General features: G+C 70.6%; 187 protein-coding genes and 2 rRNA genes. 103 read left to right on the forward strand and 86 right to left on the reverse strand.

What is annotated here, in order from left to right; translation table 11 throughout:
- A 23S ribosomal RNA gene (locus AB0N02_RS24700) occupies nucleotides 1-97 on the forward strand; the annotation flags it as partial.
- Nucleotides 98-171: 74 nt separating this feature from the next.
- Nucleotides 172-288 (forward strand): 5S ribosomal RNA (gene rrf, locus AB0N02_RS24705).
- 331 nt (nucleotides 289-619) lie between these two features.
- On the opposite strand, the gene AB0N02_RS24710 is transcribed toward rrf, so the two are convergent.
- Nucleotides 620-1087 carry an Lrp/AsnC family transcriptional regulator gene (locus tag AB0N02_RS24710; RefSeq protein ID WP_363950782.1) on the reverse strand — a complete coding sequence of 156 codons (468 nt, stop codon included), beginning with the start codon at nucleotides 1085-1087 and terminating at the stop codon, nucleotides 620-622.
- Nucleotides 1088-1237: 150 nt separating this feature from the next.
- Between AB0N02_RS24710 and AB0N02_RS24715 the strand changes: the two genes are divergently transcribed.
- Nucleotides 1238-2095 (forward strand): phenylalanine 4-monooxygenase, encoded by an 858-nt coding sequence (locus AB0N02_RS24715; RefSeq protein WP_363950785.1) that lies wholly within the window; start codon nucleotides 1238-1240, stop codon nucleotides 2093-2095.
- Between the two features lie 282 nt (nucleotides 2096-2377).
- Nucleotides 2378-3370 carry a serine hydrolase gene (locus AB0N02_RS24720; RefSeq protein ID WP_363950787.1) on the forward strand — a complete coding sequence of 331 codons (993 nt, stop codon included), beginning with the start codon at nucleotides 2378-2380 and terminating at the stop codon, nucleotides 3368-3370.
- Here AB0N02_RS24720 and AB0N02_RS24725 read toward each other — a convergent pair.
- The 6 genes from AB0N02_RS24725 to hisN form a co-directional block, all read right to left on the reverse strand.
- Nucleotides 3343-4062 (reverse strand): response regulator transcription factor, encoded by a 720-nt coding sequence (locus AB0N02_RS24725; RefSeq protein WP_363950789.1) that lies wholly within the window; start codon nucleotides 4060-4062, stop codon nucleotides 3343-3345. The genes AB0N02_RS24720 and AB0N02_RS24725 overlap by 28 nt on opposite strands.
- Before the next feature lie 25 nt (nucleotides 4063-4087).
- A complete protein-coding gene (pstB, locus tag AB0N02_RS24730; RefSeq protein WP_363950792.1) occupies nucleotides 4088-4864 on the reverse strand; it encodes a phosphate ABC transporter ATP-binding protein PstB in 777 nt (258 codons plus the stop codon).
- A 15-nt stretch (nucleotides 4865-4879) separates the two neighbouring features.
- Entirely contained in the window at nucleotides 4880-5785 is a 906-nt protein-coding gene (gene pstA, locus AB0N02_RS24735; protein WP_363950795.1) for a phosphate ABC transporter permease PstA, read from the reverse strand.
- Entirely contained in the window at nucleotides 5782-6756 is a 975-nt protein-coding gene (gene pstC, locus AB0N02_RS24740) for a phosphate ABC transporter permease subunit PstC (RefSeq protein ID WP_363950798.1), read from the reverse strand. Before pstC ends, pstA begins: the two co-directional genes overlap by 4 nt.
- Nucleotides 6757-6760: 4 nt before the next feature.
- Nucleotides 6761-7882, reverse strand: a complete 1122-nt coding sequence (pstS, locus tag AB0N02_RS24745; protein WP_363950801.1) for a phosphate ABC transporter substrate-binding protein PstS — start codon at nucleotides 7880-7882, stop codon at nucleotides 6761-6763.
- A 568-nt stretch (nucleotides 7883-8450) separates the two neighbouring features.
- Nucleotides 8451-9254 (reverse strand): histidinol-phosphatase, encoded by an 804-nt coding sequence (gene hisN, locus AB0N02_RS24750; protein WP_363950804.1) that lies wholly within the window; start codon nucleotides 9252-9254, stop codon nucleotides 8451-8453.
- Nucleotides 9255-9419: 165 nt separating this feature from the next.
- Between hisN and AB0N02_RS24755 the strand changes: the two genes are divergently transcribed.
- Nucleotides 9420-9863, forward strand: coding sequence for a DUF4442 domain-containing protein (locus tag AB0N02_RS24755; RefSeq protein ID WP_363950807.1), 444 nt, complete (start codon nucleotides 9420-9422; stop codon nucleotides 9861-9863).
- 24 nt (nucleotides 9864-9887) lie between these two features.
- On the opposite strand, the gene rsgA is transcribed toward AB0N02_RS24755, so the two are convergent.
- Complete coding sequence (gene rsgA, locus AB0N02_RS24760) at nucleotides 9888-10928, reverse strand: ribosome small subunit-dependent GTPase A (RefSeq protein WP_363951251.1); 1041 nt, start codon at nucleotides 10926-10928, stop codon at nucleotides 9888-9890.
- Between the two features lie 169 nt (nucleotides 10929-11097).
- Complete coding sequence (gene aroA / locus AB0N02_RS24765) at nucleotides 11098-12375, reverse strand: 3-phosphoshikimate 1-carboxyvinyltransferase (RefSeq protein ID WP_363950810.1); 1278 nt, start codon at nucleotides 12373-12375, stop codon at nucleotides 11098-11100.
- 59 nt (nucleotides 12376-12434) lie between these two features.
- Between aroA and AB0N02_RS24770 the strand changes: the two genes are divergently transcribed.
- Together AB0N02_RS24770 and AB0N02_RS24775 are read left to right on the forward strand one after the other, a co-directional pair.
- Nucleotides 12435-13205, forward strand: coding sequence for an SOS response-associated peptidase (locus AB0N02_RS24770; RefSeq protein WP_363950813.1), 771 nt, complete (start codon nucleotides 12435-12437; stop codon nucleotides 13203-13205).
- A 174-nt stretch (nucleotides 13206-13379) separates the two neighbouring features.
- Nucleotides 13380-13712 carry a TraR/DksA C4-type zinc finger protein gene (locus tag AB0N02_RS24775; protein WP_363950815.1) on the forward strand — a complete coding sequence of 111 codons (333 nt, stop codon included), beginning with the start codon at nucleotides 13380-13382 and terminating at the stop codon, nucleotides 13710-13712.
- 106 nt (nucleotides 13713-13818) lie between these two features.
- On the opposite strand, the gene AB0N02_RS24780 is transcribed toward AB0N02_RS24775, so the two are convergent.
- Entirely contained in the window at nucleotides 13819-14559 is a 741-nt protein-coding gene (locus AB0N02_RS24780; protein WP_363950818.1) for a methyltransferase domain-containing protein, read from the reverse strand.
- Between the two features lie 280 nt (nucleotides 14560-14839).
- Between AB0N02_RS24780 and AB0N02_RS24785 the strand changes: the two genes are divergently transcribed.
- The 6 genes from AB0N02_RS24785 (at nucleotide 14840) to AB0N02_RS24810 (ending at nucleotide 20031) form a co-directional block, all read left to right on the forward strand.
- On the forward strand, nucleotides 14840-15445 hold the full coding sequence (locus AB0N02_RS24785) for a sigma-70 family RNA polymerase sigma factor (RefSeq protein ID WP_363950821.1): 606 nt from the start codon (nucleotides 14840-14842) through the stop codon (nucleotides 15443-15445).
- A 46-nt stretch (nucleotides 15446-15491) separates the two neighbouring features.
- Complete coding sequence (rsrA, locus tag AB0N02_RS24790; protein WP_363950826.1) at nucleotides 15492-15758, forward strand: mycothiol system anti-sigma-R factor; 267 nt, start codon at nucleotides 15492-15494, stop codon at nucleotides 15756-15758.
- 50 nt (nucleotides 15759-15808) lie between these two features.
- Entirely contained in the window at nucleotides 15809-16753 is a 945-nt protein-coding gene (locus AB0N02_RS24795) for an NAD-dependent epimerase/dehydratase family protein (protein ID WP_363950828.1), read from the forward strand.
- Nucleotides 16754-17094: 341 nt separating this feature from the next.
- On the forward strand, nucleotides 17095-18399 hold the full coding sequence (locus tag AB0N02_RS24800) for an HD-GYP domain-containing protein (RefSeq protein ID WP_363950831.1): 1305 nt from the start codon (nucleotides 17095-17097) through the stop codon (nucleotides 18397-18399).
- Nucleotides 18396-19685: an HD domain-containing protein gene (locus AB0N02_RS24805; protein ID WP_363950834.1), complete on the forward strand. Its 1290-nt coding sequence runs from the start codon at nucleotides 18396-18398 to the stop codon at nucleotides 19683-19685. The genes AB0N02_RS24800 and AB0N02_RS24805 overlap by 4 nt, the downstream gene beginning before the upstream one ends.
- A 133-nt stretch (nucleotides 19686-19818) precedes the next feature.
- Nucleotides 19819-20031: a biotin/lipoyl-binding carrier protein gene (locus AB0N02_RS24810; RefSeq protein WP_363950837.1), complete on the forward strand. Its 213-nt coding sequence runs from the start codon at nucleotides 19819-19821 to the stop codon at nucleotides 20029-20031.
- Nucleotides 20032-20150: 119 nt separating this feature from the next.
- Here the strand turns inward: AB0N02_RS24810 and AB0N02_RS24815 are convergent, their stop codons facing one another.
- Nucleotides 20151-20531: a thioesterase gene (locus AB0N02_RS24815; RefSeq protein ID WP_363950840.1), complete on the reverse strand. Its 381-nt coding sequence runs from the start codon at nucleotides 20529-20531 to the stop codon at nucleotides 20151-20153.
- Nucleotides 20532-20556: 25 nt separating this feature from the next.
- On the opposite strand from AB0N02_RS24815, the gene AB0N02_RS24820 reads away from it, so the two are divergent.
- Together AB0N02_RS24820 and AB0N02_RS24825 are read left to right on the forward strand one after the other, a co-directional pair.
- Nucleotides 20557-20739 (forward strand): hypothetical protein, encoded by a 183-nt coding sequence (locus tag AB0N02_RS24820; RefSeq protein WP_363950843.1) that lies wholly within the window; start codon nucleotides 20557-20559, stop codon nucleotides 20737-20739.
- A gap of 417 nt (nucleotides 20740-21156) precedes the next feature.
- Complete coding sequence (locus AB0N02_RS24825; protein ID WP_363950846.1) at nucleotides 21157-22854, forward strand: protein kinase; 1698 nt, start codon at nucleotides 21157-21159, stop codon at nucleotides 22852-22854.
- A gap of 34 nt (nucleotides 22855-22888) precedes the next feature.
- Here the strand turns inward: AB0N02_RS24825 and AB0N02_RS24830 are convergent, their stop codons facing one another.
- From AB0N02_RS24830 to AB0N02_RS24855, 6 genes are all read right to left on the reverse strand, one after another.
- Nucleotides 22889-24541 (reverse strand): acetolactate synthase, encoded by a 1653-nt coding sequence (locus AB0N02_RS24830; RefSeq protein ID WP_363950848.1) that lies wholly within the window; start codon nucleotides 24539-24541, stop codon nucleotides 22889-22891.
- Between the two features lie 218 nt (nucleotides 24542-24759).
- Nucleotides 24760-25725: a hypothetical protein gene (locus AB0N02_RS24835; RefSeq protein WP_363950850.1), complete on the reverse strand. Its 966-nt coding sequence runs from the start codon at nucleotides 25723-25725 to the stop codon at nucleotides 24760-24762.
- Nucleotides 25726-25779: 54 nt separating this feature from the next.
- Nucleotides 25780-26775, reverse strand: coding sequence for a biotin synthase BioB (gene bioB, locus AB0N02_RS24840; RefSeq protein WP_363950852.1), 996 nt, complete (start codon nucleotides 26773-26775; stop codon nucleotides 25780-25782).
- A 73-nt stretch (nucleotides 26776-26848) separates the two neighbouring features.
- Nucleotides 26849-27571: a dethiobiotin synthase gene (bioD, locus tag AB0N02_RS24845; RefSeq protein ID WP_363950854.1), complete on the reverse strand. Its 723-nt coding sequence runs from the start codon at nucleotides 27569-27571 to the stop codon at nucleotides 26849-26851.
- 56 nt (nucleotides 27572-27627) lie between these two features.
- Entirely contained in the window at nucleotides 27628-28347 is a 720-nt protein-coding gene (locus tag AB0N02_RS24850; protein ID WP_184720397.1) for a GntR family transcriptional regulator, read from the reverse strand.
- An 82-nt stretch (nucleotides 28348-28429) separates the two neighbouring features.
- Nucleotides 28430-29602 (reverse strand): 8-amino-7-oxononanoate synthase, encoded by a 1173-nt coding sequence (locus tag AB0N02_RS24855; RefSeq protein ID WP_363950857.1) that lies wholly within the window; start codon nucleotides 29600-29602, stop codon nucleotides 28430-28432.
- A gap of 67 nt (nucleotides 29603-29669) precedes the next feature.
- Here AB0N02_RS24855 and AB0N02_RS24860 point away from each other — a divergent pair, with 67 nt between their 5' ends.
- The gene (locus AB0N02_RS24860; RefSeq protein WP_363950859.1) at nucleotides 29670-31133 is read left to right on the forward strand and encodes a PAS domain-containing sensor histidine kinase; all 1464 of its coding nucleotides are present in this window, start codon (nucleotides 29670-29672) and stop codon (nucleotides 31131-31133) included.
- A gap of 122 nt (nucleotides 31134-31255) precedes the next feature.
- Here AB0N02_RS24860 and AB0N02_RS24865 read toward each other — a convergent pair whose 3' ends face one another.
- The gene (locus tag AB0N02_RS24865; protein ID WP_363950861.1) at nucleotides 31256-31510 is read right to left on the reverse strand and encodes a WhiB family transcriptional regulator; all 255 of its coding nucleotides are present in this window, start codon (nucleotides 31508-31510) and stop codon (nucleotides 31256-31258) included.
- 282 nt (nucleotides 31511-31792) lie between these two features.
- Nucleotides 31793-32776: a diacylglycerol kinase family protein gene (locus AB0N02_RS24870; protein WP_363950863.1), complete on the reverse strand. Its 984-nt coding sequence runs from the start codon at nucleotides 32774-32776 to the stop codon at nucleotides 31793-31795.
- Nucleotides 32777-32862: 86 nt separating this feature from the next.
- On the opposite strand from AB0N02_RS24870, the gene AB0N02_RS24875 reads away from it, so the two are divergent.
- Complete coding sequence (locus AB0N02_RS24875; RefSeq protein WP_363950864.1) at nucleotides 32863-33258, forward strand: hypothetical protein; 396 nt, start codon at nucleotides 32863-32865, stop codon at nucleotides 33256-33258.
- 8 nt (nucleotides 33259-33266) lie between these two features.
- On the opposite strand, the gene AB0N02_RS24880 is transcribed toward AB0N02_RS24875, so the two are convergent.
- From AB0N02_RS24880 to sodN, 3 genes are all read right to left on the reverse strand, one after another.
- On the reverse strand, nucleotides 33267-34046 hold the full coding sequence (locus AB0N02_RS24880) for an RNA polymerase sigma factor SigF (RefSeq protein WP_363950865.1): 780 nt from the start codon (nucleotides 34044-34046) through the stop codon (nucleotides 33267-33269).
- Nucleotides 34047-34063: 17 nt separating this feature from the next.
- Nucleotides 34064-34456 carry an anti-sigma factor gene (locus AB0N02_RS24885; protein WP_363951253.1) on the reverse strand — a complete coding sequence of 131 codons (393 nt, stop codon included), beginning with the start codon at nucleotides 34454-34456 and terminating at the stop codon, nucleotides 34064-34066.
- Between the two features lie 223 nt (nucleotides 34457-34679).
- Nucleotides 34680-35081: a superoxide dismutase, Ni gene (gene sodN / locus AB0N02_RS24890; RefSeq protein ID WP_363950867.1), complete on the reverse strand. Its 402-nt coding sequence runs from the start codon at nucleotides 35079-35081 to the stop codon at nucleotides 34680-34682.
- A gap of 89 nt (nucleotides 35082-35170) precedes the next feature.
- Between sodN and AB0N02_RS24895 the strand changes: the two genes are divergently transcribed.
- Nucleotides 35171-35476: a S24 family peptidase gene (locus AB0N02_RS24895; RefSeq protein WP_363950870.1), complete on the forward strand. Its 306-nt coding sequence runs from the start codon at nucleotides 35171-35173 to the stop codon at nucleotides 35474-35476.
- On the opposite strand, the gene AB0N02_RS24900 is transcribed toward AB0N02_RS24895, so the two are convergent.
- Nucleotides 35443-35976, reverse strand: coding sequence for a CGNR zinc finger domain-containing protein (locus AB0N02_RS24900; RefSeq protein WP_363950873.1), 534 nt, complete (start codon nucleotides 35974-35976; stop codon nucleotides 35443-35445). The genes AB0N02_RS24895 and AB0N02_RS24900 overlap by 34 nt on opposite strands.
- Nucleotides 35977-36240: 264 nt before the next feature.
- On the opposite strand from AB0N02_RS24900, the gene AB0N02_RS24905 reads away from it, so the two are divergent.
- Both AB0N02_RS24905 and AB0N02_RS24910 read left to right on the forward strand, forming a co-directional pair.
- A complete protein-coding gene (locus tag AB0N02_RS24905; protein WP_363950876.1) occupies nucleotides 36241-37434 on the forward strand; it encodes an NADP-dependent malic enzyme in 1194 nt (397 codons plus the stop codon).
- A gap of 333 nt (nucleotides 37435-37767) precedes the next feature.
- Nucleotides 37768-39144, forward strand: a complete 1377-nt coding sequence (locus tag AB0N02_RS24910) for a hypothetical protein (RefSeq protein WP_363950879.1) — start codon at nucleotides 37768-37770, stop codon at nucleotides 39142-39144.
- A 141-nt stretch (nucleotides 39145-39285) separates the two neighbouring features.
- On the opposite strand, the gene AB0N02_RS24915 is transcribed toward AB0N02_RS24910, so the two are convergent.
- From AB0N02_RS24915 to AB0N02_RS24925, 3 genes are all read right to left on the reverse strand, one after another.
- Complete coding sequence (locus AB0N02_RS24915; RefSeq protein ID WP_363950881.1) at nucleotides 39286-40809, reverse strand: hypothetical protein; 1524 nt, start codon at nucleotides 40807-40809, stop codon at nucleotides 39286-39288.
- 738 nt (nucleotides 40810-41547) lie between these two features.
- Nucleotides 41548-42738 (reverse strand): serine protease, encoded by a 1191-nt coding sequence (locus tag AB0N02_RS24920; protein ID WP_363950884.1) that lies wholly within the window; start codon nucleotides 42736-42738, stop codon nucleotides 41548-41550.
- A 236-nt stretch (nucleotides 42739-42974) separates the two neighbouring features.
- Entirely contained in the window at nucleotides 42975-44522 is a 1548-nt protein-coding gene (locus AB0N02_RS24925) for a hypothetical protein (protein WP_363950887.1), read from the reverse strand.
- A gap of 318 nt (nucleotides 44523-44840) precedes the next feature.
- Here AB0N02_RS24925 and AB0N02_RS24930 point away from each other — a divergent pair, with 318 nt between their 5' ends.
- Nucleotides 44841-45356: an SSI family serine proteinase inhibitor gene (locus AB0N02_RS24930; protein WP_363950890.1), complete on the forward strand. Its 516-nt coding sequence runs from the start codon at nucleotides 44841-44843 to the stop codon at nucleotides 45354-45356.
- Between the two features lie 56 nt (nucleotides 45357-45412).
- Here AB0N02_RS24930 and AB0N02_RS24935 read toward each other — a convergent pair whose 3' ends face one another.
- Nucleotides 45413-46546 carry a serine protease gene (locus tag AB0N02_RS24935; protein WP_363950893.1) on the reverse strand — a complete coding sequence of 378 codons (1134 nt, stop codon included), beginning with the start codon at nucleotides 46544-46546 and terminating at the stop codon, nucleotides 45413-45415.
- Between the two features lie 577 nt (nucleotides 46547-47123).
- Here AB0N02_RS24935 and AB0N02_RS24940 point away from each other — a divergent pair.
- On the forward strand, nucleotides 47124-48056 hold the full coding sequence (locus AB0N02_RS24940) for a hypothetical protein (protein ID WP_363950896.1): 933 nt from the start codon (nucleotides 47124-47126) through the stop codon (nucleotides 48054-48056).
- 171 nt (nucleotides 48057-48227) lie between these two features.
- A complete protein-coding gene (locus AB0N02_RS24945) occupies nucleotides 48228-49190 on the forward strand; it encodes a zinc-binding dehydrogenase (RefSeq protein WP_363950899.1) in 963 nt (320 codons plus the stop codon).
- 258 nt (nucleotides 49191-49448) lie between these two features.
- On the opposite strand, the gene AB0N02_RS24950 is transcribed toward AB0N02_RS24945, so the two are convergent.
- The 5 genes from AB0N02_RS24950 to AB0N02_RS24970 form a co-directional block, all read right to left on the reverse strand.
- Complete coding sequence (locus tag AB0N02_RS24950) at nucleotides 49449-50192, reverse strand: helix-turn-helix transcriptional regulator (RefSeq protein ID WP_363950902.1); 744 nt, start codon at nucleotides 50190-50192, stop codon at nucleotides 49449-49451.
- Nucleotides 50189-50986: a DUF4097 family beta strand repeat-containing protein gene (locus AB0N02_RS24955; RefSeq protein ID WP_363950905.1), complete on the reverse strand. Its 798-nt coding sequence runs from the start codon at nucleotides 50984-50986 to the stop codon at nucleotides 50189-50191. The genes AB0N02_RS24950 and AB0N02_RS24955 overlap by 4 nt, the downstream gene beginning before the upstream one ends.
- A 71-nt stretch (nucleotides 50987-51057) precedes the next feature.
- On the reverse strand, nucleotides 51058-51237 hold the full coding sequence (locus AB0N02_RS24960) for a DUF6104 family protein (RefSeq protein ID WP_363950908.1): 180 nt from the start codon (nucleotides 51235-51237) through the stop codon (nucleotides 51058-51060).
- 85 nt (nucleotides 51238-51322) lie between these two features.
- Nucleotides 51323-55000, reverse strand: coding sequence for a multifunctional oxoglutarate decarboxylase/oxoglutarate dehydrogenase thiamine pyrophosphate-binding subunit/dihydrolipoyllysine-residue succinyltransferase subunit (locus AB0N02_RS24965; RefSeq protein ID WP_363950911.1), 3678 nt, complete (start codon nucleotides 54998-55000; stop codon nucleotides 51323-51325).
- Nucleotides 55001-55170: 170 nt separating this feature from the next.
- The gene (locus AB0N02_RS24970) at nucleotides 55171-55836 is read right to left on the reverse strand and encodes a phenylalanine--tRNA ligase beta subunit-related protein (RefSeq protein ID WP_363950913.1); all 666 of its coding nucleotides are present in this window, start codon (nucleotides 55834-55836) and stop codon (nucleotides 55171-55173) included.
- Between the two features lie 270 nt (nucleotides 55837-56106).
- On the opposite strand from AB0N02_RS24970, the gene AB0N02_RS24975 reads away from it, so the two are divergent.
- The 6 genes from AB0N02_RS24975 (at nucleotide 56107) to AB0N02_RS25000 (ending at nucleotide 61457) form a co-directional block, all read left to right on the forward strand.
- Nucleotides 56107-57117 carry an ABC transporter substrate-binding protein gene (locus tag AB0N02_RS24975; RefSeq protein ID WP_363950915.1) on the forward strand — a complete coding sequence of 337 codons (1011 nt, stop codon included), beginning with the start codon at nucleotides 56107-56109 and terminating at the stop codon, nucleotides 57115-57117.
- Nucleotides 57114-57908, forward strand: coding sequence for an ABC transporter ATP-binding protein (locus tag AB0N02_RS24980; protein ID WP_363950918.1), 795 nt, complete (start codon nucleotides 57114-57116; stop codon nucleotides 57906-57908). Before AB0N02_RS24975 ends, AB0N02_RS24980 begins: the two co-directional genes overlap by 4 nt.
- Nucleotides 57901-58782, forward strand: a complete 882-nt coding sequence (locus AB0N02_RS24985; RefSeq protein WP_363950921.1) for an ABC transporter permease — start codon at nucleotides 57901-57903, stop codon at nucleotides 58780-58782. The genes AB0N02_RS24980 and AB0N02_RS24985 overlap by 8 nt, the downstream gene beginning before the upstream one ends.
- Nucleotides 58782-60128: an LLM class flavin-dependent oxidoreductase gene (locus AB0N02_RS24990; protein ID WP_363950924.1), complete on the forward strand. Its 1347-nt coding sequence runs from the start codon at nucleotides 58782-58784 to the stop codon at nucleotides 60126-60128. Before AB0N02_RS24985 ends, AB0N02_RS24990 begins: the two co-directional genes overlap by 1 nt.
- Nucleotides 60125-60646: an NAD(P)H-dependent oxidoreductase gene (locus tag AB0N02_RS24995; RefSeq protein ID WP_363950926.1), complete on the forward strand. Its 522-nt coding sequence runs from the start codon at nucleotides 60125-60127 to the stop codon at nucleotides 60644-60646. Before AB0N02_RS24990 ends, AB0N02_RS24995 begins: the two co-directional genes overlap by 4 nt.
- Nucleotides 60647-60950: 304 nt before the next feature.
- Nucleotides 60951-61457 (forward strand): flavin reductase family protein, encoded by a 507-nt coding sequence (locus AB0N02_RS25000; protein WP_363950928.1) that lies wholly within the window; start codon nucleotides 60951-60953, stop codon nucleotides 61455-61457.
- Between the two features lie 174 nt (nucleotides 61458-61631).
- Here AB0N02_RS25000 and AB0N02_RS25005 read toward each other — a convergent pair whose 3' ends face one another.
- Nucleotides 61632-62690 carry a dihydrodipicolinate reductase gene (locus tag AB0N02_RS25005; RefSeq protein ID WP_363950931.1) on the reverse strand — a complete coding sequence of 353 codons (1059 nt, stop codon included), beginning with the start codon at nucleotides 62688-62690 and terminating at the stop codon, nucleotides 61632-61634.
- Between the two features lie 1101 nt (nucleotides 62691-63791).
- Nucleotides 63792-64433: a dioxygenase gene (locus AB0N02_RS25010; protein WP_363950934.1), complete on the reverse strand. Its 642-nt coding sequence runs from the start codon at nucleotides 64431-64433 to the stop codon at nucleotides 63792-63794.
- Between the two features lie 218 nt (nucleotides 64434-64651).
- On the opposite strand from AB0N02_RS25010, the gene AB0N02_RS25015 reads away from it, so the two are divergent.
- Nucleotides 64652-65638 carry a helix-turn-helix domain-containing protein gene (locus AB0N02_RS25015; RefSeq protein ID WP_363950937.1) on the forward strand — a complete coding sequence of 329 codons (987 nt, stop codon included), beginning with the start codon at nucleotides 64652-64654 and terminating at the stop codon, nucleotides 65636-65638.
- A 177-nt stretch (nucleotides 65639-65815) separates the two neighbouring features.
- Here the strand turns inward: AB0N02_RS25015 and AB0N02_RS25020 are convergent, their stop codons facing one another.
- A complete protein-coding gene (locus tag AB0N02_RS25020; RefSeq protein ID WP_363950939.1) occupies nucleotides 65816-66901 on the reverse strand; it encodes a Zn-dependent alcohol dehydrogenase in 1086 nt (361 codons plus the stop codon).
- Between the two features lie 11 nt (nucleotides 66902-66912).
- Nucleotides 66913-67107 (reverse strand): ferredoxin, encoded by a 195-nt coding sequence (locus AB0N02_RS25025; protein ID WP_363950941.1) that lies wholly within the window; start codon nucleotides 67105-67107, stop codon nucleotides 66913-66915.
- Nucleotides 67108-67122: 15 nt separating this feature from the next.
- On the opposite strand from AB0N02_RS25025, the gene AB0N02_RS25030 reads away from it, so the two are divergent.
- Both AB0N02_RS25030 and AB0N02_RS25035 read left to right on the forward strand, forming a co-directional pair.
- On the forward strand, nucleotides 67123-67374 hold the full coding sequence (locus tag AB0N02_RS25030) for a hypothetical protein (protein ID WP_363950944.1): 252 nt from the start codon (nucleotides 67123-67125) through the stop codon (nucleotides 67372-67374).
- A gap of 258 nt (nucleotides 67375-67632) precedes the next feature.
- Nucleotides 67633-68280, forward strand: coding sequence for a class I SAM-dependent methyltransferase (locus AB0N02_RS25035; RefSeq protein WP_363950947.1), 648 nt, complete (start codon nucleotides 67633-67635; stop codon nucleotides 68278-68280).
- Nucleotides 68281-68343: 63 nt separating this feature from the next.
- Here AB0N02_RS25035 and AB0N02_RS25040 read toward each other — a convergent pair whose 3' ends face one another.
- The 6 genes from AB0N02_RS25040 to AB0N02_RS25065 all read right to left on the reverse strand — a co-directional run bounded on the left by AB0N02_RS25040 (nucleotide 68344) and on the right by AB0N02_RS25065 (nucleotide 76117).
- A complete protein-coding gene (locus AB0N02_RS25040) occupies nucleotides 68344-69468 on the reverse strand; it encodes a hypothetical protein (RefSeq protein WP_363950949.1) in 1125 nt (374 codons plus the stop codon).
- Nucleotides 69465-71411, reverse strand: a complete 1947-nt coding sequence (locus tag AB0N02_RS25045) for a CRTAC1 family protein (RefSeq protein WP_363950952.1) — start codon at nucleotides 71409-71411, stop codon at nucleotides 69465-69467. Before AB0N02_RS25045 ends, AB0N02_RS25040 begins: the two co-directional genes overlap by 4 nt.
- Nucleotides 71412-71429: 18 nt before the next feature.
- Entirely contained in the window at nucleotides 71430-72890 is a 1461-nt protein-coding gene (locus tag AB0N02_RS25050; protein ID WP_363950955.1) for a DUF1702 family protein, read from the reverse strand.
- Nucleotides 72891-72999: 109 nt separating this feature from the next.
- Nucleotides 73000-74040 carry a prenyltransferase gene (locus AB0N02_RS25055; protein WP_363950958.1) on the reverse strand — a complete coding sequence of 347 codons (1041 nt, stop codon included), beginning with the start codon at nucleotides 74038-74040 and terminating at the stop codon, nucleotides 73000-73002.
- A 60-nt stretch (nucleotides 74041-74100) separates the two neighbouring features.
- Nucleotides 74101-74814 (reverse strand): methyltransferase domain-containing protein, encoded by a 714-nt coding sequence (locus tag AB0N02_RS25060; protein ID WP_363950961.1) that lies wholly within the window; start codon nucleotides 74812-74814, stop codon nucleotides 74101-74103.
- 58 nt (nucleotides 74815-74872) lie between these two features.
- A complete protein-coding gene (locus AB0N02_RS25065) occupies nucleotides 74873-76117 on the reverse strand; it encodes a glycosyltransferase family 4 protein (RefSeq protein WP_363950964.1) in 1245 nt (414 codons plus the stop codon).
- A gap of 287 nt (nucleotides 76118-76404) precedes the next feature.
- Here AB0N02_RS25065 and AB0N02_RS25070 point away from each other — a divergent pair, with 287 nt between their 5' ends.
- Nucleotides 76405-77433, forward strand: a complete 1029-nt coding sequence (locus tag AB0N02_RS25070) for a GDP-mannose 4,6-dehydratase (protein ID WP_363950966.1) — start codon at nucleotides 76405-76407, stop codon at nucleotides 77431-77433.
- Nucleotides 77434-77616: 183 nt separating this feature from the next.
- Nucleotides 77617-77952 carry a hypothetical protein gene (locus AB0N02_RS25075; RefSeq protein WP_363950968.1) on the forward strand — a complete coding sequence of 112 codons (336 nt, stop codon included), beginning with the start codon at nucleotides 77617-77619 and terminating at the stop codon, nucleotides 77950-77952.
- Between the two features lie 432 nt (nucleotides 77953-78384).
- Here the strand turns inward: AB0N02_RS25075 and AB0N02_RS25080 are convergent, their stop codons facing one another.
- The 8 genes from AB0N02_RS25080 to AB0N02_RS25115 form a co-directional block, all read right to left on the reverse strand.
- Nucleotides 78385-78717 (reverse strand): TraR/DksA family transcriptional regulator, encoded by a 333-nt coding sequence (locus tag AB0N02_RS25080; RefSeq protein WP_363950970.1) that lies wholly within the window; start codon nucleotides 78715-78717, stop codon nucleotides 78385-78387.
- Between the two features lie 90 nt (nucleotides 78718-78807).
- A complete protein-coding gene (locus tag AB0N02_RS25085) occupies nucleotides 78808-79176 on the reverse strand; it encodes a TraR/DksA C4-type zinc finger protein (RefSeq protein ID WP_363950972.1) in 369 nt (122 codons plus the stop codon).
- Between the two features lie 216 nt (nucleotides 79177-79392).
- A complete protein-coding gene (locus tag AB0N02_RS25090) occupies nucleotides 79393-79758 on the reverse strand; it encodes a hypothetical protein (RefSeq protein WP_363950975.1) in 366 nt (121 codons plus the stop codon).
- A 153-nt stretch (nucleotides 79759-79911) separates the two neighbouring features.
- Nucleotides 79912-81117 (reverse strand): cytochrome P450, encoded by a 1206-nt coding sequence (locus AB0N02_RS25095; protein ID WP_363950978.1) that lies wholly within the window; start codon nucleotides 81115-81117, stop codon nucleotides 79912-79914.
- Nucleotides 81118-81206: 89 nt separating this feature from the next.
- The gene (locus AB0N02_RS25100) at nucleotides 81207-82199 is read right to left on the reverse strand and encodes an Lrp/AsnC family transcriptional regulator (protein ID WP_363950981.1); all 993 of its coding nucleotides are present in this window, start codon (nucleotides 82197-82199) and stop codon (nucleotides 81207-81209) included.
- Between the two features lie 76 nt (nucleotides 82200-82275).
- Nucleotides 82276-82950 (reverse strand): FadR/GntR family transcriptional regulator, encoded by a 675-nt coding sequence (locus AB0N02_RS25105; protein ID WP_363950984.1) that lies wholly within the window; start codon nucleotides 82948-82950, stop codon nucleotides 82276-82278.
- 37 nt (nucleotides 82951-82987) lie between these two features.
- On the reverse strand, nucleotides 82988-84007 hold the full coding sequence (locus AB0N02_RS25110) for an MBL fold metallo-hydrolase (RefSeq protein WP_363950986.1): 1020 nt from the start codon (nucleotides 84005-84007) through the stop codon (nucleotides 82988-82990).
- A 162-nt stretch (nucleotides 84008-84169) separates the two neighbouring features.
- Nucleotides 84170-84883, reverse strand: coding sequence for a TetR family transcriptional regulator (locus AB0N02_RS25115; RefSeq protein WP_363950989.1), 714 nt, complete (start codon nucleotides 84881-84883; stop codon nucleotides 84170-84172).
- 409 nt (nucleotides 84884-85292) lie between these two features.
- Between AB0N02_RS25115 and AB0N02_RS25120 the strand changes: the two genes are divergently transcribed.
- Both AB0N02_RS25120 and AB0N02_RS25125 read left to right on the forward strand, forming a co-directional pair.
- Entirely contained in the window at nucleotides 85293-85478 is a 186-nt protein-coding gene (locus tag AB0N02_RS25120) for a hypothetical protein (protein ID WP_363950992.1), read from the forward strand.
- 83 nt (nucleotides 85479-85561) lie between these two features.
- Nucleotides 85562-86035, forward strand: a complete 474-nt coding sequence (locus AB0N02_RS25125; RefSeq protein WP_363950995.1) for an acyl dehydratase — start codon at nucleotides 85562-85564, stop codon at nucleotides 86033-86035.
- Nucleotides 86036-86120: 85 nt separating this feature from the next.
- On the opposite strand, the gene AB0N02_RS25130 is transcribed toward AB0N02_RS25125, so the two are convergent.
- Nucleotides 86121-88172 carry a hypothetical protein gene (locus tag AB0N02_RS25130; RefSeq protein WP_363950998.1) on the reverse strand — a complete coding sequence of 684 codons (2052 nt, stop codon included), beginning with the start codon at nucleotides 88170-88172 and terminating at the stop codon, nucleotides 86121-86123.
- A gap of 289 nt (nucleotides 88173-88461) precedes the next feature.
- Here AB0N02_RS25130 and AB0N02_RS25135 point away from each other — a divergent pair, with 289 nt between their 5' ends.
- From AB0N02_RS25135 to AB0N02_RS25155, 5 genes are all read left to right on the forward strand, one after another.
- Entirely contained in the window at nucleotides 88462-89565 is a 1104-nt protein-coding gene (locus AB0N02_RS25135; protein WP_363951001.1) for an ABC transporter ATP-binding protein, read from the forward strand.
- Entirely contained in the window at nucleotides 89558-90220 is a 663-nt protein-coding gene (locus AB0N02_RS25140) for an ABC transporter permease subunit (protein ID WP_363951003.1), read from the forward strand. The genes AB0N02_RS25135 and AB0N02_RS25140 overlap by 8 nt, the downstream gene beginning before the upstream one ends.
- Nucleotides 90217-90888, forward strand: coding sequence for an ABC transporter permease (locus tag AB0N02_RS25145; RefSeq protein ID WP_363951005.1), 672 nt, complete (start codon nucleotides 90217-90219; stop codon nucleotides 90886-90888). The genes AB0N02_RS25140 and AB0N02_RS25145 overlap by 4 nt, the downstream gene beginning before the upstream one ends.
- A 37-nt stretch (nucleotides 90889-90925) precedes the next feature.
- Nucleotides 90926-91885, forward strand: coding sequence for an ABC transporter substrate-binding protein (locus tag AB0N02_RS25150; protein WP_363951007.1), 960 nt, complete (start codon nucleotides 90926-90928; stop codon nucleotides 91883-91885).
- 187 nt (nucleotides 91886-92072) lie between these two features.
- Nucleotides 92073-92552 (forward strand): flavin reductase family protein, encoded by a 480-nt coding sequence (locus AB0N02_RS25155; protein ID WP_363951009.1) that lies wholly within the window; start codon nucleotides 92073-92075, stop codon nucleotides 92550-92552.
- Nucleotides 92553-92701: 149 nt separating this feature from the next.
- Here AB0N02_RS25155 and AB0N02_RS25160 read toward each other — a convergent pair whose 3' ends face one another.
- A complete protein-coding gene (locus tag AB0N02_RS25160; protein WP_363951011.1) occupies nucleotides 92702-93208 on the reverse strand; it encodes a MarR family transcriptional regulator in 507 nt (168 codons plus the stop codon).
- A 145-nt stretch (nucleotides 93209-93353) separates the two neighbouring features.
- Between AB0N02_RS25160 and AB0N02_RS25165 the strand changes: the two genes are divergently transcribed.
- A complete protein-coding gene (locus AB0N02_RS25165; RefSeq protein ID WP_363951014.1) occupies nucleotides 93354-94628 on the forward strand; it encodes a multidrug effflux MFS transporter in 1275 nt (424 codons plus the stop codon).
- Nucleotides 94629-94697: 69 nt separating this feature from the next.
- On the opposite strand, the gene AB0N02_RS25170 is transcribed toward AB0N02_RS25165, so the two are convergent.
- The gene (locus AB0N02_RS25170) at nucleotides 94698-95297 is read right to left on the reverse strand and encodes an XRE family transcriptional regulator (RefSeq protein ID WP_363951016.1); all 600 of its coding nucleotides are present in this window, start codon (nucleotides 95295-95297) and stop codon (nucleotides 94698-94700) included.
- Between the two features lie 305 nt (nucleotides 95298-95602).
- Between AB0N02_RS25170 and AB0N02_RS25175 the strand changes: the two genes are divergently transcribed.
- From AB0N02_RS25175 to AB0N02_RS25220, 10 genes are all read left to right on the forward strand, one after another.
- Nucleotides 95603-96190 (forward strand): XRE family transcriptional regulator, encoded by a 588-nt coding sequence (locus AB0N02_RS25175; protein ID WP_363951018.1) that lies wholly within the window; start codon nucleotides 95603-95605, stop codon nucleotides 96188-96190.
- Nucleotides 96191-96200: 10 nt separating this feature from the next.
- Complete coding sequence (locus tag AB0N02_RS25180; protein ID WP_363951021.1) at nucleotides 96201-97259, forward strand: ABC transporter substrate-binding protein; 1059 nt, start codon at nucleotides 96201-96203, stop codon at nucleotides 97257-97259.
- A gap of 51 nt (nucleotides 97260-97310) precedes the next feature.
- Complete coding sequence (locus AB0N02_RS25185) at nucleotides 97311-98888, forward strand: amidohydrolase family protein (RefSeq protein WP_363951024.1); 1578 nt, start codon at nucleotides 97311-97313, stop codon at nucleotides 98886-98888.
- A complete protein-coding gene (locus tag AB0N02_RS25190; RefSeq protein WP_363951026.1) occupies nucleotides 98885-99790 on the forward strand; it encodes an ABC transporter permease in 906 nt (301 codons plus the stop codon). Before AB0N02_RS25185 ends, AB0N02_RS25190 begins: the two co-directional genes overlap by 4 nt.
- A complete protein-coding gene (locus tag AB0N02_RS25195; protein WP_363951029.1) occupies nucleotides 99780-100586 on the forward strand; it encodes an ABC transporter permease in 807 nt (268 codons plus the stop codon). Before AB0N02_RS25190 ends, AB0N02_RS25195 begins: the two co-directional genes overlap by 11 nt.
- Nucleotides 100583-101692, forward strand: coding sequence for an ABC transporter ATP-binding protein (locus AB0N02_RS25200; RefSeq protein WP_363951031.1), 1110 nt, complete (start codon nucleotides 100583-100585; stop codon nucleotides 101690-101692). The genes AB0N02_RS25195 and AB0N02_RS25200 overlap by 4 nt, the downstream gene beginning before the upstream one ends.
- Complete coding sequence (locus AB0N02_RS25205; protein WP_363951033.1) at nucleotides 101689-103329, forward strand: amidohydrolase family protein; 1641 nt, start codon at nucleotides 101689-101691, stop codon at nucleotides 103327-103329. Before AB0N02_RS25200 ends, AB0N02_RS25205 begins: the two co-directional genes overlap by 4 nt.
- Nucleotides 103326-104732: an FAD-binding oxidoreductase gene (locus tag AB0N02_RS25210; RefSeq protein WP_363951036.1), complete on the forward strand. Its 1407-nt coding sequence runs from the start codon at nucleotides 103326-103328 to the stop codon at nucleotides 104730-104732. Before AB0N02_RS25205 ends, AB0N02_RS25210 begins: the two co-directional genes overlap by 4 nt.
- Before the next feature lie 162 nt (nucleotides 104733-104894).
- Nucleotides 104895-105245, forward strand: a complete 351-nt coding sequence (locus AB0N02_RS25215; RefSeq protein ID WP_363951039.1) for a cupin domain-containing protein — start codon at nucleotides 104895-104897, stop codon at nucleotides 105243-105245.
- A gap of 339 nt (nucleotides 105246-105584) precedes the next feature.
- Entirely contained in the window at nucleotides 105585-106412 is an 828-nt protein-coding gene (locus AB0N02_RS25220; protein ID WP_363951042.1) for a DUF4231 domain-containing protein, read from the forward strand.
- A gap of 144 nt (nucleotides 106413-106556) precedes the next feature.
- Here AB0N02_RS25220 and sppA read toward each other — a convergent pair whose 3' ends face one another.
- The 4 genes from sppA to glgB form a co-directional block, all read right to left on the reverse strand.
- Entirely contained in the window at nucleotides 106557-108257 is a 1701-nt protein-coding gene (gene sppA / locus AB0N02_RS25225) for a signal peptide peptidase SppA (protein ID WP_363951045.1), read from the reverse strand.
- Between the two features lie 29 nt (nucleotides 108258-108286).
- Nucleotides 108287-110359 carry a S8 family serine peptidase gene (locus AB0N02_RS25230; RefSeq protein ID WP_363951048.1) on the reverse strand — a complete coding sequence of 691 codons (2073 nt, stop codon included), beginning with the start codon at nucleotides 110357-110359 and terminating at the stop codon, nucleotides 108287-108289.
- Between the two features lie 416 nt (nucleotides 110360-110775).
- On the reverse strand, nucleotides 110776-112410 hold the full coding sequence (locus tag AB0N02_RS25235; RefSeq protein ID WP_363951051.1) for a glycosyl hydrolase family 18 protein: 1635 nt from the start codon (nucleotides 112408-112410) through the stop codon (nucleotides 110776-110778).
- Nucleotides 112411-112683: 273 nt separating this feature from the next.
- The gene (gene glgB / locus AB0N02_RS25240) at nucleotides 112684-114975 is read right to left on the reverse strand and encodes a 1,4-alpha-glucan branching protein GlgB (protein ID WP_363951054.1); all 2292 of its coding nucleotides are present in this window, start codon (nucleotides 114973-114975) and stop codon (nucleotides 112684-112686) included.
- Between the two features lie 857 nt (nucleotides 114976-115832).
- Here glgB and AB0N02_RS25245 point away from each other — a divergent pair.
- Nucleotides 115833-116462, forward strand: coding sequence for a DUF4328 domain-containing protein (locus AB0N02_RS25245; protein ID WP_363951056.1), 630 nt, complete (start codon nucleotides 115833-115835; stop codon nucleotides 116460-116462).
- A 302-nt stretch (nucleotides 116463-116764) separates the two neighbouring features.
- Here the strand turns inward: AB0N02_RS25245 and AB0N02_RS25250 are convergent, their stop codons facing one another.
- The 4 genes from AB0N02_RS25250 to AB0N02_RS25265 all read right to left on the reverse strand — a co-directional run bounded on the left by AB0N02_RS25250 (nucleotide 116765) and on the right by AB0N02_RS25265 (nucleotide 120653).
- Entirely contained in the window at nucleotides 116765-118093 is a 1329-nt protein-coding gene (locus AB0N02_RS25250; protein ID WP_363951059.1) for a copper amine oxidase, read from the reverse strand.
- The gene (locus tag AB0N02_RS25255) at nucleotides 118090-118872 is read right to left on the reverse strand and encodes a hypothetical protein (protein ID WP_363951062.1); all 783 of its coding nucleotides are present in this window, start codon (nucleotides 118870-118872) and stop codon (nucleotides 118090-118092) included. The genes AB0N02_RS25250 and AB0N02_RS25255 overlap by 4 nt, the downstream gene beginning before the upstream one ends.
- Nucleotides 118873-118967: 95 nt before the next feature.
- Nucleotides 118968-119567, reverse strand: coding sequence for a hypothetical protein (locus tag AB0N02_RS25260; protein ID WP_363951065.1), 600 nt, complete (start codon nucleotides 119565-119567; stop codon nucleotides 118968-118970).
- A 108-nt stretch (nucleotides 119568-119675) separates the two neighbouring features.
- Nucleotides 119676-120653, reverse strand: coding sequence for an ATP-binding protein (locus AB0N02_RS25265; protein ID WP_363951068.1), 978 nt, complete (start codon nucleotides 120651-120653; stop codon nucleotides 119676-119678).
- A gap of 834 nt (nucleotides 120654-121487) precedes the next feature.
- Here AB0N02_RS25265 and AB0N02_RS25270 point away from each other — a divergent pair.
- On the forward strand, nucleotides 121488-122309 hold the full coding sequence (locus AB0N02_RS25270) for a helix-turn-helix transcriptional regulator (RefSeq protein ID WP_363951071.1): 822 nt from the start codon (nucleotides 121488-121490) through the stop codon (nucleotides 122307-122309).
- Nucleotides 122300-122512, forward strand: a complete 213-nt coding sequence (locus AB0N02_RS25275) for a DUF397 domain-containing protein (protein WP_363951074.1) — start codon at nucleotides 122300-122302, stop codon at nucleotides 122510-122512. Before AB0N02_RS25270 ends, AB0N02_RS25275 begins: the two co-directional genes overlap by 10 nt.
- A gap of 452 nt (nucleotides 122513-122964) precedes the next feature.
- Here AB0N02_RS25275 and AB0N02_RS25280 read toward each other — a convergent pair whose 3' ends face one another.
- The 3 genes from AB0N02_RS25280 to AB0N02_RS25290 form a co-directional block, all read right to left on the reverse strand.
- The gene (locus tag AB0N02_RS25280; protein WP_363951076.1) at nucleotides 122965-123303 is read right to left on the reverse strand and encodes an XRE family transcriptional regulator; all 339 of its coding nucleotides are present in this window, start codon (nucleotides 123301-123303) and stop codon (nucleotides 122965-122967) included.
- A complete protein-coding gene (locus AB0N02_RS25285; protein WP_363951078.1) occupies nucleotides 123300-123683 on the reverse strand; it encodes a type II toxin-antitoxin system RelE/ParE family toxin in 384 nt (127 codons plus the stop codon). Before AB0N02_RS25285 ends, AB0N02_RS25280 begins: the two co-directional genes overlap by 4 nt.
- 531 nt (nucleotides 123684-124214) lie before the next feature.
- Nucleotides 124215-125486, reverse strand: a complete 1272-nt coding sequence (locus tag AB0N02_RS25290) for a lipase (protein ID WP_363951081.1) — start codon at nucleotides 125484-125486, stop codon at nucleotides 124215-124217.
- A gap of 76 nt (nucleotides 125487-125562) precedes the next feature.
- Between AB0N02_RS25290 and AB0N02_RS25295 the strand changes: the two genes are divergently transcribed.
- The gene (locus AB0N02_RS25295) at nucleotides 125563-125970 is read left to right on the forward strand and encodes a hypothetical protein (protein WP_363951084.1); all 408 of its coding nucleotides are present in this window, start codon (nucleotides 125563-125565) and stop codon (nucleotides 125968-125970) included.
- 11 nt (nucleotides 125971-125981) lie between these two features.
- Complete coding sequence (locus AB0N02_RS25300) at nucleotides 125982-126200, forward strand: helix-turn-helix transcriptional regulator (protein WP_363951085.1); 219 nt, start codon at nucleotides 125982-125984, stop codon at nucleotides 126198-126200.
- Nucleotides 126201-126533: 333 nt separating this feature from the next.
- On the opposite strand, the gene AB0N02_RS25305 is transcribed toward AB0N02_RS25300, so the two are convergent.
- Both AB0N02_RS25305 and AB0N02_RS25310 read right to left on the reverse strand, forming a co-directional pair.
- The gene (locus tag AB0N02_RS25305) at nucleotides 126534-127136 is read right to left on the reverse strand and encodes a DUF1963 domain-containing protein (RefSeq protein WP_363951087.1); all 603 of its coding nucleotides are present in this window, start codon (nucleotides 127134-127136) and stop codon (nucleotides 126534-126536) included.
- Between the two features lie 281 nt (nucleotides 127137-127417).
- Nucleotides 127418-133303 carry a glycosyl hydrolase family 18 protein gene (locus AB0N02_RS25310; protein ID WP_363951089.1) on the reverse strand — a complete coding sequence of 1962 codons (5886 nt, stop codon included), beginning with the start codon at nucleotides 133301-133303 and terminating at the stop codon, nucleotides 127418-127420.
- Between the two features lie 1138 nt (nucleotides 133304-134441).
- Between AB0N02_RS25310 and AB0N02_RS25315 the strand changes: the two genes are divergently transcribed.
- Nucleotides 134442-135674 carry a hypothetical protein gene (locus tag AB0N02_RS25315; protein ID WP_363951091.1) on the forward strand — a complete coding sequence of 411 codons (1233 nt, stop codon included), beginning with the start codon at nucleotides 134442-134444 and terminating at the stop codon, nucleotides 135672-135674.
- A 214-nt stretch (nucleotides 135675-135888) separates the two neighbouring features.
- Here the strand turns inward: AB0N02_RS25315 and AB0N02_RS25320 are convergent, their stop codons facing one another.
- Nucleotides 135889-137613: an alpha/beta fold hydrolase gene (locus AB0N02_RS25320; protein ID WP_363951094.1), complete on the reverse strand. Its 1725-nt coding sequence runs from the start codon at nucleotides 137611-137613 to the stop codon at nucleotides 135889-135891.
- A gap of 321 nt (nucleotides 137614-137934) precedes the next feature.
- On the opposite strand from AB0N02_RS25320, the gene AB0N02_RS25325 reads away from it, so the two are divergent.
- Together AB0N02_RS25325 and AB0N02_RS25330 are read left to right on the forward strand one after the other, a co-directional pair.
- Nucleotides 137935-138354: a YciI family protein gene (locus tag AB0N02_RS25325; protein WP_363951097.1), complete on the forward strand. Its 420-nt coding sequence runs from the start codon at nucleotides 137935-137937 to the stop codon at nucleotides 138352-138354.
- Nucleotides 138354-139658 (forward strand): DUF6596 domain-containing protein, encoded by a 1305-nt coding sequence (locus AB0N02_RS25330; protein ID WP_363951255.1) that lies wholly within the window; start codon nucleotides 138354-138356, stop codon nucleotides 139656-139658. The genes AB0N02_RS25325 and AB0N02_RS25330 overlap by 1 nt, the downstream gene beginning before the upstream one ends.
- A gap of 55 nt (nucleotides 139659-139713) precedes the next feature.
- Here the strand turns inward: AB0N02_RS25330 and AB0N02_RS25335 are convergent, their stop codons facing one another.
- The 3 genes from AB0N02_RS25335 to AB0N02_RS25345 form a co-directional block, all read right to left on the reverse strand.
- Complete coding sequence (locus AB0N02_RS25335) at nucleotides 139714-140865, reverse strand: right-handed parallel beta-helix repeat-containing protein (protein ID WP_363951099.1); 1152 nt, start codon at nucleotides 140863-140865, stop codon at nucleotides 139714-139716.
- Nucleotides 140866-141176: 311 nt separating this feature from the next.
- Nucleotides 141177-142478, reverse strand: a complete 1302-nt coding sequence (locus AB0N02_RS25340; protein WP_363951102.1) for a sigma-70 family RNA polymerase sigma factor — start codon at nucleotides 142476-142478, stop codon at nucleotides 141177-141179.
- A gap of 3 nt (nucleotides 142479-142481) precedes the next feature.
- Nucleotides 142482-142880 carry a YciI family protein gene (locus AB0N02_RS25345; RefSeq protein WP_363951105.1) on the reverse strand — a complete coding sequence of 133 codons (399 nt, stop codon included), beginning with the start codon at nucleotides 142878-142880 and terminating at the stop codon, nucleotides 142482-142484.
- 458 nt (nucleotides 142881-143338) lie between these two features.
- Between AB0N02_RS25345 and AB0N02_RS25350 the strand changes: the two genes are divergently transcribed.
- On the forward strand, nucleotides 143339-144571 hold the full coding sequence (locus AB0N02_RS25350; protein ID WP_363951108.1) for a serine hydrolase domain-containing protein: 1233 nt from the start codon (nucleotides 143339-143341) through the stop codon (nucleotides 144569-144571).
- A gap of 81 nt (nucleotides 144572-144652) precedes the next feature.
- On the opposite strand, the gene AB0N02_RS25355 is transcribed toward AB0N02_RS25350, so the two are convergent.
- The 4 genes from AB0N02_RS25355 to AB0N02_RS25370 form a co-directional block, all read right to left on the reverse strand.
- Nucleotides 144653-145462: an ATP-binding cassette domain-containing protein gene (locus AB0N02_RS25355; protein ID WP_363951111.1), complete on the reverse strand. Its 810-nt coding sequence runs from the start codon at nucleotides 145460-145462 to the stop codon at nucleotides 144653-144655.
- 138 nt (nucleotides 145463-145600) lie between these two features.
- Nucleotides 145601-146914, reverse strand: a complete 1314-nt coding sequence (locus AB0N02_RS25360; RefSeq protein ID WP_363951114.1) for a phosphotransferase — start codon at nucleotides 146912-146914, stop codon at nucleotides 145601-145603.
- 4 nt (nucleotides 146915-146918) lie between these two features.
- On the reverse strand, nucleotides 146919-148622 hold the full coding sequence (treS, locus tag AB0N02_RS25365; protein ID WP_363951117.1) for a maltose alpha-D-glucosyltransferase: 1704 nt from the start codon (nucleotides 148620-148622) through the stop codon (nucleotides 146919-146921).
- Between the two features lie 43 nt (nucleotides 148623-148665).
- Nucleotides 148666-150804, reverse strand: coding sequence for an alpha-1,4-glucan--maltose-1-phosphate maltosyltransferase (locus AB0N02_RS25370; protein WP_363951119.1), 2139 nt, complete (start codon nucleotides 150802-150804; stop codon nucleotides 148666-148668).
- 355 nt (nucleotides 150805-151159) lie between these two features.
- Between AB0N02_RS25370 and glgP the strand changes: the two genes are divergently transcribed.
- From glgP to AB0N02_RS25450, 16 genes are all read left to right on the forward strand, one after another.
- Entirely contained in the window at nucleotides 151160-153742 is a 2583-nt protein-coding gene (gene glgP, locus AB0N02_RS25375) for an alpha-glucan family phosphorylase (RefSeq protein WP_363951122.1), read from the forward strand.
- A gap of 258 nt (nucleotides 153743-154000) precedes the next feature.
- Nucleotides 154001-154237 (forward strand): hypothetical protein, encoded by a 237-nt coding sequence (locus AB0N02_RS25380; protein ID WP_363951125.1) that lies wholly within the window; start codon nucleotides 154001-154003, stop codon nucleotides 154235-154237.
- Nucleotides 154234-155178 (forward strand): sigma-70 family RNA polymerase sigma factor, encoded by a 945-nt coding sequence (locus tag AB0N02_RS25385; protein ID WP_363951126.1) that lies wholly within the window; start codon nucleotides 154234-154236, stop codon nucleotides 155176-155178. The genes AB0N02_RS25380 and AB0N02_RS25385 overlap by 4 nt, the downstream gene beginning before the upstream one ends.
- Entirely contained in the window at nucleotides 155175-157295 is a 2121-nt protein-coding gene (locus AB0N02_RS25390) for a M48 family metallopeptidase (RefSeq protein ID WP_363951129.1), read from the forward strand. The genes AB0N02_RS25385 and AB0N02_RS25390 overlap by 4 nt, the downstream gene beginning before the upstream one ends.
- Before the next feature lie 135 nt (nucleotides 157296-157430).
- Nucleotides 157431-159551 (forward strand): glycogen debranching N-terminal domain-containing protein, encoded by a 2121-nt coding sequence (locus tag AB0N02_RS25395; protein ID WP_363951131.1) that lies wholly within the window; start codon nucleotides 157431-157433, stop codon nucleotides 159549-159551.
- A gap of 58 nt (nucleotides 159552-159609) precedes the next feature.
- Nucleotides 159610-160716, forward strand: coding sequence for a glycosyltransferase family 4 protein (locus tag AB0N02_RS25400; protein ID WP_363951133.1), 1107 nt, complete (start codon nucleotides 159610-159612; stop codon nucleotides 160714-160716).
- A 228-nt stretch (nucleotides 160717-160944) separates the two neighbouring features.
- Nucleotides 160945-161718 (forward strand): enoyl-CoA hydratase-related protein, encoded by a 774-nt coding sequence (locus AB0N02_RS25405; protein ID WP_363951135.1) that lies wholly within the window; start codon nucleotides 160945-160947, stop codon nucleotides 161716-161718.
- 208 nt (nucleotides 161719-161926) lie between these two features.
- Nucleotides 161927-162388, forward strand: a complete 462-nt coding sequence (locus AB0N02_RS25410) for a hypothetical protein (protein WP_363951138.1) — start codon at nucleotides 161927-161929, stop codon at nucleotides 162386-162388.
- Entirely contained in the window at nucleotides 162385-163608 is a 1224-nt protein-coding gene (locus tag AB0N02_RS25415; protein WP_363951141.1) for a DUF6395 domain-containing protein, read from the forward strand. Before AB0N02_RS25410 ends, AB0N02_RS25415 begins: the two co-directional genes overlap by 4 nt.
- A gap of 64 nt (nucleotides 163609-163672) precedes the next feature.
- Nucleotides 163673-165319 carry an FAD-dependent oxidoreductase gene (locus AB0N02_RS25420; RefSeq protein ID WP_363951144.1) on the forward strand — a complete coding sequence of 549 codons (1647 nt, stop codon included), beginning with the start codon at nucleotides 163673-163675 and terminating at the stop codon, nucleotides 165317-165319.
- A 60-nt stretch (nucleotides 165320-165379) separates the two neighbouring features.
- Complete coding sequence (locus tag AB0N02_RS25425; RefSeq protein WP_363951146.1) at nucleotides 165380-165919, forward strand: YbaK/EbsC family protein; 540 nt, start codon at nucleotides 165380-165382, stop codon at nucleotides 165917-165919.
- A gap of 131 nt (nucleotides 165920-166050) precedes the next feature.
- Complete coding sequence (locus AB0N02_RS25430) at nucleotides 166051-168621, forward strand: protein kinase (RefSeq protein ID WP_363951148.1); 2571 nt, start codon at nucleotides 166051-166053, stop codon at nucleotides 168619-168621.
- Nucleotides 168618-170693, forward strand: a complete 2076-nt coding sequence (locus AB0N02_RS25435; RefSeq protein ID WP_363951150.1) for a serine/threonine-protein kinase — start codon at nucleotides 168618-168620, stop codon at nucleotides 170691-170693. The genes AB0N02_RS25430 and AB0N02_RS25435 overlap by 4 nt, the downstream gene beginning before the upstream one ends.
- 184 nt (nucleotides 170694-170877) lie before the next feature.
- On the forward strand, nucleotides 170878-172269 hold the full coding sequence (locus AB0N02_RS25440; protein WP_363951152.1) for a serine/threonine-protein kinase: 1392 nt from the start codon (nucleotides 170878-170880) through the stop codon (nucleotides 172267-172269).
- Between the two features lie 347 nt (nucleotides 172270-172616).
- Entirely contained in the window at nucleotides 172617-173396 is a 780-nt protein-coding gene (locus AB0N02_RS25445) for an electron transfer flavoprotein subunit beta/FixA family protein (protein ID WP_363951154.1), read from the forward strand.
- Between the two features lie 18 nt (nucleotides 173397-173414).
- Nucleotides 173415-174368, forward strand: coding sequence for an electron transfer flavoprotein subunit alpha/FixB family protein (locus AB0N02_RS25450; protein ID WP_363951156.1), 954 nt, complete (start codon nucleotides 173415-173417; stop codon nucleotides 174366-174368).
- A gap of 310 nt (nucleotides 174369-174678) precedes the next feature.
- Here AB0N02_RS25450 and AB0N02_RS25455 read toward each other — a convergent pair whose 3' ends face one another.
- From AB0N02_RS25455 to AB0N02_RS25465, 3 genes are all read right to left on the reverse strand, one after another.
- Nucleotides 174679-175134 carry a calmodulin-binding protein gene (locus AB0N02_RS25455; protein WP_363951159.1) on the reverse strand — a complete coding sequence of 152 codons (456 nt, stop codon included), beginning with the start codon at nucleotides 175132-175134 and terminating at the stop codon, nucleotides 174679-174681.
- Between the two features lie 218 nt (nucleotides 175135-175352).
- A complete protein-coding gene (locus AB0N02_RS25460; RefSeq protein WP_363951161.1) occupies nucleotides 175353-176549 on the reverse strand; it encodes an MFS transporter in 1197 nt (398 codons plus the stop codon).
- A gap of 180 nt (nucleotides 176550-176729) precedes the next feature.
- Nucleotides 176730-177236 carry a TetR/AcrR family transcriptional regulator gene (locus tag AB0N02_RS25465; protein ID WP_363951164.1) on the reverse strand — a complete coding sequence of 169 codons (507 nt, stop codon included), beginning with the start codon at nucleotides 177234-177236 and terminating at the stop codon, nucleotides 176730-176732.
- Between the two features lie 81 nt (nucleotides 177237-177317).
- Between AB0N02_RS25465 and AB0N02_RS25470 the strand changes: the two genes are divergently transcribed.
- The 3 genes from AB0N02_RS25470 to mnmA all read left to right on the forward strand — a co-directional run bounded on the left by AB0N02_RS25470 (nucleotide 177318) and on the right by mnmA (nucleotide 180400).
- The gene (locus tag AB0N02_RS25470; RefSeq protein WP_363951167.1) at nucleotides 177318-178511 is read left to right on the forward strand and encodes a cysteine desulfurase family protein; all 1194 of its coding nucleotides are present in this window, start codon (nucleotides 177318-177320) and stop codon (nucleotides 178509-178511) included.
- A gap of 47 nt (nucleotides 178512-178558) precedes the next feature.
- Nucleotides 178559-179197 carry a TetR/AcrR family transcriptional regulator gene (locus tag AB0N02_RS25475; protein ID WP_363951170.1) on the forward strand — a complete coding sequence of 213 codons (639 nt, stop codon included), beginning with the start codon at nucleotides 178559-178561 and terminating at the stop codon, nucleotides 179195-179197.
- A gap of 132 nt (nucleotides 179198-179329) precedes the next feature.
- A complete protein-coding gene (mnmA, locus tag AB0N02_RS25480; protein ID WP_363951172.1) occupies nucleotides 179330-180400 on the forward strand; it encodes a tRNA 2-thiouridine(34) synthase MnmA in 1071 nt (356 codons plus the stop codon).
- 73 nt (nucleotides 180401-180473) lie between these two features.
- Here mnmA and AB0N02_RS25485 read toward each other — a convergent pair whose 3' ends face one another.
- Nucleotides 180474-181181, reverse strand: coding sequence for an RraA family protein (locus AB0N02_RS25485; RefSeq protein WP_363951174.1), 708 nt, complete (start codon nucleotides 181179-181181; stop codon nucleotides 180474-180476).
- A gap of 219 nt (nucleotides 181182-181400) precedes the next feature.
- On the opposite strand from AB0N02_RS25485, the gene AB0N02_RS25490 reads away from it, so the two are divergent.
- Together AB0N02_RS25490 and AB0N02_RS25495 are read left to right on the forward strand one after the other, a co-directional pair.
- A complete protein-coding gene (locus tag AB0N02_RS25490) occupies nucleotides 181401-183524 on the forward strand; it encodes a BTAD domain-containing putative transcriptional regulator (RefSeq protein ID WP_363951176.1) in 2124 nt (707 codons plus the stop codon).
- A 68-nt stretch (nucleotides 183525-183592) separates the two neighbouring features.
- The gene (locus AB0N02_RS25495) at nucleotides 183593-184468 is read left to right on the forward strand and encodes an alpha/beta hydrolase (protein ID WP_363951178.1); all 876 of its coding nucleotides are present in this window, start codon (nucleotides 183593-183595) and stop codon (nucleotides 184466-184468) included.
- Between the two features lie 63 nt (nucleotides 184469-184531).
- Here the strand turns inward: AB0N02_RS25495 and AB0N02_RS25500 are convergent, their stop codons facing one another.
- The 3 genes from AB0N02_RS25500 to AB0N02_RS25510 form a co-directional block, all read right to left on the reverse strand.
- Nucleotides 184532-185173 (reverse strand): MBL fold metallo-hydrolase, encoded by a 642-nt coding sequence (locus tag AB0N02_RS25500; RefSeq protein ID WP_363951180.1) that lies wholly within the window; start codon nucleotides 185171-185173, stop codon nucleotides 184532-184534.
- A gap of 259 nt (nucleotides 185174-185432) precedes the next feature.
- Nucleotides 185433-186515 carry a transglycosylase SLT domain-containing protein gene (locus tag AB0N02_RS25505; RefSeq protein WP_363951182.1) on the reverse strand — a complete coding sequence of 361 codons (1083 nt, stop codon included), beginning with the start codon at nucleotides 186513-186515 and terminating at the stop codon, nucleotides 185433-185435.
- Between the two features lie 2 nt (nucleotides 186516-186517).
- Entirely contained in the window at nucleotides 186518-186811 is a 294-nt protein-coding gene (locus AB0N02_RS25510) for a hypothetical protein (protein WP_363951185.1), read from the reverse strand.
- 217 nt (nucleotides 186812-187028) lie between these two features.
- On the opposite strand from AB0N02_RS25510, the gene AB0N02_RS25515 reads away from it, so the two are divergent.
- The 6 genes from AB0N02_RS25515 to AB0N02_RS25540 all read left to right on the forward strand — a co-directional run bounded on the left by AB0N02_RS25515 (nucleotide 187029) and on the right by AB0N02_RS25540 (nucleotide 192026).
- Nucleotides 187029-187157 carry a hypothetical protein gene (locus tag AB0N02_RS25515; RefSeq protein WP_363951188.1) on the forward strand — a complete coding sequence of 43 codons (129 nt, stop codon included), beginning with the start codon at nucleotides 187029-187031 and terminating at the stop codon, nucleotides 187155-187157.
- 75 nt (nucleotides 187158-187232) lie between these two features.
- Nucleotides 187233-187370, forward strand: a complete 138-nt coding sequence (locus AB0N02_RS25520; protein ID WP_363951190.1) for a hypothetical protein — start codon at nucleotides 187233-187235, stop codon at nucleotides 187368-187370.
- Between the two features lie 111 nt (nucleotides 187371-187481).
- Nucleotides 187482-189548: a PatA/PatG family cyanobactin maturation protease gene (locus AB0N02_RS25525; protein ID WP_363951193.1), complete on the forward strand. Its 2067-nt coding sequence runs from the start codon at nucleotides 187482-187484 to the stop codon at nucleotides 189546-189548.
- A 160-nt stretch (nucleotides 189549-189708) separates the two neighbouring features.
- Entirely contained in the window at nucleotides 189709-189951 is a 243-nt protein-coding gene (locus AB0N02_RS25530; protein ID WP_363951195.1) for a cyanobactin biosynthesis system PatB/AcyB/McaB family protein, read from the forward strand.
- A gap of 50 nt (nucleotides 189952-190001) precedes the next feature.
- On the forward strand, nucleotides 190002-190961 hold the full coding sequence (locus AB0N02_RS25535; RefSeq protein WP_363951198.1) for a S8 family serine peptidase: 960 nt from the start codon (nucleotides 190002-190004) through the stop codon (nucleotides 190959-190961).
- 561 nt (nucleotides 190962-191522) lie between these two features.
- On the forward strand, nucleotides 191523-192026 hold the full coding sequence (locus AB0N02_RS25540) for a hypothetical protein (protein ID WP_363951201.1): 504 nt from the start codon (nucleotides 191523-191525) through the stop codon (nucleotides 192024-192026).
- Between the two features lie 258 nt (nucleotides 192027-192284).
- Here AB0N02_RS25540 and AB0N02_RS25545 read toward each other — a convergent pair whose 3' ends face one another.
- The gene (locus AB0N02_RS25545) at nucleotides 192285-192722 is read right to left on the reverse strand and encodes an ATP-binding protein (protein ID WP_363951204.1); all 438 of its coding nucleotides are present in this window, start codon (nucleotides 192720-192722) and stop codon (nucleotides 192285-192287) included.
- A gap of 337 nt (nucleotides 192723-193059) precedes the next feature.
- Between AB0N02_RS25545 and AB0N02_RS25550 the strand changes: the two genes are divergently transcribed.
- Both AB0N02_RS25550 and AB0N02_RS25555 read left to right on the forward strand, forming a co-directional pair.
- Nucleotides 193060-193962: a helix-turn-helix transcriptional regulator gene (locus AB0N02_RS25550; protein WP_363951207.1), complete on the forward strand. Its 903-nt coding sequence runs from the start codon at nucleotides 193060-193062 to the stop codon at nucleotides 193960-193962.
- A 21-nt stretch (nucleotides 193963-193983) separates the two neighbouring features.
- A complete protein-coding gene (locus AB0N02_RS25555; protein ID WP_363951210.1) occupies nucleotides 193984-194181 on the forward strand; it encodes a DUF397 domain-containing protein in 198 nt (65 codons plus the stop codon).
- Nucleotides 194182-194374: 193 nt separating this feature from the next.
- On the opposite strand, the gene AB0N02_RS25560 is transcribed toward AB0N02_RS25555, so the two are convergent.
- The gene (locus AB0N02_RS25560; RefSeq protein WP_363951212.1) at nucleotides 194375-195340 is read right to left on the reverse strand and encodes an intradiol ring-cleavage dioxygenase; all 966 of its coding nucleotides are present in this window, start codon (nucleotides 195338-195340) and stop codon (nucleotides 194375-194377) included.
- A gap of 529 nt (nucleotides 195341-195869) precedes the next feature.
- Complete coding sequence (eccCa, locus tag AB0N02_RS25565) at nucleotides 195870-199856, reverse strand: type VII secretion protein EccCa (RefSeq protein WP_363951214.1); 3987 nt, start codon at nucleotides 199854-199856, stop codon at nucleotides 195870-195872.
- Nucleotides 199857-200003: 147 nt separating this feature from the next.
- On the opposite strand from eccCa, the gene eccD reads away from it, so the two are divergent.
- The 10 genes from eccD (at nucleotide 200004) to AB0N02_RS25615 (ending at nucleotide 208487) form a co-directional block, all read left to right on the forward strand.
- Nucleotides 200004-201452 carry a type VII secretion integral membrane protein EccD gene (gene eccD, locus AB0N02_RS25570; protein WP_363951217.1) on the forward strand — a complete coding sequence of 483 codons (1449 nt, stop codon included), beginning with the start codon at nucleotides 200004-200006 and terminating at the stop codon, nucleotides 201450-201452.
- A gap of 160 nt (nucleotides 201453-201612) precedes the next feature.
- Nucleotides 201613-201981 carry a YbaB/EbfC family nucleoid-associated protein gene (locus AB0N02_RS25575; protein WP_363951220.1) on the forward strand — a complete coding sequence of 123 codons (369 nt, stop codon included), beginning with the start codon at nucleotides 201613-201615 and terminating at the stop codon, nucleotides 201979-201981.
- Between the two features lie 258 nt (nucleotides 201982-202239).
- Nucleotides 202240-202566, forward strand: coding sequence for a WXG100 family type VII secretion target (locus tag AB0N02_RS25580; RefSeq protein WP_363951222.1), 327 nt, complete (start codon nucleotides 202240-202242; stop codon nucleotides 202564-202566).
- A gap of 33 nt (nucleotides 202567-202599) precedes the next feature.
- Nucleotides 202600-202899, forward strand: a complete 300-nt coding sequence (locus tag AB0N02_RS25585; RefSeq protein ID WP_363951224.1) for a hypothetical protein — start codon at nucleotides 202600-202602, stop codon at nucleotides 202897-202899.
- Between the two features lie 106 nt (nucleotides 202900-203005).
- The gene (locus AB0N02_RS25590) at nucleotides 203006-203407 is read left to right on the forward strand and encodes a hypothetical protein (RefSeq protein ID WP_363951226.1); all 402 of its coding nucleotides are present in this window, start codon (nucleotides 203006-203008) and stop codon (nucleotides 203405-203407) included.
- Between the two features lie 48 nt (nucleotides 203408-203455).
- Nucleotides 203456-204745 (forward strand): hypothetical protein, encoded by a 1290-nt coding sequence (locus AB0N02_RS25595; protein ID WP_363951228.1) that lies wholly within the window; start codon nucleotides 203456-203458, stop codon nucleotides 204743-204745.
- Nucleotides 204746-204771: 26 nt separating this feature from the next.
- On the forward strand, nucleotides 204772-205254 hold the full coding sequence (locus AB0N02_RS25600) for a hypothetical protein (RefSeq protein WP_363951230.1): 483 nt from the start codon (nucleotides 204772-204774) through the stop codon (nucleotides 205252-205254).
- A 13-nt stretch (nucleotides 205255-205267) separates the two neighbouring features.
- Entirely contained in the window at nucleotides 205268-206560 is a 1293-nt protein-coding gene (locus tag AB0N02_RS25605; RefSeq protein ID WP_363951232.1) for a hypothetical protein, read from the forward strand.
- Nucleotides 206561-206627: 67 nt separating this feature from the next.
- Entirely contained in the window at nucleotides 206628-207674 is a 1047-nt protein-coding gene (locus AB0N02_RS25610) for a hypothetical protein (protein ID WP_363951234.1), read from the forward strand.
- 42 nt (nucleotides 207675-207716) lie between these two features.
- Nucleotides 207717-208487, forward strand: coding sequence for a hypothetical protein (locus AB0N02_RS25615; protein WP_363951236.1), 771 nt, complete (start codon nucleotides 207717-207719; stop codon nucleotides 208485-208487).
- A 163-nt stretch (nucleotides 208488-208650) separates the two neighbouring features.
- Here AB0N02_RS25615 and eccB read toward each other — a convergent pair whose 3' ends face one another.
- On the reverse strand, nucleotides 208651-210096 hold the full coding sequence (gene eccB / locus AB0N02_RS25620; RefSeq protein ID WP_363951239.1) for a type VII secretion protein EccB: 1446 nt from the start codon (nucleotides 210094-210096) through the stop codon (nucleotides 208651-208653).
- A gap of 204 nt (nucleotides 210097-210300) precedes the next feature.
- Between eccB and AB0N02_RS25625 the strand changes: the two genes are divergently transcribed.
- Genes AB0N02_RS25625 through AB0N02_RS25635 form a run of 3 tightly spaced genes read left to right on the forward strand, consistent with a single transcriptional unit; the run spans nucleotide 210301 to nucleotide 211856 of the window.
- Nucleotides 210301-210603, forward strand: coding sequence for a hypothetical protein (locus AB0N02_RS25625; protein ID WP_363951242.1), 303 nt, complete (start codon nucleotides 210301-210303; stop codon nucleotides 210601-210603).
- A gap of 15 nt (nucleotides 210604-210618) precedes the next feature.
- Nucleotides 210619-211428, forward strand: coding sequence for a hypothetical protein (locus AB0N02_RS25630; RefSeq protein ID WP_363951244.1), 810 nt, complete (start codon nucleotides 210619-210621; stop codon nucleotides 211426-211428).
- Nucleotides 211425-211856 (forward strand): YbaB/EbfC family nucleoid-associated protein, encoded by a 432-nt coding sequence (locus tag AB0N02_RS25635; protein WP_363951246.1) that lies wholly within the window; start codon nucleotides 211425-211427, stop codon nucleotides 211854-211856. Before AB0N02_RS25630 ends, AB0N02_RS25635 begins: the two co-directional genes overlap by 4 nt.
- An 846-nt stretch (nucleotides 211857-212702) precedes the next feature.
- Here the strand turns inward: AB0N02_RS25635 and AB0N02_RS25640 are convergent.
- Entirely contained in the window at nucleotides 212703-213017 is a 315-nt protein-coding gene (locus tag AB0N02_RS25640; protein ID WP_363951248.1) for a hypothetical protein, read from the reverse strand.
- Nucleotides 213018-213537: the final 520 nt, after the last annotated feature.

The following is a 213537-nucleotide window of genomic DNA, read 5'->3' on the forward strand; positions in this document are numbered from 1 at the left end:
GTAAGGCTCCCGGTAGACGACCGGGTTGATAGGCCGGAGGTGGAAGCGCAGTAATGTGTGGAGCTGACCGGTACTAATAGGCCGAGGACTTGACCACAAAGCAATCTTTTCTTGCTCGCGTCCACTAGGCAATTCTGAGACAGCAAACAGTGTTTGTGTGTTTCATAGTGTTACGGCGGTTATGGCGAAGGGGAAACACCCGGTTACATTCCGAACCCGGAAGTTAAGCTCTTCAGCGCCGATGGTACTGCACCGGGGACGGTGTGGGAGAGTAGGTCGCCGCCGGACAATCTTTCGGAAAAGGGAGGATCGTCCCCTCGGTTGAGGGGGTGGTCCTCCCTTTTTGGCGTTCCCGGAAGAGGGTTCCGGGGGGGTTCTCCGGGTGTGTGTGGGGGTGTGTGTGGGGGGGGTGTGTGGGGGTTCTTCTTCGGGTGTTTTCCGGGGGGTTGCTGGAGGGGTTCGGAGGGGGTGGGGGACGTGTCTCGTTCGCGGGGGGCGGTCCCCCCTTTTGTGTTTCTCCGGGGGGTGTTCCGGGTTTCGGGGGTCGTGTCTCGTGTGTGGCGGGGGCGGTCCCCCTTTTTTTGTTTTCCGGGGGTTCTTCTTCCGGGTCTTCGCGGGGTCAGTTGTCGGGGGCGGTGTGTAGCAGGGGTTCGATCCGGTAAGGGACCTGGACGGACAGGGCGATGGTGGTGTCGGTGCGCTGAACCGCCGGCGAGGCCAGGACCCGGGCGATGATCTCCTGTAGATCCGGCGTGCTGCGTGCGACCACGCGGCAGAGCAGGTCGGCCTGGCCGCTGGTGCCGTACACCTCGAGGATCTCCGGCACGGGTTTCAGCGCCTCCACGGCCTCGGCCAGGCGGCCCTGGGCGATCTGCAGGGAGACGAAGGCCAGGATCGGGTAGCCGACTCCTTCGGGGGTGACTGTGGGGCCGAAGTCGGAGATCACACCGCGGCTGATGAGTTTCTCCACGCGGGCCTGGACCGTCCCCCGGGCCACGCCGAGCAGACGGGCGAGCTCGGTGAGGCCGACGCGGGCATTGGCGCGCATCGTCACCAGGAGGCGACTGTCAAGCTGGTCTATGGGCATCGCATCAGACTAGGCGATATGACCAGTGTTTGATAGCTACAGCGATGCGATCATGCGCGGATCGCGTAGTAAAACTGCTCGCTCTTGCCAACGATTCCTGATATTGCTGTCATTTTATGTATGTTCGAGGAAGCACAGTATTTCGCACCGGTGGCGACTCGTGACGACGGCAGCGTCGAGGTCGAGCTCGCCGCGAGCCACCCGGGTTTCGCCGATCCGGTCTACCGCGCACGGCGCAACGCCATCGCCGCGCTCGCGGTCGACTACGTACCGGGAACGCCCATCCCCACGGCCGAGTACACCCCCGAGGAGCATGAGGTCTGGGCCCTGGTCAGCCGTGAGCTGGCGATCAAGCACCGTGTGTACGCGACCGCGGAATACCTGGACGCCGTCGAGCGCCTGGGACTGCCCCGCGATCGGATCCCGCAGCTGCAGGAGGTCAGTGACCTGCTGCAGCCGCTGACCGGGTTCCGCTACATTCCCGCCGCGGGCCTGGTGCCACTCCGTGAGTTCTACAGTGTGCTGGCCGACGGGTTCTTCCACTCGACGCAGTACATCCGGCACCACTCCACCCCGCTCTACACGCCGGAACCGGACGTGATCCATGAGGTGATCGGGCACGCGAACTCCCTGGCCTCCGACAGGTACGCGCGCCTGTACCGGCTGGCCGGGAGCGCGGCGCGACGGGTCGAGAGCGACCAGGCGCTGGAGTTCGTCTCGAAGGTCTTCTGGTTCACCCTGGAGTTCGGGGTGATGACCGACCAGGGCGAGCTGAGGGCGTACGGCGCGGGCATCCTGTCCTCCTACGGTGAGATCGAGGAGTTCCGGGGAATGGACATCCGGCCCCTCGACGTCGCCCGTATGGGGACGACCCAGTACGACATCACGAAGTACCAGGATGTTCTCTTCCGCGCGGAGTCGCTGGAGCATCTGGAGGATGTGGTCGGGGACTTCTGGGCCACCTGTGATGACGAGTCCATCGCCAGACTGGTCGCCGACACTCGCTGAGAAGACCTCTGGCGAGGGGCGGACACCGGGACGCGCACGGGAGTGCGCGCCGAACCGGGGTACCGCTCGCCGCTCATCGGCGCCGGCCGGGTCGGGGCATCACCTGCCGCACCGGCGCCGTGGGCGGGCCCAGGACCGGTGAAGGCCGCCGCACACCGTTTGGGGTGTGGTCAAGGGCTCGGCGAGGTTCGGGCCGGGTTTCCCCTCGTTCCCTTCCGCGAGCGCTCCGATGCGATAGATCTCTCGCCCATGGGCGTGTGGGGGAGGACGGAACGGGTCCCGATGGGGAGAGCGACGCGTCGGGCGGGCGCGGCGGCGGCCGTACTGGGGGCCGCGCTCACCTGTGGATGCTCACCGGGGAACGTCATGGGGCTGAGCGTTCCTCTGACGTCGCTCTCGCCGTTCACCCCGGAGACGACGGCCGAGGGCCCCTCCCCGCGGCCGGTGCAGGACACCGGAACTTCGGAGGCGACCCGGCCCAAGGCCCCGCCGAAGGTTTCGGCTCCGAGACTGACCCGCGCTCTCGACCGCTTCCTCGAACCTTACGGCGGCCGGGCCGCCGCCGCGGTACGGGATCTCTCGACCGGTCGTGTCTACACCTATCACCCTGATCTACGGTTGCCGACGGCCAGCACCTCGAAGGTCGACATCCTGATGGCGCTGCTGCTCAAGACACCGTGGCGCGAGCTGGACGAGCGGGGCAGGACCGACGCCGGCATGATGATCCGCTCCAGCGACAACGCGGCGGCCGACCGGCTCTACGAGCGCATCGGCCTGGAGGCGGGGCTGGCGTGGGCGAACCGCAGGTTCGGGCTCAAGGACACCTACGCGCCGCCGGGGCGGTGCGCGAACGTGTACTGCTGGGGCATCACGCAGACCACGGCACCGGACCGGATCAGGCTTCTCGAAACCCTGGTCAGGGACGGGAGCCCGCTGGCCCCGGACGAGCGCGAGAGGGTGCTCCGGCTGATGACGCAGGTGGTGCCCAGACAGAGCTGGGGGATCAGCGCGGCGGCGTGCGAAGGCGGCCGGGTGTCGCTGAAGAACGGCTGGCTGCACCACATGGCCAACAGGCTCTGGGTGGTCGTCAGCGCGGGGCTGATCCGGGAGCCCGGGCACGAGTACGTCGTGGCTGTCCTCACCGAGGACAGCCCGAGCAAGGACGTGGGCATCGCCAAGGTGGAGGGTATGGCCAAGCGCATCCTGGCGGCCTTTCGCGGCGAGCGAGGATGCGCGAGCGGCGAGGATCAGGCCGTCTTGTCGACCAGCCGGTAACCGACACCCCGTACGGTCTGGATCAGCTGGTCGTCGGTGTCACCGAGGCGGGCGCGCAGCCGTTTGACGTGCACCGCGATCGTGTTCGTCGACGTGGTGTCCGTGGAGTTCCAGACGTGACGCATGATCTGCTCGCGGGTGACCGTGCGATGCGCGTTGCGCATCAGGTAGTGCAGGAGCTCGAACTCCCGCAGCGGCAGGTGGACGGTCCGGCCGCTGACTTTGACCTGGTAGGCGTTGACGTCGAGTTCCACGTTTCCGACCACGAGCGTGCGGCGCATGCCTGACTCTCCGGAGAAGGCGGCCTGGACCAAGGGTAGGAGTTCGGGCACCCGGTACGGCCGGGCCACGCAGGCGGTGGCCCCGGCCGCGAGTGCCTGGACGGCCTGCTCGGCGTGGTCCTCACCCACCCCCAGCAGGACGGGCACGGCCCGTGTCAGTCGTACGGCGCGGATGAACTCCACCGCGCCGATGATCGGCAGCGACGCGCTGACGAGCACCACGTCGGGCTGGAGAGCTCCGGCCTGTAACAAGGCTTGGGCGCCGTCGGTCACGCCCATGACCTCGACTCCCTCCCGTTCGAGGGCGTTGGCCAGGCCCTGAACCAAAGCCGATTCCGGATCGGCCACCAGCAGCAGGGGCGCTGTCCGGGTGTCCCCGTTCACCTCGGGTGCCGTCTGCGGCTGGATCACCCGGGTTCCTCCTTATGCGGTTGATTTATCCGAAGCGGCCGGTGATGTAGTCCTCGGTCGCTTTCTGGGTGGGGTTCGTGAAGATTCGTGAGGTGTCGTCCATCTCGATGACGCGACCCGGCTGGCCCTGTCCGGCGAGGTTGAAGAAGGCGGTGCGGTCGCTCACACGCGCGGCCTGCTGCATGTTGTGCGTCACGATGATGATCGTGAACTGGTTCTTCAGCTCCGCCATCAGGTCCTCGATCGCCAGGGTGGAGATCGGGTCCAGTGCCGAGCAGGGCTCGTCCATCAGCAGGACCTCGGGCTTGACCGCGATGGCCCGGGCGATGCACAGACGCTGCTGCTGTCCGCCGGACAGGCCCGCGCCCGGCTTGTTCAGCCGGTCCTTGACCTCGTTCCAGAGGTTGGAGCCCTTCAGAGACTCCTCGACGATGCCGTCGATCTCGGACTTGGCATGCCTGCCGTTGAGCTTGAGCCCGGCCGCGACGTTCTCGTAGATCGACATCGTGGGGAACGGGTTGGGGCGCTGGAAGACCATGCCGATCATGCGGCGCACCGAGACCGGCTCGACGTCGGGGGCGTAGAGGTCCTCTCCGTCGAGCAGGACTTTGCCCTCGACGCGGGCGCCGGGGATGACCTCGTGCATGCGGTTCAGCGTTCGCAGGAAGGTCGACTTCCCGCATCCCGAAGGACCGATGAAGGCGGTGATCGACTGAGGCTCGATCGTCATCGAGATGTCCTCGATCGCCTTGTGCTTTCCGTAGTACGCGTCGAGGCTTGAGACCTGGATCTGCTGGCTCATCTTCGACATTCCTTCCTATCGACCCCGGGCGGGCGAACGCCACCAGCTGATGAGGCGCGCCACCAGGTTGAGCAGCATGACGATCAGAATTAGCGTGAGCGCTCCGGCCCACGCCCGGTCGACGGCGGCGTCCGTCGGACGGCCCGCCTGGTCGAAGACGTAGAGCGGCAACCCCATCTGCGGCCCGTTGAAGGGGTCGCTGTTGATGGAGTCGGTGAAGAAGACGGTGAGCAGCAGCGGAGCCGTCTCTCCCGTGACACGGGCGATCGCCAGCATGACGCCGGTCGCGATGCCGGTGAACGCGGTGGGCAGGACGACCTTGGCGATCGTCCGCCACTTGGGCACGCCCAGCGCGTACGAGGCCTCGCGCAGGTCGTTGGGGACCAGGCGGAGCATCTCCTCGGCGGAGCGGACCACGGTCGGCATCATCAGGATCGACAGGGCGAGGGCGCCGGCGAAACCGGAGAACGGCATGCCCAGGGCCAGGATCCAGAAGGCCAGGACGAACAGGCCGGAGACCACGGAGGGGATGCCGGTCATGACGTCGACGAAGAAGCTGATCGCCCTGCTCAGCCGGTCGCCCCGGCCGTACTCCACGAGGTAGATCGCGGTGAGCAGTCCGACGGGGATCGAGATGATCGAGGCCAGCAGGACCTGCTCCAGCGTGCCGAGGATGGCGTGGTAGGCACCACCGCCCACCTCCCGGGCACCGATGTTGCGCATGGAGTGGGTCAGGAACTCCATGTCGAGCCGGGCGATGCCGTTCCTGATCACCATCCAGAGGACCGCGACCAGAGGCACGACGGCGATGGCGAACGACAGATAGACCAGCGTCTGGACGAGCCGGTCCTTGAAACGCCTGCCCGCCGAGATGCGCTGGATCGCGCCACGCTGGACCGTGCTGTGCTGGATCGCGGTCATGCGGCGGCCCCCGAGAACTCCTTGCGACGGGCGACGATCAGGCGGGCACCGGTGTTCACCAGCAACGTGATGATGAACAGCACCAGACCCGACGCGATCAGCGCGCCGCGTCCGATCGGCGTCGCCTCACCGAACCCGTTGGCGATGTTGGCGGCGATGCTGTTGCCCTGGGGGGTGAGGATCTGGAGGCTGATGCCGAACGTCGCCGGGAAGATGAGCGCGACGGCGATGGTCTCGCCCATGGCACGGCCGAGGCCGAGCATGGAGGCGCTGATGACGCCGGGACGACCGAAGGGCAGCACCGCGGTCTTGATGACCTCCCAGCGGGTCGCGCCGAGGGCCAGGGCCGCCTCCTCGTGCATCCTCGGCACCTGGAGGAACACCTCCCGGGAGATCGCCGCGATGATCGGCAGGATCATCACCGCCAGCACGATCGACGCGGTGAGCATCGAACGGCCCGCGACGACGTCGCCGCTGAACAGGGGGATGAATCCGAGGTACTCGTTGAGGAACTCCGAGGGTCCCTGCATGAAGGGGACGAGGAAGACGATTCCCCACAGGCCGTAGACGACGCTGGGAACGGCCGCCAGCAGGTCGATGACGTATCCCAGGACGCCGGCCATGCGCCGGGGCGCGTAGTGGGAGATGAAGAGCGCCACGCCGACGGCCACCGGAACCGCCATGATCAGGGCGAGGACGGCGCTGATCAGGGTTCCGAACGCCAGGGCCGCGATGCCGAAGGACTGGGCGCTGTTCGGCTCCCAGGTGGTGGTGGTGAGGAAGTTTCCCTCGTTGGCCCGCAGGGCCGGAATCGCTTCGACGACGAGGAAGACGGCGATGGCCGCCATGATCGCCAGCAGGAGGATTCCGGCGCCGGTGGAGGCGTAGCGGAAGGGAACCTCACCTCGGCTGCGCCGCGAGGCGGATCGGCGCTTGGCCGATCCGCCGTCGCGAGAAAGGGAGGTCGCCATTGACTTAGGAGATCGCCTCGACGGCGGTCCGGACCTTGGCGAGCAGCGTCGCCGGCAGCGGGGCGTAGCCCAGGCCGGTCAGCGCCTGCTGGCCCTCGTCGCTGGCGGTGTAGGTCAGGAAGGCCTTCACCAGCTTGGCCTCCTCGGCGGGCAGGCCCTTCTCGCAGGTGATCTCGTAGGTCACCAGGACGATCGGGTAGGCGCCCGCGGCCTTGGTGGCGTAGTCGATGCTCAGCTTGAGGTCGTTGCCCTGGCCGACGACCTCGGCGGCCTCGACCGTCTTGGCCGCGCTCTCCGGGCTCAGCTCGACGAACTCACCGGAGCCGTTGGCGACCTTGGCCTTGGTCAGGCTGGAGTTCTCGGCGTAGGAGAGCTCGACGTAGCTGACCGTGCCGGGGGTGCTCTTGACGGCCTGCGCGATGCCGTCGGAGCCCTTGGCGCCCTGGCCCTTGGCCTCGGCGGGCCACGCCTTGGCGGGCTCGTACGGCCAGCCGGCGGTCTTGGACAGGAACTTGGTGAAGTTGTCGCTGGTGCCCGACTCGTCCGAGCGGTGGAACGCCTGGATCGGGGTCGAGGGGAGCTTGGCGTCGGGGTTGTCCTTCTTGATCGCCTCGTCGTCCCACTTGGTGATCTTGCTGTTGAAGATGTCACCGATGGTCTTCGGCGACAGCTGCAGGCCGTCGACACCCGGGAGGTTGTAGACCACGGCCACCGGGCCGGTCACCATCGGAAGGTTGATGGCCTTGCCGGCCTTGCACCGGGCGTCGGCCTGGGCGGGCTCGCCCTTGTCGTCCTTGAGCGCCGAGTCGGAGCCGGCGAACGAGATCGTGCCCTGGATGAAGGCCTGGACGCCCGCGCCGGAGCCGCTGGGCTGGTAGTTGAGGCTGACGCCCGAGTTCGCCTGCTGGAAGTTCTTCTTCCACTCGTCGATGGCGTTGGCCTGGGCCGAGGAGCCCGCGGCGTTGATCGTGCCGCTGAGACCGGCGGCGTCTGACCCGGCCGAGGAGGCCCCCGAGGTCGGAGCGCTGGACGTGGCGGGGCTGCTGCCGTTGTTATCGGTGCCGCACGCAGCGAGCGAGAGCGCGCCGACAAGGGTTACCGCGGCAAGCCGGCCTGCATACTTCACGGTTGGGTTCCTCCCACTAAGTCCTTCAACGTTCAGGAGAGTAAGGAGGGAAGGTGACCCAAAGCCGGTAGAAAGATGAACGCAAAATGAATGCCTCCGGTCGCGATTGTGGCGATCGGTTGGGCGAGTCTTGGAAGTCCGGCCCGGTGGGCAAAGTCCGGGGGTGGGCGGACTCTACGAGGGAACGGGCCGTAAACGCCGACGTCGGGCGCGAAACGGGAGCGGCGGTGCGGGGGGCGGGTGCCGGGCGAAGCTTTGAACGGTCTTGAACTGGGCGAACCAGGTCTTAACCATGCTGAACGGTTGTTTCCGGTCGATGATGAACGAAGGGTCAAGAGCTTCACAAGGGCGACGCAACCGAGGCAGGTCGGTCGGGAGGGGGAGCCGCCCTGTTCCGGGCGGCTCTGTCCGGCTCCGAAGTCCGTTCCCGTTCCGGATGCCCCGTGCCGTGACCGGGGGCGTTCACCGGGCCGGGCGCCGTTCACCGGCGCCGATCCGCCCCGCTTCGCCGCCCGCCGTACCGGCGCCCGGACGGTCACGGACACGGTGAAGGCGGGCGGTCACCGCACTAGACGGGGAGGGTGAGCGGGCCGCCGCCGAGGCGCTTGAGGACCTCTCCGTGCAGCGGGCCGTTGCTGCAGACCAGGCTGCCGCCGTCCAGGCCGGGAACCCCCGACAGGTCGGTCCAGATGCCGCCCGCCTCCTCGACGATCACGGTCAGCGCCGCGATGTCCCAGGGGGAGAGCTCGGGTTCCGCGGACAGGTCGACCGCGCCCTCGGCGACCAGCACGTGCGACCAGAAGTCCCCGTACGCGCGGGTGCGCCAGACGGACCTGTTCAGGTCGAGGAACTCGTCGAGTTTGCCCGCCTCCTCCCAGCCGCCGAGGCTGGAGTAGGAGAACGAGGCGTCCTCCAGGCGGGTGACCGAGGAGACCTGGCAGCGGGTGGCCTTGGTGAGGCTCTTGCCGGTCCACGCGCCGCTGCCCCTGGCGGCCCACCAGCGGCGGCCGAGAGCGGGGGCGGAGACGAGGCCCACGACGACCCGGCCCTCGTCCAGCAGGGCGATGAGCGTGGCCCAGACGGGGACGCCGCGCACGTAGTTCTTGGTGCCGTCGATGGGGTCGACGATCCAGGAGCGGGAGCCGCTCCCGGTGATGCCGAACTCCTCGCCGAGGACCGCGTCACGCGGGCGGGCCCGGCTCAGCGTGCCCCGGATGATCTCCTCGACCGCCTGGTCGGCGTCGCTCACCGGGGTGAGGTCCGGCTTGGTCTCGACCCGGAGGTCCACGGCCTTGAACCGGCGCATGGTCAGGTCGTCGGCGGCATCGGCCATGACGTGCGCGAGGCGAAGGTCGTCGTTGTAACCCGTCATGATGGGCAACGCTATCGCGTCGGTGGTCTGTTACAGGAGATCGGGGGCGCAAGCCGGGGAATTGTGTCGCGTCACGCGGGTCAACCGGATAGCGGAGGAAACATCCGCCGGACAGCGGGGGGAACATCCGTTGGCTTCGGTGTTACCGGCGAGTAGCATTCGGTCATGACATTCGACGCGGGTGCCTTCGTACTGCAGAGCGTTCCGTTCGCGCGGACGCTGGACATCGCCTTCGACAAGGTCGAGCCGGGGCTCGCGGTCGCCCGCATGCCCGACCGCGCCGACCTGCACAACCACGTGGGCGGCCCGCACGCGGGAGCGCTGTTCACCCTCGCGGAGTCCGCCTCGGGCGCGGCGCTGCTGTCGGCCTTCGGCGACCAGCTGGCGCGGGCCACCCCGCTGGCCGTGAACGCCGCCATCCGCTACCTGAAGCTGGCCATGGGCGAGGTCGTCGCCGAGGCCCGGCTCCAGGCGTCCCGGGAGGAGGTCGTGGCCAGGCTGGACGCGGGTGAACGTCCCGAGTTCGAGATCGCCGTCGGAGTCAGGACCGCGGACGGGACCCCGGTCTCCGAGATGACCGTCACCTGGACCCTGCGTCCCAACCGCTGAGAGCCGTGACGCGCCCGGTCGCCGTCAGTCCTCGTCGGGGGCGCCCTCGCGGCTGGCGAGCAGCCGGCGCAGGGAGACGAGCCTGGCCGGGTCCGCGTGGCCCGCCGCCACCCAGGCGTCCAGGGCGCACTCCTCGCCGAGGTGGTTGCAGCCCTTGGGGCACTCGACCGTGCCCTCGACGAGGTCGGGGAAACCGGCCAGGACGGTCTCGACCGAGACGTGCGCCAGGCCGAAGCTGCGCACGCCCGGGGTGTCGATGATCCAGCCGCCCTCGGGGAGTTCGAGGGCCACGGCGGAGGTGGAGGTGTGACGTCCCCTGCCGGTCACCGCGTTGACGTGGGACACGGCCCGGTTGGCGTGCGGTACCAGGGCGTTGACCAGGGTGGACTTGCCGACGCCCGAATGGCCGACGAGCACGCTGGTCCGGCCGCTGAGACGCTCTCTGAGATCGTCGAGGACGCCGCCCTTGCGGAGCACCGTGTACGGCACGCCGAGCGGGGCGTACAGGGAGATCAGCTCGTCGGGCGGGGCCAGGTCGGACTTGGTGAGGCAGAGCATCGGCTCGATGTCGGCGTCGAAGGCCGCGACCAGCATCCGGTCGATCATGCGGGGCCGGGGCTGCGGGTCGGCCAGGGCCGTCACGATCACGAGCTGGTCGGCGTTGGCGACCACGGGACGCTCGATGCCGTCGGTGTTGTCCGTGTCGTCGGCGGAGCGGCGGAGCATCGAGGTGCGGGGCTCGACGCGGACGACACGGGCCAGCGTGTCCGAGTCGCCGGAGACGTCGCCGACCAGGGCGACCCGGTCGCCGACCACGATCCCCTTGCGGCCGAGCTCCCTGGCCTTCATCGCGACCACGAGCCTGGCGTCGTCGGCCCGGTCCCTCCTGCGGCCGCGTCCCCTTTCGGCGGGCGGCTCGACCAGACAGGTGTAGCGGCCCCGGTCGACCGCCACCACGAACCCCTGGACCGCGTCCTCGTGCGCAGGACGGATCCGGGTCCGGGGCCGGGAGCCTCTTCCCGGCCGGACCCTGACGTCGTCCTCGTCGTATTCGCGCTTTCTCAGCTTCTCCGCCTCTATCTGCCCTCGTCCCGACGGCCGGTCGCCCGTCGGGCATCTCCCAGGCTAAGCGGCCCGCGGCACCGCGACGTGCCCGCCCCGGGGGTCGCCGTGACCGTCCGCCGGCCGGCCGTACCCCCGGTGGTGACCTCCGCCGGGCCCGCCGCGGCACCCGTCACCGGGCGCCCCGCAGCATGGCAGCCCACATGGAGGCGAACTCGGGAAGGGTCTTACCCGTGGTCGCGATGTCCTCCACCTCGACGCCGGGCACGGCCAGGCCGATCACCGCGCCCGCGGTCGCCATCCGGTGGTCGGCGTAGGAGTGGAAGACCCCGCCGGACAGCGGGCGCGGCCTGATCTCCAGGCCGTCCTCGGTCTCGTTCGCGTCGCCGCCGAGAGCGTTGATCTCCGCCACCAGGGCGGCGAGCCGGTCGGTCTCGTGCCCGCGGATGTGGGCGACGCCGCTGATCCGGCTGGGGGAGTCGGCCAGGGCCGCCAGGGCGGCGATCGTCGGGGTCAGCTCGGCCACGTCGCGCAGGTCCGCCTCGATGCCGGTGACGCGTCCGGTGCCGGTGACCGTCAGCCCCGCGGGGGTGAACTCGACCGAGGCGCCCATGTCCGTCAGCAGCTGCCTGAGCTGGTCGCCCGGCTGGGTCGTCTCCGCGGGCCAGCCGGGAACGGTGACGGAGCCCCCCGTGACCATCGCGGCCGACAGGAACGGCGCCGCGTTGGACAGGTCGGGCTCGACGGTGAAGTCCCTGGCCCGGATCGGCCCTGGCTCGACCCGCCAGACGTCGGGCTCGGAGTCGTCGACGTGGACGCCGAACTCGCGCAGCATCGCGACCGTCATCCGGATGTGCGGCTGCGACGGGATCGGCGGCCCCTCGTGCCGCACGGTCACGCCCTTGTCGAACCGGGCGGCGGTCAGCAGCAGGCCGGACAGGAACTGCGAGGAGCCGGACGCGTCGAGCGTGACCTCGCCGCCGGACAGCGGGCCCCGGACGGTGAACGGCAGCGCGTCGCCGGTCACCTCGGCGCCGAGGGCGCGCAGCGCGCCCAGGATCGTCCCCATGGGGCGCTTGCGCGCGTGGGGGTCGCCGTCGAAGGACACCTCGCCGTCCGCCAGCGCCGCCATCGGCGGCACGAACCGCATCACCGTGCCCGCCAGCCCCACGTCGATCCGCGCCCCGCCGACCACGGGACCGGGCGTGACGGCCCAGTCGGAGCTCGAAGGGCTCTCGTTCGAGGGGGTCATCGTGGCGCCGAGCGCCCGCAGCGCGTCCGCCATCAGGTCGGAGTCGCGGCTGCGCAGCGCCAGCCGTACGACGCCGGGGCCGTCGGCCAGCGCGGCCAGCAGCAGCGCGCGGTTGGTCACGGACTTCGATCCGGGCAGGGAGACGGTCGCGCGGACGGGTTCGGTGGCGGTCGGTGCGGGCCACAGCGGAGCGGACATGGTCGAAAGCCTACCGGGACCGGGACACGGCGCCCCCGAACCCGTGGCAGGGTGGTGATATGTGCGGGAGATACGCCTCTGCTCGCCCCAAGCAGGAGTTGCTCGAGGAGTTCCAGGTCGAGCTGGACGGGGCCCCCGACGAGGAGCTCGGGGCGGACTACAACGTCGCGCCGACCAAGCCGGTCTACGCGGTGCTCAGCCGCGTGCCCAAGGCGAAGCCGGACGGCAGGGCGGTGCGGCAGCTCAGGATCGTCCGGTGGGGACTGGTCCCCGCCTGGGCGAAGGACCCGTCCATAGGGTCGAAGATGATCAACGCCAGGGTGGAGACGGTCGCCGAGAAGCCGTCGTTCCGCAAGGCGTTCGCCGGGCGCCGGTGCCTGCTGCCCGCGGACGGTTACTACGAGTGGGCGGTGCTCAAGGACGAGGGCGGCGGGGGTGCCGCCGGGAGGCCCAGGAAGCAGCCCTATTTCATCCGGCCGGCCGACGGCGGCGTCATGGCCATGGCGGGCCTGTACGAGTTCTGGCGCGACCGGGGCAGGGCCGAGGACGATCCGCTGGCGTGGCTGGTGACCTGCACGGTCATCACCACCACCGCGGAGGACGAGCTGGGCGCCATCCATGACCGGATGCCGATGCTGATCGAGCGGGACCGCTGGGCCGAGTGGCTGGATCCCGGGGTGCCGGACGCCGGGGGGTTCCTGGTCCCGGCCCTTTCCGCGGGGCTGACGGCCTATCCGGTCTCCACCGCCGTCAACTCGGTGCGCAACAACGGCCCCGAGCTCGTCGAGCCGCTGCCGGAGGGCGGGGGCGAGGGTCAAGCGCTCTTCTGAAAACTCCCATTAAACGGTGTAGAAACCACGGAGAGTGGGCATCCGCAGAGGAAGGCGATACCTCAGGACGAGTCACCGAGGTCGTCGCCCAGGAACCTCATCCTTTGCCGCCTGCCGGGAGAAATCGGGGAATCCCTTCACAGGCCGCCCTTCACTCTGCGGAGGTGCGGATTCGTGGACGCCGCGACCGTGCGTATACGCCTGGAGAGCATGCTCGCCGAACTCGACCGGTCCATCCGGGTCCTGCGGGGAGATCCCCCGACCGGATGGGATCGCTCCGCGGCGGACGCGGGGTCGGTGCTGACCGACACCGACCGTAACCAGGCCATGCTGGAGGCGGCGACCGATCAGCGCCGCGCGGTCCTGCGGGCGCTCAGACGGCTGGAGGACGGGGTCTACGGCCGCTGCGCCGACTGTGGCGGGGCCGTGCCCGACGGCAGGCTGGAGGCGCGTCCCGAGGCCGCCCGCTGCGTGCAGTGCCAGGCGAGGCGCGAACGCAGGAGGTGACGCCGTGTCGTCCCCACGACGCCGCCGGGCGTCGCGGGGAGACGAGGGGACGACAAGGGGACCGCGAGGAGACGCCGCGTCGCGGGAATCGCGGGAATCGCGGGAATCACGGTCTGCGGGCGCTCGCCACCAGGTGGATGCCCACGGTGTCGTCGTCGTCGGGGTGGGCCTCGAGTTCGGTGTTGACCAGCCAGGTGAGCGCCCGGGAGTCGGAGGCGAGCACGTGGTCGACCGTCGAGGGGGACAGCACCGTGCGGGGCCGTATCCACTCGACCTCCAGGCCCGCCTCGGTGAGCAGCTCGCGGAGCTGGCCGCTGCTGAAGCACCGGGTGATGCTCCCGTCGGGCCAGGGCACGAGCATGACCTCGTCGGTCTGGCGCAGGTGGGCCCAGTAGTTCTGCTCGGCGAGGATCGCCATCCCGAGCACCAGGGAGTCGACGCAGACCAGTGCCCGCCCGCCGGGGCGCAGCACGCGGGCGACGTCGCCCATCGCGGACTCGGCCATGAGCTCGATCGACATCGCGCGTTCCTCGGCGAGCACGGCGTCCATGCTCCGGTCGGGCAGGAAGCGCAGGTCGTCGGCGCGGACCTGGCGGACCTTGGACGCGTCGTGCAGCGGCGCCTGGCTCTCGACGGTCCGCCGGAAGTCGACGACCTCCAGCACCCGGTGTCCGGCCCTGGCCGCCTGGGCGGCCCAGCGGCCCCTGCCGCCCGACAGGTCGAGGACGTTCGACGGCTCCTCCGGCAGCCATCGGCTCAGTTGCTCGGCGGCGACCGCGCGATAAAAGGTCCAGTACGGCCCGAGCGTTCCTGAGCCGTTCAGCTCTTCGGCCGGGATGGGCAGCACAAGCGGCTCCTGGCGTCAGGTTTCCGGTGGTCTCCAGTACCTGCCGGTACGTATGTTTTTCCCCGCCCGGGGGTGTTCGTCACCTTCTATCTTGTGGGAACAGATGACCGGCCGGGGGTGTTGCAGCGGACAACGCAGATCCTTTCGGGAGGTTGGCCAGCCAATGCTCGCCTTGATCGAACCCGTCGTCCGCCCCGGTGATCGGTCATTCCCTGATGAGCGGGTATCCTCCGCTCAGTACGGCGTCCCGCGTCAGCAGGACTCCGGCGATCCTAAGGGGGTGGGTCCGGTCCCTGCGACAGACGAGGAGACTCTGGAGCAGCGGAGCACACGGTTCGAGCGGGATGTCATGCCCTATCTCGACCAGCTTTACTCCGCGGCACTTCGGATGACCCGGAACCCGGCGGATGCCGAAGACCTCCTTCAGGAGACCTTCGCCAAGGCCTTCGCGTCCTTCCACCAGTTCCAGGAGGGCACGAACCTCAAGGCCTGGCTGTACCGCATCCTGACCAACACCTTCATCAACAGCTACCGCAAGAAGCAGCGGGAGCCCAAGCAGTCGGGCGCCGAGGAGATCGAGGACTGGCAGCTGGCCAGGGCCGAGTCGCACACCTCGGGCGGGCTGAAGTCGGCGGAGATCGAGGCACTGGAGCATCTCCCCGACAGCGACGTGAAGGACGCGCTGGCCGCGCTTCCCGAGGAGTTCCGCATCGCGGTCTATCTCGCCGACGTCGAGGGCTTCCCTTACAAGGAGATCGCCGACATCATGGGCACTCCCATCGGGACCGTGATGTCCAGGCTTCACCGTGGCCGCCGTCAGTTGCGGACGCAACTCGAGGACTACGCCCGCGAGCGTGGCCTGGTTCCCGCGGAGGGTGCGAAGTGAGCGAGTGCGGTGACAGGCAGGGCGAGTTTCCGGGCGAGGTGATCGCATGAGCTGCGGCAAGCCCCACGCGACCGACTGCCGTGACGTTCTGGAGAAGGTTTACACCTATCTCGACGGCGAGCTGGACGAGGGCAACTGCGTCGACATCCGCGAGCACCTCGACGAGTGCGGTCCCTGCCTGGAGGAGTACGGCCTGGAGCAGGTCGTCAAGCAGCTGATCGCCAAACACTGCGGCTGCGACAAGGCCTCCGAGGACCTGCGCGCCAAGGTGCTCAGCCGAATCGACCAGGTGCGCTCGGAGTTGACCGGCTGACCTCCTAGGATCTCTCGTACGGCTTTGGCCACACGAACCTGGGGGTCGGCATGCGGATACTCGTCACCGGTGGAGCGGGATTCATCGGGTCCAACCTGGTGGATCGGCTGCTGGCCGACGGTCACGAGGTCACGGCCGTGGACGACCTGTCCGGTGGTGACCGGGCCAACCTCGTCGCGGCGGCCGAGAGTCCTCACTTCACCCTGCACGAGATGGACATCCGCGACCCGGCCCTGATCGGTCTGGCCGCCGAGGTCAGGCCCGAGGTGATCTGCCATCTCGCCGCGCAGATCAGCGTGCGCAAGAGCGTGGCCGACCCGGTCCACGACGCCCGGCTCAACGTCGAGGGCACCGCGTCGGTCCTGACCGCCGCCCACCACGGGGGCACGCGCAAGGTCGTCTTCGCCTCCTCGGTCGCGGTGTACGGCAGGCCCGCGGTCATCCCGGTGCCCGGGGATACGGCCACGGACCCGCGCTCGCCGTACGCCGCCTCCAAGCTCAGCGCGGAGACCTACCTGGCGGCCTTCAAGGCGCTGCACGGCATCGACTACACCACGCTGGTGCTCTCCAACGTCTACGGCCCGCGCCAGTCGCCGGACGGCGAGGCCGGGGTGGTGGCCATCTTCACCGACGCCCTGCTCAACGGCACTCCCACGGTGGTGTACGGCGACGGCGGCCAGACCCGTGACTACATCTTCGTCGACGACGTGGTCGACGGCTTCGCGCGCGCCTGCGGGGACGTGGGCAACGGCCGCAGGTTCAACCTGGGCACGGGCGTCGAGACGACCGACCGGGCGCTGCACTCCCTGGTGGCGGAGGTCGCGGGCGCGCCCGACGAGCCGGACACGGCGTCCGCCCGTCTGGGCGACCTGCCGGCGATGGCGGTGGACCCCGAGCCCGCGTTCGAGGGACTGGGCTGGCGGCCCCGGACGGACCTCGCGGCCGGTCTGAAGGTCACCGTCGACTGGGCGAGGGCCAGGCTCGCCGCGCTGTAGCCCCGGTTCGCCGTGTCGTGACCCCGGCCGGTTCCGGCCGTCACGCTGTGTCTCGGGGCGTTCGCGGCCCGTCCCGGTGGGATGCGGTGGGTCCGAGGTCCCGCGATGGCGTGGGGTGATGGATTGGTTACGCTTTGCTTGCGATTCCCCGTCTGCCGTTCAGGGGTCGGCCCGCTTCTGTAGCCTGAGTTGGGAAATCGACATGGAGGCAGCGCATGTTGAAGGAAACGGTCAGTCCCTTCCACCTGGGGATCTCCTGGACCTGAGCACGCGCACGTAGGGACCCAAGGGTGGCCGCTTTGCGTGGACTGCCGTGGTTTGCCAAGGTCTATTTGGTCGCTGTGATCGGAGTGGCATGCGTGCTGCTCGGATACAGCGTGGCGGGAAGCGGCCGCCTGGAGTGGCTCGACTGGTCGAACCTGCTGGTGCTGGCCCTGCTGTTCCTGGTGTGCGAGTCGGTGCCGACCCTGCTCAACGTCAGGCAGGCGGCGGTCTCGGTGAGCTTCTCCGCCGCGCTCGCCGCGGTGGTGCTCGTCGGCCCCGAGGGCGCCGCGCTGGTCGGCATGACGGCGGTGCTCAGCGTGCGGCCCGGCCTGCCGCTGGTGAAGCGGCTGTTCAACGGTGCCCAGTTCGCCATCTGCGGCTACGCGGCGGGCTGGGCCTACGAGTGGCTGGGCGGCAGGGCCAGGCTGCCCGACATCGCCGGGTTCGACGCCCTGATCGTGCCGTTCGCGGGCGCGGCGGCCGTCTTCGTGCCGCTCAACTTCGTCCTGATCGCGATCGTCCTGGTGGTCACCGGGCAGGCCGACCAGGTGCCCCTGCGGGGCCTGGCCCAGTTCATGGTCTCCTACCTGGGATACGCCACCTTCGGGCTGTTGATCGCCGGGCTGTGGACGACGGTCAACTCGATCTCCGCGGTGCTCGTGCTGTTGCCACTGTTCGTCGCCCGCTGGGCCTTCGGCCAGTACCTCGCGCAGCAGCGTTCCTACGACGCCACGATCGCCGCGCTCTGCCAGGCGGTCGAGACCAAGGACTACTACACCCGCGGCCACTGCACCCGCGTCTCGCTGGCCTCCGGCATGATCGCTCAGGAGATCGGCATGGGATCCGAGCGGCTGCGGGCCATCCGTTACGCCGGGATGCTGCACGACGTGGGCAAGCTGGGCGTGCCGACCAAGGTGCTGCAGAAGGACGGCCCGCTCACCGAGGAGGAGTTCGCGGCGATCCAGCTTCACCCGATGCGGGGACTGGAGATCGTGCGGGGCATCGACTTCCTGGACGAGGCGTTCGCCGGGATCATGCACCACCACGAACGGCAGGACGGAAAGGGGTACCCCATGGGGCTGGCAGGGGACGAGATCCCGGAGTTCGCCCGGATCATCGCGGTGGCCGACGCCTTCGACTCGATGACCTCCGACCGCTCCTACCGGGGGGCGCGCCCGGTCGAGGTGGCCATGGCCGAGCTGCGCAAGGGCGCGGGGACCCAGTTCGACCCGGAGATGGTCGTCGCCTTCATCAAGGCCGTCGACCGCGACGGCTGGGAACCGCCGCGCAAGGTCGTCGCGCCCCCCGCCGACACGGTGGAGACCACCGCGAAGGACCACGACGACCCGACCGTGCCCATCCAGGTGGTGCCCGAACGGTGAGCAGCACCACGACCACCCTCGCCACCCGGGCGTTCCAGCGGCTCGACTCGGGCCAGCTCCTGCTGATCTGCGCGGCCGGGTTGCTGGCGGTCGCCGGGGTCGCGCACACGACCGCCACCGGGCTGCTCGACCCCGAGATCGCCATCGGCTTCGGCGCGCTGATCGCGGCGGGGGAGCTGGCCAGGCTCACCATGCCCGGCAACCGGGAGGTCGCGCCGATCGGCGCGGCCGCCGCGCTCGGCTACACGCTCCTGCTGGACATGGGCGACGTACCGGCCCGGCACCCGGCGCTGCAGGTCATCGCGGTGCTGACGGTCGGCATGATCGCCGGTGCGCTGCCGCACCTGGCGGTCGGCCGCCCGCCCAACCCCGACGCCATGGCGCGCAGGCTGTTCACCGGCGCCCTGCTGGCCCTGGCCTACCGCCCGCTGGCCGGGCCGCTGTTCGATCTCGCCAAGGGGCCGGAGGGCGACTGGTGGCCCGCCCTCGGGGTGATGGCCCTGCTCATCCTGATGATGGTGATGGTCGACGTGCTGCTGGCCGCCGTGCTGCGGGCCGAGCAGGTGCGGGCGGCCTTCGGCGTGGCCGTACAGGACGAGCTGCGGATGGCCGCGCCGTTGTGGGCCGCGGTCGCCGCCTCCGGCATCCTGCTCGCCCTGGCCTCGCACAGCATGGGCATGGCGGCGCTGCTGGTCTTCTCCGCCCCGCTGCTGGTCACCCAGGTCGCCTTCCGCAAGTACGCCGGGATCAGGGCCACCTACCTCCAGACGGTCAGGGCGCTGGCCCGGGTCACCGAGGTCGGCGGATACGTCGAGCCCGGGCACTCCCACCGGGTCAGCCGTCTGGCGGTCGCGACCGGGCGGGAGCTGGGGATGGCCGAGCCCGAGCTGCTCGACCTGGAGTACGCCGCGCTCATGCACGACATCGGCCAGCTCTCGCTGCGCGACCCGATCCCCGGCGGCGCCACGGTGCTCACCGAGCCCGACCAGGCGCGGCGCATCGCCGAGCTGGGCGCCGAGGTGATCCGGCAGACCGGCGTGCTGGACCGCGTCGCGGAGGTCGTCCGCCGCCAGTGCGACCCCTGCTCGGCGGCCCCGCCCATGGCCAGCCGCGTCATCAAGGCCGCCAACGCCTACGACGACCTGGTCGGCGGTTCCACCGACCGGGACCGGGCGGGAGCCGCACTCGAACGGCTCCGCCTCGGAGCCGGCGAGGAGTACGACCCGGCGGTGGTCGAGGCCATGACCCGCGTTATCGACAGGCTCGCCTCGCTGCACCGGCTCTGAGGGCGTGTCCCGAGGGGGTTCCGGCACCCCGCCTTCGCGGGCGGTGACCACGACACCGGGCCGGTTTCGCGAATGAGGGCCCGACGGGCTCCATCTGGCACAGTTGGACCAAAGTGATCGATGGGAGTGTCCGGTGGCTGAAGTACACGCCGAGATGGTGGCCAACGTCTGGAAGGTCCTCGTCGCCGAGGGCGACGCCGTCGAGGACGGTGACACCCTCGTCATCCTCGAGTCCATGAAGATGGAGATCCCCGTCATCGCCGAGGACGACGGCGTCGTCGCCCGGCTCAAGGTCACCGAGGGCGACGTCATCCAGGAGGGCGACCTCATCGCCGTCATCGAGTAGCCCTCGCCCGTCGCCGGAAGGGCCGTCGTACGGCGGCGCCGGGCGGGCGGCCCCGTACGGCGGTGCCGAGGCCGGCGGCGGACGGGCACGCCCGGCGGGGGTGGGTCCCGCCGATCGGATCAGCGGGCGAGTCTGCCGAGGAAGCGTTCGCGGTCGACGACCACGCGCTCGACGGTGCCGGTCGCGATGACGGTCTCGTTGTCCCGGGCGGTGAAGGCGAACAGCAGGCGGCGGCCGTCGACCTCGGTGAGCTCGGCGGTGATCTCGACATGGGCGCCGACCGGGCTGGCCACCAGGTGTTCCAGCTGCGCCCTGGTGCCCACGGTGGTCTCGCCGGGGTTCAGCCCGCCGCCGACCGCCTCGACGGTGGCGCGTTCGGCGAGGGCCAGCACGCGGGGGGTGGCCAGCACGGGAACGTCTCCGCTGCCGACCTGCAGCGCGGTGTCCGCTCTTTCGACCGTGATGACAAACCGGGCGTGCATACCGGGAACGAGCGTCATGCGCGTCAGCATAGGGTCTGCTTCCGTGACGTCATACTGCGACCACTGCGGCCGTCCGGCGGACGAGGGCGACCATGCGCCCTGCCTGGCCGCCCGCGCGATGGAGCCACCCCGTTACTGCGCCCGCTGCCGCCGCCGGATGGTCGTCCAGGTGACCCCGCGCGGCTGGTCGGCGCGCTGTGCCGAGCACGGTCCGCTGAGCGGTTGATCTCGGCTCCATCACCGTTGGGTAGATCTCATTCACTCCGGGGGCGGATTCCTGTGCCCGCTGCGTAGATTCTTCTTTGCCCGGCGATCCCGGAGCGGAGTGCGGGGCGTGCCGTGCCCGCATCCCCGTGTCCCGCCCGGGAACCGGGATGCCCCAAGTGCCCGGTGTGCCGGCGGTCCAGGTCGGTGACGGTGGCCTCCGGGGACGGCGGTACTGTTTTTGCTCTTAGGGGCATATCCGGGCAATCTGTACAAGTACATCTAAAGATTTTGAGATTTGTGCGATGCTACGGCACGCGCCTTGTTTATGAGCTGTCCGGCACTCAGGGTTTCGTTACTTCGCCGTGACGTTGCCGCGATACAAATCCGCTTTGTTGGAGAGCCCAGGGGCGAGAGCGGAGAGGGTTACGGGGGAGTCATGGTGGCCCAAGGCACGACGCTGGCGGGGCGGTATCGCCTGGATACCCGCATCGGCGCCGGCGGGATGGGCGAGGTCTGGCGCGGGGAGGACATCGTCCTGGCCCGTACCGTCGCGGTCAAGGTGCTGCTTCCCGGTCGCACCGACGACCCGGGGTTCCTGGTGCGTTTCCAGGGCGAGGCCAGGGCCATGGCGACGATCAACCACCCCGGAGTGGTCGACGTCTACGACTACGGGGTTCACGAGGTGCCCGGCGCGGGGGCGACGGCGTACCTGGTGATGAAGTTCGTGGACGGCGAGCCGCTGGACCGGCTGCTCGCCCGGCTGGGGAGCATCGCCCCCGGCGCGGCGATGGAGCTCATCGCCCAGGCGGCCTCCGCCCTGCAGGCCGTGCACGACCAGGGCATCGTCCACCGCGACATCAAGCCGGGCAACCTCCTGGTGCGTTCCGACGGCACGCTCGTGCTCACCGACTTCGGCATCGCCAGGTCTGACGCGGCCAGCAGGCTCACCGACGCTGGCATGGTCCTGGGAACCGCCGCCTACTGCGCCCCGGAGCAGGCCGAGGGGGCTCCCGTCACCCCCGCGGTGGACATCTACGCGCTGGGCGTGGTCGCCTACGAGTGCCTGGCGGGGCAGCGGCCGTTCGACGGCGACACGCCGGTCACCATCGCGCTCAAGCACATCCGCGAGGCGCCGCCGCCGCTGCCGCCGCACATCCCGCCCGCGGTCCGCGCCCTGGTCGAGCGGGCCCTGTCGAAGGACCCCGCCCGGCGCTTCCCGAGCGCCGCCGCCATGAGCACCGCCGCCCGGCAGGCCGCCCTCGGGGTGGAGACCGGCGGGGCGGCGTCGCCGCACTTCCCGCAGACTCCGGCCGCGCCGGGGACGCAGGGGGAGGGGACGACGGAGGGCGGCTGGCCGGGCGCGGCCCCGCCGCAGACCGGCTGGCAGGCGGCCCCCGTGCCGCAGGCGGGTGCCTCTCCCGCACCGGCCACGCCGGGTCCGACGACCGAGATCGCCCCGGCGGGACGCGGCCGCCGCGCCTCGCGCAAGCCACGGCGTAAAGGCGGGATGCTGGTCGTCTCCGCCGCCGCGGGCGTGATGTGCGTCGGGCTCGTCGCGGTGGCGATCAACGGGATGGCCGCCTCGGGAGGGGTGACGATCGACCCGGCCGCGCAGCCGGGCTCGGCCGCCACCATCAGCGAGCCGGCGGACCCCCCGAAGACCTCGAACCCCCACAAGACCACCACCCGGCCGCCGCGCACCAGCACCCCGCCCGTGCGGCCCACGCCGACCCAGGAAGACACCCCGACGCCCAGCGACACCCCCACCCCGACCTCGACGCCGACGAAGAGCCCGACCGCGGAGCCGACCGACGACCCGACGGGGAAGCCGAGCCCGACGCCGACCCACACGCCGACCAAGACGGCGGTGCCCAAGAAGAAGGTGCCGAACGTCAGGGATCTGTCGGCCGAGGCGGCCGAGGCCATGCTCCAGAAGGCCGGATTCAAGGTGACGCTCAGCGACGAGACCGACGTCGACCCCTCGGGGTGCATCAAGGTCATCTCCCAGCGGCCCGCCGGAGGGACCATGTGGGATCCCAGGCAGCCGGTCGAGCTCACCGTGGTCAACGACAGGTGCCCGCCGACCCCGACGGCGACCCCCACGCCCACCTCCTCGGCCCGCGCCGCCTCCTAGGAGGCGGCCCGGCGGCCGCCTCCTGGCGGGTGCCTCAGATGCCGGTGGTGTTGCGCGGGTAGGCGACGGCCGGGTCGGTGGCGATGTTCACCATGTACGGCACGCCGGAGTCGAACGCGCGGCGCAGGGCCGGGCCGATCTCCGACGGGTCGGTGACCAGTTCGCCACCGCCGCCCAGGGCGGTCACCACCTGGTCGTAGCGGCACTGCGGCTGCAGGTCGGCGGCCACGTCGTAGCCGTACAGCAGCTGCATGGGGTGCTTCTCCAGTCCCCACATGCCGTTGTTGCCGCAGATCATCACGACCGGCAGGCGGTGCCGGACGAGCGTGTCGACGTCCATCAGCGAGAAGCCCGCCGCGCCGTCGCCGAGCAGCAGCGCCACCTGCGAGGAGGGACGGGCCAGGCGGGCGGCGAGGGCGTAGCCCAGGCCGGTGCCCAGGCAGCCGTACGGGCCGGGGTCGAGCCAGTTGCCCGGCTGCCTGGGCTCGACGTACTTGCCCGCGTAGGAGACGAAGTCGCCGCCGTCGCCGATCACCACGGCGTCGTCGGCCAGGACCTTGCCGAGCTCGCCGTAGATCCGCATCGGGTGGATCGGGTCGGAGCCGGAGGCCAGCAGGTCGGCGTCCGCGGCGGCCGCCGCCGCGGCGGCGTCGTTCAGCCTCGCCAGCCACGGGGCGTACGCCTTGGGGGACACGCCCGCCTCGTTGCAGGCCGTGCCGAGTCCCCAGAAGACCAGCGACAGGTCTCCCGCGGCGACCCCGGAGGGCTGCATGTGGGTGGTCAGCTGCGACGGCGCGTCGGCCAGGTGCACGACCTTGGCGAGCGGGGCGCCGTCCTTGCCGCCGAACCAGCCGTAGCCGAGACGGAAGTCGAGGGGGGCGCCGGCCACGATCACCAGGTCGGCCTGGGAGAAGGCCAGGCTGCGGGCACGGGTGACCAGCAGCTCGTGGCCCGTGGGCAGGACGCCCCGGCCCTGGCCGTTGGGGATGACCGGCAGGCGGAACTCCTCGGCGAAGCCCCTGGCGACCTCCTCCGCGCGGTCCATCCACACGTCGGAGCCCAGTACCAGCACCGGACGCTCGGCCTCGGCGAGCAGGCGGGCGATTCCGGCGAGCGCGTCGGGGTCGGGTTCGAGGGGGGAGGGGGTCAGCGTCTCGGCGACGTGGTCGAGCGGGGGCGCGGGGGCGAACAGGTGGTCCATGTGGAAGTCGAGGAAGACCGGGCCCCGGTGCGGGGCCAGAGCGGTCCGGAACGCCATCTCCACGTCCTCCCCGATCGAGTCGGGGCCCGAGCCGGTGAAGGCCAGCTTGGTGATCGGCGCGAACAGCGGCGGGTGGTCGATCTCCTGGAGCGCGCCGGAGCCCCAGCGGGACTGCGGCGCCCTGCCCCCCATGATCACGACGGGGGAGCCGTTGAAGTGCGCGGTGGCCACCCCGCTGACGCCGTTGGTGACACCGGGACCGGCGGTGAGCACGGCCAGCCCGGGTCTGCGGGTCAGCCGGGCGGTCGCCTCGGCGGCGAAGACCGCGCTCTGCTCGTGCCGTACGTCGACGATCGGCACGCCTTCGTGGACCGCTCCGTCGTACAGCGGGAAGACGTGCCCGCCGGACAGGGTGAACATGGCCTCGATGCCGTAGACCTTGGAGACGGCGACCGCGATGTCACCTGCGTGCTTTGGGGACTCCATATCGCGCAACCTACCAGTCAGTCACTTAGCCGGACAGTGGTTGGTCACCCTGCCCAGATTCGTCCTCTCTAACGCCGTCGGCGCCCGTCGCCGGCGTCGCGGGGGCCAGGTCCCGCGGGGTTTCCGAAGACGGCGCGCGCCCGGAACGGTCCGTGACGCGCGCCAGCGCGGCCGGTCCCCGCGGTCGCCGGCGGTCGCTCACAGTTGCCGGCGGTCGCTCACAGCGGCGGGACCGACCAGCCCTTCTCCGCCCACAGGGGCGCGTGCTCGGCGTTGACGAACAACCGGTCCTCCGCGTTCGGGATCCGGTGGTAGCTCTGCGGGTGCAGCAGCTCCGACGAGCTGTCCGACAGGTCGAGCACGTAGCGGTCCGGCGCCCTGCGCCCGGCCAGGTAGCGCAGCTCGAAGGCGTGCAGTTTCAGCGGGTCCGCCGGGTTCCACAGGCCGAGACCCGCCGCGCGGGCCTGCCGTACCGACTCGCGGGCGTGGCCGAGCGCGCCCTTCTCCGCCAGCTCGCGGGCCGATCCGGGGGCCGGCACGGCCTGGGCGACCTTGTTCTCCTGGCGGACGAAGGGGTCCACGTTGGGCCAGATGAAGTAGGGCATGACGTGCCCGCCCGCCAGCAGCCGCTCGTTGTACGGCGCCGGCCTGGGTGCGACCTTCTGGTCCCGGTTGACGTAGCAGAGCAGCCGGCCGTACCGGTCGAGGATCTCCTGGCCGAAGGCCAGCCTGAGCTTGAACGTCTCCCCGGTCAGGCCCTGTTCGGTGATGTCGGCGCTGATCATGTCCTTGAGCGCCTGGGTGGCGGGGGCCCCGTGGTCGGCGTGGTTACGGGCGGTGGTCTCGTCCAGCCTGCCCAGGAGGTACTCGTGGAGCGCGGCGCGCAGCCGCAGCGGCTCGAAGCCCGCGGCGAACGGGTCGGCCAGGAAGGTGGTCCAGGCGGGGTTGGAGATCTTGACGAACCCCTTGGGGAGGTCGGGGAGGCTGGGGTTGCGGGGCAGCTCGAAGCTGACCTCCGGGGCGTCCACACCGAGCAGGCGTACGCCGAAGTTGCCGTCGGCGGCGATGTTGATCGTGTCGCCGTCGTGCACGAGCTTGTCGACGGGCTCCGCCTCTCCGCCGGAGCGGGCGAGGAGCGCGTGGCCGATGGTGATGCCGGGAACGGGCTGTTCGATCGCCTTCATGTCTCACATGATGAACGCCTGTTCCCGGCGCGTCCCGAGGTTGCGGAGGTTCGCTCAGAGTGTGTCGGAGAGCGCCTTGATCGGCATCTTCAGGTCGGTCAGCAGGCTCAGGTCCGCCTCGGGAGCGCGGCCCAGCGTGGTCAGGTAGTTGCCCACGATGATCGCGTTGATCCCGCCGAGCATGCCGTCGCGGGTGCCCAGGTCACCCAGGGTCAGTTCCCTGCCCCCTGCGTACCGCAGGATCGTGCGCGGCAGCGCGAGCCTGAAGGTGGCGATCGTCCTGAGGGCCTCGGAGCCCGTCAGCAGCGGGAACGACTCGAACGGCGTGCCGGGGCGCGGGTTGAGGAAGTTCAGCGGGACCTCGTCGGGTCGCAGCTCGCCGAGCTGCCCGGCGAACTCGGCCCGCTGCTCCAGGGTCTCGCCCATGCCCACGATGCCCCCGCAGCACAGCTCCATCCCGGCCTCGCGCACCATCAGGCAGGTGTCCCAGCGCTCCTCCCACGTGTGGGTGGTGACGACCTTCCCGAAGTGCGACCTGGCGGTCTCCAGGTTGTGGTTGTAGCGGTGCACGCCCATCTCGGCCAGCTCGTCGACCTGGGCCCGGGTGAGCATGCCCAGCGAGCAGGCGACGTTGATGTCGACCGCCTCCCGGATCGCCTTCACCCCCTGGCGGACCTGGTCCATCAGCCTGCGGTCCGGGCCCCGCACCGCCGCCACGATGCAGAACTCGGTCGCGCCGGTCTCCGCGGTCTCCCTGGCCGCCTGGACCAGGGACGGGATGTCCAGCCAGACGGCGCGGACCGGTGAGGTGAACTGGCCCGACTGGGAGCAGAAGTGGCAGTCCTCCGGGCAGCCGCCGGTCTTGAGCGAGATGATCCCCTCGACCTCCACCTCGGGGCCGCACCACTTCATCCGCACCTCGTGCGCGAGTGCCAGCAGGTCGGCGAGGCGGTCGTCGGGTAACTCCAGGCACCGCAGGGCCTGCGCCGCGTCGAGCCCCCTGCCCTCCCCGAGGACCTGTGCGCGGGCGATGTCGAGTATGTCGCTCATCAGAACTCCTTGAAGGTGGAGACCCCGCCTTCAGGCGGGGAGGAAACATGCTGCTCCACTCTTCGGCCGTCGTCTACGCCAGGAGCCCGAAGGTGGTCCGGAAGGCGGCGGCGTCGAATCCGCCACCCAGCACGGGGCCCAGGCCCGCGTGGGCCGTACGGGCGAAGGCCTGCCTGTCGAGGCTCCCGGCTCCGGCGGGGAGCGCGCCCGCCAGCGGCCTGGCGGCCAGCATCTCCAGGTCGGCCACGTTGCACCGCTCGGCCAGGCCCGGTTCGGCGGGCCAGGACCCGATCACCACGCCGGCGAGATCCAGCCCGCGGCCGGCCATCGCCTCCAGCGTCAGCGCGGTGTGGTTGAGCGTGCCCAGCTCCGCCCGCGTCACCAGGAGCACCGGCGCGGCCAGGGTCCTGGCCAGGTCGGCCAGGGTCGCGCCTTCCTCGTCGAAGCGGACCAGGAGCCCGCCCGCCCCCTCGACGACCACCAGCCGGTGGGAGGCGGCCAGCTCGCCGATCCGGACCGCCGCCCGGTCGAGGGAGACCGGAGGCAGGCCCGCGACGCGGGCGGCCGCCGCCGGGGCCAGCGGGTCGGGGAACCTGGACAGCTCGAACGTGGTCGTCACCCCGGAGAGCCGGATGACGTCGTCCAGGTCTCCGGGCTCGGCCGGACCGACCCCGGTCTGCGCGGGTTTCACCACCGCGACCGAGGACCCCCGCTCCATGGCGAGCGAGGCGATCGCGGCGGTGACGATCGTCTTGCCGACTCCGGTGTCCGTCCCGGTGACCACGAGGATGCTCATTCATCCCACCTTAGGTGGCCGTGACCTCCCCGGTTCCGGGCACCCGGGGGCGGAGGTCAGGGGCGGCGCAGGCGGGTGACGAACTTGTAGCGGTCCCCCCGGTAGAGGGACTGGGCCCACTCGACCGGGTTGCCGTCGGCGTCGAAGGCGTGCCGGGTGAGCAGGAGCATCGGCAGGCCGACGTCGACGCTCAGCACCTGCGCGTCGTACGGCGTGGCCAGCACGGTCTCGATGATCTCCTCGGCGTCGGTCAGCCGCACGTTGTAGGCGTTGTGCAGCGTTTCGTACAGCGAGGAGTGCACCTCGAGCTCGCGCCTGAGCCTGGGGAAGCGCCGGGCCGACAGGTGGGTGGTGTCGATCGACATCGGTTCGCCGTTGGCCAGGCGGAGCCGGTGGATCCGCAGCACCCGGCCGCCGGGGTTGATCGCCAGCCGTCGGGCCAGCGGCTCGTCGGCGGTGATGTAGCTGATGTCGAGGATCTTGGTGTCGGGTTCGAGGCCGACGGTCCTGAGGTCACCGGTGTAGGACGTCAGCTGGAGCACCTGGGCGACCTTGGGGTGCGCGACGAACGTCCCCTTGCCCTGGATGCGCACCAGACGGCCCTCGACCACGAGCTCCGACAGGGCCTGGCGCACGGTGGTGCGCGACGTCTCGAAGCGCACCGCGAGGGTCCGCTCCGGGGGAAGCGCGCTGCCGGCGGCCAGGCTCTTGGTGAGCGCGAGCAGGCTGCGCTTGACGTCGTAGTACTTCGGGATCCGGGGGGAGTCTTCCGTCACGCCCGCACCTCGTCCGACGGCTCGGGACCGGTGTCGGCCGGGGGAAGGACGCCTCGTCCGAGGGTCCGCTCGTTTCGCTCACTCACATGGTCACCTTCATCTCGGCCACGGCGGTGAGCGCACCCCTGATCACCGCTAGATCGTCGGAACTCAGATTGGCCCGCGCGGTCAACCGCAGGCAAGAGCGGCCGACCGGCACCGAGGGCGGCCGGAAGCATCCGACGCGCACCCCGCGTTCCGCACAGATGACGGCGGCCCGAAGCGCCGTCTCGGGTGGGCCGAGCACGATCGGGACGACCGCACCCGCCGGATCGTTGGTTTCCAGGCCGAGTTCGCGGGCCATGGCGGCCAGCTCCTTCGCTCTGGTCAGTACGTGTCCGGGCAGTTCGGGCTGATTGTGAAGGATATCCACTGCGGCGAGTGCCGCTGCCACGCTCCCCGGAGCCAGTCCGGTGTCGAAGATGAATGAACGGCCCGTGTCTATCAGGGTTTCGATCACCTCTGGGGCCCCAAGCACGGCTCCGCCCTGGGATCCCAGGGATTTGGAGAGTGTGACCGTTCTCACAACGCCGGGCTCGGCCGCCAGCCCCGCCGCGTGCACCGCCCCCCGTCCCCCCGCTCCGAGGACGCCGATCGAGTGCGCCTCGTCCACCACCAGCAGCGCGCTCTGCCGTACGGCCGCCGCGTACAGCTCCGCCAGCGGGGCCAGGTCCCCGTCCACGGAGAAGACCGCGTCGGTGACCACGACCGCGTGCTCGACGTCCCGGTCCGACAGCGCCTTCTCCACGGCCGTCACGTCCCGGTGCGGGGTGACCGCCACGCGCGAGCGCGACAGGCGGCAGGCGTCCACGATCGAGGCGTGGTTGCCCGCGTCGGAGACCACCAGGGCGTCCCGGCCCAGCGCCGTGACGGCCGCCAGGTTGGCCAGGTAGCCGGAGGAGAACACCAGGGCGCCGCCCGCCTCGGCGAAGACGCGCAGCCGCTCCTCCAGGGCGGCGTGCAGCGCGGTCGAGCCGGTGACCAGGCGGGAGCCGGTCGAGCCGGTTCCCCAGGTCCGGGTGGCCGCCGTCGCCGCGTCGGCCAGCCGCGCGTCCCGGGCCAGACCGAGGTAGTCGTTCGAGGCCAGATCGATCAGGCCGTCGTCGTCGGGTGTGCGGACGCGCAGGGTCCGCTTCAGCCCCGCCGCCGCCCGCGTCGCCGCGGCCGTACGGAACCGTGCCAGCGGATCGGAGGGCGAAACGGAGCTATCTGTCATAGGGGCATTTTCCCAATGTGGTGTGCCCGATTCGCGTTCGGGCCCGTAAAGAACGCATGATGCACGAGTGCCGACTCTAAGCGACCTGGCGGTTCGTCACACCGCGCTCGACGATGCGGACCTCGAGTGGATGCACTCGCTGGTCTCCGACTGGCAGCTTCTGGCCGACCTGTCCTTCGCCGACCTCATCCTGTGGATCCCCCTCAGGGAGGGGACGGGCTGGATCGCGGTCGCCCAGATGCGCCCGACCACCGGCCCGACCGTCTACCACGACGACATCGTCGGGATGACCGCGGCCAAGGGCGAGCGCCCGCTCATCGACACCGCCTGGAACGAGAGGCGGATCTGCCGGGAGGGCGACCCCGACTGGTCGAGCGGGGTCCCGGTGCGCGAGGAGACCATCCCGGTACGGCGGGCCGACCACTTCCTGGGCGTGATCCAGCGCTCGACGAACCTCTCCTCGGCACGCACCCCGTCGCGGCTCGAACTCACCTACCTGCAGAGCGCCTCCGACCTGGCCCAGATGGTGGCCGAGGGCCGCTTCCCGTTCTCCGGCGCCGAGCCGATCCTGGTCCGCTCGCCGCGTGTCGGCGACGGGCTGCTCAGGCTCGACCGCGCGGGCCGGGTCACCTACGCCTCGCCGAACGCCCTGTCGGCCTACCGCAGGCTGGGGCTGACCGCCGACCTGGTCGGCGCCGAGCTGGGCCGTACCACCGCGATCCTGTGTTACTCCGACGAGCCCATCAACGAGAACCTGATGATCGTGGCGAGCGGCAGGGAGCCCCGGGAGACCGAGGTCGAGTCGGGGGGCACGGTCGTGCAGCTGCGGGCCATCCCGCTGGTCGTCGGGGGCGGGCGGATCGGCGCGCTGGTGCTCATCCGCGACGTCACCGAGTTGCGCCGCCGCGAGCGGGAGCTGATGACCAAGGACGCCACCATCAGGGAGATCCACCACCGGGTCAAGAACAACCTGCAGACGGTGGCCGCGCTGCTGCGGCTGCAGGCCAGGCGGCTGCAGGTGCCGGAGGGGCGGGAGGCGCTGGAGGAGGCGGTGCGCAGGGTCGGCTCGATCGCGATCGTGCACGAGACGCTGTCCCACACGCCCGAGGAGCAGGTGGACTTCGACGACATCGCCGACCGGGTGATCGCGATGACGGGTGAGGTGGCCGCCCCCGAGGCGCAGGTGGTGCCGCGCCGGGTCGGGGCGTTCGGGGTGCTGCGTTCGGAGATCGCGACACCGCTGGCGATGGTCCTCACCGAGCTGCTGCAGAACGCGGTCCAGCACGGGCTGGCGCAGCGGCCGGGCAGGCTTCAGGTGATCGTCTCGCGGGGGGCCGACCGCCTCGACGTGATCGTCTCCGACGACGGCACCGGCCTGCCGGAGGGCTTCGACCTGGAGTCGTCCACCAGCCTCGGCCTGCAGATCGTGCGGACGCTGGTGGTGGGCGAGCTGTCAGGACGGTTGGCCATCGAGCCCAGGCAGGGCGGGGGCACCGAGGTCACGCTGAGCATTCCCCTCCCCGCGGCCTGAGCCGCGGCCGGAGGGGCTTCGCGGACCGTCTTTTCGAGGTCCGTTCACGGAAAGATCCGCTCTTTTGGAGCGGATCTGGTCTTCCGGGAGAGTCCGCTCCGGCGGATTCTCCGTGGGGGTTCTCAGACGCCGGCGCGGGTGCGGGCGCGGGCCGTGCGGCGCTTGAAGGCGCGGCGCTCGTCCTCGCTCAGACCGCCCCAGACTCCCGCGTCCTGACCGGACTCCAGGGCCCACTTCAGGCAGGCGTCGCTAACGGTGCACGTACGGCAGACCTGCTTGGCCTCTTCGATCTGCATCAGGGCGGGGCCGGTGTTGCCGATCGGGAAGAACAGCTCGGGGTCCACGTCACGGCAGGCAGCTCGGTGGCGCCAGTCCATGCGTCCACTCCTTTTAAAAGAGGAGCCCTTGCTTCGGCTCCGGCGGCGTACTTTGTGAAGACTTTCACTAACCAGCGCGAACGATTACCCGAGCCGGGGTCGGTTCGGGATCCTGTTCACTTGATCGCCGGTGGCCCGGGAGCGATGTGGCCGCTCAAAGGTCCTACGTTCCGACGTCACTGTCGAGATTGTCAGCCACGCTCAGTACATGCAAGAGGTTTGGGAGAACGTTTTGCCTGATATGCATGTCGGATGCGTCACATGATGACCAGTTGTAACCGATTAGACCAACACCTGTAACGCCTTCGGGATGGAGCGGAACGTCACGCGCTCGACCTCTCCCAGGTAGTCGCCGTCGAGTTGGAAGGCCACGGGACGCTCGGCGCTCAGCGTGAACTCCCGCTCGTCGTGGAACTGCACGAAGTGATGGCCCGTCGGCAGGGTGTCGCGGAGCCCGATGATCTGGGGCATCAGGTTGAGCATCGTCGGCAGGCCGAGGCGCTGCAGTCCCAGCAGGTCGAGCCCGGTCTCGAAGCTCGCCCACGGTGTCGGGCAGACGGGACGGGAGCCCACGTAGGTCCAGGGCGAGGTGTTGGAGACGATCGCCATGAAGATGTTGCCCTCGGGCGTCAAGTCGGGGCCCTCGACGCGCATCGGGGCGTGCCGCCTGTCCGTCGACAGGTAGTGGTGCAACGCGGTGTTCACATAGCGCGCCGGTGTGGCCTTGCGCCCGGTCCCGCGCATCCCCTCGACCGCCCTGATCACCTCGGCGTCGTATCCCAGCCCGCTGCAGAAGGTGAAGTATCTGCGCTGGCCGTTCCAGATCGCCTCGCCGAGCCCGACGGTCCGCCGCCTGCCGTCGCGCAGGGCCTCCAGGACCGCGCCGACCGCCTCGACCGGGTTGTTCGGCAGGCCGAGCGCCCGCGCGAAGACGTTCGCGCTCCCGCCGGGGATCACCAGCAGCGCGGGCCGTTCCATCGCGCCCCCGCTCCCGTCCTCGCCGGCCTCCGGGATCCGGCCGTCTCCGGCCTCGTCCTCGTCGTCCACGCCGAGCAGCCCGTTCACGGTCTCGTTGATCGTGCCGTCACCGCCGAGCACGGCCACCACGTCGAACCCGGACTCATGGGCCTTGCGGGACAGGTGGGCCGCGTGCCCCCGGTATCCGGTCTCCTCGACCGTCAGCTCCAGTGTCGCGCCCAGTGCTCGGATCAGCACGTCCCGCGTCCGCTGATTGGTCGTCGTCGCCTTCGGGTTAACCAGAAGCATCGCGCGCATAATGCCAGCGTATCCGCCGGGAACCGGGGTATCGCGGCGAAGAAGGGGGCGAGATGCCCCGGCGATAGGGTTGGACCGTGTCGAATCACCGCCCCCTGACCCTCACCGTCGCCGCCGCCGTCGTGGCCCTGGAAGGCGTCGTCGCCCTGCTGCTCGGCCTCTACGTCGGCGTCGAGACGGTGATCGGCCGGCCGTCCGACGTGGTGAGCTCGATATTCGTCGCCGGATTCGGGATCCTCGTCGGCGTCGCGCTGCTCTGGGTCGCGGTGGGCATGCTCCGGGCGGAGCGATGGGCGCGCAGCCCCGGAGTGCTCGCCCAGATCTTCGCCGTGGTGATCGGCGTCACGCTGATCCAGTCCGACCAGCGGGCCATCGGCATCCCGCTGATCGCCGCGGCAGTGATCGGACTGGTCGCGCTGCTGTCCCCGCCGACGACCCACGCCCTCTACGGAGACCACCAGGACGGCCCGTAGCCGTCCCGTCAGTCCTCGGCGGTCAGCCCCTCGCGGAGCTGGGCCAGGGTCCTGGCCAGCAGCCGGGAGACGTGCATCTGCGAGATGCCGAGCTCGGTGGCGATCTGCGACTGGGTCATGTTGCCGAAGAAACGCAGCAGCAGGATGCGCTTCTCGCGCGGCGGCAGCCGTTCGAGCAGGGGCTTGAGCGACTCGCGGTACTCGACGCCCTCCAGGGAGTCGTCCACGATGCCGAGGGAGTCGGCGACCGCGGGCGCGTCGTCGTCGCCGGAGTCGGGCGCGTCGAGGGAGACCGTGGAGTAGGCGTTGGCCGACTCCAGCCCTTCGAGCACCTCCTCCTCGCTCATCTTCAGGAACGCGGCGAGCTCCCCGACGGTGGGCGCACGCCCCTCGCGCTGGGACAGCTCGCTGATCGCCTTGGTGAGCGAGAGTTTGAGCTCCTGCAGGCGGCGCGGCACGCGGACCGCCCAGCCCTTGTCACGGAAGTGCCGTTTGATCTCGCCCACGATCGTCGGGGTGGCGTAGGTGGAGAACTCCACCCCCCGGGCGAGGTCGAAGCGGTCGATCGACTTGATCAGACCGATGGTGGCGACCTGGGTGAGGTCGTCGAGCCATTCGCCCCGGTTGCGAAAACGACGGGCGAGGTACTCCACAAGGGGGAGGTGGAGCTCGACGAGCTCGTCACGGATACGCTGGCGCCGCGAGTCGTCGGGGGTCAACTCCGCCAGTTCCGCGAAGAGCAGGCGCGCGCGCACCCGGTCGGGCACCGCGTGGTCGCTGGCGGCCATGGCACGAGTCCTTTCCGTCACGCCGGCCTCGCCGCGCCTCGGCGCTTGCGTAGCACGATCGCCATGCGGTCGGGGGAGTCGGTTACGGCGTCCACGTCGTCGGCCAGCGCGGTGAGCACCATCCAGGCGAAGTCATCACGCTTCGGCGCGGAGGTGCCGACGGTGTTCACCTCGACCCGGATCTGCATCAGCTGACCGGTGAGCTCGAACTCGGCCGTCAGGTCGGTGCCGGGAACGGCCTGGGTCAGCAGCATCGCGCACGCCTCGTCGACCGCGATCCGCAGATCCTCGATCTCGTCGAGCGTGAAGTCCAGCCGTGCGGCCAGTCCGGCGGTCGCCGTACGCAGCACGGACAGATAGGCACTCGCGGCCGGCAGCCGGACGCTCACCACGTCACGGATTCCGCCCATGTCGACCGCGGGCGTCTCGGTGTGTTCGGTCACGTTCCTCCTCGCAGAGTCGCTGACTGCAACCTACAGCCCCGTGGCGGTAGTTGGCCCGCTTGGACTCGCGATCGGGGCGATTTAGCACCTCAAGAACACTTTAAGACACCCGAATGGGGCCTACGAACAGGTCAGGCCCCGTGTGGTCGCACTCCACACGGGGCCTGACCCTCGATCAGGAGACTCGGGCTCAGGCGGCCTTGGTCGCCCAGAAGATCTTGGAGATCTCGTCGATCTTGCCCAGGAGCTCGTCGGCCTGGGCGGGGTCGACGGTGCCCTTGCCGCCCGCGGCGCCCGCGAGCTTGGTGGCCTCCCAGAACAGCTGATGCAGCTGGGGGTAGGCCTCCAGGTGCGGGGGCTTGAAGTAGTCGGTCCACAGCACCCACAGGTGGTGCTTGACCAGCTCGGCTCGCTGCTCCTTGATGACCAGCGCACGGGTGCGGAAGACCGGGTCGTCGTTCGCGACGTACTTTTCCATGATGGCCTTCACCGACTCGGCCTCGATGCGGGCCTGGGCCGGGTCGTACACACCGCACGGCAGGTCGCAGTGCGCGGATGCGACGTGCCGGGGGCGCAGAAGTCGTGCAAGCATCGGAAAATCCTTCCTTGATGCTGGAATCAGCATGGTCCGGTACCGACCTTACTCGTCTTCAAATGCCCGTGTGGATGGGGTTGAGCTCCGTGAGAGTACGTGTCGAGGGAGAGTCGATGTCGCCCGCGCTGCGCCCGGGTGACTGGCTCTGGGTGCGCCCCGGAGCCCCGGTCAGGGCCGGGGACCTGGTCGTCGCCAGGCTCCCGTCCGATCCGTCGCTCCTGATCGTCAAACGGGCGGCCTGGGAGAGCGCCGAGGGGTGGTGGCTGGAGAGCGACAACCAGCGCGCCCCGGGGCGCCTCGACAGCTGGGACTTCGGCGCCGTGCCGGTGTCGTCGCTGGTCGGCCGCGTGGTGCTGCGCTACTGGCCGCCGACCTTCCTGCGGGCCCGGTAGGCGGCCACGTTCGCCCGGCTGGCGCAGCGCTCCGAGCAGTAGCGCCTGGACCGGTTGGAGGAGGTGTCGAGGAAGGCCCGGCGGCAGGGAGCCGCCTGGCACAGGCCCAGCCGGCCGACGCCCAGGTCGGTCACCAGGGTGGCCAGGCCCATCACGGCGCCGACGGCGTACTGGTCGGCCATCCGGCCGCCCTCGGTGAGGTGCATGTGCCAGCGCTCGCCGTCGTGCCCGGAGATCTGGGGCTGCACGGGGTGCTGGATCAGCAGCGAGTTGAGCCGGTCGACCACGTCCTGCTCGTCGCCGTTCGCCGCGGCCTCGAAGATGACGATCAGCTCCTCGCGGAGGTCGCGCAGGGCGTCGAGGTCCCCGCGCGTGATGCGGCAGCCGGGGCGGTAGCGGCCGCCCTCCTCGAGAAGGACGCGCAGCCCGTCCAGCCCGGTCAGCCGGTCCGGGCTGTTGATCAACAGCACGGCCAGCTCGGCGTAGGAGGTCAGATCCATCGGGCGGTCCGTCGCTGTAAGTGATGGCAGAGGAGCCGCATCTTACATCGGCAATATGGCGCGCACCATGTAACGAAAGTAAGTGCCCCCTGTCACCTGCGTGAGTCTCACCATGTGGCACAATCGAGCAACGGGTGACCCCCGTACCCCTCCAGACGGCCCCACGAGCAGGCCCCGAGCGACTACCGAAGCCGGGCCAGGCCCGCGGCGGCGCGTCTACGAAGGACCAATCCGTCTGTGTCTGACTGAACTACAGGGGTCGCTGTGGCTGTCACGCCATCCTCTATTTCCCTTGAATCTCTCGATCTCGATCCGGCCTTCGCCCTGCACCGCGGGGGCAAGCTGGAGATCCGCTCGACCGTTCCCGTCCGCAACGCCGACGACCTGGCCCTGGCCTACACCCCCGGGGTGGCGAAGGTCTGCACCGCGATCGCCGACGATCCCGGCCTCGTCAACGACTACACCTGGGTCTCCAACGTGGTCGCCGTCGTCTCGGACGGCACCGCCGTGCTCGGCCTCGGAGACATCGGACCCGCCGCGGCCATGCCGGTCATGGAGGGCAAGGCCCTGCTGTTCAAGCAGTTCGCCGGGGTCGACGCGGTGCCGATCTGCCTCGACTGCACCGGTGTCGACGAGCTCGTCGAGACCGTCGCGCGGCTCGCGCCGTCCTTCGGCGGGATCAACCTCGAGGACATCAGCGCCCCGCGTTGCTTCGAGGTCGAGGACCGGCTGCGCGAGCTGCTGGACATCCCCGTCTTCCACGACGACCAGCACGGCACCGCGATCGTCGTGCTGGCGGCACTGAAGAACGCCGCCAGGCTGACCGGCCGCTCGCTGGGCGACCTGCGGGCCGTGGTCGCCGGCGCGGGCGCCTCCGGGGTCGCGGTGAGCCGCATCCTCCTCAACGCGGGCATCGGCGACATCGCGGTCGCCGACTCCAAGGGCCTCATCCACCAGGGCCGCGACGGCCTCAACCCGTTCAAGGAGGCCCTGGCGCGCGACACCAACAGGGCCGGCCTGCGTGGTTCGACCGAGTCGGCGCTGGCGGGGGCCGACGTCTTCGTCGGACTGTCGGGCTCCACGGTCTCCGAGCAGGCCATCGCGTCGATGGCGCCCGAGGCGATCGTCTTCGCGCTGTCCAACCCGACCCCCGAGGTGCACCCGGAGGTCGCCAGGAGGCACGCCCGGGTGGTCGCGACCGGCCGCTCCGACTTCCCCAACCAGATCAACAACGTGCTGGCCTTCCCCGGCGTCTTCCGGGGGGCGCTCGACGTGCGCGCCACGACCATCACCGAGAACATGAAGGTGGCCGCCGCCGAGGCGCTGGCCGCCGTGGTCGGCGACGACGACCTGTCGGCCGACCACGTGATCCCGAGCCCCTTCGACGAGCGCGTCGCCCCCGCGGTCGTCGCCGCCGTCGCGGCGCAGGCCCGCGAGGACGGGGTCGCCCGCCAGTAGGCCCTCCCGCGGGACCCGGTCCCGCCCGGCCGCCCCCGGTCCGTCCTCGGTCCGTCCTTCACCGTCCGCGCCGCGAGCCCGCACGGGGTCACCCCCCTTCCCGGCCCGGCGCCGGTACGCCGTCGTCATGACGCCCCTCGCCCGATCGGCGAGGGGCGTCTTCGGTTCGGGCGGGGACCGGGCCCGGGAAACCTCAAAGGCCGTTACGGATTGTGCTATAAACAGAGCTCTCGGTTATCTGGGTGGGCAAGAGCGCACACGCCGTGCGGACCGGGACACCTCGGTCGCGGTCGCGGCCCCCGCGCCCAGACCGTCCTCACCGTGAGGAGAGCGATGGAACGTGAGCCCAACCGGCTGCTCCAGCGGCTCATCGCCGAATCGGGCTTCACCCACAAGGGGCTGGCCCGCAGGCTCAACGAGCTCGGCACGGCCCGCGGCCTGCCCGGCCTGAGGTACGACCACGGTTCGGTGCTGCGCTGGATCGGCGGCCAGCGGCCGAGAGACCCGGTCCCGGCGCTGCTCGCGGAGACCTTCTCCCTGCGGCTCGGAAGGATGGTCGGCGCGGAGGATCTCGGCCTGCCGGTCGTCTCCACCTCCCTCGACCTCGGACAGGAGTTCCCCCACACGTGGCGGGAAGGGGTCGCCACCGTGACGGCGCTGTGGCGTGGGGACGCCGAAAGGCGCGGGTTCCTGCTGGACTCCGGCTTCGCGATCGGTGCCGGCTCCACCGGGGCCCTGCGCTGGCTGACCCTTCCCACGGAGGGCCGTCCGGCGGCGAGCGGCCCGCGGCGGGTGGGCATGGCCGACATCGCCGCGATCAAGGAGGTCACCCGGTCGTTCGGCGAGCTGGACAACAGGTTCGGCGGCGGCAGGGTCAGGTCGGCGGTGGTGAAGTACCTCGACACCGCGGTCGCCCCGCTGCTGGGTGAGGGCTCCTACGCCGAGGCGACCGGCAGGGCGCTGGCCTCGGCCGCGGCCGAGCTGACCAGGCTGGCCGGATGGATGGCCTACGACCTGGAGCAGCACGGACTGGCCCAGCGCTACCTGATCCAGGCGCTGCGGCTGGCCAGGGGGGCGGGGGACCACGGGCTCGGCGGCGAGATCCTCGCGGGGATGAGCCACCAGGCCGTGTACATCGGCCAGCCCGCGCACGCCCTCGACCTGGCCAGGGCCGCCCAGCTGTCCGCCCGCCGCGCCGGCGTCTTCGCCCTGCTGGCCGAGGCCCACGTGGTCGAGGCCCACGCCCACGCCCTGCTCGAGGACCGCGCGGCGTGCGCGGACTCCCTGCACGAGGCGGAACTGGCCTTCGACCGGCGAGGAAACGGCGACGAGCCCGACTGGATCGCCTACTTCGACGAGGCCTATCTGTCGGCCAGGATCGCCCACTGTTTCCGCGACCTGGGTGACGGAGCGGGAACCGTACGGCACGCGCGGCGGTCGCTGGAGATGGACGGGCGTTACGTCAGGGGGCGGGTGTTCAACCTGGCGCTGCTGTCGGCGGGGCTGCTCGAACACGGTGAGCTGGAGCACGCCTGCACCACCGCGGCCGAGGCGCTGGAGCTGGCCGCGGGCCTGCAGTCCGTGCGCACCCGGTCATATGTGACGGATCTGCGGCGCCGGTTCGCCCCCTTCGCCGCCGAGACACCGGTGGCCGAGCTGGAGCGGCGGATGAGGGAGCAGATGCCGGCGCTCTGGCCGGGAGGCCGGTGAGGACGGAGGGCGGGTGTGTGAGCGGGCCGCCTCCGAAAAACGGCGGGAAAAGGCCGAGGGGCCCGGCAGAAGCCGGACCCCTCGGATGAAGCAGGGTGAGCCTGAGGTTTGGACCCCCGAGGCTCGGGTGATCGTCGAAACTTACTTGACGATCGTGCCGGACCACACGTTGGCAGCCTTGGCGTAGATCGCGGCGGTCTCGCCGTCGAAGTACGGCGAGGTGCTCAGGTCGTAGCGGCCGTTCTTGTCCTGGTCGCCGAACAGGCTGGTCACGCCGTTGACGTAGCCGAGACGCTTGGCGTTGCTGTACTTGATGAGCCACGCGGCGCCGTCGGCACCCGGGGTCATCGAGCACTTGAGGCCAACGTGCTCCTCGACCTTCTCGGCCGCGGAGACGTACACCTTGCCGGAGGTCTTGCCGTAGCACCACTTCGGCGTAACGCCGGTGAAGGCCTTGTTGCCGTCGGGGTGCGCGTCCGCCGGGTAACCGAAGACGTAGACCGCCTGGCCGGTCTTCTGGTTCCAGGCGAAGCCCTGGCCACCGACAGCGTCGCCGAGGCGACCGGTGTCCTTGATGAAGTCGGCAACAACGTAGAACGTCGTCTTGTAGTAGGACTTGACGGCGCTCTTCTTCACCCAGTACTGGAGGTAGTAGTGGGAGATGGTGTAGTTGCCCTTTTCGTCAATCTTGCGGTAGCCCGGGCCGGTGTAGGCGTCGTAGACCGACTTGGTGACGTAGTCGGTGTGAACGTGCCCGTGCTGCATGCCGTTCGTGTCGTGCTTGCCGTTGTTCTTCGGAGCCTTGTCGTAGACTTCCTTAGAAACTTCCTGCTTGACCTCCACGCTACCGGGGGTCTTCGGGCCGGCCGGGTCCTCGACGGAGGTGGCCTTGGCCCACGCGTCGACGCTCTCGCCGCCGTTCAGGTCAACGGTCTTCTGGTACTCGGCCTCGGAGATCTCCGAGTCCTTGGCGAACTTGACACCGGTGTAGGCGTCGTAGTCCTTCTGGGAGACCTGCTTGGCGTTGCCGCCACCGATCTGAACACCGTTGTAAACGGTCACGAACGCGTAGTCGCGGTCGCGGTCGTTGTAAACGCTGTAGTCGTAGTGGGTGTAGGCCTGCTTGCCGACGTAGATGCCCCACGGGGTCTTGCCCTGGTAGTAGCCGGGCACGAAGACCCACTTGTCCATGACGCTGGCGTTCTTGCCGTCGTCGTAGACGCAGTGGCCGGCGGTGGAAACCAGGTTGTGGTACTTCGACTGGATCGAGGTGGCGGAGCACCACTTCAGGTTGTTGTCCGAGTCGACGAAGAACACCTTGCCGATGGTCTTCGGCAGGTTGATGTTCTTGACCTTCGACGCGACAACCTTCTCCTCGCCGATCGGGGCGATGTTGCCCGGCTTGCCGTCGGGGCTGTAGCCGCCGCCCGCGTTCAGCTTCGGAGTCGCCTTGGTCTCCCAGGTGTAGGGGGTGGCCGCGGCGAGGTTGTTGGTGTGCTCGTTGGCCTTGAGCCAGAAGTTCGCGACCTCGAGGGCGGCCGGAGCGTCCTTGGCCATCGTGTCGGAGGCCCAGTCCGGAACGGCCTGAGCGGTACCGGCCAGACCAGCGGCCAGCAGACCGGAGGCGAGGACGACGCCACCGGCGGGGAGGAGAATGCGCTTCAAGGGAAACTCCTTGGTCTGATGTGGAACGCTTCTTGCGTCCCATGCGTCAGTAAAGGGATAGCCAGAAACATACAGGGCTGATCTTGAGGATCGGAAGCCGCTTTGGTGGGTAAGGAACCGAGGTGGTGGCCCGAGACCTTTCCGTTACATTTGGCGACCCCTGAAGTGCTTGGCGGCCTTGGCGGCGGTGCGTCGCGTTTCCGCAGATGGGCATGATCTCGATACGCATGTGACCAATGTGGTGTAATCGGGCGAACACGGTGGGTGGCAGAGTGTATGTGACGCAGATCACACAAACTTGATGGCACCGATCGGAGCTGAACCACGTCTAACGCGACCGATCCGTCCCAAATGGCCGACTTCTCCGTCTCTGGCGGTCTCGGGAAGGCCCGCGAGATTGCCGGGACCGAACTTCGGATTCCCCTGTTTTATAGGGCAGATCGGAAAAAACGGACCCGGCGTGTGCCCGGAGCTCGTGCCGGAGCAGGAGCCGGAGGGGCGGATGCCGCCGTCGGGAGGCGGGGAGTCCCCGTGTCCGCTGGGAGATCGGAAACGCCGTGCCTTCGGAAGGAGGCTGAGAGCCCTCGTGTCCGCCGGGCGCCGGAAACGGCTGTGCCCCCGCCGGAGGAGACCGGTGGGGGCACAGAGGTGGCACGGAGGTGGCACGGAGGTGGCAGGGCGGCTCTAGGAGGGGCGGCAGGAGAGGGACGCCGCGGGAACGGGGCGCGGGGCGGCTCGTTACTTGGACTGCTGGCGTTCGGCGTACTCGTAGACGACGTAGGTCGACTGGGTGAAGTACGGCGAGGAGATGCGGTCGTACCTCTTGTCGGTGTCGGTGTCCCAGGCGAAGCTGTTGACGCCGTTCAGGTAGCCGACACCGCGCTGCGGGTCGTATTCGATCAGCCAGGGGCCGCCGCTCGCCCCGCCGGTGAACGTGCAGCCGAGCGAGACGCCGGTCTCGACCAGCCGGGTCGGCGCCCTCGTCCGGTAGGTGCGCCCGTCGCACCAGAGCATCTTCTGACCGTCGTATGGCCGGCTGCCGTCGATGTGCGGCGCGGCCGGGTACCCGAAGGCGAAGACGGACAGCCCGACGCCGCGGTTGACCATCAGGCCCTGTCCCCCGACGTTGTCCTCCAGGCTGCCGACGGACTCCATCTGGTAGGTGTTCGGGGTCTTGCCGGGCTTCCAGACGAACCCGTCGTGCACCGTGACGAAGGCGTAGTCGTAGTCGTAGTCGCCCCTGCCGGTGAAGCTCTCGTGCAGGTTGAGCGAGTGGCCGACGTAGATGCCGTAGGGCGTCCTGCCCTGGTTGTAGCCGGGGATGAAGATCCAGTAGTCGGCGTTCAGGCCCTGCTTGGCGTCGTAGGCGCAGTGCCCGGCCGTGGCCACCAGGTTGTGGTACCTGGAGGCGACCGCCGAGGCGGAGCACCAGTACTCCTTGTTGCCGATCTTGAAAAAGACCTTCCCCACGGTCTTCGGCAGCGTGCTGACGCTCGGGGACTTCTTCGTCGGCAGGGTCGGCTTGACGACCGACGAAGTCCTCCTGGTCATGCTGTAGGAGGTGGCCTTGGCCGGGGTGGCCTCACCGCTCGCCGCCGTGGCGTCGGCGGCCGTACCGGTGGGCGTCGGGGAGACCGGTGCGGAGGAGGCGGTGCCGCCGTTGCTGGGCTTGACCTCGGGGGTGGCGGGATTGTTGTCCTGGGCCTGCTTGAGCCTGGCCGGGTTCCAGTACTCGGCCACCCGCTTCATGTCCGCGTCGTTCTTGGTGAGCGTGATGGACGTGATGCTGCTGGAGGCGCCGGTGTTCCAGGTGTGGGTGTTGCGAGTGCCGGCGGCGCTCGCGCCCCCGGCGAACGCGGACATCACGAACACACCTGTGGCGACGAGGGCGCCCAGTGTGGTCGTCAACCGCCGTGCGCGGGGGAACATGAAGGGCTTTCCCTTCTGGATCAAGGGTTAGGGAGGGTCGTAAGGGGTGATTTTTCCAGATCAACTTAGTTTTGGGCAGCTCGGTGGAGTGATCTGCTTTGACACCGTTATCGGGAAAATTGTGTACCGCTACTCGATGAAGTTTGCATCGAGGGGCATAAGCAGCCCGTCAAGCTGCGGGAAGACCCGCCGGCGCCGAACGCCGGGGGCCTCCCCACAATCACGACATCCGCGCTCTAGGCCGGGAGCTTCCCGGTCCAGAGGTTGGCGGCGTACTTGTAGATGCCGTAGGTCTCACCGTTGAAGTACGGGGTGGTGACCCGGTCGTAACGGCCGTTCTTGTCGCTGTCGATCGTCAGGCTCACGACACCGTTGAGATAGCCGGTCCGCTTGCTGCTCTTGTACTGCAGCAGGAACGGGCCGCCACTGGCGCCCGGGGTGAAGGCGCACTTGATGGCCTGCTGCTCCTCGGCCTTGAACTGCGGTACGGCCGGGGCGGTGCTCGTCTTGCCGTAGCACCACTTCATGGTGTGGCCGCTGTAGGGCTTGTCGCCGTCCAGGTGGGCGGAGGCGGGGTAGCCGAACGCGAAGACGTTCTTGCCCGTCTTCTGGTTCCAGCTGAAGCCCTGGCCGCCGACGTTGTCGCCGAGACGGCCGGCGTTCACCACGGTGGTGATGTAGTGACGGAAGATCACGTACTTCACGGACGAGGTCTTCTTGATGTACTTGACCACGTAGTAGTGCGTGATCGTGTAGTTGCCCTTGTCGTCGATCTTCCGGTAGGCCGGGCCCTTGTAGGCCTCGTACTCCGACTTGGTGACGAACTCGACGCGGGTCTCCAGCTTGGAGCCGCTCTTGGGCCAGGACTTCTGGTCGAGGACGTTGCCGTCCTTGGTGACCTTGTCGTCCTTCAGCCCGTAGACGTCGCCCGAGACCTTCTCCCACGCCCACTTGTCGGTCTCGGTGGCGACCGCGAGGGCGTCCTTGAACTGCGGGCCGACCTCGTCCTCGGAGGAGATGTTCTCGACCTTGCCGAGGCCGCCCTTCTGGGTCCACCGGTCGTAGGTCTCGTAGTCGACGGTCTGGGCGTCCTCGCGGCCGACCCCGCCCTTGTCGACGTGCGCCTTGAACGTCTTGTAGTCGACCTCGCGCTCGGGCTGCTGCTTGATGCCGTCGTAGACGTTGACGAACGCGTAGTCGTAGTCGTAGTCCTCGTAGACGTCGAAGTCGTAGTGCATGTTGACCTTGGCGCCGACGTAGATGCCCCAGGGAGCCTTGCCCTGGTAGTAGCCCGGGATGAACACGAAGTTGTTGTAGGGCTTGTTCCTGTCGGTGTCGTACACGCAGTGACCCGCGGTGGCGACCAGGTTGCGATACTTCGACTGGACCGAGGTGCCGGAGCACCAGCGCTCCTGGCCCTTGTCGTCGACGAAGAAGACCTTGCCGACGGTGATCGGCAGGTTCAGGTTCTTCGACTTGCCCGCGTTCTTGCCGCCCTGTCCGGTCGGGGCGACGGTGCCGGCCTTGCCGTCGGCCGAGGCCCGGGAGGCGCTGCTCTTCAGCTTGGCAGAGACGCTGCCCTCGGAGAGGTACGTCTTGGCGGACTTCAGCTTGGCGGAGGTCCAGTAGCCCGCGATGGCCTTCGCGTTACCGGATGCGGCGAGGGTGACCGTCTTGCGGTCGGGGGCGGCCTGGGCCGTGGTGGCGAGGGTGGCGCCGATCAGGGAGGTGGCCGCGACGGCACCACCGAGGGGGAGGATCAGGCGCTTTGCTCGGGAGTTCAATCTAGCTCCTTCTTTGTCATGGGTCGCTTGCGGCTCAACCCACGCATGCGTAAAGAGACAAGTGGAGACCGTACTAGGCAAAGAACGGTTAAAGGACAACAAATCGGGCGTTGGCCTTGACCGTTATAATTTCGTTACCAAATGGGTGGAACCGAACCTTCAAGATCCACGTCTGATCTACCCGCTCTTGACGGCGGGTGGGGGTGCGGCCGCCGCAAGACCATGAGCTGCGAAAACGTGAGAGTCGGTCGTTGCCGGGGCGGGGCGGTTGCGGGAGGCTGAACGGCGCTCGACGTCACACGAAATTCGGGGGAATCCTTGCGACGTCTCTTCTGCCTGGCCGCTGCCGGGTTCCTGCTCCTGTCGGGTACGGCCGCCGCCGCCACCCCGCCGCCACCCCGCGACCCCGACCCGCCCGTGGACAAGCCGATCTGGCCGCGGGCCCCCTACCCAACGGAGCCCGTCCCGATCGTCCCCGGGCCGGTCAGGCCGATCGGCGTCAAGCCCCCCGGCCGGGTGCGGGCACTCGTGCTGACCTTCGCCTACGGCGAGAGGGTGGCGCCCGTCGTCCGGCACGCCCTGCTCATGTGCGATCCGCCGCGCGGCACACACCCCGCGGCGGTCGAGGCGTGCGAGGCGCTGATCCCCGTCCACGGAGACCCCGGGGCGCTCACCCCGCTGCCCGGCGTGGTCTGCACGACGCAGTACGACCCGGTCACGGTCACCGCGACCGGCACCTGGGACGGCCGGTTCATCCGGTTCGAGCACACCTACGGCAACGCCTGCACGCTGTACGCCGAGACCGGCTCTGTCTTCTCCTTCCGTGAGCGGTAGGACCGGGATCGAGGCCGGGACCGTACGGCGGGCGTGCCGACGGCCCGCGGAACCGGTCAGCCGGTCCGGCGGCCGGCCGCGGCCCGGTAGACCCGGTAGGTGTCGCCGTTGAAGTACGGCGAGGAGACGGTGTCGTACCTGCCGTTGCCGTCGGTGTCCCAGTTGAGGCCGTTGACGCCGTTGAGATAACCGGTCCGGGTGGAGCCGTCGTACCTCAGCAGCCAGGCGCCGCCGCCTGCGCCCGCGGTGAAGGGGCACGCGAGCCCGGTGTGCTCCTGGACGGAGTACTTCGGCGCGGCGGGCATGGCGCCCGTCGTGCCGTAACACCACTCCATGGTGCGGCCGGTGAAGGGGCTGTCCCCGTCGGGATACGGTCCCGCGGGGTAGCCGAAGGAGAAGACCTTGTTCCTGACCTTCTGGTTCCAGGCCAGGCCCTGGCCGCCGACGTTGTCGCCGAGCCTGCCGACGTTCCTGACGGACGGCCTCCGGGTGCCGCCGGCGCCCCCGCTCCAGCTCACCTTGAGGCCGGGGTGCACGTTGACGAAGGCGTAGTCGAAGTCGTAGTCCTCCTTCACGACGAAGTCGTCGTGCGCGTTGAACCACGCCGCCGCGTAGACGCCGTAGGGGTTCTTGCCCTCCCGGGCCCGGTCGCCGTCCCAGTAGGACGGGACGAAGATCCAGTTGTCGTGGAACCGGTTGGACCTCACGTCGTAGACGCAGTGCGCCGCGGTGGCGACCACGTTGTGGTACCTGCCCTGGACGGAACTGCCGGAGCAGTACTTCCAGCTCGCCGGGTTCAGCGGGTTGGAGCCGGGGAGGGTGAAGAAGATCCGGCCGACGGTGTTGGGCAGGTTGATGTGCTTGCCCTTGACCGTCTTGGCGCCCTCCCCGCCGATCGGCGGGACGGCCCCGCCCGGACCGTCGGGGGTCGTGGCGGCTGTGGCGGCTGTGGCGTCCCGGGTCCTGCCGTTCCTGACGGTCAGGGCGAGGTCCTCGGTCACGTCGCCAGCCCCGCGCATCCGCTCGGGGGACCAGAAGGCGACGGCATCGGCGGCGGAAGTGGAGGCCGCCGCACCGGTCACGCCGCCGGGGGCGGCGTGGGCCTCGGCGGGGGTGGTGGCGCCGATCACTCCGGCGATCAGGAGAAGGCCGGTGAGGGGGATCGCGAGGCGCCGTGCTCGGGAATTCAATGGAGCTCCTTTCGTTCTTGGCGGGGAGACGGGACATCTCCTCGCCAGGAAAGCGATCGGAACGCTACTGAATGGATCATCCGCCCGGCCGGTAACAGCCATGAAAAGGTATGGGCCGGTTCCGTCCGATACGATCCCGTTATTTGAATATCCGCTCGTTATGATTTAACGAATTGGTATTTCCGCAGTTGGGTGCACGTGTGTCGCCGATTCCCGGCACCTCCGGCACCATCGGTAACATCGATTACCGGATGTTACTCGGGTAACGGGGGCAACTCTGTGCCGTTGAGCTGCCGCTCCTCCCGCCGGACGTGCCCGCGGCGGCCGTCCCGGAAATCCCTTTCCCTTTCGTGTCCCCGGGGGCCGGGCTCGGTCATTCCGGCCCGCGGGGGATGTCGCGCCGGATCGGGCGGCCGGGCGCCGCTCTCTGCGGCCCGTCGTCACCCCGGCCAAGCCGATGAATGTCGCGATGTGGTGACACATCGGTTCTGATTTGTGATCGACTTGATATGGGCATTCAGGTCGGGGCGCCCCAAGATGAGCCAAAAGCATATTTTTCGCGTGAGGCAGTCTGAACGTGGCCGGGGATCCGAACGACATCATCGAGGCCGAAGCACCCAGAGGTCCCCGGCGCTGGGTCGGGATCGCCGTGCTGGCCGCGCTCGTGGCCGTACCGGTGATCAGCCTGCTGGCCGGCCGGGACCCCGGCGTGACACCGCCGAGCCCCGCCTCCAGCCCCAGTCCCGACTCCGGCCTCGCGAGCCCGCAGCTCGTGCCCGGGAGCGTCGCATCGACGTCCGCCGCGTGGCAGGCGACCAACGTGCTCCATCCCAAGCCGCGCCGCAAGGGCGGCAGGGAGATTCTGGACGTCGTCTTCCCCGACGGCTCGAAGGCCGAGGTCGACTATCCCGCCGACCTCGGCCTGGCCGAGCTGGGAGTACGGCCCGCGATGGGCGGCTGGCTGGAGGGATACTTCAGCCTGTTCCGGCAGCTGACCGTACCGTCCGGCGGATCGGCCGAGGTCGCCCAGGACAGGCCGATGATCCGACGGCTGACCGCCGGGGTCACGCTCTGGCAGCCCATGAGCGAGGCCGAGGGGCAGGTGCTGCTGTTCGACTTCGCCCCCTGGTATGTCACGCTGCGGGACGTCAAGAACGGCATGACCTACGAGCAGCGGCTCATGTGGGCCGAGAACCTGCGAGGCAGGACGACCGGCGACGGCTACCTCGTGCTGAAGGCCACGTCCCAGGTACGGCTCGCCGCTCCGGGACAGACCTTCCGGGGCGAGCTCGTGGGATCGCAGCTGTGGTTCGGGGGCGACGGGAGGCCGCTGCTGGTGATCGCGCCCGCGCCGCACTGCGACACCGCGTCGACCGCCGTGTCCGCGATCGATCCGAGCCAGGGCTTCTCCGCAGAGACGTGCCGGGGCGACGTGTACGTCGCGGCCTCGGGTGAGCGCGAGGTCGTCGAACGGATGATGGCCGACGTCAGGATCCGGCTCAAGTCGTAGTGCGGACCCGGTCGCGGACCCGGTCATGGGCCGGGACATGCTCACAGGCCGGGGCATGGTCACCGGAGGCGCGGAGGAACCCGGCCGCGAGGAACGAAGGCGCGAAGGGACACGGCCGCGGAACGGTGGACCCCCGGCGGCCGGCCGAGGCCGGAGGCGTAGGGTGCGGCCATGTTCGCCGTAACCGCCACACAGATCGCTCCCGAAACTCCGCTCGCCGGGCTCACGCTCGGACAGCGCCCGGAACCCGAGGTGCCGGACGGCTGGACCGTCGTCACGGTGAAGGCCGCCTCGCTCAACCACCACGACCTGTGGACGCTCAAGGGCGTGGGCATCCGCCAGGACAGACTGCCGATCGTTCTCGGCTGTGACGCCGCCGGACTCGACGAGGACGGCAACGAGGTCATCGTGCACGCGGTGATCGGCGGCGGCGCCGACGAGACGCTCGACCCCAGGCGGTCCCTGCTGTCGGAGGTTCACGACGGCACCTTCGCCGAGCGGGTGGCCGTGCCCCGGCGGAACCTGGTGCCCAAGCCCGCCGCGCTCAGCTTCGAGGAGGCGGCCTGCCTGCCGACCGCGTGGCTGACCGCCTACCGGATGCTGTTCGACAAGGCGGGACTGGAGCCGGGCTCGACCGTGCTGGTCCAGGGGGCCGGCGGCGGCGTGGCCACCGCGCTGATCGCCCTGGGCAGGGCGGGCGGCTACCGTGTCTGGGTCACCGGCAGGTCGGAGGAGAAGCGGGCGCGGGCGCTCGACCTCGGCGCCGACCAGGTCTTCGAGAGCGGTGCCCGGCTGCCCGAACGGGTCGACGCGGTCATGGAGACCGTGGGCCAGGCCACCTGGGACCACTCGCTGAAGGCGCTGCGGCCCGGCGGGCGGATCGTGATCTCCGGGGCCACCAGCGGAGCCGTACCGCCCGCCGACCTGAACCGGGTCTTCTTCCTGCAGCTGTCGGTGATCGGCTCGACCATGGGCACCCGCGACCAGCTGGCCAGACTGGCCCGCTTCCTGGAGCAGACCGGTGTCCGTCCGGTGATCGACCGGGTGCTTCCGCTGACCGAGGCCCGCGAGGGCTTCGCGGCCATGCACGAGGGCGGCGTGTTCGGGAAGATCGTCTTCACTGCGCCGGAGTGAGCCGGTCGGTCCGGGAGACGGGGTGCGCGTCGTCCACCGGCGCCGGTCTGGTTGGTGTCACGGCTCGCCGTACCGGCGCTGGAGGGTGGTTCGCACGTGGTGGTGGCGGGGGTGGTGGCCGTGTGGTGGTTCGCGCGGCGGGGGCGTCGCGGTGTGGTGGGCGTGCGGGGAGGGATGTAGGGGAGGGCGGCCCCGTGGTGACGCGTACGCGGTGGAGGCGTGCGGTCACCACGGAGGTGGGGCGGTCGTCGGCCGTGGTCAGCGCATCGCGTCGCGGATGCGGCGCGCGGCGTCGTAGAGCGCGTCCTGCGCGGTGGCCAGCGTCTCCTCGGTCACCTGGCGGCCGACGGCGTCCTCGCGGATCTCCTGGACGAACTCGGCCAGCATCTGCCCGAGCTGGGTGTCGTGGTCGCGTGATCCGTGACCGGTGAAGCTCTCAGCCCAGACGCGCTTCCAGTCGTGCTTCCAGTCTTGCTTCCACTCCTGGCTCTGCCGCTGCCACTCACGCTTGTGCCGCTGCCATTCGGCCTTGTGCTCCTGCCAGGCCTCACGCTGGGCATGCCGGGTCTCGCGTTCGGCCTGCCGGGCGTCGCGCTGGTCCTGCTTGGCGCCCTGGCGCACGTCGCGCGCCATCTGGGTGAGCTCGTCGCGCAGCGACCTGACGGTGTCGCGCACGTCCTCCTTGACCTCGCGGGCGATGTCGCGCACGGAGTCGGAGATCTCCTGCTCCAGGTCGGCGAGCTCGTCCTCTCTGGCCTTCAGCTCCTCCTGGCCCTGTTCGGTGAGGGTGAAGACCTTCTTGCCGTTCACGACCTCGTGGGTGACCAGCCCCTCCTCCTCCAGACGGGCCAGGCGCGGGTAGATCGTGCCGGGGGAGGGGGAGTAGACGCCCAGGAAGCGGTCCTGGAGCAGCCGGATCACCTCGTAGCCGTGACGCGGGCTCTCCTGGAGGAGTTTGAGGAGGTAGAGACGGAGCCGCCCGTGGCCGAAGACCGGGCTCATGCCTGTTCTCCCTTCAGCAGCGTGACGTCCGCCGAGATGGTGGTCGCCGACAGCGAGGCCATGCCTCCGCCGATCCGGCCGCTCAGCGTTCTCACGCCGTGCTGGTTCACGTGGCTCAGCTCGTGGAAGGCGGTGTCGAGCCTGCCGGAGGTCGACCGGATGGTGACGTCGGTCTCGACCGTGCGCGGCAGCCGGAGCACGATGTCGCCCGAGACGCTGTTCAGCGTCACGTGGCCGGTCGGAGGCAGTTCCAGGTCGGCGGTGATCCGCCCGGAGACCGTGGTGGCGCGCAGGCGGCGGGGCGTCCCCTTGGCCACGGTCAGCTCGCCCGAGACGCTCTTGAACGACAGGTCGCCGACCAGGCCCCGGCTCTCCACGTCACCGGAGACGGTGTCGGCGTGGATCTCGCCGCTCACCCCGTCGAGCACGATCTCGCCGGTGACGCTCTTGACCGAGGTCTGGCTCTCGAAGCCGGCCACGACGGCCGAGGCGGAGACCACTCCCGCGTTGACCGGGCACTCCTTCGGCACGGTCAGCGTCAGCGTGGTCTCCCTGCGTCCCGGGCGCAGCCATCCGAGCAGGCCGTCCCAGGTCAGGTCCTTGTAGGCGACCGTCAGCGTGCCGTCGTCCTCGTGGGTGACGATCAGTGGCGGGGTGCCGACGTCGGTGACCTCAAGGCTGGGCGGCCCCTGACTGGCCAGCACCGCCAGTCTGCCGGCCACGATCCGCACGTTGAGCTTCCGTACGGCGTCGAAGGTGAGCTGTTCGGGTTTCTCGATGGTCCACTGCCGCATCTTCGTGACCTCCTTGTGGAAGACACGATATGTCGCGTTGGATGCGGTGGTCAAGATATATCGCGTTCGGGTTACTCGTCCTCGTCGTCCAGCCGGGCCAGCCAGGTGGCCAGCCGTTCGATCGGGATCTCGAACTCGGGGTTCAGGTCGACGAACTCGCGCAGCCGCTCGGCCAGCCAGGCGACGGTGATCTCTTCTTCCTCGCCGCGGCGCTCGATGAGCTCCTCGATGCCCCGATCGGTGAAGTACATCGTTCTCCTTGCGTTCATGTCCATTAACGGGGAAGTCCCCCACAGGGGTTCCTGTGGGGGACTTCGGGGTCGTACGGGCCCTGCCCTACTGGTTGAAGACCTGGTTCAGCATCTGCTCCAGCTCCACCTCGTGCGCGGAGTGCGAGCCCGTCGCCGGGGAGGAGTTCGCCTTGCGGGAGATCCGCCTGATCGGGCGTCCGCCGAAGGCGTCCGGGTGCTCGGCCATCTTCAGCGTCAGGAACGGCCACGGGCCCATGTTGGCCGGTTCGTCCTGCGCCCAGATCAGCTCGATGCCGTCGCCGTAACGGGCCAGCTCGGCCGCCAGCGGGTTCGCCGGGAACGGGTAGAGCCGCTCGAGGCGGACGATCGCCACGTCGGTACGGCCCTGCTTGTCCCGGGCCGCGGCCAGGTCGTAGTAGATCTTGCCGGAGCAGAGCACGACCTTGCGGACCCCGGCCGGGTTCACCGTGGTGTCGCCGAGCACGGGCCGGAACGCGCCGGAGGTGAACTCGCTGACCGCGGAGGTGGCGGCCTTGTGCCGCAGCAGCGACTTGGGCGTGAACACCACCAGCGGACGGTGCCGGTTCGACTTCGTCTGCCAGCGCAGCAGGTGGAAGTAGTTGGCCGGAAGCGTCGGCTGGGCCACGGTCATGTTGTCCTGGGCGCACATCAGCAGGAAGCGCTCGATGCGGGCCGAGGAGTGGTCGGGACCCTGACCCTCGTAGCCGTGCGGCAGCAGCAGGGTGACGCCGGAGCGCTGGCCCCACTTCTGCTCGCCCGCGGTGATGTACTCGTCGATGACGGACTGGGCGCCGTTGACGAAGTCACCGAACTGCGCCTCCCAGGCGACCAGGGCCTCGGGACGCTCCACGCTGTAGCCGTACTCGAAGCCGAGCGCGGCGTACTCGCTGAGCAGCGAGTCGTAGACGTAGAACTTCGTGGTGCCCTGGTTGAACGTCTTGAGCGGGGTGTGCTCGGCGCCGGTGATGCGGTCGACCAGGACGGCGTGCCGCTGGGTGAAGGTGCCCCGGCGGGAGTCCTGACCGACCAGGCGGACCGGGTGGCCGTCGATCAGCAGCGATCCGAACGCCAGGGTCTCGCCCATGCCCCAGTCGACGCGGTCCTCGGCGACCATCTGGCCGCGGCGCTGGAGCACCGGCAGCAGACGCGGGTGGACGGTGAAGCCCTCCGGCAGGTTGAGCTGCGTCTCGACGATCCGCTTGACGGTCTCCTCGGAGATCCCCGTCGGGGTGTCCTCGTGGGACCAGGGGATGGTCTCCATGGTGTCGGAGGGGCGGGCGAACTCGCCGGTCGGCTGCTTGACCGCGGCCCTGGTCTCGGCGAAGGCGTTCTCCAGCTTGGCCTGGTAGTCGCGCAGCGCGCTCTCGGCCTCCTCGACCGTGATGTCGCCCCGGCCGATCAGCGCCTCGGTGTAGAGCTTGCGGGTCGACCGCTTGGCGTCGATCAGGTCGTACATCAGCGGCTGGGTGAAGCCCGGGTTGTCGGACTCGTTGTGGCCGCGGCGCCGGTAGCAGATCAGGTCGATCACGACGTCCTTGCGGAACGCCTTGCGGTACTCGAACGCCAGGCGGCCGACCCGGACCACGGCCTCGGGGTCGTCCCCGTTGACGTGGAAGATCGGGGCCTGGATCATCCGGGCCACGTCGGTGGCGTACACGCTGGAGCGGGAGCTCGCCGGGCTCGTCGTGAAGCCGACCTGGTTGTTGACCACGATGTGCACGGTGCCGCCGGTGCGGTAGCCGCGCAGCTGCGACAGGTTCAGCGTCTCGGCCACCACGCCCTGGCCGGCGAAGGCCGCGTCACCGTGGACGAGCACGGGCAGGACGCTGAAGCCCTCCTCGCCGCGCTCCAGCAGGTCCTGCTTGGCCCGGACCACGCCCTCCAGGACCGGGTCGACGGTCTCCAGGTGGGAGGGGTTGGCCACGACCGAGGCCTTGATCTTGGACCCGTCGGGGGAGACGAAGTCGCCGCTGGCGCCCAGGTGGTACTTCACGTCGCCGGAGCCGTGGGCGCTGCGCGGGTCGATGTTGCCCTCGAACTCGCCGAAGATCTGGCCGTAGGACTTGCCCACGATGTTGGCCAGCACGTTCAGGCGGCCGCGGTGGGCCATGCCGATGACGGCCTCGTCGAGGTCGTCCTGCGCGGCGGCGGACAGCACCGAGTCGAGCAGCGGGATCAGGGCCTCGCCGCCCTCCAGCGAGAAGCGCTTCTGGCCGACGAACTTCGTCTGCAGGAACGTCTCGAACGCCTCGGCGGTGTTGAGCCGCTCCAGGACGCGCAGCTGCTCCTCGCGGTCGGGCTTGGCGTGGGGCCGCTCGACCCGCGCCTGGATCCAGGCACGCTCCTCGGGGTTCTGCATGTGCATGTACTCCACGCCGATGGTGCGGCAGTAGGAGTCACGCAGCACGCCGAGGATCTCGCGCAGCCTCATCAGGGGACGGCCGCCGAAACCGCCGGTGGCGAACTCGCGCTCCAGGTCCCACAGGGTCAGCCCGTGCGACTTGATGTCGAGGTCGGGGTGCTTGCGCTGCTTGTACTCGAGCGGGTCGGTGTCGGCCATGAGGTGGCCGCGGACCCGGAAGGCGTGGATCAGCTCTATGACCCTGGCCGACTTCGCCACGTCGTCGTCGTGCGTGGCCGAGATGTCCTGGACCCAGCGGACCGGCTCATAGGGGATCCGCAGGGCCTCGAAGATCTCGTCGTAGAAGCCGTCCTCGCCCAGCAGCAGCCGGTGGATCTGGCGCAGGAAGTCACCCGACTGGGCGCCCTGGATGATCCGGTGGTCGTAGGTGCTGGTGAGCGTCATGACCTTGCTCACCGCCAGGCGGGAGAGCGTCTCGGGAGAGGCGCCCTGGTACTCGGCGGGGTACTCCATCGCGCCGACGCCGATGATCGTGCCCTGTCCGGGCATCAGGCGCGGCACGGAGTGGACGGTGCCGATGGTGCCCGGGTTGGTCAGCGAGATCGTGGTGCCGGCGAAGTCCTCGACGCCCAGCTTGCCGGACCTGGCCTTGCGGACGATGTCCTCGTAGGCGACCCAGAACTGGCGGAAGTCCATGTCCTCGGAGGCCTTGATCGACGGCACCAGCAGCTGCCGGGTGCCGTCGGCCTTGGCGACGTCGATGGCCAGGCCCAGGTTGGTGTGCTCGGGCTTGACCAGGACCGGCTTGCCGTCGACCTCGGCGTAGGAGTGGTTCATCTCCGGAAGGACCTTGAGGGCCTTGATGACCGCGTAACCGATCAGGTGCGTGAACGACACCTTGCCGCCGCGTCCCCGCGACAGGTGGTTGTTGATCACGATGCGGTTGTCGATGAGCAGCTTCGCCGGTACGGCGCGCACGCTGGTCGCCGTCGGCACCTCGAGGCTGGCCTCCATGTTGGCGGCCGTACGGGCGGCCGCACCACGGAGTCGGACTTCCTCGGCACCGGCGGGCAACTGCGTCTCCTGCTTGGGGGATTCCGCCGGAGCAGCCTTGGGCTTCGGCGCGGGGGTTGCCGGTTTGGCAGCCGGAGTCGCCGGAGCCGCAGCGGAGGTCGGGGGTGGGGGCGCGGCGGCAGCGGCCCCCGGGGGCGCGGCTGCTCGACCGGCCCCGGAATCAGGGCTGTAATCAGCGAAGAAGTTCCACCAGGCGCGGTCCACGGACTCGGGATCCTGAAGGTACTTCTGGTACAGCTCGTCGACAAGCCATTCGTTTTGACCAAAGGCTGCCAGCGGGTTTGTCCGCGACGACTCAGACGACACGGCGGAAATCGCCCTCTTCCGCAGATCGGCGTTGATGATAGAGAACCTGTCCAAGGCTACTCGCCCGGACTCGGACCTGCGCCATTCTGACGGCAGCTCTCCGGCTGATCCTCTCAGGACAGCTCAAACCGGTCACCCCCGGGGGGTCCATCTGGGTGATACGAGGATGGTCATCGGGGTTCGACGACTCTTGACTCGATCCGGACATCCGGCGTGATGTCCCGCAGCAGCGCGGCCAGTTCGTCCCCGGCCGCGCGCAGCTCCTCCGGTGACATGGGCGCGAGCCGCTCCAGCAGGAACAGGGCGTCGGTGGTCTCCTCGGTGATCCGGGTCCGCACGCACTGCCGCCAGTTCCAGCGACGGCAGGTGGCGCCCTTGTCGTCCCGCCAGATCACCTCGCCGGTCTCGGGGGTGTCGATCGCGGGCTCGCCCTTGTCGATCACCTCGAAGGGCTCGTCCCCGGCCGCGCGGACCAGTCTCGCCGTTCCCGCGTAGTGGCCCAGGTCCTCGCCGCCGATCGGCAGGCCGTGCCGGACGCTGATCGAGTTGTAGGCGTCGACCACCAGGTTGATCTCCGGCAGCGGCATCCGCCTGACCAGCGCGTCGACCGACGGCCTGGTCCTCTGGGGCTTGGCGCCGAAGGCCCGGTACGCCTCCCGCCACGCCTCGACCTTCGGGTCGTCGGCGGTCACGGCCGCCTCGGCCGCCCCGGCCAGCCAGGCCCGGGACCTGTCGTCCGTGGGGCCGTTGCGCAGGCCGTACGCGCCCATGGCCAGAACCGTGAAGTCCGGCCTCAGCGCGCTGACGGCGGGGTCCACCCAGATGTCCTCGATCACGGACCTCAGTTTAGGCCGCCCGCGGGCCCGGTCCCGGGCGGACGGAGGCGCCGTCCCCGGTGGAGGCCCTGTCGCATATTTCCCGCGTGTGATTTCATGCAAAACAAGTAGGAAATATTGACTTAGATCGAAGTGGTGCGTAGCTTCTCCGGTATGGGCCTCTATCTGACCCGGTGCGTACATGTCGACTTCTGCCGCGTGTTCAGCGCTCAGTGTCCGTGATCACGAATCGACTCCTTCGTCCCTCCTTCATCTCCCAGGACGCCACTCGTGATCAAGCTCAGAAACGTCCCTCTCATCGCCATGCTCATCGTGACCCTCGCCGGCTGCGGCGGGGAGGCCGCGGCCCGGCCCGGTGAACCGGAGACCCTGGAGCTTCGCTACCAGGGAAGCGTCGGCGCCGTCACCTTCCCCGAGCTCGCGGAGGACCTCGGCTACCTCGCCCCGGTCAAGCTCAAGTGGATCGGCAACACGATCTCCGGCCCGCAGGACATCCAGGCCGCCGCGACCGGCCAGACCGACTTCGGCGGCGCGTTCAACGGCGCCATCATCAAGCTGGCCGCGGCCAAGGCCCCCATCAAGGCCGTCATCGGCTACTACGGCAGCGACAAGGACAGCTACATCGGCTACTTCGTGCCCGACGGCTCACCGATCAAGGGGCCCCGCGACCTGATCGGCAAGAAGATCGGGGTCAACACCCTGGGGGCCCACCTGGAGGCCGTGCTCAAGGAGTACCTCAAGCGCGGCGGCCTGACCCCCGACGAGATCAAGCAGGTCGAACCGGTCGTCGTGCCCCCGGTCAACACCGAGCAGGCGCTCCGCCAGGGCCAGATCGACGTGGCCGCGCTGAGCGGCGTCCTGCGCGACAAGGCCCTGCAGCGCGGCGGGATCCGCCCGCTGTTCAAGGACATCGACCTGTTCGGCCCCTTCACGGCCGGCAGCTACGTGTTCACCGACAGGTTCGTCAAGCGGAACCCGAACACCACCAAGAAGTTCGTCGAGGCGGTCGCCAGGGCCATCGAATGGACGCAGACCCACTCGCGGGAGGAGTACGTCGCGAGGGCGAAGGAGATCATCGCCAGGCGCGGGCGGAGCGAGGACACCACCGCCATCGGGTTCTGGAAGAGCAGCGGGGTGGCCGGCACGGGCGGCGTGATCGATCCCAAGGAGTTCCAGATCTGGATCGACTGGCTGCAGCGCGAGGGCGAGATCAAGCCCGGCCAGGTCAGGGCCCAGGACCTCTTCACCAACGCCTACAACCCGTTCGGAGGCAACCGATGAAGATCCAGATTCAGGGGGTCGGCAAGGAGTTCCGCGTCCGGGGCACGGAGCGGCCGTTCACCGCCCTCGACGACGTCGACCTCGACGTGCGGGCGGGGGAGTTCCTCACCCTGGTCGGGCCGAGCGGCTGCGGCAAGTCCACCCTCCTCGACCTGCTCGCCGGGCTGACGGCGCCGACCAGCGGCCGGATCCTCCTCGACGGCATCCCCGTCGAGGGGCCGGGGCTGGACAGGGGGATCGTCTTCCAGCAGTACGCGCTGTTCCCCTGGCGTACGGCGCTGTCCAACGTCGAGTTCGGGCTGGAGGCGAAGGCCGTACCGAAGCGGGAGCGCGCCGAGCGGGCCCGGGCCCACCTGGACCTGGTCGGGCTGCGCGGTTTCGAGGACCGCTATCCGCACGAGCTGTCCGGGGGGATGCGCCAGCGCGTGGCCATCGCCAGGAGCCTCGCCTTCGACCCGGAGGTGCTGCTGATGGACGAGCCGTTCGCCGCGCTGGACGCCCAGACCCGCGAGTCGCTCCAGGAGGAGCTGCTGCGGATCTGGCAGAAGACGGGCAAGACCGTGATCTTCATCACCCACGGTATCGACGAGGCCGTCTACCTCGGGCAGCGGGTCGCGGTCATGACGTCCAGGCCCGGCCGGATCAAGCGGATCCTCGACGTCGAGTTCGACTCCCGCGAGGGTGACCTGCGGGCCGACGCCCGTTTCGGCGAGTACCGCCACCAGGTGTGGACGCTGCTGCGCGACGAGGTCGCGGCGGCCAGGGCGGAGGAGGCGGTCTCCGTTGGCTAGCGTCTCCACCGGAGCCCCCGAGCGGGCCGCCCCCGACGTCCTGCGGGACGCGGTCGCCGAGGCGTCGCGCGAGGCCCTCACCGGTCCGGGCACGGGCCGGCGACTGCTCCGCGGCGCGGCTCGCCTCGCCGTCGCGGCCGGTCGGCGCACGGTCGCGGTGGCCGTGCTGGCCGCGCTCTGGGAGGCGCTGCCACGGCTGGGGGTTCTGGACCCCACCTTCCTGTCGCCGCTGTCGGAGGTCCTGGCCGCCTGGCGGGACCTGCTGCTCTCCGGCGAGCTGCTCGACCACACCCAGGCCAGCCTGGCCCGCGCCCTGGCCGGATTCGCGCTGGCGATCGTCCTGGCCATCCCGCTCGGCCTGCTGATCGGCTGGTACGAGCCGCTGGCCGACCTCCTCAACCCGGTGCTCGAACTGTTCCGCAACACCGCGGCGCTCGCCCTGCTCCCGGTGTTCGTGCTGGTCCTCGGGCTGGGCGAGACCTCCAAGATCTCGATCATCCTGTACGCCTGCGCCTGGCCGATCCTGCTCAACACGATCGCCGGGGTGAAAGGCGTGGACCCGCTGCTGGTCAAGTCGGCCAGGTCGATGGGACTCGGGCCGCTCAGGCTCTTCCAGAAGGTGATCCTCCCGGCCGCGGTGCCGACCGTCTTCACCGGCGTCAGGCTGGGCGGCGCCTACTCGATCCTCGTGCTGGTGGCCGCGGAGATGGTCGGCGCGAAGGCCGGTCTCGGCTACCTGATCAACTACGCCCAGTTCAACTTCCGGGTGCCGGAGATGTACGCCGGGATCCTCACGATCTCGGTGCTCGGCCTGCTCTTCAACCAGCTCCTCGTCCGTCTGGAGCGCCGTTTCTCGACGTGGAGGACCTCCTGATGGCCGAGCGCACGCTTCACCTGAACGCCTTCCTGATGGGCGTCGGTCACCACGAGGCCGCCTGGCGGCACCCGCGCACCGACCCCGCCCTGATCACCGACGTCCGCCACTACCAGGAACTCGCCAGGATCGCCGAACGCGGCAGGCTCGACTCGGTCTTCCTCGCCGACGGCCTGGCCCTGTGGGGCGACGTCGGGCACAACGCGATCGGAGGTCTCGAACCCCTCACGCTGCTGGCCGCGCTGGCCGCGGTCACCGAGCACGTCGGCCTGATCGCGACCGTCTCGACCACCTACAACGAGCCGTTCCACGTGGCCCGCAAGTTCGCCTCACTGGACCACATCAGCGGCGGGCGGGCCGGGTGGAACATCGTCACCTCGGCGGGCGAGGCGGAGGCGCACAACTTCGGTCTCGAACGCCCGGCCCACGGCGACCGCTACGCCCGCGCCGCGGAGTTCCTGGAGGTCGCCACCAAGCTCTGGGACAGCTGGGAGGACGGGGCGATCCTGAACGACCGCGAGGCCGGGCGGTACGCCGACACCGCGAGGATCCACGCCCTCGACCACGTCGGCCCCCACTTCCGGGTCCGCGGCCCGCTGAACACCTCCCGTCCCCCGCAGGGCCATCCCCTGCTGGTCCAGGCCGGGTCCTCGGAGGACGGCAAGGAGTTCGCCGCCCGCTTCGCCGAGGCCGTGTTCACCGCCCAGCAGACCCTCCAGGAGGGGCGGGCGTTCTACACCGACCTCAAATCCCGCCTCGGCCGGTACGGCAGGCGCCCCGAGGAGCTGCTGGTCCTCCCCGGCATCTCCCCGATCATCGGCTCGACCGAGCGGGAGGCGCTCGAGCTGGAGCGGGAGCTCGAAGAGCTGACCGTCCCCGAGTACGGCGTGCGGCAGCTGTCGAACATCCTCGGCGTCGACCTGTCGGGCCACCCGCTGGACGCGCCGCTGCCCGAGGTCCCCCAGCCGGTCGACGGCCACCAGAGCAGGTTCACGCTCGTCACCGACCTCGCCAGGCGCGAGCGGCTGACCCTGCGCCAGCTGATCGGCCGCCTGGCCGGGGGCCGGGGCCACCGCGTGGTCGCCGGAACCCCCGAGCGGATCGCCGACCAGATCCAGGAGTGGTTCACCGGCGGCGCGGCCGACGGCTTCAACATCATGCCGCCCCTCCTGCCGGGCGGTCTGACGGACTTCGTCGACCACGTCGTTCCCGAGCTGCAGGCCCGGGGCCTGTTCCGCACCGAGTACGAAGGCCGCACGCTGCGTCAGAACTACGGTCTGGCGCGCCCGGCATCCCGTTTCGAGCAGTTCGAGCAGTTCGAACAGAAGGTATCGGTGGCTTCATGAGCATCGTGACAGTGGTGGGTAATCCGCGGACCGGGTCGCGCACGTACGCGGTGGCGGTCCAGGCGGCCGAGACCGTGGCCCGGCGGATCGGGCACGAGGAGCCGGTCGAGGTCGTCGACCTGTCGGTTCTGGCGCCCCTGCTGCTCGCCCCCGGCGCGTCGCCGGAGGTCGAGGCGGCGCTGGAGGCGGTCGCGGGGGCGAGCGTGCTGGTGGTGGCGAGCCCGACCTACAAGGGGACCTACACCGGCCTGCTCAAGGTCTTCCTCGACCGCCTGCCCGGGGGCGCGCTGACGTCGAAGGTCGCGCTCCCGCTGCTGGTGATGGGCGACGCCAGGCACGCCCTGGGGGTCGAGGTCCACTTCCGGCCCCTCCTGGTCGAGCTGGGCGCGACGGTGCCCACGCCGGGCCTGGCGCTGGTCGAGTCCGAGATCCCCGAGCTCGACGCGGTCCTCGGCCGCTGGGCGGACCGGGTCGCCCCCCAGGTGTCCGCGGCCGTCGCGACGGGTGCGCCGGCGTGAGAGGCGGATCGCGGCGTGCGGGGCACCCGTACCGGAGTATCCGGCGGGAGCGGCGATTGCGGCGGGTGCTTCGGTATGAGATCGGGAAGAGATGGCGTTATGAATGGGTTGCCGACCATAAGCGTGTTTTGCTCCACGGAGGAGGAGAAGTGACCGAGCGGAGCGAGGTAACCGGCGGGTACGCCACCCCGGTCACTTCCGTCGGGTGCCCGGACGGCCGGCACGTGAACGACTTTCCCGGCGGACGGCGTGTGAACCTCCCGGGTGAGCGGCGTGGGAACGGCGAGCGGCGGGACGGGGAGTCATGACCGAGACCCTGCCCGCCCCGCCCGTCGACGCCGAGCGTTTCCGGCAGGCGCTGGCCGTCCACGCGGCCGGGGTCGTGGTGATCACCGCGCAGGTGCGGGGGGTTCCGGTCGGCCTGACGGCCACCTCGTTCTCCTCGGTCAGTCTCGTGCCGCCCCTGGTCTCCTTCTACGTCGACCAGTCCTCGACCACCTGGCCCTCGCTGCGGCAGGCCGATCACTTCGCGGTGAACGTCCTGGCCAGCGACCAGGCCGAGCTGGCCGCCCGCTTCGCCCGCAAGGGGGTCGACCGCTTCGCCGCCCCGACCGAGTGGCGGCCCGGCCCCCTGGGGGTCCCGCTACTGGACGGTGTCTCGGCCCAGCTGGTCTGCGCCCCGCACTCCACCGTCGACATCGGCGACCACGTCCTGGTCGTCGGCCTCGTCACCGACACCAACCTCCTGCCGGGCGGCCGTCCGCTGCTCTATCACCAGGGCCGTTTCGGCCGCTTCATCCCGCACACCTGAACCCGGCCTCATCCGCACACCCGAGATCCCGCACATCCGAACCCGGCCTTAATCCCGCACACCCGAGATCTCGCACACCCGAGATCTCGCACACCCGAGCGCGAGGGGACGCCGCTCTCCCGGGCGTCCCCTCCTCTCTCCGGTGTTCCGGTCCTCTCCCCGGTGTCCGGGTCGTCAGGCCAGGCGGACGGTGCCCCGCCCGGTGGCCAGGGGCAGGTCGAGGAGGGTCCGGATGCCCGGCGGGGCGGCGCAGAGGGCGGCCACCGCGTTGACGGCGTGCGCGGCGGCGCCCGCCAGGCCGTGGGGCATCTCTTCGACGTTGAGCGTCATCTCCGGGATCCCCTCGATGTGGATGGTGAAGCCGGGGTCCTGCCAGCGTTCGACCTTGGTCGCGTCGGCCTTGTAGACGCACTCGACGGTCATGAAGGGGCGGCCCCTGACCAGGCCGCTGAACGTCCAGCGGGAGGCGCACACGGTACCGGCCCGCACCAGACCGGCGGCGATCTCGAACTCCTCGGAGGCGAGCTCGAACTCGTCGCTCTCCTCGACCTCGTCGAGGGTCACGTCGAGGTTGTCCGCCACGAACTGGACGCTCTCGGCGAACAGCGAACGCTGGAAGGCACGGAAGGGGCGCACCGCCGCGGCGTAGTCCTTGGCCGAGCGGGTGAAGCCGAACAGGTCGACCACGATCTGGCGGGACGGGTGGCCCCGGAAGTCGGAGGACTCGCGGACGTAGACGTGGTCGATCCGGCTGGACAGCCCCGTCAGCGCGAGGGGGAGCATGTCGCTCATGAAGCCGGGGTTGATCCCGGTGCCGTGCAGGGAGGTGCCTCCGGCCCGGCACGCGGCCTCCAGTCTCTCGACCACCACCGGGCCATAACATCGGGGATAGACGAACCCGGTCGTGGTGACGACGTTCTTGCCCGAGGCGAGCAGGGCGCAGATCGTCTCCACGTCGGTCAGGGGGTCCCCGCCGAAGTAGGACGCGGGCAGCGGCATGTGCAGCACGCAGTCCGCCTCCAGGGCGAGGATCTTCTCGACGTCGTCGGTGCAGACGACACCGGTGTCGGGGAGTCCGACGAGGGAGCCCGCGTCCAGGCCCACCTTGTCCGGGTCGTAGACGAGCACCCCGACGAGTTCGAACTCCGGCCGGTTGATCAGGTTGCGCAGGGAGTATCTCCCAACGGCGCCCGTGGCCCACTGGACCACGCGGAGGGGCGACGGTGAGGGCATGGGGGGCCTCCAGCCCGGGTCTTTGGGCAGGGCCGTGCAGGGAGGAGTTTAATCGTCGACCCTCGCCCGTTAGAAGCAGAGACTTTAGCAGAAATTCACGCGCTCGATCACTGTCCGCGATGGTTCGATATCCTGTCCTCTTTCCACGGTAACTCGCAACTCACAATATGTTTTCGATGGTTCCCGGACGACTTCCCGAAGGTGAACACCGTGGCACCCGGGGGCGCTGAGAAGCCATCGCTCACGAAGCGGAACGATGTTCCTGTGGGGGTGCGGATGCCGGAGCCGAGGTTCGACGGCGGGGTGGCGGCCGTCACCGGCGCCGGGCACGGCCTCGGCCGTTCGCACGCGCTGACGCCGGCCGGGCGCGGTGTCAAGGTGGTCGTCAACGACCTGGGCGGGGCGCTGGACGGCACCGGCGCCTCGGCGGGGCCGACCGCCGACATGGCCGGGCTGATCGGCGACACCGGCGGTGAGACGGTCGCCGGCGCCGACGACGTCTCGACGTTCGAGGCCGGGCTCGCCCCCGGGCGGGTCGGCGCCCCGGTGGCGTTCCTGGCGCACGAGTCCTGCGAGATCGGCGGTGAGGTCTTCACCGTCGGCGGTGGCCGGATCGCCAGGTCTTCGTCGCTGAGGGGCCCGGCCGGCGCCAGGAGAATCACACGGTTGAGGACATCCGTGACAATTTTGGGGCAATCATGGCCGAGAAGCCTTATTTACCCCCAGTCCTCCTGGGGGAACAGGCCGCCGGCTCTCCGGGGGCGATGCTCTACACCATTTCCGGCATTACCGGCGTTTCTATCGGTTCCTCCGGCGGCGGTTTTCCGGACGCTTATCGCCGTGTCTCTCCGGGGTGTCCGCCGGACTTCTTCGGGGCTTCCATGGGGTTTACCAGCGTTTTGACGGCTTTCCACAGGATGTCTCCGGTGGTCGGCAAGGACGCCCGAACAGAGGACGCCTGGACATTGGACGCCCGGACATTGGACCGGGCCGCCGCTCCGCCTTGCTACGGGGGAGGCGGATCGACGGCCCGGCCGATCGGGGAATCCCGTCGGGGACTCAGGGGGATCCGGAGATCCCGTCAGGGACTCGGACGGTCGGTCAGGGGATGGAGATCACGAAGTCGAACGTGGCCGCCTTGCCGCCCTGCACGGTCTGCACGTTCATGAGCAGGCGCTTGTCGTAGATCGTGTCCGTGCTGTTACGCGGCTCGCCCGGGAAGTAGAGCTGCGTGGTCAGGATCGGCCTGCCGGGAGCCTGCACCTTGACGTGGATGTGGCGCGTCCGGCCCGGGTACAGGCCCGGGACGATCGTGGTCAGGTTGAAGGTCCCGTCGGCGGCCGTGAACTGGTGGCCACGGAACCTGTAGGTGCTGTTGTCGTAGTTGCCGGCGTTGTCCGCCTGCCAGAAGTCCAGCAGCACCTGCGCCACGGGCTTGCACGAGCGGCTGTAGACGCGGCCGCTCACGGTCAGCTTGGTGCCCGCCGCCCCCGAGGGGATGATGTTGGAGGTCAGGGGCGAGTTGGGCTTGAAGTACGGCCCCTCCGTCTGCGAGATGGTGGTGGAACCACCGGGGGTGCAGGCCAGGGGCAGGGGCTGACCCTCGAACGCGGAGGCGGTGCCCACGACGGCGCCCGCGACCACGGGAGCGGCGATCGCGCCCAGGCCGACCGCCGTCACGAACTGCTTGCGGCTGAGGCCGGACTCCAGTTCCTCGTCGGGGGTACGGGGGGTGTCGGTCATCGAGGTTCTCCTTCGGCAACGTGGTGGCCGTGCTGGGGGGTCGGCACGGCTCCAGATGTGTATATCGACTCCAGCTGACTACAGTGTTGACTCTGAGTGCCAGTTTTTTGTCGGAAAGTGCCGGGCATAACGTGATGTTGCATCTGAATGGGATTGCCGCCGGGTAGGAGTTGCGGGCGAAGCTAGAGTCATCGCCTCTTAACGCCGAGGAGAGCGTCATGCCCACACTCGTCAGTACGGCCGGCGTGCCCCCGAGGGAGCAGGTCGAGTTCTGGCGTAATGTCGTGTCGGACGCCTTCGGCCCGCTGCAGCTGCGGGCCGGGGACACCGGAGGGTTCGTCGGCCGCATCATCGGTCGCACCCTCGGCCCCGTCCAGGTCAGCGACGTACGCGCCCCCGCGCACATGGTCAGCCGTGCCGTGCGGCACGTCAGCAGGGAGAACCGGGACCACTACAAGCTCTGCCTGCTGCTGCGGGGTTCGGGCGTGGTCGAGCAGGCGGGCCGCCGTGTCGTCGCGACGGCCGGGGACCTGGTCTTCTACGACCTGACCCGCCCGGTCGAGCTGGTGCTCGACGCCCACCACCTGCTCGCCCTCACGGTGCCGCGCTCCGCCATCCCGCTGCCCGCCGCCCACGTGGCCGATCTGGCGGGAACGCTGCTGGCCAGCAGGCAGGGACCGGGGAGGCTGACGGTCTCCTTCCTGACCGCGCTGGCCGCCGAGGGCGACTCCCTGGACGGGCCGCACGGCCAGTATCTCGGAGAGGCCATCGTGAACATGGTGACCTGCGCGCTGAGCGAGCGGCTCAGCGGAGAGTCGCCGGTTCCCGGAGCCGGGGCCGAGCTGCTGCAGTGCATCACGGACTGGATCGAGCGCAACCTGCACCGCCCGGACCTGTCCCCGGCGGTCATCGCGCACGCCCACCACGTCTCGGTGCGTCAGCTTCACCGGATCTTCCACGCGGCCGGCATGACCGTGGCCGCCCACGTGCGGACCCGCCGCATGGACCGCTGCCGTCGCGAACTGTCCACGGCGCACCTGCGGGCCGACCGGGTCAGCTCGATCGCCGCCCGCTGGGGCTTCTCCGACGCCGCGTCCTTCAGCCGGGCCTTCCGCCGGATCTACGGATGCGCGCCGAGCGACTACCGCGCCGCGCTCGCCGACGACGACACCGACGGGGAGACGCCGCAGCGGCGGCCCGCCTGACGCCCGCGGGAGTCGTGGCGGGCCCGGGAGATCCGGTGAGGTGCCCGTACCCGCCGACGGCGGGAGAACGGTGCCCGCGGACTCGCATCCACCCGGTGGGGGGCGGATGCGCCGGTACGGCTCGCGTCCGTCGATCGTGGCGTGGATGCGGGCCGTACCGGATTGAGATGAGGCGCCCTAGCCGAGGACGACGATCTGGCGCAGGGCCTCGCCGCCTCTCAGGGCGGCCACCGCGTCGTTGAGGTCGGACAGGCCGATCCGGGCGCTGATCATGCTCTCCAGGTCGAGCCTGCCCGTCTTGTAGAGCTCGGCGAACCGTGGGAAGTCCCTGCGGACGTCCGCCCCGCCGTACAGCGAGCTGAGGATGTTCTTGCCCTCGAAGAGCAGGCTGAAGGCGCTCAGCGGTACCAGGTCGTCCATGGCGCCCGCGCCGACCACGACCACGTCGCCGCCGCGCCGGGTCGCCTGCCAGGCCGTCATGATGGCGGCGGACCTGCCGGCGGCCTCGAAGCCGTAGTCGAACCCCCGGCCGCCGGTCAGCGTGCCCACGGCCTCGGCGAGCCGGTCCGGGGTGACGGCGTGGGTCGCGCCGACCTTCAGGGCCGGTCCGTGCTTGGACTCCAGCGGGTCGACCGCCAGGATCGTGGTCGCGCCGGAGACGCGGGCGCCCTGGATCACCGACAGGCCGATGCCGCCGCAGCCGACGACCGCCACGGTCGAGCCGGGGCCGACCCGGGCGGTGTTGAACACCGCGCCGACGCCGGTCGTGACGCCGCAGCCGATCAGCGCGGCCGCCTCGAAGGGCACCTCGGGATCGATCTTGATCGCGCCCTGCCAGGGCACGACGATCTCCTCGGCCCAGGTGCCGCATCCGGCCATGCCGAACGCCGGGCTGTCGCCGTCGTAGCGGAACCGGGGATTGACGAAGCCGTCCTTCAGGTGGGTCGTGCACAGGAACGGCTGGCCGGCCACGCAGTCCGGGCAGTCGCCGCAGGCCGGGGTCCAGCTGATGATCACGTGGTCGCCCGGCCGGACCGCGGTCACGCGGTCGCCCACCTCGACGACCTCGCCCGCCCCCTCGTGGCCCGGGACGACCGGGAGCGGCATGGGCAGTACGCCGTTGATCACCGAGAGGTCGGTGTGACAGACGCCGGTCGCCCTGATCCTGACGCGGACGTCCGACGGGCCCACGGGGGCGAGGGTGAGGTCGTCGCGGATGTCGAGCCCGCCGTCGCCGACGGCGTGCAGGAGCGCACCACGCATGGGGGTCCCTTCTAGTTCTCCTCAAGGGAGAGAGCGGCTTTGGGGCAGGAACGTACGGCGTGCCGGACGCGGTCCAGCATCTCCGGCGGCGGCTCGGGCAGCAGGACGTGCAACTGGTCGTCGTCGTCGAGTTCGAAGACCTCGGGGGCGAGTCCGGTGCAGACCGCGTTGGCCTCGCACACCAGGTAGTCGACTTTGACCTTCAAGTGAGCCTCCTAGGCATGGGTCGCGGGCCTGCGGTGGTCCCGGGAGATCATTCGGGCCGGCTCGACCGTGAGGGCGACCCGCTCGCGGCCGGTGCAGGCGACATACTCTGCCAGGAGTTCGTCCCCGCCGGGCATCGCGGCCGTTCGCCGGACGACGTCCGTCCCGGTCTCCGTGACGCCCCCGGAGCCGGCGGGCGGGCGGGCGGCGCCGTACGCCGGAATCCGGCCTCGATCGGGCGGCTCACCCGGGAGGCCGTCGGCCGGTGAACGTCCTCCGGGCCCTTCCCTCGGTCCCGGACGAAATCCTTCCCTCGGCCGGCCGATTCAACATGGTCACCATGTGCGGTGTCTCATCCGGATCGACGGCGCCGAGCCGGAGTTTCCACGGCGCGCCGCCGGGGGCGGCCATCTCGTCCATCGGAGACGGAGACACGGGAGCGCTGGTCCACGGTGAAAGTAGAACACGTTCCACAGGGGCGGGCAAGGGACGCTCGGAATATCGTTCGGTCCGGGTAGCCTGCTCCGATGAGCAACGCCACCATGCCCGCCGATCTGCTGCACGCGGCCAAGCGGGCCAAGGGTTTCATGCCCCAGGCCGAGGGGCTCGCCCTTTTCGAGACGGCCGTCGAGTACGGCCCGCGCGGGCCGATCTGCGAGATCGGCACCTACTGCGGGAAGTCCGCCGTCTACCTCGGCGCCGGAGCCAGGCAGGCCGGTTCCGTCGTCTTCACCGTGGACCACCACCGGGGCTCGGAGGAGATCCAGCCGGGCTGGGCGCACCACGACCCCACGCTGATGGACCTCCGTTTCGGCAAGATGGACTCCCTGCCGACCTTCCGCTCCACGATCGCGGCCGCGGGTCTGGAGGAGGAGGTCATCGCGATCGTCGGCCGTTCCGAACGGGTCGCCGGGATGTGGAACACCCCGCTGGCGATGCTCTTCGTCGACGGAGGTCACTCCGAGGAGCCGGTGACCAAGGACTACGAGGGGTGGGCCCCGCACGTCGTCCAGGGCGGCGCGCTGGTCTTCCACGACATCTACCCCGACCCCGCCACGGGCGGCCAGGCGCCCTACCGCGTCTACCGGCGGGCTCTCGCCTCCGGGGCCTTCAAGGAGGTCAGGCACGAGGGATCCCTGCGGGTCCTGGAACGCGTCGGCCCCGGCATCGGCTGACCGGCGGCCGGGCGGCCTCCCGTCCGGGCCCCTCGCACCGGCCCGCCGGTCCGCGCGCACCCCTCAGGTGTTCACGCGGAGCCACGGCCGGGCGTCCTCGGCCTCCTCGGGGAGGGCGAGTGCGAAGACGGGATCGGGGGCGGGACTGGGAGCCGGGACGGTGACGGCCGCCGGGACGGCGGGCGGGCGGACCCGGGCCGACAGGGCCAGGAACGCGCCGCGGCAGAGGCAGACGACCACCAGGGACAGCGACGGCCCGAAGGCGACGGGGAAGTGGACCAGCAGCCCGTAGCCCGCCGCGGCCGCCAGACCGAAGGCGATCTGGTTACGGGGCCTGAACGGGGTCGTCCCCGGGTCGGGGAGCACGTAACAGGTGTGCAGGACGAAGGCCGTCCCGGTCATCGGCAGCAGGGCGCCGGCCACCGAGACGTCGCCCAGCGCGCTCCTGGCGAGGCCCTGCAGGACGAACCCGCCCACCCAGCCCAGCACCAGCGGCAGCCGCCCGGTCAGCCGGTGCGCCCGCACCCCCAGTACCAGCACGGCCAGCGGCACGATCACGTCGAACGGCCCGGAGACCCACGCGGTGAACTGGTACGGCGGTGCCATGCCGACCCACGGGAACAGCAGCAGGACGGCGGTGACGCCGGAGGCCACCGGGTTGAGGTACGGCCTGCCCGGCGCGTCCCGCTCCTGCGGCCCGCTCCCGGGGAACTCTTCCGGCGGTGTTCCCGGCGGTGTTCCCGGTCGTGCCCATGTCCGTGCCCGTGTCCGTGCCCGTGTCCGTGCCCATGTCCGTGTCCGTGTCCGTGTCCGGGGCCGTGGCACGCCGGGCACCCTGACCCGCAGGGCGTACCTGCCGCCCACCCCGACCAGGGTGGCCAGCGCGACCGGCGCCAGGTGGGCCTCGCCGTACAGCAGCATCGCGCAGAGCAGGCCGTCGGCGTACGACGGCAGGAAGAACTCGACCGCCCGGCCGGGCCGCCTGTCGAGGTAGCGGGCCGGACGCCCCCGGGCCCACGCCTCGACGGTCTCCAGCACGAACTCGGCCGTCATCCCGGTGACCACGCCCACCAGCGGGGCAAGGTAGGCCTGCTCGAAGCCCAGCAGGCAGTGACCGAGGACGGTCACCCCTGTGAGGGATCCGGCCAGGCGGCGCAGCGCCGTGGCGTGCCGGTGGGCGGCTGTCACGACCGCTCCATCTCCGACGCGCCGCTGTCGGTCAGCAGGATGTGGTGCCATCCGGGCTCCAGGGGGATCGACGCGGTGCGCGGGACGCCGCAGACGTCGCGCCAGGACAGCTCGACCGGCACGGGACCGCCGTCCGCGTCGCCGCCGAGGCCGAACAGCAGCTCCGGAGCCGAGACGCCGCCGTGGCCGCCGGCCGGATAGAGCTGCCGCGCCAGGACGTGTCCGCCGGGCAGGCGCACCCTGGCGGCGGCCCCGACGGCGGGGAACGTGGACGAGCCCGGGGGCGGGGGAGCGGTGGGAGAGGTGGGCGGGACGGCGGCCGCGCCGCAGGGCCCGGCGGGCAGGCGCAGCCGCAGGCCCACGAAGGGGGCGGTGACGCCGTGGTTGCGGTACAGCGCCGACGGGGCCCACTGGTTGGCGACGGCGAAGTCCAGCCGCCCGTCGTCGTCCACGTCGCCGACCGCGAAGGCCCGGCTCACCGCGTCGGCGCCGACCCCGGCCCGCTCCGCGACGTCCACGTAGCGGCCCCCGGCGCCCCTGGTCAGGAAGCCGCCGGTCTCGTGGCCCGACAGGTCGTCCCCTGCGCCGACGCCCGGCCACAGCGCGGGGTCGGACACGGCCAGGTCGTTGGCCGTCGCCGCCTCCCGCAGCCACGGCCGCCGGTCGGTCTCGCCCCGGACGAACCCGGTCGCGTACATGACCTCGTCGTCGCCGTCGTTGTCGAAGTCGGCGGCCTCGACGTCCCACGACCAGCCGGTACGGCTCAGCCCCAGCTCCCCGCCGAGGTCGTCGTAGGGCGCATGGCCGTCGTGGAGCCCGCCCGGCCGGGAGACGAAGGCGAAGTTGCCCTCGTGCGGCCCGCGGTCCCCGGCGGCGTTGGCGACCAGGATGTCCGGGACGCCGTCGGCGTTGAGGTCGGTGAAGCCGACCCCCCTGCCGCCGAAGGAGTCCTCGCCGAGGACGGAGGACCTGGGCGTGGTGGGGTAACGGGTGCCCCGGGCCTGGCGGAACCGGATCCTGCCCGGCGTCGACTCGTTGACCAGCAGCCGGTCGGGGCCGAAGTCGTTGGCCACGTACAGCTCGGGCCGTCCGTCGCCGTCGAGGTCCTGGGCGCCCAGGGCGAGGGTCCAGCCCGTGCCCCCGACGTCGTCGAAGGCCCCCCGCGCCTCGGCGAAGAGCCCCGCCCCCCTCGCGAGATACAGCCGCTCCCCTCCTCCGCCGCCGGCGTCGGACAGCGAGCCGGGCATCACGGCGTCGTCGCGGCCGGCGGTGCGGTCCAGCACCCGGACGCCGTCCGGGAAGTAGTTGCCGAAGACCAGGTCGAGGCGGCCGTCCCCGTCGAAGTCGCCGGCCGTCGCGGCGCCGGTGTTCCAGATCTCCGGCGTGGGGGTCAGGTCGCGGCGGCGGAAGGCCGCGGCGGACGGCCGCGTCCCGGGCACGCGCATGAACAGCGAGGGGGAGCGGCCCCAGTAGTAGACGACCAGGTCCTGGTGGCCGTCCTGGTCGAGATCGGCCGGCAGGCACCCCATCGGCGCCTCGTACCGCCCGCGCCCCGGCGCCACCAGCGTGAACGGCCGGTAGCCCGCGCGGGTGCCGGGTGCCGGGGTGACGGTCACCGTGTCGCGGCGCGGATCGACCAGGCAGACGTCGTCGGAGACGATCTCGTCGTCCACGTCGAACAGCGCGACCCCCGCGCCCGTCGAGGACACCCAGGCCCGGACGTTCTCGTAGCCGGGGGCCACGGCACGCAGCCGCCGCTCGCCGGGCCGGTCCGCGGGACCGAGCGGATCGGCGACGAAGGAGAAGCCCGCGCCGGCCCCGGCTGTCCCGGCCGTCTCCCGCGCGGGGCCGCCGTACGCCCCGGTCAGCGCCCACCCGACGGTGACGGCGGCCAGGGCCAGTGCCCCCGCCGCGCACCTGCGCGTCCTCGATGTGGATCCCAAGGCTCCCCCGAAGTGTGGTCACGAATCGCGGTTGCGCCTCGCCCAGGCCTTCCTGACCCCCGCCCGCCACGCCTGGTAGTGGTCGCCGCTGTGCGCGCCGCGGCCCAGGGTGACGAGCGCCGTGTCGGCCCAGTGGCCCGCCTCCTCGACCTCGACCCCGCACAGCGCGGGCGCGGCGGCGGCGGTGTGCTCGGGCACGGTCCCGGAGATGAGGCGGGCGGCGCAGGCGAAGGCGGCACCCTGTACGAGGTGGGCGCGGAAGCCGTCCTCGGTGGCCGCCGCGCCCAGCCGCTCCAGCTCGCGGACGTCCGCGCCGCCCACGTACGCGGCGGCCAGGCCCACCCCGCTCCACAGGTCGGCGCGGCGTCCCGCGGGGAACTCGGCGATGCGCAGGACGACGTCGTCGACGCCCGCGCACTCGTGGAACCAGAGCGTCCGGCCGACCCCCTGGTCGAAGATCGCCCGCCGGGTCCGGTCCATCAGCCCGGCCGTGCGCTGCCGTCCGATCGTCCGGTCGGAGGCGAAGAATCCCTGGTGGAAGCCGAAGCCGTCGAAGGCCAGCCAGCGCAGCAGGGGGTGCACGGAGCGGATGCCCCACGTCGGGCGCATGCCCAGCCGGGCGTACGCCCGGCCGGCGCCCAGGTGGATCAGGTGCGGATGGCGCAGGCCCTGCCCACTGAGCAGGCTCTTGAGCCGCCGCCCACCGGTGAAGGTGAGCACGTCGAGGGTCGCGCAGGCCATGCCCGCGCCCTCGTAGGCGAAACCGCGCAGCTCCTCGTGGAGGTCGTCGATCCGCTCGGCCTCACCCGCGATCACCGCGTTGTGGCCCGCCAGGCACGCCTGCCCGGCGCTCTCCAGCAGGGAACGGGCGGGACCGAGCCGGAAGCGCCGCGCTCCGAGCCCGGCCCGCCCGAGATCCTGCCACAGCAGGCCGGACAGGCCACGCGGCCTGGCCGGTCCCAGCTCCGCCGGGCCGCACGGTTCACCGCGGCGGGGACGGGAGGGCGGCGGGAGCGCGGTACCGGCCGACCCGTCCGCCCCGGCCTCTTCGGGGGCGTCCTCCGCGCCGGCCTTGGAGGTGTCCTCCGTGTCGCCTTCGGGGTCGTCCTCCGCGCCGGCCCCGAGGGCCTCCTCCGCGCCGGCCTCTTCGGGGTCGTCCCCCGTGTCGCCTGCGGAGGCGTTCTCCGCGCCGGCCTCGGGGATGTCCTTCCCGCCGGCCTCCCGGGTGTCCCGCGCGGCTTTCCCCGGAGCGTCCTTGCCGGACGCCTCCTGTCCGGCCGCGTCCTTCCCGGGCACCCGCCGGGCCTGCCCGTCGTCGGGGCCGCCCGGCCGCGTCTCCGGCGCGCCGTCCGCCCAGGTGCCGGTCATGCCGGAGACGAGCGCCCTGTCCGCGACATCGGCGACATCGGCGACATCCGCGACGGAAACCGCGGATCCGTCGCTCTGAGCCACTCCTTCGCTGCCCTCCGTATCGCTCACAGGCCCGAACGTAGTGAGCCCTCAGCGGGCCTTCAAGCACCACCCCCGGATCCCTGGCAAAGAAAACGCAGGAACCCGGGCGCGGAGGCGGGGCCGTGGGAGCCGGGGGTCAGGCCAGGGAGCCGGCGTGGCTGCATCCGCAGTCCGCCGTGGGACGGTCGGTGAGGTAGCCGCCCGCGTCCCGGAAGACGCCCGCGCCCCCGCTGTGACCGTGCAGCGCGTCGGCGGCGAGCACCACGGCGGCGGCGGTGTAGGCGGAGCGCTCGTGCGGGAACCACTTCTCGTTCACGAACTGCCAGCCGGTCCAGTACGAGCCGTCCTCGTGCCTGAGGTGCTGCACGTCGGCGAAGAGCCGCAGCGCCCGTTCCCGGTCGCCCAGGGCGTCCAGCGCGAGCACCAGCTCGCACGTCTCGGCGCCGGTCACCCACGGCTGGTCGGACACGCAGCGGATGCCGAGGCCGGGTTCGACGAAGGTGTCCCACTCCCCGGCCAGCCGCACCGCGGCGTCCGGCCCGCGCACCGCGCCACCGAGGACGGGGTAGTACCAGTCCATCGAGAAACGGCTCTTGTCGGCGAACGCCTCCGGGTGGGCGGTGAGCACGTGGCCGAGCCGGTCGGCGGCGAGCTCCCAGTCCGGCTGCGGATCGCCGAGACGCTCACCGAGCAGCACGCCGCTGCGCAGCCCCTGGTGGACGGAGGAGCAGCCGGTCAGCAGGGCGTACTTCGCGGGCTCGCCGTCGGCCGCGCGCTCCCAGGCGATCTCGCCCCTGGTCGTCTGCAGCCCGACCACGAAGTCCAGCGCGGAGCGGACCACCGGCCACATCTCGCGGGCGAAGCCGGCGTCCCCGGTGACCAGCAGCTCGTGCCAGACGCCGACCGCGACGTAGGCGGCGTGGTTGGACTCGCCGCCGTGCTCGACGGCCCGGCCGCCGACCAGCCTCATCGGCCAGGAGCCGTCGGCCCGCTGCGTGCGGACCAGCCAGTCGTAGCCGCCGCGGACGGGGCCGCGGAGCCCCGCCACGCTCATCGCCATCAGGCACTCGACGTGGTTCCACGCGTCCACGTGTCCCTCCGGCCAGGGGACGCCGCCGTCCGGCTCCTGCACGGCCGCAATGCTCCGGGCGGTCTGGACGACCTGCTCCCACTTCACCGCACGCTCACCGTCCCCGCCCGCCGCGCGGGACGTCCCGCCCCGCCGGTCCCGCGGGGGTCACGCGGGTTTCCTGACGTAGAGCACCACGCTCTTGCCGATGAGCGGGTTCAGCAGCGTCTCGGCGATCCGGGTGACCGCGGGGCGCTTCATGATGTCCCAGACCAGGAGCTCGTGGTAGGCCTTGGCCAGGGGATGGTCGTCGTTGCCGACGCCGACCGCGCACTTGATCCACCAGTACGGCGCGTGCAGGCCGTGGGCGTGGTGGTGCCCGCCGATCTCCATGCCGACGGACTTCAGCTTCGCGCTCAGCTCGGCCAGCGTGTAGATGCGGATGTGCCCGCCGGGGGCGGTGTGGTACGCCTCGTCCAGCGCCCAGCAGATCCGCTCCGGCAGGAAGCTCGGCACCGTGACGGCCGCCCGGCCGCCGGGCTTGAGCACCCGGAAGATCTCCCGCATCGCGGCCATGTCGTCGGGGATGTGCTCCAGCACCTCGGCCGCGATCACCCGGTCGAAGCTCGCGTCCTCGAAGGGCATCTTCAGCGCGTCGCCGGTCACGGTCTCGGCCGTGGCGCCGGCGGGCACCTCACCCGCCGCCTCCATCGCGAAGAACATGTTCGCCACGTCCTCCAGCTCCTTGGCGTCCATGTCGAAGGCCACCACGTCGGCGCCCCGGCGAAGCACCTCGAACGCGTGCCGTCCGCCGCCGCAGCCGAGGTCGAGAACTCGGGTGCCGGGGCCGACGGGCAGCCGGTCGAAGTCGACGGTCAGCACTTGCCGCTCCTTGAGGGGTGATCGGTCACTTGACGTCGGGGTGAGCCGGGGTGATCGGTCACCTGGCGCCGTGCGCCCGGATGGCCTCGCGGTAGGCCTCCACGGTCCGCTGTGCGACGACGTGCCAGGTGTAGCGCTCCATGACCCGGTCGTAGCCCCTCTTGCCCACGGCGGCCCGCTCCTCGGGGGAGTCGTGCAGGCGCCGCAGTACGGCGGCCAGTTCCTCGGGGTCGCCGGGGGCCACCTGGATGGCGGCGTCGCCGACGACCTCGGGCAGCGCCCCGGTCCTGGAGGCGACGAGCGGGGTGCCGCAGGCCATGTGCTCGACGGCCGGCAGGGAGAAGCCCTCGTAGAGGGAGGGCACGACGGAGATCTCCGAGGTGGCGATCAGCTCGCCCAGTTCGGTGTCGGAGATGCCGTGCACGAACCGCACCCGGTCGTGCAGGGACAGCTCGGAGACGAGCTTCTCGGTCGGGCCGCCGGGGGTGGGCTTGCTGACCACGGTCAGGTTCACGTCGCGCTCGGTGGCGAGCTTGGCGACCGCGCGCAGCAGCGTCGCGACGCCCTTCATCGGGGAGTCGGCGCTGGCGACCGCGACGATCGAGCCGGGACGCTTGGGCATCTCGGGACGCGGGTGGAAGTAGCGGGTGTCCACTCCCAGCGGGATGAGCCGCAGGTTGGCCTGGGGCACGTTGAAGTCGCGGTGGATGTCGGCGACGGAGGACTCGCTCACGGTCAGGATGGGGCTCATCCGGGGCGCGACCTTGGCCTGCATCCGGACGAAGCCGTACCACCTCCTGAGCGTCAGCTTCTTGCGCGGCGGCGCGGCCTTCAGCTCGATCCGCCGGTCGACGCTGATCGGGTGGTGGATGGTGCCGACCATGGGGAACAGCTTCTGGATGCCGAGCAGGCCGTAGCCGAGCGTCTGGTTGTCCTGCACCACGTCGAAGTCGCCGACGCGCCTGCTCAGCGCGCGGCGGGCCCGCAGGCTGAAGGTCAGCGGCTCGGGGAACCCCGCGGTCCACATGGTCGCGACTTCCAGCAGGTCGATCCAGTCGCGGTACTCGTGCAGCTTCGGGGTGCGGAAGGGGTCCTCGTCGCGGTACAGGTCCAGGCTGGGGACCTTGTTGAGGATGACGCCCTCGTCGAGTTCGGGGTACGGCTGGCCGGAGAAGACTTCCACGTGGTGCCCGAGGGCGACCAGTTCGCGGCTGAGGTGACGCAGGTAGACGCCCTGTCCACCGCAGGTCGGTTTGCTGCGGTAGGACAGCAGCGCGACCCGCAGCGAGTCCGCACCCGGCACGGCAACCCCTTCCTCACCCTGTCCGGAAGGGGACAGGTACCGTGAAAGATGACCTTAGTATTCGGACCCTACCATTCGGTAGGTCTCTTCCACCCGATGTGGAATAGCTCCTAAAATCACTTCTACCGCGTGCGAACTGCGACATCATGCTGACCGAGCGTGGTTCGGTGAAACATGTTCTAGCGTGGTGGTGACCCGTGGCGTGTCCATCCTCGGGCGTGGCGATACATTCGCCGTCATACGGCACACGGCCGGGTGGAATTCCATCCACAAGCGAGGAGGACGCGTTGGCCAGGCGCGCGCTGATCACCGGTATCACCGGGCAGGACGGGTCTTATCTGGCCGAGTGCCTGCTCGACCGGGGATACGAGGTCTGGGGGCTCGTCCGGGGGCAGGCCAACCCGCGGGTCTCCCGGGTGCGCCGGCTCCTGCAGGACGTCAACCTCGTCCGCGGCGACCTCCTCGACCAGGGCTCGCTGATCTCCGCCGTGGAGAGGGCGCAGCCCGACGAGGTCTACAACCTGGGCGCCATCTCCTTCGTGCCGATGTCCTGGGAGCAGGCCGAGCTCACCGGCGAGGTCACCGGCATGGGCGTGCTGCGCATGCTGGAGGCCATCCGGGTCTGCTCCGGCATCTCCTCGTCCAGGACGGCCGCGGGCTCTGGGCAGATCCGGTTCTACCAGGCGTCCTCGTCCGAGATGTTCGGCCAGGTCCGCGAGACCCCGCAGACCGAGATCACCCCCTTTCACCCCCGCTCGCCGTACGGCGTGGCCAAGGCCTACGGCCACTTCCTCACCCAGAACTACCGCGAGTCCTACGGGATGTTCGCGGTCTCCGGCATCCTGTTCAACCACGAGTCCCCGCGCAGGGGCGCCGAGTTCGTGACCCGCAAGGTCTCCCTCGGCGTGGCCCGCATCAAGCTCGGCCTGGCCGGCGAGCTCCGCCTGGGCAACATGGAGGCCCGGCGCGACTGGGGCTACGCGGGCGACTACGTCCGGGCGATGCACCTGATGCTCCAGGCCGAGCGACCCGAGGACTACGTGATCGGCACCGGCCGTACCCACACCGTCCGCGAGCTCGTCGAGGCCGCCTTCGCCGCCGCGGGTCTCGACTGGGAGCACCACGTGGTCACCGACCAGTCGCTGCACCGCCCCGCGGAGGTGGACCTGCTCTGCGCCGACCCGAAGAAGGCGCGGGCCCAGCTCGGCTGGGAGCCCTCGGTCTCCTTCGAGGAACTCGTCGCGATGATGGTCGAGTCCGACATCAAGCTGCTCTCCGAGGGCGGGGACCCCGACCAGGACTCCTCCTGGCCCTGACGGGCCGTTCCGACGGGCCGCCCGGCCCGTGGGCCGACGCCTGCTGGGCGCTGTTTCCAGCTGTTTGGGAAGTTCTCGACCGTTTCCCCTGTTTTGTCACTATTGGTGATGGATATGTAGCTCTACGTAACATTAGGGGGATGGTGCTCCGCACACATCCCCAGAATGAGAGGTAGTGCAGCGATGACCGAACAGCTGGTACGGATCCCCATCTCCGCTGACGGCGCCAAGCGCGCCAAGGACGGCTACCACCTGTACTGGTACGGGAAGGACTTCAAGAAGACCCGTAACGAGGCCCGCGCCTTCGCCGCAGCCCAGGGAGAGGGGCACCAGCTCGCCGACATCCCCAACGAGACATGGCGTGACAGCGCCGCCAAGTACCTTGACGGCCCGGCGTGGATCTACTCCTGGAAGGGTGACAACTACGGCAACGGCAACGTCGTCCTCCACCCCAACGGCTCGATCGGCACCGTCGAGGACGGGAACCAGAAGCTCCCCTTCCTCATCAGCTACAGGTAAGGTCGGCTTCGTGCGGGGCGAAGGGTCACTCCGGAAGCCTCGGAACCGGTCACGACGGACACGGCGTGACCTGTCGCCGCCGGACGGGCGGAGACGTAAAACGCCTGCGGAGGGCTGGTAAGACCGGCTCCGGAGTTTTCCGGGGAGGCACGGCTCGATGAAACAGGAAGCCGTGGAGGTGCCGCAGCAATGCGGCACGGGCCAGAATCTTCGGCGTTCACGCCGAAGAGCGCGTCAAGTCGAGTAGCCGCCGCCCGCGGGGTGACGCCCGAGAGCCCCGTCGTCAGGCGGGGCTCTTCGCCGTTTCGGCCGGCCCCGCGGACCCGGGCCCCGGCTGCGGGGCCGCCCGTCCGGTGGCAGGGGATCGTCGTGCACGGGTCCCCGGGTGTTTCCGTGGATCCGCGCGGGGACCCACGGAAACACCCGGGGAGGTCAGCCGTTCTCGTGGCGGCGCTGGCAGTCCATGCAGAAGCGCGCCAGCGGGCGGGCCTTCAGCCGCTCGAAGGGAATGCCGGAGCCGCAGCCGTCGCAGCGGCCGTAGGTCAGCTCGGCGATCTCCTTCAGGGCGCCGCGCAGGACGGAGGTGTTCCGCTCGGCGGAGACGATGTCGGCGAGCACGCCCGCCTTCGCCGAGACCTCCACGGCGTCGTCGTTCACCGCCGCCTCCAGCTCCGTCAGCTGCCTGGTCCAGCGCAGCAGCTGGCCCTCCAGTTCCTCACGGATGGCGTCGAGCTGAACGCTGCTGAGGTGGACGTCGGAAATCATGATGTTCGGATCCTTTCGAAAGGTCGGGGAGACACGGGAGCCGTCCGGGCCGGTCCGGGGGTGAGACGCCCGCCGTGGGCGGGCGCGTCGTCACCTCTCCGCGTCGTGGCAGACGGCGCAGTGCCGGGTGTGCGGGTACCGCCGCAGCCGTTGCAGGGCGATGAACGCCCCGCACCGCAGGCAGGTGCCGTACACCCCGAAGTCCAGCCGGTCGATCGCCGCCTCTATCTCCGAGACGGCGGTCCTGGCACGCCTGAGGCGTCCCAGGGACAGCGGGACCGGTTCGCCGGAGGCGGCGGCCTCCGGCGCGTGCTCGTCGTCCGCGGGTTCGGTGAGGGATTCCCACTCCGCCCGCGCGGCGGCGAGCCTCTCGTGCAGGAGCGCGCGCAGCTCCTCCAGTTGCGTGGTGTGGCGCCGGTACTCCTCCAGCAGCCAGCTCGTCGATCTGATGCCACTCATGACGACATCGACTCCTTGAATGACTCGCGGCGACCGGGGCCGAGCGCGGCCCGTCGCCGTGAAAGCCGGAACCCGGACGCGTGACGGTGCGCGGCACCGCATGGCCGGGAGACCCCGTTCGAGCTCGCCGCCCGGTGAGGCCGGGAGGGCTCGGCGGAGCCGGGGTGACTCCGCGAGGGCCAGGAGGGCTCGGCGGAGCCGGAAAAAGGAAGGAGTCTAGGAACGCGGTGGGCTGCGCGAGGTGACGATCCGCTGGACGTCACGCCGGGGAATGGAGGCGGGGCCGGTGGAGAGCCAGATGTCGGCCGGAGATGTGGAGGCCGCGCCCGCGGTGCCGACGGCCGGCATGGAGCGCAACTGACCCGCCGTCGGCAGGTGCTCGGCTCCGCCGGTCAGAAGTCTCGGCGCGGTCGCCTGGTGCGCGCCGTCGGCCTGGGGAACCCAGAGGCTGGTGCCCGAGTCGGCGGGTCTCCACACGCCGGACCACGAGGAGGGGGTGAGGGCCGCCAGAACGACCACGAGAACAAGACCCACCACGGCCGCCGCAGTGGGCCTGGGTGTACCCCACCGCGGTTCCCTCATCACTCCGACCATAGTCGACGTTTCGCGAAAGAGCACTTCAGATAGTGGCCGGTGTTTTCGCGCGGGCGGGGGCGGGGGAGGCGTGCGGGGGCGGGAGACGGGGCGCCGCCCGCCGGGTGCGGCGCCGTCCCCCGCCCGTGCCGCCGACGGTCGTCAGGCGAGCGTGACCGGAAGCTCCTTGATGCCGTTGATGAAGTTCGAGCGCAGGCGCCGGGCGGGTCCCGACTGCGCGAGGTCGGGGAGCCGCTCGGCCAGGGTCTCGAAGAGCACCCGAAGCTCCAGCTTGGCGAGGTGGTTGCCGAGGCAGAAGTGGGCGCCGCCTCCGCCGAAGCCGATGTGCGGGTTGGGCGTGCGGCCGATGTCGAAGACGTACGGGTCGGCGAACACCTCCTCGTCCCGGTTGGCGGAGCCGTAGAACACCACGATCTTGTCGTTCTCCCTGACCTCCTGACCGCCGATCACCGTGTCGACGGTGGCCGTACGGCGGAAGAGGTTGACGGGGGAGACCCAGCGGACGATCTCGTCGGCGGCCGTGCCCGCGAGCGCGGGGTCGGCCACCAGGCGCCGCCACTGCCCGGGGTTGTCGAAGAAGGCCAGCATGCCGCCGGAGGCCGCGTTGCGGGTGGTCTCGTTGCCCGCGACGACCAGCAGCAGCACGAACAGGTCGAACTCGTTCTCGTCGAGGGTCTCGCCGGTGGCGTCGGGCATGAGCAGCTTGGTGGCGATGTCCTCGCGGGGCCGTTCGCGCCGCTCGGCCGCCAGCGTGTTCGCGTAGGCGTACACCTCGGCCGCCGCGTTCTGGGCCGCCGCCGGGTCCGAGCCGTACTCGGGGTCGTCGGCCCCGATCATCTGGTTGGACCAGTTGAAGATCTTGTCCCGGTCCTCGGCGGGCGCGCCCAGCAGCTCACAGATCACGTACAGCGGCAGCGGAGCCGCGATGTCGCGGACGAAGTCCACCGACGGGCGTCCCTTGACCTCGTCGATCAGGTCGTGGCAGATGTCGCGGATGTGCTGTTCGAGCGCGCCGATCATGCGCGGGGTGAATCCCCGGTTGACCAGGGAGCGCCGCCGGGTGTGCTCGGGCGGATCCTGGTTGAGCATCATCAGCCGCTGGAGCTCGCGCTGCTCCTCGGGCATCTCGTTGAAGAGCGAGAGCCTCCTGCTCGACGAGAACAGGTCGGAGCGCCGCGAGACGTGCACCACGTCGGCGTGCCTGGTGACCGCCCAGAACGCGGGCCAGTCGCGGTCGGCGTCACCCGGGTGCAGGTAGACCGGAGCGTTGGCGCGCAACCAGCGGAACTGGTCGTGGGGCGCGCCGCCCCGCGCGTAGACGTCCTGGTCGACAAGGTTGATGTCCAATGGCCCTCCCACCGTGTTGTTCCCGCGGCGCCTGGCGGCGTCGCGGACTCGGGCACCTACCGGCCGGTGTCTTCCCCGGTCATAACACCTCAGACGAGCGGGCCCGCCCAGTGGTCGACGCGGCCGTCTCGTTTGATCATGAAACCGCGCTTCAGCGGCAGGAGCATCACGGTCGTCTCGATCGCCCGCATGCCGGGCAGCCCGCCGACCTCGCGCAGGAACTCGTAGAGCTCGAACCTCCCGGGCACGGCCACCTGGGCCGAGAGCTGGTGGTCGCCCGCCACCGCGACAACGTACCTGACCCGGGGCATGCGGGCCAGCGCGTGCCCCACCGCCTCCACCTCGCGCTCGGCCACCCGGAGCCAGAGCGCGGCCTCGACCGGCAGCCCGAGGTGGGCCGGCTCGATCTCGGCGCGGATGCGCAGGATGCCCCTGCGGAGCAGCGAGTCGAGGCGCCGCCTGGCGGTGGACTCGCTGATCCCGGTGGCCCCCGCGATCTCGGCGTGGGTGGCACGGCCGTTGGTGGCCACCGCCGCGACGATCCGCTCGTCCTCGGCGGAGGGTGTCTCGCTCACCCGGTGGAAACGCTCGGGCAGCGGGGTCCACTGCTCGCGCAGCCCGTCGACCTCCTCCGGGGTGAGTACGTCGACGTGCCACTCCTGGGGCGTCTTGAAGTACCGCAGCGCGGGATAGGTGACGCTCTCCACCACCCCGTCGATCGCGGGGACGCCCCGGAACAGCAGGTCGACCAGCGCGTCGTCGGCGACGGAGAGCTCCGTGACGCAGTCGGCCGAGCCGGAGACCAGCGAGACGAAGCGGGTCTGCGGCAACTCGGCGAGCGCCGTGCCCACGTCGATCACCGCGCCGGGGCGACATCGCAGCCGCATCACGGCCGAAGTCATCCGGCGGTCGTCGACCAGCCCGATGACGGACAGAACGCCTGCCTCCATCAACCGGGTCGCCCGCCTGGCCACGTTGCGGGTCGACTCGTCCAGCACTCTGCCGATCCGGTCCCAGGTGGCGCGCCCGTTCACCTGAAGAGCGGCCACCACCCGTAAATCGGCTCCGTCGAGCGGCTGCATGGGGTCATCCTCGTCGTCGGGGAATCGTTCCGTCCCAAGCGTACGACTTTGTGATCTTTTATGATGGGATATCCGCTCAGGTGAGCGCGTTACGGAGCCATTCCTCGACTCCGGCGATGTGGACCATCGCCCAGGCGCGCGCCACCCCGGGCTGCCGGGCGGCGATGGCGTCGCAGATGGCGGTGTGCTGCTGGCGGGTTCTCTCCAGGGCGTTCTCCCGGGTGAGGCCCTCCCAGATCCGGGTTCTGGTCGTGGGTCCGGAGAGGCTCTCGATGAGGGAGCACAGCACCGCGTTGCCCGACCCCGCCGCGATGCGCCGGTGGAACTCCAGGTCGTTGGCGACGAGCTGCTCGACGTTCGGCTCCTCGGGAAGCTCGGCGAGGATCTCCCGCAGCCCGGCGATCTCGGCCTCGGTCATCCGGGTCGCGGCCATCGCGGTCGCCTCGGGCTCCAGGATCCGGCGGATCTCGAAGAACTGCAGCGCGGTGTCGTCCTGGTGGAAGTCCACCACGAACGCCATCGCGTCCATCAGCAGCCGGGGCTCCAGGCTCGTGACGTACGTGCCGTCGCCCTGGCGCACGTCCAGCACGTTGATCAGGGCCAGGGCGCGGACGGCCTCGCGCAGGGAGTTGCGCGACAGCCCCAGCCGCTCGGCGAGATCCGCCTCCTTCGGCAGCCGGCTGCCAGGGGGGAGCTCGCCCGAGAGGATCATCTGCTTGATCCTGTCGATAGCGGCGTCGGTGACCGCCACGCTTCACCCTCCTTGAGGACGCATAGACATCGGATGTCTACGAGTGTACGGCGAAGCGCACGGGATCCACCCCCGGGGTGCGGCCGATGACCCCCCTGACCTCCAGGGTACGCAGGTGGGCGGCGGCCTCCGAGGCGGCCATGCCGCGCAGCATCGACGGGAGGTCCTCCCAGGGGCGGTTCCAGGTCATCCGAGCGGCGACCTCCCAGATGGTGAGGGGCTCGCCCGCCTCGGCCAGCAGGGCGGCGAGCTGCAGGAGCTTCTCCTCGTGGTGCGCGCCGATCGCCCTCGCCCGCGCCGCCGCGTCCTGGAACGTCCACTCGTGGGCGGGCAGGGCCTCCAGCATGCCCAGGTCCGCCACCTTCTCCAGCGAGCCCAGGAAGTCGCCCAGCGGGTCCACGTCGGTGCGGTCGTAGGGGTAGATGCCGATGTGCGGGGTGATGCCCGGCAGTACGTGGTCCCCGGTGAAGATCCGTCCCGTGTCCTCCAGGTGCAGGCAGACGTGGCCCGGGGTGTGGCCGGGCGTCCAGACCGTGCGGAGCCTGCGTCCCGGCAGGTCGATCAGGTCGCGGTCGTGGAGTATCCGGTCGGGCAGCGCGGGCGGCCGCATCCGGTGCGCGGTCACCTCCTCCACCTCGATCGTGTTCGCCCCGGCCCGGCGCAGCATGCCGGCCTGGGAGTCGCGGCGGACGTCGTCCTCGATCTCGTGCAGGTTCTTGATCAGCGCGACGTCGGCCTCGTGCATGGCGACCCACGCCCCGGACTCCTGCCTGACCTGCCCGGCCAGCCCGGCGTGGTCGGGGTGGAAGTGGGTGACCACCACGCCCCGTACCTCACGGATGTCCATGCCGGCCGTGGACAGCCCGTCACGCAGGGCCAGCCAGGCGTCCGGGTGGTTCCAGCCCGCGTCGACCAGCACGGGACCGGACGGTGACTCGATCGCGTAGATCAGGGTGTAGCCGAGCGGGTTGCCGGGAATCGGCACGGGCACGCTCCACACCCCGTCACCGATGTCGGTCGGGCGCTGTTCGCTGTAGGGCCTGCGGCGGGACTTCAACGGTGACGCTCCCTGTTTCTCCGCGTGCTCAGCACACGCCGATCCTGTGCGTTGCGCGCTTGAGAACGGTGGCGATGGCCGGTGCGGGGCCGGTCTCCTGTCGCGTCACGCTAGAACGTTGATCTGGTCGCCTTCGACTGCGACAGTAACGCGTTCTAGCTTTCAGGTGGAAGGCGGGGTGGGGAAATCGGCGAGCAGCCGGACGGCGACGATCTCGATGTGGCGCTGGGTCTGCTCGTGTGTGCGGTGGCCCCTGAGCATCCCCATCAGCTCGTGGACCCAGACGCTCGCCAGCGCCCCCGCCAGGGCGCGCTGCTCCTCGGTGGCGGTCTCCGCGCTCAGCCCGTGTCCGGCGACGCGCAGCAGCAGGCCTGTCATGCGGTCCCCGAACGGGGTGTCGACCTCGGCGTTGATCAGCGACCGGATGAGCGCGTCGGCCAGCTCGGGCTCGCGCATCAGGCCGCGGGTGGCGCGCATCAGGACGTCGGCGGCGCGCCCCCAGGGAGTGGCCGCGCCGGGCGGCCGGCGCTCGATGCTGCCCTCGAGGAGGTCGATCTCCTCGCCGACGACGGCCACGACCAGATCCATCTTGGAGGGGAAGTAGCGGTAGAGGGTGCCGAGGGCCACCCCCGCGCGCTCGGCGACGGTGCGCATCTGCATGGCCTCCACGCCACCCCGGGAGGCGAGGGCCGCGGCGGCCTGGACGATGCGCTTGCGCCGCTGGTGCTGGCTTCTCGCCCGGACGCCGGTCGGCGTCGGCTCGCTGTGCACGCCGGGTGCCCCCTTGGTCGTGGCCGGTCCGGCGCCGCTCGGGGCGGAGGTGCTGCGGGGGCGCGAGGCGACCTGCGGCCCCGTGGGCGCGTGCGGGGTACGCATAAGAACACGTTATCTGATTTTCGATCGCTCCGAAGGGTTACTCGCCGGTTACCGGTGGGCGGTATCCGCACATGTCATGCCTGCTTCACGGACGTCTCGCCGCCCGCTGCGCCGCCCGTCATGGGTAAAATATTAGAATCAGTTCTATTCCGGGCTTTCGTGGTCCGGGGCCGTCGCTGGGAGGCGGATCGCCGCTCTCCGGCCGGAAAACGGCTGTATCGGCGAGAACCCTCTCATCGCCGTGACCGTCACGTGTCGTTCAGCGGTGGCGGGCGCGGTCACGAGGCGCTCCCGGGTACTGAAGTTTCGCCCGGGGGAGAGGAAACCCAGCCCGAGATCCGCAAGCCGTACCCGCTGGGGCCGGAGACGGACGATGAGATCACGTTCTTCTGGAAAGGTGTCGCCGAGGGTGAGTTCCGGATCCGGGAACACGCCGATCGCGGCGAGCTACGGCGGCCGCCGGTTCGGCGTGCCCGTGTGCCGATCGGCCGCCGGGCGTACGGCGCGGCGAGCGGCGAGGACGGGATCCACGGCTCCGCCGCGCGTCACGGTCTCCGGGGCGTGGGACGTGAGCCCCCTGCCGTGGTCGCTGTGAGGGAACTGCCGGAAGGTGTGCTGACAGTGGGCGTCGTCGTGGACTGCCCACATGGAGAAGTGGGTATCGGTATGCCGTTGTGTGTGACGTACCGCCAGATGGACGACGAGATCATCCTGCCGATGTGGGTCCCCCCGGGAGTAGTGATGCGCGCGCCTACCGAAGAGCAGGTCGGGATCGGAACCGTCCTCCCCGATCTCACGATCGTGCTGACGCCCACCACCGTCGTCCTGCGGGCGTCGGTGACGGCGGACCTCACCCCGGTCTCCCGTGACGCCGGGGACACCGGCGCGGCGGCGCCGAAGGACGCCCTCCTCAACATCCTGACCACGATGGGCCTCGTCGAGTGCTACGTCACTGACTGGGCGGGCCCCGAGGCGCTGATCCGCGGCCTCAACGTCAAACTCGGCGTGCCCGCCTACGCCGGTGACACGCTGACCTTCACCGGCGTCGTCGACGCCTGCGAGGACGGCGAGTTCACGGTCCGGGTCAGGGGGACGGTCGGTCTCGGCGACCACGTCTCGGGCACCGTCCGCTTCGCCCTCCCCAAGCGCTGAGCGCCCCGCGACCCGGAGCCCGGACATCCCGGGCCCCGGGAGCACGCGGCGACGGCTCTCAGGGGGTCACGGTCGTCGGACCGTCTCAGGGGGTCACGATCGTCGGGACCGCGAAGAAGACGAGCATCGCGATCGCCACGCAGATCACGCAGATGATGAAGCCGAACAGCTCCCACGCCCAGTCGTGGTGCTTGTCGCCCCGCACGCGGCGCGGGCGCCTGCCCGCCCGCGCGGCGCGGGCGGAGTCCGTCGTCGCCGCCCGGATCGCCTTCGCGGCCCGGTTCGTTCCGGCGGGCTGAGCGGCGCCCGCCGCCTGGGCGGCGTCCGCGGCGGGCGGCTTCGCGAGCCAGGCCGTCTCCGGCTCGCCGGGCACGGGGCCGGTGTGCGGGTCCGTCTCCGGCAGGGAGCCGGCGGACGGGGAGCCGGTCGTCCGGAAGACGGCGGGCTCGAAGGCGGCGGCCCGGGGACCGGTCTGTTCCGCCTCCCGGGGCTCCGCGCCTCCGGCCTGCCCGCCTCCGGGCTCCGTGCTCCCGAACGCCTCGGTCTCCGGCTCCGCGGCCCGCGGCCCGGCTTTCCCGGGACGCGCCACGGTCTGCGGCGCGCGGTGCAGGCCGGTCCGCTCCGCGCGCGGGGCCCGGCCGTCGCCCGCGGCCTTCGCGCGTGCCGACCGGCCGGTGCGGGAGCGTTTCGCGTGCCGGGCGCGGTCGCCGGGCGCGGGGGCGCTCAGCTCGTCGGCCTGTAGCGGCCACTCGGGCGGCGCCGGCGGTACGGCCCGCGGCTCCTGGTCGACGGAGGCGGCGGCGTCCAGTTCGTCGGCGCTCAGGGGCCAGTCGGGCAGCGACGCCTCGGGGGCGGGCGCCTCCTCCCCGGGCGCCTCTCCTGCGGGGGCCTCTCCCTCGGGGGCGGATTCCCCGGGGCTGGATTCCCTGGGCGCGGAGGCCACCAGTTTGTCGATGGGCGTACGCGTGGCCCTGGACTCCGGGGAGAACGGCTGGAACAGGTCGTTCGCCGGGGTGGCGCCGGGCTGGGCGGCCGGGGCGGCGGGGACGTCGTCGAGCACGTCGCCGGGGATCGGGGCCGGCAACGACGCCGCCCGGCGGGGCTTGGGCCGCTGAAGCTTGCGCCGGGGAGAGCGGGGCACCAGCTCGTCGAGGGCGCTCAGCACCGAGTCCTTGAGCTTCGGCATGGGCTCGGTGGTCGCCTCGTGGGCGGAGACCACGTCGGGGTCGGGCGGGGAGAGGGGGTCGGGGAACCGGTCGGGCGGTGCGGAGACGGGGAAGAAACTCGCCGGGGACAGGGGCGGCGGAAGGTCGGGTGGGGAGAAGACGCTCGTGTTGGTCAGCGCGTCGGTCTCGGTGAGCGGCAGCGGCCAGGACGGAGGGGTCGGCCACAGCGGCTTGAGCGGCGCCGGCGACGGGGAGGCCGCCTGTGCCCCCGGGGTCCCCTGTGCCCCCGGGCTCGCCGCCCGCGCGGACGCGGTCTTGGCGGACGGGGAACGCGTGGGCAGCGGCGGTACGGCCGAGCCCGGGGCGGCGGAGGGGCGCGGGGCCGTGTCCCGCACCGTCCCGAGGACGGTGGCGCGCAGCGCGGCGGGGGGAACGGCCCAGGGGGCGCGGACGAGCACGTCGCGGATCGGGGCGATCCCCAGCGAGCCGAACGTGTCGGCCAGATGGCCGGGGATCCGCGCCGAGGCCAGGGCCAGCTCCAGCGACTGGGCGAAGCGGCGGCAGGCGCTCACGGTCAGCTCGTCGGCGGTGTCGGTCGCCACGTCGAGCACCCAGGACAGCTCCGCGCTGTCCATCTCGCACACGCCGGACAGGTAGAGCACCTCGCGCTGGTGCGGGCGCAGGTCGCGCAGCACCCGCTCGACGAAGACGGACACCGGGTCCGAGCCGGGAGCGGGAGGAGCGTAGACGACGTCCCGCTGCTGGATCTCGCGGCGGGCGAGCGCGTAGAGCGCGGCACGCGGCGGTTCCGCGGCGGGGACGTCGGTGAAGACGGCCGTCAGCGTCGCCGCGGCGGCGGCCGGATCACCCAGCTGGTCGTGGCAGTAGCCGAACAGCCCGGCGGCGTGGTGGTCGTAGAGCTCGGTGATCAGTTCGCCGCGCGAGCGCTGACCGAGGATCGGTGGGGTCACGGGACCGGTTCCTCTGGGGTCGGGGTGAAGAGCGGGGGGAAGCCCGTGGTGCGTGTGATGGTGCGTGTGACTGGAGGGGTCGGTGTCCACGATATGGGTAAGTGAGCCGGGTCGTTGAGGTTCTGGGCACTATTGAGTGTCCATTTGTTTGGTATCGCACTACTCTGAGTGGCTTTGACCGAGGGGAGCGGGGCAGAGGCGGAAGGGCAGCCGTAGGCTGTTGGCCGACAGATCATGGGGCGGTTGTGGCAGGGGGGCCGCGGCCCTGCCGAGAAGCATGAGGTTGCGCATGATCACATTTGACGGGGTCACCAAGCGGTACGCCGATGGAACCGTCGCCGTGGACCGTCTGAGTCTTGAGGTGCCGACGGGGGAGATCACGGTGTTCGTGGGCCCCTCGGGCTGCGGCAAGACCACCTCTCTCCGCATGATCAACAGAATGGTCGACGCGACGGAGGGCCGGATCCTCCTCGACGGCGTCGATGTCAGGACCATCGATCCGCCGACGCTGCGCCGGGGCATCGGCTACGTCATCCAGCAGGCCGGGCTCTTCCCGCACCGCAAGATCGTCGACAACGTGGCGACGGTTCCCCGCCTGCTCGGCTGGGACGCCGCGAAGTCCCGCGCCCGGGCCATGGAGCTGCTGGAACGCGTCGGGCTCGACCTCAGGCTGGCCGACCGCTATCCCTTCCAGCTCTCCGGCGGCCAGCAGCAGCGCGTCGGCGTGGCCCGCGCGCTGGCGGCCGACCCGCCGGTGCTGCTGATGGACGAGCCGTTCAGCGCCGTCGACCCGATCGTGCGCGCGAGCCTGCAGGAGGAGTTGCTCCGGCTGCAGGCCGAGCTCCACAAGACCATCGTGTTCGTCACTCACGACATCGACGAGGCCGTCAAACTCGGCGACCGGGTCGCGGTGCTCCGCGTCGGCGGCCGCCTCGCGCAGCTCGCCGGCCCCGCGACGCTCCTGGCCAGGCCCGCCGACGACTTCGTCCGCGAGTTCCTCGGCCGTGACAGGGGTATCCGGCGGCTGTCGTTCGTCTCGGACGAGGGCGTACGGCTGCGCACCGACCTCACCGTGCCCGTCTCCGCCGAGGTCTCCTCGGTGCGCGGTACGGCCGAGCCCTGGCTGGCCGTGCTCGACGCCGAGGAGCGGCCGCTGGGCTGGGTCGCGGTCAAGGATCTGCCGGACTCCGGCACGCTGGCCGACGTGCGGCCGGAGCCGTACGGGACGTTCGTCAGGGGCCGTGACTCGCTGCGCGGCGCGCTGGATGCGACGCTGCTGTCGCCCTCCGGGTGCGCTATCGCGGTCGACGACTCGGGACGCGTCCAGGGCGTGGCCACCCGCGAGGCGCTGGACGAGGCGCTGGACAGGGTCGTCGGAGGCGCCGGTGCGTGAGGAACCGCTGGTCCGCTGGGACTGGATCGGGCGTAACTGGCCCACCATCCAGGGCCTGCTGGAGGACCACGTCGTCATGTCGCTGGTGCCGGTCGTCGTGGGGCTGCTCGTCGCGCTCCCGCTCGGGCTGGCCTGCGTCCGCTGGCGCTGGCTCTACCAGCCGACCGTCGGCGTCATGAACGTGGTCTACTCGCTGCCCTCGCTGGCCGTCTTCATCGTGCTCATCCCGGTGACGGGTCTCGCCACGCGGACGACCGTCATGATCCCGCTCACCTTCTACGCCCTGGCGGTGCTGATCCCGGCGGTCGTCGATGGTCTCGCCGCGGTCCCCGACCACGTGCGCCAGTCGGCGGTGGCCATGGGCTTCACCCCGCTGCGCAGGCTGTTGCGGGTCGAGCTGCCGATCGCGGTGCCGGTCGTGCTGGCCGGGCTGAGGGTGGCCGCGGTCTCCAGCATCAGCCTGGTCAGCGTGGGCGCGCTGGTCGGCAGGGGCGGCCTCGGCTACCTGTTCATCGACGGCTGGCAGCGGCAGTTCTACACCCCGATCGTCGTGGGCATCGTGCTGGTCGTGCTGCTGGCCGCGGTCGCCGACACGCTGCTGGTGCTGGCCCAGCGCCTGCTCACCCCGTGGGCGCGGGCGAGGGGGACGGCGTGAACTGGCTGATCGACTTCTTCGGCGACCCGGCCAACTGGTCGGGGCCCGAGGGCATCCCCGCCCGGCTGCTGGAGCATCTGCAGTTCTCCGCGCTGTCGCTGCTGTTCGCCATGCTGATCGCGCTGCCGCTGGGCCTGTGGATCGGTCACACCGGCAGGGGCGCGCTGTTCGTGGTGCTGAGCGCCAACGCGGCCCGCGCCCTCCCGACACTGGGCCTGCTGGTGCTCATCGTGCTGCTGATGGGCGTCGGCACCATCGTCCCGGTGCTGATCCCGCTGGTCGCGCTCGCCGTTCCGCCCATCCTGGTCAACACCTACGAGGGCGTCCGGGGCGTGGACCCCGACCTGAGGGACGCCGCCTACGGCATGGGCCTGCGGGGTGGGCAGGTCCTCGGCAAGGTGCTCGTGCCGGTCGCGCTGCCGCTCATCCTGCTCGGCCTGCGGATCGCGGCCATCCAGGTGGTCGCGACCGCGACCGTGGCCGCCTACGTGGGGCTGGGCGGTCTCGGCAGGTTCATCATCGACGGTCTCGCGACCAAGGACTTCCCGCGCACGATCGGGGGAGCGGTGCTGGTGGCGCTGCTCGCCCTGGCCGTTCAGCTGGGCTTCACCCTGATACAGCGGCTTGTGGTCTCTCCGGGGGTGAGTGAGCGCCAGGCCGTACGGTAATGTCTATATTACCCCCTGTTTTGGAAGGGAAAGCACGATGAAGCGCCTTTTCAGCACCGTGGTGGTCGCCCTCACCGCGGCGCTCGCACTCAGCGCGTGTGGCGGCGGCGACCCGCTCGCCAGCGCCTCCCCCAGCCCGGCGGGCTCCGGAGCCGCGTCGACGTCCGGGGGCGGGGGTGACGGGGGCAGCGGAGGCGGCGCAGGCGGCGGAGGCAAGGCCGTCGTCGGCTCGGCCAACTTCCCGGAGAACGTCCTGCTCGCCGAGATCTACGCCCAGGCCCTGCAGGCCAAGGGCGTCCAGGTCGAGAAGAAGCTCAACATCGGCAGCCGCGAGGTCCTCTACGACCAGGTCAAGAGCGGTGGCCTGACGGTCTTGCCCGAGTACATCGGCTCGCTCCTCGCCTACGTCGACAAGACGACCACGGCCAAGAGCAAGGACGACGTCGTCGCCGGGCTCAAGGAGAAGCTCCCGGCCGGGCTGGAGGTCCTGGAGCCCGCCGCGGCCGAGGACAACAACTCGCTGACCGTCACCAGGGAGACCTCCCAGAAGGTCGGCCTGACCACGATCGAGGACCTGGTCAAGGTCGCCAAGGGCTACACCGTCGGAGGCCCGCCGGAGTTCCAGTCCCGCCAGGAGAAGAACTTCAAGGACACCTACGGCCTGGAGTTCAAGGAGTGGAAGAAGACCGGTGACGCGACCGCCGACGCGATCAAGGACGGTACCGTCCAGGTCGGCAACGTCTTCACCACCGACCCCAAGATCGTGATCAACGGCCTCGTCTCGCTGCAGGACACCAAGAACGCCTTCGCCGCCGACAACGTCGTGCCCCTGGTCAACAAGGCGGCCGCGAACGACACCGTCAAGGACACGCTGAACGCCGTCTCCGCCAAGCTCGACACCCCCGGTCTCCTCGCGCTGATGAAGCGCGTCTCGATCGACAAGGACGACGCCGCGACGGTGGCCAAGGACTGGCTGACCCAGAACGGCCTGGCGTAGTCCCCGGTGTGATCCGTGATGGTGTGACCTGTGAAACGGCCCGTGCCGCCCGTCGGCGCGGGCCGTTCCACGTCCCGGCGCGAGCTTTCGCGGGCCGTCCCGGTGCGGCCCGTGCGCGTCCCGTCCGGTACGGTCCGCGCTCTGTCCCGGTGCGGCTCCCGCGGCCCGTTTTCGGGATGATTGGCCCATGAACGAGTTCATCGAGGCCATGGCGCAGGTGCCGGCCGGCGTGACGGTCGTCACCGTGAAGGACGAGCGCGACGACGTGGGGGCCACGGTGGGCACCTTCACCTCGATCTCGCTCGACCCGCGGCTGGTCATGGTGAGCATGGAGAACACCGGTTACGTCAACGAACTGCTGCTGCGCCGCGACCGCTGGGCCGCCAGCGTGCTGTCGGCGGAGCAGAAGGCGATCGCCAGCCGCTTCGCCGCCGAGGGCCGTCCCGGCGCCCGGCTCCTGCTCGCCGGGACGCCGCACCACCGGGGAAGGCTGAGCGAGGCGCTCATCGTGGACGGCGGCGTCACGGCACTGGAGGTCGAGACGGTCAAGGTCGTCCCGGCGGGGGACCACACGCTGTTCGTCGCCCGCGTGCTGGCCGTGGACTACGTCGCCGCCGGGCACGCCCCCCTCGTACGGCTCCGCGGCCGCTACCGGCCCGTCGGCTGACCGGCCCGCCGGCCGACCGGCGTCCGGGCGGACGGCATGACGGAACGGCCCCGGGAGAAGGCTCCGGGGGAGCGGGGCGGAGCCGGGCGGGGTGAGCGGCCCGGGGGCGGCACCGCCGTACGGCCCGCGGCCCGGGGAGGCGGCACCCCTCAAAGCGGCGTCATGTCGCGCAGGCCCGCCTCCATCACCTCGACCAGCTGGGTGAGACCCTCGATGATCTGCCCGCGCTGTTCCGGGGTCATGCCGCTGAGCAGCCGCACCTCGACGGCGAGTTGCTGGGGGAACAGGGTGTTGACGACCTCCCGGCCCTCGTCGGTGAGGTGGACGAGGGCCGCCCTGCGGTCGGCCGGGTTGGCCTGGCGGGTGATGTAGCCCCGCCGCTCCAGCTTGGCGAGGGTCTTGCTCAGCGCCGCTGGGGACCGGCTCATCTGCCTGGCCAGCTGCCGGGCGATCGTCGGCTGCTCGGCGTACCGGAGCCTCAGCAACACGTCGAGCTCCGGCGAGGTCACCGAGGCGCCGTCGAAGAGCGGCTCGATCGCGAGGTCCAGCAGCGCCTGGACGCGTTTCAGCGGGCCCACGACCTCCATCGACGAGATGTCGAGGCCCGGATACATCTGCCGCCATCGTTCGTACGGGGGGTGAGAGGGGGTTTGCATGGACCCTCCAATTCGTTAACCTGTGAACTACCTATATCCGTTAACCAGTTAACTACTTGTTTCATATATCGCCCATCGTAGCGGCCCGGCCGCCCGTTCAGCGGTCTGTTCACCTGCCCTACCAGCCAGAAAGCGGTTCACAGCCATGTCTGGAGACGCCCCCCTGGCCGCCCCCGCCGTAACCGGCGAGGGAGGACCACCCAAGCACATCGGCCGACTGCTCATCGTCCTCGCCGCGCTCAGCGCGGTCGCCCCGCTGGCCACGGACATGTACGTGCCGGGGTTCCCGGGCCTGGCCCAGTCGCTGGAGACCACCGGTTCGTCGGTCCAGCTGTCCATGACGGCCTTCCTCGTCGGCCTCGCCGCCGGTCAGCTCCTGCTGGGCCCGGTCAGCGACGCCATGGGCCGGCGCCGCGTCCTGCTGGTGGGCGCCGCGATGTTCACGGTGTTCTCGCTCGTCTGCGCCGCCGCCCCCGACATCAACGTCCTCAACGTGGCGCGGCTGCTGGAGGGGATCGCCGGGGCGGCGGGCATGGTGGTCGCCCGCGCCGTCCTCACCGACCGCTTCCACGGCACCCCCGAGGCTCCCCGCCACTTCGCGACCCTGTCGGCCATCGTGTCCGTGGCCCCGGTGGCCGCCCCGGTGATCGGCGGCGCGATCCTGGGCGTCGCCTCCTGGCGGGTGGTCTTCGCCGTGCTGGCGGGCTTCGGCGTGCTCCTGTTCGCGGGCGTCCTGGCGTGGGTGCCCGAGACCCTTCCCGTGTCCCGCAGGCACTCGGGCGGGGTGGGCACCACCCTCAGGGCCGTCGCCGGGCTCCTGGGCAGGCGCGCCCTGGTGGGATACGTCCTCACCTCCGCCCTCTCCGGCGCCGGCCTGTTCACCTACATCGCCGGCTCGACCTTCGTCTTCCAGGACGTCTACGGCCTCTCACCCACCCAGTACAGTCTCGTCTTCGCGGTCAACTCCCTCGGCATGCTGATCGGCAGCGCGATCTTCGGCCGTCTGGCCGCCCGCGTCCGGATCACCACCCTGTTCGCCGCGGGCCTGTGCGTGGCCCTGGGCGCCACGGCCGTCCTGGTCGTACTGCTCGCCGTCACCGGCGGCGGCCTCGCCGTCACCTGGGCCTGCCTCTTCCTCACCGTCAACGGCCTCGGCCTCGCCCTGCCCGCCGGCATGACCGTCGTCCAGTCTCTCGGCCACGACGCCCCCGGCGCCACCTCCGGCCTCCTCGGCGGTTCCCAGTTCGTCCTGGGCGCGGCGGCCTCCCCCCTGGCGGGCCTGTTCGGAACCGGCAGCGCGATGCCGACGGCCGCCGTCATGCTGGTCGCCTTCACCCTGTCCGTCCTGACCCTCGTCCTGCTCGCCCGCCCCTGGCAGGGCCACGGGGAGCCGGTCCGTACGGCGGTGGCCGAGGACTGAGCGGCCGAGGACTGAGCGGCCGAGGACTGAGCGGCCGAGGACCGAGCGGAACATCCCGGCCGGCGGCGGTCAGCCGCCGGACCCGCCCTTACGGCGGGGGGCGGCGCGGACGTGCATGCGCTCGCCCTGACGGCCGAAGAGACTGAGGATCTCCACGGAGTCCTCGCCGGTGCTGCCGAACCAGTGCGGCAGCCGGGTGTCGAACTCGGCGGCCTCGCCCGAGCCCAGGACCAGGTCGTGGTCGGCCAGTACCAGGCGCAGGCGCCCGGCCAGGACGTAGAGCCACTCGTAGCCCTCGTGGGTGCGGAGCTCGGGGGTGCTCCGGCTGGCCGGGAGGACCATTTTGAACGCCTGCAGCGGGCCGGGCTGCCGGGTCAGGGGTAGCACGGTCTGACCGTGCACGTGCCGGGGCGTGAGGCGGACGCGGGGGTCGCCGACCTCGGGGGCGCCGACCAGCTCGTCCAGGGGCACCTGATGGGCCTGGGCGATGGGGAGCAGGAGCTCCAGGCTGGGGCGGCGCTGGCCGGACTCCAGCCGGGACAGGGTGCTCTTGGAGATGCCGGTGGCCTCGGCCAGGGCGGCCAGGGTGACGCCCCGCCTGGTGCGCACGCGTTTGAGGCGGGGGCCGACCTCGGCCAGCGCGGTGGCGATCGCGGATGGGTGCTCCATCCCCTCATTTCACCCATTCGTCCCGGAAATGACAACCGCCTGTTCCGGGTACGGCACGGCGAACCGTTGATTTTTCCGCCCCGGCGCGGGTCGCCGGAGGCGAAGACGACCGCCGCGAGCGATGCGGGGTTGTGGGGGAGTGTTCCACTCTCTGGCATGAAATCCGATTTACCCCCTTGTAGGGATTTGGGGGGATCCGTACACTCCTTTTCCAATCCACTGAACAAAGCGTTCAGTGGATCAGAGCGGACTGATTACCTCCAACGAACATGCCGTCCCCTACGACTGATCAGGATGGATCCGTCATGGCCTCCCCCGACGAGCTGGGTTACCGCATCCGTGCGTTCCGTGAGATGCGCGGCATGTCCCTGCGCGCCCTCGGCGCCCGGGCGGGCACGAGTTCGAGCCTGCTCAGCCAGCTCGAGAACGGCAAGGTCAACCCCAGCATCGGGTCGCTGCGCCGGATCGCCCAGGCCCTCGGGGTGGGTCTCGCGGACCTGTTCGACGACAACAGCCTCGCCCCCAGGCACCTGCTGCGCCGGGCCGACCGGCCGGAACTGGAGATGGGGGAGGGCGCGCGCAAGTTCGCGCTGACCCGCCCGCCCCTGCACCACCTGGAGGTGTACACCGGCGAGTTCGAGCCCGGCGGTTCGACCGGCGACGAGGCGTACGTGCACGGCGACTCCCAGGAGATCTTCATCGTCATCCGGGGCACGGTCACCCTCTGGCTGGGTGAGGACCAGTACGTGCTCGAGGCGGGCGACTCCATCGACTACCGCAGCGGGGTCCCGCACCGGATGGCGAACACCGGCACCGAACCGGCCGAGGTCATGTGGATCACGAGCCCTCCCACCCCCGACGAAGAAGACGCATCAATTCATTTCCCCGAATGAGGAACGCACCATGAGGAAAACCACCACGGTCTGTGCCATCGCCGTGACAGCGGGAATGCTCGCGCTCTCGGCCTGCGGGGCGGACGACGGTGAGGGCACCGCGTCGAGCGGCGGAGGCCAGGCGATCACGTTCGCCACCTACGGAAGCGCCTTCGAGGCGGCGCAGAAGAAGGCGATGATCGACCCGTTCGCCGCCAAGACCGGAATCAAGGTCACCACGGACTCCCCGGTGGACCTGGCCAAGCTGAAGGTCATGACCGAGGGCGGCAACCCGGACTGGGACGTCTACCTGGCCGACCAGCAGGAGGCCGTCGGCTACTGCGGCCAGTACTTCGAGAAGCTCGACTTCACGAACATCAAGAAGGAGGACTTCGTCCCCGGCACCGTCAACGACTGCGGCGTGCCGGTCGACACCTACTCCTACGTGGTGGCCTACAACACCGAGAAGTACGGCGCCAAGCCGCCCACCTCCATCAAGGACTTCTTCGACACCACGAACTTCCCCGGCACCCGGGCGGTGTCCAACTACCCGGCCGAGGGCACGCTGGAGCTCGCCCTCCTCGCCGACGGCGTGTCCAAGGACAAGCTCTACCCGCTGGACTACGACCGGGCCTTCAAGGTGATGGACCGCGTCAAGAAGGGCCTGGTGTTCTGGGAGACCGGCGCCGAGCAGGTCTCCGCGATGGAGTCCAAGCGGGCCGACATGATGCTGGTCTGGTCCGGCCGCGGCTACGAGGCCGTGCAGAACGGCGCCCCGTACAAGCCGATGTGGGCCGACAACTCCTACCACTACGCGACGCTCACGATCGTGAAGGGCTCGGCGAACAAGGAGGCGGCGCAGAAGTTCATCGACTTCGCGGTGTCCCCCGAGCCGCAGACCGCCTTTGCCAAGGAGATCGCCTACGGCGCCGCCAACCTCAAGGCCGAGCCCGACGCCGACCCGAGCCGCGCGGAATGGTCCTCCTCCGCCAAGGAGCACCTCGACCAGTCGTGGTCGATCGACAACGCCTGGTGGGCGGCCAACCAGGCGGAGGCCACCAAGCGCTGGCTGGCCTGGACGTCGGGCTGAGACCCGCTGGAACGATCCACGACGAGTAGGTAACGCAGGAGGAGAGGAGCCATGGACGGACAGCTCGCACTGGTGGACGGCTCGGTTCTCACGATGGCCCCCGAGGAGCGGACCGTCCAGGCGGTTCTCATCTCCCACGGGACGGTGACGGCGGTGGGCGGCACGCGGGAGATCCTCGCGGCGGCCCCGCCGTCCACCGAGATCGTCGATCTCGGCGGGCGCACCGTCGTCCCCGGGCTGATCGACGCCCACACGCACGTGGAGTTCTGCGCGCTGTCCCGGCAGCACTGGCTGGACGTGCGCGGACGGTCCCGGTCGGTCACGCTGGAGCGGATCGGGGCCGTCGTGGCGGAGCACCGCCGTACCGGCGACTGGCTGGTGGCCCAGGGCACCTACGGCCAGGACCTGCCGACGCGCGAGGAGATCGACGCGGTCGCCCCGGACGTCCCGGTCCTGGTGCGCGAGAGCATGCACCGGCTGACCGCCAACACGGCCGCGCTGACCCGCGCCGGGATGACCCGGGGCTACACCTCCCCTGTCGGGACCCGCGTCGAGATCGGCGCCGACGGCGTCCCGACCGGGCTCGTCGAGGAGGGCTACCACCTGTTCCCGATCCCGGCGCCGACGGTCGAGACGATGGCCGAGATGCTCCGCGAGGAACTGGTCCACTCCTTCCTGCGTCACGGGGTCACCACCATCTACGAACTGCCCGCGACCTCGACCGGCATGCGGGCCTACCAGCGGCTGCACCGCGCCGGCCGGCTGCCGGCGCGGCTGAGCCTCAACCCGACCATCGCGCCGGGCCTCAACCCGCTGCTCGGCTCCATCGAGCAGTGGACCGACTTCGGGCTCACCACCGGGTTCGGCGACGACCGGCTCTGGCTCGGCGGCGCCAAGGTCTTCCTCGACGGCGACGACACCGCCTCGTGCGACCGCGCCCACCTGTCCAAGACCCCCAGCGAGTGGGGCACCGCGACCCGGCACTACGCCGAGATCGTCGACCTGCTGGTCCGGGCGAACTCCGCGGGCATCCAGGTCTGGATCCACGCCATCGGCGACGTGGTGCAGGAGCTGGCCCTCGACGCGGTCGCCGAGGCGCGGCGGGTCACCGGCCGCACGGACCTGCGCAACCGGCTCGAACACGTGGCCAACCTGTGGTCGGACGCGGCGCTGCTGGACCGCCTGGCCGAGCTGGAGGTCATCCCGGTGCCGACCGCCGCGTTCATGCACAGCGACCCGGGCACCGGGGTGTACGCCTACCGCAGCCTGATCGAGCGCGGGCTGTGCCCGCCGGGCAACTCCGACACCGGAGGCACCCAGCCGTTCGCCACCAACCCGTGGTTCGGGATCGCCGCCATGCGGGCGCGCACCAACCGCGAAGGCGTGCCGATCGCGCCGGAGGAGGCGGTCGACGTGCTGACCGGGCTGCGCACCTACACGACGTACGCCGCCGCCGCCGGATTCCGGGAGAACCGGCTCGGCGCGCTCGCCCCCGGATTCGCCGGCGACGCCGTGGTACTGCCCGCCGACCCGCGCGACATGTCCGACACCGAGCTGCGGGACCTGCAGGCCGACCTGACCGTGGTGGGCGGCGAGATCGTCTGGAACCGGGAGGACGGCCTGTCATGACGACATCCTCCTCTGCCGCGTCCGCCGTCCGGAGCCGTCGCGGCAGCGCGCGGGCCGTACGGCGGATGCACCCCGGCTACCTGCTGGTGATCCCGGCGGCGGTCCTCGTCGGAGTCTTCTTCGCCTACCCGGTGATCTCCCTGGCCCTGGACAGCGTGCTCAAGCCCACCCCCGGGACCGGCCACTACGCCGACATCTTCACCGACCCCACGTCGATGCGGATCCTCGTCCGCACCTTCACGGTGGCGCTGCTCGTCACCGCGGTCACGCTGGTGCTGGCCTACCCGTACGCCTACCTGATGACGCTGGTCGGTCCCAGGACGCGCACGGTGCTGATGTTCCTGGTGCTGCTGCCGTTCTGGAGCAGCCTGATGGCGCGCACCTTCGCCTGGGTCGTGCTGCTGCAGCCGGGCGGCGTGGTCTCGCGCGCGCTCGGCTGGATCGGCCTGGAGGACACCTCGCTGCTGGGCACCCAGCTCGGCGTGACGATCGCGATGGCCCAGGTCCTGCTGCCGTTCATGGTGCTGCCGCTGTACAGCAACATGTCGGGCATCGATCGCAGGCTGCTCGACGCGGCGCACTCCATGGGGGCCTCCCGGGCGACCGCGTTCCGCAAGGTCTACCTGCCGCTGTCGATCCCCGGGGTCACCGCCGGATCGGTGCTGGTCTTCATCCTGTGCCTGGGCTTCTGGGTGACCCCGCGGCTGGTCGGCTCGCCGCAGGAGTCGCTGATCGGGCAGCTGATCGCGACCAAGGTGGAGAAACTGCTGGACTTTCCCTCGGCGGGCGCGCTGTCGGTGATCCTGCTGGTGGTGACGATGCTGCTGCTCCTGGTCGTACAGGGCATGCTGCGGCGGCTGGCCGGCCGCCTGCCGGGAGCCGGAGGCACCGATGACGAATGAGAACTCCTCCCCCGGGTGGGGGCTGCGGCTGTGGGCCGTACTGGTCGGCCTGGTGCTCGTGGCGCCGACGCTGATCGTGGTGCCCCTGTCGTTCGCCGGGCGGGCCAGCTTCGCCTTCCCGCCCAAGGGCTGGTCGCTGCGCTGGTACCAGAACATCTGGCAGAGCCCGGAGTGGCGTGACGCGCTGCTCACCTCCTTCCAGGTCGGGCTGCTCGTCACGGTGGTCGCGACGCTCGTGGGCACCGCGGCCGCGGTGGGCCTGCACCGCCGCGGCGGAAGGCTGAGCGCGGTGCTGACCGGCCTGCTGCTCGCCCCGATGGTCGTCCCGGGCATCGTGGCGGCGGTCGCGATCTACGGCGTCTTCCTCAGGTGGCGGCTGACGGGCAACCTGCTCGGCTTCGTGCTCGCCCACTGCGTGCTGGCGATCCCGTTCGTGCTGGTCGCGGTGTCGGCGAGCCTGCGCGGCAGCGACCCCGTCCTGCTGCGGGCCGCCGCGAGCATGGGAGCCGGTCCGCTCCGGGCGTTCTGGCGGGTCACGCTGCCGTCGATCCTGCCCGGCGTCGCCTCCGGCGCCCTGTTCGCCTTCACCACCTCCTTCGACGAGGTGGTGGCGGCCTCCTTCCTGCAGTCGCCGCGAATCCGCACCCTTCCGGTGGAGATGTTCGTCAGCGTCACCAACCAGGTGGACCCGACCATCGCCGCGGTCTCCACGGTGGTGCTCACGATCACCACCCTGGTGGTGCTGCTGCCCATGCTCGTCCGCACCCGCTCGTCAGAAAGGCAGGCACTCCGATGACCCCCACCGTCACGGGCGCCGGTGTCGACCTCGTCGAGGTCAGCAAGATCTTCAAGTCCGGGGTGAAGGCGGTCGACTCGGTGTCGATGGCCATCGAACCCGGCGAGTTCGTGACCTTCCTCGGCCCGTCGGGCTCCGGCAAGACGACCACGCTGAACGTGATCGCCGGTTTCTCCCGGCCGACCAGCGGCCAGGTCCGCCTGGGCGGGGTGGACGTCGTCGGCATGCCGACCCACAGGCGCAACCTCGGCATGGTGTTCCAGAGCTACGCGCTGTTCCCGCACATGACGGTGCGGGCGAACGTCGCCTTCGGCCTGGAGCGCCGGGGCGTCGGCCGCCGGGAGATCGCCCGCCGGGCGGACGAGGCCCTGGAGATGGTACGGCTGGCCGGATACGGCGACCGCAGGCCGGAGCAGCTCTCCGGCGGCCAGCAGCAGCGCGTCGCCCTGGCCCGCGCGCTGGTCTACCGGCCGCCCGTCCTCCTCATGGACGAGCCGCTCGGCGCGCTGGACAGGAAACTCCGCGAACAACTCCAGGTGGAGATCGCCCGGCTCCACCGCGAGCTGGGCACCACCTTCCTGTTCGTCACCCACGACCAGGAGGAGGCGCTGGCGCTGTCGGACCGGATCGCCCTGTTCGACAGCGGCAGGGTGGTGCAGCTCGGCAGGCCGATCGACCTCTACGAGCGGCCCGTCTCCCTGTTCGCGGCCGAGTTCGTCGGCGAGTCGAACGTCTTCCGGGGCACCCTGGACCCCTCGGGCGACCTCGTCGCCATCACCGGCGGCGCCGTGCGCGTACCGGCGGTCACGCCGTCCGCGCACCGGGAGGTCGCGGTCGTGGTCCGGCCCGAACGGCTGACGCTGAGCGCCGCCGACACCGGCGGCGGATCCGCAGGTGCTTCGAACGCCGTCACGGCCCTGGTCACCGACATCTCCTACTTCGGGGCCTTCCGCCGGGTCGGGCTGCGCTACGCCGACGGCGGTACCGGAACGGTCCGCGAGGACGTCGAGCGGGAGAGCGACGTCTCGGTGGGGCAGGCCGTCACCGCGTCGTGGCCCGTCGAGCACGGCATCGTCGTGCCGGTCGAGACGAAGGAGGCGGCATGACCCCCACAGGCACGGCGTCCGCCCACACGGCGTCCGCTCGGATGGTGTCCGGCGCCGCGGCGTCGTCCCAGGCCCGCCCCGGCGGGGACCGCATCCTGGTCGGCGCCGACGTGGTCACGATGGACCCGGCCCGGCCGTCCGCGCGGGCGCTCGGAATCCGCGGCGGGAGGATCGCGGCCGTCGGGACGGCCGAGGAGGTCCGGGCCGCGCTGCCGCCCGGAACGCCGGAGGCCGACCTGCGGGGACTGACCGTGGTGCCCGGCTTCGTCGACGGCCACTGCCACCTGGAGATGACCTGCCAGGCGCTGGACCACCACGTCTTCGTGCAGGCGCCGCCGGTGACCTCCCTGCACGAGATCCTGAACCGGATCGTGGAGGAGCGGGCCGCGCGCCCGACCGGATGGCTGATCTTCCGCAGCTCGTTCATGCTGCAGGACAAGGTGGTCGAGGGGAGGCTTCCCGACCGCGAGGACCTGGACCGGGTCTCACCGGCCGAGCCGGTCGTCGTGCTGGCCGGGCTGCACGTGGCCTGCCTGAACTCCGTCGCCCTCGCCGAGCTGGGACTGCTGGGCGACGCAGACCTGCCCGGATGGATGACCGTGCACCGCAGGGCCGACGGGGAGCCGACCGGCGTCGTCACCGAGGTCTGGGACCGGCTGCCGGTGCTTCCGGCCGACGACGTCGTCACCAGCCTGCGCCGTCACCTCGGCGGGCTCTTCGTCGCGGCGGGCGTCACCAGCGTGAGCACCATCCCGACCTCGGCGCAGGACGTGCGGGCGCTGCACCGCCTGGCCGCGGCGGGGGAGCTGCCGCTGCGGGTGCGCTTCTACGTGCACGTGCCGCGCGTCGGGTCGCTGGACACCGTACTGGCCTGGGGGCCGGGTTCCGGGTTCGGTGACGACATGCTGCGGTTCGGCGGGGTGAAGATCTTCGTCGACGGAGAGGGCGCCGACGGGCTGGGCACCCCGATCGACGACACCAAGTGGAGCCGTGACGAGCTCTTCGACCTGGTGCGCGCCGCGGACCGCGCGGACGTGCAGCTCTTCATGCACGCCGTCACCCCGCGGGCCATCCGCCTGGCCGCCGAGGCCGTGGCCGCGGCCCGCGCGGACCGCCCGCGCCCGGACGGGCCGCGGCACCGGATCGAGCACGGCGCCGACTACCTGGACCCGGCCGACCTGCCGCGGCTGCGGGAGATCGGCGTCGGCCTGGTCACCACACCGCACTTCACCAGGTCCGGCGGCGTGGCGGACCCGGCCTTCCAGCCGCTGCGCGCGATCCTGGACGCGGGGATCGAGGTCATCGGGTCGTCGGACTCCACCGGCACCGTGCCCGACGGGATCGCCCCGCTGCACAACATCGCGGCGGCGGTCACCCGGTACGGCGCGGGCGGCGTCCCGTCACCGCACCGGGTCACGGCCCACGAGGCACTCAGCATGTTCACCACCTGGGCGGCCCACGGCGCCCACGAGGAGCGGCACAAGGGTGCGATCAGGCCCGGAACGCTGGCCGACCTCGCCGTGCTGTCGGCCAACCCGCTGACCGTCGCCCCCGAGGCGCTGGACGACATTTCGGTACGGGCGACCGTACTCGGCGGAGACGTCGTGTACGGCGCGGGAGAGGAGTGGGCGGTATGAACCGTCCGGCAGACATGAACCGCCCGGCACCGCGGCGGAACGGCCAGGTCTCGTTCTGGTGGTCCGACGCCGGACACGACGAGCGCCGGGAGTCGCTCCGCGGCGACGTCGACGCGGACGTGGTGATCGTCGGCGGCGGTTACACCGGCCTGTGGAGCGCCTACTACCTCGCCGAGGCGGACCCCGGTCTGCGGATCGTCGTCCTGGAGTCGCGTTTCGCCGGCTTCGGCGCCTCCGGCCGCAACGGCGGATGGCTCACCTCCGCCATCGCGGGCAGCCGGTCGAAGTACGCGGCCGCGCACGGCCGCGACGCCGTACTCGCCCTCCAGCGCGAGATGATCGGCACCGTCGACGAGGTTCTCGCCAGGATGACCGCCGAGGACATCAAGGCGGACGCGGTCAAGGGCGGTGTGCTCCAGATCGCGCGGAACCGGGCGCAGATGGAGCGGACCCGCGACATGCACGCCGAGGAGGTCGCCTGGGGGGACCCGGACGCCGTGCTGCTCGACCGGGACGCCTGCCTCGGGCGCATCGCGGTGGCGGGCACGCTCGGCGGCGTGTACAGCCCGCACACCGCGCGGATCCACCCGGTCAAACTGGTGCGCGGCCTGGCGGCGGCGGCCGAACGGCGCGGTGTCCGCCTCCTGGAGAACAGCCGGGTGACCTCGATCGAGCCGGGCCGGGTGCGCACCGACCGCGGTTCCGTCCGCGCCCCGATCGTCCTGCGCTGCACCGAGGGCTTCACCGCCGCGCTGCCCGGCGAGCGGCGCACCTGGCTGCCGATGAACTCCTCCATCATGGTGACCGAGCCCCTCAGCGACGCCACCTGGGACGAGATCGGCTGGCAGGGGTGCGAGGTGCTGGGAGACCTCGCCCACGCCTACATATACGCCCAGCGCACCGCGGACGGCCGCATCGCGTTCGGCGGACGCGGGATCCCCTACCGGTACGGTTCGCGGACCGACGCCGACGGCGACACCTCGGCGGTGACCATCCGGCAGCTGCACGACATGCTGGTGGCGATGTTCCCCGGGGTACGCGGCGTCGGCATCGACCACGTGTGGTCCGGTGTGCTGGGCGTCCCCCGCGACTGGTGCGCCCAGATGTCCTTCTCGCCCTCCACCGGGCTCGGCCTGGCGGGCGGGTACGTCGGCCACGGGGTGGCCACCGCCAACCTGGCCGGGCGCACGCTGCGCGATCTCGTCCTGGGCCGTGAGACGGCGCTGACCCGGCTGCCGCACGTCAACTGGACGGGCCGGCGCTGGGAGCCCGAACCGCTGCGCTGGCTCGGGGTACAGGCCATGTACGCCGCCTACCGGACGGCCGACCGGCGCGAGTCCGCCCGCGACTCGAAGACGTCGATCATCGCCCGGGTCGCGGACCGGATATCCGGCAGGCACTGACCGTGCCCCGATCCGACGGCCGTCCCGACCCCCTCGGCCGTCCCGACATCCACAGCGATCCTGAGGCTTCGGCTGTCACAACACCCTCGGCCGCCCTGAAACCCGCAGCGGTCCTGAACCTTCGGCCGTCCTGAAACCTTCACGAAAAGAGGTCCTCTCACCATGAACACCGTGCTCCACGCCGCCTCCGCGACCGCCCTGGGAGACTTCGTCCCGAAGCCGACCAGCGTCAGTCTCGGGCAGCTGGAAGCCACCCTCCAGGTCTGGGAGGGGAAGGGCGGATCGGTGTCGACGGGCGTCTGGGAGTGCACCCCCGGGGTGTTCGGCGCGGTCCGCGACGACCACCATGAGATCTGTGTGCTGCTCAGCGGTTCGGTGACGGTCACCCCCGACGGCGGGGAACCGGCGCTGCTGTCCGCCGGAGACCTGCTGGTCATGCCCCAGGGCTGGAGCGGAACCTGGGAAGTGCACGAGACCGTCCGCAAGGTCTACGTGGTCGTCGACTGCGCCTGACCCCCTTGACCGCCGTCCTCCCGGTACCGCGCCGCCGGGAGGACGGCCCCGCCCCTGCCCCCGTCGTCCGCATCGAAGGGCCAGGGGTCCCGAATCCCCCCGTCTTCACAGAGCTTCACAGAGCTTCACCAGGGCAGAGGACCGCTCCCCATGATCGGGGGGCGGTGGCCGTTCGTCATGTTTCGGATGTGAAAGCACGCCGAGTCCTGGATTGGGGCTAATAACGGCCTGTCCGGATCCGGCCAGAGTGCCGGCTGGGCATGTTCCACGATCGTTACGTATGTGACCCTGTAGGGGTATGTGGCGCTGTGGACGGCGGTTTTGTGAAGTGGGGAGAACTTGTCCAATCCCGTTGAGGTGAGATCAGGGCCTCATGAGTTACTGCTCGGCTATAACGAAAAGATTCTCGACCTGCACGAGGCGATAAGAGTCCGCAAGATCCAAGTTCGATCTCTTTTGGTTTCGGGGTTCATTTCCGTCTTCGCCACCCTTGTCATATTCTCCGTCACCGTCGCGACGTGGGGAAGGTATGACGTCGGCCCGTGGAATCGGGTTGCGATTCCGCTGGTAATACTGTGCGGGGCTTTTTTCGTCTGGCAACTCGATGTCGAGTACAAGAGGAGCGGCGACCGGAAGAAGACCGTCCGCAGACTCCGGCTGGACCTGGAGATGGCGGAGGAGTCTCGCCGTATCTACGCCTCCAGTCTCAACCTCCCCGTCTATCACCGGCAGTACTCCTACAAGGAGGACGTTCCGCGGGAGCTCAGGCAGCTCCGGGCGGAGGCGAAATACTATCGCAGAATACATAACGTTTTTCAGGCGATCATCATCATAGGGTCCCTGGGGACCACCACCGCCGCCAGTCTCTCCGGCACTCCCGCACCCCTGAAGTGGGTGACGGTCGCGCTGAGCTTCGCCGTCGGCGTGTCCGCCGGATTCACCGGCTATTTCAAGTACCGCGAGCGAAGTTTCTACCTGCAGCAGACGGCGGACGCCGTCGAGCAGCATGTGTCCGCCTTCGAGCTGGGGATCCCTCCGTATGAGGAAAGAGACGAGAGGGTGAACATATACCGGCTCGCCAAGGAGATAGAACTGCTCCGCGTCGAACAGCGAAAGCGGCAGCAGCAGCTGGACCAGCCCCACGAGGGGCGGGAGAGCATCGTCTGAACACAGCGGTGGCCGACGGGGAGAACCGGTCGGCGGGGGGCCGGGAGCCGCTGACACGACGAGCCCGTGTCAGCGGACCGTTCACCGCTCCGCCACCGTGTCGGCGGACCGTCCGCCGCCGTCAGCGGACCGTCCGCCCTCGTGTTACCGGATCGTCCACGAGCCGGGGAGCATGAGCGGGCCGTAGGACGGCAGGCCCAGCTCGGCGGCGAGGTGGGCCAGCGGGCCCCAGGCCTCCAGGCGGAGCCGGGCCAGCGCGGCGGTCTTGTCCTCGCTGGAGTCCACGGGACGCAGGCGCTCCAGCGGGTTCAGCTTGGGGTAGGCGCGCACCGGGGCGTCCGCGGGCAGGCCGGCCTTCTCGCGGGCCAGGGCCAGGGCGTCCTCCAGGCCGCCCAGCTCGTCGACGAGTCCGCCCGCGTAGGCGTCGGCGCCGGTCCAGACCCGGCCCTTGGCCAGCTCGTGGGCGCGCTCGCGGGGCAGGCCGCGGCCTTCGGCCACCTTGCTCACGAAGTCGTCGTAGACCCGGTCGAGCCAGGCGTTGACCCGCGCCCACTGCGCCTCCGAGAAGGCGTTCGTGGAGGAGAACATCCCGGCGTTCGCGCCCTCGCCGACCGTCTCGGAGACGACGCCGAGCTTGTCCAGCAGGCCGCCGATGACGGCCTTTCCGGCGAACACGCCGATGGAGCCGGTGAGCGTGCCCGGCTGGGCCACGATCGCGTCGGCGGCCATCGAGACCATGTAGCCGCCGGAGGCCGCCACGTCGCCCATCGAGACGATGATCGGCTTGCCCGCCTTGCGGGTGAGCACGACCTCGCGCCAGATGGCGTCGGAGGCCACGTAGGACCCGCCAGGGCTGTCCACCCGGAAGACGACGGCCTTGACGTGGTCGTCGCGCCGGGCCGCCCGCAGGGCGGCGCAGACGGTGTCGGAGCCCATCGCCCCGCTCCCGCCCAGAGGGCTGCGCCCGCTGCGGCCGAGCCGGATCTGGCCCGTACCGTGGACCAGCGCGACCGTCTGGCCGCCGGGGTGCGGGATCTTGCTGGCGATCGGCCCCTTGGCGTAGCGGCTGACGTAGAGCAGCAGCGCGTCCTGGCCCGCGGCCCGCTTGACCTCCTCGTAGACCTCGTCGCGGTAGGCCATCCGGTCGACCAGCCCGGCCTCGACCGCCTCGGCGCCGATGAACGGGCCCTGGTCGATCAGCTCGCGCACCTTGGCGGGCTCGATCCCGCGCCCCTCGGCGATGCCCGCGACGACCTGCTCGGTGACCGACTCGGTGATCCGGCCCATCGACTCGCGGTGGGCCTCGGTCATGTGATCCTGGGTGAAGGTGTTGGCGGCGGTCTTGTACTCGTGTCGCTGGCCGAGTTGATACTCCACGCCGGCCTTGCCGAGCGCTCCCCGCAGGAAGCGCTGCTCCAGCGAGACGCCGGTCAGCCCGAGGTCGCCGGACGGCTGCAGGTAGACCCGCTCGAAGACGGTGGCCAGGTAGTAGGGCACGGTACCGGCGCCGAACTCGCCGAACGTCTCGGCGAAGGCGACCGTCAGCTTGCCCGAGTCACGGAACCGGGTCACGGCCTGCCGCAGCTCCTGCACCATCGCCAGCCCCAGCGGGTGGGTGCCGATCTTCACGATCAGCGCCTTGACACGGGGGTCCTTCCCGGCGCGCCTGAGCCCGGACAGCACGTCGGCCAGGCGGCTCTTGCGGATGGACAGGATCGCGCCCAGCGGATCGGCGGGGGGACCCTCCGTCAGACCTTCGGTGAGATCGAGCTCCAGGACGAGCGGGGCGGTGCGCCGCTGGCGGAGCCGGTCAACCGTGTCGATGATCACCTTGGTCGCGTCCATGGTCTCACCCTAAGCGAGATATCCGATGCTTATGCGGTACGGCGAGCGTTGACCTGCTTTCTCAACAGTGAGACCGACGCGCCGGGGAAGGCGCCCCGCAGACGCCTGTCCTCGGCGGCGGTGAGGGCCTCCTTGACCGTGGAGGTCCCGCTGACCTTGGCGGTGAAGTTGACCGAGCCGTTCGCCCAGTTCAGCCACGCGGCGAGCAGCTCGCTCTCGAACGCCGCCCGCTTGGTCCTCTTGGCGGGCTTGAGCACCTTGTGGGCCGCGGCGGGGGTGGACACGCCGGTCAGCTCGGAGAAGACCCTGCTGGCCTTGCCGACCATGCCGAGATAGCACCGGAGCGTCGCCTCCGGCAGCGCTCCCTTGCCCCGGCCGGCCGCGGCCGCCCACTGGGCGGCGCTCAGCGTTTTCCTCGCCTTCCCCCGCACGCACATCGCGGCGGGCGCGGCGGGTGCGGTCGGGGTGGCCGAGGCGGTCGGCGCGGTGGGGGAGGCGGTCACGGTCACCGTGATCGTCACCGTCGGCAGCGGGACCGGCGCGGGGGCCTGGGTGGGACCCGGCGGCGGGGAACTCGGGCCGGGACTCGGGCTGGGGGCGTCGGAGGAGTCGTCACCCGGATCGTCGCCGGGATCCTCCGGGGTGGAGTCGTCCGGTTCCGGCGTCTGGGTCACGGGAGGCGAGGGGGCGCTCTCGGTGAGCGCGCCGTAGAGGTCGAGGCGGGGCGTGGTCACCCCGTCGTAGACGATCGGCCGCCCGGCCGCGGTGAGCCTGCCCACGAGCGCGTCGGGGGAGGAATCGGCCGCCTTCTGGGCCAGTACGGCAAGCGCGCCGGTGACGTGCGGGGTGGACATCGAGGTCCCGCTGTAGACGCGGGTGCCGCCGCCGGGCACCGAGGAGTCGACGTCGACGCCGGGGGCGAAGAGGTCGAGCACGGTGCCGTAGTTGGACCAGTAGGGAACGTGGTCGGTGTCGTCCGTGGCGCCCACGGTCACCGCGCCGGACAGGCAGCCGGGGACTCCGGCGCCGGGGCTGCCCTCGTTGCCGGCGGCGGCGACGGTCGTCACGCCCTTGGCGCGCAGCGCGTCGATCCGCTGCTTCAGCGGCTGGACCTCGGGCTCGCCGTCACAGGCTCCGCCGTACAGCCCGCCGCCGAGGCTGAGGTTGACCGCGACGAGGCCCGGGACACTGTCCTTCAGTTCCAGGACGCGGTCGAGGGCGAGCAGGAGCGAGGACTCGTAGGCGGTCAGGCAGCTCCCGCCGCCCGGGCAGTTGTCCAGGCGGCTGAAGATCTGGATCGCCACGATGTCCGCGCCGGGCGCGACGGCGTGGGCGATGCCCGCCACGTGGGTGCCGTGCTCGCACAGGTTCTCCTGCCCCTGCAGGCAGGCTGGGGTCAGGGCGTCGGCGGACTCGTCCGTCTGCTGCCCGTTCGGGCACAGGGACTTCGCGCCGTCGTCGGTCGCGGAGAAGCAGGCCTCCCGGACGACCTTGCCCGCCAGCGCGGGATGGTTCCGATCGACCCCGGTGTCGATGACCGCGATGGTCTTTCCCGCGCCGTCGGCCCCCTCCGCGTGGGCACGGTCCGCCCCGATCAGCTTCAGGCCGGAGTCCAGGGAGGAGAGGGAGTAGGTGCGGTCGCGGTGGATCGACACCACCCGGGGGTCCTTGGCCAGCTCGGTCAGTGAGTCGCCGGTGCCCTGCACCACGATGAAGGAGGTGTCGGGCGGCTGGAGCACGACGTCGGCGCCGGGCAGCGCCTGGGCCTCACCGGCGACCGTGGCCGCCTGCGCGGGCGTGGCCACCTCGACGATGACCCTGGCGCCGTCCTCGTCCGCGGTGAGCCCCTCCTCCAGCTTCGGCGCGGGGGCCGGTGGGGCGGAAGGCGTCTGCTCGGCGGTCGCGGGAGGCGTCTGGGTGGGCGGCGTCTGGGTGGGCGGCGTCTGAGCCGGGGCCGGCTGCGCGGGGACCTGTTGCTCGGAGACCGGTTGCTCGGAGGCCGACGAGGTCGTTCGCGCGGCCGACAGGTCCTCGGCGAGGACGGGTACGGCGGGGGCGATACCGAGCATGATCACCAGGGCCACGAGGGCTCGAAGTCGCACACGTCCTCCGGGGGAATGGGACAGCTCCGGGCGATACGTCGATCAAGGCGATATGGAGTCTAGGTAGCGATGAGATCCCGGTGAATACCCCGTTCGGGATTTTGAGGATCTTCTCAGACGTGGTTCACATAAGACTCGTACCGCTTCGCGGTGCGGTCGCGTCCCCGTCTCCGTTCACGTCTCACGCGGCCTGTCTCCGGTCACCTGCTCGTGGGGTCCGGCCGCGACCCGCGGTCCGCGGTCCGCGGTCCGCGGTCCGCGACCCGTGTCCGGTGACCCGCGACCCGTGGCCGGGGAACGGTTCGGGCATGGCTCGAACGCGGCCCGGACGGGGGCCGGACATGCGCCGGATATGGGCCGGACATGGCTCGACCCCCCGCGGCGTGTCGCACACGGAGGGCCGAGTGTCCGAAATATTACTTGAGTCCGTTGGCGAGTGCGGTGATGAGCTCACCGTTCGGGGTGTCGCCGCTGGTCTCCCAGAAGAACGCGCCACCCAGGCCCTGGTTCTTGGCCCAGGTCATCTTGCTGGTGATGGTGGCGGGGGTGTCGTAGCTCCACCACTGGCCGTTGCAGAAGGCGTAGGCCGTACCGGCGATGGTGCCGTTGGAGGGGCACTTGGTCTTGATGACCTTGTAGTCCTCGATGCCGGCCTCGTAGGTGCCGGGCGCGGCGGCGGTGGCGGTGCCGCCCGGAGCGGCCTGGGTCACGCCGGTCCAGCCGCGGCCGTAGAAGCCGATGCCGATGAGCAGCTTGTTGGCGGGGATGCCCTTGCTCTTCAGCTTCTGGATCGCGGCGTCGGTGTTGAAGCCGTCCTTCGGAATGCCGGTGTAGGCGGTCAGGGGCGAGTGCGGAGCCGTCGGGCCCTTGGCGTCCCAGCCACCGAAGAAGTCGTAGGTCATCGGCATGAACCAGTTGAGGTACTGGGTCGCGCCGGCGTAGTCGGCGAGGTCGATCTTGCCGCCGTCGGCGCCGTCGGCGGTGATCGCCGCGGTGACCAGCGCGTTGGAGCCGAACTTGTTGCGCAGCGCGGAGACGACCTTCTTGAAGGCGTCGGGGCCGCTGCTGTCACAGGTCAGGCCACAGGCGTTCGGGTACTCCCAGTCGACGTCGATGCCGTCGAAGACGTCAGCCCAACGCGGGTCCTTGACGACGTTGTAGCAGGAGTCGGCGAACGCGGTCGGGTTGGCAGCGGCCTGGGTGAAGCCGCCGGACCAGGTCCAGCCACCGAAGGAGTAGATGATCTTGAGGTTCGGGTAGAGCTTCTTCAGCCTGCGGAGCTGGCCGAAGTTGCCGCGCAGCGCGCCGGCGTCCCAGGTGTCGCCGACGCCGTCGACGCTCTCGCCCGCGCTGTACGACTTGTCGTAGTCGGCGTAGGCGTCGCCGATGGCGCAGCGGCCGCCGGCGGTGTTGCCGAAGGCGTACAGCAGGTGGGTCAGCTTCGGCGCGGTGCCGCTGGTGACCAGGTTCTTCACGTGGTAGTTACGGCCGTAGACGCCCCACTCGGTGAAGTAACCGACGACCTTCTTGTCCCCGCCGGGGCCGGTGGGCGTGATGGTCGGGGTCGGCGACACGGTGGGGGTGACGGTCGGGGTCGGCGACACGGTGGGGGTGACGGTCGGGGTCGGCGACACGGTGGCGGTCGGCGTCACGGTCGGCGTCGGGCTGGGGTTCCCGGTGCCGTCACAGGTGGCGCCGTTGAGCTTGCAGTCCAGCACACTGGACACTCCGCCGGGCGAGCCGGTGAAGCCGAAGCTCACCGAGGCCCCCGCGGCCAGAGCTCCGTTCCACGACTTGTTGGCAAAGGTGTAGTGGTTGCCGCTCTTGGTCATGTCGGCGTCCCACGCGGAGGCGATCGACTTGCCCGCGGGCAGGTCGAACTCGACCTTCCAACTGGTCAGAGCAGACGATCCCGCTTTCACGGTGACATTGCCCTGGAAGCCTGAGCCCCAGTCGGAGGTGGTGGAGTACGTGGCGGTGGCGGAAGTGGCGGCGGTTGCGGTGCCCATCCCGATCCCGACCGGGACCAGCAGCGCTGTCGCTGCGATCAAGGAGCCGATGGTGATTCGTCGCAAGGGTCGCTCCAGGTCAAAGAGTTCCAAGCCCCCGAATTCATAGGAAAGTTTCCTATTAGTTTCCAGAGCGTAGGTTGTCGTTCCCGGGCGGTCAATGCCTCGTCAGGCGATATAAGGCGGATTTAAGGTCTGCCGAGCCCCTCGCGTGTCTCGCCAACGGAGAAAGGGCCGGTCACGCCCCTGCGTGACCGGCCTGGCCCGGTGAGAAAAATTTACCGACGCTGTTGATGATCCTGTCCGGACACCCGGTCAGGACGCCTCCTCGGCGGCCTCGGTCCCGGTCTCGGCCGGCTCGGACTCCGCGTCCGCGTCGCCCCCGGCCCTCTCCGACGGCCTCCCGCCGGGCTCGGTCCCAGCCCGGGTGTCCGTCGCCGTCTCGGCGGGGACGGACGTCGCGCTCCGCCTGAGCCAGACGGCGCCCAGGGGCGGCACGCGCAGCCGGACGGAGTACGGCAGGCCGTGCCGCGGCTCCTCGACCGCCTCGACGGCCCCCATGTTGCCCACCCCGCTGCCCGCGTAGTCATAGGCGTCGGTGTTGAGCGCCTCCTCCCACGTCCCGCCGGAGGGCAGGCCCAGCCGGTAGTCCTCGTGCGGCCCGCCGGAGAAGTTGACCACGCAGGCCACGGCCGACCCGTCCGGGGCGTACCGCAGGAAGGAGAACACGTTTCCCTGCGCGTCGTCGGCGTCGATCCAGCGGAAACCCTCGGGTGACACGTCGAGGGTCCACAACGCAGGTGTGTCCCGGTAGATCCGGTTGAGGTCCCGCACCAGCCGCTGGACCCCCTTGTGGCCGTCGAAGTCGAGCACCCACCAGTCGAGGCCCCGGACCTCCGACCACTCGGACCCCTGCCCGAACTCGCCGCCCATGAACAGCAGCTGCTTGCCGGGGTGGGCCCACATGAAGGCCAGCAGCGCGCGCAGGTTCGCGAAGCGCTGCCACTCGTCGCCGGGCATCTTGCCGAGCAGCGACCCCTTGCCGTGCACCACCTCGTCGTGCGACAGCGGCAGCACGAAGTTCTCCGAGTAGGCGTACATCAGGGAGAACGTCATCTGATGGTGGTGGTACTGCCGGAAGATCGGCTCGTGCTTGAGGTAGGCGAGGGTGTCGTGCATCCAGCCCATGTTCCACTTGAACCCGAAGCCGAGCCCGCCCAGGTGCACGGGCCGGGAGACCCCCGGCCAGGCGGTCGACTCCTCCGCCACGGTGATGATCCCCGGCTGGTCGCGGTAGCAGAGCGCGTTCATCTCCTTGAGGAACTCGACCGCGTCGAGGTTCTCGCGGCCGCCGTACTCGTTGGGCGACCACTCGCCCTCGCGCCGCGAGTAGTCCAGGTAGAGCATCGAGGCGACCGCGTCCACGCGCAGCCCGTCGATGTGGAACTCGCGCAACCAGAACAGCGCGTTGGCGACCAGGAAGTTGCGCACCTCCCGGCGCCCGAAGTCGAAGACGTAGGTCCCCCAGTCGGGGTGCTCGCCCCGGCTCGGGTCCGCGTGCTCGTACAGCGGTGTCCCGTCGAACCTGGCCAGCGCCCAGTCGTCCATGGGGAAGTGCGCGGGCACCCAGTCGACCAGCACCCCGACGCCCGCCTCGTGCAGGCGGTCGACCAGGTAACGGAAGTCGTCGGGAGTGCCGAAGCGGGCCGTGGGGGCGTAGTAAGAGGTCACCTGGTAGCCCCACGAGCCGCCGAACGGATGCTCGGCCACCGGCAGGAACTCCACGTGCGTGAAGCCCATGTCGACCACGTAGTCGACCAGCTCGGTCGCCAGCTGCCGGTAGGAGAGCCCGGGACGCCACGATCCCAGATGGATCTCGTAGACGCTCATCGGCCTCCGGAGCGCGTCCTCGTCCGCGCGCCGCCGCATCCACTCGCCGTCCTGCCAGTCGTAGGCCGACCTCTCGATCACCGAGGCGGTCGCGGGCGGCACCTCGGTGCGCCTGGCCATCGGATCGGCCTTGGCCCGCCAGACCCCGTCGGCGCCGAGGACCCTGAACTTGTAGTGGTCGCCCTCGCCGAGCCCGGGGACGAACAGCTCCCAGACCCCGGACCTGCCCAGCGAACGCATGGGGTGGGCGGTGCCGTCCCAGTGGTTGAAGTCGCCGATCACCTGGACGCCCCGCGCGTTCGGCGCCCACACGGTGAAGGCCGTGCCCTCGACGTCCTCGTGGCGCATGATCCGCGCGCCGAGCGCCTCCCACAGCCGCTCGTGGCGTCCCTCGCCGATCAGATGCAGGTCGACCTCACCCAGCGTGGGCCAGTGCCGGTAGGGGTCGGTCATCTCGTACGGCTCGGCCCCCGCGTAGGTCACCCGGAACCGGTAGTCGGGGACCTTGTCCAGCCCGGGGAGCGTCACCTCGAACACGCCGTGGGCCACGTGTTCCATGTCGTGGGAGTGGTCGTCCACGACGACCTGGACCTTCTCCGCCAGCGGCCGCAGCGTCCTTACGGTCACGCCCCCGGGGCCCGGGTGCGCGCCCAGAATCGAATGCGGATCGTGGTGCGCTCCGCCCGCGAGCCGCTCCAGGTCCAAGTCCGCGCTCATGGATAACTCCCGTAGATCGGTATCCCCTAACCCTGCCCTACTCGGGCGTTCCCACCCATGCCCTTGTCCGCTATCACCATGCGTGTCGCGAAAATATACGGATACGGGGGCAGGTAATCCTGGTTGTCAACCTTGGGTGATGCGTAATACAGTCCGCCGATCCTGTTGATCATATGAAGGATGGAGATGCGTCCGCACCCCTCACCCCCGCTCCCTCTCACCGCTGTCCGAAACCACCGTGTTTCCGCAACCGTTACGGCGTCTGTCCCCTGTCACATGGACGGAACACGGCCGGTGTCCCGGCAGGACGGGGCATGTCCCGACGGGGGAGGTTCGGGAGGAACACGGGCGGTCGTACGGCGCTCGGGAGGAACGCGGGCCACGGGCGGAGGCTGGAGCGTGAAACGTGTCCCGGCAGGACCGGACGTGAAGAGGCGGCGGAACCGATGACCTCTTCTTCCCTCCCCGACCCCCACCCCGACCTCCCGGCTCCCCAGACCGACCCTCCGAACCCCCGCTCCGGCCCGGTCGAGGCTTCCGTTTCTCCCTCTCCCGGAGCGCCGGTTCCCCTGTCTCCGGACGCACCGTCCCCTTTGTCTTCTGAAGCGTCTCCCGGAGCGCGGGTTCCGGCGTTTCACGCTTCCGGGGCCTCGCCCCTCCCTGGTCCCGAGCGGTCGGACTCCTCCGCTCCCGAGCGGTCGGACTCTTCCGCTCCCGAGTGGTCCCCGTCCCCGTTCCCGCCCTTGTCCCCGGCCGCCGGGGTGCCCCTCTCTTCGCGTCCCCCTCACTGGCCGACCCCCGCCGAGACGTTCTTTCCCCCGCCGCCCCGGCCTCTGCGGCCGGTCCGGGGGCTCATGGTGGCGGTCCTGATCCTGCTGGGCGTCGACGCCCTCGTCGGAACGGTCTGGGCGGTGACGGGGGAGGGGCTCACCATGGCCGTGGAGGAGGCCGTGGAGGGCTCCGCCTCGCTGCTCAGGAACGCCGTGTTCCTGGTCCTGCTGCTGGCGGCACGGAACCTGGCCCACCTGGCCGTGGCGGGCACCTTCATGGCCTGGCTGCTGGTGACCCGCCTGAACGCCGAGTCGCTGACCAGGGTTCCGCACCGCTGGCTCAAGATCTTCATCTTCTTGGGCTGGATCTTCCCGATCGTCGGCTGGTGGATTCCCAAGCAGATCGTGGACGACATCTGGGCGTCCTCCCGGCCGGGTGGCGTTCGGGGGGAGCACATCGGCAGGGAGCCGCACTCCTGGCTGGTCTGGGCCTGGTGGGTCTCGTGGCTGCTGGCCTTCTGGGTGGTGCCGGTGTCGTTCGTGCTGCTGATGTCCTTCGCCGACCGGTCTCCCGAGGAGATAGCGATCGGTGCCGGGCTCGGTCTCGACGTCTTCACCCTGGTCGCCTCGCTGGTCGCGGCGGCCCTGCTGGCCGTGGTGGTCGTACGGATCACCCGTTTCCAGGAGGGACGCATCAGGGTGGACAGCCAGGGCTAGGACGTCTAGCGCGGTGACCGCTTGCCCTCACCGTGTTCGTGACCGTCCGAGCGCCGGTACGGCGGGCGGTGGAGCGGGGCGGATCGGCGCCGGTGAACGGCGCTCGACCCGGTGAATGTTCCCGGTCACGGCACCGGCGGTGCCCCGGGCCGGACCGTGTGAACAACGTCCCGGCCCGGCGGCCGTGTGAGCCGGAGCGCGGTTCGGCGGGAGGGGGAGCCGGGCACGGCACGGTAAGGACGGGCCCGGCCCGATGGTCCTATGGCCCATACCCATACCCATACCCATGCCCATGGCCCGGGTCAGTAGGGGTTGCGGGCCGTCACGTCACGGGGTGTGATGCGGAACCCCTGCCAGTGGGTCGGCATGGGGTCGGCGTCCTCGTCGCGGGCGACGTGGTGGAAGTCGACGTTGACCCAGACCACGGGATCGGTGAGCCTCTCGCCGTTGACGTATCGGTCGACGGAGTTGGCGCACTTGGGGGCCGGGTTGGTGCTCGCCAGCCGTTCGCAGGCCCGATATTGGGTGACATAGAGGTCGGCCTGGGTGAAGGCCTCGCTCGCCGGGCCTCGATACTCCGCGCTGCCGGAGTTGTCGATCTCCCAGGAGACGGGGTGCCCGTCGGCGTTGCGGACCCGGCGGTCGACCACCCGCCACCAGCGGGCCCGGTCGTTGACGGCCCTGGTCTCCCGGGTGAAGACCGTGCGCCTGAGCTTGCGCCTGGCCGTACCGGTGCCCGCGAAGTCGTACTGCTCGACGGTGTCGCCGGTCCTGCCCTGGATGTCGAAGTCCAGCCGCCAGAAGACGTTGTGGGTGTGGCTCGCCTCGAAGTGCCTGCCCCCCACGCCGATGGGCCAGCCGTGCTCCGGCGAGGTGGTGAACCCGGCCAGTGAGCCGGTCGCGCCCACGCGCGGGGTGATCGCGCCGTCGTCGGAGAAGGCCCATTCGACCAGGTAGGTGTACCAGCCCAGCTGGAAGGCGGCGAACACCACCAGATCGGTGCCCTGGGCCGACTTGCCCGCCCCGTCCTCGTCCGACTTCAGATAGGCGTGGCCGCGCGGCCGGTTCGTCACGCAGACGAACTCCCCGCGCCGCTCTCCCGCCGGGCAGTCGGCGGCCTGCAACGGGATGGCGGTGTAGCCCATGGCCCCGATGTCGTGGAAGCGCGGGCTGCCCTTGTCGTAGGGCACGTGGATCTGGGCGAGCGCCGCGCTGCGCAGCACGCTGACCGGCCTGTTGCCCTTGGGGGTGTAGACGACCCTGGTGAGGGTCAGTCCTTCGATGTTGCGCATCTCCCAGCACAACTGCCAGCGCGCGCCGTTCGACAGGACCTTGTCCACCAGGTACGGCGCGCTGCACGGCGCCCCGGGAGCCGCCTGCGCCTGGATCGACGGGCGGTCACCGGCCGGAACCCCGCTTGCCCCAGCCGGGACACCACCGGCTGGGCCGCCACCGGGCGAGGCGCCGGTGAACGGTCCGCCGGTGAGCGTGACCCAGCACATGACCAGGCCGAGCACGACGCGGACGGACGGGCGGCCGACGGCGGTACGGCGGAGTGCCGGAGGCAGGAGGCGGGAGGGAAACAGCAGGGCGAAGAACCGCATGAGCGGTGGCAGAAGGAACACGCTCACCATCCCAGGGTGTGGACGCGCCTGGCGGACAGGTCGACGATGATCCGGCTGGTGTCCAGCCACTTGCCGCCGGGCAGCCGGACGAACAACCGCAGGCACCGGTGAACCGCGCACTCCCCGGCGGCCCCGCCCTCCTGGGACGGGGTGTAGATCAGCCCCCGCAGCCCGAGATCGGAGGCCGACCGCAGTGGCCTGCCCGCGGCCCCGGCGAAGGACCCGCGCACGCCGTCGCCGTACTTCGGATGGGAGAGCAGCAACTCGGCCGCCCGTAGTTCCTCGGCCTTGGACGGTGGCGGCTGCACACCGCGGGAGGTGGTCTCCCGCACCACTTTGCCGCTGCCGAGGTCCACGGTCCGCAGGGTGAGGGTGTCGGTGCGGTAGTCGTACAGATAGGCCTCCGCGAGCCTATGCCTGCCGGCACCCCCGGCCTCCCCACTTTCCTCGGCCTTCCGGGGGTCCGCGCCCTGCTCGGCGTTTCCGAACCCCTGGGGGGCTCCGCTCTCCCCGGTGTCCTCGGCTTCCTTGTCGTCGTCGCGTTCGACGTAGAGCAGGTTGACCTGTCCGGCCGCCATGTGCTGCCGGGAGCCCGCCGAGGCGATCGTCCCGGCCCGCTCGATCTCCTCACCGGTCAGCGGATCCTCCGGCGCGGGCACGAGTGCCCGTGCCGCGGTCCCCGCCGCCCGCGATCCCCGCTCGGCGGGCAGGAACAGCAGTCCCGCCCCCACGGCGGCCACCACCCCTGCCCCCGCGACCGCGACCACGATCCGTCGCCTGCCCATGAGCACCCTCTTTACCGATTGTTGAACAACGACTGCGAAGGGTAGCGATAATGTGATGTCCGGGCAGGCCAAAAGGCGTATTGCGGTTTTGGCGACTATTGCTGCTGTTCGTTAGTGATCGGCATAGAACTTTGGCACGATCCACGGATGGGCGCCTCTTCATCCGTCGGTGATGCCGTACGGAGATCGGAGGCGGCCGCGTGCGACGTCCCCTGTTCTCCGCTCCCGGTGTTCCGCGCGTGCTCGGCGCCCGTGAGGGCCTGCTCTCCGGTGCCCATCAAGCGGCGCATCATCCACTGCGCGAACCGCCCGTGAGCCGTCACCGTCACGGCGAAGGCCACGGCCAGTGCCGAGATCAGCGGCAGCTGCCCCTCGTCGGCCAGCAGGATGGCCTTGGCGTCGCCGATTCCGGTCCGGGCCGAGGCCCAGCCGGTGACCGTCACGGTCACCCACCGGCCGCCGTGTCTGACGGCCGGACGCGCGGTCGCGGTGGCGGCGGCCGGTAAGGCGAGTACGGCGAATAAGACGACGATCGCCACCGTCATCGCCAGGGTGAAGGCCGTGTCCCCGCCGATGGCGAGCGCGACCGCCCGCATCAGCAGCCGGGCCACGAGGCCGCCCATCAGCCCGGCCGCCAGCGCCGCCACCGCCGTCGCCCACACCGCGCGCCCGCGCCGCGACCCATGTTTCTGCATTACATCCCCATATTGCATTTAAGAGGATGTAGGAGGATTTTCCCGGTGAAGCAATGCCGGGAGAGACTCCGAAACAGGCTTGTTACCGACCGGGTTCTGTTGTTTTGGTCAGGTCGTATTGTCGGACGCGAGATGATCCCCCAACCGTGCGACGCCGACCCCTCCGGAGGCCACGGGGGCGAGCCGCCAGCGGGCCCAGGTGGTCTTGCCGGGCCCCGGGGAGAGCGGGACGACACCGGAGTCGTCGGCGAGGGCGTCCACGATGGTCAGGCCCCGGCCGTGGATCGCCTCGACCCCGAGATCGAGATGGCGTGGCTGGTCGGCTCCGTGGTCGGTCACCCGGACGCACAGTTCGTCGGCACCGGACCACAGCGAGACCCTGATCGGTGGCTCGCCGTAGGTGACCGCGTTGGCGAGCAGCTCGCCGACCACCAGGACCACGTCGTCGGCGAGGTGCGCGAGCGCCCACGCGGCCAGCCTCTCGCCCACCGCCCGGCGGACGTCGCCGATCATCGCCGGATCGTACGGCGGGTCCCAGCAGGCGGTGCGCAGGTTGTCGGGTGTCTCGGGCATGGGGGAGGCTCCTGGGGCTGACGGCGGGGGCGGGACGTGCACGATCGGGACGGGAGACCGCTCTTCGGCGGGGGAGGAGGACCGGTTGGCCTCGGCGTAGGGGAGCCGGTTCGCGGAAGACGGCGAAAGCCGGCCCGCTGGGAGTACGGAGTCCACCGGGGGCACGGAATCCGCCGGGGGCACGGAGGGAGAGGCCGCCGGAGGCGGGAAGGAACGGGACCGTGGGGGCGGCGCGGATCGCTCGGCCTCACGCATCAGGGCGTTCAGCTCTTCGGCGGTGGAGGCCTGGACGACCAGGGGGCCGGGAGCGGGGCCGGGGGCGGGCCACCCGGCGACGGCGTGGAAGCAACGGGTGCCCACGCCGTACCAGACGGTCCACACGGGCTCGGCCTGATCCAGTTCCCGGGCGCGCTCCCGGTTGACCGCGTCCCACCGCCGAGGCCGGACCCGCGTCACGGGCTCACCACGCCGGTGCCGCCCACCGAGCCGCCCCTGATTCTCGCGCCAGATCACGTCACGCCCTCCTTCGAGTACGCCCCACGCCTCCCGGCCGGGCCTGGGTACGGCCCATGCCTCCCGGCCGGGCCTGGGTACGGCCCACGCCCGCCGATTGAGGTCGGTGGCCGCATTCCTGCATCACGTTGGTGGTTGTTCGGTGCGCCGGTACGGCGAGGGGTGGAGTGGAGCGGATCGGCGCCGGTGGGCGGTGCTCGGCCTGGTGGGTGTGCGGCGGATGCCCGTACCGGCGGCAGCCGAGGGGCATCGGTGGCTGGTCAGCTGACCAACGCACCCTGATCGGCCTGGGGTTTCCTCTAGGGTTGTGCATCAGGTCGGACCTCGTTTGTCCGGTCGAGGGGCTTGTCATGGCGTGCCGTGCCGTGGCAGGCCCCGTTTGCTGTCTGTGGGTTCCGTGGATCCTGGGGACTCGTCCGTCCGGAGACGACAGGTCCCGGCGATCCTCTGCTTCGGAAGCGGTGCGCCTCGCCGCCCGGCTGCATGGAGTGCTCGCGGCCGTTCTCATCCGCCTTACGGAGCGGTGACATCTCCCTGACCCACGAGCCCGCGAACCCCCTGAGAACAAAACGCATTTTCTGGACCTCTCCACACGTTTTTCGCCCCCTTTATCCGGACATAGTTAGCGGTTTTTATAATGGAGCTGGAGCCCCCGCTCTATATGCATGACGGAGCCCTGCAAGGGAGGCTTCGCCGCCTCCCCGCCCACTTCACAGCGTGCCCTTGACCGGCTACGTTGGGTGCTGAAAGTCGTGGCACATCATCGCGACACTTTGTGGCGCCGCTGTGCCTTTTCTGAGCATGTGTAGCGTCCCCCTGTCGCTCGGAGTTGATATGTCAGCTTTCTCGGATTCGGACCCTGCCTTGAAGCCTCTGGAGATTTTCGGGGCCGAGCTACGTAAACACCGTCATAGAGCCGGGCTGACTCAGGAGCAGTTGGCGGAAATCACCCAGTTCAGTAGAAGTCTGCTGGGCTTCATCGAAAGAGGTCAGCGCACGCCGAGTCGCAACTTCGCGCAACGCTGCGACGATGCCCTGGGTGCGGGCGGGGAGCTCGCCCACCTATGGGCGCAGGTGACCCGCGCGGCAAGCCCACGCTGGTTTCGAGGGTGGTTGGAGGTCGAGCAGGAAGCTCATACCTTGCACAGTTGGGAGCCGCTCGTCGTGCCAGGCCTGCTCCAAACCGAGGACTACGCCCGAGCGGTCATCCGTGGCGAGCCTGGCATAACCGAAGAACAGGTAGAGAAGGCGGTCGAAGCGCGACTAGAGCGACAGAAGATCTTCTCTCGGCGTACTCCGCCGATGTTCTGGGTCGTGCTCGATGAAGGGGTCCTCCGGCGTCCGATCGGAGGCAAAGATGTTCTGCGCCGTCAGCTCGAGTATCTCCAGGAAGTGGCCGAATTGCCGCGTATCGGTATTCAGGTTGTCCCTCTGGCCCTCGGGGCGACCACCGGAACGTCGGGGGGATTTATCATCGCGCAGTTTTCTGGAAGTGCAGATACGGTATACATCGAATCCGCGAACCATGGACAGGTGACAGACCGGTCAGAGGATGTCGCGGCGATCCACGCCAGATACGACACTATTCGCGTTGGTGCGTACCCCCAACATGTCTCGATCGAGTTGATCAGAGAGGTGGAGAAGTCATGGACCTGAGCGACGAGCTGAAGATCGCGACCTGGCGAAAGGCTACCAAGAGCGCATCGAACCAGGGGAACTGCCTTGAGGTGGCGCCGCTGTCCGGTGGCCGGGTGGGGATTCGTGACACCGAGGCTCCGGAGCAGGCGCCGTTCGTGGTGAGCGCCGGAGTGTGGGACGCCTTCATCGACGGCGCCAAGAAGGGCGAGTTCGACTTCTGATCTTTGTGTGGTGAGTGTGGGGAGCTCCCCGGTGGAATGGTCTGCCGGGGGCTTTTCGTGTTCGTGGATCCGTACGGTCGTCCGGGCGCCGCAGGTGGAAATGTTCTTGGGCTGAGCGTCGTTCACGGGCGCCGGCCAGGTCCGCGTTCCCGCTCGCCGTACCGGCGCTGGGAGGCCAGCCGACGAAGGCGGGGAGGGGCACAGCGGGTGAGCCGGGGGTGGGCGTGGATCGGCGTGGGGGCGACGAAGTGAAGCGTCGGTGCGGTGAGGAGGGGAGGTGGAAGCGTTGGTGTGATGGGAAAGGGAGGTGGAAGCGTCGGTGTGGTGAGGAGGGGAGACGGAAGCGCTGGTGTGATGGGAAGGGGTGAAGCGAAGTGTTGGCGTGGCGAGAAGAGGGAGGGGAGGGGAGGGGAGAAGCGGAAGCGCTGGTGCGGCCGGAGATGGAGGCCGCGTTAGGCGACCGTGTATTCGGTGTCGCCGAAGTCGGCCACCACGCGGAGCCGTCCACCGAGGGCTTCGACGTAAGAGCGCAGGGTCGCGACCTCGACGTGGTCGACGTCTCCGTGCTCGATGGCCGAGACCCTCGGGCTTGAGACACCCATGGCCGCGGCCACGTCGCGCTGGGTCAGATCCTGCTCGTGCCTGATCTCCATGAGCTTGTGCGCCCTGACCTCCGCCGCGAGCCGCTCCATCGCGGCCGACTTCTCGCCCTCGGACCGCACTGTCAGCCCGGCGGCCTGTCGCCGTTCCCGTGCTCGTTGCTTCGCCTCGTTCCAGCTGACCGCGCTCATTCGTACTCCCTGTTGGCCAACTCCGCCACATGTTCGGCGTACCGCTTCTCCGCCAGCGGCACGTTCGCGTCGTACCAGTGGTGCCAGTTGCCCGCCTTGTCACCCGCGACCAGCAGCACCGCCCGGCGTACCGGATCGAATGCGAACAGGATGCGAATCTCGCTTCCTTTCGACGAGCCCGGACGCAACTCCTTCAGATGGTGGTTCTCAGCCCCCTTGATGCGGTCCACCAGCGGTCGGCCCAACGTCGGCCCTACGTGCGCGAGCATGTCTATGGCGTCTTCGACCTGCTCGGCGCTATCCCAGTCGTCGTGGCACAGGCGGTCATGCCAATCGGCGACCTCGGAAACCAGGACGACCTCCCATCCAGTCTCATCCATAGGTTAACCCTGGCATTAAGTTCGCAGCAAGAAGGCCGGTTTTCTGAGATGGGATCCCGCCGCCCGGCGGCCGGGTGGGGATCCGTGACACGGAGGTTCCCAGGCGGGGCTTTCCTCGGATGACGTTTTTTCGGGCCGAGCCTTCACCACGTTGCGCGCCGTTCACCGGCGCCGGTCACGGCCGTGTCGCTGCTCGCCGTACCGGCGCCGTGGAACGGCACAGATCCAGTAAGCCTTTTCCAGGCTTATCTCGCAGGTCAAGTTCCAGGCTGATCTCGCAGGTCAGGGCAAGTGTGGTAGCCCGGCATCGGTGCGGGCGGGGTTCCTGGTGAGACGGTTCGACAAGGTCAGAGCATGCTGCGGCTGCTCGTCGTCACGGCTGTGGTCAGCGCGGGCGACACCACGGCCACCGGTCGGGGTGCCGGGCCGCCTGCCTCGATGGCGGGTGGGGCTGTCCGAGGTGTCGTCGATCCAGGCCCGGGACCACCGCACGCCCGAAGGGGTGACCGTGGCGCGGGGACGGCCGGTGCCTCATCGGAGGAACCGGATCTGCGGGTAGCGGGGTGAGGGGCGCTGGAGCAGGTGGTTGTCGAGGTGGCGTAGATGAAGGTCGAAGAACGCTCGTACGTAGTCGCGTTGCGCGTGGATGGCGCGGTGCGGGGCGAGGGTGCCGATCGCCTGCGTCACCTGGTCGGGCGTCAGTCCCAGGATGGGCGCGGCCTGGGGTAGCAGCGTTTCCAGGTCGGTGAACGAGATGTGGGTGGAGCCGATGAGGGCCAGTTCGCGTTTCCAGCCGTACTGCCCGGCCCAGAACCGATCCCAGCTGGGATCCTCCGGACCTGGGCCGGGGTCGCTGCCGAAGAGAAGGAAGGGGCGCTCGGTGCCCGCGGTGACGGGAGGCAGAAGGCTTCCGTCCAGGTTGACGCCGGCCCGCAGGCGCCGGTCGGCGCGGATGGCCGCGGCGGCTGTGGCGCCACCGAGGGAGTGGCCGAGCATGCCGACGCGGGACAGGTCGAACGCGCCGGTGAGGGTGGGCGGCAGGGGGCGCCGTCCGGCGTCGGGGTTGTGTCCGGCGTTGAGCGCGGTGAGCTGGTCCAGCACGAATCGGGTGTCCGCGGTGCGTACCGCGAGGGCCTTGGCGATCAGGGCGTCGTCGATGTCGCCGGTGATGGCGAAGGTTTCCACCCGGCCGCCGGGAAACTCGACCTGGTCGGCGTCGTAGGTGTGGTCGATGGCCACGACCAGGTAGCCGTGGCCGGTCAGTTCCTCGATCAGAACGGTGCCGAGGCTGCGGTCGCTGCGCAGGCCCGGCGAGTACAGGACGACCGGCCTCCCGTACCGGCCGGGGTTCACCGGCGCGGCCAGGTGGGCGTGCGTGGTCGGCAGCAGCAGCGTGCCGGGCGGGATGCCCTGTCCCCGCTCGAAGAAGGGGACGGCGCCGGGTGACATCCACGGCGCGGGCGGGTGGCCATGGGCCGCGCGTGCCGGGTACCAGATCTGGATCATGAGTTCACGGGCCGGGCGGGAATCCCGCCAGGGATCGACGCGTGCCCGGTCGACCAGGTGTAACGAGACCGTGCCCAGGGGATGCGGGCCGGTCGGTGCGGGCAGGGTGAGCGGCACCGGGGTCGGCGTGGAGTTGGCGATGGCCGGGGTCGGCGTGGGCTTGGTGGCGACCGGCGAGTCCGCGGCGGGTCGCGACTGGGCGAACGCCGCGGTGGCCATCGGGACGGAAGCGATGGCCGATGCCACGGCGGTACCGAGCAGCGCTCGGCGGGTCAGGAGTCGTCTCTCGTTCAACATCGCCAAAATGTAAGGTGTCCCTTCCATTGAGTCAAGCGACCTTGACTTGATGGAAGGGAAACCTTACATTCATCGCATGGCGAAGCAGCTACAGCAGGACCAGGTGACGCGTGCGGCCCGCCGCGCCGTGCTCATCGACGGCATACCCGTGACCACGTTGGGCGTGATCGCCCTGGCTCTGGGCAGCAGCCCCGATCAGAGCACCGCCCAGAAGGTCTGGTGGATCGCGACCACCACCGTGTTCACCCTCGCGATCGCCTGGGTGCTGCTGCGGGCATTCCGGCGCGCGGACGAGTACCTGCGCAGGATTCAGCTGGAGAGCATGGCCATCGCGTTCGCCGCAGTCCTCGTGGGGCTGCAAGTGGCCACCCTGCTCGATGCCGCAGGCATCATCCAGCTCCATCGGCTCGCGCAGTTGATCCTCCTCGGTGGCATGGCAATCTGGTTGCTGATCGCGGACCTGCGCACCCGCTTTCACCGCTGAAGGGGGCATCTGTGAAGAACCGGCTACGCGAACTGCGTGCAGCTCGCCGATGGAGCCAGGCCGACCTGGCCGACCGGTGCCAGGTCTCCCGACAGGCCATCAACGCCATCGAAACCGAGCGGTACGACCCCAGCCTGCCCTTGGCGTTCACCATCGCCGACGTCTTCGGCCTGACCATCGAGGAAATCTTCCGTCCTGAACGGGCGGAAACGACGGGCAACCCGGCCTGACATCGCGCCTTTTCATCCGGTACAGCGCTTCGATTCCGAAGAGCGGGAACTACCTTGGCCGGCTCGGTGAGCCACAGGTGGAGGGGCAGCGGTGGACCCTCGGTGGACCCTCGGTGGACGCCGACCGTGCGGGATGACTCTCCCCGCCCCCGCGGCACACGGGCCGAGATCGGCGTCGCCACGGCCGATCACGGATGCGGACCGGAAACGGACCATTCCGGAGCCCGGCGAACCGCCGTCGCGGATGCCCGGCGGCAGGTCATCGCTCGGTCACCGCGGGGCCCTGCGCACCGCACGTGACCTCACGGCGAGCCGGGCCCCGGCCCGGGGGTGTCAGCCCTGCAGGACGACGGATGCCGCGTCACAGGGAGGGCAGGCGAAGACGAACGCCTCTCCGCCGCCGAAGTTCATCAGCCAGTTCCGGCTGTAGCCCTCTCTCATCTGCGCGACGAAGCCCATGGGGATGCCGCAGGTGGAACACGCGGGCGTCATGTCGGTCTCCCACCACTCCGCCTCGCCGCCCAGCCAGCCGACCACCTTGAACTCGGCGACCTCATCGGCCGTCTCCGGCTCGACCTCGCAGATGCCGATCTCGAAGCACTGCGGGAGAAGGAACGCCTCTCCGGGGGAGGGCGCGGCCGCCGTGGAGCCCGCGGCGAACAGGTAGGCGCGGTTCCCGCCGGCTTCGGGATCCCATGCCTCGCACTGACCGGGATCGTTGTCGCACATGAAGAACGACAGCATGGCTCCGGGCCGCAGGGACTCGGCGTGGCGGCCGAGGTCGTCCGCCATGAGTTGCAGCAGGAACCGCAACGGGCCGCCGCACACGGAGCAGCGCGGCCAGGAGAATCCCTCCGGCGCCAGCGGCAGGCCGCCGATACGGCTCACCCGGGCTGCGATCTCGACATCCTTCACGAACACCATCGATCCGCTCACGGTCCGGCAGCCTATACCGATCACCCGCCCTTGCCACCCACGCACCCGCGCGGCTGTTCGTTGGCCGTGAGGCTTCCGGAAGAGCCCCCGGAGGGTCTTGTTCCCGGTAGGGGCTGGGGACGGGTGAGCCCCCGCCCCGGCCGGGGAGGCTGGGGCGGGGGCTTTGGCGGAGTGCCGGTTGCTGATGATCTACGCGTGATGTCGTCCGGCGACCCGCTGTTCTCCCAGGTCAGAGTCGCCAGGTCAGAGCCGCCGTCTGTGGCGACGTCACGCGTTGGGACTCAGGAGATGCGGTTGGGTTTGGGGAGGGCGGGTTTCATGTTGGGGTTGGGCTTGCGCCCTTCACGTGGGCCGGTGGGCGGGTTGGCCGGCCGTTGGCCGGGAGTGGCGCTGGGCGGTGTCGTGGGCGGTGTCGTGGGCTGTGTCGTGGGCTGTGTCGTGGGCTGTGTTGTGGGCTGTGGCCCGTCGGCGCCCTGGGTGAGGTTGTGCTGGGGTCCCGGGGTGAGGTTCTGCTGGAGTGAGGAGTCTCCGTAGACGGGGCCGAGTTTCTTCCAGGCGTTGCCCTTGCCGGGTTCGTCGCTCGGGGTGGTCCACCAGTTGGCGCGCCAGTAGAAGCGGTCCCAGATGACGGTGCTCGCGGTGGTGCCGTCGGGATCGCCGGCGACGAGCGCGGTGCCGGGAGTGTTACCGCTGTTTTTGCCCTCGGCGACGTAGGCGGGTTCGTCGTAGTCGTCGCTGTCGAAGGACACCAGCTGGTAGCCGGTGCCGGTGGCGGGAGTGCCGGTGGTGATGCCGTCGTCCTGACCCGGCCTCATGGTGCGAAGCTGCCACCACTGGTGCGGCTCGGCGTCGCAGTCGTGCACGCTGAGCGATTCGAGGATCTCGTCGGCCTGGAGGCATTTGCCGCGGCTCTTGATGCGGTACCAGCCCGCGCCGCCGTCCTCGTCGACGGTCCAGAGCTGGTTCTCGTTGCCCGGCTGGTTCTCCACCAGGTGGGCGCGGTCCCAGTCGGCGGGGTGGTCCATGACGTTGCCGCCGACCCAGTCCACGATCCGCCAGCTGCCGCCGTCCTTCTCGAAGGCGAAGGCGCCGTGGGGGTTGTAGGGGTGACGCTGCCACTGTTCGGCCTGGCAGGCGACCCCGTCGGCGATCTCCGGGGTGACGGTGGTGGCGGCGTCCTGGTCGTTCTGGGTGGAGCCGTAGGTGCGGGGGCCGGTCTTGAGGGTGACGTTGGCCGGGCCGGTGAGCGGCAGGTAGTGGCGCAGCGTGATGTCGCGCCTGGCTCCGGCGGGGATGTCCTCGCAGTAGCCGAGTTTGACGGTCACGCGGTGGAAGTCGGCTCCCAGTCCTCCGGTGTTGGCGCCGTCGCGGCCCTTGTCGATGGTCAGGTTCTTGCCGAACTCCTGGTAGTTCTCGTCCTTCAGGATCGGCGGGGTGGAAGTGGGGATGTCGAAGGAGATCCTGGTTCCCTCCGGCAGCGCGACGCCGGTGTTGTTGGTGATGCGCAGCTTGGGGCGCATCGGGTAGAACGGGTCGTCACTGCTCGTGGGGTCCTTCTCGGTGGGGTAGTCCACGAACTCGGCTGTGACGTCGACCACCTGGTCGGGCAGGTTCGTCTCGCCGGTGCGGCCGGTCCGGTAGCCGCCGGAGCCGCGCAACCCGTCGCTGAGGCGGGTGGTCATGTCGTAGCCCATGCCGTACTCGCCGTCGTCGTCCTTGGCGTAGTCGCCGGCCAGTTCCCACATCATGACGCCGCCGAGTTCGTTGTCGTTGATGTAGTCGATCTTGGCATCGAGCGACTTGTCGTTCTCGGTGGACAGGAACACCTTCTTGTCCGGGTTCCACAGCCAGGAGGCCTTGAGGGCGTCGTCGTACTTCTCCTCGTAGGCGCCCTTCAGCTTGGAGCTCTCCTTGCCGGTGTTGACGTAGGCGCGCAGGTAGCCGGGTGTGGTGCCGTTCTGGAGGTTCTTGGCGTGCCACATCGGGTTGGATCCCGACGCCACCTCCTGGCCGGCGCCGCCCAGGTCGTGCCAGATGTTGTCGATGCCTTCGGCGCCGTTGCCGCAGGAGGAGGGGGTGGCCGAACCCGAGCCCGGGCCGGTGCCGGGCTGGCACTGTCCCTGGTCGGACAGGGCCGCGCTGCCCCACAGACCGTCGGTGCCGCCGGTGACGTTCTGCCAGCCGCGGGTGTAGTAGGGGATGCCGATGTTGATCCGGCCGGGTGGCAGCGCGCCGCGGTAGTAGTGGTAGGCCCAGTCGACGTTGAAGTAGCCGGTCTTGTCGTACTCCTTGGTGGAGTAGAACTTGGCCGCCTCCAGCTCGTTGTCCTTGCCGTCGTCGTACAGCGGGGCCTGGGGGCCGACGAAGTTGTTCCAGGAGCCGTGCATGTCGTAGGTCATCAGGTTGACGAAGTCCAGGTACCGCAGCGCCTGGCCGGCGTCGAAGCCGCGCACCAGATAGCCCGAGGCGGAGGCCGCGGAGGTCAGCAGGTAGTAGCGGCCCCGGTCGGCGCCGGCCCGGTCCAGCTTCTCGCGCAGGGTCTTCATCAGCGCGGTGTAGCCGGCCTGGAGGCCCTTGCGCCGAGGGTCGGACAGATCCCAGTCGGCGGGGTTGCCGGCCTTGGGCAGCGCGCTGGGGTATTCGTAGTCGATGTCCACCCCGTCGAACGCCGCGCCGTACCGATCGAGGAAGTCGGTGACGGAGTCGGCGAAGGTGTCGATGCCGGCCTGGTTGACGCTGCCGTCGGGGTTGGTGGCCATCGCGTAGAAGTTACGGGTGTCGGCCCAGCCGCCGACCGAGATCAGCGTCTTGACCTGCGGGTGTTTCCGCTTGTATTTCGCCAGCAGGTTGAAGTGTCCCTTGTAGGGCAGGGAGTCGTCGGTCTGGGCACCTTGGGCGTCGGGCCAGGTCATGCCGACGGCGGGGTTCCTGGGGTCGCCGATGTCCCCGATGGAGATCTTGTTGTCGTCGATCTTGGCGAAGGCGTAGTTGATGTGGGTCACCTTCGACCACGGGATGTTGGGCACCAGGTAACGCGGCTGGTTGTTCTCGCCGGTGCGCCAGCCGGTGAAGTAGCCGACCACCCGTTTGTCGTGGCCGCCGCCGGCCACCCGTCTGGCGTTTCCGCCACCGCCCAGCCATTCACGGCCGTCGGCGTCATACACCTCGCAGTACGGGGTGTCCACGCCGCGGGTGGCGGCGAGTCCTTCCGGACGGCACTGGGAGTGCGGGCCCGACACCTCGGGCTTGGCCTGCCGGTCGTCTGAGCCCTCGTCATAGGGGGCACCCGCGCTCATCTTCAGCTTCAGCTTGTCCGGGCGCTTGCTGCCGCCTTCCCAGTCGAAGATGCTGCCGCGCAGACTCGGCCACATGGTCGTGAGGTTCACGACGCCCGTCTTGAGAGTGCTCTGCTTGAGATCGTTCAGATTCACCAGCAGCGTCGCCACCTGGGTGCCGGAGACCAGGTCGACCCACATCGCGTTCGCCACCTGGTGCCGCACCAGCGCCGCGTCCACGCCGTGCTCGAACGGGGTGTTCTGCAGCGCCGGGATCGCCGCGCCGATCCATTGCGGTTCCGCGAGCCATTTGTCCTTGTTGGCGTCGATGGTGACCTGCAGCAGCCCCACCCAGTTGAGACTGAAGACCAGTGCCCGGTTGTTCTGGTCCCCGGCGGCGGCGTCCACGCCGTTCTCGAAGGCGGTGTCCCGGAACAGATGGAAGTAGTCCCTGATGGGCGCGGGGCCCTTGACGCGTACGTCGTCGGCGGTGCCGCGCTTCATCTCGACCCGCATGAACTGGTTGCCGCGGAACAGCATCAGTTGGTGCTTGCCGTTGTCCGCCTCGAAGGCGGCGTCGATGCCGTCGGCGAAGTCGGTGCCGCGCAGGCTCGGCCAGTTGTCCCCGGTGTCCTTCACCTCACCGAGCCATCCGTCGGTCTTGCCGAACTGGATGCCGCCCGGATGGATCGTGCCGTCCAGGTCCGCGTCCGGGTTGAAACGGGCGTATTTGCCGCCCTGGAACATGTAGTGATCGCTGAGCCGGAAGCCGTCGCCCCTCCAGTGGTCGGCGGTCTCCACGGCGTCGTCGATGGGCGATCTGCGTGGCCGTACGAAGCGGGGATCGCCGGTCTGCCGCCCGTCGCACTGGAAGTACATCTGTCCCGACTTGTCCATCGTCCGGACGACCTCGCTGAGGCAGGCGCCGAGGGCTTCCTGGCCGTAGGCATTGGGATGGATGTCCTCGACGAGTTGGCCGGACGTGGTGGGACCGTCCACGAACCGCACCCACTCGGCCTGGTAGGCCGGTATCGGCTTCGCCAGTGATTCGCCGGACTGCGCCTGCCGGGTGGACTTCGAGCACAGCTCGTGTCCGGCGAACGCGTCCTCCAGGTCCATGAAGGTCGCGTCGGCGTCCTGGGCCACCTCGCGCAGCATGGCGCCGATGTCTTTGATGAGGGCGTCGCGTGTCCAGGTCAGGTCGGCGTCGTAGAAGGGGCAGCCGCCCGGGTTGTATCGGTCGTAGCGGTCACCCGGGTACCGCATCTCCTCGGCGGGAGGCAGCGGGGAGGGATAGGACTGGAGAACGAGGTTGTAACTGCCCTCGGCCTGCCCGGCCTCGATCATGGTGCGGCGGATCGCGGCCAAGACCTTGGAGACGGATTTGCGCACACCGGCCATCTGGATCTTGAGGAGCACATCGCCGATACGGCATGCAGGGCCGTTGCCCATGAAGAGCGCCACGCATGCCATCACGACGGTGGAGAAGCCGAGGTCGTTGCCGCCGATGGACACCACGATCGTGTGCACCTGGTGTTTCTCGGCGATGTCGGCGAGCTGTTCGATCTGGGGCTTCTCACCCTTGTAGTCCTCGGTGAGGATGTGCTTGGTCTCGGCACCCGAGCACGCGATGTTGAACCTGCGCTCCTTCGGGATCCCGGCGATGTCGGCGCGTTTGATCTCCGCGACGTCGGAGCGGTGACACTTGTCACTGCCGTCGGAGTTCTTCTCATAGACCTGCGTGCCGTCGGCGGCCCGGTCGGTGCCCCAGGAGTCACCCCCGGAGGTGTTGGCGTTGCCCTGCCAGCGCCCTCCCTCACCGGAGATGTAACTGTCTCCCATCGAGACGGTGGCGCCCGGCAGTCCGTCCTCCACCGGGCAGACCTTGCCGGTGGCCGCACGAGGCGCGTTCGGCGCCGCCGGTGCCGTACCGCCCGTGCAGGCGTTCGGGTCGTCCTCGGTACTGAAGATCACCGGATGGTGATCGGAGCCGTACCTCAACGTCTCCAGCTCGGCCTCGTAGCCGCCAACGGCCCCCTTGGCGAACATGTAGTCGAGCTCGGCGCCCTTTTCGTAGGTGCGGGCACCTTGCGAGATGACGCGTTCATCGGGATCCAGGCTCAGGTTGTCGGCCAGTGGCGACTCGTTTTGCGGGAAGTTATCCCTCGCTGTCTGCCTTGTCTGTGCGTTTAAGTCCGTCTTGTAGGCCTTGGAGCCCGAGCTGGGGTACCGGTTCCAGTCGCCCATCGCGGCCCACGCGCCGATGTCTTTGAAGTCGGCCGACTCCTGCAGCTCGGAAAGGTCCTGGACCAGCGTGTCGGCGTTGTTGTACGCACGCTTGGGCTGGCTGGAGGCGTGAATGGAGTAGTACCAGACACCGTCCACCTTCACCCCCAGTGCTGGGAACCCCAGCCCCTCCCAGTCCGGGCGCACATTCACCACATGAACATTCTTGGAGACATCACCGACGTCCAAGGTGGTGACGATCGCGATAGCACGATTGTTTTTGTGGGTTCCGAGCACGAAGGCGGTTCCACGCAGCCTGACGCCGCTCCATGTGCCGTCGAGCTTGTACTTTTTGACCTCGCGCGTCGAGGGACTCGCGGCCGTACCATCCGAGTTGAGGTAGGGCACCTGGTGGGGTTCAGGTGTGGTGCCCAGGAAATCGCCGTTGTTCACTTCCTGGAGGGCGGCGACGGTGACGTCGTAATCATCCATCAGTTTGGGGACCATTTCCGCCCTGTTGCCGGGTCCTCTCAGGTTCCACGTCATCGCGGTCTGCTTCACCTCCCCCGTGGCGGCCTGCTTCACAGCCGCCGCGACGGGGCGCGCGAGCGGTGGGATGAGCTGGAGGAGCCCCGCGAGCAGCACCAGGGCCAGCGGGCCGGCCATCCGGCGGCTCCACTGTCCCACGGGTGTCCGCGCGGCGGGATGCCGCCTCTCACATGACGATAATCGAGACATGGCTTCCTTTCCATTGGTGTGGCGCGGAGAATGACCGGCGTGGTCGGACGGGTGTTGTACGGATGGTCAATGCCGAATGAACGGTTTGTCAATATATGAGTCAATAAGCATTTTCACACCCTGGAAGCACGATGTGAACAGTGCGTACTTCTATTTCGGCACGATGAAAAGAACTGGTGTCGGCCGGTTCTTTCGGCGCCGTTCGGCGCCGCTGATCACGCCTCTGCCGACTGGTGATTCACCGGCGGATTGAAAGGAGCTCGCGACGTTGAAAGGAGGTCGCGACATTGTGGAACCGCTTTCCCGACGCCCGTTCAGGGCGGCTTCCCGGAGACCGTTCAGGGCAGCGGTGATCGTTCTGGCCGGGCGAGTGGGGGCCGGGCGCGGGCCGGCGTGTGGCGGCCGGGCCGGCGGCCGTGACGACCGTGACGAGTGTGGTCACGATCATCGCCGCGAGGAGCGCGGAGCCGCGGCGGCGTACCGGCGCCGGTGCAGCGTGTGACAATTTCCTCACCGAACCTCTCGTGGACTCGTGGACTCGTGGAACGGTGCGCTGACGGCGGCTCGCCGAGCGGTCCCGCGCACCGGACGGTCTGGATGACGAACCCACCGGCTGTCGGCGTCCGGCGGACTCGTCGTCGAAACTCACTTCTTTGCAGGTGGTGGGGGCCGTCTGCCGGGCGGATTATTCGTCCACCCGTTAACCGGATACCGGTCCGCTTTCTTTTTACTTTCCGCTCAAGGGGGGGCGGGCTGTGAGTCTGACTTCATCGGCTTGCGGTTCCCCTGGCGCTCACGTTGGATTGCTGCCGTACATGACGCGTGCGGGTGAGCTCTGGTCTGTTCGACACACGAAATAACTGAAAAGTTCTGAACGGAGTTCGGGGATTTCGCGGCGTCGCGGTCGCGTCACCGAAAGCATTCGTATCGAGGAGCCCGGTACCGGTCCGGTATTCGGTATCCTCGCCGAGGGCGCCGCGCCCGCTCCGCCGGAGCCCCGGTCAATGTGCCGCGCCTCGCCCCGCACCCCGACGGCGTGGCGGGCCGGATCGGGAATCTGGGAGGCATGGAAGACATGAAAAGGGCGACGGTGGCCGCCGGGACGAACAATGCCGATTCCAACGGGACCGGGCCGGGTTCCGGTCTGGTGCCGCGCATCACCCGGCGTGGAAACGGGTGGCGCGTCGGAGCCGTTCTCCTTGCCCTCGGCGTACTGGGCGCGGGCTTCCTCTACGTGAATCGCGACGACAGCCCCGAGGCGCCACCGGCATGGAAGCCTGGACCGTTTGATCCGCCGGTACAGTACGCGTTCGTCCCGCAGGCTTCGGATTGTCACGACCGGTTCGACGCCGAAGACGAGAACACCACGCCGAACATGGTCACGTGTAGCGAATGGCAACTGCGCGTGAACCACAAGAAAGGCGGAGGCAGGCAGGATCTGGATACCGCCGGTGTGAGCTGTGGCGGGGTCGAGATCGGTGACGACGACTGCTCGAGCGACATCCCCCTCTCCGACGCGGCGAGTCAGATCCGCCTAGAAGGCTCTCGTAGAAAGAGCGCACCGCTCCGTATCACTCCGGACGGCCATCATCTTGCGTATTTCAGCAGGCAGCACATGCGGTTCGTCGGCTGGGACCTGCCCACCGCACAGCTCAAGGCCATCTCACCACGGCTGGACGCCAGGGCGTTCGGCGACGTCTCCGGGGTGGAGATATCCCCCGACGGCCGATTCTTCGCGGTCGCGTTCTCCGGTGCCCGTCCTCGGCTGCTGCTCACCGATTTCGTCACCGGTCAGACCTCTGCCTTCCCGGGGCTCTGCAATGTTCAGGGCTTGAGTGAGTCCGCCGCCGTCATCGCGGCCAGACGGACATGCCCGGAGGACGGAGAGAATGATCCCGCGAGTAACACCGTGACGATTCTTGACCACAAGGGAGCGGTCACCGGTGAATGGAGGGGAGGGGACTTCATGGGCGGCCTCTCCCCGGACGGGCGCCTGCTGGTGGAGATTCTCGCCGACGTCGGAGGGAACGGCAAGGAGTACCTCGTCACCTACGACGCGGAGACGGGAAAGACCGTGAACAAGTTGGAGCTACGGCTTCTGTCCGAGCCGAGTGACGCGGTCGGATATGGCTGGCTCAACGCCGATGAATACATCGTCGAGGCCAAGTCTCCTGAGCCCGGCGGATCATTCGGTTATTACCAGGTCGATGTCCGGACCGGGAAATCCCAACGAATCAGAGACCTGGGCCTGAATCCGGGGGCCAAGGTCTTCCTGGGGAAGGTGCACATCGACCGCTGAGGCGTGAACCACGCCACCCCACCCGTCAGTCGTGGCCGTTGCCCCGAAGGGCCGATGCCGCCGATGCCGCCGATGACGGGGAGGGCGGGGAGGGCGGGAAAGGTGCGGAGGGGGAGAGGGACGGAGCGGCGCCGAGGTCGAGCCGTGGCGCTGGCCGGATCGGTGTGCCGGGCGGACCGGCGGGGTCGGCCCGGCGGGGGACGGAGCGGCCTGGTCAGTGGGCCGGGCGGACCGGCAGGGATGGGATGGACCTCAGGCAGGAGCGGTCGCCGGTGGAGCCGGTGCGGATGAAGGTGCTCGCCAGCCGGGCCGCGCAACCGGTCTCCTCCCAGGTCGGCACGTGCCCGGCGGAGGGAACCTCGACGAAGGTGGCCGCCGGGAACTGAGCCGCCGTCAGACGGCCCTGGGAGACGGGGGTGTTGGTGTCGAGATCACCGGAGAGCACGAGGACCGGGACATCGGGTGCGGGGCCCGGGTCGGCGGGCCCGTCGGTGCGGGGCCACTTGAGGCACATGTCGGCGCCGTCCATCACGGCCGCGGTCCAGCCGCGTGCGCTGAACGGCCCGAACTCCCCTTCGGCCCGCCGCAGGGCCTTGTTGAAGGCGGCGGTACGGCCGGGGACGGCGGATCGCCGGTTCCACACGGTCGGGTAGTCGTTGCAGACGATCGACAGGGCCTGCGCCCTGGCGGCCAGTGCCTCGGGCGTCGGGGAGGCCAGGGCCTCGCCCACCTGCTTGGCCACGGCGACGATCGCGGTCGTGTCGCCCGACACCGCCTCCGCGACCGCGGCGGGCAGTTCCGTCCAGATGCGCGGTGTGCCGCCACTGCTGGCCATGTAGAAGTGGATCAGAGCCAGCATGCCTTCGTCGAGTTCCAGGGTCTGGCGACGGCCGGAGACCTCTATCTCGAAGGGGATGGGGGTCTGGCGCAGCCGGGTGGCCAGCCGTTTGAGGTTGCCGATCGCTTCGTCGCCTTGGCAGGCGCCGCCGCTGCGCGCGCACAGCCGCTGGAGCGCCTGCCCCACCGCCTGCGCGTTCGGGCGGCCGAGCGTGTCGAAGCGCAGGGGATAGGCCCCGGACAGGACGACGCTGCGGGTGCGGTCCGGGTGCCGGACGGCGTAGACGGTGCTCAGGTAGGTGCCGTAGGACACGCCGTACAGGTCGACCTTGCCGATGCCCAGCCGCTCGCGGACGGCGTCCAGGTCGTCGGCCAGTTCCGCCGAGGTGTAGCCCCGCGCCCGCGCTCCGAGCCGCCGTCCGCACGCTCCGACCTCGGTGATCTGCCGATCGCGGGGAAGCAGGTCGAAGTTCGCCGGAACGCCGCAGTCGTCCGGCTGGGACGCGCCCGTGCCGCGCGGGTCGACCAGGAGCAGGTCGTGGTCGCCGCGCAGAGCCTTCATGTCCTTGGCGAAGATCTCCGCGAAGGGGATCGCCGCGTTACCGGGACCACCGGGCACCGCCACGATCGTTCCGGCCGCGGGGCGGCCGGTGTCGGTGCGGGGCAGGAGCGCGTAGGCGATCCGGGTCGTGCCCGCGGAGGGCCGGGCGCGGATCAGCGGCACCGTGATCTCTCCGCAGCGGGCCGCCGTACCGTCCACGACCGGGCAGGTGCCGTCGTCCAGCGTGCCGTCGTCCAGCGTGCCGTCGTCCAGCGTGCCGTCGTCCGGCGTGGCGTCGGACCGTCCGGCGGATGCCGCCTTCGCCGCCGATCCGGCCGTGAACACCGATCCGGTTGTGGACGCTGATCCGGCCGTGAACACCGATCCGGCTGTGGATGTCGATCCGGCCGCGGACACCGACCTTGCCGTGGACGCCGCGACGCCCGTGCCTCCCGGCTCGCCCGCGAAGGCCGGCAGGGCCGGCAGGGCCGGCAGGGGCGGCGCCATGGTGGCCAGAGCGGTGCCGATCATGAGGGCGGCGGAGATATGTCGTTTCAACAAGGTCACGTCTCCTTGGGGTGTGGGCAGGGATGAAACCCGTCAATGCTCACGTCGGCGCGACTTCCGGCGATATCCCGCTGGCACCACTTCGATGGGGGTGCAGGCTGTACCTCGGCACGATGTTCGGAGATCGTGGAGCTCTCACCCGTGACGCCGTGTGCTCGGTGTCGCCGAAGTCCGCCACCACGCGAAGGCGTCCGCCGGGGCTTCGATGGGGTAGAAAAATGGTCTCCGTTCGTCTGCCGTGTCGATCCGCGGCCGTCCCGTTCGACCTAGGGGTGGGAGGGGCGAGAGGCGCCCCCGATGTCAAGGAGACCGAAGATGGCGAAGTACATGCTGATCATGCGAGGCACGGACGAGTCCCTCGCGAAGATGATGCAGACGCCCTTCGAGGAGATGCTCGAGACGATGGGGCGTTTCAACGAGGAGATGATCCGGGCCGGCGTGCTCGTCGCCGCCGAGGGGCTGGACGACCCGGCCCAGGGCGTGGTGGTCGACTTCGGGGGCGAGACGCCGATGGTCACCGACGGTCCGTACGGCGAGACGAAGGAGCTGTTCGGCGGCTTCTACCTGATCGACGTGGCCTCGAAGGAGGAGGCGGTCGAGTGGGCCAAGCGGCTGCCGGCGGTCGTCGGCTCGAAGTGTGAGATCCGCCGCGTGCCGAGCATCGACGAGTTCCCGCAGGAAAACGAGTGGATCAGCAAGGAGCGGGCGTGGCGCGAGCGGACCGGTCAGCTCTGATGCCCGCGGCCACCGGTGGCCCGCCGAGCACGGAGGCGGCGCGGCGGGCCGTCGAGGCCGTCTGGCGGATCGAGTCCGCGAGGATCGTCGGTGCGCTGGCCCGCTACACCGGGGACTTCGAGCTGGCCGAGGACGTCGCTCAGGAGGCGGTGGCCGAGGCGCTCGTCACCTGGGCGCGCGACGGTGCTCCGGACAACCCGGTGGGCTGGCTGCTCACGACCGCGCGGCGGCGCGCCGTCGACGGTTTCCGCCGCCGGTCGGCGCTCGGCGAGCGGTACGGCATGCTCGCCGGGCGGCTCGCCGAGGGCGAGACGAGCTCCGGCGCGACGGCCCCGCCGGACCGGCCGGACGACCTGCCGTGGGATCCCGACCGGATCGACGACGACGTCCTCGCGCTGATGTTCGTGGCCTGCCATCCGGTGCTCTCGCCCGAGGCCCGCGTGGCCCTGACGCTGCGCGCGGTCGGCGGCCTGTCGAGCGAGGAGATCGCCCGGGCGTTCCTCGTGTCCGTGCCGACGGTCCAGGCCCGGATCACGAGGGCGAAGAAGACGATCGCCGCGGCGAAGGTGCCGTTCGAACTGCCGCCGTCGGAGGAACGGCGCGAGCGGCTCGGCGCTGTCCTGAGCGTGCTGTACGTGATCTTCACGGAGGGGTCGACGGCCACGGCCGGTGACCGCCTGCTGCGCACCGATCTCGCCTACGAGGCGATCCGGCTGGCCCGGACGCTGGCCGCACTGCTGCCCGGCGAGCCGGAGGTGTACGGGCTGCTGGCCCTGTTCGAGCTCACGGCCGCGCGCTTTCCCGCACGCACCGGGCCCGACGGCGAGGCGGTGCTGCTGGAGGATCAGGACCGGCGCCTGTGGGACCGGTCGGCGATCCGTCGAGGTCTGGCCGCGCTCGACCGGGCCTCGGCCGCGGGGCGGGGCCTGGGGCCGTACGGTCTGCAGGCGGCGATCGCCGCCTGTCACGCGTCGGCGCCCTCGGTGCCGGAGACCGACTGGGAGCGCGTCGTGCTCCTGTACGAGGCGCTCGGCCGTGTGGCTCCCTCGCCCGTCGTCGAGCTCAACCGGGCAGTCGCCGTCGCGATGGCGAACGGACCACAGTGGGCGCTGCCCATCGTGGACGAGCTGATCGCCTCCGGCCGCCTGCCGGGGTCGCACCTGCTCCCGAGCGTGCGCGGCGAGCTGCTCGCCCGGCTCGGCCGGACCGCCGAAGCGCGGGCCGAGCTGGAACTCGCCGCCCGGCTGTGCCGCAACGCCCGCGAACGATCGGTACTGCTGCGCAAGGCGGCCGCGCTGACGTGACATCCGTTCGCCTCCCCGTGTCCGGGGAGGCGTTCCGGCGTACCGGACCGGAAGATCAGGCGCAGGTGAGGCTGGGGTTGGGGCGGGGGCCGCAGGGGCCGCGGTTGCCGCCGCCGTCGGTCACCGAGCCGGGCTTGGCCCAGATGAGGAACCCTCCGTTGGCCAGGCCGGTGTTGCGGGCCAGGGTGAGGTCGGGCTGCGGGGCGGTGCCGATGAAGACGTGCAGACCGCCGCGGACGGTGTTGCCGCCCAGGTCGGTGAGCTTGCGGGGGGAGGCGCCGTTGCCGAAGAAGATGTTGTCGGCGATCGGGTTGGGGTTGACGCCCATGGAGCTCTGGTTGATCAGGAGCCCGACCGTCCGGTTACCGTGGAAGACGTTGTTCCGCACGATGGGGACGTCGAATCCGTTGCTGCCCAGCAGGCCGATGGAATTGTTCATGAAGACGTTTCCGTCGATGGTGGTCCGCTGGGTGAGGGGGCCGCCGTTCTTGATCTCGAAAGCCGTTTCCGAATTCCGGAAAAGGTTGTCCTGAAACAGGTCGCTCCCGGAGTCGGCGCCGATCGTGACCGGGAAGTTGTCGAAGATGGTCCCGTTGTAGGTGCCTCCGGTGGACCTCTCGGTGGTCAGCCTGCCGTTGGTCAGCGTGCTCGACACCACCGTCCAGCCGGTCGAGTCCTGGATGTTCACGTCCCGGCGTACGGTGCACTGCTCGATCGTCGCCGTGGCCGCCACGAGGGACAGGCCCTCCGCGACACAGGTGTTCGGTGTCCCGCTCATGGCCAGTGTGGCGTTGCGGACCAGGGTCTTTCCCGAGGTCTGGTCCTTGCCGAGAACCTGTACGTCGGAGAGTGTCGCGCCGGCGCGGACGTCGGAGCCGGGGCGGTACACGGACAGGCCGGTCTCGGCCGTTCCCACGATCTTGCCGTTCTTCACGGTGACGCCCGTGGCCTCCACGGTGAGCCCGGTGCCGGTGAAGGTGTGGCCGCCCAGGTCGAGGGTCACGCCGTCGGTGTCGATTCTCAGTCCGCCGTCGGCGCAGGTCAGGTCGGCGGTCAGGGTGGTGCCGGCGGACAGTGTGTCGCCGCAGTTCACGGCCGCCGCGCTCGCCCGTGCCGGCGTTGTCCCGGCCAGGGTGACCAGCAGGGCGCATGTCAGGGGCAGTCCGGCCCCGCGTAACAGTCGTGCCGTTTTCCTTTCGTTACCCATGCTTGCTCCTTCGGGGTTCTGGGGAATCTCTCGACTTTCCCTCCGGATCACCGGGAAGGGAGTTTCCGGTGAGAAGGATCACAGCCAAGATTGCCTGGTAGACGAAAGTTGTAAAAGCCAGTAAATCCACTCGTAAGGGTCTTAGGAATCAAGCTGTTTCGGGAGTGGTGTTCTGATGCGGATGGTGCAGGAGAGGGCTGAGGGGTCTCTGAAACGTCCGGGACCACCGGAACGGCAAGCGGCGTGACCGCCCATGGTTCTCGGTCGACGTGACGTCCGCGGTTCTCGGTCGATGTGACGGTCCGCGGTCCTCAGGCGGGAGCCGGTGGCCGCCCGGTGGCGGGCCGGGCCTCGTCGTCCGCGGGAGGGATCGCAGCCGCGAGCCGGGCGGCGCGGGTGATGAGGTGGTTCCGCTCCGGGGTGCTGGCCGTACGGCCGGCCGCCGCCCGATAGTCGTCCACCGCGCCTCGCAGGTCACCGGCCATCTCCAGGAAGTGGGCCCGGGCCGCGTGGAGGCGGTGGTGTCCCGCCAGGCGTCCGTCGGCCTCCAGCGCCTTGAGCAGGTCGAGGCCGACGGCGGGGCCGTGCACCATGGCGGCGGCGACGGCGCGGTTGAGCGAGACCATGGGGTTGTCGGACATGCGTTCCAGCAGGCCGTACAGGGCCAGGATCTGCGGCCAGTCGGTCTCCTCCGCCGCCGGGGCCTCGTCGTGGAGCGCGGCTATCGCGGCCTGGAGCTGGTAGGGACCGACCGCGCCCCTGGGCAGGGTGGCGGACAGCAGCGCGACCCCCTCGGCGACGGCCTCGCCGTCCCACAGGCTCCGGTCCTGTTCCGCCAGCGGGATCGGGATGCCGTCCGTGTCGGTCCGCGCGGGCCGCCGGGCGTCGGTGAGCAACATCAACGCGAGCAGCCCGGCCGCCTCGCAGTCGTCGGGGAGCAGGCCGTGGAGCATCCTGGCCAGCCGGATCGCCTCGCGGGACAGCTCCACGCGGTGCAGGTCGAAGCCGGTGCTGCTGGCGTAGCCCTCGTTGAAGATGAGGTACAGCACGTGCAGCACCGAGGCGAGCCGCCGTCCCCGCTCCTGAGGGTCCGGCATGCGGAACGGGATGCCGGACGCCTTGATGCGCTGCTTGGCCCGGCTGATCCGCTGCGCCATGGTGGCCTCGGGCACCATGAACGCCCTGGCGATCTCAGCGGTGGTCAGGCCGCCCACGGACCGCAGAGTGAGGGCGATCGCCGACGCCGGGGTCAGCGCGGGGTGACAGCACAGGAACAGCATGACCAGCGTGTCGTCCCGGTCCGTCTCATGCGCGGTGTCGGCGGGCGGCGCCGCCCGGGGGCCGAGGGGCGCCTCCGTGGCCACCCGTTCCTCCCGGCGGCGCCTGGCCTGCTCGTTGCGCACCTGCTCGACCATCCGGCGGTGGGCGACCTGGACGAGCCAGCCCCGCGGATTGCCGGGCAGGCCTTCCCCCGGCCACTGGGCGAGGGCGTCGAGCATCGCCTCCTGGACCGCGTCCTCGGCGGCGTCGAAGTCTCCGAAACGCCGGGTGAGCAGGCCGACGACCTGCGGCGCGAGTTCGCGCAGCAGGTCGTCGACGGCCGGATCGTCCAACGGTCAGAAGTCCTCCGGCGGGCCCGACATCACCTGGCGTACCTCGATCGGCATGTTCAGCGGCTTACCGCCGGGGCCGGGCGCGGCCGAGAAGCCCGCGGCGATCTCGATCGCCCGCTCCGCGCTCTCGCAGTCGAGGATCCAGTAGCCGACCAGGAACTCCTTCGTCTCGGGAAAGGGCCCGTCGGTGACGACGGTGGCGCCGCCGGCGCCGGCCCGCACGATCCTGGCCTGGTCCGGCTCGGCCAGTCCCTGCGCCTCCACGAACTCCCCGGCCTCGACGAGCTTGGCGTTCGTCTCGTGCATGAACGCGATGTGGTCCTTGATGTCCTGCGGGGGCCAGGTGTCCATCGGCGGGAGATTGCTCAACTGGTTGAACTGCATCAGCAGCATGTACTTCATGTTCCACTCCCTGTACTGCGTGCACGCCCTCGCGGGCGATCTCACGCGGTTCTCGCTTGGCTCTCACCCGTTGGTCGAAGCACGTCCTCGCACTCTCGACATCCTGGCGGGCGTACGCGGAAAAAAATCCACGGAGGTCCGTACGGCGCGTCCGCCCATCGTGCCGTCCGCCCACCGTGCCGTCCGCCTGTCCTGCCGTCCGCCTGTCCTGCCGGGCGGTCGCGGTCCGCCCGTCGTGCCGGGTGGTCGCGGTCCGCGCGGCCCCGGGTCGGTTCCGCCCCGGGGCCGTGTGTGGCGGGAGTCGCGTGGATCGGGGACGACATCGGGAACGAAACTGTCGGTCCCCGGTGGGAGGCTGAGTTCCTGCCGCGCCCCGGGTGTCCTTCTGACGGGACGGCTCCGCGTCACGCGGGCCGGGCGGCCCAGGAAGCCGACCCCCGACCTCGGAGATCACGAAGATGACAGATTCCACGCTGCGAGCCGGGCTCGACCGGCTGCACGAGGCGATGGCGGCCCGCGTCGCGAAGGGTGAGCTGCCCGGTCTGGTGACCCTCGTCGCACGCGGAGACGAGACGCACGTCGACGCGATCGGGACGACGACGTTCGGCGGTGACGAGCCGATGCGTCGCGACACGATCTTCCGTGTCGCGTCGATGACGAAGCCGGTCCTCGCCACGGCGGTGATGACGCTGGTCGAGGAGGGCAGGCTGGCGCTCGACGAGCCGGTCGACCGGCTGCTTCCCGAGCTGGCCGACCGCCGGGTGCTCAGGCGGATCGACGGCCCGCTCGACGACACGGTGCCCGCCGTCCGCCCGATCACGGTCGAGGACCTGCTGACGTTCCGCCTGGGGTACGGCGTGCTGATCGAGCCCCCCGCCGCCCCGGCGGACCCCACCGCCGATCCGCTTTTTCCCGCCGTCGACCCGCCCTATCCCGTCGTCGAGGCGGCCAAGGAGCTGCGGCTGGTCACCGCGGATCCCGACCCTCGCACGCCGCACGACCCCGACGAGTGGATCAGGCTCTTCGGGACGCTCCCGCTGATGCACCAGCCCGGCGAGACATGGCAGTACAACGTCGGCTCGCTCGTGCTGGGCGTCCTGGTCGCCCGCGCCTCCGGTCTGCCGCTGGAGGACTTTCTCAGGAACCGTCTCTTCGAGCCGCTGGGCATGATGGAGACGGGCTTCTCCATGCCCGCCGAGCACCTCCACCGGCTCCCGGAGCACTACATGACCGATCCCCGGACCGGGAGGATGGAGCCGCAGACGCTGACCGCCCGGGAGGAGTGGACCAGGCCTCCGGCGTTCCCCTCGGGCGCGGCGGGCCTGCTGTCGACCGTCGACGACTACCTCGCCTTCGCCCGCCTGCTGCTGGCCAAGGGGGTCCACGGCGGTGAGCGGCTGCTGTCGGAGAGGTCGGTCGAGCTGATGACGACCAACCACCTGACACCGCGGCAGACGGCCGACGGCGGCTTCGTGCTCGGCGGCCGCGGCTGGGGATACGGCGTGGCCGTCGCCACCGAGCCCGACGAGGTGTCGTCCGTTCCCGGCCGCTACGGCTGGGATGGCGGCTACGGCACCGTGTGGTTCAACCACCCCGGCCGGGACCTCGTCGTGATCGCCATGACGCAGGTCTCCGACTTCCTTTTCAACGGTTCGGTGGCCGACCTCGGAACGCTGGAACCCGGTTCGTGACGGGGAGACGCCGCCCGGCGGCGCCGGGGAGGTCGGTGAGTTCGATACGAGAAGGTCAGGACGTACGCGGGGGGATCACCTTCACGCGGTCGTGGTCGCGCCCAGGAGGTGCAGGATGTGGCGGCGCTGGACGCGCAGCTCCGCCTCGTCGGTCTGCCGGGGTCTGGGCGCGGTGATCGGGAGGTCGGCGAGAACGCGCGCGGGGCGGTCCGACAGCACGATCACGCGGTCGGCCAGGCGCAGCGCCTCGTCCACGTCGTGCGTGACGAGGATCGCGGTGAAGCGCCTGCCGAGCCAGAGGTTCAGCAACTCCCGCTGCATCGCCAGGCGGGTCGGCGTGTCGAGCCCGCCGAGCGGCTCGTCGAGCAGCAGCACCTCTGGCTCGTTCACCAGGGCGCGGGCGAGGGCGGCGCGCTGCGCCATGCCGCCGGACGGCCGGCCGGGGTAGGCGTCGGCGAGCGCGTCGAGACCGACCAGCTCCAGCGCGGCGCCGACCCGGTCGTGGTGCTCGCGCGGCCTGCCTCTCACCTGCGGACCGATCTCGACGTTGCGGCGGACCGTACGCCAGGGGAACAGGGGCGGATCCCGGAGTACCAGCGCCCTGCTCGGATGGGGGCCCCTGATCGGCCTGCCGTCGGCGCGCAGCCGTCCCCGGGTGGGTCTCTCCAGGCCCGCGAGCAGCCGTAGCAGGGTGGACTTGCCGCTGCCGCCGGGCCCCATCACGGCGGCGAACTCCCCGGGACCGACCGACAGCGTCAGGTCGTCGAGCACCGGCAGCGGCCTGTGGCCCAGCGCGTACTCGTGGCCGAGGCCCATGACGCGGATACCGGCGGAACCGCCGGGGGTGCCCTCTCCCGCCACCCACCGGTCTTCCGTCACGGGGTGCGTCATGTGATCAGGCTACGCACACCCCCCTGGATTTACAAGTTTTCCTACCAGTTTAATTGGTATTTGAGCCGCCGCGGCCCACCGGCGTATCGAGGAACGCGCCGCCGTCGGCAAGATCATCCTGATCCCCTGACGGCCCGCTCAGTGGTTCGGCCGGAAGGCGGCCATCGGGATGGGCAGCCAGGTGGGGCGGTTGCGGGCCTCGTAGGTGACCTCGTAGACGGCCTTGCTCAGCTCCAGGGCACGCAGCAGGACGGCGTCCTTGGCGTGTACGCTGCCGCCGCCCGCCGAGTAGCCCGCCAGGAAGGACGAACGGTTCAGCTCGGCCCATTCTGCGGCCCTGGGCAGCAGCTCCTCGGCCCGCGGATTGCCGGCCAGCAGGTGGCGGGCGGCGTAGTCGAAGGAGCGGAGCATCCCGGCCACGTCGCGCAGCGGGGAGGACAGGGCGCGGCGCTCGGCCAGCGGCTGGCCGGGCTCGCCCTCGAAGTCCAGGACGACCCAGTCGGTGGTCGTGCGCATCACCTGGCCGAGGTGGTAGTCGCCGTGGACGCGCTGGACCGGGATCTCCGGGACCACGTCGGCGACCCGCTGGTAGGCCTCCTCGACCACCCGCGCGTGCTCGGCCAGGCCGGGCACCTCGGTGATCGCCTGGTTGAGGCGCCGGCGCTGGTCCTCGACCATCTGCTTGACGTCCTGGGACTCCATGACGTCGGTGGGGAAGGCGGTGGCCAGCTCGTGGTGGACCTCGGCGGTCGCGACGCCCAGCCGGTAGGACTCGGAGCTGAAGTCGCCGCCCGCCTCCGCGGCCGAGGGTTCCATCGAGGCGTACAGGTCGCGGACGCTGGTCAGGGCCAGGGCCCAGCCGTCGTTGGCGGTGGCGAGGAACTCCTGGGTCATCGCCAGGGTGGTCGGCTCGCCGTCGAGGTCGATCTCGATCCAGCCGTACGGCTGCGCGATGTGCCCCGCCCCGTGCCGCGCCAGCGCGGTGACGATCTCCAGCTCGGGGTTGACGCCGGGGATGAGGCGGCGGAACAGCTTGCAGATGTAGGTCTCGCCGTACACCAGCGAGGTGTTGGACTGCTCCGCGCCGAGCACCAGGCTGCGCAGCGAGGTGTCGATCTCGGTCCCCTCCATGCGGCGGAAGCGGAGCGGGCCGAGATCACGGTTCTCGGCCATCCCCCGCAGCAGGGTCTGGGTGAGGTCGGGGTCGTAGACGGCGTCGTAGTAGCCGTCGCCGATCCGGGCGTGGCTGAGGCGCCCGTCCGTCTCGCCCTCCGTGCCGAGCAGGAGCTGGTAGCGGTCGCGCTCCCCGGCCTGCCGTACCGAGATGATCAGGTGGCGCAGGCCGGGACGGAGCTGGAGGTCGGATTCGATCTCCAGCTCGTCGATCGGGCGCCCCTTACCGGCGAACCATCGTTGATGGGTGATCCAGCCGGAAAGGAGCTCCGTCAACACGGCTTTACGCCTCCTGGGATGCGGGTGGCAGGGTGAACCAATAGAACCCATGCCCAGGAAGCGTCAAAAGATACGGAAGTTCGCCAATCGGCGGGAACGGAACTCCGCCCATCGTCTCGACGGGCACCGATCCCTCGAAGCGGCGCAGGTCCAGCTCGACCGGCTGGGGGAAACGCGACAGGTTGTTGACGCACAGCATCCGGTCGTCGCCCAGCTCGCGCACGTAGGCGAGGACGCTGGGGTTGGAGGAGTTCAGCTCGGTGAACGCCCCGAGGCCGAAGACCGGGTGACGCTTACGGATGTCGATCATGCGCTTGGTCCAGTGCAGCAGCGACCCGGAGCTCTTCTGCTGCGCCTCGACGTTGATCGCCTGGTAGCCGTAGATCGGGTCCATGATGATCGGGAGGTACAGCCGGCCCGGGTCGGCCTGGGAGAAGCCCGCGTTGCGGTCGGGACTCCACTGCATCGGGGTGCGCACGCCGTCGCGGTCGCCCAGCCAGATGTTGTCGCCCATCCCGATCTCGTCGCCGTAGTAGAGCACGGGCGAGCCGGGCAACGACAGCAGCAGCGCGGTGAACAGCTCGATCTGGTTGCGGTCGTTCTCCAGCAGGGGGGCGAGCCGCCGCCGGATGCCGACGTTGGCCCGCATCCGGGGGTCCTTGGCGTACTCCGAGTACATGTAGTCGCGCTCGTCGTCGGTCACCATCTCCAGCGTCAGCTCGTCGTGGTTGCGCAGGAAGATGCCCCACTGGCAGTTCTCCGGGATCTTCGGCGTCTGGGCCATGATCTCCGAGATCGGGTAGCGCGACTCCCGCCGCACCGCCATGAAGATGCGCGGCATCAGCGGGAAGTGGAAGGCCATGTGGCACTCGTCGCCGCCGGTCGCGGGGTCGCCGAAGTACTCGACCACGTCCGCCGGCCACTGGTTGGCCTCGGCCAGCAGTACCCGGTCGGGGTAGATCCGGTCGACCTCGGCCCGGATCCGCTTGAGGTACTCGTGGGTCTTGGGCAGGTTCTCGCAGTTGGTCCCGTCCTGCTCGAACAGGTAGGGGATGGCGTCCATCCGGAACCCGTCGATGCCGAGGTCCAGCCAGAACCGCAGCACCTCCAGCATCGCGTCCTGCACGTCCGGGTTCTCGTAGTTGAGGTCCGGCTGGTGGGCGAAGAAGCGGTGCCAGTAGTACTGCTGGCGCACCGGGTCGTAGGTCCAGTTGGACGACTCGGTGTCGACGAAGATGATCCGGGCGTCCTTGTAGAGCTCGTCGTCGTCGTTCCAGACGTAGAAGTCGCCGAACGGCCCCTCCGGATCGTGGCGGGAGGCCTGGAACCAGGGGTGCTGGTCGCTGGTGTGGTTCATCACCAGGTCGGCGACGACGCGCATGCCCCGCTTGTGGGCCTCGTCGACCAGCTTGACGAAGTCTCCCAGGTCTCCGAACTCCGGCAGGATCTTCATGAAGTCCGCGATGTCGTAACCGCCGTCGCGCAGCGGTGACTCGTACAGGGGCAGCAGCCAAAGGCAGTCCACGCCGAGCCACTGGAGATAGTCCAGCCTGTCGATCAGACCGCGGATGTCTCCGGTGCCGTCTCCGTTGGAGTCGGCGAATCCCCGGATGAGCACCTCGTAGAAGACCGCGCGCTTGAACCAGTACGGGTCGCGCGGCTTCTCCTCGTCGAAGGTGTTCGGAATTGGCTCAGGTACCTGACTCACCAGTGGACTCCCCGCTGTTTGCCGGTATGCGTACCCGGCCGGCTCACCGCTGGTTCGCCGTGGCACGCAGAGTGAAGATGTGTGCTGAGTGGATATGAGGATCGAGGCGCACGTAGTTGGACTGTCGCCAGTGGTAGCTCTCACCGGAGAGTTCGTCGTCCACGACGAACTCGGCGTTCCAGTCGAGACCCAGGGCGGGCATGTCCAGCGAAACCGTCGCCTCGTGGGTGTGGTGCGGATCGAGGTTCACGACAGTCAGGACCACGTCGCCCTGGCCGTGCCGTCGTGTGGCCGTGTCATAGGCGCCGGGCAGCCGCTTGGAGAAGCAGACGATGTCCGGATGGTCGACGCTGTGGAATCGTAGGTTACGCAGTTCCTGGAGCGCCGGGTGTGCTCTTCGCAACAAATTAAGTTGCGTGATCAGAGGCGCCAGGCTACGGCCCTCTCGTTCAGCCTCGACCCAATCGCGAGGTCTGTACTGATATTTCTCGCTATCTAGGTATTCTTCACTACCGGGTCGAACCGGGACATTCTCCGCAAGTTCATAGCCCGCGTAGACACCCCACGTCGGCATCGACATCGCCGCGAGAATGGCTCTAATCCTGAATGCCGCGACTCCCCCGTGTTGGAGGTATTCGTGGAGAATGTCCGGTGTGTTAACGAACACATTCGGCCGCAGGAAGTTCGAGGTCCGGTGGGAGAGCTCGGTGAAATACTCCTCGATCTCCGGCCGGGTGTTGCGCCAGGTGAAGTACGTGTAGGACTGGTGGAAGCCGACCTTGGCCAGCGCGTGCATCATCGGGGGCCGGGTGAAGGCCTCGGCCAGGAACAGCACGTCCGGATCGGTCGAGGCGATGTCGGCCGTCAGCCGCTCCCAGAACTCCACCGGCTTGGTGTGCGGGTTGTCGACCCGGAAGATCCGCACGCCGTGGTCCATCCACAGCCGCACCACCCGCTTGACCTCGGCGTAGATCCCCTCGGGGTCCTTGTCGAAGTTCAGGGGGTAGATGTCCTGATACTTCTTCGGCGGGTTCTCGGCGTAGGCGATCGAGCCGTCGGCGCGGATGTTGAACCACTCCGGGTGCTCCCTGACCCAGGGGTGGTCGGGCGCGCACTGCAGGGCCAGGTCGAGGGCGATCTCCATGCCCAGCTCGCGGGCCTTGGCCACGAAGGCGTCGAAGTCGTCGAAGGTGCCGAGGTCGGGGTGGATGGCGTCGTGCCCGCCCTCCTCCGAGCCGATCGCCCAGGGCGAGCCGGGATCGTACGGCTCGGGCGTCAGGGTGTTGTTGCGGCCCTTGCGGAAGCTGTGCCCGATCGGGTGGATCGGGGGCAGGTAGACGACGTCGAAGCCCATCCTGGCGACGGCGGGCAGCCGGCTCGCGGCGGTCTTGAAATTTCCGGACTTGGGAGCGGCGTCCCGGTCGACGATCGCCCCCTCGGAGCGCGGGAAGAACTCGTACCAGGACCCGAACAGCGCCCTGCGCCGGTCGACCTTGACCACCCGCCTGGCGGAGCGGGTCACCAGCTCGCGCAGCGGGTGCGCCCGCAGCAGCTCGGCCGTCTCGGGAAGCCGGGCGACCGCGTATCGGGCACGGGGGTCGAGGTTCTTGTCGCGCAGCTTGGCGGCCACCGCCTGCAGCGCGGCCCGGTGCCCGCACACGGGGGCCTGCGCGGTCTTCCCCCGCGACGTCGCCGAGGCCGCCGCCGCCTTGGCGCCCCTGCCCGAGGCCCGGCCGGCCGGCGTCCCGGTCCCGGTGCCCCTGCCGCCCTGGGACGCGCAGTCGGCGGGCCGTACGGCCTTGGCGGCACGGTCGAAGAGCCGGGCGCCCTCCTCGCACATCAGCTCGGCGTCCAGGTCACGCGGGATCTTGATGCCCGCGTCGTGCAGCCAGGTGGCCATCGGGTCGCCCCAGGCCTCGACGCGGAAGTGCCACTCGCCCTCGGCCGGCAGCGTCACCTCGACACCCCAGCGGTCGGTGCCCGGTGCCAGCTCGCGCATGGGCAGCAGCGGGCCGCGCACGCCGTCCGGTCCCGTCAGCACGGCACCGGCGGCCACCGCGTCGTGTCCCTCGCGGAACACGGTCGCGGTGATCTCGAAGGTCTCACCCGCGGCCGCCTTGGCGGGGTAGCGCCCGCACTCGACCGTAGGCTGGATGTCCTGGATTGGAATTCGTCCGATCATCGCGTCTCAAGGTAGCGACGGCACGCCCGGTGCCGCCGAAAAAGTCGACAAGAAAAGATCTTCGCTTCTTCAAAACGCCCCCCGGTCACCGGCCTGGGGGCAGGGTGGGGCCCTGTCTCCGCGTGGACGGCCGATTTCCCAGGGGCGGGGCGTCGCGACCCATAGATGCGTTGCCCCAATAGTCCATCTTCATGCGTGTAGGTGGAAGAGTGCGGGACGTCTTACCGTTCGGCGAGTTGTTCTCATCTCGACTAACTCCTCCCTGGCGTGTTTGGAGCCGATTGATAGCGGTGAGGGGGAGACGCGTGAGTGTCCGGGTCGCCGTCGTGGCGCTGAGTAACTAGGGTCTGGCAGCGTGAGAGCAATCCGTAGGTTCACCGTCCGCACCGTTCTTCCACCGGAGCTGGCCGCCCTCGGCGAGCTTGTGCACAATCTGCGTTGGTCATGGCACCCCGAAACCCTTGACCTCTTCGCCGAAGTGGATCCGGACATATGGCAGCGGGTCGGCCACGACCCGGTCGCCCTGCTCGGCGCCGTTGACGCGGGACGCCTCCGCAAGCTGGCCTCCGACCGTCGTTTCCTCAGGCGGGTCGCCGACGCGGCCGACGACCTCCGCGAATACATGACCGCGCCCCGCTGGTACCAAACCATTCCCGACGCTCCAGCGGCCGTCGCCTACTTCTCCCCCGAGTACGGCATCGCCGCCGCGCTGCCCCAGTACTCCGGCGGCCTGGGCATCCTGGCGGGCGACCACCTCAAGGCCGCCAGCGACCTCGGCGTGCCGATCCTCGCCGTCGGTCTGCTGTACCACCACGGCTACTTCACCCAGTCCCTCTCCCCGGAGGGGTGGCAGCTGGAGCACTACCCCTCCCTCGACCCGGGCGGGCTGCCGCTGACCCTGCTGAAGGAGCAGGACGGCACGCCGGTCCGGATCGCGATCGGCCTGCCCGACCGGCGCACCCTGCACGCCCAGGTGTGGGTGGCCCAGGTCGGCCGGGTCCCGCTGCTGCTGCTCGACTCGGACGTCGCGGAGAACGACCCCGCAGCCCGCGACGTCACCGACCGCCTGTACGGCGGCGGCACCGACCACCGCCTGATGCAGGAGCTGCTGCTGGGCATCGGCGGCGTCCGGGCGATCCGGGCCTACTGCCGTGTCACCGGCCATCCCGAGCCCGAGGTCTTCCACACCAACGAGGGCCACGCCGGCTTCCTCGGCCTGGAGCGCATCCGCGAGCTGACCGAGGCCCGGCTCTCCTTCGACGAGGCACTGGAGGCGGTCCGCGCCGGGACGGTCTTCACCACCCACACCCCCGTCCCCGCCGGGATCGACCGCTTCCCGGCCGAGATGATCGCCCGCCAGTTCGGGGGCGACAACACCTGGCCGACGGTCCCGGTCGACCGCATCCTGGAGCTCGGCTCCGAGGACGAGCCCGGCAAGTTCAACATGGCCGCGATGGGCATGCGCCTGGCCCAGCGGGTCAACGGGGTCTCCGAGCTGCACGGCGAGGTCAGCCGGGAGATGTTCCAGGGCCTGTGGCCGGGCTTCGACACCGAGGAGGTCCCGATCGGGTCGATCACCAACGGCGTGCACGCGCCGACCTGGGTCGGCCGCGAGATCATGGAACTGGCCGGACGGGAGCTGCCGACCCTGGTCGAGCGGGCCCAGGGCTGGGAGGGTGTCAACAAGATCTCCGACGTGGACGTCTGGGGGATCAGGGGCAGGCTGCGGGCCCGCCTGGTCGAGGCGGCCAGGAAACGGCTGCGGGAGTCCTGGCTCGCCAGGGGCGCCTCGCGCGCCGAGCTGGGCTGGATCGACGACGCCCTCGACCCCGACGTGCTGACCATCGGCTTCGCGCGCCGGGTGCCCTCCTACAAGCGGCTCACCCTGATGCTGAACGACTCCGAGCGACTCCGCGAGCTGCTGCTCGACCCGGACAAGCCAGTCCAGATCGTGATCGCGGGCAAGGCGCACCCGGCCGACGAGGGCGGCAAGAAGCTCATCCAGCAGATCGTGAAGTTCACCGACGAGGAGGACGTCCGGCACCGCATCGTCTTCCTGCCCGACTACGACATGGCCCTGGGCCAGCTGCTCGTCCAGGGCTGCGACGTGTGGATGAACAACCCGCTGCGCCCGCTGGAGGCGTGCGGTACCTCCGGGATGAAGGCCGCGCTGAACGGCGGGCTCAACCTGTCCATCCGCGACGGCTGGTGGGACGAGTGGTACGACGGCACCAACGGCTGGGCCATCCCCACCGCGGACGGCGTCGCCGACCACGACCGCCGTGACGAGCTGGAGGCCAACGCGCTCTACGACCTGATCGAGCACGAGGTGGCCGACCGGTTCTACGATCGCGCCTCGGACGGCCTGCCGCTGCGCTGGCTGGAGATGGTCCGGCACACCCTCACATCGCTGGGCCCCAAGGTCCTGGCGGGGCGGATGCTGCGCGACTACGTGATCGGCCTGTACGCCCCGGCGGCCGGGTCCGCGCGGGCCCTGTCCGCCGACGCCTACGAACCGGCCAAGCACTTCGCCGCCTGGAAGCTCCGGGTCCACCAGGCATGGCCGGGGGTGCGGGTCGAGCACGTCGAGGCCTCGAACCTGGGCGACACCCCCGAGGTCGGGGCGTCCCTGGAGCTGCGGGCGACCATCGCCCTGGGCGAGCTGCAGCCCTCGGACATCCGGGTCCAGGCCGCCTACGGCCTGGTGGGGCTCCACGACGAACTGGTCGGCCCGGCCTACGCCGACCTGACCCTGGAGACGGAGGCCGACGACGGCAAGGCGGTCTTCGCCGGGGCGGTCCCGCTGGATCGCACCGGCTCCTTCGGCTACACCGTCCGGGTGGTGCCCCACCACCCGCTCGTGGCCTCGACCGCTGAGCTGGGCCTGATCGCGGTCCCCGAGGAGCCCGTCGGCATGACGAACGGCACCCTGCGCTGAGCGACGGCGCCTCCGGCCGGATCCGGAGCGGGAAATCCCCTTTTCCCGCTGGATCGGCGCAGGGTGATGCTTTACTGACGCTTGGTGGTCCCGCGGACGGCCGCCTCCTCCGAGGGGGAGCGGCCGGACGGGGCCCACGTGCCGATGAGAATCGGGTCGACTCCGCCTAAAGATTTCTCGCCGCGGAGGCCTTTTTGAAAGCACGGGGCCGGCGCTCGGAGCGCCGGCCGTAACCCGGGCTGGAGAGGCGGTCTCACGATGAGCGATCCGGTCGTTCTCGCCATGGTGGCGGGCGCGGTCAGGCTGGTGCTGTTGATGATCCTGTACCGCGTGCGCCCGCTCGACGAGGGCGAGGCACGCGGTCAGGTCACGGTGGTGCGGGTCCAGGCGGGAGCGGGGCCCGTGATCATTGATCACAGGACGGGCGGGGGGACGCTGGTCGTGTGTCTCCAGGGGTCCTCGGCGTCCGGCCTCCGGCGGAGGGGCGAACGATGACCGAGCAGAACGTCGCGCGATCGGACCCGGCCGGGTTCGAGGAGTTCTACGAGAAGACGTCGGCACGCATGCTCACCCGGGCGACCATGATCTGCGGGAGCACGCAGGACGCCGAGGACGCCATGGCGGAGGCCTACCTGGAGGCCTTCAGGCGCTGGGACCGCGTCGGCGGCTACGAGCCGAGGGCGGCCGAGAAGTGGGTCCACACCACGATGCAGCGGCGGTGGTGGAAGACGGCGGCCCGGCGCAGGCGGCGCGAGACGGGCGAGCTGAGGGTGCCGGTGCGGCCGTGCTCGTCTCCCGAGCAGACGGCCGAGGTCACGATGGTCCTCGGCGCCCTGTCGGCGCTGAGCGAGCGCGAGCGGATCGTGGTCCTCGCCCACTGCGTCTACGGCCTGTCGCAGAAGGAGGTCGCCGACAGGCTCGGCGTCAGGAGCGCGCTGGTGGCCGTGTACCTCTTCCAGGCGCGCCGCAAGCTGGAGCGGCTGCTGGGACTGGCGAGGCCGCCGAAGGAACCCGGCGAGCGGTTCACCCGCCTGCCCGGCCTGTTCGGTGCCGACGGGCACGCCCACCTCGACGATCCGCTCGTCGCGCTCCTGCGCACCGCCTGGGGCTGGCTCCGCGAGGCGTTCGAGGCCGAAGCGGAGTCGGGATCCGGCGCGGACTCCGGGACCGGAACGGGGTCCGGGACCGAAACGGGATCCGGGACCGGCACAGGATCCGAAACGGGGTCCGGGATCGACACGAGGTCCGAAACGGGCTCCGAAACCAGGTCCGGATCGAGGGGCGGCATGAGGTCAGGAGCGAGGCCGGAAGCGAGGTCAGGAGCGAGGTCGGAAGCGAGGGCCGGGGGCGGGGGAGCGGACGGGAGCGGGGTCGGGCGGGTCCGCCGCGTGATCGTCTCGGCGTCCCGCGCCTACGGCGGGCGGGAACGGCCGTGATCCTGCTGCGCGCGCTCCTGGCGCTCGGGCTGCTCGTGGGCCTGTACCTGCTCTGCCTGGTGCTCGTGGTCGTCGATCTCGGCCTCGTCGTCCTGATCGTGTGGGACTCGATCTCCCTGGGCAGGCCGCTGTCGGGCGGCGTGGTGATGATGGCGATGACCCTCATCCCCACGTTCTGGGTGCTGCGCGGCCTGTTCTCCTCCGACACGGGTGCGGGACCCGACCCGCACGTCGTACCGGTCTCCCCCGAACAGGTGCCGGACCTGTGGGCCACCGTCAGGGAGCTGGCCGGGGAGGTGGGCACCCGTCCTCCCTCGGCCATCCTGCTCACCGGCGAGGTCAACGCCCAGGTGGCCGAGGAGACGAGACTCCTCGGCCTCGTCGGCGGGACGCGGCGCCTGTACGTCGGGCTGCCGCTGCTGGCCGGGCTCTCGGCCGGTGAGCTGCGCGCGGTGCTCTGCCACGAGCTGGGGCACTACGCGCACGCGCACACCAGGCTCGGCGCCGTCACCTACCGGGGCCACCTCGCGCTGCGGGCCACCCTCGACCGGCTCGAACGCTCGCGGCGGCCCGTCCCCGGCGTGCGCGGCCCCCGGCAGTCGAACGTCCCGGTCTCCTGGATCTGGTGGCCCTTCCTCGGCTACGCCCGCCTGTACTTCTGGCTCTCCTCGGCCGTCAACCGGCGGCAGGAGCTCCAGGCGGACGCCGCCGCGGCCCGGGGCGTCGGCGCGGAGGTCACGGCCGAGGCGCTGCGGCGCTCCACCGTCGTCCTGCCCGTCGCGTGGGGCGAGTTCCGGGTCCGTCACCTGGATCCGATGCGCGCCGGGGGACGTGTCCCGGACGATGCCCTGGCCGCGTTCGCGGCCGTGCTCGCCGCGCCCGGCTACCGTGACAGGCTGGAGGAGCTGAGGCGGTTCCCGCCTTCTCCGCCTCCCTTCCGTTACGACTCCCACCCCAGCCTGGACCGGCGGCTGCGGGCGCTCGGCGTACCCGGCACGGCCGACGGCCCGGCGGAGGGACGCGACCCGGTCCCCGCCGCCGAGACCCTGGCCCGCCCGGGGCCGGATCCGGGGGCGGTACGGCGCTGCCTGTTCCCCGGTGTCTCCGGCACGCCGGACACGGTCCCGTGGGAGGAGTGGCTGGAGTCGGCGGCCGAGATCCGGGCGACGGAGCCGGTCGCGCGGCTCGTACGGGCCGCGCACAAGGTCGGCGGCAGCGCGCGGCCGGCGCTGGCGACGGTCCTGGACCTGCTGGCCCGCGGCCGGGGCGGACGTCTTTCGGCGTACCTGGCCGACGCCGTCGTTCCCGAGGAGGACGGGCCCGACGAGTCCGCCGGGGGAGTCCCGAGGGGGAGTGGGGAGACCGCGGGGAAGGACGCGCGGGAGGACTCTCCCCGGCTCGACGTCGCGCTGTTCGCGCTGGTCGGCCAGGCGCTGGTCGCCCGGGGGCGGGCCCGCTGGGAGGTGACCTGGAGCGAGGAGGGCAGCCTGGTCTGGAGCCCGTCGGGGGTCCTGGCCGCGGCGGGCGGCACCGTCGGGGAGATCCGCGACCTCGTGACGGCGGCGGCCGGCGGCGACCTCTCCGCGGTCAGGCGGCTGCGGCTGCGCCTGCACGCGCTCGGGGTCGACCCGGGAGCCCGGCTCGACCAGGACGCGGAGGGGATCCGGCGGAACGCGGCGCCCGTCGGGACGATCAGCGTCACCCCCGTCGTCGACGCCGAGGAACAGCGGGAGGGCCGCGGGCAGTTCCGGATACGCCTGGCCGCCGCCCTGCTGATAGGCGGGCTGTTCCTGGCGACCGTCGTGCCCCTGCCCTTCGAGCGGGAGCCGGCCGGGCCCGCGGGCGTCCCGGTGAACCTCGGGAGGACGACACAGCCGACGGAGGTGTGGCCGGGCGACCGTCCCCTGCCGTTGCCGTCCCTGTCCCCCTTCGGCTCCGGTCTCGGCGGCGGGTGGACCTCTCCGGCGTATCCCGGGCCGATCTCCTCGGCATACCCGCTGGACGGCCGGTTGCGCGACTTCTACCGCCTGAAGAAGCTCCTGCGGAATACGGACATCGGGCGTCGCCTCGACCTCGGCGAGGTCGGCGGATCCCTGGCCCGGCGGAAGCGGCGGTGAACCGGTCCTCCCCGGTGCCGTCCATACCTCTCTTATCGGGCAAAACGTATTAACGGAGCGTCACGTATCAGTTCCTTTCCGTCGTGGAGCGGGAATGGCTAAAGGACCGACAAGCAGCAGAGTCCGGAGAGAACATTGAACGCCTGGACGTTCGAAGGTCAGCCCGGCGCGCTGGGGGACAGCGCGGTGACCCTGGTCGAGGGCGGGTCCTTCTGCGTGTGCGCGCACAGCGGGGACATCCTGCAGGGCGGCGCGCAGGGGGTCTACCACGCCGACACCCGGCTGCTGTCGCGCTGGGAGCTGCGGGTGGACGAGACTCCGGTCGAGCCGCTCCGGGTGCTCACGGGCGAGCCGTACCACGCGACGTTCGTCGGCAGGGCGGTACCGCGTCCGGGGCGGGCCGAGAGCAGCCTGCTGGTGATCAGGGACAGATACGTCGGCGGCGGTCTCCGCGAGGACCTGATCCTGCGCAACCTGTCGGAGGAGCCCGCCGGATGCGTGGTCGACATCCACGTCGGCTCCGACGTGGCCGATCTGTTCGAGGTGAAGTCGGGCCGGATCAGGCACGTGGCCGACGTGGAGATGACAGCCGACCGGGCGGGACTGCTGATCTTCTCGGCCACCAGGTCGCGCGGGACCAGGGTGATCACCGATCCCGCGCCGTTCGCCGTGCCCGGCGTGCTCATCTTCCGGGTCGTCGTCCCCGCGCGGGGGGAGTGGAAGGCGACGCTCCAGGTCAACCCGATCCTGGAGGGGGAGGAGTCGCCCGCCTGGTTCTCCACCCACCACCCGCTCGAACACGCCGAGCCCGCCAGGCGCCGCGCCGACTGGGAACGGCTCAGCCCGTCCGTCACCACCTCCGACCGGACCCTGTCCCAGGTGATCCGCCGCTCGCGGGAGGACCTCGGGGCGCTGCGCCTCTTCGAGCCCGACAGGCCGGACGAACCGCCGACGATCGCGGCGGGCGCCCCCTGGTTCATGACGCTGTTCGGCCGTGACTCGCTGCTGACCTCGTGGATGGCGCTGCCGCTCGACCAGTCCCTCGCGCTGGGCACGCTGCGCCGCCTGGCCAGGCTGCAGGGCAAGGTCGACGATCCGCTCACCGAGGAGGAGCCGGGCAGGATCCTGCACGAGCTGCGCTTCGGCGTGCAGACCGGCGCCTCGCCGCACGGCGGCCACGCCTACTACGGCTCGGTCGACGCCACCCCGCTGTTCGTGATGCTCCTGGGCGAGCTGCGCCGCTGGGGGATGCACGGGCAGGCGGTCGAGGAGCTCATGCCGTACGCCGACGACGCCCTCGAATGGATCACCAGGTCCGCCGACCCGTTCCTGTCCTACCGGCGCAAGACCGACCAGGGCCTGATCAACCAGGGCTGGAAGGACTCCTTCGACGGCGTCAACTTCGCCGACGGCACCCTGGCCCGCCCGCCCATCGCGCTGGCCGAGGTGCAGGGCTACGTCTACGCCGCCTACATCGCGCGCGCCCACTTCGCCCACCAGGCGGGCGACAGCACCCTGGAGGAGGAGTGGAACGCCCGCGCGACGCGCATCCGCGAGGCGTTCAACGAGCGCTTCTGGCTGCCCGACCGGGGCTACTACGCCATCGGGCTCGACGGCGCCGGACGTCCCATCGACAGCCTCGCCTCCAACATGGGGCACTGCCTGTGGACGGGCATCGTCGAGGAGGACAGGGCCGCCTCGGTGGCCGAGCATCTGCTCTCGCCGGAGATGTTCACCGGGTACGGCGTGCGCACCCTGGCCTCCGGCATGGGCGCCTACAACCCCATGAGCTACCACAACGGCTCCGTCTGGCCGCACGACAACGCCCTGGTCGCGGCCGGCCTGATGCGTTACGGCTTCGCCGAAGAGGCCAAGCGGATCGCCTTCGGCCTGCTGGAGGCGGCCGAGGGCTTCGGCTGGCGGCTGCCCGAGCTGTTCTGCGGCTTCGACAGGTCCGAGTTCGCCCGGCCGGTGCCTTACCCCACCTCCTGCTCCCCGCAGGCGTGGGCCGCGGCGGCCCCCATCCACCTCGTCCGCACCCTGCTCCGTCTCGACCCCTGGATCCCCCACGGCCGTGTCTGGCTGGCCCCCGTCGGGCTGGAGAGCCTGCGGGTCACCGGCCTTCCCCTGGACGGCTCCCGCGTCACGATCGAGGTCACCGACTCCGGTGTCTCGGTCACGGGCCTGCCGGAGGGGGTCGCTCTGCTCAACGAGCCGCGCCATCCCACGGCGGCCGCCCTGCGACAGATCCCCTGACAGCTCCATCAGTCGACTCGGATTCTCGGCGGGCCGGACGGCCGTAGGTGAGGTAGAGATGATTGCCGCAAGAGGTGTCGCCGCGTGGCGTGACGCGATGCGCATCGTGATGATCGCTCCCCCCTGGTACGGCGTGCCGCCCCAGGGCTACGGAGGCATCGAGGCGATGCTGGCCGAGCTGGTGGCCGGGCTGTCACGGCGCGGGCACGACATCACCCTGATCGGGGCGGGTCCCGCGGGGACGCCGGCCCACTTCCTGACCACCTACGACCTGCCGCCGTCCGAGCGGGTCGGCGAGTCGATGCCCGAGGTGCTGCACGCCGCCAAGGCGTACACCATGGCCCTCGACATCGAGGCGGACATCGTGCACGACCACTCGCTGGCCGGGCCGCTGACCGCGGCGGCGCGCCCGGTGCCGACCGTGGTCACCTGCCACGGCCCGGTGAACGGCGAACTGGGCGAGTACTACCGGACGCTGGGCGTCGCGGTGTCCGTGGTCGGCATCTCCGAGTCCCAGCGCCGGATCGCCCCCGACCTCAACTGGGCCGGGGTGATCCACAACGCCGTCGAGACCGCCTCCTTCCCCTTCAGGGAGCACAAGGACGACTGGGTGCTGTGGCTCGGCAGGTTCAACGAGGACAAGGGGGCCCACCTGGCCATCGACGTCGCCAGGGCGGCCGGGCGCCGGATCCTGCTGGCGGGCAAGCTCACCGAGCCGCTGGAGCACGCCTACTTCGAGCGGAAGATCAAGCCCAGGCTCGGCCCCGACGCCGAGTATCTCGGGGAGGCCGACACCGCCCGCAAGCGCGAGCTGCTGGCGGCGGCCCGCTGCCTGCTGTTCCCGATCCTCTGGGAGGAGCCGTTCGGCATGGTCATGATCGAGGCCATGGCCTGCGGCACCCCGGTGGTCGCGCTGGGCCGGGGCGCGGTGCCCGAGGTGGTCGTCGACGGGGTCACCGGGTTCGTCCGCGACCGGGCCGAGGAGCTCCCCGAGGCCGTGGAGGCGGCGGGCGCGCTCGACCCGCACGCCTGCCGCTCCCACGTCGCGGGCAACTTCGACGTGGAGGTGATGACCACCGGGTACGAGGGCGTCTACCGCCGGGTGATCGCCACCCTCGACGAGCCCGCCGGGGGAACCCGGGACCTGGTACTGCCCGTCACGTGAGCCGGGCCCTATGTTGGTCTGGCGGTGATTCTCAGGTGATCCTCAGGTGATCCAGGATGATCCTTGTCGGTCCCGCGGTGATGGGAAGTGATCGGTGTGACGGCGCCGCGGCGCCGGTGTGACATGTCGATGTGACGGTTCGACGTGGCGGTGTTCACGTGCCGTGGGCCGTGTGCCAGGGCTCGTGCGCCGCGCTCGCGTGATGACGGTTCCGGCGGAGGGACGACCATGGGTGAGTTCGTACGGGTGGAGAAGGCCGAAGGGGTCGCCACGATCAGGCTCGACCGGCCGAAGATGAACGCCCTCAACCGGCAGGCCCAGGAGGAGATCGCCGAGTGCGCCCGGCGGGTGGACACCGACCCCGAGGTGTACGCCGTGGTGCTCTACGGCGGCGAGCGTGTCTTCGCGGCGGGCGCCGACGTCAAGGAGATGGCGGACATGCCGTACGCCGAGATGGCCGCGCACTCGGCGACGTTGCAGGACTGCTTCACCGCCGTGGCGCGGATCGGCAAGCCGGTCATCGCGGCCGTCACCGGCTACGCCCTGGGCGCCGGCTGCGAGCTGGCCCTGTGCGCCGACATCAGGATCGCGGGCGAGTCGGCCAGGCTCGGCCAGCCGGAGATCCTGCTCGGCATCATCCCCGGCGCGGGAGGCACCCAGCGGCTGTCGCGCCTGGTCGGCCCGGCGAAGGCCAAGGCCCTCATCTTCACCGGGCGGCACGTGTCCGCGGACGAGGCGCTGCGGATCGGCCTGGTCGACGCCGTCGTCCCCGACGCCGACGTGCACACCGAGGCCCTCGCCTACGCCTCCCGGTTCGTCGGCGGCCCCGCCCTGGCGCTGCGCGCCGCCAAGCAGGCCGTCGACCGCGGCCTGGAGGTCGACCTGGACAGCGGCCTGGAGATCGAGCGCCTGCAGTTCTCCGCGCTGTTCGCCACCGAGGACGCCAGGAACGGCATGCGCGCCTTCGCCGAGAAGGCCCAGGCGAAGTTCATCGGCCGCTGAGCGGTCACCGAACGGCGGCTGAACGGTAACGAGTGGTCACCGGGCGGCCCGGCCGTCCGGCCCTCCGGACGGCCGCCGTCCGGCTCCGGCGGGCTTCGCGGGGCCGGTCAGCGGCCTTGGAACCCGTGGAACGGGCGGGCCCGGCGGAGCGTGGGAATGCCGGGAGGCCGTCATGGTAGATCATGCTTTGCCGGTATGGTGCGGGAATATGGTGCGGTTGTGGACGCGCGCGCTGATCCCTGTCCGGTTGCGGCGCGCGGCGCGTGGATGGTTCGACTCCCGATACATCTCCCGGGCCGACCATCGGCAGGACATCAAGGACGCGCTCTGGGCGGTCCAGACGCTGGGCCGGGAGGTCACCGCGCTGCGCGCCGAGGTCGAGACGCTCCAGAGGAAGGTGGCTGGGACCGGTCCCGACCAGGCCCAGGTGAAGCGCTGGGACGACGCCCACCGGCTGGCGCAGGAGACCGCGGTCGCCATGGACCAGGTGCTCCAGAACGAGGTGCTGCTCTGGCAGGCCGTCGAACGGCTGCCGGGCGGTGCCGCACCGGCCTCCGCCCCCGTCTCCGCCTCCGCTCCGGCGGGCGCCGGGCGGGCCGTCGAGCGCCTGCCGGCGATCGTCGCGAGGGCCGGCGGCCACCTGCCGGGGAGCGACGGGAGCGCCGCATGAGGGTGACCTGGACGGCCGACGGCACCGTGCGGCACCTCGTCTTCCGGCTGGACGCCGAGGACTCCATCACCGGGTTCTGCGCCGACGGCCAGCCCCTGAAGCTGGCCACGAACTCCTTCAGGGTCGAGCTGCCGCGCGCGCCGCGCGACATCCACCCCGACCTGTCGGCCCTGGCCGCGTGGACCGTCGTCGCGCCGTGGACACGGCGCGCGATCACCTTCGACCGGCCGATCTCGCCGGAACTGGCCGAGGCCCTCCGCGAGGGCTGGGGGGTCGACGCCGGACCGGTCGGCGCCGCGCCGCGCTCCGGCACCAGGCTGGCGATCTCCTACAGCGGCGGCGCCGACTCGGTCGCCGTGGCCGCGATGCTGCCCGACGCGCCGTTCGTGCACTTCCAGCGGGTCTCCCACCCGCGCGTGCCCAACCGCTGGACCCACTACCGCTCCGACGTCCTGGCCCGGCTGGCCGAGCGGACCGGGCGCGAGCTCACCGTCGTCCGCTCCGACCTGGAGTTCACGCTCGCCGAGCCCCGCCCCGGCTACCCCGAGCACCACGCGGTGGCCGCCGGGGCGCTGCTGCTGGCCGACGAGCTCGACCTCGGCGGCCTCGCCTTCGGCTACGAGCTGGGCTCGCGCTGGCTGGGCGGGGACCGCTACCTGCTCAGATACACCCCGGACAACCCGATGTGGGCCCCGCGCGGCGCGTGGGGCCGCGCCTTCGCCGCCGCAGGGGTGCACATCGTGCTCCCGGTCGGCGGGGTCAGCGAGGCCGTCACCATGCGGCTGGCCCTGGGCTCCGACCTGCGCGCGCAGGTCCGCTGGTGCCTGCGCGGGGTCGACGGCCCCTGCGGCACCTGCGGGAAGTGCCTCTACAAGGAGCTCATCCAGGCCGCCGTCGAACGACGCCCGCTGCGCACCACGATCGGCCCGAAGCGCCCCGTCGCCCGCAAGTGGCAGGAGCCGCCGCCGTACGGCGGGCAGGAGATGATCGAGTACGGCTGCGCCAGGATTCCCGACGTCGAGGGCACGGTCTTCGGCAGGGCGGCGAAGTTCCTCGGCGCGACCGTGGCGTCGACCGCCTGGCTGGAGCGCTGCTACCGGCCGGCCGTCGAGGAGATCCCCGAGCCGTGGCGCAAGCAGGTCCACGACTTCATGGCGGCCGAGGTCGGCTTCATGAACGCCGCCGAGGCGCGCCGGGTCGAGACGTGGGGGACGACGTGAAGGCGTGCGGCCCCCGCCCGTGAACGAGTCCCGAGAACCCCTGAACGAGCGCGAAGAACCACCCGTGAACGAGCGCGAAGAACCCGTGAACGACTCCGAGGAAACAGAGCGGCGCACCGCGAACGGCCCCGGCACGCCGGGCGGGGCACGCGGGATGACCCGCAGGGCGCTGCTGGTCGGCGTGGGCGCGGCGGGCGGGGCCGGGGCGATGTTCGCGGCCATGGGGGCGCTGGGCCTGGCCCCGGAGTCCCACGACTCCCCGCAGCGGGACTTCGTCCCGCCGCAGCCGTCCGACTTCTCCCTCACCGGCAGGGGGGCGGCGAAGGTGGTGATCCTCGGCGCCGGGGTCGCCGGGCTGACCTGTGCCTACGAGCTGGGCAAGGCGGGCTACGACTGCACGGTCCTGGAGGCGGCGGACCGGGTGGGCGGCAGGAACCTCACGCTGCGCGGCGGCGACCGGCTGACCGAGACCGGAGGGCGGCCCCAGACGGCGGCCTTCGGGGAGGGCGTCTACTTCAACGCCGGGGCCGGGCGGATCGCGCCGTGGATGGTCACCATGGACTACTGCCGCGAGCTGGGCGTGCCCATCGAGACGTTCGTCAACAACAACGCCTCCGCCTACGTCTACACGCGGGGCATGACGGCCCCGGTCAGGGCGCGCACCGCCCGCGCCGACATGTACGGCTACGTCGCCGAGCTGCTGGCCAAGGCGAGCGGCGCGGGCGCGCTGAACCGCAGGCTCACCCGGCAGGACCGGGAACGCCTCGCGGAGTTCCTGCGGCGCTTCGGCGACCTCGGCCCCGACCTGGCCTACCGGGGCTCGACGCGCCGCGGCTTCGTGACCTACCCCGGGGTCGACGCGGGCCTCCCCATCGGCGTGCCGCCCTCGCTGGCCCAGGTGTTCGCCGCGGGCATGGGCCGGGCGATCACCATGGACTTCGGCTACGACCAGGCCATGCCCATGTTCCAGCCGGTCGGCGGCATGGACGCGATCGTGACCGCGCTCGCCGCCGCGGTCGGCCGGGACCGGATCAGGACGGGCACGCCCGTCACCGGCCTGAAGAACCTGCCGGACGGAGTCGAGGTGACCCACCGGGGCGGCACGTTCCGCGCCGACTACTGCGTCGCGGCCCTTCCGCCCAACCTGCTCGCCCGCCTCCCGCACAACCTGGGCGCCGAGATCACCGCCGCGCTCGGCACCCCCGTCCCGGTCGCCGCCGGCAAGATCGGCCTGGAGTACGGCAGGCGCTGGTGGGAGATCGAGGACCGCATCTACGGCGGGGTCACCGAGACCGACCTGGACATCACCCACATCTGGTACCCCTCGCACGGCTATCACTCCCGTAGCGGCCTGGTCGTCGGCTACTACAACACCGAGGAGAACGCCGAGCTGTACGGCAGGCTCTCCCACGGCGCACGCCGCGCCCGCGCCCTCACCCAGGGCAAGAAGATCCACGGCGAGAAGTACCGGACGGACCTGCGCTCCAGCGTCTCGATCGCCTGGCACCGGCAGCCGTACCTTGAGGGCGGCTGGGTCCGCTGGCCCTCCTACGAGGGCGGTTTCGCCCTCCTGCAGCGTCCCGCCGGGCGGGTCTACTTCGCCGGTGACTGGCTCACCCACCTGGTCGCCTGGCAGGCCGGGGCCATGGAGTCGGCCAGGAGGACCGTCACCGAGCTGCACGAACGGGTCCTGCGGGCCACCCCGTCCTGAGCGGCGGGCGGCGGCCGTACAGTCTCAGGGACGGTTTCGGACGAACGCGGGGAGACGGCGATGACGATCGGGACACTTGACTGGGTGCGGGCCGGGGAGCGTCTCGACCTGCTGGCCGGACCGGTGGCGCTGGCGGTCGCCGAGCTCGGGGCGCTCGGCGATCCCGACGGCCTGCGGGTCGCCGAGATCGATCCGGGGCTGGCCGACACGGCGGCGTTCTGCGAGCGCTACGGCGTGGGCCTGGACGAGTCGGCCAACTGCGTGATCGTGGCGGCCAAGCGGGGCGGAGAGGTCCGCTACGCCGCCTGCATGGTGCTGGCCACCATGCGGGCCGACGTCAACGGTGTGATCAGGCGGCACCTGGACGCGCGGAAGATCTCGTTCGCGCCCCAGGACGACGCGGTCGGGCTGACGGGGATGGAGTACGGCGGGATCACCCCGCTGGGGCTGCCGGAGGAGTGGCCGGTGCTCGTCGACGAGGCCGTGGCGGCCCATCCGGGAGTCGTGATCGGCAGCGGTTTCCGCCGTTCCAAGGTGGCGCTGCCGGGTTCGGTGCTGGCCGGTCTGAAGACGGCTCAGGTGATCAAGCTGGCGAACTGACGCCGAAAAGAGATTGAGTGTTACCCGGGTTTGGGAAACCGTTGGGGCCTGGAACACGTTATTCCATCGAAGAATATGGCCTGATGGTTCATCTCATGGGCGGTGTTTAAGCCGGTATGGTTCTTCATGCCATGAATCAGGACGACCGACTCGGCCCATACCGACTGCTCCGGCGGCTCGGCGAGGGCGGCATGGGCGTTGTCCACCTCGCCGTCGACCCCCACGGGCGGCAGGTGGCGGTGAAGGTCCTGCGCAGTGAGGTGACGGGCGACGACGTGGCCCGGCGCAGGCTCTCCCGTGAGGTGGAGACCATGCGGCGGGTGCGCAGCGAGCACATCGCCGAGGTCCTCGACGCCGACGTGACGGGCCACCGGCCCTACATCGTCACCCGCTACGTTCCCGGCCAGCCGCTGGACGAGCACGTCAAGCAGGAAGGTCCCATGGACCTGCCCGCGCTGCTCAAGGTCGCCCACGGGGTGGCGGCCGCGCTGGCCGCGGTGCACTCCGTCGGGGTGATCCACCGCGACCTCAAGCCGGGCAACGTGCTCATCCTGGACGGCAGGCCCGTCCTCATCGACTTCGGCATCGCGCAGGCCGTCGACGCCACCCGGCTCACCCAGACCGGCATGTTCATCGGCACGCCCGGCTACCTCGCCCCCGAGATCATCGAGGGGCACGAGGCCGGGCCCGAGGTGGACGTGCACGCCTGGGCGGGCACGCTGGTCTTCGCGGCCACCGGCCAGCCGCCCTTCGGCAAGGGCACGCTGGAGATGATCTTCTACAACATCACCGCGGGCAAGGCGAACGTGGACGCGGTCCCGCAGCCGCTGCAGTCGCTGCTGCGGGGAGCGCTCCACCGCGATCCCGCCAGGCGGCCGAGGGCGGCCGAGCTGACCGCCCAGCTGGAGCGCCTGCTGCCGCTGGCCGGGCGCCGTCCCCAGGTGCCCGACGAGATCGCCACGGTGTCGGGCTTCGACGACCCCGGCTCCGCGCGTCCCACGGGCGGGAACCCCGGTCCGGCCACGGGCGCGGGCCTGCCGACCGGCCACTACGTCCCGACCGGTCTGGGGCCGCGTCCCGGCCAGGACGTCCCGGCCCGTTCCGCGGATCCCGGTCCGCCGACCGGCCACTACGTCCCGACGGGCCTGGGGCCGCGTCCCGGCCAGGACGTCCCGGCCCGCTTCGCCGACCCCGGTCCGCCCACGGGTCCCTACGTCCCCACCGGCCTCGGCGTCCAGCCGGGGCAGGGCTCCGGCGTCCCGGGCCGGTCGGGCGAGCACGGGGGACCCGGGGTACACGGTGGCTCCACCGGGCCCGGCGCGCCGGGCCGTCCCGGTGTGCCCGGCGACCCCGGCGACCTGCCGACCCCGGTGGCGATCAGGCCGGGGACGTCCGCGCCCTGGCCGCCGGCCCAGACTCCCCAGACGCACGACTACGTCTCGCTGCTCGGTGAGCAGCAGGCGCCCGACCCGTGGCCGACCCGCAGGGTGACGGCCGACGAGCTGCGCCAGGCCGCGGCGGCCCAGCAGGCCTCCTACGACCTGCCGACCGGTGCGCTCGGCCCGCAGGACGCCCCCACCCGGAGCCTGTCGACCGGGCCCGGCGCGTTCGCCGGGCCGGGCGGGCACGCGGGCTCTCCGGGTTCCCCCGGCTCCCAGGGTTCCCCCGGCTTCCCCGGCTCCCAGGGCTCTTCCGGCTTTCCCGGCTCGCAGGGCTCTCCCGGCTCGACCGGCGAGCGCCCGCCGCAGGACGCCCAGGGCCGCTTCGGCACCACGCTGCCGGCGGCGGACGGCGACATCCCGACCCAGCGCGTCCGCCCCCAGGATCTGCAGGAGTACATCCGCAACGCCCCGCAGCCGCCCGCCACGGGGTCCGCGCGGCCCTACCCGGCCCAGCCCGCCTCGTTCGAGCAGACGCCGCAGGTCCGGCAGCACCACGTCCCGTCCCATCCCTACTCTCCGTCACAGCCCCAGCCCTATCAGGAGCGGCCTCACCAGCAGGCGGCCGTGTCGCCCGGGTCGCCCGGGTCGCCCGTGTCGTCCGGGTCGTCCGCGTCGTCCGCGTCGTCCTCCTCCGGCCGGCGCCACGGCCACGCGTTGCAGCGTTCCAAGGCGTACGGGGTGGCGAGCGCGCTGCTGATGATCGCCGTGTCGGTCGCGGCTGTCCTCGCGCCGGTCCTCGTCGCCGCCGTGGTGATCCCGGCCGTGATCCTGCTGCGCGCGGCCGACATCGCCCAGCTCCAGCTCAACGGCCGCCGTTCCGCGGAGGACTCCGCGGCCGACGTCTTCCGGGTGCTCGGCCAGCCCGCCGCGCTCCTGAAGTCGGTGGGTGTCACCCTCGCGCTCGTGCCGTACGGGCTGATCCTCGGCCTGCCGGTGACGCTGCTGCTGACCGTGCTGGTCCCGCGGATGACGGCCGGCAACGCGCTCAGCTGGGGCGCGGCGGTCGCGCTGTGGACGGTCTGCTCGGGTCCCGGGGTAGAGGGACCAAACCGGCAAATGCGACGTACGCTGGCATCATTGCTGCCTTCACGCGGCGCGGCCGTCATCGCGGCCTCGGCGATGGGCGTGGCGGTGGCGCTGATGGTGTTCCTGGCCGCCGGCACGGTCGGTGCGCGGGCACGGCAGGCGCACTGGACGCCGATCAACATCCAGACGGTGGTGGGGGAACTGGACAAGCTACAACTTAAGGCGGCGCGATGACGGGGGAGACGCGGGCGCCTGAGCGGCTGGGGCCCTATCGGCTGCTCAGGCAGATCGGTGAAGGCGGCATGGGAGTCGTCCACCTCGGGCTCGACGAGGACGGGCGCGAGGTGGCGGTCAAGGTCCTGCACCCGCACGTGGCGGCCGACCTCAAGGCCCGCGACCGGCTCACCCGCGAGGTCGAGACCATGCGGCGGGTGCGCAGCCCGCAGGTCGCGGAGGTGCTCGACGCCCAGCTGACCGGCAGGCAGCCCTACATCGTGACCCGCTTCGCGCCGGGCCGCACGCTGGAGGAGGTCGTCCTCGCCGACGGCCCGCTCCCGCCGCACGAGGTGGTCAAGCTCACCCGGGGCCTGTGCGCGGCGCTGGTGGCGATCCACGCGGCCGACGTCATCCACCGCGACTTCAAACCGTCCAACGTGATGATCGTCAACGGCAACCCGCTGGTCATCGACTTCGGCATCGCCCACCTGGTCAACGCGACCAGGCTGACCCAGACCGGCATGTTCGTCGGCACGCCCGGCTACCTCGCCCCGGAGATCATCCGGGACTCCGAGATCACCCAGGCGGCCGACGTGCACGCGCTGGCCTCGACGGTCTTCTTCGGCGCGACCGGCAAACCGCCGTTCGGCACCGGCAGCTTCGAGGTCGTCTGCTTCAACATCATGGAGGGCCGGGCCAACGTCGACCTGGCGCCGGTCTGGCTGCGCGGCTGGCTGCGGCGGGCCCTGGCCGTCGACCCGGCCGCCAGGCCGAGCGCGCAGGAACTGCTGCGCATGGCGCGCGCCCTCGACCCCACGGTGACGGCCTTCCACGAGACGACGCCGCCGACCAGCGTCCTCGACGGGGGGACCAGGATCCTCAACCCGGACGGCACCAAGATCCTGGACGGTCAGGTCCCGCCGCCCCCGGTGACCGGCACCCGCGTCCTGGACGGGGCCCCGCCTCCACCGCCTCCGGCGAACGGCACCCGGGTGCTGGACGGCGCCCCGCCGCCGCCCCCGGCGAACGGCACCCGCGTCCTGGACGGGACCCCGCCGCCGCCCCCGGCGAACGGCACCCAGGTGCTGCCGCAGGACGGGACCTACTCCGACCTGCTGCCTCCGGTGGAGTACGCCAAGCCGGAGCGGCGCGAGCGCAGGCCGCGCTCCGAGCCGTCCCGCCCGGCGGACGACGCCCCGCCGCCCTACATCCCGGCTCCGCAGCCGCCGCCGTACGTTCCGGCCCCGCCCTCGGCGCAGCAGCGGGCCGTTCCGCCGACGCCGCGCACCGACCAGCGGGTCGCCGGATATCCCGCGCCGCAGTCCACGGCTCCGCCCTACACCCCGCCGGTCGAGCCCCGTCCCTACACGCCGCCGCCCGCGCCGCAGCCGCAGGCCCCGCAGCGGGAGCGCTCGCAGTACCGCACCGGCCACCCGCTGGCCGCGCTGCTGCTACTGGCGATCGTGGTCGGGGTGGCCTGTGTGCTGCCGGTCATCGGAAGCGTGATCGGGCTGGTCGCGGTGCTCTGCCTGCGGGTGGGCGAATATCTCTTCGGGGACCTGGCCGAGCGCCGCTCGGTGCGGGGCAACAGCGCGGCCGACCCGCTGCTGGCGGTGGTCGGCACCCCGTGGGCGCTGATCAAGGCGGCGTTCGCGACGCTGATCACGGCTCCGCTGGCCGCGATGTTCGGCATGTGCGTGTGGGGCGCCCTGAGGTTCATGGTGGGCATGAAGACCGATCCCGCTGCGGCCTACGCCGCGGGCGCGTTCGTGGCCGGGCTGTTCGTGCTGCCCGGCGGCCGCAAGCCGCGCAAGGCGGTCTCCCGCGCGCTGACCGGGGTGATCCGCAGCCCGGGGGCCGCGATGGTGACCACGATCGTCCTGGGCACGCTGGCGTTCTTCGTCGTGATGGCCGCGGTGACGATGATCCCCTCCTTCGTGCCCTGGGAGCAGCCCTCCCACGTCGTCCGCCAGGTGACGGGGGCCTGGGAGCAGCAGGTGAACAACGGCAAGATGGGGGCGATCGACCTCGTCCGCGGCCTGTTCAACAACCTCATGGACAGCCTCGGCCTCGGGTTCGTCACCTTCTGAGGCCGGTTTCGGATCTTCGCCCCGGCGGGGCGGCCACGGACCCCTACCACGTCCGTGGCCGCCCCGCCGGTGTCGTCCTCCCTGTTTTGTTTCCCATGTCCCGGCGCAGGCGATTTCTTGAACCTCTCCGTGCGAGATCGCCCTCACTGAGGCACGATGAAGGGGACAGGCCGGAAGGAGCCGCATGGGAGCGACCGACGGTGAACGCCTCGGCCCGTACCACCTGCTGTCGACCCTGGGCGCCGGCGGATTCGGCGAGGTCCATCTGGCGCTGGATCCCGGCGGCCGCACGGTGGCGGTCAAGATCCTGCACCCGCACGTCGCGGCGGACGCGACCGCCCTCGCCCGTCTCGCCCGCGAGGTGGAGACCATGCGGCGGGTCCGGGGACCGTACGTCGCCGAGGTCCTGGACGCCTCGATGGAGGGCGCCCGTCCCTACCTCGTCACCCGCTACGTCCAGGGCCGCCCGCTCAGCGCGGTGATCTCCGGTGACGGTCCCGTCGAGGCCGAGGACCTCGTACGGCTCGCCCGCGGCCTGGCCGAGGCCCTGGTCGCCGTCCACGCCGCCGGGGTCGTCCACCGCGATCTGAAGCCCGCCAACGTGATACTGACCGACGGCGACCCCGTCGTGATCGACTTCGGCATCGCCTCGGCGCTCGACTCTGCCTCGGTCACGGTGTCGGGCGCGATCCTCGGCACGCCCGGCTACCTGGCACCCGAGGTGCTCGAGGGCGTGGAGGCGGGCCCTGCGGCGGACCTGTTCTCCTTCGGCGCCACGCTGGCCTACTCCGCCACAGGCCGCCACCCCTACGGCACGGGCCCCGCCTCGGCGGTCGGCTATCGCGTCGTTCACCACGCCCCCGATCTGGAGGGGGTGCCCGGCTGGCTGGAGCCGATCCTCCAGGACTGCATGCGGCGTGACCCGGCCGCCCGGCCCGCCGCGGGCGAGGTGCTGGCCCGCCTGGACGCCGAGGCCCCCGCGGTCCACGCCGAGCGGAGGCGTCCCCGGCGGGACCTCGCCGCGCCGGTGGCGCTGGGGTTCGCGGGGGTCCAGGACCCGGCGGGGGCCCAGGAGCCGGCGGGGGTCCAGGAGCCGGCGGTGGTCCGGGAGGCGCCGCCGCGGGAGCGGGCCGTTCCCGGGGCCGGGGACGCCGGGTTCCAGGGGGCGGAGAACGGTGTGCACGCCCTCACCACCAGGCAGTGGCGTCCCGGGAGCAGACCCAGGCCGGGCAGGCTCTCCTCGGAAGAGGCCCACGAGCGCCGCAGGGTCGTCGTGCACCGCCGCTGGGTCGTCGGTACCGGCCTGCTGGTCGCGCTGGCGGCCGCGACGGCCAGGAACCCGCTGCCCGAGCTCTCGCTGCTGCTGCTCACGGGCTACGGCTCGGTGATGCTCGTCGACGGGGGGATCGCGCTGTTCGCCCGGCGGAACCGGGCCCGCGCGATCCTCGACCTGGCGGCCGGTGCGGGCGCGGTCGCGCTCTGGGGCGTTCTCGGCACGTTCTTCAGCACCCTCACCCTCGCGCTGGCCCTGGGAACTGTCCTGTTCGTCCTGATTGCGATCCTGGCATCGAGCTGAGTCACCGGGACGATCTTCGCGACCGGGCCGTCGGCTGAGTGGGCCCCGGCCGTAAATCTGGAACATAGCTCGGTATGGTGGGAGGGTGTGATCGATCGGGTGGGCGCCCGGTTGTCCGGCGAAAGCCGTGCGACCTGCAGGTTTGCGCCTAAGCTACCGATGGGTAACATGATGTCGGGAGGTGGGGGCGGGGAGAGTCCCGGCCGGACCACCCACTGTCACACCGCCCCCGGGCACCTGGCAGTCTTGGCATCACGTGCACGTACCCCGCGTGTGCGTTGCGAGCATCCGGCGCCAACCGCAGCGACGCGGCGGCGCACGCGAACACGGGAGGTCGGCCACCGGCCATGAACATCGTCGTCTGCGTGAAGCAGGTCCCTGACACGGCGACCGAGCGCAAGCTGAGGTCCGATGACAAGACGCTCGACCGTGACGCCGCCGACGGCGTCATCAACGAGCTGTGCGAGTACGCGGTCGAAGAGGCGCTTCTCCTGAAGGAGGCGCACGGGGGTGAGGTGACCGTCCTCACCATGGGCCCCGACAAGGCCAGTGACACCATCCGCAAGGCCCTGGCCATGGGCGCGGACAAGGCGGTCCACCTGGTGGACGACGCGCTGCACGGCTCCGACGCCCTGGGCACCTCGTACGCCCTGGCGCAGACGCTCAGGAGGATCGGGTTCGATCTGGTCGTGCTCGGCTCCGAGTCGACCGACGCCCGCACCGGCGTGCTCGCCGCCATGCTGGCCGAGCGCCTCGGCGTTCCGCAGCTCACCTTCGCCAAGAAGGTCGAGGTGAACGAGGGCACGATCACCGTCCAGCGGGTCACCGACTACGGCTACGACAGGGTCGAGGCCTCGCTGCCCGCCGTCATCTCCGTGGTCGAGAAGATCAACGAGCCGCGCTACCCCTCCTTCAAGGGCATCATGGCGGCCAAGAAGAAGCCGGTCGAGAAGCTCGGCGTCGCCGACGCCGAGATCGACGCCTCCCAGGTGGGCCTGGCCAACTCCTGGAGCGAGGTCGCCGACTTCGCCGTCGCCCCGCCCCGCGCGGCCGGCGCGATCGTCAAGGACGAGGGCGACGGAGGCGTGAAGGCCGCCGACTTCCTCGCGTCGAAGAAGTTCGTCTGAGAACGGGGGTTAGCTGATATGTCTGAGATTCTCGTTCTGGTCGAGCACGTCGAAGGTCAGGTCAAGAAGGTCACGCTGGAGCTGCTGACGCTCGCCCGCAAGCTGGGCGCGCCGTCGGCGGTCTGGGCGGGCTCGGGATACTCCCCCGAGGCCAAGGCCAGGCTGGCCGAGCACGGCGCGGAGAAGATCTACGTCGCCGACTCCGCCGACGTCGACGGCTACGTCGTCGCCCCCAAGGCCGAGCTGCTGGCCCAGCTCGTCTCCGAGAGGTCCCCGGCCGCGGTGTTCGTCGCCGCGACGGCCGAGGCGAAGGAGATCGCGGGCCGGCTCGCCATCAAGATCGACTCCGGTGTGCTCACCGACGCGGTGGGCGTCGAGGACGGCCTTGTCGCCGACCAGTCGATCTTCGGTGGCGGCGTCAACGTCCGCTCGCGCGTCACCAAGGGCACCCCGGTCATCGCGGTCCGCCCGAACGCGACGCCGGTCGAGGCCGTCGCCGGGGCGGGCGCCGAGGAGCAGGTCTCCGTGACCGTCTCCGACGCCGCCAAGGGCGCCAGGATCGTGGAGCGGATCAAGGAGGAGAAGGGCGCCCGCCCCGAGCTCACCGAGGCCGCGATCGTGGTCTCCGGCGGCCGTGGCGTGGGCTCGGCGGAGAACTTCTCGATCATCGAGACCCTGGCCGACTCGCTCGGCGCGGCCGTCGGCGCCTCCCGCGCCGCGACCGACGCCGGTTGGTACCCGCACCAGTTCCAGGTGGGCCAGACCGGTAAGACCGTCTCGCCGCAGCTCTACATCGCGGCGGGTATCTCCGGCGCCATCCAGCACCGGGCCGGGATGCAGACCGCCAAGACGATCGTCGCCATCAACAAGGACCCCGAGGCTCCGATCTTCGAGCTCGCCGACTTCGGCGTCGTGGGTGACCTGAACCAGGTCGTCCCGCAGCTGACCGAGGAGATCGCCAAGCGCAAGTAGGACCGCGGCGGGCAGGGCCGCGGACCCCAGACCACGTAAAACGGCGTCGCACCCTCAGGTGCGACGCCGTTTCACGTGCGGCTCCCTCACGTGGGGCGCCCGCGGCCCTCCCATGCTCCGGGAACTCCGTGGCCGCGAGCGCCTCACGCTCCGAAGATGTGAAGACGTACGGCGAGTGGCCTGGCGGCCCCGCCGCGCTCCTCGCCGGTCGGCTGTCTCCGCGATGTGAGTGAGGAACTCCGGATGCCCTCCGATGCTCCGGGGGTCCCGTTCACCTCACCGCGGGTGCGGCCTCACGACAGGTGCGGTCTCACGGCGCGGAAACCTCCCGCACCAGCCGGGAGCTCCAGGGGCACCAGGCGTTGCCGGGCAGGAACGAGCCGCCCACCTCGGACAGGTGCTCCTCGACGTAGGCGATCCCGGCGTCGCACACCTCGGTGGCGCCTTCGAAGAACTGGACCGTGGAGGGGATGTAGTGGTAGCTCCAGGCCGGGTTGTAGGAGGCGGTTCCCACGGCGATCTTGCCCATGACGCTGGGCTTCGCGGTGGTCGCGCCGTTCAGCAGGTCCCTGGCGTGCTGGATCTTGGTGGGGTCGGTGAGCTTGAAGACGAACTTGGCGTTGCCGGAGTCGGTGAACTCGAAGTAGGCGGCCGGACCCAGGGCTGCCTGGGGGGCCGGGTCGGCCTGCCGGGCCTGGGCGGGGACGGCCAGGCCGAGCGTCGCCACGGCCGCGAGGGCGGCCACTCCGGAGAGAACACGTTTCATGGGCTTCTCCTTGTTCTGACGGGTCGTTTTCACGACTTTCCTGACTGTTGGTAAACCAACAGCTGGGACTGTAGATCAACGATCACCAAGACGCGCGGAAATGCCCAATTTGGATCTTTTGTTTGGGAGTTGTTCGTCTATGGGTCACGTGCGTCCCGGCCCCGCCCGCGGTTCGGCGGGCCGGTCCGCACGTGCCCGTACGTGTTCGCGCGCGCTGGTCAGGCGGCCATGGACAGTTCGCGCTCGGGTGTCTCGGCGGGGGCCGGGGCCGGGGCCGTACCGGGGCGGGGCAGGAACCGGGCGACCAGGGCGATGACGACGCCGAGGACGACGGCGATGCCGAGGGCGGTCTTGAGCGAGGCCGCGTCGGAGAGGAACCCGATGATCACCGGACCGAGCAGCAGGCCCGCGTAGCCCATCGCGCCGGTCTGGGCGATGGCCGGGCCCGGGTTCTCGACCGCGCCGCCCGCCAGGGACATGGCCATGGGGGAGACCGTCGCCACCGCGACGCCCACGAAGAGCATGACGACGAGGGCGACCAGGGCCGTCGGGGCCGTCAGGACCGCGGTGAAGGTCGCCGCGGTCGCCAGCCCGGCGGTCACGATCATGCCGCGTGCCCCGAACCGGGCGCGGACCCGGTCGCCGGTGAGACGGCCGAACAGCATGCCCGCCTCGAAGATCGGGTAGCCCAGCGCGGCCAGGGCCTCGGGGGCGCCGAGGGTGTCGCGCAGGTAGAGGCCGTTCCAGTCGGCGACCGTGCCCTCGACCATGAACGCGCAGAAGGCGATCACACCGAGCAGGTAGACCACCGGCGGCATCCGGCGTCCGGCCGTGGCGGCGGCCGCCCCGGAGACGACGGGGTCCGGCAGGTAGGTGCGGCTGACGAAGACCAGCAGGGGCAGGGAGAGCAGGGCGACCAGGGCCAGGTGGGCCGTGACCGACAGTCCCGCCGCGATGGCCGCGGTGCCGAGCAGACCGGCGGAGATGGCTCCCACGCACCAGCCCGCGTGCATGCCGTTCATCAGCGGCCTGCCGTAGGCGCGCTCGACCGTCGAGCCCTGCGCGTTCATGGCGACGTCGACCGCGCCGAACGCCATGCCGAAGAGCGCGGCGGCGACCAGCAGCAACGGGAACGTCGGGGCGAACGCCAGCACGGCCAGGGTGGCCGCGCAGAGGGGAGCGCCGACCCGCAGAATGCTCCGGCTGCCGAGCCGCGCCATCACCCCGCGCATCGACTGCATGGTGACCAGCGCGCCCAGACCCCACACGAGGAGGGTGACGCCGACCGACGCCTCGGACAGGCCGAGTTTGTCGGACAGCGCGGGGATGCGCACGGTCATCGATCCGCACAGCAGGCCGGCCAGCAGGAATGTGAGGACCGCCCCGTTGCGGGCCGTCCTCAGGTCGCGGGTCATCACTCAATCCCTTCAATACATGTTTCGAATGACTGTTAACGGGGACACAGGAACCGGTCGCTTCCGCCAAGCGCGGAAGCGACCGCCAGAAGCCGGTCACCGGTGTCCAGGGTGTCCAGGGTTGTTCAGGGAGAACGCCGCCTCGGCGCCCCCGGGGGCGCGCAGGTCCCGAGAGGGGGCTCAGGCGGGCAGCAGGTCCAGCAGACGCCGTTTCAGCTCGGCGTAGCGGGCGTCGTCGTAGAGTTCGGGGTCGTGGCTCGCCACGTCCCACAGTCCCTCACAGGCGAGACGCACGATCCGTGCCGCCGCGGGGTCGGGCTCGCTGTCGAGCCCCTCCCGGTGCCACCGGGCCATCGCCTCGCGCAGCGGGGCGAGCAGATAGAGGTTGCCGGAGGCGCCGGTGACCACGGCCCAGCGTCGCAGCCTGCCGCTTCGCACCGCGGCGAACGTGGCGGCGAGGTAGTTTTTGGTGTAGGTGTCGTGGCCCTGACGGGCGATGAGCTCGTCGAAGTCTTCGATGAGTCGCTCGACCATGCCCTTGATGAGGGCTTCCTTCGTGCCGAAGTGGTAGAGCAGGCCGCCTTTGCTGCATCCCGCACGCTCGGCGACGGCCGCCAGGGTGAGCGCCTGAGAGCCCTGGTCGCAGAGCAGATCCTCTGCCGCGTCCAACAGCTCTTCCCGTCTCATGCGTTTTACTGTACCGTCTGGACGGTTTAGTGGCAAACGGGGGGTGGGTTCTTCGCGGCGCCCGGATACCCTTGGAAGGCCATGAGCGATCTGGGGAAGGGAAGTGCGGCAGTGGAGTCCGCCTATCTCGATCACGCGGCGACCACGCCGATGCTTCCCGAGGCGATCGAGGCGATGACAGCCCAACTCGGCCGGGTCGGCAACGCGTCGTCGCTCCACGCCGCGGGCCGCCGGACCCGCCAGGTGGTCGAGGAGTCACGCGAGAGCATCGCGGACGCGCTCGGCGCCCGGCCCAGCGAGGTCGTCTTCACCTCCGGCGGCACCGAGGCCGACAATCTGGCCATCAAGGGCCTCTACTGGGCCCGCAGGGCCAAGGGGGCGAACCGGATCCTGATCAGCGCCGTCGAGCACCACGCGGGGCTCGATCCCGCCCACTGGCTGGGCGACCGCCAGAACGCCGTCGTCGAGCTGCTCGACGTCGACGAGTTCGGCCGGGTGCACCCGCAGACCCTCCGCACCGCCATCGAGCGCGACCCCGACAGCGTCGCCCTGGTCAGCGTCATGTGGGCCAACAACGAGGTCGGCACCGTCCAGGCGGTCCGCGTGCTCGCCGCCATCGCCCGCGACCACGGCATCCCCTTCCACACCGACGCGGTCCAGGCCGTCGGTCAGCTTCCCGTCGCGTTCGCCGACTCCGGGGTGGACGCCCTGACGCTCTCCGGCCACAAGGTGGGCGGTCCGATGGGCGTCGGCGCCCTGCTGCTGGCCAGGGGCGTCGACCCGGTGCCGGTCCTGCACGGCGGCGGGCAGGAGCGCGACGTGCGCTCCGGCACGCTCGACGCCCCCTCCGTGGCCGGTCTCGCCGCGGCGGTGCAGAGCGCGGTGGCCCGCCAGGCCGAGACGGCGGCGCGGCTGACCGAGCTCCGCGACGACCTGATCCGCAAGGTCCGCCGGGCCGTGCCCGACGTGATCCTCAACGGCGATCCGGTGAACCGGCTGCCCGGCAACGCGCACTTCTCCTTCCCCGGCTGCGAGGGCGACGCGCTGCTCATGCTCCTGGACGCCAAGGGCGTCGAGTGCTCGACGGGCTCGGCGTGCTCGGCCGGTGTCGCCCAGCCCTCCCACGTCCTGCTCGCCATGGGCGCCGACGCGGTGCGGGCGCGCGGTTCGCTCCGCTTCTCCCTCGGCCACACCTCGATCGCGGCCGACGTCGACCGGGTGGCCGACGTCATCGGTCTCGTCGTGGAACGCGCCCGCCGCGCGGGCCTGACCTGACCCGGCGAGGGAACAGCGAGGGAACAGCGAGGGAACAGCGAGGGAACATGGCCGACGACCCCACCGAGGACGACCCCACCGAGCGGTCCCGCCCCGCCTCGGCGCGGCGGCGCGGGGTCACCCTGGAACAGGCGATCCTGCGCGCGGCGGTCGACGAGCTCATCGAGTCCGGTTACCAGGGGCTGACCATGGAGCGGGTCGCCAAACGGGCGGGCACCAACAAGAACACGATCTACCGCCGCTGGCCGAACCGCGCCGCCCTCGGCATCGCCGCCTACCGGCAGCTGACCGTCGTCGAGCTGCGGCCGCCCGACACCGGTGAGCTGCGCGGCGACGTGCTGGCGCTGCTGCGCGGGGCGAACCGCCACTGGTCCTCGCCCGTCGGCGACATCCTCCGCGGCCTGCTGTCGAGCGTCGGCGACGACCCGCAACTGCTGGCGCAGCTGCATGAGCAGTCCAACGACGGCGGAAGCGCCATGTGGCTGACGGTCCTGGAGCGCGCCGTGGCCCGGGGCGAGGCCGTGCCGCAAGCCCTCCACCCGCGGGTCGCCACCGTGGCCGTCGTGCTGCTGCGCAACGAGTTCATCACGCGCGGCGCCCCCACCGTGCCCGACGACGTCCTCGTCGAGATCGTCGACGAGGTGTACCTGCCGCTGGTGCGCGGACGCGGCACGACGCCGGGCTGACCGCCCCGCCCCGCTCGTCCCACCTCGCTCGCCTCGCCCGGTTCGCCTCGCCCGGTTCGTCCGGCCCGCTCGCCTCGCCCGGTTCGTCCGGGCCGACGATGTGGGCGCCGACGCGGGTACGCTCAAGGTGTTATGAGACTTCGCGTGCTTGCCGCCATGTCCGGCGGCGTCGACTCCGCGGTGGCCGCCGCCCGCATGGCCGAGGCGGGCCACGACGTCACCGGCGTGCACCTGGCCCTGTCCGCCAACCCGCAGTCATACCGGACCGGCGCCCGGGGCTGTTGCACGATCGAGGATTCCCGCGACGCGCGCCGGGCCGCCGACGTGATCGGCATCCCCTTCTACATCTGGGACATGGCCGAGCGCTTCCACCGCGACGTGGTCGAGGACTTCGTCAGCGAGTACGCCGCGGGCCGTACGCCCAACCCGTGCCTGCGCTGCAACGAGAAGATCAAGTTCGAGGCGGTCCTGGACCGCGCCATCGCGCTCGGCTTCGACGCGGTGGCCACCGGGCACCACGCCCGGATCGTCGACGGTGTGCTGAGCCGCAGTCCCGACGAGGGCAAGGACCAGTCCTACGTGCTCGGCGTGCTCACCAGGGAGCAGCTCAAACACGCGATCTTCCCGCTGGGCGACTCGACCAAGGCGCAGGTCCGCGAGGAGGCGGCGCGGCGCGGGCTCATGGTCGCCGACAAGCCCGACAGCCACGACATCTGCTTCATCGCCGACGGCGACACCCGGGGGTTCCTGGAGGAGCGTCTCGGTGCCGCCCAGGGCCCGATCGTCGACGAGTCCGGTGAGGTGATCGGCAAGCACGAGGGCGCGTACGGTTTCACCGTCGGCCAGCGCAAGGGCCTGCACATCGACCGTCCCGCCGCCGACGGCCGCCCGCGCTACGTGCTGTCCATCGAGCCGGTCTCCAACACGGTCACGGTCGGCCCCCGCTCGGCGCTGGAGGTCACCGCCATCGTGGCCGGACGCCCGGTGTGGAACGGCCCCGTCGCCGAGCCGCGCGAGCCGCTGGCCTGCACGGTCCAGCTGCGGGCCCACGGAGAGGTTTACGGCTGCCGGATCCAGCTGTCCGGGGACGAGGTCCACATCGCGCTGGACGCCCCGGCCACCGGGGTCGCCGCCGGACAGGCCGCCGTGTTCTACCTGGAGGACACCGTGATCGGGTCCGCCACGATCGCCAAGGCGGTCTGACGGGCGACCGCCGAGGCGTGGCGACGGGCCTGCTCCCGACCTGATCCGCGTCCCCCTGCCGTAGGCGCGGGGGTCACTCCTCGACGGCCCCGCCCACGGCCCGCAGGTGGTCGCGGAAGGTCAGGGAGGGCGTCCGCTCACGCTCGGCGAGGTAGGCGCCGAAGCGCACCTGCTCGCGCAGGGAGACGCCCTCGTGGATCCGCTCGGCCTGGCGCCGTTCGGTGTCGCGGATCTTCTCCGCCAGTGTGAGGAGGTCCCCGGCACCGGCCGCGGGCAGGAAGATCACTCCGTCGTCGTCGCCGAGGACCAGGTCGTCACGGCCGACCGTCCACTCCCCGACGACGGCGGACTCCAGGGCGCCTTCGGGACGGTCGTCGAGGCGCAGGGGGCCGGTGGGGATCGACCCCAGGCTGAAGACCGGCAGCCCGATCGCCCGTATGTCGGCGGTGTCGCGGTGCAGTCCCCAGATCACCACGCCCTCCAGCCCGGCGGACCGGGCCTCCAGGGCCACGAGATCGCCGACGCAGCTCTCGTCGAGCCGCCCGCCGTTGTCGACGACCAGCACGTCGCCGGGCGCGGCCTTCTCGAACGCCTCCAGGAAGACGTCGACGCTGCCGGCGTGCCGGGCGGGGGCCACGCGCCCGGCCAGACGGTCACCGGGCACCACGGCGCGGGTGGAGGCGGGGGCGCAGCGCACCGGGACGCGGGCACGGATGCAGGCGTCCGCCAGATGGGCGGTCGTCAGCGTCGCGAACCGCCGCCGAAGCTCCTGGGGGTCCATACGGTTCTTCCTCTCACTGGGGCGGGCGCGGTGCCGTCTGGGCGAGGATCCTTCCGAAGCTGATCACCACTCAGAAAGGGTAGACGCGGACCCGCCACGACACCAGGCCGGGCGGGCGGTGTCGCGGCGGCGTCGCGGGGGCGCGCTCCCCGGGCCCGGCCTCCGCCGATGATCCCGGCGACGGCCTCGCACGGACCGGGGGCCCGTACGCTGGCTGACGTGCTCGAAGTGTCGTTGCTCGGTCCGGTCCGCGTGTCGCGGGACGGCGTCGAGGTGGATCCCGGCGCGCCCATGCAGCGGCTGCTGGTGGCGGTCCTGGCGCTGGCCGGGGGCCGGGCGGTGGGCAGGGACGCGCTGATCGACGCGCTGTGGGGGCAGTGGCCGCCGCGTACGGCGCTCAACGTACTGCGCACGTATGTGTCGCGGGTACGGGCGGTTCTGGGCGCGGGGGCGGTCCCGGCGGTGGGCGACGGCTACGCGTTGTCGGGTTTCACGACGGATCTGGCGGCGTTCGAGCGGCTGACCGGCCAGGAACGGTACGGCGAGGCGCTGCGGCTCTGGCGCGGGGAGGCACTGGCGGGGGTCGGGGGAGACTACGCCGGGGCACAGCGGGGGCTGTTGGAGGAACGGCGTCTGTCGGTGCTGGAACGGCGGATCGAGCGGGACCTGGACGAGGGACGGCACGCCGAGGCGCTGGGCGAGCTGAGTGCCCTGAGCGAGGCGCACCCGCTGCGTGAGAGGCTGCGCGGGGCGCTGATGACGGCGCTCTACCGGTCGGGACGGCAGGCCGAGGCGCTGGCCGCCTTCGCCCGGACGCGTGCCCTGCTGGCCGACGAGCTGGGCGTCGACCCGTCGCGTGAGCTGGCCGAACTGCACGTGCGCATGCTGAGGGCCGACCCGGCCCTGTCCGGCCCGGCTTCTTCCGAATCGGCCCTGTCCGACCCGGCTTCTTTCGACCCGCCGCTGTCCGGCCGGCCCCCGCCGGGCACGGCGGTCTCCGGTCCCGCGGGCGTCGTGCGTCCCGCGCAGCTGCCCGCGGACGTGGCGGACTTCACCGGAAGGGCGGCGCAGGTGCGGGAGCTGACGGCGGCCCTGGCGCGGGGGCGGGCCCCGGCGGTCGTGGCGGTGGCGGGAATCGGCGGCGTGGGCAAGACCACGCTGGCCGTACGGGCCGCGCACGGGGTCCGCGAGCGGTTCCCGGACGGGCAGCTGGCCATCGACCTGCGCGGGGCGAGCGCCGAGCCGGTGGATCCGGCGGTGGCGCTGGAGAGGTTCCTGCGGGCGCTGGGGGCGGGGCGGATACCCGAGGAGCCCGAAGAGCGGGCCGCCCTCTACCGCTCGCTGCTGGCCGATCGGAGGATCCTGGTCCTTCTCGACAACGCGGCGACCGCCGCGCAGGTCAGGCCGCTGCTCCCGGGCACACCGGGCTGCGCGGTGATCGTCACCGGCCGGGCCCGCCTGGCGGGCCTGCCCACCTCCCGCACGCTCGACCTGGGGGTTCCCGAGCGCGCAGAGGCGCTCGGCCTGCTGGCCGCGGTGGCGGGAGAGGAGAGGGTGGCCGCTGAGCCCGAGGCCGCCGCGAGGGTGGTCGCCTTCTGCGGCAGGTTGCCGCTGGCGGTTCGCATCGCCGCCTCCCGCCTGGCGGCCCGGCCGGGCTGGAGCCTGGCCGTGCTCGGTGACCGGCTCGCCGACGAACGCCGCCGCCTGTCCGAGCTCACCGTGGGGGACCTGGCGGTCGAGGCGACGTTCGCGCTCGGCCACGACCAGCTCTCGGCCGAGCAGTCCCGGGCCTTCCGCCTGCTGGCACTCGCCGACGCCCCAGAGATCACGCTGCGCACCGCCGCCGTCGTCCTGGACACGCCGGAGCCGGAACGGCTGTGCGAGAGCCTCGTCGATCTGGCCATGCTGGAGTCGGCCTCGCCCGGTGTCTACCGCTACCACGATCTGCTCAGGGTGTACGGCGCGGCCAAGGCTGAGCCCGGCGAGCGGGTGCGGGCCCTGGCCAGGCTGATGGGCGACTGGCTCAACAGTGTCCGCAACGCCGCCGCCGTCCTTGACGGCCTGCCGCGCCGGCTGACCCCCGGACGCGACTTCACCGAGCCCCGGGCCGCCGCCGACTGGCTGGCCGAGGAGGCCGCCTGCATGGTCGCCACCCTGCGCGCGCACGAGGGGGAGCCCGGCCCCCTCGATCCGACGGGCAGCACCCTGGCCGTCGCCCGTGCCCTGCGCGGCGCCGGAGGGGACGGCGAGCCGTACGACGTGCTCACCCGGGGCCTGCTCGCTCTCGGCCGTGGCGGTCCCGAGCCCGGGGTGCGCGCCGCGCTGCGCGCCCTGCGGGCCTGAGACCGCGTATACGGGACCTCATGCCCGTCTCAACGGCGTCTCAACGGCGGTGGGGCAGCGTGGGGCCCATGAACATCCCTGGATTCGACTACCACCGTGTTCCCGTCGCGGACGACGTCTCGCTCAACGTCGCGGTCGGCGGTTCCGGTACCCCGCTGGTGCTGCTGCACGGCTTCCCGCAGACCCACCTGATGTGGCGGCACGTCGCCGCCGACCTCGCGGCCGATCACACGGTCATCTGCCCCGACCTGCGCGGGTACGGCGACAGCGACAAACCCGCGGACACCGACGGCGAGACCTACGGCAAGCGCGCCATGGCCGCCGACGCCGTCGCGGTGGCCAGGGCGTTCGGTCACGACCGTTTCGCCCTGGCCGGGCACGACCGGGGCGCTCTGGCCGCCTTCCGCGCCGGGCTCGACCACCCCGGCGTCGTCACCCACCTGGCCGTACTCGACGTGCTGCCCACACTCGACATGTGGGAGGTCATGCACGGCACGCTCGGCGTGGTCGGCTTCCACCTGTACCTGATGGCGCAGCCGGTGGGCCTGCCCGAGCGGATGATCGAGGCATGCGCCGACGACTTCTTCGGCCATTTCCTCGACGCCTGGACCCAGGACCCCGGGGCGATTCCGGCCGAGGTCAGAGCCGCCTACCTCAGGGCCTCACGCGCGGCCGTGCCTTCCGTGGTCGCCGACTACCGGGCCAGCGCGTTCGCCGACCGGGCCCACGACGAAGCGGACCGGGCGGCGGGCAACCGGCTGCGGATGCCGGTGACGGTGCTGCAGCGCGACTGGGGTGACGTGCTGCCCTACGACGCCGAGGCGCTGTGGGGAGCCTGGGCGCCCGACCTCGTCCACCGCACCTTCGACGCCGGTCACTTCGTGGCCGAGGAACGCCCCGACGTGGTGACCGGCGCGCTGCGCGACCTGCTGACCCGCCGGTGAGGGGTACGGCGGGCAGCGGGCCGAGGCCCTGGTTCCACGCCGGGCGGTCCGGGGCGGGTGCTCCTACGGCAGCGTGACGGACTCGCCCGGCTTCAGCCGGCGGATCTCGGCCTTCTGCCCGTCGGCCTCCATCTCCAGCCACCTGTCGACGAGGCCCAGGCCGATGTCGTTGAGCAGGCCGTCGTGGGTGGAGTAGGCCCGGGCGGGACGGATCTCGCGGAGGTACTCGACCATCTCGGGGAGCTTCAGCCACGGCGCGTTGGTCGGCACCAGCAGCGTGGGAACCTCGACGCCGGGCGGGGTGAGCGCGTCGCCCGGGTAGAAGACCTCCTCGTCGACCAGGAAACCGACGTTGCGCACGATCGGCATGTCGGGGTGGTTGAGCGCGTGCCACTCGCCGACGACCTTCACCCCGAAGCCCGCCGTGTCGAAGGTGTCGCCGTGCCGTACGATCTGGATCTTCGCCGGGACGTCGGTCAGCGTGGCGGCCACCGCCTCGTTGGTCCAGATCTCCAGTGACGGGTCGGCCTCGGCCGCCCTGCGCAGCCGGTCGGCCTCCACGTGGTCGAAGTGCTCATGGGTGATGAGGACGGCTCGCGCCCCCTCCAGCGCGGACTCCTCGCTGAAGGAACCCGGGTCGATCACCAGGGCCGAGTCGCCCTTCTCAAGGCGGACGCACGCGTGCCCGAACTTCGTCAGCTTCATCGCTCCAGCCTAGTGTCGCTGCCTGAACCGCTCATCGGGCCGGGCACCGCCCACCGGCGCCGGTCGGCACCGCACGACCGCTCGCCGTACCGGCGCCGTGGGGGTTCCCCGGAGGAGGGGAGGAGGAGCAGGCCACGCGAGTCGGTGGTGTGGAGGTTGGTGTTGTCGGAAGTCGGGTGGTGTGTTGGGGATTTGGTGGTGGTGGGAGCTGGGGTGTCGGAGGGCGGCGGCGGTGGAAGTCCCGGGGGTTGGGAGGGGGTCAGTAGCCGACGTAGCCGGTGCCGGTCTTGGAGCCGACGACGCCGGGTACGTTCGAGACCGAGCCGTAGCGGCCGATGGCGTAGCGGACCCCCGCGATGATGTTGTCGACGGGGTTGTAGATGTCGCCGTGTCCGGGCAGCTTGTGGCTGTTGAAGGTCGGGTCGATGGTCTGCATCAGGCCCTTCGACGGGTGGCCCGCCGCCGCGTTCGAGTCCCAGAGGTTGATCGCGTTCGGGTTGCCGCCCGACTCGTGCTGGATGATCATCGCGATGTCACTCGGATTCATCTTCTCCATCGGGTACCCCTGCGCCCTCAGGATCTCCAGCGCCTGGTCGATCCACTCCTTGAGCCGGCCGGTCGGCGCGGGGCCGCCGCCGGGCGGGGGCGGTCCGCTCGCCCCGTAACCGCCGAAGCCGCCGCCGGAGACTCCCGAGGGGGAGCCGCCGGACTCGGGATGCGGCCGGTAACCGGCGGTTCTCTCCCAGACGACGGTACGGCCCTGGCCGGGCACGAACGTCTGGTCGCCGGGGGCGGGGATGCCGGCGAAGGTGAGCCGCCTCTCGCCCATGTACTTCTTGACGTCGGCGAGCGCCTGGGTCACGGCCTTGTCGGCGGCCTCCATGTGGGGGCGGGCGTCGGCCACGGCCGTGTTCACCAGCGAGGTGATGTGCGGCTGGAGGTCCTCCTCCTTCGCCTTGGGGTTGGCGGAGCGGTAGACGGCCACGTCGTCGAGGAGCGTCGAGCAGATGGTGCCGACCTTCGACTCGGCGTCCGCCAGCGCCCCGGCCGCCGTGTCGAGGGAGTTGGCGCAGTTGGCCAGCGCGTCGTGGAGGTCGTCGGCCGCCTTGCCGTACTTGCGCATGTAGACGCCGAAGGCGTCGGCGGACTCGCCCCGCCAGGCCTCGTCGACCGCGTTGACCGCGCCGCCGAGGAGCCCGGCGTGCTCGACGAGCTTTCCGGCGGTGCCGCGCCAGCGGGTCGCCATGGCGCGGACGGCGCTCGCGTCGCCGTTCACCTTGTTCGCGAGGTCGAAGAGCGCGCCGCCGCCGGGCAGCGTGGAGACCTCTTCCGGGGTGCCCACGGTCACCCGGCCCCGTTGGCGGCGTTGGCCCTGCGGACGTTGTCCTCGATGTCGTTCAGGGCGCGCTCGACGTCCCTGAGCTTTCCGGTGACGTTCGCGAGCTCGTCGTCGACCGTCTTCTCGACGCCGTCGAGGGCCGCGGCGAGGGCGGCGGAGTCGGTCAGCCTGCCGAAGACGGTCGAGTCGGTCCCCCTGGCGGGATACGGATCGCCCAGCTCGCCGAACTTCCCGACCAGCTTCTTGGCGGTCGTACGGCACTGCTCCAGCGCGTCGTAGTTGTAGTCGATCCCCGCCACCCCGTCGACTCCCCCCGCATTGGTGCAAAGTCAAGCTTTTTGATCATAGGGGACACCCCCTATCGAATCCCGTGAGATCAGAAGTTAACAGTGATCACCTCTGTCCCTGGCGCCACATTACTGTCCGTTTTTAGGTTGCCCTCCGTAGCGTAATGATTACTCAAAGTCATGTCAGGATGTGGGGGCGGAAGCAGTTCCCATCTGCAAAGGAGAGCACATGAGCACCATGCCGAACCTGTCCGCTCCGGTCGAGCGGGTCGTCACCGGGGCTCCGGCGAGCGAGGCCGCCGGCGTCACCCCGTCGCTCTGGCCCTTCGCCCCCTTCGCCGACGAGGGCGACGAGTAGGAATCCCCGAGGTGAGCGCCGGCGCGACATGTCGGCGCTCACCGACACCCCGACTTCCCCTGTGAAGGAGTCACCATGAGCACGTCGAACACCATGCCGAACCTGACCGCTCCGGTCGAGCGGGTCGTCACCGGGGCTCCGGCGAGCGAGGCCGCCGGCGTCACCCCGTCGGTCTGGGCCTTCACCCCCTTCGCCGACGAGGGCGACGAGTAGGAACCCTCACCTGAGGTGAGCGCCGGCGCGGCAGTCCGGCGCTCACCGACGGTCACGAACTGTCACGAGAGTCCGACACACGAGCACGCCGGTTCGGCAGGAGTCTGTGAGATGGGTGAGTTGTCAGCGATCCCGGGGCTGGCGGGGCTGTGGCGCCTGACCACCGGTGACGACCGGATCACGGTGGCCGTCGTCGACGGTGCCGTCGACACCGATCATCCGGCTCTGGCCGGGGCCCGCCTCACCCGCGCCGCGGGGGCCTGGGCCGCCGCGGGTGCGACCGGTGAGAGGGCGGCTCACGGCACGGCCGTGGCGAGCGTGCTGTTCGGCCGGCACGACGGCCCGGTTCCCGGTGTGGCCCCCGGATGCCGGGGGGTGAGCGTGCCGGTGTTCTGCGACCGGCGGCCCCGAACCTCGCAGATGGACCTGGCGCGTGCCATCGAGGCGGCCGCCGACGAGGGCGCGCACGTGATCAACGTCAGCGGCGGGCAGCTCGCCGCCGCGGAGGAGGCCGACGACTTCCTGTCACGGACGGTGCGCCGGTGCGTGGAGCGCGGCGTGCTGATCGTGGCCGCCGCCGGGAACGACGGCTGCCTGTGCGACCACGTGCCCGCCGCCCTGCCCGGCGTGCTCGCGGTCGGCGCATGCGACGACGCGGGCCACCCGCTGCCGTCCAGCAACTGGGGTCCCGGCAGCGGACGTCAGGGGCTGCTGGCGCCGGGACACGAGGTGCCGGTCGCGGTGCCCGGAGGCGGCACGACCCGGCTGAGCGGCACCAGCCTGGCCGCGCCGGTCGTGTCCGGGGTGGCCGCGCTGCTGCTGAGCCTGCAGCTCCACCGTGGCGCGCGCCCCGACCCCCTGGCCGTCGGCAGGCTGCTGCTGGAGACGGCCGACCCGTGCGATCTCGGCGAGACCGAGGCGTGCGCGCGCTACCTGACCGGGAAACTCAACATCACGAAAGCGGTGAGTGCTGTGACCACGACCTCGATCGACGTGCACGCCGAGTCCTCGGAACGGGAGGCGGTCGTCCTCTCCGGAAACGTCCTGCCGCCCCCGTCCGGGCAGGGACAGCCACGTTGCGACTGCACCTCTGCCCCTCTCACCCTTGGCCCCGGCGCCTCCGGTGCTCCCGCGGGGACGTCCGCGGTGGGGCCGTCCCCCGCTCACCCGTTCGCGGCCGCCCACTCGGTCGGCCTGTCGGCGCCGGTCGACGCCCCGGCCGACGCCGGAGGAGCCGTGCCGCCCGCCGCCGCTGGCAGGGCCGCCGCGCCACCGGCGGCCGAGACGGGGGTCGTGCCCTCCGCCGAAGAGGCGCGACCGGCCGCGCAGCGGCTGATCTACGCGCTGGGCACGCTGGGCTACGACTTCGGCACCGAGGCGCGCCGCGACACCTACAAGCAGCTCATGCCGCCCGTCGAGGTCGACGGGGTGAGCCTGCCCGCCAACCCGTACGACCCGCGGCAGATGGTCGCCTACCTCACCGAGAACCCCTCCGAGGCGCGCCCGCTGATCTGGACGCTCAACCTCGACCTCACCCCGATCTACGCCATCGAGGCCGTGGGCGGCTACGGGCCCGGGGTGTACGCCCGGCTGGTGGAGTTTCTGGGCCGCCAGCTGCTGGACGACGTCGACTTCGTCGACCGGGTCTCGGTGCCCGGCCACCTGCCGGGCCGTACGGTCAAGCTGTTCTCCGGGCAGATCGTCCCAGTGGTGGCGGTCGATCTCACCCGCGGCCTGTACGGCTGGTCGGTCGCCAGCCTGGCCCACGCCGTCGCCGACCCCTGCCCCCCGCCCAAGTCCGGCGGCGGTGGCGGCAGGGGAGACCACGACCGCGACCGGCTCCGCGACGCGGTCGCCGACTTCCTCGCCCGCATCTACTACGACCTGCGCAACTTCGGGGCGACCTCGCGTGACCGGGCGCTGAACTTCGCCGCGACCAACGCCGTCCAGGCCCGCGAGACCCTGTGCCGGGCACTGGGGCGGGGCATGGCGCTGCAGAACATCGACGTGGAGAAGAGCCCCTACGCCCGGCCCGACAGCGACTGCTGGGACGTCAAGCTGCGCTTCTTCGACCCCGAGAACAGCCGCCGCGCCAAGCGGGTCTACCGCTTCACCATCGACGTCAAGGACGTCATGCCGGTCACCATCGGCGAGATCCGCAGCTGGCCGGAGAGCTGACCGGGAGCCGGGAGCGCCGCCGCCGGAGTCGCGCGAGGGGATGGTGGGTCCCCGTCACGAGTCCCGAACGAGGCTGTCACGGGCCCGCGCCCGGCGGCGACGCTCCCCCGGTTCCCGATCGAACCCCCGAACCTCGGACATCGAGAAAGGACTGGTCGAGGTGAGTTTTCCCCCGCAGGCACCGCCGGTGCGCAGGCCCGAGCTGGTGCAGCCCTACACCACGGTCGACCTGACCCCCGACACCCCGGAGCATCTGGCCCGGGTACGCGCCTACCTGTTGTACGGCGCCAACTTCAACGATCCCCAGACATACACCCTGCCGACCTACCACCAGGCCAGACTCTCCGCCCTGCCCGGGCTCTCCGCTCTCTCCGGGGCGTCGGCCTTCTCCGCCTTCCTCTGACCCGCCGCTGATCCTGCCCCATCTGCGTACCGCACCCTGGAGCGCCGCCGATGCCCGACACCCGCACCACCTCCGCAGCGAACCCCGGCCACGGGCGGAAGGATCAGGGAGATCCGCCCCCGCCCGCCCGGCTGCCCGCCGAGGCGGTCGCCGGCGTCACCGACCTGTGGCGGCACACCCAGGGCGATCCGGCCGTCACCATCGGCGTCTACGACGGACCGCCCGACACCGCCCACCCGTGCCTGGCAGGCGCCGACCTGCACCGGCTCACCCCCTGGTGGCTGCCCCCCGCACCACCCTTCCCGAGGCTGGTCGAGCACGGCACCTTCACCGCCGGTGCGCTGCTCGGCCAGCCGGGCAGCGCGCTGCCCGGACTGGCACCCCGGTGCCGCGGCCTGTTCGTCGAGGCCGTCTGCGAAGAGGACGTCCCCGCCGACCCCCTGCACGCGGCCAGGGCCGTCGACGAGCTCGTCGAGGCCGGAGCCGACGTCATCCAGTTCGTTCCCGCCTTCCACACCGCCTCCGGCGACGCCGACGACATGCTCAAACGGTCCATCAACCGCGCGAGGCAGGCGGGGGTGCTGGTCGTCGCCCCGGCGGGCAACGACTACGGCGAGTGCGGCATCGCCCCGGCCATCCTGCCCAGCGTGCTGGCCGTGGGCGCGCTCCGCAGCGACGGCATCATGTACCAGCTCAGCAACTGGGGAGCGCCCTATCGCGGCCACGGCATCGTCGCCCCGGGCGGGGACGTGCTCGGCGCCCTGCCCGGCGGTGGCGCCAAGGTGCGCAAGGGCACCTGCGTCGCCGTCACCATGGTCGCGGGCGTCGCCGCCCTGCTGGTCAGCCTGCAGCGCCACCTCGGCCGACCGGCCGACCCGCTGGCGGTGGGGGAGGCGCTGTTGCGCACCGCCCGTCCCTGCACCCCCGGCCAGGCGTACGGCGAGCCCGAACGCTGCCTCAACGGCCAACTCGACCTCCCGTCCGCCATCCGCCTCATCCTGAACCGATGACCGCCCGTCCGTCACCCACCTCATCCTGAGCCGCTGACCTCCCGTCCGCCATCCGCCTTGTCTTGAGCCGATGGTCGCCCGTCCGCCATCCGCCTTGTCTTGAGTCGATGGTCGCCCGTCTGCTGTCCGCCTTGTCTTGAGCCGATGGTCGCCCGTCCGCCATCCGTCTCGTCTTGAGCCGACGGCCGTCCCCTCGTCGTACGCCTTGTCGTGAATCGGGGGCGTCTTTCCGTCATCCGCCCTGCCCTGAACCGGTGGCCGCCTTCTCCCATGCTTCCGGGGCGGTGTCTTCCGGTGCGATGCGGTGCTGGTCAGTGCGGTGGCCTGCTCCTGCGTCGTGTCACGGGGGCTTTTCGTGGCGCCGGTACGGCGAGTGGTGACGTGGGCCTGGTCGGCGCCGGTGGGCGGTGCGCAACGTGGTGGACAAGGGAGGAGTGTCGGTGGTCGTTCACCTGTGCTGAGACGCGTCGTTTCCCGGAGGCACAGCCGTCCTGAGCCAAATCTGGGCATCCCCATGCATGTCGATCGGCCGGTCTGATGGGCGCGAAGGACACTGCTGCCATGAACGGGCGTGAGATGAGTGCGGAGCCGGAGCGGGTGGGGTTCGCGGGTGCCGTGTACGGCTCGCTGCTGGCGGCCTCCGTGATCGCCGGCTCGACCGCGGAGGGCGGGCCGCCGTCCGCGGCGGAACTCGCGACCCTGCTGATCTGCACGGGGGTGGTGTTCTGGGTCGCCCATGTCTACGCCCAGGTCGTCAGCCGCGGATACCCCGTGAAACCCCTTACCTGGACGAACCTGCACGCGGTCGCCAGGGACGAGTGGCCGCTGGCGCAGGCGTCGATCCCGCCGGCAGTGGCCGCCGTCCTCGTCTCCGGGCTGGGAGCCTCCAACACGGTCGCCGCCTGGACGGCGCTGGGGATCGCGGTGGCGAGCCAGGTCGCCTGGGCCGTCGCGGCCGCGGTCAAAGTCCACTCCTCCAAGGGGGTCGTCGTCAGCTCCGGGATCATCAATCTCGTTCTCGGCCTGGCCATCGTCGCCCTCAAGACCGTGGTCGGCTCTCATTAGAAGCTCTCACCGGAAGGAGGTGATCACCTTGGGGCCGGGGCGCCGGGCCGTGAGACGGTTGTGCGGTTTCCCGTCTCGCGGGTGTTCCGAGAACGGCCGGGGCCGAATCACCGGGAGGTGAACGAGGGGGCCCGAAGATCCGGGGCGAGGTACGGGGCCGGAAGTCCGGGGCGAGGCACGGGGCTGAGGGGCGGAGGGGATCCGCGGGGGGAGAGAGGACCGGGATGCGCGGGGAGGGGGGCCGCGGGATCCGGGGTGTCAGCGGGAGGGGACGTAGGGGACCTGGAACCAGACCACGCGGCCCGGTTCGGCGTCGGCCGTACCCCATCGCAGTGACAGGGCGTCCACCAGGAACAGGCCGCGCCCGCTCTCGCCGTCGGGGTCCATCCGCATCACCGGGTGTTCGTCGTCCGAGCCGTCGTCCAGCACCTCCACGTGGATCGTGGGTGTCCGGCCGGGACGGCTCACGCCGAGGCGGACGAGCAGCACGCCGTCCCGTGAACGGCTGTGCGTGATCGCGTTCGTGACCAGCTCGCTGGTCAGCAGTTTGACCGTGTCCAGCGTGTCGGCCGGGACCCCCGGCACATCGGTGCCGAGCCGGATCGCGATCCAGGCGCGGGCGGCGCCCACGGAGGAGGGCACACCGTCCAGCGGTTGCGCGCCCAGCCAGTGAAGGCCGTGCCAGCGCGGCGTCATGTGCAGGGGTAACGGTGGCTCCGTCTTCGTCCCGCCCTTCACGAGGACACCGCCCCCGTGGCCGTCTCCGCCGCCCGCCGTCCGGGCGGCACTCCCCGGCCGCCCGCCTGCCGTCCGGGGGGTGCCTCCCGGTCGCCCGTGTGCCAGGAGGGCGGAGAGGTGGGGGTCGGGGGAGCGTGCGGGGCCGCGCCCGGCCGTACCGGACGAAGGACCTCGTCTTTCGGTGAACCGGCCTTCTGTGCAGGTGTTGCCATAACCACACCGCCTTTGTAGTCGCTCAACTACACTCTGTGGAAGTTACCTCAGATCACGTTCCTTTGGTAGTTACCTTTGGGAAATGCCAAAGGTAACTACCGGCACGATCCGCGAGAGGACGGAAGCATTGGCCACAGACACGAGTCCCACCGTGCGCAGGCGCCGTCTCGCCTCGGAGCTGCGACGACTGCGTGGGGAGAGCGGGCTGACCATGCAGGAGGTCGCCGACCGCCTGGACTTCGCGGCGGCCTCCATCAGCCGCATCGAGACCGGCCGCCGGGGGATCCGGCCGCGGGATCTGAAGGCCTTCCTCGACCTGTACGAGGTTCCCGAGGAGGACAGGGCGGCGTTGGCGGCGCTGGCACGGGAGGCGCAGCAGCGGGGATGGTGGCAGAACTACGGGGACGTGCTGCCGAGCGAGTACGCGACGCTGATCGGCCTCGAGACCGAGGCGACGTCCGTCCGCAACTACGAGCAGATCCTGGTCCCGGGTCTGCTGCAGACCGCCGACTACGCGCGCGCCGTCATCGCGGCCTCACGGCCGAACGACACTCCCGACGAGGTGGACCGCCGGGTCGCGGTCCGGATGGAGCGGCAGAGGCGCCTCGCGAACGACAACCCGCTGGAGCTGTCCGTCATCCTCGGCGAGGGAGCGGTCCACCAGCGCGTGGGAACGGCCCAGGTCACCGCCGAGCAGTTCAGGCACCTCGCCGAGGCGAACCGGCGGCCCAACGTCATGGTCCAGGTTCTTCCGTACCGGGCCGGAGCGCATCCGGCGATGACCGGATCGTTTAACATCGTGGGTTTTCCCGAGCACAGCGACCTGGATGTCATCTATCTGGAGAACATGTCCAGCGGTCTCTATCTTGAGGACGCCGATGACGTCAGGAGATACGTCGGCGTGTTCGACTATCTCCGCGCAGTAGCCCTCAGCCCGGCGGACAGCATGGCTATGCTGATGCACGCGTCGACGAGCCTGACGTAAGTGTCCAGTGGAAGGGGTGGGATGTCCGGTCAGACAGACCTGACCAACGCGGTGTGGCGTAGGAGTTCACACAGCGGAGGCAACGGAAACTGCGTGGAAGTCGCAACGGTCGGCGACGCGGTGGCGCTCCGCGACTCCAAGGATCCCGACGGCCCCAAACTCACCTTCAGTCGTGCCGTCTGGTCGGATTTCGTCGCCACCCTGAAGAACGGATCCTGAACTCCCGCCGGATCGGCTCTCCACCCTCCACCGAAAGAACCGGTGCCGGAAGGCCCGGCCGCGACGGCCGGTTCACGACGGCCGACGGACGGTGAGGGGAGCCGGGCGGGGAACCTGCTTCCAGCACGCCGCCGGTGGGATGCGGCGTGCTGGGGGGGTGTTATCGAGGTCTCAGCGTGTCAGCCGTACCGGATCAGGAAGCCCCCGTGGGGGACGGGCTTCCCGTGGGGAACGGCGGGAACGGACCTCCCGGCCAGTCCTGGCCGTCGTGGACGGCGTCGGGGTCGACCCCGAGGGTGATCGAGGCCTGGATCCCGTGGGCCAGGTGCCTCGGGTCGTACCTCAGGCTGAGCATGCCGTCGCTGGGGGTGTCGCCGGTGTAGAGCATGTCCTCGGCGTTGGTGGTGCGCTTCTTGGTGTTGGTGGAGTACGGCTTCGTCGCGGCGACGGCCTCGATGGCCCTCTCGGGGAAGTAGAGCTGGCCGGTGTGGCAGTCGTTGCCGCCCACGTAGGCACCGTGCCGGAAGACGCCGTTGACGTGGACCTTGGTGTGGATGTGGATCGCGCGGCCGACGTACCAGCCGGGGAAGACACTCTTGAAGGTGACCCAGCCCTGCCGGTCGGTCATCTGGAAACCACGGAAATAGGTGGTGTTGCTGTCGGGCTCGGCGTGCATGCCGCCGCCGCCGGGACCGCCGGTGGGGAACGCGGTCGGGAAGCCGGTGGGGGCACCGGTGGGCGGGGCGGTGGGGAACGCGGTCGGGAAGCCGCCGCCGTCGCCGGACGACTGCTTCTCGTAGCTGGAGTAGATGCCCAGGGCGTCGCAGTGCCAGATGTCGACGGCCACGTTACGCAGCGGCCTGCAGTTCTCCGAGTCGACGACCTGGATACGGAGCAGCAGCGGCACACCCGGCTTACGCTCCGTGATGTCCGAGCGGTACTTGTCGTAGTCCAGGTAGTAGGGGCCCTCGATGGTCTCCTTGCTGAGCTTCAGGCAGGGAGGCTTGGTCCCGGAGGGGGCGGGCGTGGGGGTGCCGCCGGTCGTGCTGGCGGACGCCGTCGTGGCCAGGTAGCCGCTGCCTAAGCCGGCGGCGGCGACGACTCCGCCCGCGATGAGGAGCTGGCGGCGGTTCGGTTGGGGGGTGTTGGTTTCTTCCATGCGCAGGAACATTAGGGGCGTTATGTGAAAAAAGTCTAAAAGGGGGGTGGGGCTCCGATATGCCGTAACGGAACTGTGACTTTCGGGGGAACGGCGAGTGTTGAGGGATGTTAATCGGACTTATAGCCCCAATCGTGATGCTTCGGACAAAGTTTGTTGACCTCTGTCAATGACTGAGTTTGTGTGATATGGGCGGTGAGGGAAAGGGCCTTCGCCCGGGAGAGAGCATCCGGCGGGACCGTCCGCCGACGGGCGGTCGCGGGCGTTCGCCGAGGTGGGGAGCCATCCGACGGCCCCGACGGCACGGCCGGCCCGGCGCCGCCGCTCGCCGTCCGGGCGCCACGGGCAGGTCGTCGCCGCACTCGCGCCGGATCCCGCCACACCGGCCCGGCCCCTGGAAGGCCCGGGGGCCATATTCGGGGTGAATGGCCGGCGCGAATGGACTTTTCCTGGAAGACGGCGATCCGGTCACCGTGCGCCGTTTCCGTGACGCGTGACGGGGGAATTCGGGGAGCGTGTTTCCCGCTCGTCACGGGGTCTCCGGGGGCGGCAGGAAGGCGGTCTGGGACAGGCGGGCGCCGTACTTGCGGTCGACGACGTAGCCCCGGCCGGGAGGCAGGGGGTGGGCGCGGACGTTGCCGAACAGGTAGCCCTCGTCCTTGTTGCCGGACAGGATCACGGCCGGGCTGGCCATGTCCTTGAGCCGCTGGACGATCGGATCGAACATCGCCCGGCCCATGCCGCCCATCGCGCGGGACATCACCAGGTGCAACCCGATGTCGCGGGCCTGCGGCAGCAGCTCGGCCAGCGGGAGCAGCGGGTTCGACGAGGTCGCGACGAGGTCGTAGTCGTCGACGACGATGTACAGGTCGCAGCCCTGCCACCAGCTTCTGGCCCGCAGCTGCTCGGGGGTGAGGTCGGCCGGGGGCAGCCGTTTGAGCAGCGCGTTGCGGGCGTCGTTGATCAGCTCGGCCGCCGCCGCGCTGGAGGCGGCGTAACCGATGCGATGCTCGGTGGCGGCCGAGTCCAGCAGCGACCGCCGATAGTCGATCACGATCATCATGGCCTCCTGCGGCGTCTGCCGGGCGACCAGGCCCTCGGTGACCAGGCGCAGCAGGTTGGACTTCCCGCTCTCGGTGTCGCCGACCACGATGAAGTGCGGGTCGGCGTCGAAGTCGAGCAGCATCGGCGACAGGGACGCCTCGTCGATGCCGATAGGGATCCGGCGTCCGGTCTGCTCCGGGCCGGGCAGCGACTCGGCGGGCAGCAGCGCCGGCAGCAGCCGTACGGCGGGCGCCGGCGCCCCCTGCCAGGCGTCCCTGACCGCGTGGACCAGGGCGCGCACGCCCGCGGCCAGGTCGTCGGCCTTCCTGACGCCGTCGATCCTGGGCAGCGCCGACAGGAAGTGCAGGCCCTCCTTGGTGAGCCCGCGCCCCGGAACCCCCTCGGGCACGGCCAGCGACGACTTGCGATTGACCTCCGACTCGTAGGCGTCGCCGAGCTTGAGCTCGACCCGGGTGCCGAACAGGTCCCGGATACCGGGACGGAACTCCGACCACTTGTTGGTCGCGGCCACCACGTGGATGCCGTACCCCAGGCCCCGGGCCGCCAGGTCGGTGATGACGGGTTCGAGGGAGTCGAACTCCTGCCTGATCGTCAGCCACCCGTCGACGACCAGGAACACGTCGCCGTAGCCGTCGCCCTCGATGCTCCCGTCGGCGAGCCGCTGCCGGTAGACGGTGATCGAGTCGATGCCCTGCTCGGCGAAGTCGCGCTCCCGCCGCTGGAGCAGCGCGGCGATCTCGGCGACCGTACGGCGCACCCGGTCGCCGTCCAGGCGGCTGGCCACCCCGCCCACGTGGGGCAGCGCCTCCAGCGAGGCTAGTGAGCCGCCGCCGAAGTCCAGGCAGTAGAACTGCGCCTCGCGCGGGGTGTGCGTGAGCGCCATGCCGGTGATCAGGGTGCGCAGCACCGTGCTCTTGCCGCTCTGCGTCCCCCCGGCGACGCCGACGTGGCCGGCCGCCCCCGACAGGTCCAGCCAGAACGGGTCGCTGCGCTGCTCGAACGGCTTGTCGATGACCCCGGCGACGGCGTGCAGCCTGCCCCGTCCCGCCCATCCCGCCGTGCTCAGGCCCAGCTCGGGCGTGATCGTCAGCGTCGGGAGCAGGTGGACCAGGGTCGGGGGCTCGCCCAGCGGCGGCAGCCAGATCCGGTGGGCCGGCGGTCCCTGGCCCGCCAGCCTGGAGACCACCAGGTCAAGCAGGCTGACCGTGCCCCGGTCGAGGGGGATCTCGCCCGTCGTCAGCTCCTTCGGGGGCTCCTCGACGACGGGGACCGGGGAGAAGCCGGGGCCGTACTCCACGATCTGGCGCACACCCGCCCGGCCGCCCCGCGCCGCCGCGCCGAGGGGGTCGGTCTGGTGCGGGCCCGACACGTAGGCGGCCTTGAACCTGGTCATCCCGGTGGTGTCGAACTTCAGGTAGCCGTTGCCCGGCGCGGAGGGCAGCTCGTAGGCGTCGGCGACGCCGAGCACGACCCGGCTCTCCATCGCCGAGAAGGTGCGCAGGCCGACCCGGTAGGACAGGTGGGTGTCCAGGCCACGCAGCCGTCCCTCCTCCAGGCGCTGCGAGGCCAGCAGCAGGTGCACGCCGAGGGAGCGGCCGAGCCGCCCGATCATCACGAACAGCTCGATGAACTCGGGCTTGGCGGTGAGCAGCTCGCTGAACTCGTCGATGACGACGAACAGCGTGGGCATCGGCCGCAGGTCGGCCCCCTGCTCGCGGGCGCGTTCGTAGTCGCGCAGGGAGGCATGGTTGCCGGCGGCGCGCAGCAGCTCCTGACGGCGGATCATCTCGCCGTGCAGGGCGTCGTACATCCGGTCGACGAGGGGGAGCTCGTCCTCCAGGTTGGTGATGACGGCCGAGACGTGGGAGAGGGTGTCCAGGCCCAGGAAGGTCGCGCCGCCCTTGAAGTCGACGAGGACGAAGTTCAGGATCTCCGACGAGTGGGTGATCGCCAGGCCCAGCACGAGCGTCCGCAGCAACTCGCTCTTGCCCGATCCGGTCGCGCCGATGACCAGGCCGTGCGGCCCCATGCCGCCCTGCGCCGACTCCTTGATGTCCAGCTCGACCAGGCGCCCGTCGACGCCCAGGCCGATCGGCACCCGCAGCCGGTTGCGCCCCGCCCTGGGCCGCCACGTCACCGACGGGTCGAGGAGGACGGGGTCGCCCACCCCCAGCAGGTCGGTCAGCGAGGTGTTCACCGCCAGCACGTCCTGCGCCTCACCGCCCCTGGCGTTCGAGGCGCGCAGCGGGGCGAGCTGCCGGGCGATGCCCTCGGCCCGTAGAAAGTCCAGCCGGTCGGGGTCGCCGAGGCGGGTCGAGCTCTGCTTGCCCGCGTGATCTATCTTGATCATGAAGAAGCCGTCGGGACGGACGTCCAGCCGTAGCGTGTTCTTCTCCTCGATCGGCCCGGCCGAGCCGGACAGGTCGATGACCGTGACGCCCTGGATGGCGTCGGTGCCGAGCTGCGAGTCGTGCGGCACGTGGCCGCCGTCGAGGATCAGCACGTGGTACGGCAGCGCGTCCGCGGACGCGCCCGGCCTGAACCGCGCCCGCTCCTTCAGCGTCCCGCCGAGCAGCCGGTCGAGCTCGGCCAGGTTGTCGGCCATGAGCCGCACCTGCCCCGCGGCGTCGGTCTCCTCGGGGTGCAGGGCGTGGGGCAGCCACTTGACCCAGTCCCACTGGGCCATCCACTCCTCGCCCGCGCACACCATGACCCGCATGTCGTCGGGGGAGTGGAAGACGGCCATCTGGGCGACCATCGCCCGCACCAGCTCGCGCACGGCCGCCGGGTCACCGGTCAGGTTGATCCGCGCGAAGGAGTGCAGGGCCACGGCGACCGGCAGCCCGGACACCGTCGAGTGGGCCCTGACGAACCTGCGCAGCGCGCCCGCCGACAGGGCGTCCAGGTCCTCGACCGGCTTGGAGTCCGGCGGGATGAGCTGGACGGCGAGCTTCTGCACGCCGGTGCCGAGCCGTACGGTGCCGAAGTCGTCGTCGCGGGGGCGCCGCTCCCACAGGCGCGGGCCCAGGGCGACCCACCACAGCGAGTCGGGGTCGGGGCTGCTCCACTCGAGGGCCTGGCGCTGCTGCGCGCCGGCCCGCCGCACCTTCTTGCGGACCTGCGACAGGTAGCGGAAGTAGTCTCGCCGCAGGCCGTTCAGCCGCTGCTTGCGCTCGCCGGCCTGGCGGCCCAGCTGACCTGCCGTCATGCCCATCATGGACACGGCGAACAGGCCGCTGGCCACGTACATGATCGGGCTGGAGCCGCCGCCCGCGGTGAACATCAGACCCATCGCGGCGGCGCCCGCGACCATCGGCAGGTAGGTGAGCATGCCGGTCAGACCCTGGGGCTGGACCTCGGGGATCTCCGGCGGGGACTCGAGCAGAATCTCGCCCCGGGGAGGCTTGGGCGGGGGACGGCGTTCGGGGCGCCGGACGACGACGATGCTCACCCTGGAAGTGCCTTCCTGGTCGTTCGTGATGCTTTCGTGCCGGAAAACGGTTACCTGTGGTTGTCGCGCATGATCCCTACTCTCCCCGCTACCGTATCCGGCGTATTGGTCATTTCCGTGATGCTTGTAGTGAGAGGGAGGGCGACGGTGAGGTCACTGGCTCAACCGCCCACGCAGGGATCCCCGGCCCAGGGCCTGCCGGCCCCCGCCGCCGCGCCGCTGCCCCCGCTCTGTCACATCACGGTCGTCGCCCCACGCAAGAAGGCCGACCTCGCGCTGCCCGCCGACATCCCGTTGCCCCACATCCTGCCGAGCCTGCTGCGCGCGATGGGCGAGGTGGGGGGCGAGTCGGCGGCGGCCCCGGGGTGGGTGCTCCAGCGGCCGGGCGGCGCCCCGCTCGACATCGGCCAGAGCCTGGGCGCGCTGGGGGTGCTCGACGGGGAGGTGCTCTACCTCAGGCCGCGCGAGGCCGTACTGCCCGCGGCCGTGTTCGACGACGTGGCCGACGTGGTCGCGACCGGCTTCCGGGAGGGGCCCGGCCGGTGGGACGTCAAGCACACCCGCCTGGCCGGGGTGGGGGCCGCGACCTGCCTGCTCGTCACCGGGGCGGTCGTGCTGCTGCTGGCCGGGCCGCCGTGGCGGGTCTCGGCCGTGTTCGCCGGGGTGTTCGCGCTCCTGCTGATCGTCGCGGGCGGCGTGATCTCCAGGGCGGTCGGCGACTCGTCCGCGGGCGCGCTGATCGGTTACGCGGCCCTGCCGTACGGCTTCCTCGGAGGGCTCCTCGCGCCCGCGGGCTCCGGAGGCCTGGCGGATCTCGGCTCGGCGCACCTGCTCGCCGGGTTCGCGACCACCGGCCTGGTGGCCACCGTCGCCGTGCTGGTGATCGCCGACGGCGTGCCCGCCTTCCTCGGCGTCGCCATCGCCTCGGCGACGGGCGCGGTGAGCGCCGCCGTCGTGATGTTCTCCGCGGCCTCCCCCGCCGGGGTCGCGGCGGTCGCCGCCGCGGTCCTGCTGGCGTGCAGCCCGCTGCTGCCGATGCTGGCGTTCCGGTTCGCCGGGCTGCCGATGCCCACGATGCCCACCAGCTCGGAGGAACTGCGAGGCGACAACCAGCGCATCGACGGCCCGGCCATCCTGGAGCGCACCGGCCACGCGCAGCGCTACGCGACCGGGTTCGTCGCGGGGATCGGCCTGGTCGCGCTGGTGACCCAGGTCTGCCTGGCGCTGGACGGCGGCTGGGTGGCGGCGGCGACCGCGCTGACGCTGTCGCTGACGCTCGTCATGCGGGCCCGGGTCTTCCAGGGGACGGGGCAGCGGCTCTGGCTGCTGACCTCCGGCCTCGCGGGGCTCGCGGTGCTGGCGATCTCGCGGGCGCTGGGCGCCGGCGGGGGCGGTGTGGCGATCGCCGTGGCGATGGGGCTGCTGTGCGCCGCGGTGATCCCGGCGGCCATGGGCCTGTGGCTGCCGTCGGGCAGGCCGTCGCCGTTCTGGGGCCGCGCGGGTGACATCGTCGAGGTCCTGCTGATCGTCGCGCTGTTCCCGCTCGCCCTGGGGGTGCTGGACGTCTACTCCTGGGTCCGGGGACTGGCCGGTTAGGGCTGCCGCGGGGACCGGCGAGCTGGTTGGGTGATCTCGTGACGCGCGGCCGGGGCGCCGCCGAACTCGATGGCGATGGGGAGCGGACGTGGATTTCGGAGACTTCGCAAACATAGACGTTGAAAAATTGCTGAGCAGCAATACTTCACACTTTATGAAAATGGAGGAGTTCCACCGGGAGGTCGCCGGGCTGACCGGGCGTGCGCAGGACGAGGACGGACTGGTCACCGTGACGTACGCCGCCGAGGGGCTGCGCGACCTGGACCTCCACCCCAAGGCCATGCGGCTGAGCTCGGGCGAACTGGCCGAGCGGATCAGGCTGACCGTCCACGAGGCGGCCAAGGACCTTCAGGAGCAGGTCGATGCGGCCATGAGCAGGGCGTTCGGCGAGGAGAACAACCCGATGAGGCTGCTCGGCGACCCGGAGGCGGCGCTGGGGCGGGTCAGGGAGGCCGAGGCCGCCTACGATCGTACGTTCGAGGACGTGATGGGTGAGCTCGACCGCATCCGCCGCCGCCTGGAGCTGTGACGCCCGCCGCCGCCGCGCACCGTCGGCCTGGTTATATATGGCCCGGACGCCAAATATTTACTTTTCCGTAATATGAATACATGTTATGCATGTGGTGCTTGATGGCTAGCATGCCGTCTTGATGATGTTCGTCGCGGTAGTCCTTTCTGTCCGCTCATGAGGCGTCTCTGGACACCCTGGCGGCGCCGCGGCCGTACGGTCGGCACGGGGGCGTGACGCCGCTACGGACAAGCAGGTCCTATGTCACGGAGGTGACCGGTGGCGGAGTTTTTCGGTGCGAGCCCCGCACAGATCAAGAAGGCGTCCGAGCTCGTCACGGACACCGCGCAGTACGTGGAAGGTCTGCGCAAGGGAGTCGAGACGACCACGCAGGAGCTGACGGCCTCCGGCTGGCTGGGCTCGGCGTCGGCCAAGTTCCTGGCCGCGATGCGCAAGTGGGACGAGCAGATGCTGATCGTCCGGGGAGACCTGGAGACGATCGCCCGCAACCTGGGCGACAGCTCCATCACCTACGACGCGGCCGACCAGGACGTGCAGGCCGGCATGGGACGCGTCGACGCGCTCATCAACACCGGCGCGAAGTGACGTACCCACCCCGCTGAAGGACGGAGATCTACAGTGTCCGACTATACGAAGGTCAACTTCGTGGAGATGGAGAACGCCGAGCTCGGCCTTCTCCAGGTCGTCACCGCCATGGACAAGGCCACCGACGACCTCATCGTCAAGCTCCAGCAGGTGCTGGGCGAGCACTGGGCGGGCGACGCGGCCAACTTCTTCGAGGAGCACCGGAAGATCTGGGACGCCGCCGAGCAGGAGATGGGACGCCAGCTCGGCGAGGCGGCCAAGGCCCTGGGCGTCGCCAACGCCAACTACAAGGCGGCCGAGGCCCGTAACAAGGCCATCTGGAGCAACCACTGACGTGGCGGACGCCTGATCAGGTGTCTCTCGGTCACCGCGGCGCGGTGACCGAGCCCATCCGCCCCGGGCGAGATCGCACGGTTCACCTTTTCCCCGGAGGACAGACGTGAGCGCTCCGCGCTGGCCGTCACGGGACGACGTGGCGCAGGTCACCGAGTTCGACACCTACCAGATGCGAAAGATCGCCAATGAGCTGGAGGAGTACGTCGCGGGCCTGACGGCCCCGGCCTTCTCCGAGGGATACACGACGGGGTCCCTGAAGAGCGTCGGCACCAGCGGCAACCTGACCGAGGCCCAGCTCGGCTCCTGGCCCGCCGCGCGGACGTTCGCGCGGACCGTCGGCTCCCCCTCCGGCGGATCGTCGTCCCCGGACGGCAGGGCCGCGGTCCTCGGGCGCGTCTACGAGGAGTTCGTCGCCCACTACCTCGGAGTCATCAAGGCGATCCGGACGAGCGCCGACGAGTACGACAGGGCCAACCACGCGGGCGAGGGCGGCACGGGCGCGTAGAGGACGCGCGGGAAAGGGGGCATCGCGGTGGAGGGCCGGGAACGGACCGTGCGGATCCGCTCGGGCGAGCGACCCGCCGGGGGCGAGGTCACCGCCTCGTACGACGAGATCGACCGCTGGATCAGGGAAACCTCGCCGGCCCAGATCGAGGACGCGGGGTTCGGCTTCGGCCACGGAGCGGCCACGCTCGACCTCGTCACGGGCGCCATGCTGAGGAACGCCTCGAGGCTGGCGGGCGTCTGGGGCGGTCCCGCCGCCCAGGAGGTCCAGGACGCGCTGCGGATGCTGCACACCGTGGGCTCCGAGCTGGGGGACAAGATGGGGGAGGTGTCCCACGTCCTGAGGATGTACGGCGGGGTCCACCTGCCCGACGCCCGCAAGGAACTCGACCGGCTGGCCGCGTCCCGGCAGACCTCGCAGGAACCCTCGACGGCGACCTCCGCCTCCGCCTCCGGCGAGCCGAAGGGCACCGCCGAGGCCCGCCAGGTGCTGAAGACGCTGAACGCGCAGATCGCCGCCCTGTATGAGAAGGTTCCTGAGACGTTCTCCTACACGCTTCCGGCCGCGGAGGACACCGGGCGGGGACCGGGGGGATACTCCCCGGTCGACTACTCCCCGGTGGGCCGGCCCGCGGGCACCTCGGGGGCGGGCGCGAGTCCCTGGCGAGGGGACGACGCGGGCCGGTCCGGAGGTTCCGGCGGCGCCGGGGGAGACGACCCGTCCGGCGGACGGGGAACCGGCGACCGCGATTCCGGCGATTCCGGCGATCCGGGGTCCACCGGGCCCGGTTCCGACGGTTCTGGCGGCTCCGGTGGTTCCGGTGGCTCCGGCCAGGGCGGAACGGACGGCTCGGGCCAGGGCGGCACCGGAGACGGCGGGCGCTCCTCCACCGGCGGTACGGGCACCGGACAGGGCCCCGGCGGCGAGACCACGGTCCCGCCCGTGATCGGCGGACACGACACCGCGGCTCTCCGGCACGTCCCAGGGACCACGGAGATCGCGAGTTTCCTGCCGAACACCCCGGTCGCGCCCCCCACGATCCAGCAGAACCCGGTCGGGCTCGTCGGCCCACCCACCACCGTCACGCCGCACGTCCCCTCGGTGCTGGGCGGCCCCGGGTTCGGGGCGGGCGCCGTACCGGTGGCGACCTCGGGGACCACCGGAACCTCGGGCAACCGGAACGCCGCGACCGGCGGCCCGATGGCACCCTTCATGCCGGGCACGGGCGGCGCCGGGGCCGAGGGAGAGGGACAGGGGCAGGAGAGGACGACCTGGCTGTCGGAGGACCACGACGTCTGGAACTCCCGCGGAGACGTGATCCCCCCGGTCATCACCTGACCATCGAGATCTTCGGAAGGTACGGCATGGCGATCGAACTCGACCCCGACTGGCCCGGTCTGACCGTAAAGAACGACACGAGCGGCAAGGGCGGTCCCGAGGTGGACCACACCGCGATCCGGGAGATCGCGGGGCAGCTGGAGGCGGCGCTCAGGAAACTGACGACGGCCACCAAGATCCCGTCGACCGCGGTCGCCTACGCCAAGGGGACCACGCCCCCCGAGCTGCCCGGACCGCCCCCGGGGGCCGGGTCGCTGCCCGACCTCCAGATCCAGTGCGCGCTCAGCGACGCCCATCTCGGCCAGTGGATCACCGCGCAGCAGTTCGCCATGGCGATGGGTTCGGCCTACTCGGTCCTCATCGGTGAGCGGGGCCAGAAGGGCGGCGGCCTGTACGCGGTGACGACGGAGCAGTACGCCGCGGTCATCGAATCGCTCTACGAGATCGTCAAGGCCTACGACGGCGCCGACGAGGCGAACCAGGGCACCGCTCCCAAGAACGACGCCTGACAGGGAGATCACCATGGCGGACACGGGTTCGACCCCGCTCAAGTACTCCGGCTCCAGCCCGCAGGAGACGCCTCTTCCGATCACCGCCTTCGACAGCGTCATGGACAAGGTCAGGAACTGGGTCGACAACACCGAACCGGACACGGTGAAACGGGCGGCCGCCTACTACGTCGCCGCGCACGACCTGCTCCAGGACGCGGCGGTGACCCTCAAGCAGAAGGCCGTGGAGCTCGCGGGCACCTACAACGGCCCGGAGAGCGTGGCGGCGCAGAAGGAGCTGCAGCGGCTGCACGCCAGCATCCGCGAGCTGGCAGGGAAGATGCGGGAGGTGGGCGTGCCGCTGCGGAAGTACGGCGAGACGCTCACCTGGGCGCAGCAGAACATCGTCACCAAGAGGGGCCAGGACTCGCGCTCCGACCACGACACCGACTGGGCGGACAACATCCCGTTCTACGGCATGTACCGCGTCGAGCGCCGGGCCAGGGACCGGTTCAACGAGATCAACGACAGGATCGTCCAGCACTACCAGGAGCTTCCCGCCGAGGTGCAGCACTCGCTGCCCACCCCGGTGCAGCTCCCGCTGCCCGACTACCAGAACGTGGACCTCCCCTCGGGGCCCGGCGGCCTCACCACCGGAGGCGGCGACGGCGGTTTCGGCGACCCCGCGGGCGGCCTGGCGGTGAAGGGCCCCGGGGTGAACGACCCGCGGCTGAGCGCGATCGATCCGAACGGGCTGGACCCGAACGGCCTGGACCCCAATGGCCTCAACCCGGGCGGCACCGGGCCCGGCGCCGTCGACGGCTCCCTGCCCGACCCGAACGGCACCGGGCAGAACGGCGGCGTGAACGGCCTCGGCCCCGGTTCCCCCGGCTACGACGGGACCGGCGGATCCCGGCCCGGCCTCGACGCCACGGCGCTGTCGGGCGTCGGCCAGGACAGGACCGTGCTCGCCGGACTGAACGACCAGGGGACGATCGGCCTGCCGAACGGCCGGGGACCGGGCCCGGTGTTCGGCGACTCCCTGAACCCCTCGCTGCACGGGCCGTACGGGGTCGTGGGCCCGAACGGCACGGGCACCGGGCCGGGCACGGGCGGCTTCGGGGCGGTGGGAGGCGGGGCCTTCGGCGCCGGGGGCCAGACGGGGGGCCTGAACAGGGCGGGCGGCTCCCCGATGATGCCCCTCGTGCCGCCGGGCGGCGGCGCGGGGGCCGAGGAGAAGCAGGACCGGGAGAACAGCACCTGGCTCATGGAGGACGACGAGGTCTGGGGGAGCGGCGGCGACACCATCCCGCCGGTGATCACCTGACGCCAAAGATCGCCGGTTGTACCGGTTCGCAATGGCTGTATCTCTGTATCGGTTGTGAGGAGTGGGAATGGCCGAATCGCCCTTCAAGGGCTTCACGCTTGAGGCGGCCGGACCGGCCAAGGCCGTCTCCTTCACCAAGGACAAACTGGACCAGCTGGGAAACGACTTCGGCGGCCGCGCGGGCGACGTGGAGACCCTCGCGCGTCAGACGGGCGCGATCGGCATCGACCCGCCCGCCTTCGGCATCCTCGGGATCGGGCTGAACACGGCTCACGACCAGGCCCGCGACAACGCGGTGAACGCCCTCAAGGCGGGCAAGGCGGTCATCGAGTCGTGGAACAAGGCCCTGAAGGACGCCGACAAGAACTACCAGAACGCCGAGGGGAAGAGCACGACCGGCGACGGCGACGGCGGCGGTGGCGGCGGGCTGGGGGGCGGCGGCCTCGGTGGCGGCGGTCTGGGTCCCGGTGGCCTGAACCTGCCCAAGGGGGACGGCATAACGGCTCCCGGCCTGCCCGATCCGGACATGCCCGGCACGGACGGGCCCACGCTGCCCGGCTCGGACCTGCCGGACCCCGGCGGTACCGATCCCAGCCTGCCCGACCCCAACCTGCCCAACCCGGGCGGAACCGATCCCCGGCTCCCCGACCCGAACGCGCTCGACCCCAACGGGACCGGCCGCCTTCCCGACGGGAGTATCCCCGGTCTCGGTTCGGACGGCGCCGTGAACCCCCTCGCCAGAACGGGCCTCGGGCTGGACGATCCCACGCGGACGGCCCTGTCGTCCTACGGCCAGGACGGGGGAGCGGGGCAGCCGAGGCTGCCGGGCACCACCACGTGGACCGGCGACACCGGGAACCTGTCGGGGCCGTCCTCCCGCGGCGGGTTCTCCGGCGGGGCGGCGGGGGTGGACGCCGCCTCCCTGGGCGCCGGGCGCGGGGCGGGTACGGGAGGCACGGGCGGCGCGTCCATGATGCCGCTGATGCCCCCGGGCGGCGCCCCCGGCGGCGAGCAGGACAGGGAGCGTGAGAAGACCACCTGGATGTCGGAGGACGAGGGGGTCTGGGGCGGCGACGAGGACATCGCGCCCCCGGTGATCGGCCAGGACTCGTGACCTCGCCGGTGAGACGCGGCGGCCGGAGGAAGGATCTTCACCATGGCGTATGAGAGCGACAGGGCGACGACCATACTGGCGGTCGCCGCGGCGACGGAGGCGGCCATCATCCTCAGGCGGCCCGCCGCGTGGTCCATCGTCGCGACGCTCGGCCTGCTGGTGTCCAATCCCGGGGACATGAAGAAGGCGGCGGGAGAGTGGCGCGACCCGAACGCCGGTCCCGCCGCCGACCTCGTCGCCATCAGGGACCAGCTGCACACCCTGCAGGCCCGGATCAAGGACGAGGGGCACTGGGAGGGAGACGCCTACGAGACGTTCAGCGCCTCCGTGAAGGACTTCAACGCGCAGCTGGACAACGCCCGGAGATACCGCCAGGGCATGGGCGACACCCTCGACCAGACGGCCGACATCTACCACGTGGGCGCCCAGATCGCCTTCTACACGGCCCTGACCATGGAGGGCATCGCCCTGGTCTACATGGCCAGCTACGTCTACCCGGCCCTCAGGATCCCGGCCGAGGGCTGGGTCACCGCCGCGCTGAAGAAGCTCGACGACGTCGTCAAGGGAGTGGTCGGCAAGAAGCTCAAGGCCGTCGCGGCGGTCGGGGTCATCATGTGGATGCTCAACGGCTTCCAGAAGGACCAGCAGCGAATGTTCTGGGGCACGCAGGCCATGCCGCAGCAGGAGCCCGACTTCACCCAGGTCAGCCTGGAGTACGACAAGAACGGGGGCCTCGTCAGGAAACCCGAGAACCCCGCGCTCAACCTGCCGAAGACCAAGGGCTCGTCCCCGCTGTCCATCATCGGCCTTTGACATCCTCCCGGCCCCGAAGGACCGGGATTCCCGGCCGAAGCCGGGTGGTTCGCGGTTCACAGCCCCGTCCAGCGGCCGGCGGGCTCCCCGCCCCGAAGGACGGGGCGTCCATGCTGGAGGAACGTGGTGACCCGCGAGGTCGGAGTGTGACCCGCGGCCCAGGTCACTGCTGCGGCTGGGCCGGTGCGGGCTGGCCGGTCTGCACCGGCTTCCTGGCGGCCGCCGCGTCGAGCGCCGGGCCCTCGGGGATCAGGTGCACCAGGTGCGCGGGCAGCGGGGCGACGTCCCGCATGTCGTAGCCGAGGCTCGACAGCGCGTCCTGGGACGTGATGAGGTGCCGCCGCCCCTGGTCGCCGATCAGGTAGAGCGACTGGAGCGCGTCCAGCCTGCCGTTGCCCGGCAGCAGCCCGGCCACGGCACCGCCGCCCGGCGGGAGCACCACCTGGTCCACCACGTCCTGGTTGAACCACCCCTTCGGCGGGGCGGGGATCGCCACCGTGCTGCCGACCGTCAGCAGCGCCTTGGCCGATCCGCGCTCGGTGTCGGCGTAGACGGCGCAGACCGGGTGGGCCGGGGGCGGTGCGACGATCTCCGGCATGCTCTGCGGGAGGTCGCCGCCGCCCATGTGGGCCGCCGACCGCCTGGCCCCGGTCGCGGTCGCCGGGTCCAGCTCGACCGCCCGTACGGGGGCCTCGCCGTACGCCTTCTTGGTCGCGGGGCTGCGCAGCAGCAGGGCGGCCTGCGTCGGGGTGAGGGGCGCCAGGCCGTCGGAGAGCAGCACGTACCACCTCGCGGGGGCGCCCGCCACCGGCGGCACGGTGAAGATCCTGCCGACGGCGGACGTCTCGCCGCCGGGGCCGGCCACGGCGCGGCCGAGGCCCGAGATCGAGGGGGCGCGGAAGTCGGGGCCCGCAGGCAGCGCGTTGAGCCAGGCCGAGGGGACCTGGCGGGGCTGCTCCTCCGTCAGCGCGCGCACGCCCTCGGTGGACACCCGCATCCGCTGGTTCGACCACAGCAGCCAGGCCTGCCCGTTCTCCTGGACGAGCATGGCCCTGTTCTGCCCGATCGGGCTCCCGCCGACGCCGAAGCCGCCGACCAGCGAGGTGTACGGCCTGCGTTCGCCGTTCGCGTCGACCCCCTCGACCACGCAGGCCGACCAGGGCGCGCGGACCAGCCGGTCGCGGGCGGGCAGCGACTCCGGGGCACCGGGGATGCCCACCAGGGTGCCGCGCGGGTAGCGCGAGAGCGAGGCGGCGCTGACCGTGCGCACCTTCACGTCCTGCTCCCCGACCAGCAGCCTGGCCGAGGTGACGTTGACGACGGGGATCATCTTCCCCTGGGAGGCGCTGTAGACGAACGTCGCGCCCGTCTCCTCCTCCACGATCACGGTGCCAGGCTCGGTGAGGGCGGTCGCGTTGCCCGGCCGCAGCAGGCCCAGCACCCCGAAGGCGGCCGTCACCAGCACCGCGACCAGCACCCCGCCGAACACGGCCACGTTGTGCCTGCGCAGCGGCGACTCCGGCAGGTCGGGCTCGCCCTGGAGCAGGGCCGTACCCAGCCGCTGGGTCATCAGCCTGTGGGCCTGGTAGAGATCACGCCGGGTCTGCATCCCACCTCCGTCCGCCGGATGCGCGGTCGTCGACAGCATAGAAGAGCGATCTTGGGAACGGCCCTTTTTGCGTGATATGTGAACAATGATCGTCCGCGGCGTTTCCGACCGCCGAAAGAGCGCTGAACAAGGTGACGAGACCGGGAAACGGCGCTCCGGGCGGTGATAGGAGATACGGGGACGGTTGTCGATCAAGGAAGGCGCGTGATGCAGGACAGGTACGTCACGTCCACGGCGATTCAGTCGATCCGCACCGAGATCGGGGACGACGTCATTCCCAAGATCAAGGAGTTGCGCGGGCTGGTGGACAGCACCGACGTGACCGCACCCGGCTGGGGCGCCGTCGGCGAACTGGCGATCGGCATCCGCTACCGCGATGTCCAGGACGACGCCAGGGAGAAGCTCGGCCAGGCCCTGGACGTCCTGGAGTCCTGGCTGGAGGCGCTGACGACGGCCACGGTCAACTGGCAGACCGCCGAGTACAACAGCACCGTCGTCTACCAGTGATCCGGAAGAGCTGACATGCCGGCATCTCCGAACAGGCCCTCCCCGGTGACCGCGGCCAAGAGCGCCAGAGGCGTCATCGTCAACTCCGCCAAGGTCCTCAGCGGCCTGGAGAACGGCGCGCGGCTGGCGCCGACCGCCTGGGCCGGGGTGGCGATCGCGGCGACGGCGATCGCGAACGTGCCGGGGATGGCCGACGCCTACAACAACTGGGAGTCGCTCCACTCGCGGCTGGACACCGCGAACAAGAGCTACGTCGCGGCCCTGCTGAACAAGGCGAAGGACGGGTGGATCGCCGAGGACCGCGACGCCTTCGACGACGCCGTCCAGCACTACCAGGAGGCGCTGGAGAGCCTGCGCGCCTACATCAAGGCCATCGCCGGGATCGTGGACGAGCTCGGCGACGCCTACCGCGCCTACTGGATCGCGATCGCCAAGGTCGCTGCGACCCTGCTCGCCCTCGCGGGGATCGCCTCGGCCATGCTGGCGACGCCGTACGCCGGGACGGCCGCGCTCAACCTGCGGATGCTCGGCATCATGGCCAGCAGGATCATCGCCGCCTCCACCGCCGCGCTGGGGAAGGTCGTCGCCGCGGGTGCCAGCAGCATGTCGGTCTACTTCTCCGGCAAGGCGTGGATGCAGTCGTTCAACCTGGCCCCCACCGGTCAGGCGAAGGTCGACTTCACCCAGGCCAGGATCGTCACCAAGGGCCTGCCCTCCTTCCAGCAGCCGCCGCCCCAGCAGACCGGTCAGCCGCCCCAGCTTCCGCCGAGCACGGGCTTCCAGTGGCTGTCCCCGAAAAAGGACCTCCCGGAGTCGTACAAATGACGAACACCGACCCCGACTACCCGCGCCTGGACAATCTGGACGACCTGGAGGACCTCGACGAGGTCGTACGGCGCGGCGACGAGGCGCTGCGCCGGCTCGGCGACGCCTTCGGCGAGCTGGAGGCCGTCACCGGAGAGGGCTTCGGCGCCGACGGCATGGCCAGGGCCGTGGTGGACGCCGCAGGCCGCATCCAGCAGATCACCTTCGACCCCCGCATCGCGCGCCTGGACACCAGGACGATCGCCGAGGCGGCCACCGAGGCCGTCCGCGCCGCCCAGGACGACGCCCGGACGCGCAGCGAGGAACTGCTCACCAGGGCGACGGGCGGCGAGTCGCTCACCCTGGACATGGATCACGCCCGCCGCCGGTTCGAGGAGATCGGCGAGGACCTCGCCCGCACGCTGCGGGACCTGGCGGGCGGGGCCTGACAGGCGGCGGGCTCTGACCGCCTGCGCGGCCTGCCCGCGCGCGTGGACCGGGCTCATCGGTTTCGACGTCGTGAGTGCCTGACCTTGCTCGCCTCTTCGACGTCTCTCCAGTCCTTCTTGACGGTCTCCAGCGCGTCGACCCGGGCGGCGACGGTGTCACCGAGATGGGAGATCGGGCTCGGCGACGTGCGCGGCGCGGGGACGGGGCCGACGGTTTCTCCACGGTCCCGCCGGACCCCGGCGAGGCGCGGGAGCGGATGACGGTGGTCTACGACTCCTTCCTCCGCGCCGTCGACGACCTCTCCGGACGCCGAGCTCAGGGGGAACGCGGCGAGTCCCCCCGGCAACGCGGGGGAGGGACTCGTTTTCTCTCAAACCCGCCCCTGCCGGGGTCCGAATCTTCTCCTGGGCAGGGCCGCGACCGGGTCACCCGCGGTTGCCGCGGTCGATCCTGCCTCTGCCGTTCCGGACCTCAAAGGGGGGCCCGGACGGGGCCGGTGCTCCCGACGCCGGTGGTTTTGCGCCGAGCGTCGGTATTTCGGCATTACGGTCGGATCAGCTTCACTGCCGGGCCGGTGGTGGATGCTGGTGTTGGCTTTTCGGTGGTTTCGGGTTTGATCGGGCTTTTCTCGTCGAGGTCGACGTTGGGTCGGGCTTTGTTTTGGCCGTTGTCTTGACCGGGTTCGGTTTGGTCGTTGTTTTGGCCGGGTTCGGCTCCGGGGCTTCGGTTGAATCCGGGTCCGAGTCGTCGTCCGACTCATCGTCCGAGTCGTCGTCTGACGACGTATCGGCCGCAGCCGGCTTGGGCAGCCCCACGGCGGGGGCCTGCGGGCCGGGCGTGGTGCCCTACGGCACGGTCACCTTGTTCACACCGTTCTGCGCCTGGTCATCCGCGCCCTGCCCCTCGACCGGCGCCCCGCGCTCGTTCGCGGTTCCTTCCGCGGACACCCGCTCCGCGCTGTCGGGCGAGGTGTAGCTCGCGGCCCACAGGCCCAGCCCTGCCAGCAGGGCGAGCACGCCGGCGCAGGCGATGAGCAGCAGGAAGGAGCCGCCGATCCGGCGCCCACCCGGCGAGGCCGCCCCCTGCGGCTCGTTGGGTTCCCGAGACGGGGAGGTGGCCTCTCCCGGGAGTGACGGAGCGCCCCAGCTTGACGATTCCACCGGTTGCGGAACGGCGGCATCTGCTCTCTTCGGGTCTTCAGGTAATAATGGGCTTAAATCATCCACTGCATTCCTTTCGGTTCAACTTTTGATTAATCCTTCTATGGGCCTGTCTGAGTCTATCTGGGGCTATCAAAGCAGACTTGACAGCCAAATCTACTTATTTCTCAATTTTGTTACAAGCTGCTATTCGGAGGCCCGCTCGTCACCCCTGCGGCGCCCGCATCAGGCGGCGACCCTGTCGTGGAAGACCACGGTCGTCACCTTGAGACAGAGCGGAGCCGTACAAGTGAACTTCGGCCTCGGCGACCTGAGCTCGGACACCCCGGAGGATCCGATGAGGCCATACGGCGCAGCGAGGAGACGCCGGTGCTCGGCTCGTCCCCGGCAGGCGAACACGAGGAGGGCCCCTTCCCCGATGACACGCCTAGGTTCTAGTGATCGTTGCAACACCTGATCTATTCAGGAGTTGCGGTGTTCGAGATCCGGCAGGATCGGTCCCCGCAGGGCCGGAAGAAGC

This window comes from Streptosporangium sp. NPDC051022 (genome assembly GCF_040683035.1).
Taxonomy (GTDB): domain Bacteria; phylum Actinomycetota; class Actinomycetes; order Streptosporangiales; family Streptosporangiaceae; genus Streptosporangium.

Coding starts and splice junctions, on each gene's coding strand:
- AB0N02_RS25075 (WP_363950968.1), top strand. CDS start 77,617: ATGACCGAACAGCTGGTACGGATCCCCATCTCCGCTGACGGCGCCAAG.
- AB0N02_RS25010 (WP_363950934.1), bottom strand. CDS start 64,433: ATGACCGACACCCCCCGTACCCCCGACGAGGAACTGGAGTCCGGCCTC.
- AB0N02_RS24855 (WP_363950857.1), bottom strand. CDS start 29,602: ATGACAGATAGCTCCGTTTCGCCCTCCGATCCGCTGGCACGGTTCCGT.
- AB0N02_RS25290 (WP_363951081.1), bottom strand. CDS start 125,486: ATGTTGAACGAGAGACGACTCCTGACCCGCCGAGCGCTGCTCGGTACC.
- AB0N02_RS25195 (WP_363951029.1), top strand. CDS start 99,780: ATGACGAATGAGAACTCCTCCCCCGGGTGGGGGCTGCGGCTGTGGGCC.
- AB0N02_RS24835 (WP_363950850.1), bottom strand. CDS start 25,725: ATGAAGGCGATCGAACAGCCCGTTCCCGGCATCACCATCGGCCACGCG.
- hisN (WP_363950804.1), bottom strand. CDS start 9,254: ATGACGGGTTACAACGACGACCTTCGCCTCGCGCACGTCATGGCCGAT.
- aroA (WP_363950810.1), bottom strand. CDS start 12,375: ATGTCCGCTCCGCTGTGGCCCGCACCGACCGCCACCGAACCCGTCCGC.
- AB0N02_RS24960 (WP_363950908.1), bottom strand. CDS start 51,237: ATGTACTTCACCGATCGGGGCATCGAGGAGCTCATCGAGCGCCGCGGC.
- AB0N02_RS25445 (WP_363951154.1), top strand. CDS start 172,617: ATGAACATCGTCGTCTGCGTGAAGCAGGTCCCTGACACGGCGACCGAG.
- AB0N02_RS25005 (WP_363950931.1), bottom strand. CDS start 62,690: ATGCCCTCACCGTCGCCCCTCCGCGTGGTCCAGTGGGCCACGGGCGCC.
- AB0N02_RS25345 (WP_363951105.1), bottom strand. CDS start 142,880: ATGAAGTACATGCTGCTGATGCAGTTCAACCAGTTGAGCAATCTCCCG.
- AB0N02_RS25260 (WP_363951065.1), bottom strand. CDS start 119,567: ATGCAGAAACATGGGTCGCGGCGCGGGCGCGCGGTGTGGGCGACGGCG.
- AB0N02_RS25475 (WP_363951170.1), top strand. CDS start 178,559: ATGGCCGACGACCCCACCGAGGACGACCCCACCGAGCGGTCCCGCCCC.
- AB0N02_RS25190 (WP_363951026.1), top strand. CDS start 98,885: ATGACGACATCCTCCTCTGCCGCGTCCGCCGTCCGGAGCCGTCGCGGC.
- AB0N02_RS25080 (WP_363950970.1), bottom strand. CDS start 78,717: ATGATTTCCGACGTCCACCTCAGCAGCGTTCAGCTCGACGCCATCCGT.
- AB0N02_RS25605 (WP_363951232.1), top strand. CDS start 205,268: ATGGCGGACACGGGTTCGACCCCGCTCAAGTACTCCGGCTCCAGCCCG.
- AB0N02_RS24950 (WP_363950902.1), bottom strand. CDS start 50,192: ATGAGCCCGGTCTTCGGCCACGGGCGGCTCCGTCTCTACCTCCTCAAA.
- AB0N02_RS25020 (WP_363950939.1), bottom strand. CDS start 66,901: ATGCGTGGTGCGCTCCTGCACGCCGTCGGCGACGGCGGGCTCGACATC.
- AB0N02_RS25560 (WP_363951212.1), bottom strand. CDS start 195,340: ATGGAAGAAACCAACACCCCCCAACCGAACCGCCGCCAGCTCCTCATC.
- glgB (WP_363951054.1), bottom strand. CDS start 114,975: ATGAGCGCGGACTTGGACCTGGAGCGGCTCGCGGGCGGAGCGCACCAC.
- AB0N02_RS25090 (WP_363950975.1), bottom strand. CDS start 79,758: ATGAGGGAACCGCGGTGGGGTACACCCAGGCCCACTGCGGCGGCCGTG.
- AB0N02_RS25410 (WP_363951138.1), top strand. CDS start 161,927: ATGGTGCGGTTGTGGACGCGCGCGCTGATCCCTGTCCGGTTGCGGCGC.
- AB0N02_RS25430 (WP_363951148.1), top strand. CDS start 166,051: ATGAATCAGGACGACCGACTCGGCCCATACCGACTGCTCCGGCGGCTC.
- AB0N02_RS25400 (WP_363951133.1), top strand. CDS start 159,610: ATGATTGCCGCAAGAGGTGTCGCCGCGTGGCGTGACGCGATGCGCATC.
- AB0N02_RS24755 (WP_363950807.1), top strand. CDS start 9,420: ATGACATTCGACGCGGGTGCCTTCGTACTGCAGAGCGTTCCGTTCGCG.
- AB0N02_RS25280 (WP_363951076.1), bottom strand. CDS start 123,303: ATGAGCGCGGTCAGCTGGAACGAGGCGAAGCAACGAGCACGGGAACGG.
- AB0N02_RS25485 (WP_363951174.1), bottom strand. CDS start 181,181: ATGGACCCCCAGGAGCTTCGGCGGCGGTTCGCGACGCTGACGACCGCC.
- AB0N02_RS25405 (WP_363951135.1), top strand. CDS start 160,945: ATGGGTGAGTTCGTACGGGTGGAGAAGGCCGAAGGGGTCGCCACGATC.
- AB0N02_RS25460 (WP_363951161.1), bottom strand. CDS start 176,549: ATGACCCGCGACCTGAGGACGGCCCGCAACGGGGCGGTCCTCACATTC.
- pstB (WP_363950792.1), bottom strand. CDS start 4,864: ATGAGCCAGCAGATCCAGGTCTCAAGCCTCGACGCGTACTACGGAAAG.
- AB0N02_RS25615 (WP_363951236.1), top strand. CDS start 207,717: ATGGCGTATGAGAGCGACAGGGCGACGACCATACTGGCGGTCGCCGCG.
- AB0N02_RS25435 (WP_363951150.1), top strand. CDS start 168,618: ATGACGGGGGAGACGCGGGCGCCTGAGCGGCTGGGGCCCTATCGGCTG.
- AB0N02_RS24885 (WP_363951253.1), bottom strand. CDS start 34,456: ATGGGCGGAATCCGTGACGTGGTGAGCGTCCGGCTGCCGGCCGCGAGT.
- AB0N02_RS25470 (WP_363951167.1), top strand. CDS start 177,318: ATGAGCGATCTGGGGAAGGGAAGTGCGGCAGTGGAGTCCGCCTATCTC.
- AB0N02_RS25575 (WP_363951220.1), top strand. CDS start 201,613: ATGGAGGAGTTCCACCGGGAGGTCGCCGGGCTGACCGGGCGTGCGCAG.
- AB0N02_RS25085 (WP_363950972.1), bottom strand. CDS start 79,176: ATGAGTGGCATCAGATCGACGAGCTGGCTGCTGGAGGAGTACCGGCGC.
- AB0N02_RS25165 (WP_363951014.1), top strand. CDS start 93,354: ATGTCTGGAGACGCCCCCCTGGCCGCCCCCGCCGTAACCGGCGAGGGA.
- AB0N02_RS25035 (WP_363950947.1), top strand. CDS start 67,633: ATGAGCAACGCCACCATGCCCGCCGATCTGCTGCACGCGGCCAAGCGG.
- AB0N02_RS25205 (WP_363951033.1), top strand. CDS start 101,689: ATGACCCCCACAGGCACGGCGTCCGCCCACACGGCGTCCGCTCGGATG.
- AB0N02_RS24825 (WP_363950846.1), top strand. CDS start 21,157: ATGGTGGCCCAAGGCACGACGCTGGCGGGGCGGTATCGCCTGGATACC.
- bioD (WP_363950854.1), bottom strand. CDS start 27,571: ATGAGCATCCTCGTGGTCACCGGGACGGACACCGGAGTCGGCAAGACG.
- AB0N02_RS25315 (WP_363951091.1), top strand. CDS start 134,442: ATGGAAGACATGAAAAGGGCGACGGTGGCCGCCGGGACGAACAATGCC.
- AB0N02_RS25335 (WP_363951099.1), bottom strand. CDS start 140,865: ATGGGTAACGAAAGGAAAACGGCACGACTGTTACGCGGGGCCGGACTG.
- sppA (WP_363951045.1), bottom strand. CDS start 108,257: ATGGACGCGACCAAGGTGATCATCGACACGGTTGACCGGCTCCGCCAG.
- pstA (WP_363950795.1), bottom strand. CDS start 5,785: ATGACCGCGATCCAGCACAGCACGGTCCAGCGTGGCGCGATCCAGCGC.
- AB0N02_RS25630 (WP_363951244.1), top strand. CDS start 210,619: ATGCCGGCATCTCCGAACAGGCCCTCCCCGGTGACCGCGGCCAAGAGC.
- AB0N02_RS25135 (WP_363951001.1), top strand. CDS start 88,462: ATGATCACATTTGACGGGGTCACCAAGCGGTACGCCGATGGAACCGTC.
- AB0N02_RS25415 (WP_363951141.1), top strand. CDS start 162,385: ATGAGGGTGACCTGGACGGCCGACGGCACCGTGCGGCACCTCGTCTTC.
- pstC (WP_363950798.1), bottom strand. CDS start 6,756: ATGGCGACCTCCCTTTCTCGCGACGGCGGATCGGCCAAGCGCCGATCC.
- AB0N02_RS25030 (WP_363950944.1), top strand. CDS start 67,123: ATGGGTCGCGGGCCTGCGGTGGTCCCGGGAGATCATTCGGGCCGGCTC.
- AB0N02_RS25100 (WP_363950981.1), bottom strand. CDS start 82,199: ATGCAGCCGCTCGACGGAGCCGATTTACGGGTGGTGGCCGCTCTTCAG.
- AB0N02_RS25610 (WP_363951234.1), top strand. CDS start 206,628: ATGGCCGAATCGCCCTTCAAGGGCTTCACGCTTGAGGCGGCCGGACCG.
- sodN (WP_363950867.1), bottom strand. CDS start 35,081: ATGCTTGCACGACTTCTGCGCCCCCGGCACGTCGCATCCGCGCACTGC.
- AB0N02_RS25540 (WP_363951201.1), top strand. CDS start 191,523: ATGAACGGGCGTGAGATGAGTGCGGAGCCGGAGCGGGTGGGGTTCGCG.
- AB0N02_RS25015 (WP_363950937.1), top strand. CDS start 64,652: ATGCCCACACTCGTCAGTACGGCCGGCGTGCCCCCGAGGGAGCAGGTC.
- AB0N02_RS25185 (WP_363951024.1), top strand. CDS start 97,311: ATGGACGGACAGCTCGCACTGGTGGACGGCTCGGTTCTCACGATGGCC.
- AB0N02_RS25635 (WP_363951246.1), top strand. CDS start 211,425: ATGACGAACACCGACCCCGACTACCCGCGCCTGGACAATCTGGACGAC.
- AB0N02_RS24880 (WP_363950865.1), bottom strand. CDS start 34,046: ATGGCCGCCAGCGACCACGCGGTGCCCGACCGGGTGCGCGCGCGCCTG.
- AB0N02_RS25115 (WP_363950989.1), bottom strand. CDS start 84,883: ATGCGTACCCCGCACGCGCCCACGGGGCCGCAGGTCGCCTCGCGCCCC.
- AB0N02_RS25325 (WP_363951097.1), top strand. CDS start 137,935: ATGGCGAAGTACATGCTGATCATGCGAGGCACGGACGAGTCCCTCGCG.
- AB0N02_RS24720 (WP_363950787.1), top strand. CDS start 2,378: ATGGGGAGAGCGACGCGTCGGGCGGGCGCGGCGGCGGCCGTACTGGGG.
- AB0N02_RS24980 (WP_363950918.1), top strand. CDS start 57,114: ATGAAGATCCAGATTCAGGGGGTCGGCAAGGAGTTCCGCGTCCGGGGC.
- AB0N02_RS25515 (WP_363951188.1), top strand. CDS start 187,029: ATGAGCACCATGCCGAACCTGTCCGCTCCGGTCGAGCGGGTCGTCACC.
- AB0N02_RS25520 (WP_363951190.1), top strand. CDS start 187,233: ATGAGCACGTCGAACACCATGCCGAACCTGACCGCTCCGGTCGAGCGG.
- AB0N02_RS24990 (WP_363950924.1), top strand. CDS start 58,782: ATGGCCGAGCGCACGCTTCACCTGAACGCCTTCCTGATGGGCGTCGGT.
- AB0N02_RS25550 (WP_363951207.1), top strand. CDS start 193,060: ATGCCAAAGGTAACTACCGGCACGATCCGCGAGAGGACGGAAGCATTG.
- AB0N02_RS25440 (WP_363951152.1), top strand. CDS start 170,878: ATGGGAGCGACCGACGGTGAACGCCTCGGCCCGTACCACCTGCTGTCG.
- AB0N02_RS25175 (WP_363951018.1), top strand. CDS start 95,603: ATGGCCTCCCCCGACGAGCTGGGTTACCGCATCCGTGCGTTCCGTGAG.
- AB0N02_RS25270 (WP_363951071.1), top strand. CDS start 121,488: ATGTCAGCTTTCTCGGATTCGGACCCTGCCTTGAAGCCTCTGGAGATT.
- AB0N02_RS24795 (WP_363950828.1), top strand. CDS start 15,809: ATGCGGATACTCGTCACCGGTGGAGCGGGATTCATCGGGTCCAACCTG.
- rsrA (WP_363950826.1), top strand. CDS start 15,492: ATGAGCTGCGGCAAGCCCCACGCGACCGACTGCCGTGACGTTCTGGAG.
- AB0N02_RS24770 (WP_363950813.1), top strand. CDS start 12,435: ATGTGCGGGAGATACGCCTCTGCTCGCCCCAAGCAGGAGTTGCTCGAG.
- AB0N02_RS25275 (WP_363951074.1), top strand. CDS start 122,300: ATGGACCTGAGCGACGAGCTGAAGATCGCGACCTGGCGAAAGGCTACC.
- AB0N02_RS24815 (WP_363950840.1), bottom strand. CDS start 20,531: ATGACGCTCGTTCCCGGTATGCACGCCCGGTTTGTCATCACGGTCGAA.
- AB0N02_RS24910 (WP_363950879.1), top strand. CDS start 37,768: ATGGAACGTGAGCCCAACCGGCTGCTCCAGCGGCTCATCGCCGAATCG.
- AB0N02_RS25385 (WP_363951126.1), top strand. CDS start 154,234: ATGACCGAGCAGAACGTCGCGCGATCGGACCCGGCCGGGTTCGAGGAG.
- bioB (WP_363950852.1), bottom strand. CDS start 26,775: ATGAGCGACATACTCGACATCGCCCGCGCACAGGTCCTCGGGGAGGGC.
- eccB (WP_363951239.1), bottom strand. CDS start 210,096: ATGCAGACCCGGCGTGATCTCTACCAGGCCCACAGGCTGATGACCCAG.
- AB0N02_RS24830 (WP_363950848.1), bottom strand. CDS start 24,541: ATGGAGTCCCCAAAGCACGCAGGTGACATCGCGGTCGCCGTCTCCAAG.
- AB0N02_RS25295 (WP_363951084.1), top strand. CDS start 125,563: ATGGCGAAGCAGCTACAGCAGGACCAGGTGACGCGTGCGGCCCGCCGC.
- AB0N02_RS24995 (WP_363950926.1), top strand. CDS start 60,125: ATGAGCATCGTGACAGTGGTGGGTAATCCGCGGACCGGGTCGCGCACG.
- AB0N02_RS24710 (WP_363950782.1), bottom strand. CDS start 1,087: ATGCCCATAGACCAGCTTGACAGTCGCCTCCTGGTGACGATGCGCGCC.
- AB0N02_RS25215 (WP_363951039.1), top strand. CDS start 104,895: ATGAACACCGTGCTCCACGCCGCCTCCGCGACCGCCCTGGGAGACTTC.
- AB0N02_RS24920 (WP_363950884.1), bottom strand. CDS start 42,738: ATGTTCCCCCGCGCACGGCGGTTGACGACCACACTGGGCGCCCTCGTC.
- AB0N02_RS25160 (WP_363951011.1), bottom strand. CDS start 93,208: ATGCAAACCCCCTCTCACCCCCCGTACGAACGATGGCGGCAGATGTAT.
- AB0N02_RS24870 (WP_363950863.1), bottom strand. CDS start 32,776: ATGCTTCTGGTTAACCCGAAGGCGACGACGACCAATCAGCGGACGCGG.
- AB0N02_RS25450 (WP_363951156.1), top strand. CDS start 173,415: ATGTCTGAGATTCTCGTTCTGGTCGAGCACGTCGAAGGTCAGGTCAAG.
- AB0N02_RS25255 (WP_363951062.1), bottom strand. CDS start 118,872: ATGGGCAGGCGACGGATCGTGGTCGCGGTCGCGGGGGCAGGGGTGGTG.
- AB0N02_RS24900 (WP_363950873.1), bottom strand. CDS start 35,976: ATGGATCTGACCTCCTACGCCGAGCTGGCCGTGCTGTTGATCAACAGC.
- AB0N02_RS25170 (WP_363951016.1), bottom strand. CDS start 95,297: ATGGAGCACCCATCCGCGATCGCCACCGCGCTGGCCGAGGTCGGCCCC.
- AB0N02_RS25525 (WP_363951193.1), top strand. CDS start 187,482: ATGGGTGAGTTGTCAGCGATCCCGGGGCTGGCGGGGCTGTGGCGCCTG.
- AB0N02_RS25155 (WP_363951009.1), top strand. CDS start 92,073: ATGAACGAGTTCATCGAGGCCATGGCGCAGGTGCCGGCCGGCGTGACG.
- AB0N02_RS24945 (WP_363950899.1), top strand. CDS start 48,228: ATGTTCGCCGTAACCGCCACACAGATCGCTCCCGAAACTCCGCTCGCC.
- mnmA (WP_363951172.1), top strand. CDS start 179,330: ATGAGACTTCGCGTGCTTGCCGCCATGTCCGGCGGCGTCGACTCCGCG.
- AB0N02_RS25535 (WP_363951198.1), top strand. CDS start 190,002: ATGCCCGACACCCGCACCACCTCCGCAGCGAACCCCGGCCACGGGCGG.
- AB0N02_RS25180 (WP_363951021.1), top strand. CDS start 96,201: ATGAGGAAAACCACCACGGTCTGTGCCATCGCCGTGACAGCGGGAATG.
- AB0N02_RS25455 (WP_363951159.1), bottom strand. CDS start 175,134: ATGAAACGTGTTCTCTCCGGAGTGGCCGCCCTCGCGGCCGTGGCGACG.
- AB0N02_RS25380 (WP_363951125.1), top strand. CDS start 154,001: ATGAGCGATCCGGTCGTTCTCGCCATGGTGGCGGGCGCGGTCAGGCTG.
- AB0N02_RS25000 (WP_363950928.1), top strand. CDS start 60,951: ATGACCGAGACCCTGCCCGCCCCGCCCGTCGACGCCGAGCGTTTCCGG.
- AB0N02_RS25200 (WP_363951031.1), top strand. CDS start 100,583: ATGACCCCCACCGTCACGGGCGCCGGTGTCGACCTCGTCGAGGTCAGC.
- AB0N02_RS25495 (WP_363951178.1), top strand. CDS start 183,593: ATGAACATCCCTGGATTCGACTACCACCGTGTTCCCGTCGCGGACGAC.
- AB0N02_RS25285 (WP_363951078.1), bottom strand. CDS start 123,683: ATGGATGAGACTGGATGGGAGGTCGTCCTGGTTTCCGAGGTCGCCGAT.
- AB0N02_RS24865 (WP_363950861.1), bottom strand. CDS start 31,510: ATGGACTGGCGCCACCGAGCTGCCTGCCGTGACGTGGACCCCGAGCTG.
- AB0N02_RS25355 (WP_363951111.1), bottom strand. CDS start 145,462: ATGACGCACCCCGTGACGGAAGACCGGTGGGTGGCGGGAGAGGGCACC.
- AB0N02_RS25350 (WP_363951108.1), top strand. CDS start 143,339: ATGACAGATTCCACGCTGCGAGCCGGGCTCGACCGGCTGCACGAGGCG.
- AB0N02_RS25500 (WP_363951180.1), bottom strand. CDS start 185,173: ATGAAGCTGACGAAGTTCGGGCACGCGTGCGTCCGCCTTGAGAAGGGC.
- AB0N02_RS25465 (WP_363951164.1), bottom strand. CDS start 177,236: ATGAGACGGGAAGAGCTGTTGGACGCGGCAGAGGATCTGCTCTGCGAC.
- AB0N02_RS25545 (WP_363951204.1), bottom strand. CDS start 192,722: ATGACGCCGCGCTGGCACGGCCTTCACTGGCTGGGCGCGCAACCGCTG.
- AB0N02_RS24955 (WP_363950905.1), bottom strand. CDS start 50,986: ATGCGGCAGTGGACCATCGAGAAACCCGAACAGCTCACCTTCGACGCC.
- AB0N02_RS25310 (WP_363951089.1), bottom strand. CDS start 133,303: ATGGCCGGCCCGCTGGCCCTGGTGCTGCTCGCGGGGCTCCTCCAGCTC.
- AB0N02_RS25555 (WP_363951210.1), top strand. CDS start 193,984: ATGTCCGGTCAGACAGACCTGACCAACGCGGTGTGGCGTAGGAGTTCA.
- AB0N02_RS25330 (WP_363951255.1), top strand. CDS start 138,354: ATGCCCGCGGCCACCGGTGGCCCGCCGAGCACGGAGGCGGCGCGGCGG.
- AB0N02_RS25150 (WP_363951007.1), top strand. CDS start 90,926: ATGAAGCGCCTTTTCAGCACCGTGGTGGTCGCCCTCACCGCGGCGCTC.
- AB0N02_RS25370 (WP_363951119.1), bottom strand. CDS start 150,804: ATGATCGGACGAATTCCAATCCAGGACATCCAGCCTACGGTCGAGTGC.
- AB0N02_RS25425 (WP_363951146.1), top strand. CDS start 165,380: ATGACGATCGGGACACTTGACTGGGTGCGGGCCGGGGAGCGTCTCGAC.
- AB0N02_RS25600 (WP_363951230.1), top strand. CDS start 204,772: ATGGCGATCGAACTCGACCCCGACTGGCCCGGTCTGACCGTAAAGAAC.
- AB0N02_RS25210 (WP_363951036.1), top strand. CDS start 103,326: ATGAACCGTCCGGCAGACATGAACCGCCCGGCACCGCGGCGGAACGGC.